Here is a 230,686-nt window from a genome sequence, read left to right as displayed (position 1 = left end):
TTGCCGATGCCGATGGCACGGAGTTGGGGCTGTCGCTCCACTGCACTTACCTCGATTTCTTGTTCTTGTTCGAGCAGCCGCCGGGTGAGGATCGGGTAAAGATCAGCGGCCTTTTTTTAATGCAGTATTGTCAAATCTCTCTCCGCTTCAATCGCGTTTTTTTGCCCTCATTGTTCGAAATCACTCACCAATCAGCGCATGGCGCGCATTCTGGCGGAACTGTTCGGACATCCGTAGCTCGGCCTTCATCCAGGCCTTGAAGGCCCGTACGTCGGGGCGCTCGGACTTGGCCGGGTCGGTGACGAAGTAGTAGCGATTGGGCGGCTCGATGGCGACGTTGAACAGGCGCACCAGTTGCCCCTTGGCCATGGCGTCGCCGCTGACCAGCGCATCGCCCATTGCGACACCTTGCGCGGCGATGGCCGCCGACTGCACCAGGTGCGCGTCGGAGAAGACGATGCCGTTGCGCACGTTGAGGTTCTTCACCCCGGCGGCCGCGGTCCACAGCAGCCAGTCGGAGTGATCGACCATGTGCAGGAAGGGCAGGCTGGCGAGGTCTTCCGGCGAGTCGAGGCCGCCCACCGAGTTGATCAGCGACGGACTGCACACCGGGAAGGTGTCGAGGGTGGCGATCAGGTCCACGTGCAGGTCGGTCCAGTCGCCCACACCGTAGGCGATGAACAGGTCGACGTCGCGGTCGCTGACGTCGTCGGGTACCCGCGGCGAGACCAGGTTCAGCTCCACCTGCGGATGGGCGCGCTGGAACTTGCCGATCTGGTGGCACAGCCAGTAGGTGGCGAAGCCCGGCGTGCAGCTCACGCACAGGCGGCCGGAGACTTCCTCTGCATTGGCGAAGCGCCGCGCCTCGTTGAGGATCGCCAGGGCGCGCTGGGTTTCGCGGGCGAAGCACTCGCCGTGGTAGGTCAGCACGATGCCGCGGCCAACCCGTTCGGTGAGCGGGATGCCCAGGCAGTCTTCCAGGCTGTGCAACTGGTGGCTGACGGCGCTGCGGGTCAGGCTCAGCTCGCTGGCTGCGCCGGACAGACTGCCCAGACGGGCGACGGCGTCCAGCACGCGCAGGGCGGTCATCGAGGGGAAACGCATGGCTCACTCCAACGGCGAAGTGGACCCTTTATCCCTGAGCGGGGCGGTGGTGTCGAGTGCTAGCGGGTACGACGGGATACAAGGCGCGGCGGCGCTTCTGCCGCAGCGCGTACAACCGTTCGCGGTTGTACGCCCTACGTTGCTGCATCGAGTCGTCCGTGCAACGCGTAGGAGCGGACCTTGTCCGCGATCGATTTCCGGCCGCGCCGGAGTGGCCGGTTGCCCATCGCGGACAAGGTCCGCTCCTACAGGTCGAGTTCGGAGCCTGCCTATCAGCGCAGCTTTTCCATCATCTGGTAGTACCACATGCCCGCCGCCAGCATCGGGTTGCCGAACACGTCGCCCATCGGCACGCGGATGTGCTTGCACTGGGCGAAGGTGTCGAACTTCTCCAGGTCGCCGGTCATCGCCGTGGCCATGATCTCGCCCATGATGTGGGTGGTCGCCACGCCGTGGCCGGAGTAGCCCTGGCAGTACCAGACGTTCTCCGACAGCTTGCCCAGCTGTGGGATGCGGTTCATCACGATACCCATGGCGCAGCTCCACTGGAACTCGATGTCCACGCCCTTGAGCGCCGGGAAGGTGCGCTCGATGCACGGGCGCAGTTCGCCGGCGATGTCGCGCGAGTCGCGGCCCGAGTAGTTGGCGCCGCCGCCGAACAGCAGGCGGCCGTCGCCGGTCATGCGGTAGTAATCGAGCACGAAGCGGCAGTCGTAGACGGCCAGGTCCTGCGGGTTGATGCGCTTGGCCAGCTCCCCCAGCGGCTTGGTGGTGACGATGCCGCCCATGGCCGGGAAGATCATGCCCTTGAGCTGCTTGCGCTCCAGCTTGTGGTAGACGTCGCCGGCCAGCATCACCTGCGCGGCATTGATCCGTCCGCTGGATGTGACCACCGCCGGGCGCGGGCCGTGGATGATGTCCAGCACCTCGGAGTGCTCGAAGATCAGCGTGCCCAGGCTGGCGGCGGCCTTGGCTTCGCCGATGCACAGGTTGAGCGGGTGCAGGTGCATGTTGCGGGTGTTCTTGATCGCGCCGCAGTACAGGTCACTTTCCAGGTGCGCGCGCACGCCGGCGCCGTCCAGCAGGCTGATCTCGTCGCCCATGCCGCGGCGCTTGGCGTCATCGAAGGTGGCCTTCAGTTCGTCCATGTGCGACTGCTTCATCGCCGCGTGCAGGTGGCCGAACTTCAGGTCGCACTGGATGCCGTATTTCTCCACGCGGCTCTTGATGATCTCGTGGCCGCGCCAGCGCAGGTGCCAGATGAAGTCGTCGACGTCGTCGCCGAGCCACTGGCGCATCTGCTTCTCCATCGCGGAGTCGCCGGAGAGGCTGCCGGTGACCTGCCCGCCGTTGCGCCCGCTGGCGCCCCAGCCGACCTTGTTGGTCTCGACGATGGCGACCTTGTAGCCGCGCTCGGCCAATTCCACGGCGGTGGCGACGCCGGTGAAGCCGCCGCCGATGATGGCGATGTCGACGTTCACCTCGCCTTGCAGCGTGGGGTAGTTGGTCTCTTCGTTGAGGCTCGCGGAGTAATAGGACTTCGCGCGCTCGGGGGCGGGAGTGGCGGGGTTCAGTGCAGCGTTCATTTCGGTGTTCCTGTTGTTGTTCGGTTTCCCTCTCCCCAGCCCTCTCCCTGAAGGGAGAGGGAGCTGATCGGAGCGGGCTGCAAGTTCGGTTTCAATCCGAGATTTCAGTGAGCGGCGAGCTCGTCTCGGCACAATCGGCCCCCTCTACCGCTTGCGGGAGAGGGCTGGGGTGAGGGGCTCTTCGGCACTTCGCGCACACCCTCACGCCTGCGTCAGATACCAGCGCCAGTCCTGCTCCCCGACCTCGCCCATGAACTGGCGGTACTCAGCCTGCTTGACCTTCAGGTAGACGCCAAGGAATTCGTGCCCCAGCGCGTCACGCGCCCAGCTGGAGCGCTCCAGCGCGCGCAGCGAAGTGAGCCAGTCGGTGGGCAGCAACTCCTTGGCCTGGGCGTAACCGTTCCCTTCCACCGGTGCGCCCGGATCGATCTCCTCGCGGATGCCGCGATGGATGCCGGCGAGGATCGCAGCAGCAGCCAGGTACGGGTTGGCATCGGCGCCGCAGATGCGGTGCTCGACGTGCCGGGTATTCGCCGGGCCGCCCGGCACGCGCAGGCTCACGGTGCGGTTATCGCAGCCCCAGGTCGGCGCCAGCGGCGCGTAGCTGTTGGCCTGGAAACGGCGGTAGGAGTTGGCGTTGGGGCAGAACAGCAGCAGCGAGTCGAGCAGGCTTTTCAGCATGCCGCCCACGGACTGGCGCAGCAGTGGAGTGCCGGCAGGGTCTTCGCTGGCGAAGAGGTTGTTGCCCTCGGCGTCGGCCAGGGACACGTGCATGTGCATGCCGGTGCCGGCCAGATCGTCGAACGGCTTGGCCATGAAGCAGGCCTGCATGCCGTGCTTGTGCGCCACGCCCTTCACCAGACGCTTGTAGCGCACAGCCTGGTCCATGGCGACCAGCGCATCGCCGTGCTCCAGGGTGATCTCCACCTGGCCCGGCGCGTATTCGGAAATCGCCGTGCGCGCCGGAATGCCCTGGGCCTTGCAGGCGGCATAGAGGTCGGCGAGGAACGGCTCGATCTGCTCCAGTTCGCGCAAGCCATACACCTGGGTGGCGCGCGGGCGGCCACCGTCGGCGTCCAGCGCCGGTTGTGGGCGGCCATTGGCATCGCGCTTGGCGTCCAGCAGGTAGAACTCCAGCTCGCAGGCCATCACCGGATGGAAGCCATCGGCCTTCAGACCGTCGATCACGCGGATCAGCACGTGGCGCGGGTCGGCGATGTCGGCCGGCTTGCCTTCCTCGGGGTGCATGCTGACCTGCACCGCCGCCGTGGGAATCTGCCGCCAGGGCAGGCGTACCAGGCTGCCGGCCAGCGGATAGGCGCGGCAATCGATATCGCCCACATCCCAGACCAGCCCGGAATCCTCCACATCCTCGCCGTGCACGGTGAGGCCGAGAATGGTGCTGGGCAGCGGCCGGCCGGACTGGTACACGGCGAGCAGTTCCTCGCGGTGCAGCAGCTTGCCGCGCGGCACGCCGTTGGCGTCGAGGATGAACAGCTCGACCATCTCGATATCGGGGTTCTGGGCCAGGAAATACTGGGCTTCTTGCACGGAGGCGAAATTCATGGGGCTCTCGTTAGCATCCACGCGGATGCGCTGACGACCTGCAGGCCAGGGCCGCGCCGACGGGCGCAGGATTGAAGGCAGGCAAGCGATACAACGGGCTACGTCTTGTTCGAGAACGGCGTTTTGCCAGTCCTGAGCGTAGTTCCGTCGAGGGAATTCGGGCGATGACGCCCGATCAGCGAGAGGTGCCGTCCGGTGGACGGGCGTGGCGGCAGTGCCAGAGCGCCCAGAAGGCCAGTTCAAGAGGCAGGGTCAGCGGTTGCAGTTCGAGCCAGCGGGCATGTTTGCGCGGCAGGCGGACAGCGCTGCCGGCCTTGCGGGCGGCGACGGGTTCCAGCGATGCGGGCGAAACGAGCAGATGCATGTCGAAGGTTATGGCTGACGATTCCCGGAGACTCGCACGGCGGATGGGTTTGTTAAATGTGATTTTCACGACGTTTGGTTTCGTTTTATCGAAACTGAATGCCGGGGAAGGACCGCTGCGAAGGCCGTTCCAGAGCCTATCCCGTGGCCATCACGCATCCCGTCGAAGCGCCCGGACCACCCGCCGCGCCTGCCCTAGACTGGTGCAGTCAGCACCCGTTGCGAGTTCGCCCATGTGCCGTATCGCCTTTGCCCCGTCGATCCAGCGCCATGTTCCCATCGAGGAGCGCGAGCTGACGGCGGACACCTTGTCCGGCGCATTGGAAATGGTGTTTGCCGAGGCGCCGAAGCTGCGCGGCTACCTGCTGGATGACCAGGGCGGATTGCGCCGGCACCTGACGATCTTCATCGATGGGCTGCGCCTGCGGGACCGCGCCCGCCTCAGCGATGCGCTGACAGCGGACAGCGAGGTCTATGTGGTGCAGGCCTTGAGCGGTGGGTGAGAACCGGCGGCAATTCAGGAGAGCACAATGGATGATCGACTGCTGGTGGCGACCCGCAAGGGGTTGTTCACCTTCCAGCGTGGCGCGGACGGTTGGCAGGAAAGCCGCCGCGACTTCATCGGCGAACCGCTCAGCACGGTGCTCGCCGACCCGCGCGATGACACTCTTTACGCCGCCCTCAACCTCGGCCACTTCGGCTGCAAGCTCTGGCGCCAACGCGCCGGTGAGGATTGGCTGGAGGTCGCCGTGCCGACCTATCCGCCGCAACCCGACCCGTTGCCCGAACCCGCGGAAGGTGAAGCGCCGCCCGCGCCCTGGACCCTGCAGCAGATCTGGTGCCTGGAAACCGGCGGCGCTGCCGAACCCGGCGTGCTCTGGGCTGGCACCATTCCTGGCGGCCTGTTCCGCAGCAACGACGGCGGCGACAGCTGGGAGCTGAACCGTCCGCTCTGGGATGTGCCCGAGCGCTCGCGCTGGATGGGCGGCGGCTATGACTGGCCGGGCATCCACTCGGTCAGCGTCGACCCGCGCGACAGCCAGCACCTGACCGTCGCCGTGTCCTGCGGCGGCGTGTGGCAGAGCGACGATGGCGGTGCCAACTGGCGCGTCACCACCGCCGGCATGTACGCCGACTACATGCCGCCGGAGCTGCGCGAAGAGGGCGCCATCCAGGACCCGCACCGCCTGGTGCATTGCCCGGCACAGCCGGATCGCCTCTGGGTGCAGCACCACAATGGCATCTTCACCTCGACCGATGGCGGCTCGCGCTGGAACGACGTACAGGTCGAGCCCTCGAGCTTCGGTTTTGCCGTTGCCGTCCACCCGACCCGGCCGGACACGGCGTGGTTCGTTCCGGCGGTGAAGGACGTCTGCCGCATTCCGGTGGACGCCCGCTTCGTCGTCACCCGTACCCGCGATGGTGGCGCCACCTTCGACGTGCTCGATAGCGGCCTGCCCCAGGGCGCCGCCTTCGACCTGGTGTATCGCCACGGCCTGGCCATCGACGACGACGGCGCCTGTCTGGCGATGGGCTCCACCACCGGTGGCCTGTGGCTGTCGGAGAACGGCGGGGACCACTGGCAATGCCTGTCCGCCAACCTGCCGCCGATCTACTGCGTGCGCTTTGGCTGAGCCTTGCGCCTGGCCTGTTCGCGCACCTCGCGCGGCTTCATGCGGTGGTCGAAGTAGTTGATCGCGGTACCGAACACGACGATGGCGATCAGGATGGTCAGGCCGATATGCGTGGCTTCCATGGGGTTCTCCTTGGGCGGTGCGCTCAGAGCGCCTGGCCGCGACGCTTGAGTTCCAGGCGGCGGATGAATTCCTCCAGCACCCGGCGGTAAAGGTCGTCCTTGAGGCAGGCATCCTCGATGCCGGCGTCGAGGTTGGGGTTGTCGTTCACTTCGATCACCACCACTTCGCCGTCCAGCTCCTTCAGGTCGACGCCGTAAAGGCCGTCGCCGATCAGGTTGGCGGTCTTCAGTGCCAGCTCCACGACGGCGGGCGGCGCGCTTTCCACCGGCAGCGTGCGGCACTCGCCGATCACCTCGCCGTCGGCCTTGTGCTGGACGATCTGCCAGTGCCCGCGGGACATGAAGTACTGGCAGGCGAACACCGGCTGGCGGTTGAGGATGCCGATGCGCCAGTCGAACTCGGTGTAGAGGTACTCCTGGGCGAGCAGCAGCACCGAGTGCTCGAACAGCTCGGCGCTGACGCTGTGCAGTTGCTGGGCGTCCTCGACCTTGTAGACGCCCCGGGAGAAGCAGCCGTCGGGGATCTTCAGCACCAGCGGGAAGCCCAGCCGCGCGCCGACGCGCTCCAGCTCCTGCGGGTTGTCCTTGTAGAGGATTTCCGTGGCCGGCATGCCCAGGCCGTGGCTGCGCAGCAGGTCGGTGAGATAGACCTTGTTGGTGCAGCGCAGGATCGACGCCGGGTCGTCCATCACGATCAGCCCCTCGCTCTCGGCTTTCTTGGCGAAGCGATAGGTGTGGTCGTCAACGCTGGTGGTCTCGCGGATCAGCAGCGCGTCGTATTCGGCCAGCCGCGCGTAGTCCTTCTTCTCGATCAGCTCGACGTCGATGCCCAGCTGCCGGCCGACGCGGACGAAGCTATCCAGAGCGCCGGCATTGGAAGGCGGCAGGCTTTCCGCCGGGTTGTGCAGGATGGCCAGGTCGTAGCGCGCCAGGCGCCGCGAATTGGGCTGGCGCCAGACGCGCCGGCTGAAGCGGTCGAGGGCGTCGGCGAACTGGTCTTCCTGGTTATCGCGCAGCTTGTGCAGCGCGCCGGGGCGGATTCCCGCGATATGCCAGGCGTCGGTGCGGCGGAAGTCCACCAGCAGGATGGGGCAGGGGAAGGCCTCGAACAGTTGGCGGGCGATGGGCTGTAGTGGTTCCAGGTCGGTATGGCCGAAGTACAGGCGCAGGGTGAAGCCATCGGTACTGGCGCAGGGATGCTGGGCGAGGGCTTTTTCCAGGGATCTTTCCAGGCCGTCCAGGGCCAGGCCGTAGAGGGATTTCTTCGCCAGCTCGCTGATGGTGCGTACCGACGGAATGACCTTGTGGCCCCGCGCTTCGGCCAATAGTGAACAGTAATAACCGTGGCCGAGATATTTATAGTTGCGGCACAGGTTGATGACCTGGAAGCGCTTTCCCGATTCGAACTGATGCGAATCTTCCAGATACTCGCGGGCGCTCAGCATATCTTCGCTGGGAATATAGGACGCCCAGTCTTCCTTGCGCTCGACGATGATCAGAACCTGGCCTGACCGGGCTGAAGGAGGCTCAGCAGACGTGTCGGTGACGACGTGCAGAGAACTTGCGCTGAACTTTTCATGGAAGTTAGTGTGTAACGAAGACATTGTTCACGGACCTGTCTGAAAGTTGCCGTGTGTCTATTAAGCAGTAACTTCAGGAAATGTCCCGGTTCATTACGATAGTTTTACGGAGAACCCATGTCGCTGTTATATCGCCTTGCCACGTCGGCCGATTTGGCGAACTTGCTGGTGCTGGAAGAAGAGTGTTTCGAGCAGGACCGCATCAGTGGCCGCAGCTTTCGCAGACTGATCGGGACACCCAGCACCATCCTGCTGGTCGCCGACCGTGATGGCGAGTTGCTGGGCTACGCGTTGCTCCTGCTGAGACGGGGCTCGGACATCGCCCGCCTATACTCCCTGGCGATTTCCCGGCAAGCGCGAGGGCAGGGCCTTGGCGGTGCGCTGCTGGAACGGTGCGAAGAGCAGGCCCGGGCGCGCGGTTGCCGGCGCCTGCGCCTGGAAGTGCGCACCGACAACACCAGCGCCATTGGCCTTTACGAGCGCAGCGGCTATGTCCGCTTCGCCCGCAGCGCCGGCTTCTACGAAGACGGCAGCGACGCCTGGCGCTACGAGAAACCGCTCGGCGCTCCGGCCCCGACAGCAAGGAACCCGGCATGACCGCCCGCATCCAGCACTTCTTCGACACCGCGACGTCCACCTACAGCTACGTGGTTACCGACCCCGCCACGAGCCGTTGCGCCATTGTCGACCCGGTGCTGGACTATGACGCCGCTGCGGGCCGGGTCAGCCATGACAGCGCCCGGCGCATCGCGGCCTACGTGCGCGAACAGGGCCTGACGGTGGAGTGGCTGCTGGAAACGCACCTGCATGCGGACCACCTGTCCGCATCGGCGTGGCTCAAGGGTGAATTGGGCGGACGCCTGGCCATCGGCTCCAGCATTGCCCAGGTGCAGCGCACCTTTGCCGGGCTGTTCAATCTGGGCGAAGACTTCCCCTGTGACGGCAGCCAGTTCGACCACCTGTTCGCGGACGGCGAGACCTTCACCATCGGCAATCTGCGCGCCGAGGCCCTGCACACTCCCGGCCACACGCCGGCCTGCATGACCTATCGCATCGGCGATGCGGCCTTCGTCGGCGACACGCTGTTCATGCCCGACTACGGCACCGCCCGCTGCGATTTTCCCGGCGGCGATGCGCGGCAGTTGTACCGTTCGATCCAGCGGCTGTTCGCGCTGCCCGATTCGACCCGGCTGTTCCTCTGCCACGACTATCTGACGGAGGGACGCGAGGAGCACCAGTACCAGACCACGGTCGAGCGCGAGCGCAGGGAAAACGTGCATGTCCACGACGGCATCAGCGAGGATGCTTTCGTCGCGATGCGCGTGGCCCGCGATGCGACGCTGAACGCTCCGGCGCTGATCTGGCCGTCGATCCAGGTGAACATGCGTGGCGGGGAGTTGCCGGAGGCCGAGGCCAATGGCGTGCGGTACCTGCGGATTCCGTTGGATCGGATGTAGTCCATGGTGATGGTGATCCTGTAGCAGCGCACCATGGGCGTGCGGGCATGGCTCGCTCTTGCCTGATCGGTCCGTGCTCCGGTCGGCCCTCACCCTAACCCTCTCCCGGGGGGAGAGGGGACCGTTCGGTGCAGGATGAATCTTCGGTGTCAGTCGGCGCGGTCGGCTTCCTCTCCCTCAGGAGCGGGGCGCGTAGCCAGGGCTGGGATGAGGGTAAAGCATCGGCGCGGGCTTCCCGAGAAAGACAGTTGCTCCTAACTGATCGGTCCGTGCCCCGGTCGGCCTTCACCCTAACCCTGGCTGCGCGCCCCGCTCAGAGGGAGAGGGGACCGATCGGTGCAGGATGAAGCCGTTCCATCAGCCGGCACGGACCGCTCCCTCTCCCTTCGGAGCGGGGCGCGCAGCCAGGGTTGGGGAGAGGGGAAATCCTGTAGACGGTTTCCCCGACGAAGGCAGTTGCTCCTGCAGGTAGGCTTCGGCATCAAAGCAGCAAACTGCGAATATCCCCCAGCACCTCCCCGAGCCGCCGAGTGAACCGCGCCGCCGCCGCGCCATTGATCACCCGGTGGTCATAGGACAGCGACAGCGGCAGCATCAGCCGCGGTTGGAAGGCCTTGCCGTCCCACACCGGCTGCATGGTCGCCTTGCTCACGCCGAGTATCGCCACTTCCGGCGCATTGACGATGGGCGTGAAGCCGGTGCCGCCGATATGCCCCAGGCTGGAGATGGTGAAACAGGCGCCTTGCATCGCGTCGGCGGAGAGCTTCTTGGTCCGCGCCTTCTCCGCCAGTTCAGCCGCTTCCAGGGCCAACTGCAGCAGACCCTTCTTGTCCACGTCACGGATCACCGGCACCAGCAGTCCATCCGGCGTATCCACCGCGAAGCCAATGTGCACGTAATGCTTGCGGATCAGCGCCTTGCCGCTGGGCGCCAGCGAGCTGTTGAAGTCCGGCAGCTCGCGCAGCAGGTGGGCGCAGGCCTTGAGCAGGATCGGCAGGATGGTCAGCTTGGTCCCGGCTCTTTCCGCTGCTGCCTTCTGCGCTATGCGGAAGGCTTCCGCCTCGGTGATGTCGGCGGACTCGAACTGGGTCACATGGGGCACGTTCAGCCAGCTGCGGTGCAGGTTGCTGGCGCCGACCTGCATCAGGCGGGTCATGGCCACTTCTTCCACTTCACCGAATTTGCTGAAGTCGATTTCCGGGATCGGCGGAATGCCTGCGCCGCCGGTTGCTCCCGCAGAGGCGCCAGACTTGCTCCGTTGCAGTTGCTCCTTGACGAACAACTGCACGTCTTCCTTGAGGATGCGGCCCTTGGGACCAGTACCGGTGACTTGTGCCAGGTCGACACCGAACTCGCGGGCGACCATGCGCACCGCCGGCCCGGCATGAACCTTGGTGCCGTCGCGACTAGGTGCACCGACAGGCGCCACTTCTGGCGCCTTGGGCTGCACAGGTGATGTGGCGACAGGGGCGGCGGGGTTCTCCGGGCTGGGAGCCGAAGCCTGGGCGGGAGCGCTACCTGCAACTTCCAGCTCCAGGATTTCGTCGCCTTCCTTGAGCGTGTCGCCGATCTTCACCTTGATGGCTTTCACCAGCCCGGCCTTGGGCGCGGGGATTTCCATGCTGGCCTTGTCCGACTCCAGCGTCAGCAGGCTCTGGTCGGCCTCGATGCTGTCACCCACCTTGACCATCAGCTCGATGACGTTGCCCTGGCCATTGCCGATATCCGGTACGCGGATGGTCTCCACGCCGCCGCTGGCCGCAGGTGCGGCCTGCTGTTCCTTCGCCGGAGTGGGGGCTGGAGCTGGTGCGGAGGCGGACGCTGCAGCGGCCGGAGTGCTGGCGGGTGCGGCGCCGCCCTCGATTTCCAGTTCGAGAATGTCGTCGCCTTCCTTGAGGGTGTCGCCGATTTTCACCTTGATGGCTTTCACCACCCCGGCCTTGGGCGCGGGAATCTCCATGCTGGCCTTGTCGGATTCCAGCGTCAGCAGGCTCTGGTCGGCCTCGATGCGGTCGCCGACCTTGACCATCAGCTCGATGATCTCGCCCTGGCCGTTGCCGATGTCAGGAACCTTGATGGTTTCCACGCCACCGCCTCCCGCAGGTGCGGATTGCGGCGCAGGCGCGGCGGCGGGCTTGGGTTGTTCGGCTGCCGGTTTGGCGGGCTCTTCGGCCTTGGCCTCGGTAGCGCCTTCGGCTTCCAGTTCGAGGATGTCGTCGCCTTCCTTGAGCGTGTCGCCGATCTTCACCTTGATGGCCTTCACCACGCCGGCCTTGGGCGCGGGGATTTCCATGCTGGCCTTGTCGGATTCCAGGGTCAGCAGGCTCTGGTCGGCCTCGATACGATCACCGACCTTGACCAGCAGTTCGATGACTTCGCCTTCGCCGTTGCCGATGTCGGGTACGCGGATGGTCTCGCTCACGGTGCCTCTCCTCAGCAGTCCAGCGGGTTGGGTTTTTCCGGATCGAGGCCGAATTTCGCGATGGCCTCGGCCACCACTTTCGGCTCGATGTCGCCGCGATCAGCCAAGGCTTCCAGCGCGGCGAGCACCACCCAGTGACGGTCCACCTCGAAGAAGTGGCGCAGCTTGGCGCGAGTATCGCTGCGGCCGAAGCCGTCGGTGCCCAGGACCTTGTATTCCTTGGTCGGCACCCATTGGCGAATCTGCTCGGCGTAGACCTTCATGTAGTCGGTCGATGCGATCACCGGCCCCTTGCGGCCGGCGAGGCATTCTTCCACGTAGCTTTGCCTGGGCTTCTGGCCCGGATGCAGGCGGTTCCAGCGCTCCACGGCCAGTCCATCGCGGCGCAGTTCGTTGAAGCTCGGAACGGACCAGACATCGGCGCCAATGCCGAAGTCCTCGCGCAGTATCTTCGCCGCCGCTTCCACCTCTCGCAGAATGGTGCCCGAGCCCAGCAACTGCACATGGTGTGCGGCAGCACGGTGGTCCTCGATGAGCAGGTACATGCCCTTGATGATCCCGGCCTCGGCACCTTTGGGCAGGGCCGGGTGCGGGTAGTTTTCGTTCATCACGGTGATGTAATAGAAGACGTTCTGCTGCTCTTCCATCATCTGCCGCACGCCTTCCTGGACGATCACCGCCAGCTCGTAGGAATAGGTCGGGTCGTAGGTGCGGCAGTTGGGGATGACCGAGGCCAGCACGTGGCTGTGGCCGTCCTCGTGCTGCAGTCCTTCGCCGTTGAGCGTGGTGCGCCCGGCGGTGCCGCCCAGCAGGAAGCCGCGCGTCAGGCTGTCGCCGGCCGCCCAGGCCAGGTCGCCGATGCGCTGGAAGCCGAACATCGAATAGAAGATGTAGAACGGCAGCATCGGCTGGCGATAGTTGCTGTACGCGGTGCCTGCGGCGATGAACGACGACATGGCGCCGGCCTCGGTGATGCCTTCCTCGAGGATCTGGCCCTTCTTGTCCTCGCGGTAGAACATCAGTTGTTCCTTGTCGACCGGCTCGTAGAGCTGGCCTACCGAGGAGTAGATGCCGAGCTGGCGGAACATGCCTTCCATGCCGAAGGTGCGGGCTTCGTCCGGGATGATCGGCACGATGCGCTGGCCCAGCTCCTTGTCCTTCACCAACTGCGAGATGATCCGCACGAAGGCCATGGTGGTGGAGATTTCGCGGTCGCCCGAACTATCCAGCAGTGCCTTGAGCGTCTCCAGTGGCGGCGCCGGGATGCGTTGGCTGTTGCCGTGGCGGTGGGGCATGAAGCCGCCCAGTGAGGCGCGGCGTTCCTTCAGGTATCGCGCCTCGGCGCTGCCTTCGTCGGGACGGTAGAAGGGCAACTTGGCGAGGTCGTCGTCCTTGATCGGGATGTCGAAGCGGTCGCGGAAGGCGCGCAGGCTGTCCACGTCGATCTCGTGGATGTTGTGGGCGATGTTCTTCGCCTCGCCGGTACCGGTGCCGTAGCCCTTGATGGTCTTGGCCAGCACCACGCTGGGCTGGCCCTTGTGGTTCACCGCCGCGTGGTAGGCGGCGTAGACCTTGTACGGGTCGTGGCCGCCGCGGTTGAGTTTCCAGACTTCCTCGTCGGAGAGCTCCTTGACCATCTCCAGCAGCTCGGGGCGCGCGCCGAAGAAGTGCTCGCGGACGAAGGCGCCGTCCTTGGCCTTGTAGTTCTGGTAGTCGCCGTCCACCGCTTCGTCCATCCGTGCCTGCAGCAGGCCGGCGTGGTCCTTGGCGAACAGTGGGTCCCAGAAACGGCCCCAGATCACCTTGATCACGTTCCAGTTGGCGCCGCGGAATACGCCTTCCAGTTCCTGGATGATCTTGCCGTTGCCGCGCACCGGGCCATCCAGGCGTTGCAGGTTGCAGTTGACCACGAAGATCAGGTTGTCGAGCTTCTCGCGCCCGGCCAGGGAGATCGCGCCGAGGGATTCCGGCTCATCCGTTTCGCCATCGCCGAGGAAGCACCAGACCTTCTGCTTGCCGGCGGGAATGAAGCCGCGGCTTTCCAGGTACTTCATGAAGCGCGCCTGGTAGATCGCCTGGATCGGACCCAGGCCCATGGACACCGTGGGGAACTGCCAGAAATGCGGCATCAGCCGGGGGTGCGGGTAGGAGGATATGCCCTTGCCATCCACCTCCTGGCGGAAGTTCTCCAGCTGCTCGTCTGTCAGCAGGCCCTCGATGTAGGCGCGGGCGTAAATGCCAGGAGAGGCGTGGCCCTGGAAGTAGATCAGGTCGCCGGCGTGTTCCTCGGTGGGGCCGTTGAAGAAGTAGTTGAAGCCGATGTCGTAGAGGGTCGCCGAGGAAGCGAAGGTGGAGATGTGCCCGCCCAGCGACGGGTCCTTGTGGTTGGCGCGCATCACCATGGCCAGTGCGTTCCAGCGCACCAGCGAGCGGATGCGCCGCTCCATGAACAGGTCGCCCGGCATTCGGGCCTCATGGCCCACCGGGATGGTGTTGCGGTAGGGCGTGGTGATGGCGTAGGGCAGTTGCGTGCCGGTTCGGCTGGCCAGCTCGCCAAGGCGAGTCATCAGGTAGTGGGCGCGGTCTTCGCCTTCTTTCTCCAGTACGGATTCCAGCGCGTCCAGCCATTCCTGGGTTTCGACGGGGTCGATGTCGTGCATGGTCAGGGGTCCTGGTTACGGGGTCGGCTCTACGCAATGCCGGCTCCGGGCCAGGTGTACCGCCAAGTTTGGCGAAAGTGGCGGCGGCCCTCGTGAGGCCACCGCGCTGCCGCCGGCACGCGCGTGTGGCTATAGAGCTTAGTCAGCTCTGGCGCAGGCGTCGGCCGGATGGTCGGGTCAGGACGTCGCAGCGTGCGAATCAGGAACCCGAGCGCACCGCATCACGGCGCAGGTCGTCGCCCCGACTCCATTGCGCTGCCACTAGGCGATCGCGCCCGGTCTGCTTGGCCTGGTAGAGCAGGCGGTCGACCGCGGCGACGAAGTCCAGCGGGCGGTCGCTGACTGCGGGCACGGCGGTGCCGACGCCCAGGCTGATGGTCAGGAGAGACGAAACAGCGGACTTCTCATGGGCGATGTGCTGTTCGCGCAGCAGGCTGCGGCAACGCTCGCCGATCTGCCGCGCGGCCTCGGCGTCGGTCTCCGGCAGGACCAGGACGAACTCCTCGCCGCCGAAACGGGCGATGAAGTCGCGCGGGCGGTGCAGGGCGCCGGCCAGCACCTTGCCGACGTTGCGCAGGCAGTCGTCGCCGTTGATGTGGCCGTAGTGGTCGTTGAACTGCTTGAAGTAGTCGATATCCAGCAACACCAGCGACAGGGGCTGGCCGCTGCGCTGGGCGCTGCCCCATTCGGTGTCCAGCACGGTATCGAACATGCGCCGGTTGGCTACGCCGGTGAGGCCGTCCTTGTACGAATATTCCTCCAACTGGCGTTGCAGCATGATCAGCTTTTCTTCGGCGCGCTTGCGCTCGCTGATGTCGAACATGAAGCCCACCAGGGAATCCACCTCGCCGTCGTCACCGCGCACCACGTGCACCACGTCGCGAATCCACACGTAGTCGCCGGAGGAGGTGAGGGCGCGGTAATCGGCCTCGTGGTCGGTGCCCTCGCGGGACTGCGAAACGCAGAACTCGACCACCCGCTCGCGATCTTCCGGGTGCATGCGCTCTGCCCAGTCGTTGGCGCTGATCCAGCTGTCCTGGCTCCAGCCCAGCAGCGCTTCGATCTGCGGGCCGATGTAGGCGAAGGTCATGGTTTTCCAGTCGATCTTCCACGGGATGGCGCGGGTGGATTCGAGCAGGGTTTGGTAGACCGGATTCTCGGTGGCGGCGTCGTACGGCATGGATGACCCCTGGTGGCAATATGCCTTGCTTCTACCACAGTCCGGTGATGCCTGGAGCAGCGCAATACGCCAGGCAGACTCTCCCGCTGCGCCAGGGCGACGGACGGTCGTCTTGCCGTGCGACGGATTCTTCAGCAATTCATAACGGGTTCTTCACGAAACTGGGGTTAGGGTTTGCTCGCCCGCCATCTGACAACCTTGTAGTGCGATGGAGGCCCAGGGACGGGCCGGGCTTCCTGCCTCGCGGCAGCCCATGAACAGACACCGATCTCGCAGTACGGCGGAGTCCCATGCCTATCCACACAGTTCTCGCTGCACTCTCTCGCCGCTGGCTCTACTTGGTGGCGCTACTGCCCGTCATCGGCCTGCTCAGTGGTTTCCTGCCGCTGAATACCGCACAGGCGCCGGCGCTGGTGGGCGACGCAGAGCGTCAGGCGGAGCTGCGCGAGCACTGGCGAAAGGGTGACCTGATCGTGCTGGTGCGCCACGCCGAGCGTTGTGACCGCTCGAGTTCGCCGTGCCTGGCGGAGTCCGAGGGCATCACGGTGCGCGGCGGGCAAAGCGCTCGGCAACTGGGGCAGGATTTCGCGGCAATGGGGTTGGCCAACGCCGACGTCCTCAGCAGCAACCAGTTGCGCGCCGCGCAGACCGCCACCTCGATGTTCGACAAGGCGCCGGTGCAGCAGCCATGGCTATACAACTGCCAGGGGTCGATGCTGCGCGAGGCGCTCGAGCACAAGGTGGCGCATCGCAACCTGATCCTGGTGACCCATAGCGAATGCATCGAGGACCTGGAGCATTCGATCAGTGTGCCGGACCCGGAGACCCCGGACTACGGCTCATCGCTGTTCCTGCTCAGCGACGGGCAGCAGGCTCCGACGCTGCTGGGCTACCTGCGCGCGGACCAGTGGCCGCAGTCGGTCAGCGAGCGCTGATCTGGCTGGGCGTCGCGCCCAGACGGTAGCGTTGCAGTTCCTGCGGGGTGAGCACGCGCATGCGCTGCGGATCGATGCTCTGCATGGTGTCGGCCAGTTCCAGCGGGATGTCCATGTCGCGGAAGTAGGTGCGGGCGTTGTAGCTGCCCGCCGCCTGTGAAGAATCACCAGCCGGGTAGTAGGGACGGTGCAGGCCGACGTAGCCGCGCACCGTCTTGTGCTTGCCCGCGGCCAGCAGGTAGACGCAGGAACCCTGGCAGACGCTGTTGGTTGGCACCAGGGTTTCGAAGCCTGATTCGCGCAACAGGCGGCCCATCTTGATCGACTCCGCCGCGCTGCCGCCAATGCTGTCGAGCAACACGACCTTGCGGGCGAACTTGCCAGGATGGGCCATCAGGCCCTTGAGCAGGCGTTCGTAGTCGCCAGGCGCGATGTCTTCGGAGATCCGCACCGCCAGCACTTCGCCGACTTTGGAATGCTGCACCGGCTTCACCTCGACCTGGGCGAGGGCGAGGCTGGAACCCATCGCCGTGGTGAGAAGTGCGGTGGCGCAGAGCAGGGCGGCGCGAAGCATGGGAGTGCGAATCCTGTGGGAGCGTTTTTGTAGGAAGGCGCTGAAGATACCTTGAAGCGCCTTCCCGCGCATCCCTCACGGGCTTCTCACATTCCGTTGGCGTAGTCCGGATCGAGCGCGTCGATCAGTCCGCGCACCCCGCGCAGGGCCTCGGCGTAGCGGCAGAGCATGCGCAGCGCCCAGTCCGCCCGCTCGCGCAGGCGCCGGTCGTCCTCGTCATGCGGCGGGCCGTCATTGAACATGCACTCCACCCGCCGGATGAGCAACTGTTCCGGCAGGTAGGCGATGCGGCTGTTCTTGTAGCTGGAGGCGCGCAGCTCGGCCAGCGGATAGGCGCCGCCCAGGCCAGCGGAAACGCCCACCGGCAACGCCGGCTTGTGGCCCAGCTCGCGCAGCCCGGCATAGAGGAAGAAGTTCTTCAGCGCCGGGCAGGCCATGCCGTGCCATTCCGGGGCGATCACCACCAGCGCATCCGCCTCGCGCAGCAGTTCGCGCTGCTCCGGCCAGACGTTCTCGGTGTCCGGTGCCGGCCACAGCGGCAACGGTGTAGTGCCCAGGTCGATGACCTGCGCCCAGCCGCACAGGGCGAGGCTTTCCAGGCGCCCGGCGAGGTAACGGGCGACCTTCGCCGACTGGCTGTCCAACTGGCTGGAACCGGCAACCAGCACGATGTTAGGGCTCATCGGGCCACCTCCGCCGCCACGTCCTTGGCATCGGCTGGTGCACGGGTACGCACCACCGGCCAGAAGACTTCCTCCTGCCAGCTCACCGGCGCCAGGTCCTCGATGCCGTAGGTCTGCGGGCGGCGCCGGGTGATCTTTGCCGTCCCGAACAGCACGTCCCAGAAGAACAGCAGGTTGCCGAAGTTGCCCTTGTAGTTGGTCACGCCGTCGTCCGCGTTGAGGCCGTGGTGTGCAGAGTGGGTGGCGGGTGTGGAGATGGTCCGCTCCAGCAGCCACATCAGTGGGCGCAGGGCGCGGATGCGATAGAGCTTGTCGTCCCAGGCGAGGTTGCTGTGGGCGCCGAAGATCACGCACATCTTGAGGATCAGGTAGACGTAGTAGACGTTCGCCAACCCCATGTGGATCAGCGCCCCGGAGAACCAGATGCCCGGCATCAGCAGGTAGTAGAAGCTGTTGTTGCGATAGACGATGCGGATACTCATGTACGGCGCGGAATGGTGCGCACGGTGCAGGGCATAGAGGAACGGCACCTGATGCGCCAGGCGGTGCCACCAGTACTGGGTCATGTCGTCGAACAGCAGGAACAGCGCGAAGCCGGCCAGCCACGGGATGCCCGCCAGTGAACCGGCGGCGGCGGGGAAGGCGAAGTCGAGCAGGGCGCCGCTGGCCCACATGACCAGCGGGAAAGTCACCGCCAAGAGCAGGCTGGAGCCGATGATCTCGATCAGCACGTCACGGCGCTGGCCGCGGGGTTGGCGGAAGGTGGCGCAGGCCAGTTCGAGAAGGATGAAGGCGAGGAAGATTCCCGCCACGATCACGGTCGGATTATCGAGGAGCATTGTTGTTGTAGTCATGACACTCTCGGTTCGGGTCCAATGGGACAAGGCGTGCCCATCAGAACCCAGGACCGAACGGCGACCCATGCGCGAAAAGGACAGAAACACCCGAGAACTGGCCAACCCTGTGGCGCAGCGATACCACCGCGGGCCGCTCGGCCAAGTGCTGGAGCGTTACCTGAGCAGCCACCGCGCGCGTCGTCACAGCGACTACAGCCTGGTCGAACTCGAACAGCTGTGGCTGGAAGCGGCGAGCCTGGAGCCCGCCATCGGCCTGCAGCTGTTCGGCCAGTTCACCCCGCAGGACTGGCATGTGATCGCCCACCTCGCGCAGTTCTGCGCCGATGTGCGGCAGGCCGTGCTCTGTTGGGTGCGCTACGCCCCGCTGGCGGCGGATACCGATACCTTCCGATTGCTGGAGGAGGGCGACACCGTCGCCGTCGAGCTGATCATCGACGCCCCCGAGCCGTTGAGCCGCTTCCTGCTGGAGCACTACTGCGTGATGGCAGTCACCCAGTTGCGCCGTGGCACCGGCTGCCCGGTGCTGCCGGTGCGCGCCTGCTTCACCCATGCCCGGCCCGATTACCACGCGCAGTACGCCCAATGGTTCGGCGAGCGAATCGAATTCGCCAGCGCCTGCAACCGGCTGTACTTCGATGCGCAGACGCTCGCCTTGCCGCTGCTGGGGCGCCACGCCGGCTTGGTGGAGCTGCTCACGCTGGAGCTCGATCGTCGGCTCGCGCGCCTGCGCCAGCTCAGCGGCTGGGCGGCCAGGGCGGCCGGCATTGCGCGGCGCATGCTCGAACGCGGCGAGGTTCCCGCGTTGGAAAGCGTTGCGGACCAGTTGCACCAGAGTCCGCGCACCTTGCGCAGGCGGCTGGCGGAGCAGGACATGGGGTTTCGCGAATTGCTCGATCAGGTGCGCAAGGAGCTGGAGCAACACCTGGAGCTACAGGGAGAAAGCCGCACGCGCATTGCCGAGCGCCTGGGCTACGGTGACCTCGCCGCCTACCTGAACGCGCGCAAGCGCTGGGTCGGCGAGTCCGGCGCGGGGCTCAGCTCGCCTGGCGCACGCAGTTCTTGAGGACCCGGCGTGCCGATTTGTTGATGTTGCGCTTGCTCGCTTCTTCCGGGGTGAACCAGCGGCAGTCGGCGATCTCGTTCAGTGGCGTGGGCTGCAGCGACGGATCGACAGGCGTTTCGAACACATAGTGCAGCGTCTGGTACAGCTCCAGCGGCGCGATGTAGTTCATCTGTTCCAGCGCCAGGCCGGTCTCCTCGATCAGCTCGCGCAGGGCCGCCTGGCCCGGGCGTTCGTCGGCCTCGATGCGGCCGCCGGGGAGGTTCCATTTCGACTTGGCCTTGCGGACGAAGAGGATCTTGTCGTCGAGCCGACAGATCACCGTTGCGCGCTCTTTAACGTTCCTGGCCATGGCGCTGACCCCCCACCACGTTTCGTACAATTTTCAGCATAGACATTTAACGAATATTTCCATTCGGTAGAACTGGTTACAGCAACAATGTCGACAGATGGTAAGGATTTGTCGCTGGAGTTATCTGTCAGTGAAGTCTGAAAGTCCTGCCGTCATCTTCTCGTCTCCAAATCCCTTCATCGTGGACCGGCGCCAGGTGCCGAAGTGCTATCTGTTTGCATCGGCGTAGCGGATTCCATGGCCTACGCTTGAGTCTTGCCGTCGGACCCGTGGGGCCGAGGCAATCCGAGCGAGCACGCAGTACCGCTGACTCATCTCCGGCCCGGCGCCCTGCGCCGGGCGTCCATCGTCACGAGGAATCGCCATGAGCAAGCCCTATGTCCGTCTCGACAAATCCCAGGCCGCCGTACTGCTGGTCGATCACCAGGCCGGTCTGCTCTCGCTGGTACGCGACATCGAACCGGACAAGTTCAAGAACAACGTCCTTGCCCTGGCCGATCTGGCCAAATACTTCAAATTGCCCACCATCCTCACCACCAGCTTCGAAAACGGCCCCAACGGCCCGCTGGTGCCGGAGCTGAAGGACCTGTTCCCGGACGCGCCCTACATCGCCCGGCCGGGCAACATCAATGCCTGGGACAACGAGGACTTCGTCAAGGCGGTGAAGGCCACCGGCAAGAAGCAACTGATCCTGGCGGGCGTGGTGACCGAGGTGTGCGTGGCGTTTCCGGCGCTCTCGGCGCTGGAGGAGGGTTTCGACGTGTTCGTCGTGGCCGATGCGTCCGGCACTTTCAACGAAGTCACCCGCGATGCCGCCTGGCGCCGCATGGAGGCCGCCGGCGCACAGATGATGACCTGGTTCGGCGTGGCCTGTGAGTTGCACCGCGACTGGCGCAACGATATCGAGGGGCTGGCCGCGCTGTTCTCCAACCACATTCCGGACTACCGGAACCTGATCACCAGCTACAGCACGCTGACTGCCAAGAAGTAAGGCGGCGCTCGCCGGGCGCCGCGGGGAGGTTGCCTGCGGTGTCCGGCGGACCTAGGTCTTTGCGGCGGCTGGCGGGGCTGGGGCTGGGGCTGGTGCAGCAGCCGGCGCTGCAGCCGGCGCGACGCTGGGCACCTGCAGCCGGCATCTGCGGGCGGCTCTGGCCGCAGCGGCGCTACGCTCGTTGAACGGCTTGGCGATGTCTTCGGCGATGTCGATATCCGGTCCGATGACCTCGGCCAGCTTGGTCAGGCTGCGCAGTGCGGCAACACCGCTGATTCCCATCGAGTCGGCGCTGTCGAGCATGGCGATCACCGCCCCACCGGTTCCACTGGCACCGGCAATCCAGGCGGCGTTGGCGGAGGCGTTTGCTGCTGTCAGGGCCGGGGCGACGATCGACGCCGACGTGACGCCGAGCACTTTCAGCCACCAGGCTGATCTGGCCTTCTCCTTGGCCTTCTCCGTCTGCACGCCGAACAGGGTGTCGCAGGGTTCGAGCACCTTGCGTATCGCCTCGTTCTGTACTTCGAGTTGCTCGAGCGTGAGGTCCTTCGGGTCGGTGTCCATCGGGCCGACGAGGTTTTGCATACTGCTGGAGCAGCCAGTCGTCACCAGGCACGCGATGACCATCGATGTCCATTTCATGTTGCCTCCTGGGCCAGGCGCAGCAGATCCCATCCGCTGGGGTGTGGGGCTCCTGCGCATAGTGAGGTGGCGGACCCCTCATGTCATCATCCATATCGATGATGACCCGAGGATGGGAGGTGTTCACGCTCGTTCGTTATGCGTCCCGCCACGATCGAGGGCGACAGGCTTCGTAACCGATGGGGCGCGTCTCACGTGAAGTTGAGGGTCGGCGCCTAGAGCGTGTCGTCGATGACTATGTGTGGAAGGCCCTGGCTGCAGCGCTCAATCCGTGCCTCTACCTTGCACGTTTCGGCTACCGGTGAAGACCATGGGGTTACGTGTCAGCGCCGCGATCATCGTCAGGGTGTTTTGCTCGCCGATGGCGGAGCGGGACTCCCGCGGCGTTGAGTCACCACTATGAGCAGGTTGTTCTCGTGGTAGACCTCAGAGCCTGGTGGAATCCATGACGGGGCGACTGCGTTGGACTTTCCAGAAAGGTCCAACACGATCCCGACCGGGCCTTCTTCTGCTCGATCTGCAATCCACGTTGCGACGTTCTCGGACGTGACTTTTCGACTGCTGGCATCCGAATAGGTGAGGCCGTATTGAAGCTCGCCCTGCACATCCAGCAGAGTCACATCGCTGCGACCGAGCCGCCACGCCAGAGCCGACGCTGTTCCTAGTTCATTACTGAGCAAACTCTTCGAGGTCTTCAGCACGTCCAAGTGCTGGGCGATGAATTGATCGGGCATCTTGTTATCGACGACTGACTGCGGCATCGCTGCCGGGAGCAGCGCGATCAGCATCCAGATCCCGAGAGCCGGTGCAAACCAATGGCGTGTGGGGCGCATCCATTGAGCGAATCCGCACGCGGCCCACCCGATGCACACCAGCAACGCAAGGACCACCTGCACGGGTTGGTTTGTGTAGATCGGGTGAACGATTTGAGCGACGACCAGACCCAGCAGGGCGAGGCTCCCGACGACCAGGTTGAGCAAGCCATTGCCACTTACCGCAGACACATCCCTTTGCCGCAGTTTGTCGACCAGTGTGTTGGCCATCAGGAGAGCGAGCGGAACGAAGCAAGGCAAAATGTAAGTCGGCAGCTTGCCTTTGCTGAGGCTGAAGAACAGGAATGGCATGGCGAGCCACAGGCTCAGAAAGGCTATGCGGCATTCCTTCCGGTCACGCCAGGCGCGTTTCAGGCTTGGGACGACCAGCATTGCCCAAGGGAGGGCGCCGGCGAATAGCATGGGTACAAAGAACCAGAAGGGCGCCGCGTGTTGTGCCTTGGTTCCCGCGAAGCGCCGGATGTGTTCATTCCAGAAAAAGAACTGCCAGAAATCCGCTTCCTGACGGTGAACCGCACGCCAAGCCCAGCATGCCCCACCCAGCCCATTGTTCGCGCCGCCCTTTGCCTTCCATGGCATACCAGCCTGCGACCAGGCTGAGTGTTATCCAGAGTGTCAGTTGCGGGTCGATGTTCGAGTAGCCGGCTTGGCCCGCAGCCAGGCCGAAGCTCATGTAGAGCAGGCCGGCCGTCCAGGTCTTCCAGCTGTCATTCCAGAGGCGACGCCCAAGCAGAAATATCAGGCCCACAGTGGCCGCCGTGCTCGCGGCAGAGGCGATACGTGCTCCAAACAGATTGTCGCCGAATATCGCCTGGCCGAAGGCGATCAACCAATAGCCGCCGATGGGCTTCTCGAAGTACCGCAATCCCATGAAATGCGGAACTACCCAATTACCGCTCTGGAGCATTTCCTGGGCCGCCTGGGCGTAGCGCGTTTCGTCTGGAATCCAGAGCCCGTGAAGGCCAAGAGGGACGAGGAAAAATAGAACAAAGGCGATCAGCAGGGCAGGGTATGCCGCAGCAGGTATTGCGCGATGTATGGCTGGGGTATGTGGACTCGCATGGCGCGTCGATAGGAGCGTGATGTCGGTCATCGGCCCTGATCCTCGAGGGTTTCTTACGCAGGGGTTGGCGTGAGAGGCGAGGGTACGAGGTGAGACTTAGCTGAGACTGAGCGAGAGGGCGGGTCAGGCCGTAACGGCACCTTGAACGAAGAGGCTACGCCGCCATCGCCCAGGCTGAAGCGGGGCAAGGTCCCGGCAGGCGAGGGCGGCGTAGACCGGAGCGGCAATTCGTGCGGCCGCTCCGTGCTTCAATCAAAGGTCGTACTGCAGAGCCACGGTGAACGTACGAGGTGCTCCTACGTCTACGAAGTCGCCGCTGCGGTCGTTGGTGATGTAGTCCTTGTCGAAAAGGTTCTTCACATAGCCCGAGATTGTCAGCTCCTGGGTGAGCTGGTACTCGGCGTTCAGGTTGACCAGCGTGTAGTAGTCGCTCTTGCGCTGATGAACCACATGACCTTCGTCGTCAAGTTGGTACTCGGATGGAGCGCCGTCCTGGTAGACGATGTCGCTGCCCACGCTCAACCCATTGGCGAATCGATAAACGCCTCCCGCAGAAAATTTGTACTTGGGCGAGTACAGGAACGATTTGCCGCCCAAGTCCGTATCCCCAACCATGAAGTCGTGATACTTGCCGTCGGTGTAGGCCATGCCGGCATTCAGGCTGAGGCTGCTGCCGAAATCCTTTTCCAGGAAACTTTCCAGGCCGCGGATGGTGCTTTCGCCTGCGTTGTAGACCTGGAAGAAGTTGCCCGTGCTGTCGAGCATGCTGACCTGTTGGTCCTTCCACTTGGTGTAGTAAACGTTGGCCCGCAGGCGCAAGGTTCGCTCCTGCCACGCGCCGCGATAGGAGAGTTCGTAGTTGGTGGTGTACTCCGGATCGTAAGCGGCATGGCCTCCGCCGGCTCGAACGTTCACGCCACCACCGCGATAGCCTTTCTGAACCATCACTCCAACGTACTGGTTGGCTGCCAGTTCATGATCAAGGCCAAGCTTGGGTAGAAAAGCGCTGAAGCGCTTCGACGCATCGCCGGGGCTGGAGAAGTCGTCCTGGTCGACGTGGGTGTCGTTGTGCTCACTGTCGAGGCGGGCACCGGTAATCAGCGTCCAGCCGGGCTGGAAGGTCCAGTTGAACTCGCCAAACACTGCCTGGTTATCGATGCGGGTGTCGCCTTTCACCGTGCCGAACGGCGCTCCATCGGACGTCAGCAGGTCATGGTAATCGTTGCGAGTATGCCCGTAGTAAAGGCCAATGAAGCCTTTCAAATCGGTGACGTCATAACCGAGCCGGACTTCCTGGCTGAACATCGTGGTGTCCTGGCTTCGGATCGCCTCCATGTTGTCGCTTGAGGTCTGGTCAAAGTCCAATAGGGCGTTGTAGTCGGAGCGGGTGAGAGCGGTCAGTGAGGTAAGTGTCCAGGCGTCATCCAGGCGATAGTCGATCTTTGCCGTGCCGGTGTCCTGCTTCATCTTGTCGTATGCGCTGGAGTTTTCATCGATCTTGTAGAAGCGCACGTGACCGTTCTGGCGGGTCGAGGCGTTCACGCCCTGGCGGTTTTCGCTATGGGTGAAGCCCAGCAATACATCTGTTTCATCGTTGGGCAGGAACAGCAGCTTGCCGCGCACGTTGCTGTTACGTTGGCGGTTGGCATCATCGTTGGTGGCGATGTTGTCGATATAGCCGTCGCTCTCTTGATAGTCCACGGCAAGACGGCCGGCTAGAACGCCGTCCACCAGTGGTCCGCCCGCTGCTGCGGCGCCGCCCTGGGTGCCGTAGTTCCCGACGTTGGCGCGTGCAGAGGCCGACGGTGTGAACGTTGGATTTCGGGTCTGCACGACTACCGCACCCGCCAGGGAGTTGCGACCTTGAGTGGTCGATTGAGGCCCCATCAGGACCTCGACTTGCTCCACGTCCCACAGTGGCAGCGGGCTCAGCGTCAAGGCGCGATTTGGCAGCTGCGCGCCGTCTACGAAGACCGACACCGCACCGTTCAGGGTTGCTGGACCTTGGTCGTCGAACCCCGATACCGGAACACCGCGAATACCCCAGTTCTTGTTGCCTGGCTGGGTGTAGACGCCGGGGGTGCGAGCAAAGACATCGTTCAGCGTGTTGTCGCCGTGCTCCTTGAAGTCCGCGTCAGTGTTCACCACCACGCTGGTCTGGGTTTGCTCCAGAGTGCGATTTATTTTTTCACCCGAGATAACGAGGGGGGCAAGTTCGAGCGGATCGTTCCCCCTGCTGGCGTCATTGGTCCGGCCCAGCAGGGTAACGCTGCGCTGATCGGTGAAACGGAACGACAACCCGGAGCCTGCGAGTATCTGAGACAACGCCTGGTCTCGTGTCAGCATGCCGCTGATGGGGCTCGAACGAAGTCCCTTCGTGAGCTCTGCCGGATAGAGAACCTGCACCCCGGAGGTGATTCCGTAGGCAGCAAGCGCATCGTCCAGCGACATGGCAGGAATGGAGAAGTGCAACGATTGTGGCTGTGCCTTGCCGGCAGGAATCGACTCGGCAGCGAAGGCCGGTAGCGAGGCAATTGCCGAGCAGCTCAGCAGGGCGGTAAGTGCCCAGGTGCTGCGAGTGACGATCAGGTACCTCGAAGGCATGCGAGGCTTGGATGCTTGTAACGTCCCCATGTTTTCCCCAATTGGTAGCAACAGATAAGTGCAGATGAAAAGCGTTCTTATCTGAAGACGCTGCCCGATTAGGTAACCCGCAATCGTCGGAGAACTTTTTTATCGCAGGACGATAATGCCCGCTGGAAGCCGGATGGCGGATAGCTGAAGACTGTTCTCGATGTGTTGCAGCACCTCGTCTGGACGCTGCAGGTGAAAGACACCGCTGACCGGGGCTTTCGCTTTCTTCGAGTCCGCGATGATGACGCGGCCTTGGCGATAGCGGTTCAACTCGTCCACAAGGTCCTGTAGCGGCCGGGCCTTGAACACCAGCAGATTCTGCTGCCAGGCCAGCACCTGCTCACTTTCTACCAGCGCCACCGGCGAGGTCCCACGCGCTCCGTACGCCAGTTGTTCGCCAGCCCTGACACGCGCACGCTCGGTCGCGCCCTGGCGATCTCGAACCTCGACGGCTCCCTGCGTGCAGGTCACCTGGATGCCATCGTTCTGGTAGCGAACTTCAAAGATGGTGCCCAAGGCGGTGACGGTGCCACCCTTCGCGCTGACCACAAAGGGGCGATCCGGATCATGCTGCACATGGAAGATCGCCGCGCCGTCGCCCAGGGAAATGCGCCGCTCGCTATCGCTGAAGTCGATGCTCATGCGGGTTTTTGCATCGAGTTCGACGATGCTGCCATCTGCCAGTCGAACCTGCCGGTGCTCGCCCACACCCGTGTAGTAATCGGCCAATAGGTCGTAGCCGCTGGGAAATACGCCGATCTGCATAGTGCCCAGCACCGCAGCTACCAGGCACGCCGCTGCAATGCTGCTGGCAGCGAGGCGCACTCCAGGGCGGCGGCGCTTGCTCGATGCAGGCAATTGCCCGGCGAGCTTCCAGAGCCGAACGGCCTCGCGATAAGCCGCGGCATTCTCTGGAGTGAGCGCGCACCAATGCTTGAGCGCACGCGCATCCTCTACCGTCGCCCGCCCGGAAGTGATGCGCACGACCCAGGCGTTGGCCTGGCTGGCGCGGCTTTCCGATTGATTCGAAGGGGAGGAGGGCTGGGTCATAGGGGGGCTTGTACTAGAGGAGACGGGAACTGTACATGGGGGCACTAAATAATCGTCTGTTCGCCGGTCAACTGCTTCAGTCGGGTCGTGCAGTGGTCGAGGGCGCGATGGATTTCCAATTCGACCGTGCGCAGGCTGACGCCGAAGCGGCTTGCCAACTGCTTGTGAGGCAGGCCCTCGACGCGGGCAGCGAGGAACAGTTCCCGGCGACGCGCAGGTATTTCCTCGAGGATCTCAGTCAGGCACTCCAGCGCCTGAAAGTCAGCGGCGCGCTGTTCCACGCCAGGAGCCTCATCGGGAACATCGAGCAGCATGTCAATTTCAGTCGAGTCGAGTAGACGCCGTGCATTGCTACGGGCGTCGTCAATTGCCAGGTTGGCCGCCATGCGGCGCAGGTAGGCTTGCGGATTGACGATCAGGTCGTCGGCGTTGCTGCGGTGGAGTTTGAGCCAGGCGTCCTGCAGAAGGTCCTCGGCGATGGCGGGGCATCCCGTGCGCCCTGTCAGGTAACGCATCAGCGTTTTTCGTTCGGCGATGAAGCACGCCAGTAGCGATGCCGTTCTTTGCTTCATCACCGACGTCTACCGAGGATACGATCTGGATGGCTAGTTGCAATAAAATTGCAGATGTAAGTGATTCTCAAAATACTCTAGCAAGGAGCCTTTGTGCAATGGCGTCGTGATGGCGAAATGACGAAGTCTCACCATGACGTCCACTCGAACGGCTGATCTTGCAGATGGCGCGCTGCCGGTGGGCCCCCGGACTCAGCCGAGGGTAACGGTCGCTTCGTGAAGGGGAGTGCCGCCGAGTTACTCGATGAGCTAACGAATGTTTCGCTCGGAAGTTCAGCCGTCGATCACGGCTTCCTGTGCCGTGGGAATCCAGATTGAGATGCACAGTCCAGTTTTCGAGTCGCTGTCTGAGTAGTCCAGCTCGATGCTCGCCCCGATTCGATTGGCGATTGTCTTCACGATCGACAAGCCCAGCCCAGAGCCAATCTCATCGTTTCCCGGAACTCGGTAGAAAGCATCGAATATGCGTTCGCGCTCCGATTCAGGTATTCCTGGCCCTGTGTCGCTGATCTGCAGCACAACAGCGTTTTCGTGCTGCACAACCAGCAGATCGATTTTTCCACGTGGCGGCGTGTATCGCACGGCGTTGTCGACGAGGTTCTTGATCATCGTCTGCAGCTCGAGTTCGTTGGTCACTATCACGCAGTCATCGCCGTCCACGCCCAGATCGATCTGCTTCTTGTCGGCGACCGGCAAGAGATCCTCCAGTACCGTGCGATAGACCTTGTGCAGCGAGATTGGGGTGCGCGCTGTGGCGTTCGATGACTGAGCGCTCGCGAGAGCCAGCAACTGATCGATCAGGTTTCGACCGCGGTCGATGCCTTGTCTCAACTTGCCCAGCCGTTCCCGAGCCTGCTCGGACATTTCCGTCGCGCAAAGGCGCTCCGCCTGGAGGGAAAGGGCAGTCAGCGGGGAGCGCAGTTCGTGGGCCGCATCGGCGACGAATCGGCGCTGGGACTCCATGGACTTCCCGACACGGCCGAGAAGGCGGTTGATTGCGAGGGCGAACGAGCGGATCTCCGTCGGCAAGTGACGCGCGTCGATAGGCGCCATGTCCTGATCGTCTCGTCGGTCTATCTCGGCCGACAGCATTGCGATGGGGCGGAACAATTTGCGAATCAGGTCAGCCACCACCAGGAGCAGAACAGGGATCAGAATCACGAAAGGGATCAGTCCTCGCCAGGCGCTCTCACGTGCATCGCGATCGCGGCTCTCTGTTTCCTGGGCAATAGCGATGCGCTGTCCAACCGAGGTAGTCCTCACCAGTACGCGGAACTCCTCGCCAGCGACACTGACGGTGGAGAAGCCATCCGGCAGGGTGCTCGGAATTGGTAGCGGTAGGCTGTTGTCGTTTGCCTCGGGAGCGATGGCACTGTCTGCCAGGTACTGCACGACCACCCGGGTTTCTTCGTTGTCGCCGGCTACGGCTGGGGCGTGGTTGGGATAGTGCAGTGTCATCTGTTGACGTTCGATGAGCGCTGCGACTTGCTTCAGCGTGTTGTCCTGCATCTCCAGCGCTTCATCGTATGCGGATACGAAGGCGAAGATGCTCGCGAGCGAGGCAACGATCAGGATGGTCACCGAGAGCGCGAGGGATAGGCGGAACTGCACTGACTCCTTCAGCCGCCTTTGGAGACCATCCATCCCATCCCCCTTACGTTCTTGATGATGTTGGCCCCAAGCTTCTTGCGTAACGAATGGATCAGGAATTCGACCGCATTGCTTTCGACTTCATGGCCCCAGCCGTAGATACGATCCTCCAGATCGCTGCGAGACAGGATCGCGCCTGGCCTGATCAAGAGTGCCTGGAGCAGGCTGAACTCGCGGTTCGACAGCTGGACTTCTTGGGCTTCTGCACTGCTCGCCAATTTTGAAACCGGATCCAGCAAAACGACGCCATTGCTGAGGACAGGCGAAGCGGTGCCACTTGTGCGACGCATGACAGCACGCATGCGTGCCAGCAGTTCGGCCATTTCGAATGGTTTGAGAAGATAGTCATCAGCCCCACCGTCCAAGCCCCTCACGCGGTCTTCAAGACTGTCTCTCGCGGTGATGATGACCAAGGGGACGGGATTGTCCTGTGCGCGGATACTCTCAAGAACGCTCAGTCCATCCCGACCGGGTAGACCAAGATCGAGAAGGATCTGGTCATAGGGCTGCGTGCTCAGGGCAGAGAGTGCAGTCAGGCCGTTGTTCACCCAGTCGACAGCGTAGCCGGCATCCTTCAGCGCGCCCTCGATGGCTTCGCCGATCATGCGGTCGTCCTCGATTAACAGTATTCGCATGCCCAGCCTCTGGAACCTGACTGCACTTTGCACGGCGACCTATCTGGCTGCCGTGCAGGGGGAAGATCGTTTGACGATAGCCGTGGGACGGATATGCCTGTCGAGCTTTACGATTGGCGTTGTCCCTGAAGAATGTCAAACGCCTTCATCAGATCATCCATTGCGGCCTTGCAGGTTGCCTGCTGAGGGCTACCGTCGCGAAGCGCGTCAAGGGCGCGGTCGATCGCCTTGTCGAGGTAGTGCCAATCGCCGGCTGCACGAGGTTTGATTCCGGCTTCTGCATTGTCCCAGGCGAGCTCCAAATCTTTGATACGGGCTTTGCCTTTTTCCAGTTCGTTCTTGTCGACCAGGGCGCTGACATCGGCAGCGATGCTGCGGAACTCGGAAAGGTCGCCGAGCTGGGTCGGCATGCGCGGGCCCGCATTGGTTTGCTGGCTCGCGCCAGTTTTAGGTTCATCTTGCTTTGAGCAGCCGGCTGCGAGTCCGAGCAGAGCAATGGCAGCGGCAAGCGCGACTTTACAGACGATTTTCTTGAAAGGGGGCATGGAAGGCTCCTTGAGGATGTAAGGGTTACTGGGACGCACTTTTGCCGTTGTTGACGCCGAGTTGAGCGACCGTCACCAGCATCAGGATCACGCAGAGGAAGATTGCACTGGTCCAGGTGGCGCCCATGCCAAGGCCGCCATAAGTCTTGGCCTGCGTAAGCAGATCACCGAGTGATGCGCCAAAGGGACGGGTCAGGATGTAGGCGATCCAGAAACTCAGGACAACATCGGCGCCAAGCTTCCAAGCCAGGAAGGTCGCGGCGATGAGGGCACCAAACAGGAAGACGCCAACGGTGAAGCCCATGCTGAGTGCTTCGGTCGCCAGGTCGCCAGCGGCTGTGCCCAGAGCGAAGGTGCAGAGAACGGTTGTCCAATAGAACAGCTCACGTCGCGGGGTAACGATTTCCTTGATGGAAAGGTTGCGCTCAGTGGCGTACCAGAACCCGAAGTTGACGGCCAGGAGACCAGAGAACACGGCCGTGCTGGCGTATAGGCTGACGCCCAGTACATCGGTGAGAATGTCGGTTAGCTGGGTGCCGAGAATGCTCACCACGACGACTGTTAGCCAGTAGATCCACGGTGTGTAGGCACGCGTGCGCAGTTGCCAGACCAGGGCGATGGCAAGTAAGGCCGCCATGGCCGCCGTCGTGATCCCCAGGCCGAGGCCTGCATCTACAGCGAGAAAATCGGCAAATGTCTCACCCACTGTGGTGGACATGATCTTGATGGCCCAGAAGGACAGCGTCACCTCCGGAACTTTGTTGAGCCAATAGGTTTTCGTGCTTGAGTTCATATCGAGGCGTCTCTCCGGCCGCGCTTCAGTTGGCGTGGAGGAGAGCCTACGGAGCAAAACTTAGCTGAGACTGAGGCCGGCACCGGATTCTGCACATTCTGCTGACGAGCCACACGGTCTCGGCTGAGTCAGCACGTCGCTTTTCAAGAATGTAATCCCTTGTTTCTTGTATAGGCCTCAGTTGTATGAGGCCAAGAAGGGTTTGATTGCGGTGATTCGAGAGTCTCGATGTCTATTGCTCCGCAAGCTCGGCTTTTCCGGCGGCCAGAGTTTCTAAAGAGAGTCGTGCGGCTTCCCTGTACTTCAATGATATCGACTGGATAGGGGCCGGATATCAGTAGGCCGGCCCGTCCGTTGTGAAGAGGTGTGCAACGCCGCTGGCGAAGATGTGGACTCGCATACCTATATCGGGACATTCCATCGCCGGTACTCTCACCGGAATCGTCAGGATTCCCGAGCCGGTCGCTGCCTCAGGCGGTTGCGCCTCGAGCTGGACCATGGCCGTGCACTTGTCGCCCCCGAAGTCACTGCCAACCACCACGCCGTAGCAGCCGTCAGAGCTAGTCGGGAACATGCCGCGAAGGCTCAGGTGGAGTTGCTCGGGGCGAAGGAGTATCTGGGCGTCCCCATTCAGGGCGCTCTCAGCGGTCATTACCTTACCCACGGGGCACCGTGCCCAGCCGTCTTGAACCTTGGCTGGGAGCACCAGGGCGTCCCCGAGGAACGCAGCTGTCTGCTCGTCGACCGGACGCAGGTAGAGTTCCTTGGGTGCCCCGGACTGGATGAGGCGTCCTTGGCGAATGACGGCAAGCTGGTCGCCAAAGGAAAGGGCTTCCTCCTGGTCGTGCGTCACCAGAATGGCAGTCACGCCGGCGTCGTTCAGTACCTTCGATACTGCCTTGCGCATGGACACACGCAGGCCACTGTCCAAGGCCGAGAACGGTTCATCGAGCAGCATCAATTTAGGGCTCTGCGCCAACGCCCTGGCCAGGGCGACTCGCTGCTGCTGGCCGCCAGACAGTTCATGTGGCCAGCGCCCAGCCATGGAGGCATTCAAGGAAACCATGTCCAGCAGCTCGAGAATGCGCCGCGAGCGGTTCTCCATGCCTTTGGGCAGACCAAACCCGATGTTCTCGGCAACCGACAGGTGGGGAAAGAGTGCGCCGTCCTGCGGAACGTAGCCGATGACACGACGGTGCGCGGGGACGAAGGTCTCGATGTCAGCCAGCGTGGTATCGCCGAGTGTGATCGATCCGAGGTCAGGCACCTCGAAGCCTGCTATCAGGCGCAGGAGAGTGGTCTTTCCTGACCCGGATGGACCTACGATCGCCGCTCGGCTGCCTGCCGGTACAGACAAACTAAAGTTCTCGATAGCTGCATAGGTTCCGAAGAACCGAGAGACGGACTTCAGTTCGAGAGTGCTCATCGGCCTGCTACTCGCTTGGATTGGTGGTAAAGAATCCCGGTCAGGGGGAGGGAAAGGAGGATCATCAACAGGGCGTACGGTGCCGCCGCGGCGTAATCGATCTCACTGGTTTTTGACCAGAACGCGGTGGCGAGAGTCGAGGTTCCGCTGGGGGACAGAAGCAAGGTCGCCGTCAGCTCATTCACGATGGCGAGGAAAACCAGCGAGACACCTGCTGCTGCACCTGGCGCGGCAAAGCGGATGGTGACGCCCCACAATGCTTGCATTGGTGTGCGCCCCAGGCTGCGAGCGATGTTTTCCAACTCTACCGGGGCTTGAGCCAGACCCGCGCGCAGGCTCACCAGAGCACGTGGCAGGAACATCAGCGCATAGGCCAGTAGTACCGTGAAAACGGTTTGATAGAGCGGTTGGGCGAATCGAATGGTCACGCTCACCAGGGCCAAGGCAATCACGATGCCGGGGAGCGCACTGGCAATGTAGTTACTGCCCTCAAGCATGCGCTGGAACCTGCTTGGCGCTCGCACCGAAATCCAGGCAATTGGCACCGCCGCAATGGTGGTGAGCAGTGCGCCAGCCGCACCCAGCATCACCGTCTGACCAAGGCAGACCAGCAGTTCGCTTGAGCTCCATACGGCAATGCCGCCCGCGTTGAGCCATTTCCCCAGCGTCACGAGCGGGACCCCCAATGAGGCGCTGGTGAATGCCGCACATAGAATCAGAACGAGCGCTGAACTGCTCCTGGACAGGTGGTACTGCTGCGGTGAACGCGGGCTGCCGGCGCCTATGCGAGCGTAGCGTGCCGATCCTCGTGTGGCTGACTCCAGGGTGAGCATCATCAGGCATCCCAGGGCCAGCACGCCTGCCAGCATGTTGGCGGAAGGGCCGCTGAAGGAGGACTGGAACTGGTCGAAGATGGCGGTCGTAAAGGTGTCGAAACGGATCAGCGCAAAAAGACCGTATTCGGCCAGCAGGTGCAGACCGACCAGCAGCGATCCTCCCCATATCGCGACACGTAGCTGCGGCAGTACGACACGCAGGAACACCCTGAGAGGTTTGTCGCCCAGTGACTCGGCGACATCCTCCAGAACCGGATCAAGCCGTCTCAATGCTGCAGCGGCAGGAAGGTAGATGAACGGCGAATAGGCAATGACGGAAACCAGCACTGCCGGAAACAGCCCGTGAATCGATGGCGCCAGACTGATCCACGCATAGCTGTGTACGAAGGCAGGGATAGCCAGAGGAGCCACGACCAGCAGGGAAAGCAGACGCTTTCCTGGAAGAAGGGTGCGCTCGGTCAGCCAGGCCATCGCGACGCCATGGAGCACGCAAAGGGGGACGGTCAACGCAACCAGGATCACTGTGTTGTAAAGCAGCTCTGCGACTCGTGGGCGAAACACCAGCTTGGAGATGAGCGGCATTCCCCCTTGAAAGCCCGCGGCAACAACGAAAAAGAGCGGCAGAAGTGCGAAGGTTGAAACGACCAGAGCCGCTCCGAATATCCACGGCTGGCTGGATCGGTTCCGCCAGTGACGCATCAGTGCGGCGGGTCGCTGTGACGCCTGTTCACTGGTGCCACCCAGGCGTGCATCGGGTTCGAACTGTTGAGCGGTCACTTAGAGCAGGCCCGCCTGGATCATCAGATCTACGACCTTTTGGCTATCCAGCTTCGATACGTCGATGACTGGCGCATCCAACTGGTCCAGTGGAACGAGCTTCGGGTTCGATTGCTCACCTTCACCCACCGCATATTCGAACGAGGTGCCCTCCCTGAGGATGGCCTGTCCTTTCTTGCCGGTAATCCACTTCAAGAATTCCTGGGCTTCCTTCGGATGCTTGCTGGAGGCCAGTACGCCACCACCGGAGAGGCTGATAAAGGCGCCGGGATCCTTGTTCTTGAAGTAGTGCAGTGCTGTGTTGTTGCTGTTCTCCCCGGTCTTGGATTGATCACCGAAGAAGTAGTAGTGGTAGATCACGCCGGAATCGATCTGGCCAGCGTTGACGGCTTTCAGAACTGCGTTGTTGCCTCGGTAATTCCTGGCGCCTGCCTTCAGCGAGTCGAGCCAGTCGAGCGTCACTTCTTCTCCCTTCAGTTCGAGGAGCGCGCCGACAATGGCTTGAAAGTCGGCTCCCGCCGGAGAGGCGGACCAGCGGCCGATCCATTGGGGTTCGGCAAGCTCGAGCAACGACTTCGGCAGTTCCGACTCTTTCACCATGTTCTTGTTGTAAACGAAGACCGTAGACCGGGCGGCGATGCCGACCCAGCGGCCTTCCGCTGTCCTGAAAGGAGCTGCGACTTGTGCAATGGTGGTCGGGTCAACCGGGGCGAAGAGTCCGGCATGATCAACGAGCATCATGGCGGGGGAGTTCTCGGTCAGGAAAACGTCAGCCGGGGACGCTGTGCCCTCCTGGACGATCTGGTTTCCCAGCTCGATGTCGTCACCTTTGCGCAAGGTGACCTTGATGCCGGTATCGCGAGTGAAGCCTTCACTCCAGGCTTTGGTCAACGATTCGTGCTGGGCGTCATAGACGACGATTCCCTCGTCGTCCGATGCCGCGAGAGTCGTCCTGATTCCCAGTAACGCCGCGGTTCCAACTGCTATCAAGATGACTAACGAGGTACCGCGCACTTTCATCAATCGCCGCTCCAACGGATTCTTTGCATACGATGTGCGAGGCCTCTTGTTGCCCAGGACATCGCTCGAGATTGGGGGCGATATTCGCTTTACGGCTGTTAAGAAATTGTCATTCTCATTTGAAAGTCGTGTTATGAAACTTGGCTGCGGAGGGGGCGGCAAAAGTCAGGAACCAATCACACGAAGCCAGTGGCTGGCACGCGCCAGAGGGTCGACCGTAGTGACTATCGGTTTAGCGTGCTGTATTTGAAGGGGACAACCCTGGGGCTCGGCCCAGGTGCGCATTGGCGGAGCAGGTATGGAAAAAATTATCGAGCTTGTTGAACACGGCAGCTTCTCGTTGCTACTGGCGATGCTCGTCGCCATCGTGAGCCATGTTGTCTGGCGGGTTTTCGCACCGGAGCTTGAGGCCGCTTGGTTTTACGTTCTGTTGGCGATACTGCTGGCAGCCTTCGCCTGCTTGCCCAACGGCCTGCATTGGCTGCTCGACATTCGTCACGTCGATCTGGCCGCCGTTCATGAGGGCAAGTCGCATTTCCCCTACTCGTTGCTCTTCATCGCAGATTTGGTCGGCACTTCGATGGGAGCGCTGGTTGGGGTAGTTCTTGCGGTGAGGGTGCGCAGGCGGAGGGGCTAACCAGAGAGCTGCTACTTCCGAAGAACGTAAATCCGAATGCCATCCACGCCGGGGGTGAAGCTGTAGTGCCTGATCTGGTTGAAGCCTAGGCGCAGGAACTCTTGCTCCAGAGCGCGCGCATTGGCCGACGCCGGATCAATGGCGTGGGGTTCGGCACCGCAAGTGCACGTCTGTGGAGCTTCGTCTCCGGGACGTTGATGGCTAACGCGGGCGAAGAGAATCGCCGTGTCTCTGGTCACATGACGGATTTGAGTCAGTAATCTGATATTCGCGTCATTGCACCCTGACTGAGGGACTTCAGTTAGCAGGATGCAGTCAACCGAAGCCTCTCTCAGCTCGGTGTAATCCAAGGGGCCGGGCATGGCCCTGATGCGCTGGGTCATGGGGCGCGACAGGGCCCGATGGGCATCAAGCAGCGAGTCGGCAGCAGGTGATGTCGCAATGACAATCCTGTTGGTGTGCTCCATAAGCACTGGCCAATAGAACCCCGGAGTCTGCGATACCTCGAGCATGAGAATCGGCTCTTCGGCGACGCGCAGAGCCAGGCGAACGAGCCTCTTTCTCCGCCACGAGTGGATATTCGCGCGCAGGTCGGAGGTCAGCTTGCTGACAACGCCATCGTTATCGCGATTTCCAGTGGCGGCGACCAGGCGTTGGGGTTCGTTCATGGATGGAGGCTCGATAGTTTCCGCCATTATCGAGTTGTCCGATCAAGGCCTCGTCAAGGACATGTGAAAAAGACGTGGTGCAACGAATTGCGTCGTTTTCGTGCCCGGCATCGTCGCTCTTAGGGTAAGACGCTGAATTTTCGCGGTTTATGCCCGCTCAATCTTTTGATTGGGGGCCGGTTGTCGGCTGGCGGAAACGAGGGGCGATCCTTCCGGCGGGCTGCGCGTAGACTGCCTAGGCACTGCCAGATACGCAGGAGGTGATCATGAAACGCCATGTCCCCCTCAGTGAGCACCCTGTCGCCGAGCGCGGGTCGTACAGGACCGCGTCCGGCGATACGCCGGAGCCGCCCCCGGCCGGCGGCTCGCGGCATGTGGACCCTGAGCTGGGCTTCGATCCGGATTCGCCGGACCTGGCCGATCCGCAGGTCGACCCTCCGCATCCGCCGCATGCCCCGGAAGACGGGCCGGACCCGCGCAATCAGCGGCGTGTGCCGGACGATCGCTATCCGCCGTACTCGCCATCCTGAACCAGTCGCTCAGAAACCGTCGGTGGCCTTGCACAGGCTGGTGTCCTGCAGGCTGCCGCTGAGGTTGCGGCCATCGCCCAGGCGCTGCAGCCGGGCGAAGCACTGGCCGCTTTCGATCAGCGTCAACTCGTAATCCTCGCCCGCCTCGGGAGTGAAGGTCATGGACTGCTGGCAGCTGTAGGCGTAGCCACCGCTGACCATGCCCTGGCTCTGGAAGTTGAAGGCGAAGGGCTGGTTCGCCGGGATCGCCACCTCGCTGCTGACGAAATCGCCCTGTTGCAGTTGCTCGGCCTGGCGGCTGGGAGGCATGCCCAGGTTCTGGCCATTGCGGTTGGCGAACCCCGATTGCGCCACGGCGATCACGCCGGCGCCCGGGTGGCGCCAGTCGATGCAGGCGCTGCCGGGTACGCCGCGGGCCATGCCGTTGGTGATCACCCGCAGGCGCGCCGTCTCGCCACCTTGCGGGGCGGAGTAGGGCGTGGAGTACGACTTGACGTTGGCGAGGTTGCCGCAGCCGGACAGCAGGGTGGCCGCGGCCAGCGACAGCGCGCTGGCAAGGCAGGCGAAGCGGATGGTGAGCATCGTGATTCCTGGTTTCAGTGCTGCCCGGCGGCCTTGGGCGGTGCGCAGCAGTGGCGGGTATCGATGACTTTTCCGCGACAGGCCGGCAACACCGGCGGGTTCTTGCACAGCAGGCTGTTGGCCGGCCGGGTGAACTGGAAGCCTCGGTCAAGCATGCAGAGCTGTGCCGCCGCGATATCGTTGAGCAGCATCTCGTCGATGGGTTCGATGACCGTGGTGTAGCCGCAGGCTTTCATCGCCTGTTGCACGCCCTGGGCATCGGTGCCGGACTGTCGCCACTGTTCATAGGCGGGCGGACGTTGCGCGGAACCGCCCTTCGCCGTCGTGCCGATGCCTTTGCATGCCGGCAGTCGCGGGTTACTGTCGCAGACGGTGTAGCGATCCTGGTAGGTGAAGCCCTGGCCGAGCATGCACTGCTCGCCACGGGCATAGTCGTTGGTGGTGATGGTCGTGCTGTCGACGTAGGCGGAGTCGGGGAAGCCGCAGCCCAGCAGGGCATTGCGCACACCCTGCTGGTCCACGCCGGACTTGGCCCATAGCTCGTACAACGGCGGCGGCGGTTGCAATGGCCGCGCCTGGCTGCAGGCAGCCAGGAGCAGCAGGGGCAGGAGGGCGGCCAGGCCGCCCATGCGCGTCAGCATGTCAGCGGGCTCATGGCGTCTGCGGGTAGGTTTTCACCGGCACCAGCTCCGGCTTCTTGTTGGGCATGTCCTGCCAGAACTTCTGGCACGCGGCGTCGCCGTTGCCATAGCAGTTGTGCACGGTGTACTTGCCGCCCGCCACGTTCTTGATCTCCTTGAGCGCGTTGCTGTCGTCGGGAATGGTGCCGCCGGTGCCGGGGTTCCAGCCGATCCAGCCGCCCACCGGGTCGGTCTTGTGGTTCTGCAACTGCACCACCATTTCGTTCTTCTTCTCGTCGCTCATCGCGTCGCGATTCTGCAGCATGGCCAGCAGGTCGTCGGCCTTGGCCGCATTGTAGGCCGGGCCGTAGAAGTTGAGGGTGGTGTTGCTCAGGCTGCCACTCGGATCGGGCAGGCGGGCAATGGATTCCATGGCATTGCCGGTGGTCATCGAACCACGGCTGTGGCCGTCGATGTGTAGGCCGGTCTCGCCATAGCGCAGCAGGGCATCGCGGGTTTCCACGGTGGCGTTGGCCAGGCCCCAGAAATCGTTCTCCAGGTACTTCTGGTAGCCGGCGATCAGCAACTCGGACACGCTGTTGCTGGCGTCCGGGAACCAGATGAAGTACTGCGGACCGTCCGAGGTGCTGTGCTGCGCCGCGTATTTCGCCGCGCCGTTCTCGTCGTTGAAGATGCCGTTGTTGGCGATGTGCACGCGGCCGTCGGTGCCCGCCTGCAGGTTGGCCTTCTCGGTGTCGTTGAGTTCACGGCGCAGCGGCACGCCGTCCTTGTCGCGCAGCACGTTGCCCTGGTCGTCGGTGAGGATGACGAACATCCGCGCCTTCTCCAGGAACATCTTGCGGTAGGCCTCGTCGGTGAACTGCACGGCCTGGCGGTAGGTTTCGACCTTGATCGCCTGTTCCGCCTCAGCGGTGCGGCGCATTTCGTCGACGTCCTGGCGTTCGGCGGCGGTGTGCGCGTTGTCGGTATCGCGGTTCAGGCCGGCGATGGTGTCCGCCGCGGTCTTGCCGGTGAGCTGCTGTTGCAGCGCATCGTCGGTGATGACCACGGTACCGGCGCTGATCGCGCTGCGGGTGTCGCCGGACGACGAGCCGGAGTCCTTGCCCGAGTTCAGCGCGTTGCCGACGATGGCCTTGCCGACGCCGTACTTGCCCTGGGTGACCATGTCGCTGCTGAGGTTGATACCGCTGCTGGTGGCCTTGGCATCGGCGGCGTTGTGAAGGTCGGACTGGGTCAGGGTGGCGGTGCTGAGCTGGTTGCGGCCCGCCGCGATGGCGGCGTCGCTGCTGGCGATCAGGCCGCCCTTGAGGTCGGTGTTGCCGCCCACGCGAATGTCGAATCCACCATCGCCGGCCTTGATCCCCGACTGCTCGGTGACGCTGGCGTAGTTGGAATTCTGCTTCGCGGTGTTGCTGCTCACGCTGCCGCTGGAGGCGCCGTAGCAGAAGGGCGGGATGCACAGGCTGACGCCCACGCCCTTGCTCGACTGCTTGGCGGCGTAGGTGCTGGTGTCCTGCAGGCTCTCGATGCTCAGGTTGCCGCCGACATCGGCGGTGACCTGCGGCCCGCTGACCACGGCTCCGTGCAGCTGGGTGTCACCGCCCGATTGCAGGTTCACCTGGCGGCCGCCATCGACGTGGGTGTTGCTCCACACCAGGTCGTTGCCATCGGCATTGCCGCGGCTCTGCGAGGCGCCGGCGTTGATGGTGAAGCCGTTCTGCGTGCCACCCACCGCGAAGCCGATGCCGATGCTCGCGCTGCTGCCCTTGCTGGTGCTGTGCTGCTCGACGGTGTTCTTCGCCGCCAGCAGGGCGATGTCGCCGTCGGCCTTCAGGTTGGCGTCGCGGCCCGCAGAAATCTGGCTGCCCTGCACGGTGATGTCGCTGTCCTTGCCGGCGCCGCTGGCGGTGATGTTCACGTCACGCCCGGCGCTCACGCTGGAACCGGCGGCGGTGCTGCCGCGCTGCTCGCTTCGGCTCTCGTTCTTGCTGGCGCCGATGGAGATGCTGATGTTGATGCCGCCGGCCTGGGCCGGATTCGCCATGACGGCGGAGGCGGCGCCGGCGCCTTCCATGGCGACGTTGGCCGCGGCCAGCGCCTTCATGCGGTTGTCGTCGGTGCGCTCGGCGGATTTCTTCATCTGCTGCGCGGTCTGCACGGCACTGATGATCGGGTTGGTCAGGGTGACCGACAGGCCGCTCTGCTTGAACTTGCTCTCCTGGGTGCTGACGTGGGCGTTCTGCGCCTCGACGATGTCGACGCTGCGCCCTTCGATGTTGACGTCGCCCACCGGCGCGCTGACCTTGCTGCCGACCTGGCGGTAGGCCTCGCCGGCCTTGATGTTGACGTTGCCGTTGATCGAGCCGACGGTGCTGGCGGCGGCACTGTCGCCGTCGTCGGTGTTCTTCGCCGACTGCTGCTGGGTGCCGATGGTGAAGCCGATGCCGCCGCCGCTGAACAGGCCGCTCTTCTTCACGTCCCGGCTGTGTTCCTCGGTGAGGTTGTCGGTGGCCGAGGCGATGGTCACGTTGCGGCCCGCCACCAGGGTGGTGTCGCCGTTGGAAACCACGTTGCTGCCCTCGACCTTGATGTCGTTGCCGGCCTTGAGGTAGGTGGTCTCGCCGCTGAAGGTCGAGCCCTGGGACAGCGTCTCGTTGACCGTATCGCGGGTAGTGATGGTCTTGGACGAGAACCAGCCGCTCTTGCTCTTGACCTTGTGCGCCTCGTCGGCCATGGCGTTGTTCTGGCTGGCGGTGAGGTTGATGTCGTGGTCGGCCGAAGCCTGTACCGCGCCCTGCTCGCTGGTGACGCTGGCGCCACGGGCGTTGAGGTCGTGGCCGGCGATCAGGCGCACGTCGCCCTGGCCCTGCACGCTGCTGCCCACTTCCCCGGCGCTGGACTCCTTGCGCCAGTTGCTGGAGTTCCAGGTCATGCTCTGCTGTTCCTGGACGGCGACGGTGCCCAGGTTGATGTCGTTGCCGGCGCCGAGGGTGGTCTTGCCGCCTTCGCCGCTGTTGACGATCTGCGCTGCGTTGACGTTGAGGTCACGGGCGGCGGTGGCGATCAGCTCGCCGGCCGGATCGGAGACGATCAGCCCGGCAACCCGCGAGACGCGCGTGGCGCTGCCCTGGGTGCTCTGGGTGTCCTGGGTGGTGGACGTCAGGTTGATATCGCGGCCGGCCACCGCGGTGAGGCTGTGGCTCGCGTCGATCAGGCCGCCGAGGTTGTTCAGGTCGCCGCGCGCCTTGACGGCGACATCGCCACCGGATAGCCGGCCGCCCAGGTTCTGGATGTTTTCCGAGGTGATGGACAGCACGCTGCGCCCGGCGAGGGTGCCGCTGTTGACCAGGTCGTTCTGGATGTTGAGATCGACGTTCTGCCCGGCCATCAGCGCGCCGGAGCCGTCGATGTCGCCCTGCCGCACGCGCACGTAGACCTGCGGCACCAGTGCGCGGGTCACGCTGCCGTCGGGCAGGGTGACGTCCTTGGCCACCAGCCAGACGATGTCGCTGGTCAGCTGCGCCATCTGCTCGGGGGTGAGGGCGATGCCAGGCACCAGGTTCCAGGCTTCGGCGTACGTCAGGCCGTTGTCGAGCAGGGCGCGGTACTGGGTCTCATCGTTGCCGTAGCCGTCGAGGAAGCGCCTGCCGGTGAGCTGGGCGATCTGTTCGCGGATCAGCTTCTGCTCGTAGAAACCGTCGCCCAGGCGCGTCAGGGTCAGGCCGGGGTCCAGCTTCAGGCGGTCGAGCATGTAGTCCGAGGACAGCCAGGTGCGGTAGTTGGTGAAGCGCGGATCGCTCTCGACCAGATAGCCGCTGGTGGCCTGCGGGTTGACGTGGAACAGGCTGTTGTCCGGCACGCGGGTATCGATGCCGCCGGTGCGGATGGTCTCGGCGACGCCGGCGTTGTTCTTGGTCTGCACCGCGCCAACTTCGAGCACCGGGCTGATCACCCGGCCGTTGCCGACGTTGACCTGGGCGGCACCGGCACCGGAGGCCGGCTGGTCGACGCGGCCCAGGTTGAGGTCACCGATCTGCGTGCCGCTGCCGGCGTGCGCGGTGTTCTGCTGGTAGTCGCTGGGCTTGAGGAAGATGTCGACGATGCTCGCCGCCGGATTGTAGGCCGCGCCATCGGCGCCCTGTTTGTCCCGGCCCTTCTTCTGGATGCGGTAGAAGTGGGTGACGATGCCGCTTTCGGTGGTCACGCGCTCGCCCGGCGCCTCGGTGTTTTCCAGCCGTCCGAGGGTACCGCTGATGGTGCCGCCGGCGATGATCCGGCTCTTGTCGTTGAGTGCGTCGGCGACGTCCAGGCGCAGGTTGCCGCCGGCGAGGATCTGCGCCGGATCGGAGCTGAGGATCTGCGTTTCGCGGGTCACCCGCGTGTAGCTGTAGAGGTTCCAGTCGTCGCGGATGCCTTCCGGGGTGACCAGGTGATCGACCTCGGAGTTGTAGATGGAAATCTGCTCCGGCTTGTAGCGCATGGTCGAGCCGGTGAGCTGGTATTCCAGGATGCTCTCGCGACCGACCTCCACTTCCTGGGTGCTGAAGTGTTCGTTGGTGTTGCGCAGCACGGCGCTGGCCAGGCCCATGTCGCCCAGCGCCTCGATGGTGGCGCTGGCGTTGCGGATTTCATTGGCGCTGCCGCTGGCATGGCCGTTGGCATCCAGGCCGCCGCCGATGTACAGGTCGCCGGCGCTGAAGAGCAGGGCATGCTCGCGGTTGAGCAGCGAACCCACACCGATGTCCAGGCGGTTGCGTGCGGCGATCACCGCGGCCTTGCCGTCCTCCACGTCGTTGCGCAGGCTGCCGGCGGCGACGGACAGTTGGTCGCCGTAGATGCGCCCGGTGCCCAGGTTGTTCAGGGCGCCGGCGTTGACGCGGTTGGTCTGGCCATCGAGCAGGCCGCGGTTGGTCAGGGTGCCAGCGGCATTGACGGTCAGGTTGGTGGCGCTCAGTTCGCCGCTGGCGGCGTTGTTCACGTCGCCGGCGGAAACGCGCAGGGCCTGCCCGGCGACCAGTCGCGCCTGGTTGTCGAGGTTGCCGGCGGTCTGCAGGTCGATGCTGCCGTTGGCCTGCAGTTCGCCGCTGTGCACATAGCTGTCGCGCAGCGTCAGGCTGATGTCGCCCAGGCTCAGGGTCTTGCCGTCGCCACCCAGGCTGGCGCTGTCGATGGTCAGCTTCTGCCCGGCGATCAGCTTGCCATCGTGGTTGAGGATGGCGAGGGACTTGCTCGCCGCCGCGTCGAGGATATTCAGATCCTTGCTGGAGCTGATCAGCCCGTTGCTGTTGTCGAGTTGGCCGCTGCTGTTGAGTGTGAGGGTTTCGTCGGCGCGCACGGCGCCGCTCTGGTTGCCGATCTGCGCGGCGTTGAGCGTGACGGAGCGGCCTTCGAGGCCCTGATTGCTGCCCAGGGTGCCGTGGTTGTCCACGGTGCCGGCCGTGACCACCAGCTTGCCGCCGGCGCGCAGCAGGCTGCCGGCGTTGTCCAGGCGCCCGCTGGCGAGGTCGAGCACGGCGTCGCCCAGGGTCTGCACCTGGCCGCCACGGTTGTCCACGCCGCTGGCCTTGATGCGTACGTTGCCTTCGCTGGTCAGCAGGCCGCCATTGGTGTTGTCGATCTGCGCGCTGCTCAGGTCGAGGTCGCCCTTGCCGCCGATGAAGCCGGCGCCGTTGTTCAACTGACCGCTGGCGAGGATCACGCCGCCTTTGCCGAGCAGACCGCCGCTGGCGCCCGACTCGGTGTTGGTCAGTGCCTGGCCATGGGTGTCGATGCGCAGCAGGCCATCGGCCTGGACCAGGCCGGCGTGGTTGTTCAGCTCGCCCGTCTGCAACTCGACGCCGTCGGCACCGATCAGCACGCCGTTCTGGTTGTCGAGCAGGGCGCGGTTGCTGTCCAGCTTCAGGTTGCCGGCGCTGATCAGGCCGTTGGCGTTGAGCACGCCCTGGCCGGAGAGCGTGATCTGGTGCTGGCCTTCGATGCGGCCGTTGCGGTTGTCCAGGGTGCCACGGGTGGCGTCGACATTGACGTTGCCATCCACCGAGCCGAGGGTGCCGCCCTGGTTGCTCACGGCCCCCGCGCTGGCAACCAGGGCGCCTTTGGCGGCCAGGGTGCCGGCATCGTTGTTCAGTGTGTCGGCCTTGACGTTCAGGCTGCCGCTGGCGGTGGCCTTGCCCCGGGCATTGATCAGTTCGCCGACTTCCAGGCTCGAATTGCCGGTCGCCGCGAGGGTGCCGGCGCTGTTGTCCAGGCGGCCGCCGACCTTGGTGTGCAGGTCGCCGCCCGCTGCCTGCACGGTGCCGCCCTGGTTCAGCAGGCGCCCGGCGTCGAGTTGCACGCCGCCGTTGCCGGCGAGGGTGCCGCCGCTGTTGTCCAGCAGGCCGCTGGTGCTGACGCGCAGGGTGCCGGCACCGGTCTGGAGGATTTCCCCCTGGCGGTTGGAGAGGCTCGCCGCGTCGATGCCGATCTGCCGGGCGACGATGCTGGCGCCGTCGAGCAGCGCATCGTTCAGGGTGGCCTGCAGTTGGCCGTTGCTGGCCAGCGAACCATTGCGGCCATCGACCGAGTTTGCGTTGACCTTCAGCGCGCCGCTGCCGGCGTGCTCGATCTTGCCCGCGCGGTTGTTCAGGTTCAGCGCGCCCAGGGTCAGGTTGTTGGCGTTGCTGGCGATGCGGCCTTCGCTGTTGTCCAGCGTGCCGGGGAGGGCGAGGGTCATGTCGCCGCTGCCGGTCTGGATGATCTCGCCCTTGCGGTTGGACAGGTCATGGGCCTGCAACTGCACGCTGGCGCCCGCCAGCTTGGCCGAGTCGGTGGTGAGCTTCTGCGCGATGTTCGCCGCGAGGAGATTACCGGCATCGACTGTCGCGCCCGTCAGGTCGGCAGCGGCGGTGGCGCCCAGGCGGATGTTCTGCGCGCTGGCCTGGCCCTGCTTCAGGTCCAGGTTGGCGGCGATGATCTCCAGGTCGCCACCGGCGATTGTCGCGCCCTGGCTCTTCACCTGGTTGCCGGCCTTGATGTCGAGCCGGCCGCTGTTGCCGACCGTGCCATCGGCCTGCACACCGGCAGCCAGCGTCGCCTTGCTGTCGTTGACGATACCGTTGGCGTTCAGGCTGACGTTCTGCTGCGCCGCCGCGATACCGCTGTTGTGGATGTCGCCGCGGCTGCTCAGGGCGGTGTCGCCCCTGGCATAGAGCGAGCCGCTGTTATCGATGCCCTGGTTGCTGTCCAGGCGCACGTTGGCGGTGGCGTTGATCTGCCCGCTGTTGCCGATGCGGCCGTCGGCGCTGATCACCACGTCGCCAGCGCTGGCGCCGATCTGCCCGGCGTTGCGCACGCCGACGCCAGATTCGGTGCCCACCAGCATGATCTTGCCGGCGTACATGCCGCCGAGTTGGGCCACGTCGATGGCCACCGAGGGCTTCTCGCCGTTGCCTTCGATGGGCCGTGCGCTGCTGTTGTCGGCGTTGACCTGGTTGGCCCCGGCGGTGACGCGCAGGTCCTTGGCCCAGACGCCGGCGTTGACCTCCACCGAGCGGGCGATCACATCGGTGAAGTCGGTCTGGCTGGCGTCCAGGCCCTTGCCGGTGATGGCGATGCGGCCGCCGCGCACTTCATAGCCTTGCAGCTGGCCGTCGACGATCTGCGCGGTACCGGTGGTCAGCGTGGCGCGGTTGGCGTTGATGAAGCCGCAGCCGTCGCAGGCGATGCCCGCCGGGTTGGCGATCACCACCTGGGCGCGGTCGCCGGCTACTTCCACGTAGCCGCGCAGCTGGCTGGGGTTGCTGCCGTTGACCTCGTTGAGGATCACCCGTGCGGTGCCGTTGGCCAGGTTCTGGTTGCCGTCGATCCAGCCGCCGAGCTGGGTCTGCACGCTGGTGCGCGAGTTGTTGAGTATCGCGCCCTGCTGGTTCACGTCGAACTGGCTGTAGGTGTTGCGCGAAACGCCAGCGGCACTGGGCGTCTGGATGTTCACCTGGGGCACGCCGTTGGCGGAGTTGATCACGCCCGGCTGCTGGCCGGGCGGGGCGCCATGGTCGGCGACGATGTCGGCGTGGGCCAGCGGCGCGGCCAGGCTGATCAATCCCAGTGTCGCCATCAAGGCGAAGCGCAACGGGCGCAGGCTGACCAGCAAGGCGCCAGAGGAGGCGCTCTGCGGGCCGTCGGTGGTGCCGGGTGCCTTGCCGGCGCTGGTGACGTTCTCGGCGACGACCATCAGTTGGCCGCGAGCCTTGTTGAAGACGATGCGATAGAGGTGCTTGTTCATACAAATCCCTTTGTCTGTTCAGGGCGCGGGCTGCGCAGCGCGCTCAGAGCTGGATGGCCAGCGGGTTATCGGAGAACCATGCGCGCGCCTGCGCGGGCATGACGGCGATACCCTGGAACTTCTTGATCCTCAGGCCGCGTTGTTCGCCACGGTGGTACAAGGCCCGGCCGCAGCGGTTGGCGAAGAAATGCCGCTGGAGCACACGGGAAACCGGGACCGAATGGCCGAACGGTGCCACCCAGTCGTTGAACCAGATGCGCTCGCCACTGTTCCAGTCGTCGACCGGCATGCAGATGGCGGGTTGGCTCAGGTAGCGTGCCTCGGCCTCCAGGCTCAGGTTGCTGAAGGCGACGTAGAACACCGGCCGGCCGTCCTGCCGGCCGAGGATGAACTGGCGATGGCTGATCGCCGGCAGCAGCAGGGCGTTGAGCGCGTGCAGCGGGATGTCGCGGTGGGACGCCGAGTGCAGCCACAGCCAGACCGCCGAGCCCAGCGCCTCGGCTTCGCTCCAGGGCTCGTCGGAGAAGCCCGGCGCGGTGATGTCGAATCCGTCGATGTGCATGGGCGCCTCCTCAGAAGGACCAGGTCAGGTTGAAGCCGCCGGTGGTGCTGGCGGTATCGAAGCCGCTGGGCTTGCTGATCGGTTGGCCGACGAAGACGTCGTAGGACACGCCGCGATAACCGCCGCGCAGGCCGAGGACGTAGCCGGCCAGGTGCGTGCCGATCAGGTATTTGCTCGACTGTCCGCCGACTTCGCCGTAGTCCACGCCGACGTAGGCTTCCTGGCCGGTCTGGCCAAGCGCGAGGCCGAGGTCGTTGCGGGTCAGCCAGCCACGGTCGGCGGAGAGGATCTGTTCGCCGTCGAAGCCGCGCACGCTGTAGCGTCCGCCGATGGTGAAGCGGTCCTGGGGCACCAGCGGGGTGCGGTTCCATTGCGCGCGCAGGGTGTTGCTGTAGCGCAGGCGCTGATTGCCCAGGGCGAAGGGCACGCTGAGCTGGGATTCGGCGGTAATGATCTTCGAGCGCGAGGTGCCTTCGTCGAACGGCTCCTCCGGCGCCGCCATCGCATCGCGTGCGCCCGTGCCGCGTCGATAGCCGGTGCTGAGATAAAGGGTGGAGGCGCCGAGGTATTCGGTGTGGCTCAGGCCGAACGACCAGCCGGCCATGCGCCGACGCTGGATTTCGATCTCGGTGTCGTCGATCCAGTTCTTCGAGCGCCGCGTCCAGCCGCCGAGGGTGGCAACGGTCTTGCGCGTGGCGTCGCGGTAGAGCAGGCGCGACAGGCTGACCTCGTCGTTCTTGCTCTCGCCGCTGTAGCTGTAGTCCTGGTTCGCCCCGGAGATGGTCTGGTGGTAGTCGTACTCGCTGGAGGTCACCGCCAGCAGCCAGTAACCGAAGGGCACCGAGTAGTGCAGGGTGTGGCCCTTCGAGCCGCGATCACCGGAGTCGCCGCCGCCCAGGTCGTGGTTGTAGCTGAAGTAGAACAGGTCGCTGAGGGTGAGGAAGTTGTCGAACGAGACCGAGGTGGTGCCCAGGTACTTGCCGGTCTCGTCGGTGCCCGAGTCGTCCACCGAGAGGCTGAAGCGGATCGGGAATTTCTGCTTCCAGGCGATCACCAGGTCGCTCTCGCCCGGTTGTGCGCCGGCACCTTCGGCGGCGGTGATCTGGATGTCCGCGTCAGCGCTGGGCACGCGCTTGAAGTTCTCCAGCGCCTGCTCGATGTCGCGCAGGTTGAGCAGGTCGCCAGGCTTGGCGGGCACGGTGTTCCAGGCGTTGGCGCGATGCGAGGTGCCTTCGGCGAAACGGATCGAGCGGATGCGTCCCGGCACCAGGGTCAGTTCCAGGGTGCCGCTCTTCAGGTCCTGCGGCTGCGCCAGCACGCGGGAGGTGACGTAGCCACGCTCGATGATCGCGTTCTGGATGCGCTTCATCGTCAGGTTGATGCCATTGGCGCCCAGGCACTGGCCGGTGGCCGGGTCGTCCTTCGGATTGGCGGCGCGCAGCGCCCACTGGAACTGCCCGGCTGTGTCGCCGGTCAGGGTGATCTGGCGAATCGGGAAGCAGGGCGCCTCGTCCTTGGGCAGGCGATTGTTTTCCAGGCCGCTGGGCGGCAGTTGCAGGCGCACGTCCGGGGAGGGCTCCAACTGCTCGCGCAGGGCGCGGTCGCGCTCCTGTTGCTGCAGCAGTTGCTGGGCCGGCAACGGCGGGTCGGCCGCCAGCGCGGCGACACTGCCGCAGGCGCCCAGCGACAGCACGGCCAGGCGCAAGGCATGGCCCAGGCGATGTTGGGGGAGAGTGCTGGAAGTGCCGGGGCGCGGCCGGCAACGCAGGGTTTGAGCAGGGCGTGGAGCAATGCCGGCGTCCACCGGAAGCTCTCTACGGCAAGAGAGAAGAGCCATTTCGCATCCTTGTGAAATATCTTGCAAACAACTCGTCAAATTATGAAGACTTGTCCTGAATTCGACTGTGAATCCGTTCCGGAGCTGTAAAGACAGCGATACACCGCTTGTCGGATGTGTAACGCGCGTATGACAGTTCCGACGGTTCGAGATGAAGGACGGAAAATTTGTTCCGAATTTTTACCGAGTGCTGACGAACGGTCTCAAATGCCATCGCAGTGCTATCACTTGTCGATGAGGCGGGGGCTTTTGTAGGAGCGGACCTTGTCCGCGAAATTTCGGGGGGCTTGGCGGGATTCGCGGATAAGATCCGCTCCTACGGGCGTAGTCCTGATTCATGCAGTACGGGGATGCCAATGAAAAAGGCCCGCATCGAGCGGGCCTTTTTCATTCACGCTGGAGGTCAGCTGCTTTGCGGCATTTCCCCCCGCGCCAGGCGCGCATTGATATCGGCAATCACCGCCGGCAATTCGGCGATGGTGTCGATCAGATAGTGCGGCCGTGAACCTTCGAACATCTGCCCGATGCGACGGCGCTCCTGGTCCAGTTTTTCCGCCGGCAGCGCCTTGTACTGCGCATAGGTCAGGCCCAGGGCGTTGCCCGAACAGGTCAGCGCCACGGTCCACATGCCGGCGCTGCGCCCTTCGAGGATGCCCGGCCAGGTGTCGTCGACCTTCACGCAGGCCGCCACATCGTTGATGCCCAGGGCAATCACGTTGGCCAGCGCCTGCGCCGGATGCGGGCGACCGTTGGGCACTTCGTCGGTCGCAACGACGTGGTCGGCGACATAGCCGTTGGTCTTCGCCAGGGCAACCACTTTTTCCATCACCACCGCCGGATAGCCGGAGCAGGAGCCGATCTTCAGGCCGCCCTTGCGCAACGTGGATATGGCCTCCAGGGCGCCGGGAATCAGCGCCGAGTGCTCGGCGATCTTCTCAATCTGCAACGGCATGAAGCGCTCGTAGATGGCGGTGACGTCATCGTCAGTGGGCAGATGGCCGAAGGCCGCGCGGTAGCGCTCGCCGATGGCGGGGATGTCGCACAGGGTGCGGATGTGGTCCCACTTGCCCATGCCCATGGGGCCGCGGGCTTCTTCCAGGCTGACCTGCACGCCGAACTCGGCGAAGGCTTCGACGAAGATCTGAGTCGGCGCGAAGGAGCCGAAGTCGACCACGGTGCCGGCCCAGTCGAGGATGGCGGCTTGCAGTTGCTGGGGTTGCTGGTAATGCATGGCGATGCTCCTTGAGGGGTTCTGATTTGAGGGAAAAGCTGGGTGAGCGAGCTCCGCCCGGCGTCATGGCAGGCTCGCGGTATCACGGGGTGTTCGGGTTGAAAGTCAGGCCGTGGAGTCGAACAGCTCGGCGATGATCGGCCGCTTGCGGCGGATGCCCAGGCAGCACAGGTAGTAATCGATGTGGAACGGGTCCTCGGCGAAGGCGATGGAGCGCGTGCCGGGCCGGTCGGCGTATTCCACCGCCGAGACGAAGCCCACGCCGATGCCGTGCACCACCGCATGGACGATGGCCTCGCGGCTGTTCAGCTGCATCGCGCAGTCCAGTTCCACGCCATGTTGCCGGCAGCCTTCCTCCACCTGTTGGCGGGTGCGCGAGGCCGGCTCGCGCAACACCACGCGCTGGCTGGCGATCTCCTGCACGCTGACCGATTCCTGTTGCGCCCAGGGATGATCGTCGCGCACCACCGCGAGGATCGGGCAGGTGCGGTAGAGCTGCGTGCTCAGGCGCTGGTCGAACTCCGAGAGGGCGAGGATCGCCACGTCGATGTCGAAGTTGTACAGCCGCTCCAGGGTGCCGGCCTCGCTGGTGAAGGAGGTCTCCAGCTCGATGTGCGGGTAACGCTGCATCAGTGCGTAGGTCAGGCTCATGGCGATCGGCGGCGACACCGCGCCGAGGCGCAGCATGCCCTGCTTGCGCTGCTGGAAGCTCTGCAGCAGTTGCAAGGCTTCGTCCTCCTGGCCGAACAGGCCCTGGGTGATCGCGTAGAGCTGCTCGCCGGCCGGGCTCAGCTCGATGAAGCGGCCGCGCCGATGGAACAGCTCCACCGAAAAGCGCCTCTCCAGGCCGCTGACCTGCTCGCTGATGGTCGGCTGGCCGACGCTGAGCAGCGCCGCGGCCTGGGTGAAGCTGCCGGTGCGGGCCACGGCGTGAAAGGAGCGCAACCACTTGTGGTACTGGTACATGAGGTCTCTCTGTGAGGAAGGCCTGGCACATGGCCGTGCCCTCAGCGCCGGACGAACAGGGCGACCACCGCGCTGCACACGCAGGCCGTGGTGACCACGATGAAGATCAGTGAAGTATTGCCCGTCGTGTCCAGCATGCGACCGATCAGGGGTTCGGCCAGACCCGCGAAGAGATAGGAAGAGAAGTTCATGATCCCGGTGGCGGTACCGGCGCGGCGGGCGCCGACCAGGTCCGGGCAGAGCGCCCAGAAGCTCGACGCCGGGCCGTAGACGAAGAAGCCGCAGAGGAACAGCGCGAGCAGGCCGACGCCGCTGTGCGCCGGCAGGCTCCACATCCACAGGCTGGTGAGCGCGCCGAGCACCATGTAGAGCATGATCGCGCGGTAGCGCTTGCTGCCGAACAGGCGGTCGGACACCCAGCCGTTGCTCAGCGCGCCGACGGCCATGCCGACCGGCAGGGCGATGGTGATCCACTTCGGGTCGATGAAGCTCTGGCCCTTCTGCCAGTCGGCGCCGAGGAAGTGCACCGGCACCCAGACGATCAGCCCGTAGCGCGCGGCGTTCTGGAAGCCCAGGGACAGCGCGGCGACCAGCAGGCGCGGGTTCTTCAGCACCGCCAGGTAGCGCTGGGTCGAGCTTTCCTCTTCACCGTGGGCCACTTCGCTGGAGCGGTCCTCGGCATTCGCCACGCCGGTGTCGGCCAGCGGCTCGAAGCCCATGTCCTGCGGGCGTTCCCGCGCCACCAGGTAGAACACGATGCCGCCGGCGAGCATCAGCAGGACCGGCAGGCGGAAGATCCAGCGCCACTCCAGGTGCAACACGTCGATCACCACCACCGAGGTGACGTACGACAGCACCGAGGCGCAGCCGGCGGCGAACACGTAGAAGCCGTAGACCTTGCCGCGCTCGGCGGCGCTCCACCAATTCGACAGCAGGCGGCTGCCCGGCGCCCAGCCCAGCGCCTGGAAGTAGCCGTTGATGCCCCACGGCAGGATCAGGCTGCCGAAGCCGCCGGCGAAACTGGTGACCCAGTTGGCGCCGCAGGACAGCACCGCGCCCAGGCTCATGATGCGCCGGCCGCCGAACTTGTCGGCGAGGTTGCCGTTGATGGCCTGGCCGATGGCGTACATCCAGAGCATGGCGCTGGAGGCCCAGCCGAGGGTTTCCTTGCTCAGGCCGAACTCGGCCTGGATACCGGGGATGGCAAATCCGAACGTCTGGCGGCCGGTATAGAAGAACAGGTAGCAGAACATCGCGGCGAGCAGCATGCGCCACTGCGCCACGCGGAAGGGCGACACGGATGACTCAAGGCCAGGCAGGGTTTGTGCACGGTTCATGGCGGTTTTCCTTCTTGTTCGCTCGCGCCGGCGCAAGGCTCGGCGTGTCGGCACTCTTCTTCGGTGCAATAGGTTTTCGGTGCAACAGGAAAAGGCGGCAGCCAGGGCCGCCCGGTAAAGGACGACCTCAGGCGGCTTGCGAGCCGATGAAGTTGCGGCCGCGGGCGCCCTGCATGGCGAAGTCGATCATCGCTTCGGCCTCGGCGGAGGTCACGCCGTAATCGCCGAACTCGGTCTTGACCCCGAGGCGATGGAGGAATTCACGCAGGCGCTGCTGGGCGCCCTTCAGGTCGCTGCCGAAGACGCGTTGCAGCACGCGGTCGCGGTCGGTGTCGCGGCCCCAGGCCAGGCCCAGCACCAGCGGCAGGGTGAACGAGCAGGCGATGCCATGGGGCAGGCCGTGGCGCAGGGTCATCTCGTAGGAGATGGAGTGGGCCAGCGCGGTCTTGGTGTTGGAGAAGGCCATGCCGGCCTTCAGCGCGGCCAGCGCCATGCGCGAGCGCAGTTCACGGTTGCCGAGGTCCTGTTGCAGGCGCGGCAGGCAGTCGAGGATGTCCTCGATGGCAGAGATGGCGAAGGTGTCGGAGATCGGGTTGGCGTTGTGGTTCCAGATCGATTCCAGAGCGTGGGACAACGCATCCAACCCGGTGGACACGGTGACCCCGGCGGGCACGCTGAGCATCAGGTCCGGGTCGATCAGCGCCACCTGCGGCCAGGTGCAATCCAGGTGCAGGGAGTACTTCTTCTGTTGCTGCGCGTCCCAGATGGTTGCCCAGGGCGTCACTTCGCTGCCGGTACCGGCGGTGGTCGGTGCGGCGACCAGTGTCTTGGGCCGTGCCGGGACGAAGGGCTTGCCGGCGGCCAGCAGGTCGAGCAGTTCGTCGAAACGCCCGGACTCGGTGCCGACGACCAGTGCCTTGGCGGTGTCGATGGCGCTGCCGCCGCCGAGGGCGAATACCGTGGTGCAGTCGTTCGCTTCACGCCAGAAACGCTCGTGCACGTTGCGCAACCAGGCCACGTCGGGATTGGGCTGCACGTCGTCGATGACGTAGGTGAGGCGTTCGCCCAGCAGGTGGCGGACGCGCTCGATCAGCCCCAGTTGCGCGGCTTCGGGGAAGGTCACCAGGGCGACCTTGCCGTCGCACAGCTCGGCGATGCGGTCCAGGCTGCCGCCGCCGAAAACGGTGGCGACCGGATTGTGGAATCGGGCAGGCATGGGCAGTTCCTTGTTGTTGTTTGAACGTGCGGCCATGCTCGGGGCCTCGTCGTTTTCGTTCCAATCGATTGATCGCAGGTGGGCATCGGCCTGACCGATAACGGCGGGTGCGGACATTTGGCAAAACTCCAGGCATGAGCCTGCCCGGCGCGCGCCCGGAAGGCGCACGCGGCAGGATTGAAGAGGGAGGGTGGATCAGTGCCGGCCGGTGCCCTGGATGGCGTGGCGCAGGCGGTTGGAGAGCAGGTCGGCGAGCACCACCATGACGGTGATGACGAGGATGCAGGTGGCGGTCTCCTGGTACTTGAACAGCTTCAGGCTGCTCACCAGCTCGAAGCCCAGGCCGCCGGCGCCGACCATACCGAGCACGGTGGCTGAGCGCAGGTTGACCTCGAAGCGGTAGAGCACCACGGCGATCCAGGCGGTGATCACCTGCGGCAGCACGCCGAAGGCAATCACCTGCAACGGCCGCGCGCCGGTGGCTTGCAAGGCCTCGATGGGGCCCTGGTCGATCTCCTCGATGCTTTCGGCGAAGAACTTGCCGAGCATGCCCACGCCGTGCAGCGCCAGGGCCAGCACGCCGGGGAAGGGGCCGAGGCCGACTGCCGAGACGAACACCAGGGCGAGGATCAGTTCGTTGATGCTGCGGATGACGTTGAGCAATTGCCGCGTGCCCAGGTACAGCCAGCGGTTGCCGTGCAGGTTGCGCGCGGCGAGGAACCCCAGCGGCACCGCCAGGACGATGCCCAGCAGCGTGCCCCAGAGGGCGATCTGCAAGGTTTCCAGCGCCGGGCGCCAGAGGCTGGGGAGGATGCTCAGGTCCGGCGGCAGCGAGCGGCTGAGGAAGTCACCGATCTGCGGCAGGCCGCTGGCCAGTTCGCTCCAGCTCAGTTGCGCGCCCTCGGCGCTCCAGTGCAGCAGGTAGATCACCGCCAGCACGGCAGCGCCGGTGGTCAGCCAACCGCGCTTGCTCTGTGGCGTCTCGACCATCCACTGATGGCTTCGCAGGTTCATGCGCCGGCTCCTGTGCTGCTGGTGTACACCGCACGAGCCGCCGTCTGGTAGGCGGTCGCCTCGCTGCTCGGGCGTTGCTGGTAGATCCGCTGCAGGGCCGAATCATCCAGTTCCCCGGCGTTGCCGTCGAAGACCACCCGGCCGTTGGCCAGGCCGACGATGCGGTCGCCGAACTCGCGCGCCAGGTCCACCTGGTGCAGGTTGCACACCACGGTGATGCCCAGGGTGCGGGTGGCTTCGCGCAGGTAGTGCATGACCAGTTGCGCGGTCTTCGGGTCGAGGCTCGCCACCGGTTCGTCGGCGAGGATCACCTGCGGCCGCTGGGCCAGCGCGCGGGCAATGCCGACGCGCTGCATCTGCCCGCCGGACAGCGAATCGGTGCGCGCATCGGCCTTGTGTTCCAGCTCCACCCGGCGCAGGCATTCGCGGGCCAGGGCGATGTCTTCGCGGCTGAACAGTTGCAGCACCGAGGCGAGGGTGCCGACGCAGCCCAGGCGTCCGGTGAGCACGTTCTTCAGCACCGACAGGCGCGGCACCACGTTGTGGTGCTGGAAGATCATCGCCACCCGGCGACGCAGTTCGCGCTGGTCGCGGGGCAGCAGCGCATCGACCCCGGCGACCTGCAGCGTGCCGCTGTCGGCCTGCGCCAGGCGGTTCATGCAGCGCAGCAGGGTGGACTTGCCGGCGCCGGACTGACCGAGGATCACCACGAACTCGCCGGCCTCGATGCGCAGGTCGATCCCGCGCAGCACCGGGTTGTCGCCGTAGCCCTTGGTCAGTTGGGCAACGCGGATCATTTGAGGCTCCGCAGGTCGAGGTCGAGCACCTTGGCGGTGTCGCGCACGACGTTGTAGGCGGCGTCGTTGGTGGGCTGGAAGCCATTGAGCATGCCCTGGTCGCCCCACGGTACGTCCTTGATCGAGGCGAACGCGGCGACCAGCTTCTTCTGCAGTTCCGGGTCGAGGTTCTTGCGCCAGACCATCGGTGACTCGGGGATGTCGTCGGATTTCCAGACGACCTGGAAGTCATCCTGCTGCACTTGGCCGGCGCTGATCGCGCCGGCGAGGATGCGGTCGGCCACGGCGGCGGCATCCACCTTGCGGTTCTCCACGGCGAGGATGCTGGCGTCGTGGGAGCCGGAGAAGATCACCCGCGAGAACAGCGCCTTCGGGTCATGCCCGGATTGCTCCAGGCCGGCCTTGGGGAACAGGTGGCCGGAGGCCGAGCTGGGGTCGACGAAGGCGAAGGTGTGGCCCTTGAGGTCGTCCAGGCTGCGGATGCCGCTGTCCTTACGGGCGATGATCAGGCTGTGATAGGCGCTGCTGCCGGTCTTCTTGGTCACCGCCACGGCGAAGGCGTCGGCGCCGGCCACCTTGTTCGCGAGCACGTAGGAGAACGGCCCGAGGTAGGCGACGTCCAGCTTGCCGGCGCGCAGGGCTTCGATCACGCCGTTGTAGTCGGTGGCCACGAAGGGCTTCACCGGCATGCCCAGGCGTTCCTGCAACTGGTCGAGCACCAGCTGGCTGCTCTTGATCATGGCCTGGGAATCCTCGGAGGGGATCAGGCCGACGGTGAGTGCATCCTGCGCCTGGGCTGTCGAGAGCAGGGCGGAGGCGAAGGCGAGCGGCAGCACGGCGAAGCGGAACAGTCTGGTCAGCGAAGTCATGGCGTTACCCGGAGGTTGTGTTCGGTAGCGCCAAAGCTAGGGCTGTCATGTGACAGTCACGCCATCAAATCAATATGGGTTTGCACGGAAAACCATTGATAGGAGCTATGGATGTCCACCGCCCGCTTGCGAACCTTTCTCGCCGTCGCCCGCCACGCCAGCTTCAGCGCCGGCGCACGGGCCATCGGTCTCAGCCAGCCGACGGCGACCACGCAGATCCAGGGCCTGGAGCGGGAGTTCAACGTCGAGCTGTTCCACCGCCGTGGCCGGCGCATCGAGCTGACCGCCGTGGGCCGCGCGTTGCTGCCCATTGCCCAGCAGATGTCGATGCTCGAATCCGAGGCGACCAACCTGCTGCGCGATTCCGGCCAGCTCAATCGCGGCCAGCTGAAGGTCGGCGCGGTGGGGCCGTTCCATGTGATCGAGATGGTCGACCGCTATCGTCGCGACTATCCGCAGATCGACGTATCGATCCGTATCGGCAACTCGGCATCGGTCCTCGCGGACCTGGAGAACTACGTGACCGATGTCGGCGTGCTGGCCGGGCTGCATGACGATCCGGCCTTCGTCGCCGAGCTGTATGCGCGGCACCCGGTGATCCTCTTCGCCCACGCCGAACACCCCTTTGCCCGCCACGACGAGGTGCCGGTGCAGGCGCTCCAGGGCCAGCCGCTGCTGCGCCGAGAGCAGGGCTCGACCACCCGCGTCGCCCTGGAGCGGGTGCTGGAAGCGGCGGATGTCACACCGCGCATCGCCATGGAGATTGGCAGCCGCGAGGCGCTGCGCGAGGCAGTGATCCGGGGCATTGGCATCGGCGTGGTGTCCGAGGCGGAGTACATCGCCGATCCGCGCCTGAAGGCCATCCGCATCGCCGGCGACCCGGTGTACACCGAGACCTACCTGTACTACCTGGCCGAGCGCCGCAGCAGCCAGGTGATCGCTTCCTTCCTGCGCACACTCGCGCGATAGCACAGCCGCCGGGGCGGGCGTAAGGCTTGTCTTGCGGGCCGGGGGCCGGGTTATCCTGCGGGCCCCGTCGCCGTCACGAGACTGTCATGTCGTCCGCTGCCGAGCAGGCGCCGCTGCGCCGCGCCGATCGAGATTCGCGCCACTCCGCCCAGGTGCTCGGCCTGTGCCTGCCCGCTGACGTGCTGCTCTACCTGCTGCTGCCGATGTACGCGGCGGACTTCGGCGTGACGCTGGTGGAAGCGGGCATCCTGCTGGCGGCCAACCGCCTGGTGCGCATCGTCGGTTACGGCTGGGTGGTGCGTTTCTACGCTCGCCATGGTGACCGTGCGGCTTGCAGCCTCGCGGCGCTCGCCACGGCGTTCTGCGCGCTGGCCTCGGCGACGCTCTCCGGGTTTGCCGTACTGCTGGTGTTTCGCCTGGTCTGGGGCCTGTGTTTCGCCACCTTCAACCTCAGTACCCAGACCCTCGCCACGGCCGAGGCGCAAGGCGCCGCACGGCGCGCCGGGCGTTCGCGAGCGACCTTGTCCATCGGGCCGATGCTGGCCCTGCCGCTGGGGGCGGTGATGGCCCAGGCCTTCGGGCCGCGCAGCGTGTTCTTCGTGCTCTGCGTGGCAGCCCTGTGCGGCCTCTGGCGTGCCCGCGCGCTGCCGGCCAAGGGGCACGAGATTCCCGTCAGCAGTGGTCGCCGCCTGCGCCTGCCGGACAGCATCGCCACCTGGTCCTTCATCGAAGGCGTGACCCTGGACGGCCTGTTCATCTTCGGCCTGTCGCTCTACGCGCAGACCCACCTGGGCGGCACCGGCGTGCTAGTGGCGGGCATCCTGATGGCGGTGCGTTATCTCAGCGAGATGCTCTTCAGCCCCTTCGGCGGGCGGCTGGCGGATCGCTTCGGCGCGCTGCGCATGCTGGTGATCCTGTCGCTGGCCACCTCGCTGGCGCTGCTGATGTTCGGCAGCTACTGGCTGTTCGTCGGCGCCTTCTTCGTGCTGGTGCTGCGCGCGCTGCAACTGCCGCTGGTGGTGACGCTGGTGGCCAGCCGCAATCCGCAGGCGCGCATCCAGGCGCTGGCCGGCAATGCGGTCTGGCGCGATATCGGCGCCGGGCTCGGGCCGATCCTGGCCGGCGTGCTGCTGCCGCAGGTTCCGGCGATCTGGGCCTACGCGGGGGCGGCGCTGATACTGGCGCTCAGTGCGCTGGGGTGTGCCTGGCGGCGTTGAGCGGAAGCGCTCTCGATTCAGGTTGATTGGCTTTGCAAGGACGCAAGAAAGTGAAGGTATTGTTCATAGGTTTGTCAGGAATTCTGGCGCTGGCTCAGATGTCGTCAACCTTTGCGGAGAACCTCAACGGCAAGCGTCTCTACTCGCAGCGATGCGCCGTTTGCCACGGAGCGGATATCAAGGCGACGGGGCCGCTGGCCAACAAGAGCAATCCCCCTACGCCCGATCTCACAACGCCCGCGTTCAGGAAGCGCCTGAGTGAATATCCGGGTGTCATCGTGTCTTCGGTGGTGCTTCGTCCCAATGGAAACCTGATCCCCCAGACATTGCGCGAGAACGGCGTGAAGATTCCGCCGCACGCCTGGACCATCGATGATCTGCGCGATCTGAACCAGTACATGACGGCCGTGATTGCCAGGAGTCGGTGATGTCGGTTTGGGGCGCGCAGCAATCCGGCAGCCAGTTCGAGGCTGAATGCGCGGATTGTTCAAGCGCAGCCGAAGGTGCTACGGGAACACTGGCGACTCCCACTGCACTGGAGCTGCCCCATGCGCTACCTCTACGCCCCCGCGTTCTTCTTCGGCTTCATCGGCCTGGCCCTGTATCTGGTCGGTGAGGGCGTATCGCTGCTCTGCCTGCCGGCGCTGTTGCCGCTGACGATCCTGCTGGCCTTTCTTGCCGAGCGGTTCTGGCCGTATCGAGCGGGCTGGAACGAGAGTCACGGCGATGGCGCCCGCGACCTGGCCCACGCGCTGGCCAACGAGACGCTGAATGCCTTGGGTATCGCCGCCATTCCATTGATGGCTTTGTGGATGCCGCATTTCGCCCTGTGGCCGGTGGACTGGCCACTGGCGTTGCAACTGCTGGCGGCGCTGTTGATCGCCGACCTGGGTGTCACCCTCGTGCACTACGCCAGCCACCGTTCCGCGCTGCTCTGGCGCCTGCACGCGGTGCACCACAGCGTGACGCGCATGTACGGCTTCAACGGCCTGATGAAGCACCCGCTGCACCAGACGCTTGAAGCGCTGGGCGGAACGCTGCCACTGCTGTTGCTCGGTGTTCCCGTGGAGGTTGCGGCGTTGCTGGCCTTCGCCATCGCCATTCAGTTGCTGTTGCAGCACAGCAATGTCGACATGCGTATCGGTGTGCTGCGCCATGTGTTTGCCTGGGCGCCGCTGCACCGTCTGCATCACCTGAAGTACGGTACGGCGGGCGATGTGAACTTCGCGCTGTTCTTCAGTTTCTGGGATCGTCTGCTGGGCACCGCGCTGTACCTGCCGGACTATGAACTGGCGGAGGATGACCTGGGAATCGGTGACCGGCCGGACTACCCCGTGGCCTATCTTGATCAACTGCGCGAGCCGTTCCGCCAGCACGACACGGCGCATCCACCCGCCGTCTTGCCGCCTGAGCTGCGCCGCGCGCTAGTCGAGTAAGCGCAGCTTCAGTTGGCGCAGCGTCAGGTCGGCGCGGATGCCGAACTGGTTGCGCACGCTGCGGGAAAAGTGCGCGGAATCGGCGAAGCCGGCGGCGATGGCCGCCTCGGTCAGACTGCTGCCGGCCATGGCGTGGCGCAGCGCCTGGCGCAGTCGCTGCCAGAGCACCAGCCGACGCACCGACAGCCCCAGCGTGCCGCTGAACAGCCGCTCCAGCTGGCTCAACGACAGCGCGGCTTCGTCGGCCAGTTCCTGGGCTGGGAGGGCGCCGTCGTCCAGGGCGCGGATGCGTTGCAGGGCTTTGTCCAGGCGCGGATCGAGTGCACGGCGAGGCAGGGCTTGCAGTTGCGCGGCGAGCGCTGGCAGGTCCGGCCCGGTTGCTTGGCAGACGCGCTCCAGGTCGGCCAACTCGAAAGCCAGCGGTTCGGCGAAGAGGGTGATGACGGGCTGCTCGCTGGCCTGAATGGCATGGCGCCGGTTCGACGGAATCACCAGCAGCGGCCCTCGTTGCGGTTGCTCGTCCACCAGCGCCTGCACGTCGTCTGCGCGAGCCATCAGCAACTGATGCGCGTAGTGCGCGTGCGGGCGTGCATGGCCGGTGGTGCCGGCAACCAGGCAGAAGTCCGCGCCCAGCCACAGCTCGCCTTGCCAGGGCTGTTCACGCGGGGTCATGGCTGGCGTGCCAGCCATTCTTCGCGGGTCAGCTCCCAGGTTTCCCGTGGCAGCACGCCACTGACGAAATGGCCTTCGCTGCTGTCGATGCAGCGCATGCCTTCGCGCTCGGAAATGCGCCGCGAGCCCTGGTTGACGATGGCCTTTGGCACCTGCATGAGCGGCCGCTCCAGGGTCAGGAACCAGTAGCGATTGATCGCTTCGCAGGCCTCGGTCATGTAACCCCGGCCTTGCCACCTCGGCGCGAGCCAGAACCCCCGGTGATTGCCGGGTTGGTCGAAGAGGGAAATGCTGCCGATGGCGCCGCCGGGCTCGCTGGCCAGGCGGATCATCCAGTGCCACTCCTCGCCGCGCGCCATCGCCGGCAGCGCCAGGTCGCGCACGTAGGTCAACGCACCGTCATCGGGGTAGGGCCAGGGCACGCGGCTATCCAGATAACGCACCACTTCCCAGTGCGGGAACAGGCGCTGGATGGCGTCGGCATCCGCCAGTTGCAGGGGCGTGAGCAGCAAGCGCTCGGTACGCAGGGTGGGCAGGCGATCCATGTCGAGGTCCTGTGTTCGGACGAGCAGTCTGCGGCTTTTCGCTCGCCCTTGGCCAGCCGGATGACGTGCCCGGTCCGAACGGTCGGGCGGCACGGCAGGAATTTCCTACACTCCCATTCCGGCCGGCGCCTTCGCCTCGGCCCGCTCAAGAGAGGTTGTCATGGCCCGCATTGTCAGAATCCACGAATACGGTGACGCCAGCGTCCTGAAGCTGGAGGCGGTGGACGTACCCGCCCCGGCGGCGGACGAGGTGCAGATCGCGGTCAAGGCCTTCGGCCTGAACCGCGCCGAGGTAATGTTCCGTAGCCACGCCTACCTGCAGGAAGCCGAGTTCCCCAGCCGCCTGGGCTACGAGGCTGCCGGCGTGGTGAGCGCGGTGGGCAGCACCGTGAAGAATGTCGAGGTGGGCGATGCGGTGAGCCTGATCCCGCCGCTGGATATCGCCCGCTGGGGCACCTACGGCGAAGTGGCCAACGTGCCGGCGTACCTGGCGGTGAAGCACCCGCAGAACCTCAGCTTCGAGCAGGCGGCCGCCACCTGGATGCAGTACGTCACCGCCTGGGGCGCGCTGGTGGAGCAGGCGAAGCTCTCGAAGGGCGAGTTCGTGCTGGTCACCGCCGCTTCCAGCAGCGTCGGACTTGCCGCCTTCCAGATCGCCCGCATGGTCGGTGCCACCTCCATCGCCGTGACCCGCATCCAGGCGAAGAAGCAGGCGTTGCTGGATGCAGGCGCCAATCACGTGATCGTCAGCGACGATGAGGACATCGTCGAGAACGTGATGGCGCTGACTGGCGGGCAGGGCGCCCGCGTGGTGTTCGACCCCATCGGCGGCCCCGGTTTCGAGGTGCTCACCCAGGCCATGGCGCGTGGCGGCATCCTCCTCGAATACGGCGCGCTGAGCCCGGAGCCGACGCCGTTCCCGCTGTTCACCGTGCTGGGCAGGAGCCTGACGCTCAAGGGCTACCTCTACGCCGAAATCGTCGCCGATCCGGCGGCGCTGGAGCGCGCCAAGGCGTTCATCGTCAAGGGGCTGGAGTCCGGCGCGCTGAGCCCGATCATCGCGCGGACCTTCCCGCTGGAGCAGATTCAGGAGGCACACCGCTTCCTCGAAGCCAACCAGCAGGTGGGCAAGATCGTCGTGACGGTGTGATCCGGTGTGCCCCGTTTGCCGCTACGGGCGGGTTCCAGCCCGCGCCTCACTGCTGCGGCCACAGGTCGATCGAAAAATACTGCTTGGAAATCTGCGTGTACTTGCCCGAGGCGTACAACTGCGCGAGCGCCTGGTCGATGCGCGCCTTGAGCGCGGTGTCGTCCTTGCGCAGCCCCGCGCCGACGCCCAGGCCGTACTTGAGCGGGTCCATCCGTACGCTGCCGGTGCCTTTTTCCTCGAACGTCGCCCCGTCCGCCGACTTGAGGAAATCCACGTCGCCGAGCTTGTCGAGGAACATCACATCGATGCGTCCGGCGATCAGGTCGGCGTTGCAGTCATCCTGGGTGGTGTAGAGGCGCACGTCCGACGTGTTGCCGTAGGCGGCGCGGATGAATTCGGCGTTGGTGGTGGAACCCTGTACGCCGATGGACTTGCCGGCAAGCCCGTCGGGTGTCAGCACCGGCTGGGAGTCCTTGGCGGCGACGAAGATGCCGGTGGTTTCGTAGTACGGCCGCGAGAAGGCCACGACCTTCTGCCGTTCCGGACTGATGCCCAGCGAGTTGAAGATGACGTCGAACTTCTTCGCCAGCAGCGCGGGGATGATGCCGTCCCAGGCCACTTCCTTGATCTCGCACTGCGCCTTCATCTGCTCGCAGAGGGCGCGGATGAGGTCGGGCTCGAAGCCGGTGAATTCGCCGGACGGTGTCTTGACCAGGAACGGCGGGTACGGCTCCGCGGCGACGCCGAAGCTCAGCGTTTCCGCCGCTGCGCTGGCGGGCGCCGTGAAGGAACACAAGGTCATGCCCATGGCGGCGAGCAAGGCCAGCTGGCGGAAGGTTCGGTTCATGGCGGTTCCCTCTTTCAGGACGATGGCGACTAGGTGAGAGGTCTTGTTGTTGTGCGTGACTCAACGTGGCCTTTCTGCGACGTGAACGGGTAGTGGCAACCAGCCCTGGATCGCCTGCCAGTCCGATTCCAGGGCGGCGAAGCGCGAGAGCGAAAAGCTGGAGAGGTCGGCAAAGCTGCAGCGCCCGTCGACCACCAGGTCGCGAATGGCGTGGCCGCTGGCCGGCGAGAGTCCGAAGCCGACACCGGACATCGTGGCCACGGTGACATTCTCCAGTGTCGCGGGACGGTCGATGACCGGGCGGCCATCCGGGGTGTTTTCGATGAAGCCGGCCCAACTGCGGATCATCCGCACATGGGCGACCTTGGGGAACAGTTCGGCGAGGCGCCGGGCGATGCTGCACTGCAGCGGCGTCGACTGCGGTCGATTGCCGGGTAGGTCGGCCAGGTCGACCCATTCGTGCGGGCCGCCGCCGTAGGCCAGGTTGCCGCGCAGGGTCTGCCGCCCGTACAGGCCATTGCCATCCACGCCGCCCACCGCCATCAGCGGCAGCGGCTCGGTGACGATCATTTCGGCCCGCGCGGTGACCAGCGGAAGAGTCACGCCGAGCTGCTCCGCCAGTTCGCCGGTGTGCGGGCCGGCGGCGATCACCAGTTGCTCGCAGGCGATCAGGCCGTGTGGCGTGCGTACGCCGACGACCCGCTCGCCCTGGCGTTCGAAGCCGATGACGGGGGTGTGTTCGAGAATCCGCCCGCCGAGATTCTGCAGTGCCCAGGCGTAGGCCTGCAGGGTGCGATGCGGGTTGGCGTGGCCGCCCAGGTGGTAGTAGTAGCCGGCCAGCACGTTGTCTCCGGCGAACGGCACCAGCTCGCGGACCTGCTGCGGGTCGAGCCGGTCTGCGCGCATGCCGTAGTGGGCGATCTCGTCCACCACCTTGCGGTCGAGGGACAACTGGTGTTCGTCGAGGTCGATGCTGATCCGGTGCGGGCGGAATTCGGTGGGGTAGCCCAGCAGCTCGTCCAGCATGGGCCACAGGCGCTGTTCTTCGAGGAACAGCGGGCTGTGATGGTGAGAGCAGCCGCCGCCGTTGCGACCGGAGGCGCCCCAGCCGATCAGGCCCGCTTCCAGCACCAGGACGTCGACCCCCTCGCGCGCCAGCCACCAGGCGGCGCTGAGTCCCGTCACGCCGCCACCGACGATGACGACGGAGGCTCCCCGGGATGATTGTGCGGCGTTGTCCATGGTCTCAGTCCTTGTGTGGCAGCGGTTGCCGGGAAGTGTCCTGCGGGCGCCGGGCGAGGGTCTGCTGCCCGCTGCACAGCCAGAACGGCGTCCACTGTGACGGCATGTCGAACCAGGCATCCCAGTGGCGGCGCATCGCTGGCGTTTCCTCGACCTGGCCGATCTGCCGCAGTGATAGCGGACGGACCGGCGGGCGGAAGGAGGCGAGGGCGATGTCGGCGACACTCTCGTTCACGCCCAGGCCGATCAGCGCGGCCACCTGCTCGCGGCACCGGCGGCCCTGGCATGGACCCATGCAGGCCCGCGTGAGCCGCTTGGTCACGTCCGGATTGGGGGCGTGGGAGGTCATCGCGCCGGACAGCACCGCGTCCGCTGGCGACCATCCGAGGTAGCGCGGCGGCTGGGTGCCGAGGATGTCGCCGGCGGTCACTTCCTCGCACTGGCAGACATAAGGGGCGTTCTGCGCGTGGAGTGTCGTGGCGCGCACCCAGGCGGCGCGCTGGGCGGCGATGTCCGGTGCGGGCCGGTCGGGCAGCGGCGGCGCCGTGATCGCGCCGGTCTCGACGCCCAGCGCAGCCAGGGCGCTGTGCGCGGCGAGGCGTCCTTCCTGCCGGGCGATCTCCGTGTCGAGACTTTTCGCCGCCCAGATACCGGCGCAGTCGCCCGCCACCAGGATGCAGGGTAGCGAGGTGCGTTGTGCCACATCGCAGTCGGCTACGTGGCCGCCGCGTTCGGCCTTGAACGAGACCTGGCAGCCCGCTGCGTCGAGCAGTTCGATGGCCGGGATGGCGGCGACGCCGAGCAGCACGGTGTCGCAGTCGAGGGTCTTCGCGCTGCCGTCGATGGGCAGTCCGTCGCGATCGATCGCGACAGCGGTGACGTGGGTGACGCCGAAGGCATCGCCCGCCGCTTCACGGAGCACATGCGCGGTCAGCAGCTCGACGCCGTGCTCGACCAGTCGCTCCAGTACGGCCGCATCACCGCAGACCTGGTCGGCCTGCTCGACGATGGCGGCGATGGACACGCCCAGGTCGATCAGCGCCAGCGCCGTGGCAAGGGCCTGCGTATCGCTGCCGACCAGCACGGCGCGGGTGCAGTCCAGCGCCGCGTAATCCGTCGCCAGCCGGTGGGCGGCGCTGGCGCCCATCACGCCAGGGCGGTGCCAGCCGTCGAAGGCCAGGCCCATGTCGCGTCTGCCGCTGGCGACGATCACCTGGCGGAAGCGCAGCAGGTAGGCGTTCTCCTCGTCGGCGAGGCCGGCCACCGCGGCGTCGATCCACGCGCGGGTCGGCTGCTGCGGAAACAGCCCCCAGACCGCCGTGCCGAGCCTGACATCGACGCTAGCTTCCAGGGCATCGGCGATCTGCGGGCGAGCATCGAGCAGGCTCTGCAGGACGCTGTTGCGGTTGGCGACCGCGGCGCCCATGCGCCCGCCGAAATGCAGCGGGACTTCCTCGCCCATCGTTTCCAGTGGCACCGGGTTCTCGTCCACCAGCGTGACGCGCAGGCCGTGCCCGGCGGCGGCCAGCGCGGCGGCGAGCCCCGCCGGTCCGGCGCCGACGATGAGGATATCGGTCTCGTCGCGAATCGGCGGCGCCTTGCCGGCCACCGAGGCGGGGTCGTAGTAGGGGCCTTGCTTGGGATGCTCTGTCACCGTATTCCCTCCTGGCGTTGCGGGCGCGAGAGATGAGCTGCTGATCCTGCGCGGAGCAGCGACTAGAACAGCGAGGAGGGCGGCTTGACGTCGCCCTCGGCGAAGCGCGACAGGCGCAGTTGGCGCATGTCCAGGCCCGGATTGCCGGTGTCGATCCAGTCCGCCAGGGTCTTGCCGACGATGGGGCCCATGGCGAACCCGTGGCCGCAGAAACCGGTGGCGACGGCGAGGCCGCGGGGCGAGGTCTGCGCATCGATCACCGGAATGCCGTCCGGTAGCACGTCGATGCCGCCGGCCCACTGGTCGGCGATCTGCGTAGCGGCCTGGTTGGGAAAGGCGGACTTCAGGCCGTGCAGCGCCGCGCGCAGGCTTTTGCCGTTGGGCATGATCCGTGGCGCGCGCTCGTGAATGCCCGGCCCCAGCCGCGCCGGCTCCGACCAGGGCAAGCGCTGGCGCAGGTCGTTCAGGCAGGCGCCGTTGAGGTTGAAGCGGAACGACTTGCGGTGAGCCCAGAGCGACGGCGCATACCAGTGCAGCGCGCGCAGGTGGCCGAGGGTCATGTCGACGTCGACGTGGGCGTCGTCGGCGATGTTGAAGCTGCCATCGAGCCGCTGGCGGAAGCCGACGCCGTTGGCGATGGTGGAAATGCCGCTGAGCGCCGGTCCCGGCGTGGTCCGCGCCACGGTGCCGCGGACCAGTTGCTGCGGCAGCTCGATACCGAGCAGTTTCAGCAGGCGGAAGGTGGTGACGCCGGCGGCGCACACCACCGTTTTCGCCTTCACGTAGCCGTGTTCGGTCTCGACGCCCACCACCTGGCCGGCGGCGACGTCGATGCCACGGGCACCGCACTGTTCGACGATGCGCACGCCGAGTTCGCGGGCGCGACGGGCGAAGGCACGGGCCACCAGCGTCGGTTCGGCCTGGCCGTCGCTGGCGGTGAACAGGCCGCCCAACTGCGGCATGGCGTAGCCCGGCAGCCGGGCTTCGACTTCGCGCGGCGAGAGCATCACGGTATCTACCGAGAAGTCCCGCGCCACCGGCAGCCACGACGCGTAGCCGTCGCGCTCGGCCTCGTTGCCGGCGACGAACAGGCAGCCGTCGTTGCGCCAGCCCAGGTCGCTCTGCAGCTCCTGCTCCAGCGCGCGCCAGATACCGATGCTGGCCTGCATCAGCGGCACTTCGGCCTCATCCCGCGATTGCTGGCGGACGAAGCCCCAGGCCCGCGAGGACTGCTGGCCGGCGAGGATGCTTTTTTCCAGCAGCAGCACGCGGGCGCCGGTCTTGCCGAGGTAGTACGCAGAGGCGCAACCCATCAGGCCGCCGCCGATGATCACCACGTCGACCTCCTGTGGCAGGCGCGTCGCGAGGTTGCCGAATGCCGCTGCTGGACTGTTCATGAGAGGCCCCGTTAGATTGAGCCGACGTCTGGAAGCGCGTCGTTGTCCAGGCCAAGCATGAGCCGCGGTCAGTCGAAAGATAAGTGACGTATCGGCATTTATCCCATGTGAGGAATGCATAGAACGATGAGCCGTCAGCTGCCATCCATCGAGCTGTTGCAGGCGTTTCTGACCGTCGCCAAAACCGGCAATTTCGGCAAGGCGGGCGAGCAGTTGCACCTGAGCCAGAGCGCCGTGAGCCGCCAGGTTGCGCAGTTGGAAAAGTGCCTGGAGAACCGCCTGTTCGAGCGCCACACCAGAAAGATCGTGCTGACCGCCGAAGGCGCCTCGCTGATTCCGGTTGCCGAACAGGTCATCGGCCTGCTCTCGGATGCCTCGCACATGCTCGCCACCGTCGGCCGCAGCGTCAGCCTGCGCGCGCATCCGACGATGGCGACCCGCTGGCTGATTCCGCGACTCACTGCGTTCTACGACGCGCACCCGGACGTCACGGTCAGCGTCGATACCGCCTACGAGCGCTTCCCCGACTTCGCCTTCGAAGCGGTCGACGCGATGATCACCTACGGCACCGCCACCTGGCCCGGATTCGAGGCGTTGGTGCTGTGGGAGGAGGAACTGATCGCGGTGGCCGCGCCAAGCCTGGTGGCGGGCACCACGGCGGAAGATGCGCTGCGCTGCGCGCGGCTGGTGGACGGCAGCCTGGATCGCCTGGACTGGCGCCGCTGGGAGGAGCTGTACCCCGGTTCGCTCGGCGGCGGCAATGGCCACCTGACCTTTGACACCCTGGAGTCGGCCATCGTCGCCGCCAAGTGCGGCCAGGGCGTCGCGCTGGTGGATGCGGTGATCACCCGAGCCGAGCTGGACAACCAGGAACTGCTGCGCCTGCATCCGGGCAGCATCGTCACCGGCGCGCGCTACACGCTGGTCTACCCCAGGCGGGTGAAACGTTCCAGCGGCTTCGCGGCGTTTCTCGCGTGGCTGGAAGAGGCTGCCGGCGGGGTGGGGCGGGCATAGCGCAGGCGATTCGCGTGTTCCCGCCAGGGCGCGCCAGCCCGTTCGCGGGGCTGGCGCGTCTTCGTGCTGTGGAGGCTGGTTACTTCGGCCGCCGGGCTGGGGAGCGCGCCTGGCTATCCGCCAGGCGCCAGCGGGTTACTCAGGCCTTCTTCGTGGACGGCAGCAGGATGGTCAGGCAACCCAGCAGCGGCAGGTACGAGCAGAGCGTGTAGACGTACTCGATGCCGTGGATGTCGGCCAGGTGGCCGAGCAGCGCGGCGCCGATGCCGCCGAAGCCGAACATCAGGCCGAAGAACACGCCGGCGATCATGCCGACGTTACCCGGCACCAGTTCCTGGGCGTAGACCACGATGGCGGAGAAGGCCGAGGCGAGGATGAAGCCGATCACCACGCTGAGTACGCTGGTCCAGAACAGGTCGACGTAGGGCAGCGCCAGGGTGAAGGGCGTGACGCCGAGGATGGAGAACCAGATCACCGCCTTGCGGCCGATCTTGTCGCCCACCGGGCCGCCGAAGAAGGTGCCGGCCGCCACCGCACCGAGGAACAGGAACAGGTGCAGCTGTGAGCTGGCCACCGAGAGGTCGAACTTCTCGATCAGGTAGAAGGTGTAGTAGCTGGTGAAGCTGGCCATGTAGAAATACTTGGAGAACACCAGCAGCGCCAGCACCACCAGCGAGGCGGTCACCCGGCCCTTGGACAGGCCGTGGGTGGCCACGCCGCCCGCCTTGAGCTTGAACAGGCTGAGGTGGTTGCGGTACCAGCGGCTCAGGCCCCAGAGCACGCCGATGAGAAACACCGCGAACACGCCGAAGAAGGCCACGTTGCCCTGGCCGTACGGAATGATGATGGCCGCCGCCAGCAGCGGGCCGAAAGCGCTGCCGGCATTGCCGCCGACCTGGAAGGTGGACTGCGCCAGGCCAAAGCGCCCGCCGGAGGCCAGGCGGGCGATGCGCGAGGTCTCCGGGTGGAAGGTCGAGGAGCCGATGCCCACCAGCGCCGAGGCGAGGAGGATCGCCGGGAAGCTACCGACGAAGGCCAGCATGAGGATGCCGATCAGCGTGCAGACGCTGCCCAGCGGCGCCAGCCACGGTTTGGGATGGCGGTCGGTGTGGTAGCCGACCCAGGGCTGCAACAGCGAGGCGGTCAGCTGGAAGGTCAGGGTGATCAGGCCGACCTGGGTGAAGCTCAGGCCGTAGTTGGCCTTGAGCACCGGGTAGATCGACGGCAGCACGGCCTGGATCAGGTCGTTGATCAGGTGGGCGAGGGCGCAGGCGCAGATCACCCGCATGACCAGCGGGCTGGCCTGGCTGGACACGGACGGCGTGGCCAGGGACGAAACGGTGGCAGTGGACATGGGACTCCGGGACAACAGGCAAGGCGTGGCGCACGGGGCGCGCCGGGATCTTGGATGGATGGCTGGTTCGCTGGGCCTATCCTAGGGAGCCGGCGGGCTTCTGTCTCACGCGATCCGGACGACGAATATCGCGAAACGGCCAAATCGGTCCGTGGCGCATTGGATCGGCTATGCTCGCAGCCCGTCCCGAACTCCATTCCGCCAGGTCTGCTGCATGTCGTCCCCCGTCGCTTTGCGTGTGCCTTTCGAAGGGCACGAACTCCACGCCGATACCCTGGGTGGCGACTCGCCGCTGCACCTGTTCGGCATCCACGGCGGCGGTGCCAGCAACCGTTCGGTGTGGGATGGCCTGCGCCAGTCGCTGTGGCGACGGGGCGTGGGGTCGACGGCGCTGGATTGCGTCGGCCACGGCCAGACCGGCGGAGCCTTCCCCGAGTCCTCGCTGCAACGGCGCAGCCACCAGGCGCGCGCGGTGATGAAGCGCGCCGGGGTGCGTCCCACCGCGCTGGCCGGCATCAGCATGGGCGCCTACAACGCGCTGCGGCTGAGCGAGGAGCTGGATGTGCAGGCGCTGATCCTCATCGTTCCCGGCATCTACACCCCCGAAGCGCACGAGGTGCCGTTCGGGCCGGACTTCTCGGCGATCATCCGCCGACCGCGCAGCTGGGTGGACAGCGACGCCTGGGACATCCTCGCGCGCTTCCATGGCCGCCTGCTGGTGATCGCCGGCGAGCAGGACAGCGTGATTCCCCTGGAAATCCCCGAGCGCCTGCATGCCGCCGCCACCCGCGCCAGCCGACGCGAGCTGCTGGTGGTGCCGGGCGCCGGCCACAGCGGATTGCTGCCGGTGCTGCTGGACAACCCGCAGTGGCATGCTTCGCTGCTGGAGTGCGTTGGTCTGGAGGACTGAACGGCGCAGTCCTGGCTGCTAGGGTGACAGGGTCAACCCTGTCTCCAGAGGAGGTGCAGCATGGACACGGTCACTGGCGGTTGCCTGTGCGGCAATATGCGAATCCAGGCTTCGGGGCGCCCGAACCGGGTCGGTATCTGCCATTGCCTGGATTGCCGCAAGCACCACGGCGCGCTGTTCCATTCGTCGGCGATCTTCCCCGAGGATGCCGTGCGCATCGAGGGCGAGGTCAGTGAGTACGCCGGGCGCTGCTTCTGCCCGCGCTGTGGTTCATCGGTGGTCGGTAGAAGTCCCGGCGAAATCGAGGTGAGCCTGGGCGCCCTGGATGCGCCGGACCAGTTCCAGCCCACCTACGAGCTATGGATCTGCCGGCGCGAAGCCTGGTTGCCGGCGTTCCCGCTGACACGGCGTTACGAGCGTGATCGCGAGGCTTCCGGGCCCACCGAGGAATAGCGAACGGCGCCGATCACGGACAGAAAACGCACCTCACGGACAGATCGCGCCAGCATTTCCCGACTTCGCGCAATTGTCATATTCGCTGCCGAAAACCCTGCCGATAGTAGCCCCGCCAACAAAGCTCAAAGAGGCTACATCGTGTTCCATCGTGCTCTGCTTTCCGCATCTACCCTCGGCCTGTCCCTGCTCAGTTTGTCCGTCGCCTGCGCCAACGCGGCCGAGACCTACACCCTGGACACTCCGCACCTGGCCGGCATCGACAACTTCCGCGACATCGCCGGGACCACCACTGCGTACACCACTGCCAATGATGGGGTGATGCGCTCTGGCGTGTTCTATCGCTCCAACGCACTGACCCCCAAGGGCACCGACCTGGCGGTACTGAACAGCCTGGGCATCAGCAACGTCTACGACCTGCGCACGCCCGTCGAGGCGGCTGCCACGCCGGACACCCTGCCGGCCGGGGCGGTGTATCAGAACATCGACATCATCGGCAGCACCACCTCGGGCGCCAACATCACCAACATCTCCTTCACCAGTGCGGCCCAGGCCGTGGCGATGATGGAGGAAACCAACCGCGCCTTCGTCAGCGACGCCGGCATGCGTGGCCAGTTCACCGTGCTCTTCAACGAGCTGGCCGCCGCCGATGGCGCCGCGCTGTTCCACTGCACCGCCGGCAAGGACCGCACCGGCTGGACCGCCGCCGTGCTGCTGAGCATCGCCGGGGCGGACAGCCAGACCATCATGGACAACTACCTGGCGACCAACGACTACACCGCCGCCCGGATCAAGGCGACGCTGGCGATGATGCCGCCCAGCATGGCGGCCATCTACGAGCCGCTGATCGGCGTGCAGGCCAGCTACTTGCAGGCAGGCCTGGACGAAGTCACCGCCCAGTACGGCAGCATGGACAACTACCTCAAGGAAGGCCTCGGCCTGTCCCAGGAAACCATCTACGTGCTGCGCGGCAAGATGGTCTATTACAACAGCCTGCCGGGCACCCTCGGCCTCTCGGGCAACGCCGCCGCCGGTGCGCAGCTGCTGACCCAGTTGCAGAACAGCAGCCTTTCCGGCGCCTACACCGCGTACAACTACTACCTGCAATCGGCGATCGATGCCGGCACCCTCGGCGGCGTCGAGTCCACCGTCGGCGGCCAGGTGCACGCCGACGCGGCCAGCTACCTGCTGCGCCAGGATGCGCTGATCGACCGCGCCGCCGCGCCCTACGCCAGCGGCATCGACCTGAAGGCCGGGCAGACCCGCCTGTGGACCACGGCGCTGGCCGGCTACCAGGGCAATTCCGCTACCTCCAATGCCGAAAGCAGCAACGAACACACCCAGGGCCTGATGGTCGGCGTCACCCAGCGCTTCTCCGAGCAGCTCAGCGGCAACGCCGGCTTCGGCTACAGCAAAGGCAGCGTCGGTGGTGCCGGCGGCGATGTCGACACCGACCTGACCTTCATCCGTGGTGGTGCGCGCTTCGCCCTCGACGGCCTGGAGCAGGGCCTGTTCGTCGACGCCGACCTCAGTTATGGCTGGGTCGACTACGACAGCAAGCGCGACATCGGCGGCGGCCTGGGCAAAGCCAAGGGCGACACCAGCGGCAACCTCAGCGGCGCCAGCGTCGCGCTGGGTTACCGCACGGCAGTGTCCACCGTGACCCTGGAGCCGAGCATCGGCCTGCGCTACAGCCACCTGGACCTGGACGGCTTCCAGGAGAAGGGCAGCGAGCTGGCGCTGGATGTCGACGATATCAGCGAGAATCGCCGCAGCGCCTACGCCAACCTCAAGGCCTCGTTCGCCCCGGTGGCCCTGGGCAGTGGCTGGCAGATGGTGCCGGGTCTGGAGGTCGGCTACGACCATGCGCTGGGTGACTACAAGGTCGACAGCGAAGGCCACCTGCTGGGCTTCGACGTTTCCCAGCGTGCTGCCTTCGACAACCGCGACCAGTTCAGCGGCGCGTTCAGCCTCACCGCCAGCCAGGGCGAGTTCAGCGTCGGTGCCGAAGTCGGCGCGCTGGGCGGCAGCGGTAGCCACGGCGCCAGTGGCAGCCTGAAGGCCAGCTACCAGTTCTGATCGGCGTTGCCATGAGCAGGCGGCCCGTCGCGGAATACGCGGCGGGCCGTTTTTCTGTCAGGGGGGAGCGTGCAGTGGCGGATCATTCGCTATGGGTAATCCGGCCTACGCAACCTGGTAGCACGATCGAGTCATGGGCGCGTGGAAACAGCGGGATGCGCGGGAGCAACTGTTTTCTGCTGGGAAATCCATACCCGTGCATCTCCCTCACCCCAGCCCTCTCCCTGAGGGAGAGGGGGCAGTTCGAGCCGACTGACGCAACGATTTCATCCTGCACCGAACGGTCCCCCTCTCCCTGAGGGAGAGGGGGTAGTCCGAGCCGACTGACGCAACGATTTCATCCTGCACCGAACGGTCCTCTCTCCCCCTGAGGGAGCGGGGGGCAGTCCGAGCCGACTGACGGAACGATTTCACCCTACACCGAACGGCCCCCCTCTCCCTGAGGAAGAGGGGGCAGTCCGAGCCGACTGATGCAACGATTTCACCCTGCACCGAACGGCCCCCCTCTCCCTGAGGAAGAGGGGGCAGTCCGAGCCGACTGACGCAACGATTTCACCCTGCACCGAACGGTCCCCCTCTCCCTGAGGGAGAGGGGGTAGTCCGAGCCGACCGACGCAACGATTTCATCCTGCACCGACCGGTCCCTCTCTCCCTGAGGGAGAGGGGGTAGTCCGAGCCGACTGACGCAATGATTTCACCCTGCGCCGAACGGTCCCCTCTCCCCCTGGGAGAGGGTTAGGGTGAGGGCCGACCCAGGCGCAGAGGCATCTCGCAGGAGCGGATTTCGTCCGCGATGGGCTATGTGCCGTGGGGTTCGCGAGCAAGGACTGGGCGTCCCCCGCGGTCCTGCAGGGAAGCACCGTCGCGTTTTTGCAGGAGCGAGCTTGCTCGCGAACCGAGCTGACTGGAGCCCTGCCGGCGAGCATCACGAACAGAGCCGGTTGCTTCCCTAGGCAGGCGTCGACAGGTTCCTGCGCAAATCCGCCGGGCTCATGCCGTAGGCGCTCTGGAAGTATTGGCAGAAGCGTCCGACGTTGCTGAAACCCAGGGCCAGGGAAATCTCGCTGACCGATTGCGAGCCATCCTGCTGCAGCGCGTCGTAAGCGCGCTGCAGGCGCACTTCGCGCTGGTAGGCGACGATGGAGCTGCCGACGAAGCGGCGAAAGCCTTCCTGCAGGGCGCGCAGGCTGACGTTGGTCAGCTCGGCCAGGTCGTTGCCGCTGACCATCGCGTCCGGATGCTCCTGGATGTAGTCCATGGCCAGCTTCACATGGCGCGGCGCGATCTGCGGGGCAGGGCGCCTGAGCGCGTCGCTGTAGTTGTGCGGCCAGATTTCCAGCACCGAATCCACCAGCATTTCCTGCAGGCGCGCCGGCATCAGCGCGCTGGAATTGATCAGCAGGTCGAACTCGTTGCCGGTGGCCATGGCGACGATCGCCTTGATGCCCTGGAAGGCCTCGTTGCTCAGGTCCACCCGTGGCTGGAAGCGCACCTTGTGGGTGATCGGCCGGCCCAGCAAGGTCGCCAGGCGGCGGGCGAACAGTGAGCGGCGCACCGACAGGCCGTGGTGCGCGTGACCGTCGATGAAACCCACCGAGCGCACCGTTGCCTTCTCCATCGCCAGGCCGATGCCGGGCATGCCGACGCTGTCGCCGGACTGGTTGAAGACGATGCGCCCGGCGCTGGGGAAGATGAAGGTGATCTCGTCGTCGAGGTCCGGCATCTCGGTCAGCAGGTCGCCGCGAAAGCTCAGGCGGCGGAAGCTGACACCCTCGTGGCGGCCGTAGACGCCGCCGATGGCGATGGGGCGTTCGGGGCGTGGCATGCCCGAATAGAGGTTGCCGAACATGCGCGTGTAGAGAGCGCCGAAATCGTCGGCGGTCATGTTTTCCGAACGGATCAGGAACTGCTTGCGGGAGGTGCTCGTGTCTACCGTCATGGTCCGTCTTCTGGCAGCGCCGGTGGAACCGCTCCGGCCCAGGGGCCGGCGTGCGGAATGTGGGCGAGCAAGTTAGCGGCCGTGAGTTACAAATCCGTGATGTCGGCCGGGCGGCGTACAACGCCGAGCGCTGTACGCCCTACGTGTTCTCGACCCGCAGACAGCTCCGTACGGCGTATGACCGTTCGCGCCCGGATCGCACCGGGCGAAACCCTGTTCACGGCACCGCCCGCAAACAGCTCCCCAGGTCGCACGGCGCCGGCAGCGAGCGCTGTGCCGCCAGGCGCATCTGCTGCGAGCGCTCGTGGATTTCCAGCATCAGGTGGGCGGTGAACAGGCAGCTGCAGATGGTCAGCGCCACGAACAGCGGAATGAGTCGGGACATGCTGGCGACCTCGTCGACCAACTTGGGTTGTCCCACGTTAGTCGCCGGGGCCGTCCGGCAAATCGTCCGAGCGGACTAGCCCAGCGTGGCGACGCTGCGCAGGATCAGGCGTACCAGCATGGTCTGCCGGGTCACGCCGGTCTTGGAGAAGGTCGAGCGCAGGTGGGCGCGCGCGGTGTTGCGGCTGATGCCCAGTTCCTCCGAGGCCTCGTCCAGGGTCAGGCCGTTGGCCAGCAGCATCGCCAGCTGCGCTTCGGCCGGGGTCAGGTCGAACAGCGCCTTGACGATTTCCTGCGGCGCGCGGGATTCCTGTTCCGGATCGCTGACGAAGATCACCACGGAAGGACAGTGCTTGCCCTCGTTCCATTCGCTCAGTGGCACCGAGCGCACGATGATGCCCAGGTCCGCACGACCGGACGGGCGCTGCACGCGCATCGCCTCCACCACCGAGGGTTGCGCACCTTTCTGCGACTGCAGCGCCTGCTTCACCAGGCGGCGGAACTCCTGGCAGTCACGCGGGGTGCCGACCTGCAGGCTGTCGGCGCTGATCTTCAGGCCGTCTTTCTCGCGCAGCAGATTCTCGGCCACCTGGTTGGTCTGCAGGATCTTGCCGGTCTCATCGAGGATGATGGTGCCGACGGCGAACTGGTCCATCGCGCCGGCGTAGAGATTGCGTTCGGTCTCGATGCGGTTGATCTGCGTGTGCAGCACCACCGAGCGCTCCAGGTGCGGGATGAAATGCGCCAGCAGCGCCTTGTCGTTTTCGGTGAAGCCGGGGGACTCCACGCCCCGGCTGACCCGGATGCGGCACAACGCGCCATCGCTGGTGCGGATGTCCGCGCCGAGGATGTGGAACACGCCGACCGGCTCGAGGAAGTTGCGGTAGAACTCCGAGGCCAGCCATTCCTCCTTGGACACGAACTCCTCGAGGATCACCACCTGGCCGCTGGGCAGGTCGACGAAGGGGTCGAGGTTGAAATAGTACTGGTTGTACGAGGCCACGACCTCGGCCGAGCTGCCGTTGGTGTTGACCATCAGCCCTTCGCTCTGGTCGCTGGGCGGACGCAGGATGAAGGTGACGTACTTGGCCTCGAGGAACTGATTGAGCTGGTTGAGGAAGGATTGCCACGGCGTGGGCTCCATGGGGCCCTGGTAAAGATTGCCGAGCATCCCGCTGAACTGGTCGAGATCGAGCGACTGTGCCATCGGTAGAACCATTCTTATTGTTGTTGTAGGAAAGCGCCGAGGAGATTAATCGGCGCTTTCCGCAAAAGGCAATCCGTCCCGCAAGGCAGGGGACAGGTGGCTCAGGCCGGTTCCGCCTGGCGTGCCCGTACGACGAACTCCTTGCGTTCGGATAGGCTCTCCGGCAGCTCGGCGATATTGGTGTAGAACTGCTCGTACCACTTGCGCAGCTGGTACACCGGGCCGTCGCCGTCGCACAGCAGCGGGTTGTCGACACGGGTCTTGCTGTGCCAGATGGCCACGTCCTCGTAGAAGGCAGCGCGTGCCTGCTCGACGTAGGCCAGGGCCATGGCGCGGTTGTCCTCGGCGGACAGGCCCGGCAGCTTCTTCACCAGCACGCCGTAGCGCAGGGTGAAGCTGTGCTGGTCGATGGGCACGTGGCAGTTGAGCAGGATCGACTCGATCGGCTGGCCACCCATGGCGCCGGTCATCCAGGTGATCTGGTAGGCCGGGCCGAAATAGGTGGCGACGGTGTGCAGCTCGCTGTCGCCGGACAGCCGCGCGCTGCGGCCGCGCATCACCTGGGTGGCCATGTGCCCTTCGAAGTGGTTGCTGAACTCGTCGATGGGCGCGCCGTGGACGCTCTTGAAGTGCGCCATGTCGGAGACGTTGTCCACCAGCTCGCGGCAATTGGTGTCGATCTTCAGCTCGGCCACTTCCCACTCGGCCCAGTCCGCGTCGTAGCAGGCGTCGATGCGCGGAATGGCCTGCTCGGCGATGGGCGGATTGCCCTCGGGATCGTTCCAGACGAACAACAGGTGGTTCTGCTCCTGCACCGGCCAGGACTTGATCTTCGCCCGTGGCGGGATGCGCTTGGCGTAGGGAATGTCGTCGCACACGCCGTCGGCACCCCAGCGCCATTCATGGAAGGGGCAGCGCAGGCTGTTGCCTTCCACGCAGCCTTCGCTCAGATCGGCGCCCATGTGCGGGCAATAGCCGTCGAGCACATGCAACTGGCCATCCTCGCCCTGGAAGGCCACCAGGCGGGTGCCGAAGACATCCAGGCGGTGGGCCTTGCCGTCGCGGTACTGGCTGGCCAGCCCCAGGCAGTGCCAGCCGCGCGCGTAACGGTCCTCGACTGGGCGCGCTTCGATACGGTGCAGCGTACTCATCTTGTTGTTCTCCCATCAGGTTGCCGCAGGCAGAAGGGCGGCACGAGCCTGGAAGCGATTCTGCAAGCCGGAGCGCTGGCGGCATCGTCTGAACGGACGAGGCTGCCGCCCTAGTCCGGGTGGACGATGCCGGCGCCGCTGCGGCCGGCGATAACGGCGCCATCGACCGACAACAACGACAAACGGTGGAGCAATGAGCGAGCAGCAAGGCCGCGTGGCGGTCATTACCGGTGCCGCCAGCGGGATTGGCCGTGGCCTGGCGGAGCACGCGGGGCAATTGGCCATGCGCCTGGTCCTGGCCGACCGCGACCGCGCGGGCCTGGACGAACTGGCCAGCGAGCTGGCAGCCCGCGGATGCGAGGTGCTGGAGCAGGTAACCGACGTGAGCCGCGAGCAGGACCTGATCGCCCTGCGCGACGCCGCGCTGGCGCGTTTCGGCGGCATCGACCTGCTGTTCAACAATGCCGGCGTCATGCAGACCGGCGCCAGCTGGGAACTCAGCGAAGCGCAGTGGCGGCGCATGCTGGACATCAACCTGCTGGGCGTGACCAACGGCCTGCGCGTCTTCGTGCCGACGCTGCTGGCGCAGGACCGGCCGGCCCACATCGTCAACACCGCGTCGCTGGCCGGGTTGCTCGCCAGCCCATTCCTGGCCGCCTACACCGTGACCAAACAGGCCGTGGTGGCGCTCTCCGAAGTGCTCCATCACGAGCTGGCGGCGTTGGGCGCGCCCATCGGCGTCTCGGTGCTCTGCCCGGGGCCGGTGGCCAGCCGCATCATGGCCTCCGACCAGGCCGGCGGTGGTGCCGCTGCGGCGCTCGGCGCGCAGCTTGCGCAGAGCATCCGCCAGGGCATGCCGGCCGCCGAACTGGCTGCCCAGGTCTTCGCCGCCATCGACGACAAGCGCTTCTGGATCCTGCCGCACCCGGACTTCAAGCCGGCGTTGCAGGCGCGCACGCAAAGCATCCTCGACGAGACCAATCCGGTCTTCCTGCTGGCCGACCTATAAGGAATGAACATGGCCCTCGATCCCCACATGCAAGCCCTGCTGGACCAGTTCGCCGGCGCGTTCGACCTGGATTTCCAGCAGCTCGACGCCACTTCCTACCGCCGCTTCGCCGACCAGGGCGTGGCTACCGGCGAGCCGCTGAACGTGGCCGAAGTGCGCGAGCTGCGGGTCGCCGACGACCTGCCGGCGCGGCTGTATCGGCCGAGCGCCGAGGCCGGCCTGCCGCTGCTGGTGTTCTTCCATGGTGGTGGTTTTGTCGCCGGCACTCTCGACACCCACGATGACCTGTGCCGGCGCCTGGCGCTGGGCAGCGGCGCGGTGGTGGTGTCGGTGGGTTACCGGTTGGCGCCGGAAGCCGTGTTCCCGACCGCTGCGCACGACTGCGGCCAGGCCGTGGCGGAACTGGTGGTACGTGCCGCCGAACTGGACGTGGATGCGTCGCGCCTGGCCCTGGCCGGCGACAGCGCCGGCGGCAACCTGGCCATCGCCAGCGCCCGCCTGCTGCGTCAGCGCGGTGGCCCGTTGCCGCGCGCACTGTGCCTGTTCTACCCGGTGACCGACCAGACCTGCGGCAGCGCGTCCTACCGCGAGTTCGCCAAGGGCTACTTCCTCGAGGCGGCGATGATGCACTGGTTCTGGCACCAGTACCTGGGGCAGTGGCCGGCGCCCCTGGACGTGCTGGCTTCGCCCCTGCACGCGGCCGATCTCGGCACCCTGCCGGCGACCCTGCTGATGAGCGCCGAATGCGACCCGCTGCGCGACGAGGGCGAAGCCTTCGCCGAGCGCGCCCGCGCGGCCGGCGCGGAAGTCGAGCTGGTGCGCGCCGAGGGCATGCTGCATGGCTTCGCCAGCTTTGCGCCCTTCGTGCCGCGCGCCCAGGCCTATCTCGACGACGCATCCGCCTGGCTGCGCTGCGCGCTGGGGGCGTCGGCATGACGTTGGACAGCCCCCTGCAACTGATCGAGGCGCTGCGCCAGGGCCGGCCCGTCGTGCTGATCGATGGCGAGGAAGAGGGCGGCGACGGCATGCTGGTGCAGGCTGCCGAATTCATCGACGACGCGGCGCTGAACTTCTTCGCGGTCGAGGCGCGCGGGCTGGTCTGCCTGGCGCTCACCGAGGAGCGCTGCGTGGCGCTCGGCCTGCGCCGGATGACCGATAGCCCGCGCGGCGACAGCCTGGGTTTCATGGTGTCCATCGAGGCCGCCGAGGGCATCAGCACCGGCATCTCCGCTGCCGACCGGGCGCGCACCGTGCAGGTGGCGGTGGACCCGGCCAGCGGGCCGGGCGATCTGGTCAGCCCTGGGCACATCTTCCCTCTGCGTGCCTTGCCCGGCGGCGTGATGAGCCGGGGCGGCCATGCCGAGGCTGCCTGCGACCTGGCACGGCTGGCCGGGCTGCAACCGGCGGCGCTGCTGGCCGGCATTCTCGACGAGGAGGGGGAGAACGCCCGCGGTGACACCTTGCGCGCCTTCGCCCTGCGCCACGGCCTGCCCATCGGCGGGATCGCCGAGCTGATCCACCACCGCATCCTTCACGAAGGCACCATCGCGCGCAGCGCCGAATACCGCATCGCTACCCGCCACGGATCGTTCCAGGTCTGCGCCTACCACGATGCCTTCAAGGACGTCGTTCACCTGGCGCTGGTGCGCGGCGAGATCGATCCGGCCCAGCCGGTGCTGGTGCGTGTGCAGGCGGTGGAAACCGTGCGCGACCTGCTGGCCGGAGAACCGCCACGCGGCGCGCAGCAGTGGAATCTGGAGCGCTCGCTGGCACGCATCGCGGCGGAAGGTTGCGGCGTGCTGGTGCTGCTGGCCCAGCAGGAAAGCGCTGGCGCGATCCTCGACCAGCTGTCGCGCGGGACCGGCCCGCAGGCGCCGACGTTTCCCCAGCGTACCCTCGGCGTCGGCGCGCAGATCCTGCGCGACCAGGGCGTGCGCAAGATGCGCCTGATGAGTTTCCCGGTGCCGTACAAGGCGGTGTCCGGTTTCGAACTGGAAGTCAGCGAATTCGTCCCCTTCATCGCGCCCCAGGAGGCCTGAGATGACCCCGCAAGACGCCCTCGACAAAGTCCTGGCGCCCACCCGCCTGGCCGGCCTTGCGCTGCGCAACCGGGTGATCAAGACCGCCACCTTCGAGGGCATGTGCCCGGGTGGGATTCCCGGCGCCGAGCTGGCCGCGCACCATGCGCGCATGGCCCGTGGCGGCGTTGGCCTGACCACCGTGGCTTATTGCGGCGTGTCGCCGGATGGCCTGACCTTCGCCGACCAGATGTGGATGCGCGAGGGCATTTTCGAGCCGTTGCGCGCGCTGGCCGATGCGGTGCACCGCGAGGGCGGCGCGATTTCCGCGCAACTGGCCCACTGCGGCTTCTTCAGTCGCACACGGCCGCGCAACATTCCACGCCCGCGCGGCCCGAGCGCCTGCCTCAACCAGTACGGGCTGTTCTCCGGCGTTCCCTTCGCCGGGGCCATGGGCGCGGCGGACATCCGCAAGACGCTCGCCGAGTACCGCGCCGCCGCCGCGCTGGTGAAGCGCGCGGGCTTCGACGCCGTGGAGATCCACATGGGCCACGGCTACCTGCTCAGCCAGTTCATCTCGCCGGCCACCAACCGCCGCACCGATGCTTACGGCGGCAGCCTGGACAACCGACTGCGCCTGCCGCTGGAAGTGCTGGCGGCGGTGCGCGAGGCGGTGGGCGACGAGTTCCCGATCCTCGCCAAGCTCAACCTCAGCGACGGGTTCGCCGGCGGCATGGAGATCGGCGAATCCTGCCGCGCCGCGCAGCGTCTGGCCGAGCACGGCCTGAATGCCCTGGTGATGAGCGGCGGCTTCACCAGCCGTTCGCCGATGTACCTGTTCCGCGGCGAAAGCCCGCTTGCGCAGATGATTCCGCTGGAACCCAATCCGTTGCAGCGCACGGCGATGAAATGGTTCGGCGGTCGCCTGTTCGCCAGCCTGCCCTACGCCGAGATGTACTTCCTCGAGCAGGCCCGGCAGGTGCGCCAGGCCACCGACATGCCGCTGGTGTACCTGGGCGGCGTCAGTCAGCAGGACAGCCTGCAGCGCGCCATGGCCGAGGGTTTCGATTTCGTTGCCCTGGGGCGTGCGCTGCTGCGCGATCCGGACCTGGTCACGCATGTCCGCACCCAGGGCGAGGCCTACGAGAACGACTGCAACCACCGCAACCAGTGCGTGGCCAGCATGGCCTTGCCCGGCGGCATCCGCTGCGTGCTCAACCAGCCGGACAGCTTCGTCAGGTCGGCCTCGCAGGGCGGATGACCGTCGAGGTTATCCGCCGCGTGTCCGTGATGACTGAGCGTGTCTGTCCCCGAACCTGGCGGCGGACCGCAAACGGCTGTCCGCCCTAGGCGAGCGCCGCCCGGCGCCCCGACCAGAGCATCATCAGCGCCACCAGCAGCACCGGCCAGACCAGCAGGTTCACCGCGCTCCAGCCGACGCTGGTGATCAGTGCGCCGGAGCTGAACGACATCAGCGCCGCCAGGCTGCCATTGCCCAGCTCCATCAGGCCTTGCGCGTGTCCGCGTTCCGGCGGCGTATGGCCGAAGGCGAGCAGCGTGGTGCCGGCCACCAGCATCAGGTTCCAGCCCATGCCCAGCAGCAGCGAACTGATGAGGAACTGGGTTACCGACTGGCCGCTCAGCGCCACCGCCGCACTCACCGCTAGCAGCGCCATGCCGACCCAGGCCACGCGGCGACCGCCGAGTCGGTCCACCAGCGGGCCGGCGACGAAGGCGGGGAGGAACATGCCCAGCACGTGCCACTGGATCACGCTCACCGAGCGCTCCAGCGGCAGCCCGCAGAAGCTCATGGCCAGGGGCGTCGCGTTCATGATCAGGATCATCAGCCCGTGCCCGGCCGCCGTGCAGGCCATGGCGGCACGGATCGCCGGGCGCGACAGCAGCTCGCGCATCACCCTCCAGCCGCCGGTGGACGGTGCGGGCGCGGCACCTTCCGGCAGCCGGCTGAGCACTGCGATGGCGATCAGCGCCAGACCGGCAATCGCCAGGTACGACCCCACGAATGGCGCCGGCAGCGCATTGCGCGACCACAATGCCAGGCTCGGTGCGAGCAACGCCGCCAGCACACCGCCGCCGATCACGTAGGCGGTGGCGCGACCCTTGTGGGCTTCATCCACCGCTTCCAGGGCGGCGAAGCGGTAATACATCGCCGACGCCTGGTAGGCGCCAATGGGCAGCGCGCCGAGGCAGAACAGCAGGAAGTCCGCCAGCCACACGCCCAGCGCACAGAGCAGCCCGCCGAACACACCGCAGGCGGCGCCCAGCAGCAGGCCGCGCCGGCGCCCGTGGCGCTGCATGAACAGCGACAGCGGCTGCACCGCCAGCAGGTTGCCCAGCACCAGGACCGCCAGGGGCAGCGTGGCCAGGCTGTTGATCGGCGTGAGCTGCGCGCCCACCAGCGAGGTGAGGGTGATGCCGATCAGCGAGCAGGACCAGTACAGCGCCTGGCTGGTGAACAGCAGGCGGATCGCCGGAGTGCGCAGCAGCATGCTACGCCCTCAGCCTTGGCAGCCAGCGGGCTTGAGCACGCGCTGGGTCGAGGCGGGGTTGGCCGCCAGTTTCTCCAGCGGGCGGCGCGGGCGCGGCACCAGTTCGCCGCCGCAGTTCGGGCAGCGGCCGTGCAACACCTGTTCGGCGCAGTCGGGGCAGAACGTGCATTCGAAACTGCAGATGCGCGCATCGGGGCTGTCGCCGGGCAGGTCGCGGTTGCAGCATTCGCAGTTGGGGCGGAGTTCGAGCATGGCAAAGTCCTTTGCTATGGATTGAGGTCAGTGCAACTGGCCGAAGCGCTCGGCGTATTCCTGCGGGCTGATCGCCAGGTGCTTGTGGAAGGTCCGCCGCAGGTTCTCCGGATGGCCGAAGCCGCATAGCCGCGACACCGTGCTGATCGACGCCTGGGCGTCCTGCAGCAGCGCGCGGGCGGCTTCCAGGCGCACCCGTTCGACGTAGCGCCCTGGCCCCATGCCCAGTTCGTTGATGAACACCCGCGACAGCGTGCGCAGGCTCATGCACGCCTGCTCGGCGAGGGCTTCCAGCGACAGGTCGTTGCCCAGGTTTGGCGGAATCCACTCCAGCAGCGCGGCGAGACGCGGTGTGCGGCTCGGTTCCGGAGTCAGCCAGTGGCTGAACTGCGCCTGTCCGCCGGGGCGCTTGAGGAACATCACCAACCGCCGCGCAACGGCCAGCGCCAAGGCGCGGCCGAGATCGGCTTCCACCAGCGCCAGGGCGAGGTCGATGCCGGCGGTGACGCCCGCCGAGGTGAACACGTGGTCGTCGCCGTCGCGGCGCTGCGGGTCGTAGGTATGCAGGCGGTCGCCCTGGACCAGCACTTCGGGATAGCCGGCACAGAGCTCGTCGACATCCGCCCAGTGCGTGGTGGCCGGGCGGCCATTCAGCACGCCAGCGGCGGCGAGAATCAGCGCGCCCGAGCACACCGAGCCGAGTCGGCGCACCTGCGGTTCGGCGGCGTCCAGCCATTCGAGTAGATCGGTGTTTTCACATTGCGCCGGAACGCCCAGGCCGCCGGGCACCAGCAGGGTATCCAGCGTGGCGGGGTCGACCTCGCGCCATGCCAGGTCGGCGCAGATGCGCAGGCCCGCCGAAGTCGCCACCGGCCCGGCCTGTTCACCCAGCACCAGCAGCTCGTAGACCGGCGCCAGGCCCTGGCGCTGGCGTTCGACATTGGCGGAGGCGAACACCTGCAGCGGCCCGGTGATGTCCAGGCTCATGACCTCGGGGTAGATCAGGCAGGCGATGCGGCGCGGCGATTCCATGATGGGCCTCGTTCATTGGATGCAACGAGTGTGGCGGTGACCGACGCTGGCGGCAACGTCAGTCACCCCACGGATCTTGCCAATCTACTGGCGAGATCCGTTGGCTGTGCCCAACCGGTAGGCGCTGGCATACAGCACCGGCAGCACGATCAGCGTCAGCAGCGTGGCGAAGCCCAGGCCGAACATGATCACCACCGACATGCTCTGGAAGAAGGCGTCGAGCAGCAGCGGCGCCAGGCCGAGGATGGTGGTCAGTGCGGTCAGGCAGATTGGCCGCAGGCGCGCGCAGGCGGCGTTCACCAGCGCCTCGCGCGGTGGCTGGCCGCTGGCGGCGAGGTTGTCGACCTCTTCCAGCAGCACGATGCCGTTGCGCACCAGCATGCCGGACAGGCTCAAGAGCCCGAGCAGTGCCATGAAGCCGAAGGGGATGCCGGTGAGCAGGAAGCCGACGGTCACGCCGATCATCGCCAGCGGCACGGTCAGCCAGATCAGCAGCGCCTTGCGCAGCGAGGAGAACATCAGCACGGTGATGATGAACATTGCCAGGAAGGCCATCGGCAGGTTGCCGAGCACGCCGTCGCGAGCGTCGCCGGAGCTTTCCACGTCGCCGCCCCAGGCCAGTTCGTAGCCCGGCGGCAGTTGCAGCGCCTCGATCTGCGGGCGCACGCGGGCGAGCAGTTGCGAGGAGGTTTCGCCGCTCTGCGGGGCGACGTCGGCCATCACCGTCAGGGTCCGCTTGCGATCCTGGCGCAGGATCAGCGGGTCTTCCCAGACGCTGTCGAAGCCGCCGACCACCTGCTCGATGGGCAGGTAGCGCTGGCTCACCGGGCTCCACAACATCAGGTCGTTGATCTGCCCGGCATCGAGTTCCCGTTCGCGCACGATGATGGGCAATTGCTGCGTGCCGTCGCGGTAGAGGCCGACGGACAGGCCGCTGAAACTCATGCGCAGCAGGCTGTCCAGATCGCCCTTGTCGATCCCCAGTTCGCGGGCGCGGGCTTCGTTGAACTGCGGGCGGACCAGCAGCGCACGGGCCTGCCAGTCATGGCCGACGCCGGTGGCGACCGGATCGGCGGCGAGGATATCGCTTACCTGCGCGCCCAGACGGCGCAGTACCTGCGGGTCGGAACCGGTCAGGCGCACTTCGATGGCGCTGCCGCTGGAGGGCCCGAACATCAGGCGCTTGAGGCCGGTCTGCACTTGCGGATAGTGCTCGTCGAGATAGTGCTGCAGGTCGGCGATCAACCCCGGAATCTGCGCGCGGTTCTCGGTGCGCACCAGCACTTGCGCGTAGTTCGCGTGCTGGCGTTCGGCGCCGTAGGTGAGGATGAAACGCGGCGCGCCCTGGCCGATGCTGGTGACCGTGCGCTCAACGCCCGGCAGGGCGGTGATGTGCCGGTCGATCTCGGCGGCCAGGTCGCGGGTGTGCTCGATGGCCGTGCCCTGGGGCAGCCACAGGTCGACGAAGAACATCGGCGTGTTGGCCGGCGGGAAGAAGTTCTGCCGCACCTGGGAGAAGCCCAGCAGCGAGGCGGCCAGGGCCAGCGCGAGCATGCCCAGGGTCAGCGCACGCTGACGCAGGCAGGCCTCCAGCAGGCCGCGATAAGCGCGGTATAGCCAGCCCTGGTGCGGCTCGGCGCTCTCTGTTTGCACCGGCATGTTGGCGAAGGCCCAGCGTGCGAACAGCGGCGTCAGCGTCATGGCTGTCACCCAGCTCAGCAGCAGCGACACCAGCAGCACGTCGAACAGCGAGCGGCAGTATTCGCCGGTGGAGTCCGAGGACAGGCCGATGGGCGCGAAGGCCAGCACCGCGATCACCGTGGCGCCCAGCAGGGGCAGCGCGGTGAGGCGGACGATATGGCGGATCGCGGCGTCGATGCCCTGGCCGCGCAGGCGCCCGACCAGCACGCCTTCGACCACGACGATGGCGTTGTCCACCAGCATGCACAGGGAAATGATCAGTGCGCCGAGGCTGATGCGCTGCAACTCGATGCCCAGCAGGTACATCAGCAACAGGCTGCCCAGCACGTTGAGCGCGAGCACCCCGGCGATCACCACGCCGCTGCGCAGGCCCATGAACACCAGCAGCGTACCGACGACGATGGCCAGCGCCAGGACGAAGCTGAGCAGAAAGCCGTTCACCGCGCCGTGCACTTCCACGGCCTGGTCGTAGAACGGGGTCAGCTGCATGCCGGCGGGGCGTTCGCTTTCCAGTTGATCGAGGCGATCGTGCACGGCATCGCCGACCTTCACCACGTTCACCTGCGGAGCGAACGCGATGCCCAGCGCCAGGGCCGCTTCGCCATCGGCGCGCCAGAGGTGGCTGGGGGTATCGGTGAAGCCGCGCTTCACCGTGGCGATGTCGCCCAGGCGGACCAACTGGGCGCTGCCCGGCGCGCTGATCAGCAGTTGTTCCAGTTCACCCACGGCAGCGAATTCGCCGGTGGGATGCAGGCGGATGCTTTCGCTGCCCACGCGCAGGCTGCCAGCGTCCGAGACGACGTTCTGACGGTTCAGCAGGCTGACCAGACGCGTCAGCGGCACGCCCATGGCGGTCATCTTTTCCCGCGAGACATCCACCTGCACCTGCTCGGCCTGCAGGCCGGAGACCACCACCTTGCTCACGCCCGGCACGAGCACCAGCTCGCGGCGCAGGTAGTCGGCGTAGTCGCGCAGTTCCTGGTAGCTGTAGCCCTTGCCGGACAGCGACAGGAGGATGCCATAGACGTCGCCGAAATCGTCGTTCACCAGCGGCGGCGAAACGCCCGGCGGCAGGTGCGGGGCGAGGTCGTTGACCTTGCGCCGCAGCTCGTCCCAGATCTGCGGCAGGTCGCCTGCGCGGTACTGCGGCTTCACGTTGACGGTGATCTGCGACAGCCCGGCGCTGGAGATCGAGGTCAGCTTGTCGATGTAGGCCAGTTGCTGGATGGCGTTTTCCAGCGGATAGGTGACTTCCTCTTCCACCTGCTGCGGCGAGGCGCCGGCATAGCGGGTGGCGACCACGGCGGTCTTCACGGTGAAGGCCGGGTCCTCCAGGCGACCGATTTCGAGGATCGCGTAGAGGCCGCCGAGGGCCAGCAGGAGGATGACGATCCAGCTGCTGACCCGATTTTGTAGAAAGCCGCGGATCAAGTAGCCGCTGATATCCATCACAGCCCCCGCTCGCGTTGCCACGGACGCACTGGTTGGCCTTCACGCAGTTCGGCGGTGCCGGCGGCAACGATGCGCTCGCCCGGCTCCAGCCCCGACAGAATCTGGATGCCCTCGGCACCGGGCTGGCCAAGTTGCACCGTACGGCGTTCAACGCGCAGCGCATCGTCGTCGCCTTTCACCACCCACACCTGGCTGTGCCCCGGCGCGCCGTCGTCGGCGCTGAATACCGCTTCCACCGGCACCCGCAGCACGGCCTGGGCGTCGCGGCCGAGCTGGGCGAAGTCCACCTCGACGGTGGCGCTCATGCCGGGCAGCAGAGTCACGTCCTTCGGCCGCTCCAGCGTGAGGGTGACGGTGTAGCTCAGGGTCGCCGGATCCGGGCGGGTGCTGTGCTCCTTGTACTGCGCGGGGAAGTCGCGGCCGGGCACGCGGGCCAGGCGCACGACGGGCTGGTAGTCGCTGCGCAGGCTGGCGCCATCGACCCGTTCCAGCAGGCTTTCCGGCAGCTGGAACTGTACGTCGTAGGTGTCGGCGGATTGCAGGATCGCTACCGGCTGCTTGAGTTGCAGCATCTGGTGGTTTTGCACCGGCAACTGGGCGATGACGCCGGCGAAGGGCGCTACCAGCCGCGCGTAGCCCAGCTCCTGGCGGGCCAGTTTCAGTGCGGCTTCGGCGGAATCCAGCTGGGCCTTGCGCTGGTCCAGTTCGGCGCGGGCCGCCAGTTGCCGCTCGTTGAGGGTAGCGACGCGCTGGTACTGGGCGCGGGCGAGGTTGTAGGTGGCCTCGCGGTCGCGCAGACGCAGGCGCAGGTCGGCGTCGTCCAGCTCGGCGATTAGTTGGCCGCGCTCCACGCGCTGGCCCTGTTTCACCGAGAGGGTCTTGAGATGGCCGGCGAGGCGGAAGGACAGGTCGACCTCATCGGAAGCCACCAGTTGGCCGGGGAACTGACGCACGCCTTCGGCGGTGGCGGCGGGAACGCTGTAGAGCTTCACCGGGCGCACGCTATCGACCGGTGCCGGGGGCGTCGGGCCACAGCCGGCCAGCAGGCCGGCGAGCAGAAGGCAGGCGGGCGTTTTCACGCGGGATTCCTCTTGATCTGAGCGGGTGCGGCAAGGCTGCACGCCCTTCGGAGGAATCCGCCTGACATGAATCAAGGGCCGCCGGGCGGCCTTGGGAAAGCTCAGCGTCGGTACAGGATTCGTTCAGAAAAGACCGACGGCGTTGCGCGTCACACCTTCAGCACACCCCGGAACCCGCGGGCGGCGTAATAGGACTGCACGCCGTTGTGGTAGGTGAATATCCGCTCGTAGCGGCGGTCGCCAAACAACGCGCCGTCCAGCTTGCGCATGGAGCCAGGCGTGCGCAGCCAGCTGGAGGTCTTCTGGTCGAATCTGCCCAGCTCCTGCAGGTGACGGTACTGCGCCTCGTCCAGCAGCTCGATACCGATCTGCGCGGCCAGTTCCGTGGCGCAACCGGCGGGCTTGTCCTTCTTGCGCGCGTCCAGCGCCTCGCGGTCGTAGCAGAGGCTGCGGCGGCCGGCCGGCGTCTCGGCGGAGCAATCGAAGAACAGGAAGGCGCCGCTGGCGCTCTCGCGGCCGACGACGTCGGGCTCGCCGCCGGTTTCCTCCATCTGTTCCAGCGCCTTGAGCTTGGTTGGAGCGGCCTCCAGGCGCGCCTGGACGTCCGCCCAGTCGATGCCGTTGTGGCGCTCGGGATGCTGGTCGAAGCGGGCCTGCAGTGTTGCCAGCAGGGTGTCGCGCTGTTTCGCATTCATCGTGCTTACTCTCGGCAGGAAGTGAAGGTCAGAGAGTAAAGCAGGATTTGCGTGGCTCGCCGCTCAGCCGGCGTCGGCCCAGCGCTCGCGCACGGCAAGGATGTCCGGCATCTGGCCGAGGAACAGCTCCACCAGCTCCGGGTCGAACTGGCTGCCTTTTTCCCGGCGCAGCAGGTCGACGGCCTCGTCGATGCTCCAGGCCGGTTTGTAGGGGCGCACGCTGGTCAACGCGTCGAACACGTCGGCGATGGCGACGATGCGCCCCTCGATAGGAATCTCCTCGCCGCGCAGTCCCTTGGGGTAACCGGTGCCGTCCCAGCGCTCGTGGTGGGTGAGGGCGATGCTGCGGGCCAGGCGCAGCAGGTTGGAGTCGTGCTCGCCGATGATCCGCGCGCCGATCTCCGGGTGCTGGCGCATCACCGCCCACTCGTGCTCATCGAGGCGGCCGGGCTTCTGCAGGATGGCATCGGGAATGCCGATCTTGCCCACGTCGTGCATGGGCGCCGCGTTGAGCAGGTCGTCGGCGGCTTTCTCCGAGTAGCCGGCGGCGCGCGCCAGGATGTGCGCGTAATGGCTCATGCGGATGACGTGCAGGCCGGTCTCGTTGTCCTTGTACTCCGAGGCCTTGCCCAGGCGCTGGACGATCTGCAGCCGCGTCTCGCGCAGTTCTTCCACGCGGACCAGCGACAGGTGCGTGCGCACCCGCGCCTTGACGATGGGCGGGCTGACCGGCTTGGTGATGTAGTCCACCGCGCCGACCTCGAAGCCCCGCGCCTCGTCCGGCACATCGGCCAGGGCGGTGACGAAGATCACCGGGATGGCGCCGGTGGCCTGCTCGGCCTTGAGCCGCTGGCAGACTTCGAAGCCGGTCATGCCGGGCATCATCACGTCCAGCAGGATCAGGTCCGGGCGCTCGCGGTTGGCCAGTTCCAGCGCCTTGTCGCCGTCCTTGGCGAACAGCAGGCGGTAGTCGTCCTGCAGGATGTGGCGCAGCACCTGGAGGTTGGTGGCTTCGTCGTCCACCAGCAGCAGGCAGGGCCGATGGTCTTGGGCGGTCAGGGTCATGCGTGCTCCAGGCGGTTACCCAGGGTCCGGACCCATTCGAGGGCCTGGTCGAAGTCGAAATCGTCGATGGCGAAGCGCAGGGCCTCGAAAGTCTCGCGGTGTTCGCCTCGGGCCGTGCCCAGGCGTAGGCGCTCCAGCGCCTGGTCGTCGAGGCCGCCGCGGGAGAGGGCCAGCTGCAGGGCGTCGAGTGCGTCGCGCAGATCCTGCGAGGCGGCTTGCCCGACAGCCTCGCCGACGCCGTTGGGAGCGGCTTCGGGGACCAGCGGCACCGATGCGCGGACGGTGGCGAACTCCGTGCAGGCTCGCTCCAGCGCGGTCTGCAATTGCTCGACGGTGCCGTGATCGGCCGTGCTTTCCAGTGCGCCCAGTGCGCCCGCCAGGCGCGGCAATGCGAGATTGGCCGCGGCGCCACGCAGGCGATGGGCGAGGGCGGTGATGCCGGCGCGATCGCCGTCGTTGACCGCCTGTTCCAGGGTGGCGAGGCAGGATTGCTGCTCGTCGAGGAAGCGCAGGATAGCCCGCGCCATGGGCAGCGGGCCGCCCCACAGGTGCGCGCCGGCGGTCCAGTCCAGGGTTGCCAGCGGCACCGGCGCGCAATCCGGCGTACTGCGCGCGGCGGGGGTAGCCCCGAGCACGCGCGCCATCTCATCCAGCAGGGCATTGAGCTCCAGCGGTTTGCTGGCGAAGCCGTTCATGCCGGCGTCCAGGGCATTCTGCCGGTCGCGGTCGAGCACGCTGGCGGTGAGGGCGATGATCGGCACGGCCTCGACGCCACGTTGCTGCTCGATGGTGCGGATGCGTCGGGTGGCTTCCAGGCCGTCCATGCCGGGCATCTGCACATCCATCAGGATCAGGTCGAAGTCATGCGCGCTGTAAGCGTCAACGGCGGCCTGGCCATCGCCGACGCTGTGCGGGCGGTGGCCCAGACGACGCAGGTTCAGCTCCAGCAGCTCGACGTTCTGCGGCACGTCGTCCGCCACCAGGATGCGTAGCGGCGGCAGGCTTGGCGCGTGGCTGCGGGGCGTCGGCTGTACGCTGCGGCCGGCCGGCAACGGCAGGTCGACAGTGAACACGCTGCCCCGACCTACCTCGCTTTCCACTGTGATGCGGCCGCCCATCAGCTCCACCAGCTGGCGCGAAATGGTGGTGCCCAGCCCGGTCCCGCCGAAGCGCCGGCTCATGGAGGCGTCGGCCTGGGCGAAGGGATCGAAGATGCGTTCCAGGCGGTCGGCGGCGATGCCGATGCCGGTGTCGCGGATGGCCAGGCGCAGGGCGCCCGGCTCGCCGCTGATGACCAGCCGCACTTCGCCGCGCTCGGTGAACTTCACCGCGTTGCCCAGCAGGTTGGTCAGCACCTGCTGCAGGCGCAGCGGGTCGCCGCGGAAATACTCGCCGGCGCGCTGGCCGTAGTCGATCTGCAGGCTCAGGCCCTTGCGCTCGGCGGATAGCCGCAGCGCCGCGCAGACCTGCTCGCACAGCTCCGGCAGGGAGAAGTCGAGGGCTTCCAGTTCGATGGCGCCGCGATCCAGCTTGGCGGTGTCGAGGATGTCGTTGAGCAGCCCCAGCAGCGAGCGCGAGGCGTTCTGTACGGTGGTCAGGTAACGGCGCTGGTTCTCTTCCAGCGGCGAATCCAGCAGCAGCTCGGTGAAGCCCATGATGGCGTTCATCGGCGTGCGGATTTCGTGGCTCATGTTGGCGAGGAAGCTGCTGCGCGCGGCGGCGGCCTGCTCGGCGCGGTCGCGGGCGCTGCGCAGTTCCTGCTCCATGACCCGGCGCGGGGTGAGGTCGGTGGCCAGCTTGACCACCTTCATCGGTTTGCCGTCGAAATCGAGGATCGGGTTGTAGGTGGCCTGAATCCAGACTTCGCGGCCGTCTTTCGCCAGGCGACGGTATTCGCCGGCGCTGAACTCGCCCCGCCGCAGCGCCTGCCAGAACACCTGGTACTCGGCACTACCGGTGATATCCGGTGGGCAGAACAGGCTGTGGTTCTGGCCCAGCACCTCGGCTTCGCTGTAGCCGAACAGCTCGAGGACGTTCTCGTTGGCGGCCAGCACGCGGCCGTCGAGGTCGAACTCGATCAGCGCCATGGCCCGGCCGATGGCGGTGACCTTGCCTTCGTACTCGTTGCTCAGCAGCTTGGTTTCAGTCTGGTCGAGCAGCACGCCGTCGATCCACTGTGGGTTGCCGGCCTCGTCGTAGCAGGCGCTGCCACCTTCCCAGATCCAGCGTTCGGTGCCGCTGCGGTCGAACAGCCGGTATTCGACGACGTAGCTGCGGCGCTCGGCAATGGCGCGGCGGACTTCCTCGTTCACCGCTTCCTGGTCATCGGGATGGTAGAGCTGGCCGAAGGTGATGCGCTGGTCGATGAAATCCTGCGCCGACCAGCCGGTGACGGCCTCCACCGCGTCGCTGACGAACAGGACGCTCCAGGCGTCGTCCGGGAGCACCCGGAAGGCGATGCCGGGCATGTTGCGGATCAGCGAACGGTACTGCTCCTCGCGGGTGCGCAGGGCCTGCTCCATCACGCGGCGTTCGCTGATGTCGGCGACGAACACGACGAACCAGGGCTTGCCGTTGTGATCGGTGACGCCGAGGCTGACGCGCACCGGAAACTCCCGGCCGTCGCGAGTCAGGCCTTCCAGCTCCAGTTCGGAGTTGTTGAACTGGCGCTCGCCGCTGCGTTTGTAGTTCTCCAGCGCCATGCGGAACTGATGGCCGTAAGCCTCGTTCATCAGCACCTGCATGGGCTGGCCGACCAGTTCGTGCGGTTGCCAGCCGAACAGGCGCAGCACGGCGTGGTTGACCGAGCGGATCACGCCGCTGTGGTCGATGGTGAGGATGGCCTCGACGGCGGCGTCGAGCAGCGAATCCAGGTGCTTGCGCCGGCGCTGCAGTTCCTGGAACAGCTGGCGGTAGCGCAGCAGGCCGTTCACCGCGGCGACGCAGATGCTCAGGCTGGTGGTCGCCATGGACACGGCCATGGCCAGGTAGAAGCTGCCTTGTACGCCCTGCGGAACGCCGAACTCCTCCCGGCCGACGAAGCGCGCCGCGGCCATGCCGGTGTAGTGCATGCCGGCGATCGCCAGGCCCATCACCATGCCGCTGAGCAGGATCGCCAGGTTCGGCCTCACATGGCGGCGCAGGCCGAAGCGCACCCACAGGGCAATCACCGCCAGCACCACCGCGACGATGATGGAGAGGGCGAACATCCACGGGTCGTAGCGCAGCAGCGGGGCCATCTGCATGGCCGCCATGCCGCTGTAGTGCATGGCGCCGATGCCAGCGCCGACCAGCACGCCGCCGCCGATGAATTGCAGAGTGCTGACGTTGCGCTGGGCCAGCAGGTTGAGCGCGATCCACGAGGCGAACAGGCTCGGCAGGCCGGAGAGCAGGGTGATCAGTGGGTCGTAGCGCACCGTCGCGCAGAGCTGGAAGGACAGCATGCCGATGAAGTGCATTGCCCACACGCCGCCGCCCAGTGCCACCGCGCCGGTGCCGATGGCCAGTTGGCGATAGAACGGGCTGCGCGCCAGGCGAGCCACCCCCGACAACTGCAGGGCCATGGTCGAGGTGAAGATGGCGATGAGGATGGAGAGCAGCAGCAGTGCGTTGTTGTGCTCGCCGAAAACCAGCAGGGAAGGGGTGTCGCCGCTGTAGAAATATCGTTGCAGATCGAGCATTGAACGAAGACCGTACTGCGTGCCGAAGGCCCGGTTGAAGGAGCGACTGGAAGTCAGTGCGAAGCAGAGCACAGGATGGCTGCAAATTGCCATCATTGTCGGTCGCCGCGCCCGCACAACCCCGCGTCAGAGCGCTGGAATCTGACAAGCGGGCAGGCACGCTTCGGAATCGAAGCTGAAACGATGCGGCTGACCGATAAGGCTCTATCGGCAAGCGAAACGGAGAATTGAGGCGTTGCCGACGGCTGGCGCTGAAACGACAAAGCCCGGCTTTGGGCCGGGCTTTGGTTCAGCGAGCGTCTGCGGATCAGGCGGGCATGTGCCATTCCTGCAGGCGGTAGCCTTCACGGTTCAGCTCGTCGCGAGCCTGGTTGAGCAGGCCTTCGAGCTTCTCCGGGTCGGAGTACGCGGAGCTGGGAATACGGGTAAGGCCCAGCAGCCGGGTACCGGTGCGATCGAGGACGGACAGGTCGAGGCTGCCGTCGCCCCCTTGGTCAACCCAGGTCACACAATTGAAGGGTTGGAAGGCTCGTCCAGTGATCAGCAGAGCCTCGTTGAAACGAAGAGTCGCATGCATGGTTGTGATCTCTCTGCGTGGTAATCCATTGCGAAGGTGGCGAAAGCGGTTCATCCACTTTCGTGTTCGTTCACGCAATTGATGGATTCAGAGTCGAAGAAAGTCACAACCCATGTCGCGGTTGTACACAAAATAGTCGCAAATAAAACTGTTTCAGTCGCTACAGGCCCCGTCATCCGTGGCCTGTAGCGATTTCTGGGGTGCGCCATCGCGCCGCACGTGCCATTTGTCCTGGGCGACGAGCGGTCAGGCCTGCATGGCCCAGCCGTCCACGTTCATCGCCGCCTGGCGCAGCGCCTCGGAGCGTGTCGGGTGCGGGTGGCAGGTGCGCGCGATGTCCTCGGCGGCGCCGCGGAACTCCATGGCCACGCAGTATTCCGCGATCATGTCGCCGACGTTCGGGCCGATCATGTGCACGCCGAGGATCTCGTCGCTGCGCTCGTCGGCCAGCACCTTCACGAAGCCCTCGGTCTCGTGGTTGATCTTCGCCCGGCTGTTGGCGGTGAAGGGGAACTTGCCGACCTTGTAGGCGCGGCCCTCGGCCTTGAGCTGCTCCTCGGTCTTGCCCACGGTGGCGACTTCCGGATGGGTGTAGATCACGCTGGGGATCACGTCGTAGTTCACTTCCCCGGCCTTGCCGGCGATCAGCTCGACGCAGGCGATGGCCTCGTCCTCAGCCTTGTGCGCGAGCATCGGGCCGGAGGTCACGTCACCGATTACCCAGATGCCCGGCACGCTGCTGCGGTGCTCGTGGTTCTCCAGCATGCCGCGCTTGTCGGTGGCCAGGCCCACGCTTTCCAGCCCGAGGCCCTGGGTAAAGGGACGGCGGCCGATGGCAAGCAGTACGTAATCGGCCTGGATCGACTCCGCTGCGCCGCCAGCGGCCGGTTCGACGCTCAGGGTCACCTGCTTGCCGCTGACCTTGGCCTGGGTGACTTTCGAGCCGAGCTTGAAGCTCATGCCCTGCTTGGTCAGCGCACGCTGGAAGGTCTTGGCGGTTTCTAGGTCCATGCCGGGGCAGATGCGGTCGAGGTATTCGATCACTGTGACTTCGGCGCCCAGGCGGCGCCATACCGAGCCCAGCTCCAGGCCGATGACGCCGGCGCCGATCACCACCAGGTGCTTGGGCACCTCGGGGATGGACAGCGCGCCAGTGGAGTCGAGGATGCGCTTGTTGTCGACTTCCACACCCGGCAGAGGCGAGGGCTCCGAACCGGTGGCGATGATGATGTCCTTCGCGGTGAGCGAGCTCTTGCTGCCGTCGGCGGCGGTCACTTCCACCTTGCCCGGCCCGTCGATGCGGCCCCAGCCCTTCACCCAATCCACCTTGTTCTTGCGGAACAGGAACTCCACGCCCTTGGTCAGCGCGGTCACGCTCTCGGTCTTCTGCTTCATCATCTGCGCCAGGTCGAGCTTGGGCTTGACCTGGATGCCGAGGTTGGCGAATTCGCCGCCGGCCGCCGCTTCATACAGTTCCGACGCGTGCAGCAACGCCTTGGACGGCATGCAGCCGACATTCAGGCAGGTGCCACCGAGGGTCTCGCGACCCTCCACGCAGGCGACCTTCAGGCCCAGCTGGCCGGCGCGGATGGCCGCGTTGTAGCCGCCGGGGCCGCCGCCGATGACGATCACATCGTATGCGCTCATGCAGTGCTCTCCGAGTTGGAAAAAGGGGTGAATCGAGGTTAGCCCGCGCTCGCCGGATCACCAGCGCAGGGCTTTGGATAAGCGTTACTCGATTTATATTACGAACATAATATATGATTTTGCGCAAGTCACCTGGACATGACAGACGCGTCGGGGAGGGCGAAAATGCAGGGCTTTGGCGCCTCAGGTTCGTGCGCCTACGGAGAATTCATGAAGATCGACTGCGATTTCGACAGCGGCAACATCCAGGTCATCGACCACAGCGACCCGCGCCACGTGCGCCTGGCGCTGCGCCCGGACACCAAAAGCCCGCACTTCCAATGGTTCCACTTCAAGGCCGAAGGCCTGCAGCCCGGCCAGCAATACCAGTTCAGCCTGACCAATACCCCCGGCTCCAGCTATACCGGCGGCTGGCCGGGCTACAACGCCGTGGCGTCCTATGACCAGCGCGACTGGTTCCGCGTACCCAGCACTTTTGACTCCAACGGCCTGCACTTCAGCCTCGATGCCGAGCAGCCCCAGGCCTGGTTTGCCTACTTCGAGCCCTACAGCCGCGAGCGCCACGCCGAGCTGGTGAAGCGCGCCCAGGCCAATGGTGCCGAGCTGCTCGCCACCGGCCACAGCCTCGAAGGCCGCGAACTGCCCCTGTTGCGCATCGGCAAGGGCGCGGCGGGCGCGGGCAAGATCTGGTTGATCGCCCAGCAACACCCCGGCGAGCACATGGCCGAATGGTTCATGGAAGGTCTGATCGAGCGCCTGCAGTCCGGCGACGCCGACATCCAGCGCCTGCTGGAGCGCGCCGACTTCTACCTGGTTCCCAACATGAATCCGGACGGCGCCTTCCACGGCCACCTGCGCACCAACGCCGCCGGCAAGGACCTCAACCGCGCCTGGGCCGCGCCCAGCACCGAGGAAAGCCCGGAAGTCCTGTTCGTTCAGGAGCAGATGGCCAAATACGGCGTGGACTTGTTCCTCGACGTGCACGGTGACGAGGAAATCCCCTTCGTGTTCGCCGCCGGCTGCGAAGGCAACCCGGAGTTCACGCCGCGCCTGGACCGTCTGGAGAGCCTGTTCCGCGAGCGCCTGGAAGCCAACGGCGAGTTCCAGAGTGTGCACGGTTACCCGAAGGACGCCCCGGGCCAGGCCAACCTGACCCTGGCTTGCAACCATGTCGGCCGCACTTATGACTGTCTGTCCCTGACCCTGGAAATGCCGTTCAAGGACCACAACCTGTCGCCCAACGCGCGCACCGGGTGGAGCGGGGCGCGCTCGAAGGCGTTGGCAGGCGCGGTGTTGGTCACGGTCGCCAGCCTGCTCGACGACCTGCGCTGAACACAACGCTTGTGTAGGAGCGGGCTTTGTCCGCGATTCTGGCCAGTCCTCTTGGCGGCTGGATCGCGGACAAGGTCCGCTCCTACAAGAGCCGTCTAGAGGTTGTGGGAGTGGGGCTTCCTGCCTGAGTCAATCGTGCCTGACCGTTCGGTCAATCCGTCCCGCCCGGATGTTGAATCTTCCTGTTCGCGTGCTAATCCAAAGCATGAGGCATACGAATTCAGGAGGCAGGTATGACTCGACATCGGAAGCTGTTGACTCCGCAGGAAATCGAAGACCTGCAGGAACGCACGGATGCCCTGGAAGAACTGGACTTCAGAGAGCGCCGTGAAGTGCGCAAGAACCGCTCGGGCGAACACAGGCCACGTAGCTATTTCGCGATGGCCTGAGCAACGGAGCCGCAAGGCTCACCCCGCTGGCGCATGCGATGGCATGCAAGGCAGGGCAAGGTCGATTCGGCGCTACGCGGGAGCGACCTTGCCCACCCCAAATCCTTCAGACCGTTCATTTCGTCGGACAGTATCCGGCGCTCCAGGGAGCGTCAGACCAGGCTGGCATCCCGTTCCGCGCTGAAAACTCCATTCCAGAGCGGCCCGCTTCTGTAACTTCCTGCTTACCCAGTAGCCGTCGTCTTACAAAAAACCACCTGAAAACTTGAACTGCCTCACATAAACTCGGCTCTCTCGTTAGCGCATTTCGCTCTATCCCGCAGCAGTCAGAAGTCGCCCATGGAAAACCACAACACCCCCCTGGGGCCGGTCCCGGCTCATCTGGTCCGCGAAGCCGTGGCCAAGAAAACCGGCCTGGGTTGGGTAGTCGAGTTCAATATCGCCACCTGGCTCAACCTGAGCGTCGGTGGCGATACCGCCATCGTCCTGAAGGTCAACTACCTCGATGGCGACAAGCCACGGGAAGTACAGGTCGACAAGGCCACCATCTTCGCTGCTCACCGCATCCTGCTGTGCGGCATCGCGCGCCTGGGCGTGAACCAGAAACTGGAATCCATGAGCATCTCGCTGGAAACCCGCACGCCGCTCCAGTCGCTGCTGGTCGAGGAACTCTTCGTCCAGGCCGTCGAGCGCCAGACCGTGAAGAACGGCACCCGCAAGGTCCGCTGACTACCCGCCGCGAGGGGCGTCCGCCAGCACGGGCGGCGCTGCAATCTTCCGGCATTCCCAACGCGCATGATGCGCCTTCGGGCTTGCGGTCCGCCGGCCGGAGCGGGGAACATCGCCCGGCCCCACTCGTCGCGCCAGGAAGTCCCCATGCCTCTCGATATCGACCAGCTCAAGCTCTATACCGCCCACCGCGGAATCGCCATTCCCATGCTCGACTTCCTGCAGTTCCGCCATGCGCCGGCAGCGGATGGCGTGGGCCCCGGTTGCCTCGTCCTGCGGGTCGAACCGCAGCATCTCAACGGTTGGGCCAATGCCCACGGCGGGCTGATCATGACCCTGCTCGACGTCGCCATGGCGCTCAGCGCCAGTGATGCGGACGAAGCCGGCCGCGGCGTGGTGACGGTGGAGATGAAAACCAACTTCCTGCGCCCTGGCGGTGAAGTGGGCGAGGTGCTGGAGGCCCACGGCAGCGTGCGCCACCATACGCGCTCCATCGCCTTCTGCGAGGCCGAGCTGCGCAACGGCGCCGGCGTGGTCGTCGCGTCGTCCTCCGGCACCTTCAAGTACGTCAACAAGCCGCGTCCGCTCGCCGACGCCTGATCCATCCTCCCGCGCGGTGCCGCGTGGCCCGCGCGCCTGTCACCGCGATGCCTGCTGCCGTTGCGCCTTATGCCCGTCGCCGGAATGGCCGTACCTGCGGACCGTTCAGCGGAGGGGTAGTGGTCGTTAAGACCTTCTTAATCTTGTGGATGTCAGATCGAGAAAGGCTCTAGTACGGGCCTCGAACGAAAATTCTTCAGCTGGCTGTAATGAATCCGTCATAAAGCGTAACTACATTTTTCTGTCATGAAAGTGTCACCCGCCACGGTGACGGAGCCAGTGACGGCACAAGGCAACCATGATGCTGCTCGATGACAAGAACTTCCCTCGACGCGTTCAGTGCGATCTGCTGGATGACCGCGACGAAGAGCTCGAACTCGAATTGTTCGACCTGTACCAGGGGCTGCGCGAAGGCAGCCTGCAAACCCACGAGGAGCGCCTGGCTCGCCAGCGCTACTTCCATACCCTGTTCAGCCTCCAGGCCGAGTTGGTCAAGCTGCAGAACTGGGTGGTGAAGACCGGCCACAAGGTCGTCATCCTCTTCGAAGGCCGCGACGCCGCCGGCAAGGGCGGGGTGATCAAGCGCATCACCCAGCGCCTCAACCCGCGCGTCTGTCGTGTTGCCGCGCTACCCGCGCCGAACGACCGCGAGCGCACCCAGTGGTACTTCCAGCGCTACGTCTCGCACCTGCCGGCGGCGGGGGAAATCGTCCTGTTCGACCGCAGCTGGTACAACCGCGCCGGCGTTGAGCGGGTGATGGGTTTCTGCACCGACGCCCAGTACGAGGAATTCTTCCGCAGCGTGCCCGAATTCGAGCGCATGCTCGTGCGCTCGGGTATCCAGGTCATCAAATACTGGTTCTCCATCTCCGACGAGGAGCAGCACTACCGTTTCCTCAGCCGCATCAACGACCCGCTCAAGCAATGGAAGCTCAGCTCCATGGACCTGGAGTCGCGCCGCCGCTGGGAGTCCTACACCAAAGCCAAGGAAATCATGCTCGAGCGCACCCACATCGCCGAAGCACCGTGGTGGATCGTGCAGGCCGACGACAAGAAGAAGGCCCGGCTCAATTGCATCCACCACCTGCTCGGGCAGATTCCCTACCAGGATGTGCAGCAGCCCGCCGTCAGCCTGCCCGAGCGGCAGCGCCATGAAGGCTATCGCCGCCATCCGATTTCCTCGGAGCTGCAGGTGCCGAACGTTTACTGAGATCCGTTCCCGCTCCAGAGCGAGAGGGCGGGGTGAGGAGATAGCCCCGCGCCGGGGAATGCCAGGTTCGCGAGCAAGCTCGCTCCGACAAGAGCGCGCTCCCGCTAGCGACAATGTCGACGTGCCACTATTCTTCCGCCCGCAGGGAAGCCATCAGGCTCCGGACCATTCCAGCGGGTGATCGAATGAATCGAATCGCATGGGCGAGCCTGCTCGCCGCAGCAGTCAGCGCGCCGTGCCTCGCCGGCCAGTTCGCCACCACCGACAAGGGTTGCCAGGTGCAGGACTGGAACGCCCAGCGCTCCAACCCCAGCTACATCTGGTCCGGCCAGTGCGTGGGCGGCTTTGCCGATGGCAAGGGTGTCCTCCTGTCGCTGGTGGACGGACAGGTGTTCTCCACGACCGAAGGCACCATGCACAAGGGCAGCTTCAGCGGCCCGGCGGTCATCCAGTGGGCCAAGGGCGACCGCTACGAAGGCGAGCTGAAGAACGGCACGCTCACCGGCCAGGGCAAATACCGCTACCCCGATGGCTCCACCGCCAGCGGCGTGTTCAGCAACAGCGCCCTGGTGCAGCCTGACTCGCCCGCCGAGGCGACGGGCAACAATGCCGCCGGCCAGCGCCGGGGTGAATCGGCGCTCTCCGCCGACATCGCCGCCGTCGACCTCAGCGGCGGCTGCGATGCCGCCCAGCGCAAAGGGCAGGCCTACATGGAGCGCGTCGGCCAGGAAGCCAAATCCCTCGACCTCGGCATCTGCGAATCCGCCCGGCAGATGCACAAGATCGGCGAAATCACCGTGCGCGTCGCCGAGCAATGCCAGAGCACCCCCAACTGGGAGCAACTGCGCGCCGAGGGCGAACGCATCATCCGCGAGAGTCAGGAAACCATGGACGGCTCCTGCGGCTGACTCCCACATATCGACCCTGTCTTTCTCGGAAATCAATTTGCCGACTCTCTCCCCAAGGAGAGGGAGCTGCCCATGTTCGCTGCGAGGATTCCCCTTCAACCGCAGAACGAACCTTCGGCCTTGGCAGACACAAGCGGACGTTATCCGCGAAAGGCATGCAAAGCGCGCCACGCATCGATACCCGCAGGAGAGCGTCCCAGCCCCGCACCAGTGCTACCCTTTGCACCACGAAAAAGCCGCCCCAAAGGGCGGCTTCTTGTCGTGACTGTCGGCACTCAGTGCCAGAACAGCGCGAGCAGGATGATGATCGGGATCGGAACGCCGAGGAAATACAGAAGAATCGAGCGCATGGTGTGCCTCCGGTCAGTGGGCAGGACGGGACAGAGTGGAGTGCTGGGTGCGCGGGCTGGTCATCAGCACCACCGCATCGCGACGACGGCCCCCGTGGATGGCCAGGAAGCTGGCGAAGAACGCCCCACAGAGCAGGGCGATGAACATCCACAGCGCCGAAGCCGCGGCCACCTTGCGGGCCGTATCGGCCGCTTGCTGGGCTTTCAGCTTGGCCTGCTGCGCGGCGGCGAATACCTGGTCGATGCGCTGCTCGGCTTCCGCCTGGCCAATCTCGGTACGCTGGGCCACGACCTGGGCGAGGTAGGTACGGTCGTCCGCACCCAACTGGCCGTCGGCCAGGCCGCGCAGGAAGATGCGCGTGGCGATGGCGTGGGCGGCGTCGTCACTGACGGCCACCGGACGGTTGTCGCGGAACAGCATGTCGATGAAGTACGCCGAGTTCGCGTCCGTGCCGCGCTCGCTGCTCGCACCTGCGGCCGCCACGGTAGTCGCCGCCGCGGCACCGGCCTGCAAACCGCCACCGACGATGCTGCTCACCGAGCCGACGACCAGAGTGGCCGTTACCAGCGTGGCAATGGCCCAGGCCAGGAAGCCATGGGCGGTATCGCGGAAATACACCTCGTCGTCATGCAGCGTCGCCCAGCGCACGCGCAGGCGCCCGGCGATATAGCCACCCAGGCCCGACGCGAGAATCTGCGTCAGCATCAGCCAGATGATGGTGGAAATGCTCATCTGCTTTAACGTCGCGCCATCACCCGGCCAGGGAGACACCGCGGAAAAGCCCAGGCCGAAGCCCAGGAGAATCAGGATCAGGGACAGCGCCGCCGCTCCGGCGGCCCCGGCGAACACCGCCGCCCAGGACACTCCGGAGTGATCGGACGTATCCACGGCAGTGGTGGCGTAGGCATCGGTCGCTGTAATCATTATTGGCTGCTCCGTGAAAGAGAGGTGGAAGCCTCAATGACATCTGCTGCAGCAGCCGTGCCAGTTGTTACAAAATAATAAAATGTGGTTTTTCAAAGGCTTGAAAAATTTCGTGGGAATATCGTCATGCACATTGCAGGATCGGCCCCGTAGCGACCGGCAGATTGCAACCTCACCGACCGTCACACAGTCGTGCTCAGGGGAGTCCGCCGACGTGCCGTATAGTTTCCAGCACTTACTTCACGAGTCCGACCGGGCAGGGCGACCATGACGTTTGAACCTTCGACCCTGCTCTGGGGCGCACCGCTGTTGATGCTGGTCGGCGCGTACCTGCTGGCCCGCTGCATCGGCAAATTGCGCCGGGTAATCTTCCCCGACGTTCGCCAGCGCTGGGCCGACGCCACCCGGCCGGAAACGGTCGCGTTGCCCAGGGCGGGACGCTACGTCATCAACATCGTCTTCCCGCCTTTCACTGTCGTCGCCGGCACCGCCCACTTCGCCGCCGAATTCGCCATCACCGCCCGCGCCTCCGGCCACGCCGTGCCGTACCAGCGCTACAGCCGCTTCAACCTCTTCACCGTGCGCCGCAGCGACATGGGCGGCAACGCCAGCAATCCCCTGGGCGAATTCGCCTGCAACGAACCCGGCGAATACCAGATCACCTGCCTGACCCCGGAACACATTCGTCCCGGCTTCCAGCTGGAAGTCTCGCCCTATGTCTCGCCCGCGGCCTTTGTGCCGCTGATCCTGGGCACCATTCTCTCGGCCGCGATGACCATTGGTGGACTGGTCTTTACCGTCCTGAAACTGACCGGCCGGCTCTGAATTCTCCTCATATCGGAGTAACGCCGTGGCTGCCCCGTAGGATGGCGTGAAGCGAAGCGATACCCATCGATCACGGGCGACAACAGCGGACGGCCCCACCCACTTCACCGTAGGGCGTACAACCGTTTGCGGTTGTACGCCGCTGCGCCGCACTCTCCATTGCCAGGTTCGGCGCGACCTTGGGCCCCAACGGCGTATAACGTCGAACGTTATACGCCCTACGTCCGCAACCGCTTCGCCCAACCGCGCCAGCCGCTACGCCCGGCAACCGGCGAATGACGACCCAGCACGCGCGGCAGATCGCCAAAGCGCATCCAGAGATCGTCCTGCCAATCCAGCACCCGCAGGCATTGCCGTTCGAACTGCAACTGCACATGGCGCGGGCCCTTGGCGTTGAACTGGCTGCGCACCTGTGGCACCACCGTGCCGCTGATCCAGCGCCGCAGCGAGCCGTAGTCCGGCACGTTGAAAAGGATCATCGCCTGGTACGCGCCGGATTCGCTCAGCAGCACATAATCGAGTTTGAGCCCGTCTTCAGTTAGCAGTCGCTCCTGGGCGATCTGGTCGTCGGCCATGCGCATCGCCATGCGTTCCTCGTACTGGTAACCCGTCACGCGGCAGAAATCGGAGAGATGAATCAGACCTGATCGTCGATCAGCAGTGCGCGCAGGGTGCGGCGATTGCGGAGGAAGGGGAGTGGGGTGGGTAAGGGTAGAACGTCCATGGAGAGAGCCCTTTACTGGTCAGTAGGACCGCCCCCTCCGCCGCTAAACAGAATGGAGGCGGAACCGCATCGGGTTAGCAGACCGGGACCAGAGGACCGGCAGACCCGAAGGTCTCCCAATGCGGCTCACCGTAAAGGCAAATTTCGGGCGAATTCCATCGCCGGGAATCGCTAGGCGTTTCCGCACTCTGATCGTTCAGGCTGCTAAACCCGGCCCGTCGATTTCGCGGAGCGGGAGCAGAGTAAACTTAAGTATTAATAATGGCAAAGATGCAATTGCACTACAGTAGTTAAGTGTTTTGGCATAGAGTTACTGCGAATGCAGAAGATATCCCTGAAAGAGCGCCGCCTAAGATTCCTAAGAATTTAATATAATCTCTCACCTCATCTGTGGATGGCCATGTAAATGAAGTGGAGGGGTGGGCAATGGAGTTTCTAAGATCCATTAGTGCTGAGAGCTTTTTCTTTGAAAGGGATTCTGCGTTAGATGCGTCGGTGGTGGCGAAGTATGTTTGTATGTTTGATTGCTGGCTAATCCTTTTCCAGATTTCCTTTGCTCCGATTCTCTCGTAGAGCTCGGAAAGAGTGTCTGGCCTCATGTTTGAGTCAGTAATAGATAGGCATTGATAATTGATTTTGTCGGCGCATGCTTTTGCTGAAAGATTTGCGGCTAGATTTTCTGTAAATCCTGCTACCGCTCCTTCTCCGTGCTGATATTTTCGAGGAGAGTGTATTACTAGAGCGGTAAAGGTTATTAAGCTTTCCTGCATTTTCTTCGGGAGGGATTTGAAGCTTGAGGCATTTTGTGCAAGCTTTTGGCAAAGATCCTCAAATGAAGTTCTTGTATACTCCTCAAATCGCCCTGCTATATAGAGTGCCATGGTGCCGCAAGCGATGGGTAGTCCAGCATTAGATGCTCTTGCGCTATGTTGAAATGCGTCCGACTCTAATAGGAAACTTCTAAGATGTGAGCTATCAGTCGATCGGCCGGATTTTTTTTCTGCTGCCGTGCGATAGCGGTCCGCCAAAGATGGGGTGGCCGAAAGTTTTTTGATCTGGTCAATTAGGTCGAGTTGATGCGAAATCACGGATAGATCACTCTGGAATTCAGATAGAATGACGTCCATTTTGCTTAGGCCGATAGGATTTTTTGTGCGAGGATTATTCGCGATTTAATTGACTCGACGGTGTTTCCTCGGCCAACTAGTATGTCATATTCTTCTTTTTTGTTTAGGGCGGTTAATAGCTTGTTTTTTACATTTATGGGTGTGTCGAAAGTTATATTTGAATTAGTGTGAAGTATGGTGCTGGCTGCAACCATTAAAGCATCATACAACGGCCGGCTAGGGCGTTTTGTGCCAGGAAGGGTAATGAAATCCTTCCCTAGTAAATGAACGAGCGAGTCAATGCTGGAGTTGAATGTGTTTTCGAACTCTGCGGATTCCTTCATTGATATTCTATTGTGCTTTCGCATTGTTCGATCAAGTATATGTCGGAGTGATCCTCTCATCTGGCCCGCGAATGTTTCTCTTATTGCAAAGAATCGGAGTACTAATTCGCAATCCATCATGGTTTGGTATATGAGGTTTTTTAAAAGCTCGGTGCTGGGCTCTTTGTCTTCGTTTTCTGTCTTTTTAGGTATGCCCCATACGTCTGAAAAATTATCTTGGCGAGATAATTTTTTGATCATGTCGTTAAAGGGACCAGGAAATGCTGCGTTTCTGAGTTCTTGGGGGTTTAGTTTTACACCTCCGGTGTTTAGTCGGCGGAATAAAACCATCCGGATGTCGAAATCACCATTTCCCTTTGCAGTTTCTGCAAGGAGGACGACTGCGCCAATTGTTCTTCTAAGTAGGCCGCGTCTGATAGCTTCGGGTAGGTCTCTGAATCGTTTTGAGTTTATTTCCGGCCAGTATTCTAGGCCTGTTAGTGAAAAGCCGTTGTCTAGAAAATCTATTATTGTTTCAAGCCGTTGGCGGCCATCCATTACCTCGTACTGATTATATTCGGCTTCGAACAAGAATAATGGTGGAATAGGTACGTTGAGTAAAATTGACTCAATGAGTAGTGATTTTTTCTTTCTATCCCAGCGGGCGCGTCTTTGATACTCTGGATCCATATTTATATAGCTGGACTCGCGCAGAGAGGATTGCAGGTGATGCAGAGTGAAGTCCATGGTGGAACGAACCACTCTGAGTTGTGTCTCTGCGTATTTTTTCTCTAAATCATCCGGATTAGATGATGTTGGCGTATCGCTAGATTCGTCCTCGGCTTCATACCATTCTTCGATCTGATCGGCATCAATTGATATTGGCATTTTAAATATCCAATGTTATTTTAGTTTTAAAAATTTGGTGGTGTTTTAATTAAAGTAAATTTGACGGCTATTGATTAATTATCCCGTTGCGCTGATGCCGATAAACACTCACCGCCTCATAAACCGCCTTCCTCAACCGGTTGATCCCGCCAATTGGTTGGTGCTCCGGCAGGGCATGCCACGGGTTGTAGGAGATGTTGTCGCAGGCGAGGTTCTGCTCGCGGCTGTCGAAGTCCTGGGGCGGGATGCTGACGGTGGCGACGGTCTGGAAGGGGGCGTCGGATTCGCTCCATTCGACGCTGGTGTCTTCGATGGGCATATATTTGCTCGGGTCCTGTTTCTGCACTTGCAGGGCGAAGCAGGCGGGGACGCGGTCGACCGAGAGTTGCTGGTACATGGCGGTGCGCAGGAAGTTGGGGAGCTTTTCGTTGAGCTTGGGTAGTTGATAAGCCGGGCAGCCTTCGGCCTGCGGGATGACGCGGAACTTGATGTTGTTTGCCTCGCCCAGTTTGTACGGCGCGATGCCGTTGTAGCCGGTTTCGAAGGGGCTGTCGGGCGCGGGGGCTAGGGTCTGCAGGGCGATGACCAGGTGGCGGATTTCCCAGGTGCTGGGCTTCCAGCTGGGGAAGAAGGCGGCGACCTTCTGGCCGCTGGCCTGGGCGGCGAAGTTCTGCCGGTATTCGGCGACGTCGCGAACGAAGAACACCGAGTGGTTGAACATGACGAAGTCCTGCTCGGTGTCGTGGCCTTTGCCGGGCATCAGTTTGGCGCCGGGGACGTCGAGCAGTTTGATGGCCATGCCGCGGGCGTCGCGGGCGCTGTCGAACTGCGGGTAGGCGTTGCCGTTGGAGAATCGGACCATGGCGTCCCACTTGTGGCCCGGCTCGGCGAACACGCCCTGGCGCAGGCCCGGGGCGATGTCGCTCGCGACCGTGACTTCGGCCTTCACGCAGCCGTGGGCCTTGGCGTGGGCGTCACGCAGTACGCGGGTGTTGTCGCGGTGCTGTTCGACGATGCGCACCGCATCTTCGATGATGGCCTGGGTGAGCTGGGCTTCGCCCGGCGGGATTTCTTCCTGGGCGGAGACGGGGCCGGAGAATTTCCAGGCGTAGTAGAGGCTGCCGATGCCCCAGCCGAGCAGGCCGATGGCGGCGATGGCGAGTAGCAGACGGCCAAGCCATTTGCCGAGGAAGAGCCAGATTCGGGTGAGCAGGGATCGCATGGCACGGGGTCCTTTCGTGTTTTCTTTTTATGGAGGGGATTCCGTTCCCTGGCCCGTGCGGGCTTGTTGTGGAGCGTTTCCCTCTCCCTAGCCCTCTCCCTGAAGGGAGAGGGGATGGGTGGTGCTTGGGAGCGGGCGGTGGGCCCTCACCCCAGCCCTCTCCCAGAGGGAGAGGGGGCGGATCGGTGTTACACGATGCTGCGGAGCTTGGGGTTGGCTGTAGGAGCGAGCTTGCTCGCGAACAGGCCCCCAGCAGCGCCGGCGTTGGGCGGGTTCGCGAGTAAGGACTAGGCGTCTCCTCGGTCCTACGAAGAGCAGTCCGAGGCTCGGCTTATTCGCACTTCGGTCCGGGCGTCCACGGTGGAGTGGGGACGTTCGGGTCGAGCTTGTTTTCGTACTCGGCGTTGCCCAGCACCTTCAGGTATTCCACCAGCGCCCAGCGTTCTTCCGGCGACAGGGCGCGGCCGATGACGCCGTCCTGGCGGCAGCCGTCGCGGAATTCGTGGCCGCGGTTGCTGTTGCCGGTGACGCTGGTCTTGTAGAGGAAGCCGCCGGGGAAGCGCTCGGTGCGGTAGCCGGCGAACTTGGGGTCGTACTCGAAGCTGCCGACCCAGAACTGCGCGTCGCGCTCGGCCACCGGCGAGAGCATCTGGAACAGGTTGGGCACCGAGCCGTTGTGCAGGAAGGGCGGGGTGGCCCAGATGCCGTCCAGCGGGCGGGCTTTGTAGGCGCGCAGTTCGCGCACGCCGATGGGCAGGCCGTAGCCGTTCATTTCCTGTTGCTGTTCCGGGCCGATGTGCGCGTCGCGGTAGGCGCGCTGCTCGACGAAGGCGGTGACGTAGGCCAGGCCTTTGGCGGCGGAGATCTTCGACAGGTCCATCGGGACGTCGCTCTGCGGGTAGAGGTGGACGTTCATGCCCTGCAGCTCGTCGGTCTTGAGCTTCAGCGCGCGGATGTCGAAGGTGTGATCGGCGATGTTGTCGGCGGTGGTCGGATCGGTGCCGATTTCGCTGGTGGGGACCATCTTCATGCGCCACTCGGGCACGCGCGCCGGGGCGATGTAGTCCTTGGCGCCGGGTTCCTTCACGTGCGGGCCGTGGCAGTACACGCAGTTGGCCTGGAACAGGGCGCGGCCCTGGGAGGCTTTCTTCAGGTCGATCTCGCCGAAGACTTCCTTGGGCCAGGCCGGCGGTTTGAGCTGCTTGAGAGTTTCTTCCAGGGTGTAGAGGTCGCGCAGGCGCACGCTGGAGGCGTAGCGCTCATCGCCCATCACCGGCTTGCCGTCGCTCTCGAACATGCGCAGGGTGGCGCCGACGCCGAGGGCTTCGCCGATGTTGCGCGCCATGGGCTGCATGGCCGAGCCGTTCCACTGCACCCAGTCGAATTTCCAGATGTCCCACACCTGCGGGTAGTTCACCGGGGCGTTGGCGACGCGGTAGTTGGAGGCGTCGATGCCATCGCCGAACACGCTGTTGGCGATGCGCCCGAAGGCGTCGGCGCGGCCGGGGCCTTCGAGGGTCGGGTAGAGGCCGCGGTGGGTGTCGTTCCAGGCGGTGGAGAGCAGGGTGCCGAGAACGTTGCGCACATCGCGCTTGAGCGCGGCCTTGCCCTTGGGATAGCGGTCGCCGAGCACGCCCTGGGCGAAGCGATCGAACTTCCACGGGACGTAGTAGGTGGACGCGAGGCTGGCGCCCAGCGCTTGGCCGAAGGCGCCGCCGCGCAGAGTGGGCACGGTGGAGGCGATGGAGTGCATGGCCGCGCCGCCGTCGATGCGCACGGCGGTGCCTTTGTAGCGCAGCTCGCCGGTGTGGCAGGCGGAGCAGGTGATGTCGAGGTACCAGGCGCCGGTCTCGCCGTCCTGGTGGCGGGCGAAGCCCACGGGCAGGTTGCCGGGGTTCTTTGTGGTAGTGAGCGCAGTAGCGGCCAGGGTGTCGTCGGGGGCGCGGCCGATCTGCTCGGGCTCGATGAGGAAGCCGAAGCGCGCGAGGTTTTCCGGGCTGGCGAACTTGTCCTTGGAGAAGGGTTGCTCGAGGTGGGTGAACCAGTCGTAGCGCAGGCCTTTCACCTGGGTGCCCTGGGGCGTGTAGTAGTAGGTTTCGCGGTCCTGTTTCGACCACTGCTCCTCGAGGTGGATCATCTTCTGCGGCGGGGTGTACTCCGGAAGATTGGGATGCGCGGTGTACCAGGCGATGACAGCTCCGACGAGCAGGAGCAACAGCAAGATCGCGAGTAGGACGCGGCCGATAATGCGCATCGAAACTTCCTTGTTATGTGTGCGAAATAGATTCGGACGTTTATGCCAACTGCGCAGCGGATTGGCAAGGTGATGCCGCACTGAATTCAGGGTTTTTATGGCGGGTCACGGGGCAGGGCTGTCACAGGTGGCTGTGCTGGGGGGGGCGATCCATGAGGCTCGGGGCCGGGAATGTCAGGCGCGGCGGGCAGTATGGTGAGCGGCGTGATTTACCGGTGGAGTGGGCGGCTGGCGTGGCGACGAGCCCCTACGATCTGACGAATCTGGTGTAGGACGCAGCGGTAGGCATCGATTGTGGTCAAGGAACGGGATGCAACTGGAGCAGCAGGCTCAGGCAGATGACCACGCCAATGAGAATGCCCACCAGGCCAGCGATGATCAGCGGCCAGCGCAGGCTGCGGCTGTCGTTTTCATCGTCGGGAATCCGCGCGTGGATGCGGGGCCAGAGGTCGTCCGGTGGAGGTAATTCCGGCCAGGGTTCGTCGCTGGACGGCGGGGAGGACTGGCCGGCGAGCTGGTTGAGCAGGGTGATCATCCAGTCCAGGGCGGCGATACGCGTGGGGTGGTAGCGGTCGGCGTCGGTCCAGACGTGGAGGAAGGTGTCGACCAGCAGGGCGTCGGCGTCCGGCTGATTGGTCTTCAGCTTCAGTGCCAGCGGGTACAGGCGCGGGGCGGTGCAGCGATAGAGCGTGGCGAAGGCGCGCGCATCGCCGTCGCCGCTTTCGGCGAGCAGGTGGCTGAGGAAGTCTTCTTCGCCCGGTTCGATGACGGCCTCCGGCGGTGTCGCGGCGAGCGGGGTGGCTGGAGATCAAGAATAGATGCGTGAAGCACCTCCGGCTCACGCCACTTTCGTAGTAACCGCGTGGCTCATGTAGGACCGGATCTTATCCGCGATCCGGCCGGCAGGCCGGTGCTTTTGGCTGCACGGCGGAGAGTCCCGGCTGCGCCGGGAATTCGCGGAGAAGCTCCGCTCCTACGGGATCAAAAACCTCACCTGCCGCCACGGCTCATGTAGGAGCGGATCTCATCCGCGATCTGGCCGGCAGGCCGGTGCTTTTGGCTGCACGTCGGAGAGTCCCGGCTGTGCCGGGAATTCGCGGAGAAGCTCCGCTCCTACGGGATCAAAAACCTTACCTGCCGCCCACGGCTCTTGTAGGAGCGGATCTCATCCGCGATCCGGCCGGCAGGCCGGTGCTTTGGGCTGCACGGCGGAGAGTCCCGGCTGCGCCGGGATTTCGCGGAGAAGCTCCGCTCCTACGGGATCAAAAACCTCACCTGCCGCCACGGCTCTTGTAGGAGCGGATCTTATCCGCGATCCGGCCGACAGGCCGGTGCTTTTGGCTGCACGGCGGAGAGTCCCGGCTGCGCCGGGATTTCGCGGAGAAGCTCCGCTCCTACGGGATCAAAAGCCCCACCTGCCGCCACGGCTCTTGTAGGAGCGGATCTCATCCGCGATCCGGCCGGTAGGCCGGTGCTTTTGGCTGTACGGCGGAGAGTCCCGGCTGCGCCAGGATTTCGCGGAGAAGCTCCGCTCCTACGGGATCAAAAGCCTCACCTGCCGCCACGGCTCTTGTAGGAGCGGATCTTATCCGCGATCCGGCCGCCAGGCCGGTGCTTTGGGTTGCACCGCGGAGAGTCCCGGCTGCGCCAGGATTTCGCGGAGAAGCTCCGCTCCTACACGGTGGGGGGAGAGCCTGGTGTCAGGCCACTTCCTCGAACGGCAAGCCGACATAGTTCTCGGCAATGGTCGTGCGGCCGGCCTTGGAGCCGAGGAAGTAGTCCAGTTCGGTCTCCAGCATGCGCCGGGTGAAGGCGTCGTTGTCAGGGAATCGATGCAGCATCGAGGTCATCCACCAGGAGAAGCGCTCGGCCTTCCAGATGCGCCGCAGGGCGATGGGCGAGTACTGCTCCAGCAGATCGCGGCGACCTTCGCCGTAGACCTTCACAAGGAGGCGGTACAGTGTGTTCACGTCGCTGGCCGCCAGGTTCAGGCCCTTGGCGCCGGTGGGCGGGACGATGTGACCGGCGTCGCCAACCAGGAACAGCCGTCCGTACTGCAGCGGCTCGACCACGAAGCTGCGCAGCGGGGCGATGCTCTTTTCCAGCGACGGGCCGGTGACCAACTGGCGCGCAACTTCCTCGGGAATACGGCGTTTCAGCTCCTCCCAGAAACGCCCGTCAGACCAGTCCTCCACCTTTTCCTCCAGCCCCACCTGCAGGTAGTAGCGGCTGCGGGTGGCACTGCGCTGGCTGCACAGGCTGAAGCCGCGCTCGCTGCTGGCGTAGATCAGTTCGTGGTTGACCGGTGGAGTATCGCTGAGCAGGCCAAGCCAGCCGAACGGGTAGACACGCTCGAAGATGCTCAGGCGCTCGGCGGGAATGCTGCGCCGGGCCACGCCGTGGAAGCCGTCGCAGCCGGCGATGTAGTCGCAGTCCAGGCGCACACGCTCGCCCTGGTGAGTGAAGGTGACGTAGGGCTTTTCGCGGGTGACGTCGTGCAGCTCCACGTCAGCCGCTTCGTACACGCTCATCGCGCCGCAGGCGGCACGGGCCTGCATCAGGTCGCGGGTGACTTCGGTCTGGCCGTAAACCATCACCTGCTTGCCGCCGGTGAGGGCCTTGAGGTCGATGCGCTCGCGGCGGCCGTTGAGCACCATCTCGAAACCGTCGTGGAGCAACCCTTCGGCGTCCATCCGCGCGCCGGCGCCGGCTTCGCGCAGCAGTTCGGCGGTGCCTTGTTCCAGCACGCCGGCGCGGATGCGGTCGAGCACGTAATCGGGGGGCTGGCGTTCGAGAATCACGGTGTCGATGCCAGCCTTGTGCAGCAGCTGGCCAAGCAGGAGGCCGGCAGGGCCGGCGCCGATAATGGCGATTTGGGTCTTCATGGGGTGGCTCCTTGGAGAGCGCTGTTGTTTTTGTCTCCTGCATTTTTTGTGGATGGGATCGGCCTTTGAAGGTAATTTCCAACAGTCTTCTTGGACTTTTCATGGATGCGGGCGGTGATCGAACAACGTGCTGACAATCCGGTCCCGGTGTTCCGCCTGTATGGCGAAACGGCCGCGTGGCCGACGCCGGACCTGATCCACTGCGAGTCCATCGCCTCGCGTAGCCGCCTGCACGATTGGGAAATCCGTCCGCATCGCCATGGCGATCTGGTGCAGCTGTTGTATGTGCAGTCCGGTGAGGCGGAGCTGGAGGTGGAGGGGCGAGTGACGCCGATCCGCGAGGCGTCGCTGCAAGTTACGCCGGCGCTCGCGGTGCACGGCTTCCGCTTCGCCGAGGATGTGCAGGGCTGGGTGCTGAGCATGGGGCTGCCGTTGGCCGAGCAATTGGGGCATCTGCTGCAAAGCCCGGTGTTGGAGCAGCCGGCGTGCTTTGCCGTGGGCGAGGGCAAGCGCCATCTGGATACGCTGTTCGAGTCCATCGACCGCGAGTACGCCGGGCAGGCACCGGGTCGTGACCTGATGCTGCAATCGCTGCTCAACATGCTGCTGGTCTGGCTCAACCGCCGGGCGCTGGAGCAGTCCCGCGCCCAGGCGAGCCAGCAGGATCGAGGCGTCGAGCATGTGCATGCCTTCTCCCGTCTGCTGGAGCAGGACTTCCGTTTACATCGCCCCATCGAGCATTACGCGGCGGCGCTGGGCATCAGCGCCGCGCACCTCAATGCACTGTGCCGGCGCCTGGCCGGGCAGTCGGCGCTGCAGATGATCCACCAGCGCCTGCTGCTGGAGGCCAAGCGCAACCTGGTGTACACAGCCATGACCATCCAGCAGGTGTCGGACAGCCTGGGCTTCTCCGAACCGGCCTACTTCTCCCGATTCTTCAAGCGCTACGCCGGGGTTTCGCCCCGCGCGTTCCGCGAGCCGCGTTGAGCCGCCATGAATATCGATTCGCGTATCAAGTTCCGCCACCTCGTGTGCTTCCTCGAAGTGGCCCGGCAGGGCAGCCTGGCCCGCGCGGCGGACGCCCTGGCGGTGAGCCAGCCGGCCATCTCGAAGACGCTCAAGGAGCTGGAGGATCTGCTCGAAGCCAGCCTGTTCGAACGCGGCAAGAGTGGCGCCAGTCTGACCGAGGCGGGCGTGGCCTTCCTGCGTTACGCCGGTCCCTGCGTGCAGGCATTGCGCGATGGTGTGAACAGCCTGCGCGGCGGCGAATACGCCTCCAGCACCGTGCGCCTGGGCGTGCTCTCCACCGTCGAAAGCCTGCTGATGCCGGAGACGGTGCGGCGCCTGCACGAACGTCACCCGGCGCTGGTGGTCAGCGTGATGACAGGGCCGAGCGCGCACCTGCTCTCGCAACTGCGTGTCGGTGAGCTGGACCTGGTGGTTGGCCGCATGACCGAAAGCCCGCAGATCCAGGACCTCACTTTCGAACACCTGTACAGCGAATCCATGACGCTGGTGGCCCGCGCTGGCCATCCGCTGCTGGGTCGCCCATTGCCGCCCTCGGCGCTGGACGACTGGCCGCTGGTGCTGCCGTTGGCCGGCACCACCATCCGTAAATCCGCCGACAGCCTGCTGGTGCAGAGCGGCCTCGGCCAGCCGCGTCGTCGGCTGGAAACCCTGTCCACGGTGCTCAGCCGCCGTTATGTATTGACCAGCGACGCGCTGTGGATCGCCCCGCTGGATTCGGTGCGCCTGGACCTGCGCTCCGGCGAGATGGTCGAACTGCCGCTGGACGTGCAGGAACCGGGCGGTTCGGTAGGTGTTTGCAGCAACTCGACGTTGCCGCTTTCGCTGGGTGCGCACTGGTGCCTGGAGGTATTGCGCGAGGTGGGTGAGGCGTACCGCGACGGCACTTATCCATAACCGTTTGGTTATGGATTGCAGGCATCTTTTCAGTTTTCCATGTCGGATGGGCGGGCGACACTCCGTCGCACTGCCTGATGCACCAGGCTCCTATAAATCCAACAACAGGAGACCGACATGTCCGACGCGGAGAACAGCCGCTTCGTCATTCGTGACCGAAACTGGCACCCCAAGGCCCTCACGCCCGACTACAAAACCTCCATCGCCCGCTCCCCGCGCCAGGCGCTGGTGAGCATTCCGCAATCGGTCTCCGAAACTAGCGGCCCGGACTTCTCGTACCTGAAGATGGGCGAGCACGACAACGACCTGCTGCTCAACTTCAACAACGGCGGCTTGCCCATCGGCGAGCGCATCATCGTTTCCGGCCGGGTCATGGATCAGTACGGCAAGCCCGTGCCGCACACCCTGGTGGAGATGTGGCAGGCCAACGCCGGCGGCCGCTATCGCCACAAGAATGACCGCTACCTCGCGCCGCTGGACCCGAACTTTGGCGGCGTCGGCCGCGCGCTGACCGACAGCGAAGGGCGTTACGTCTTCCGCACCATCAAGCCCGGCCCGTACCCCTGGCGCAACGGCCCGAATGATTGGCGCCCGGCGCACATCCACTTCTCCATCAGCGGCCCGTCGATCTCCACGCGGCTGATCACCCAGCTGTACTTCGAGGGCGACCCGCTGATCCCGATGTGCCCCATCGTCAAATCCATCGCCAACCCGGACGCGGTGGAGTCGCTGATCGCGAAGCTCGACATGAGCAACGCCAACCCCATGGACTGCCTGGCCTACCGCTTCGACATCGTGCTGCGCGGCCAGCGCAAGACCCATTTCGAGAACAAGTGAGGAGGACCGACCATGCCTATCGAACTGCTGCCGGAAACCCCCTCCCAGACCGCCGGCCCCTACGTGCACATCGGCCTGGCGCTGGCCGCCGCCGGTAATCTGGCCCGTGACCAGGAAATCTGGAGCGAGATGGCCAAGCCCGGTGCGCCCGGCGAACACATCCTGCTGATCGGCCACGTGTACGACGGCAACGGCCACCTGATCCGCGATTCCTTTCTGGAGCTGTGGCAGGCGAATCACGAAGGTATGTATGACACTGCCTTCAATCTGGAAAAGCCCTTCAACGGCTTCGGGCGGACGGCAACGACCTTCGACGCCGGAGAGTGGAGGGTGCAGACCATCAAGCCTGGCGTGGTGAAAAACGCCGCCGGCGTGCCGATGGCGCCGCACATCAACGTTTCGCTGTTTGCCCGTGGCATCAACCTCCATTTGCAGACGCGCCTGTACTTCGACGACGAGGCGCAAGCGAACGCGGTGGACCCGGTCCTGAACCTGATCGAGCAGCCCGAACGTCGGCAAACCCTCATTGCAAAGCGTTGCGAGGTGGACGGGAGGCTCGCTTACCGGTTTGATATCCGCGTCCAGGGAAATGCGGAAACGGTGTTCTTTGACTTTTGACAATGAGACATCCATCGAACCGGTTGCTGACCGCGTTCGGCGGCACTTCGCGGCCGCGCTCGATGAGCGCGGCTATCGGGCGGACGAGGCCCAGGTGACGGCGGTGGACCACCTCGCCACCTGGCTCGATGACTTCCTCGCTGGCCGCCATGGCTTCCTGCGCAAACCGGTGGCTGGCGTCTACCTGTGGGGTGGCGTGGGGCGGGGCAAGAGCTTCGTCATGGACCAGTTCTTCGCCGCCGCGCCGACCCAGGCCAAACGCCGCGTGCACTTCCATGCCTTCCTGCAGGAGTTGCAGGTGCGCATGCTGGCGATCACCGGGCAGTCCGATCCGCTGGTGCGCGTCGCTCGCGCCATCGCCGAGGAAACCCGGCTGCTGTGCTTCGACGAATTCCATGTGCATGACATCGGTGACGCCATGCTCCTGGGGCGGATGCTGAAGGTGCTGGTGGACGAAGGCGTAGGCCTGGTCTGTACGTCCAACTATGAGCCGGAAAACCTTTGTCCGAACCCGCTGTACCGCGAGCGCTTCCGTCCAGCCATCGAGTTGATCGAAAAGCGCTTCGACGTGATTTCGGTGGATGCCGGGCAGGATTACCGTGAGCACAGCACGTCGCTGGAAGAGTGGGGTAGTTTCCTCTGGCCCGCCCGCGCCGACGACCTGGAGCTGATCGGCTCGCGCCTGGGGCTGGCCGCAGACGCGAAGTTTGACGAGGTATTGAGCGTCAATCACCACCCGCTGAAGGTGCATGCCCACGACGATCACTGCGCGTGGATGGACTTCAGCGAGATGTTCGAGCGCCCACGCTCGGCCAGCGACTACCTGTGGCTGATCGAGCACTACCCGCGCATGGCGGTCAGCGGCCTTGGCCCGTTGGCGGACTATCCACCGGATGTGAGCATGCGCTTCCTCAACTTCATCGACATCGCTTACGACCGCCAGCTGAAGCTGCAACTGTTCGCCACGGTGTCGCTGGAGGATCTGGCCGCCGGCGGCGCCGCGCTGGACTTCTCGCGCACGCTGAGCCGGTTGCGGCAGTTGAGGCTGGAGCCGTTGTAGGGGGCCTTGCCTGTGGTCTCGGCGTGGTGGGTTTTTTCGCGGACAAGGTCCGCTCCTACAGGGGAACGTGGCTCTCGTAGGAGCGGACCTTGTCCGCGAATATCGCCCCCCGCGCTTTCCGACAAGAAAGAAGCTCCGTTCGATAATCGGTCAGTTGTGTTGCGATAATCGCCCGTGCGTGTCGATAATCGCCCGGCATTCGCCTGCCAGGACAACAACAATGACCGACGCCCCCCGTGCCAGCCTGCCACCTCTCGCGCCGCCGATCATCGCTTCGCCCGCCAAGCGCATCGAGGCCTTCACCGGCGACCCGAATTTCATGACCTCGCTGGCTCGCGGCCTGGCGGTGATCCATGCGTTCCAGGAGCGCAAACGGCACCTGACCATCGCGCAGATCAGCCACCGCACCGAGATCCCGCGCGCCGCCGTGCGCCGCTGCCTGCACACGCTGATGAAGCTGGGCTATGTCACCTCCGATGGCCGCACCTATTCACTGCTGCCCAAGGTGCTGACCCTCGGCCACGCCTACTTGTCCTCGACGCCGCTGGCGGTCACCGCGCAGCCGATCCTCGACCGTTTGAGCGAGCAACTGCACGAGGCCTGTTCGATGGCGACGCTGGAGGGCGACGAGATTCTCTATATTGCCCGCTCGGCCACGCCGCAGCGCCTGATCTCGGTGGACCTGAGCGTCGGCAGCCGCCTGCCGGCCTACTGCACCTCCATGGGCCGCATCCTGCTCGCCGGGCTGAATGACGAAGCCCTGGAGGACTACCTGGCCCACGCCGACCTGCAGGTGAAGACCAGCCGTACCGTACACACCCCGGAGATGCTCCGCGCGAGCATCGCCGAGATCCGCCAGCAGGGATGGGTGATCATCGACCAGGAACTGGAAGTCGGCCTGCGCTCCATCGCCGTGCCGCTGAAGGATTCCGCTGGCCAGGTACTTGCCGCGCTGAACGTCGGCACCCACGCCGGGCGTGTGTCACGCCAGGAGCTGGAAACGCGCTTCCTGCCGGTGCTGCTGGAGGCCAGCCGCGAGCTGGGCACGCGGCTGTTCCATTGATTGCCTTGCGCGGCCCGTCTTGCGGTAATCCCGTTCGTTAACCGCCCACAGGCGCGATTATCGAATTGAACGGCTGCACGTCTCTTCGTACTGTTGCTCAACCCGTCCAGCCGGACGGGCAATAACAACAATGAGCGTCAGCCATGGCCCCTGTGTGCCTGCCTTACCCGCCGGTTCGTGCGTCCAGCAGCTCGCGCCTCATTCCTGTCCAGCTTGCGGGAGTGCAGGGCGATCCAGCCGGCCTTCCCGCGACGACGCCTTCGCAGGAAGTCTTCGCATGACCAGTTCCGCCCACGTGCCCGCTGCCGGCACCCTCGACGTCCAGTCCTTCATCAACGCCCAGCCGCTGTCGCTGTACCAGTGCCGTATCGTGCTGCTGTGCTTCCTCATCGTCTTCCTCGACGGCCTGGATACCGCCGCCATGGGCTTCATCGCTCCGGCGCTGACCCAGGAGTGGGGCATCGACCGCGCCAGTCTCGGTCCGGTGATGAGCGCGGCGCTGATCGGCATGGTGTTTGGCGCGCTGGGCTCCGGCCCGTTGGCCGACCGGTTCGGGCGCAAGGGTGTGCTGGTGGTGGCGGTGTTCCTGTTCGGGCTGTTCAGCCTGCTCTCGGCCTACAGCACCAACCTCGAACAACTGATGGCGCTGCGCCTGCTGACGGGCATCGGCCTCGGTGCGGCGATGCCCAACGCGACCACGCTGCTCTCGGAGTACACCCCCGAGCGCCTCAAGTCGCTGCTGGTCACCAGCATGTTCTGTGGTTTCAATCTCGGCATGGCCTCGGGCGGTTTCGTCTCCGCCAAGCTGATCCCGGCCTACGGCTGGCACAGCCTGCTGTTGCTCGGCGGCGTGCTGCCGCTGGTGCTGGCGGTGGTGCTGCTGGTGTGGCTGCCGGAGTCGGCGCGCTTCCTGGTGGTGCGCAATCGCGGGGCGGACAAGATCAAGCGCGTGCTGGCGCCGATTGCGCCGGCCGAGGTGGTCACCGCCCGCGAGTTCAGCGTGCCGGAACAGAAGACGGTGCAGAGCCGCAACGTGTTCAAGGTGATCTTCTCCGGCACCTATAGCGCGGGAACCCTGCTGCTGTGGCTGACCTATTTCATGGGCCTGGTGATCGTCTACCTGCTCACCAGCTGGCTTCCGACGCTGATGCGCGACGCCGGCGCGAGCATGGAGCAGGCCGCCTTCATCGGCGCGTTGTTCCAACTCGGCGGGGTGCTCAGTTCGGTGGCGGTGGGCTGGGCCATGGACCGTTTCAATCCGCACAAGGTCATCGGCATCTTCTACTGCCTGGCCGGCGTGTTCGCCTACTGCGTGGGGCAGAGCCTGGGCACCGTCACGCTGCTGGCGACCCTCGTACTGGCCGCTGGCATGTGCGTGAACGGCGCGCAGTCGGCGATGCCTTCTCTCGCCGCGCGCTTCTATCCGACCCAGGGCCGCGCGACCGGAGTGTCCTGGATGCTCGGCATCGGCCGCTTCGGCGCCATCCTCGGTGCCTGGATCGGCGCAACGCTGCTGGGCCTGGGCTGGAACTTCGAGCAGGTACTGACCGCACTGGTCGTGCCGGCCGCCATCGCCACCGCCGCCGTGGTGATCAAGGGCCTGGTCAGCCACGCCGACGCGACCTGATCCTCAGGGCTGGCTCGCGCCGATCAGTTGCAGGCAGCGCTGCAGCGGCGCGCTGACGTCGCCGCGACGCTGGCTGAGGATGATCGGTGAAACCGCCTCGGCGTCGGTCAGCGTGGCATAGCCGATGTCGGCGCGGTGCTGTTGCTGCACCGATGCCGGCACCAGCGCCACGCCCAGGCCGGCGGCGACAAGGCCGATGGCGGTCTGCAATTCATTGGTCCACTGCGCAACACGCACGCTCAGACCGTGGTTGGCGAACAGCGCCAACACGTGATCGGCATAGCTGGGGCGTGGGTTGGCGGGGTAGAGCACGAAGTCCTCGCCGGCCAACTGCTCCAGGCTCACTGGCCGACCCAGCAGACGGTGCCCGGCGGGCAGCACGGCAACCATCGGCTCCTCACGCAGGACGATCTGGCTGATCGCCGGATCGTCGATGCGGATGCGTCCGAAACCGATGTCGATACGCCCGCTTTTCAGCGCCTCGACCTGCTGCACCGTGGTCATTTCCTGCAAGCCCAGCTCCAGGCCGGCGTCGCCGCGCAGCTCGCGGATCAACTCGGGTAGACCGTCGTACAGGGTCGAGGGCGCGAAGCCGATACCGAACCACTGGCGCTCGCCTCGGCCGATGCGCCGCGTGCTCTCGCAGATGCTTTCCAGCTGAGCCAGCAGGGTGCCGGTCTGCTCGTGGAAATAGCGTCCGGCGTCGGTCAGGCGCAGCGGCCGGCCGCGCTCTAGCAGCGGCACGCCAAGCAACTCCTCAAGCTGCTGGATCTGCCGGCTCAGCGGCGGCTGGGCGATGTGCAGGCGCTCGGCGGCGCGGGTGAAGTTGAGGGTGCCGGCCACTTCGCGGAAGTAGCGCAGGTGTCGCAGCTCCATGATACCTCCAGGGTATGCAACAAGACGGCATCGATATTGGACTGCCTGCTGACCCCGGCGCAATCCTTCGTCAATCGCGAAAAGACCTTCCGGGTATCGCTAATTGACTGCCCGGCCACCCCAGAAATCCCAGACCGGAACGCCGTCCATGAGTAGCCCCGTCATCGAACGCATCGAGTCGATCATCGTCGACCTGCCGACCATCCGCCCGCACAAGCTGGCCATGCACACCATGCAGCGGCAGACGCTGGTGATCATCCGCCTGCGCTGCTCCGACGGCGTCGAAGGCATCGGCGAAGCCACCACCATCGGTGGTCTGGCCTACGGCAACGAGAGCCCGGAAAGCATCAAGGCCAACATCGATGCGCACTTCGCGCCGCTGCTGCATGGGCAGGACGCGAGCAACATCAACGCTTGCATGCAGCGCCTGGACAAGTCGATCAAGGGCAACACCTTCGCCCGTTCGGGTATCGAGAGCGCACTGCTGGACGCCCAGGGCAAGCGCCTTGGCCTACCGGTCAGCGAGCTGCTCGGCGGCCGCGTGCGCGACAGCCTGGAAGTGGCCTGGACCCTGGCCTCCGGCGACACCGCCCGCGACATCGCCGAAGCCGAACAGATGCTGGAGATCCGCCGCCATCGCATCTTCAAGCTGAAGATCGGCGCCAACCCGCTGGAGCAGGACCTCAAGCATGTAGTGGCAATCAAGAAGGCTCTGGGCGAGCGCGCCAGCGTGCGCGTGGACGTCAACCAGGGCTGGGACGAATCCCAGGCCATCCGTGGCTGCCAGGTGCTCGGCGAGAACGGCATCGACCTGATCGAACAGCCCATCTCGCGCATCAACCGCAGCGGCCAGGTACGCCTGAACCAGCGCAGCCCGGCGCCGATTATGGCCGACGAATCCATCGAGAGCGTGGCCGACGCCTTCAGCCTCGCCGCCGACGGCGCGGCGAGCATCTTCGCCCTGAAGATCGCCAAGAACGGCGGCCCGCGTGCCGTGTTGCGCACCGCGCAGATCGCCGAAGCGGCCGGCATCGCGCTGTACGGCGGGACCATGCTCGAAGGCGCGGTCGGCACCCTGGCCTCGGCCCACGCCTTCATCACCCTGGAAAAACTGACCTGGGCCACCGAGCTGTTCGGCCCGCTGCTGCTCACCGAGGAAATCGTCACCGAAGCGCCGGTGTACCGCGACTTCCAACTGCAGGTGCCGCGCACACCCGGCCTGGGCCTGACCTTGGACGAAGAGCGCCTGGCGCGCTTCCGTCGTGCCTGACTTTTTCGATTGAGATAGAGGAGAAAACCCGATGCTGTTCCACGTGAAGATGACCGTGAAATTGCCTGTCGACATGGACCCGGCCAAGGCAGCCCAGCTCAAGGCCGACGAAAAGGAACTGGCCCAGCGCCTGCAGCGCGAGGGCAAGTGGCGTCACCTCTGGCGCATCGCCGGGCACTACGCCAACTACAGCGTGTTCGACCTCGCCAGCGTCGAGGAACTGCACGACACCCTGATGCAGTTGCCGCTGTTCCCCTACATGGACATCGAGGTCGACGGGCTCTGCCGCCATCCGTCCTCGATCCATTCCGACGACCGCTGATTTTCGCTCCGTACGACTCAACAAGAACAAGACTTGAGGATCGCACCATGACCGTGAAGATTTCCCAGACTGCCGATATCCAGACCTTCTTCCAGGAGGCCAGCGGCGCCCAGAACGATGCTGGCAACCCGCGGGTGAAGAACCTCGTCCTGCGCATCCTGCAGGACACCGCGAAGCTCATCGAAGACATGAACGTCACCCCCGACGAGTTCTGGAAAGCCGTGGACTACCTCAACCGCCTGGGCGCTCGCCAGGAAGCCGGCCTGGTGGTCGCCGGCCTGGGCATCGAGCACTACCTCGACCTGCTACTGGACGCCCAGGATGCCGCCGTCGGCATCGAAGGCGGCACCCCGCGCACCATTGAAGGCCCGCTGTACGTGGCCGGCGCGCCGCTGTCCGAAGGCGAGGCGCGGATGGATGACGGCCAGGATGCGGGCACCGTGATGTTCCTCTCCGGCCGCGTGTTCGACCTCGACGGCAAGCCGCTGGCCGGCGCCGTGGTAGACCTCTGGCACGCCAACACCAACGGCACCTACTCGTACTTCGACAGCACCCAGTCCGAATTCAACCTGCGCCGGCGCATCGTCACCGACGCCGAGGGTCGCTACAAGGCGCGCAGCATCGTACCCAGCGGCTACGGCTGCCCGCCGGACGGCCCGACCCAGGAGCTGCTCAATCAACTCGGCCGCCACGGCCAGCGTCCGGCGCACATCCACTTCTTCATCTCCGCGCCGGGGCATCGCCACCTGACCACGCAGATCAACCTGGCCGGCGACCAGTACCTGTGGGACGACTTCGCCTACGCCACCCGCGACGGGCTGATCGGCGAAGTGCGTTTTGTTGAAGATGCAGCCGCCGCCAAGGCGCGAGGTGTGGAAGGGCGCTTCGCCGAGATCGAGTTCGATTTCCAGCTGCAGCAGGCTGTGAGTGCTGGCGCCGAAGACCGCAGCAACCGCCCCCGCGCCTTGCAGCAAGCCTGACCTTGATCCCCAACCTCCGAGCTCTCCGGCTGGCCGTAGGAGCGGATCTTATCCGCGAAGGGCCTTGCGCCAATTCCACGTGGGCACTAGAGAGCGGGCCATGCCCGCTGTTCGCGGAGAAGCTCCGCTCCTACAACTGCGTTTCGTGCTCGGCGTGACCGGGGCAGGCGCCGGTCCTCCTGCCATGACAGGAAACGGTGTCCGTTAGCCCTCTAAGAGAAGTGTTCGATATTCGCACCAATAGTCGATTATCGCATTGTTCGCCAATCCCCCCGGCGGTACCTTTTTCCCACCCGCACCACCCCTTACAACGAGACCGACCATGGCTGAACTCCTGACTCTCCGCGAAGCGGTCGAGCGCTTCGTCAACGACGGCGATACCGTCGCGCTCGAAGGCTTCACCCATCTGATCCCGACCGCCGCTTCCCACGAGCTGATCCGCCAGGGCAAGAAAGACCTGCACCTGGTGCGTATGACGCCCGACCTGGTCTATGACCTGCTGATCGGCGCCGGCTGCGTGCGCAAGCTGACCTTCTCCTGGGGCGGCAACCCCGGTGTCGGTTCGCTGCACCGCCTGCGTGACGCGGTGGAGAAGGGCTGGCCGCGCGAGCTGGAGATCGACGAGCACAGCCATGCCGACCTGGCCAATTCCTACGTCGCCGGCGCCTCGGGCCTGCCGTTCGCGGTGCTGCGCGCCTACGCCGGTTCCGACTTGCCCAAGGTCAACCCGAACATCAAGTTCATCAACTGCCCGTTCACCGGCGAGCAACTGGCCGCCGTGCCTTCGGTGCGCCCGGACGTCACCGTGATCCACGCGCAGAAGGCCGACCGCAAGGGCAACGTGCTGCTGTGGGGCATCCTCGGCGTGCAGAAAGAGGCCGCCCTGGCTGCCAAGCGCTGCATCGTCACCGTGGAAGAAATCGTCGACGACCTGAACGCGCCGATGAACTCCTGCGTGCTACCGACCTGGGCGCTGTCCGCCGTCTGCCTGGTGCCCGGCGGCTCGCACCCGTCCTACGCCCACGGCTACTCCGAGCGCGACAACCGCTTCTACCAGGCCTGGGACCCGATCGCCCGCGACCGCGACACCTTCAACGCCTGGATCGACACCTATATCCGTGGCACGAAAGATTTCAGCGAGTTCCGTAGCAAGCTCGCGGAGGCCAAGTAATGAGCGCCTACAGCACCAATGAAATGATGACCGTGGCCGCCGCCCGCCGCCTGAAGAACGGCGCCGTCTGCTTCGTCGGTATCGGCCTGCCGTCCAAGGCTGCCAACCTCGCGCGCCTGACCGCGTCCCCTGACGTGGTCCTGATCTACGAATCCGGCCCCATCGGCGCCAAGCCCAGCGTGCTGCCGCTGTCCATCGGTGACGGCGAGCTGGCCGAGACCGCCGACACCGTGGTGCCCACCGGCGAGATCTTCCGCTACTGGCTGCAGGGCGGGCGTATTGACGTCGGTTTCCTCGGCGCCGCCCAGGTCGACCGCTTCGGCAACATCAACACCACCGTCATCGGCGACTACAACAAGCCGAAGGTGCGCCTGCCCGGTGCTGGCGGCGCGCCGGAGATCGCCGGTTCGGCCAAGGAAGTGCTGATCATCCTCAAGCAATCCCACCGCACCTTCGTCGACAAGCTGGCCTTCGTCACCTCGGTCGGCTTCGGCGAGGGCGGCGACCACCGTCAGCAACTCGGCCTCCCAGGCAAGGGCCCGGTGGCGATCATCACCGACCTGTGCATCATGGAACCGGAAGCCGGCAGCAACGAATTCATCGTCACCTCGCTGCACCCGGGTGTGACCCGCGAGCAGGTGGTCGAGAACACCGGCTGGGCGATCCGCTTCGCCGAGCAGGTGAGCGAAACCGTCGCCCCGAACGAGATCGAACTGACCGCCCTGCGTGCCCTGGAGGCTCGCACTGCCGCCGCCCACGGCCAGCTGGGAGGTGAGGAATGAGCCGCGAGGTCTTCATCTGCGACGCCGTGCGCACGCCCATCGGCCGCTTCGGCGGCTCGCTGGCCGGTGTGCGCGCCGACGACCTTGCTGCCGTGCCGGTGAAGGCGCTGGTAGAGCGCAACCCGCAGGTCGACTGGGCTGCGCTGGACGAGGTCTACCTCGGCTGCGCCAACCAGGCCGGCGAGGACAACCGCAACGTGGCGCGCATGGCGCTGCTGCTGGCCGGCTTGCCGGAGAGCGTGCCGGGCGTCACCCTCAACCGTCTCTGCGCCTCGGGTCTGGACGCGGTAGGCACCGCCTTCCGCGCCATCGCCAGTGGTGAGGCCGAGTTGGTCATCGCCGGCGGCGTGGAGTCCATGTCCCGCGCGCCCTATGTGATGGGCAAGGCTGACAGCGCTTTCGGTCGCGGGCAGAAGATCGAGGACACCACCATCGGCTGGCGCTTCATCAACCCGTTGATGAAGGCACAGTACGGCGTGGACGCGATGCCGCAGACCGCCGATAACGTGGCCGACGATTACAACGTCAACCGCGCTGACCAGGATGCCTTCTCCCTGCGCAGCCAGCAGCGTGCCGGCATCGCCCAGGCCAACGGCTACTTCGCCGAGGAAATCGTCCCGGTGGTGATCAAGGGTCGCAAGGGCGAGACCGTGGTCGACACCGACGAGCACCCGCGCCCGGACACCACCCTGGAAGCGCTGGCCAAGCTCAAGCCGGTCAACGGCGAAGGCAAGACCGTCACCGCCGGCAATGCCTCGGGCGTCAACGACGGCGCCGTGGCGCTGATCCTGGCCAGTGCCGAAGCGGTGAAGAAACACGGCCTGACGCCGCGTGCGAAAGTGCTCGGCATGGCCAGCGCCGGCGTCGCCCCGCGCTTGATGGGCGTCGGCCCGGTACCAGCGGTGCGCAAGCTGCTGGAGCGCCTGAACCTGTCGATGGGTCAGTTCGATGTCATCGAGCTGAATGAAGCCTTTGCCGCACAGGGGCTGGCGGTCACCCGCGAACTCGGTATCGCCGATGATGATGCGCGGGTGAACCCCAATGGCGGCGCCATTGCCCTCGGCCATCCGCTGGGTGCCAGTGGTGCGCGGCTGGTGCTGACTGCTGTGCATCAGTTGCAGAAGGCTGGTGGCAGGCTGGGCCTGTGCACCATGTGTGTGGGTGTGGGGCAGGGTGTGGCGTTGGTGGTTGAGCGCGTTTGATCAAGAGCCCCTCACCCTAACCCTCTCCCGGAGGGAGAGGGGACCGTTCGGCGTGGCGACAAGTGCGTGCACCTCCTGAAGCCTCAGGATGCATGCCGGAATATCTTCTCGCTGCAGACGGCTCCCTCTCCCTCTGGGAGAGGGCTGGGGTGAGGGCAGCCCAACACGCCATACTGTCCCGCATACGCACTCTGATCTCCGGAGCCAACCCGTGAGCACCAACCACCTGTTCGACGCCTACTTCACCCAGCCCGCCATGCGCACGATCTTCAGCGACCACGGCCGGGTGCAGGGAATGCTCGACTTCGAGGCCGCCTTGGCTCGTGCCGAGGCCCGCGTAGGCGTGATCCCGGTAAGCGCAGTGGCACCCATCGCCGCCGCCTGCCGCGCCGAACTCTACGATTTCCAGGCACTGGCCCAGGCCATCTGCAGCGCCGGCAATTCCGCGATCCCGCTGGTGAGGGCGCTGGGCAAGCGCATCGCCGCCGAGGACGACGAAGCCGAGCGCTACGTGCATCTTGGAGCCACCAGCCAGGACGCCATGGACTCTGGCCTGGTCCTGCAACTGCGTGCCGCCATCGAGTTGCTGGAGAGTGATCTCGCCCAACTGGCCGACGCGCTCGCCGTTCAAGCACAAGCCCATGCCAGCACGCCCATGGTCGGTCGCACCTGGCTGCAACACGCCACGCCGGTCACCCTCGGCATGAAGATCGCTGGCTGGCTGGGTGCGATCACCCGCCATCGCCAGCGCTTGAACGAACTCAAGCCGCGTCTGCTGTGCCTGCAGTTCGGCGGCGCCTCCGGCAGCCTAGCCGCCTTGGGCGAGAAGGGCTTCGCCGTGGCCGAAGCACTCGCTGAAGAACTGGACCTGCATCTGCCCGAGCAACCCTGGCACACCCAGCGCGACCGGCTGGTGGAGTTCGCCAGCCTGCTCGGCCTGGTCGCCGGCAGCGTCGGCAAGCTCGGCCGCGACCTCAGCCTGCTGATGCAGACCGAGGCCGGCGAAGTCTTCGAACCGTCCGCGCCGGGCAAGGGTGGTTCGTCCACCATGCCGCACAAGCGCAACCCGGTGGGCGCTGCCGTGCTGATCGGCGCGGCCACCCGTGCGCCGGGATTGGTCTCGACGCTGTTCTCCGCCATGCCGCAGGAGCACGAGCGCAGCCTCGGTCTGTGGCATGCCGAATGGGAGAGCCTGCCGGAGCTGTGCTGTTTGGTTTCCGGTTCGCTGCAACAGGCGCTGTCCCTTGTGCCGGGCCTGGAAGTCGACGCCGAGCGCATGCTCGCCAACCTCGACCTGACCCGCGGCCTGGTGCTCGCCGAAGCCGTGAGCATCGCGCTGGCACAGCGTATCGGCCGCGATGCCGCCCATCACCTGGTGGAGCAGTGCTGCAAGCAGGCGGTGAAGGAGGGCGCGCACCTGCGCACCGTGCTCGGCGCCAATGCCGAGGTCGCCGCGCAATTGAATGCCGATGAACTGGATCGCCTGCTCGATCCCGCCCATTACCTGGGTCAGGCACGCCGCTGGGTTGAGCGCGCACTGGCCGAACACCAAGAACTGTCTTTACGTTAGGAGCCTTTGCATGCCTGCCGTACGTCTCGCCGATGGCGATCTGAATTACCTCCTTGAAGGGCCTGCCGACGCTCCGGTGCTGGTGCTGTCCAACTCCCTGGGCACCGACCTGCACATGTGGGACGCGCAGGTCGCGGCCTTCACCGAACACTTCCGCGTGCTGCGCTATGACACCCGTGGCCACGGCGCCTCGCTGGTCACGCCCGGCCCCTACAGCATCGAGCAGAACGGCCGCGACGTGTTGGCGCTGCTCGACGCACTGGACATCCCGCGCGCGCACTTCTGCGGCCTGTCCATGGGCGGCCTGATTGGCCAATGGCTGGGTGTCCATGCACCGGAACGCCTCTCGCGCCTGGTGCTGTGCAACACCGCCGCCAAGATCGGCACCCCGGAAATCTGGAATCCGCGCATCGAGACCGTACTCAGCGGCGGTGCCGAGGCCATGCGCAACCTGCGCGATGCGTCGATCTCGCGCTGGTTCACCGCCGACTTTGCCGAGGCTGAGCCGGGCAAGGTCGAGCCTATCGTCGGCATGCTGGCGCAGACCTCGCCGGAAGGTTACGCGGCCAACTGCGCCGCCGTGCGCGATGCCGATTTCCGTGGCGAGATCGGTGCGATCACGGCGCCGACGCTGGTGGTTTGCGGTGCCGCCGACCCGGTGACTACCACCGAGGATGGCCGCTTCCTGCAGGCGCGCATTCCGGGTGCCGAGCTGGTGGAGTTCCGCGCTGCGCACCTGTCGAATGTGCAGGCTGGCGATGCTTTCAGCCAGCGTGTGCTGGCCTTCCTGCGCGCCTAAAAGATCAAATGCCCCTCTCCCTAACCCCCTCCCGTAAGCGGGAGAGGGGACTGTTCGGTGCAGGATGAAACGATGGCGTCAGTCGGCATGGTCGGCTTCCTCGCCCTTCTGAACGGGGTGCGTAGCCTGGGCTGGGGAGAGCGAAACGACGCGCAGAAGCAGAGATATGCTCCTACAGGTGAACACCGGAGTTAGAGATGGACGAGAAAGAACGTTACGAAGCCGGCATGCAGGTCCGCCGCGCGGTGCTGGGCGATGCCCATGTCGACCGCAGCCTGGAGAAGCGCAACGCCTTCAACGAGGAATTCCAGGAGATGATCACCCGCCACGCCTGGGGTGACATCTGGACCCGCCCGGGCCTGCCGCGCCACACCCGCAGCCTGATCACCATCGCCATGCTGATCGGCATGAACCGCGAGGGTGAACTCAAGCTGCACCTGCGTGCCGCGCGTAACAACGGCGTGAGCCGAGAAGAGATCAAGGAAGTGCTGCTGCAGAGCGCGATCTACTGCGGCATCCCCGCCGCCAACGCCACCTTCCACCTCGCCGAAGAGGTGTGGGACGAGCTGGGTACCGAGTCGCTGGGCGACGCCTGATCAGTGCCACTTGGACCACGCATCCGGGTGGTGTCTGATTTTGCCGGTCGGATTCGCGAGCAGGCTCGCTCCTACAGGTTTGTTCCGCCGCGCTCTCGTAGGATCGAGGGGGACGCCTAGTCCTTGCTCGCGAACCGAGGCCTGTACGGTGGTGGGGCTGGAAAGCGATCGCGGACAGGGTCCGCTCCTACAGGATCAAACGCCCCTCACCCTAGCCCTCTCCCAGAGGGAGAGGGGACTGTTCGGAGCAGGGAGAGGTCGCGCTATCAGCCGGCACGTATGGCTCCCTCTCCCCTTGGGAGAGGGCTGGGGTGAGGGAAATGCGTAGGCACGGCGCTCCCCAAAAACTTAGCTCTCCAGCTCCTTCCGATCCCTGAACAACTCCAGCGCCTGCGGATTGGCCAGCGCGTCGGTGTTCTTCACTGGTTGCCCGTGCACGACGTTGCGCACCGCCAGTTCGACGATCTTGCCGCTGATGGTGCGGGGAATATCGGTCACCGTGAGAATCTTCGCCGGCACGTGGCGCGGGGTGGTGTTGCTGCGGATGGTCTGGCGGATGCGTTCCTGTAGCGCTTCATCGAGCTCCACGCCGTCGCGCAGGCGCACGAACAGCACCACGCGCACGTCGCCCTGCCAGTCCTGGCCGATGGCGATGGACTCCAGCACCTGCTCGATCTTTTCCACCTGGCGGTAGATTTCCGCGGTGCCAATGCGTACGCCGCCGGGGTTGAGCACGGCGTCGGAGCGGCCGTGGATCACCAGGCCGCCGTGTTCGGTTTCCTCGGCATAATCGCCGTGGGCCCAGACGCCGGGGAAGGTGGCGAAGTAGGCGTCGAGGAATTTCTCGTTGTTATCGTCGTTCCAGAAGCCTACCGGGATCGACGGGAAGTGCCGCACGCAGACCAGCTCGCCTTTCTCACCGTGCACCGGTTTGCCAGCCTCGCCCCAGACTTCCACCGCCATGCCCAGGCCCTTGCATTGCAGCTCGCCGCGCCACACCGGCGCGGTCGGGTTGCCCAGGGCGAAGCAGGACACGATGTCGGTGCCGCCGGAGATCGAGGACAGGCAGAGGTCGGCCTTCACGTCGCGGTAGACGTAGTCGAAGCTCTCATGGGCCAGCGGCGAGCCGGTGGAGAGGAGGGTCTTCAGGCGCTCCAGCGAGTGCGTCTGGCGCGGCCGCACGTTGGCCTTCTCCAGTGCCGCGATGTACTTGGCGCTGGTGCCGAAGACACTGATGTGCTCCGCATCGATCAGGTCCATCAGCCGCTCCGGGCCGGGATGGAAGGGCGAGCCGTCGTAGAGCACCAGGGTGGCGCCGACGGCCAGGCCGGAAACCAGCCAGTTCCACATCATCCAGCCGCAGGTGGTGTAGTAGAACAGCGTGTCGTCCCGGCCCAGGTCAACGTGCAGGCCGTGTTCCTTCAAGTGCTGCAGCAGCACGCCGCCGGTGCCATGCACGATGCACTTGGGCACGCCGGTGGTACCGGAGGAGTAGAGGATGTACAGCGGGTGGTCGAACGGCACCGGGGTGAACACCGGTTCGCCGACGCTGTGGAAGAAGTCCTCCCAGAGGCTTACACGGGCGGCAGTCTGGAAGTCGCTACGGCGAGTGTGGCCGTTGGCGTAGGGGACGATCACCAACTGCTCCAGGCTTGGCAACTGGGCGAGGATTTCGTTGAGCTTGGCGGTGAGGTCCAGCACCTTGCCGGCGTAGCGGTAGCCGGCGCAGGCGATCAGCACCTTGGGTTCGATCTGGCCGAAACGGTCGATCACGCCCTGGGTGCCGAAGTCCGGCGAGCAGCTCGACCAGGTGGCGCCCAGGCTGGTGGTGGCGAGCATGCCGACCACGGTCTGCCAGGTGTTGGGCATGAAGGCCGCGACACGGTCGCCGACGCCCACCCCGGCTTCGCGCAGGGCGCGCTGCAGGCCGGCGACCTGGGCGGCCAGTTCGGCGTGGCTGATCACCTCGCGGCGCTCGTCCTCGCTGATGGCGATCAGTGCCGGCTTGTGGTCGCGGCGGCGCAGCAGGTGTTCGGCGAAGTTCAGGGTGGCGCCGGGGAACCAGCGCGCATCGGGCATTTCCGGGCCTTCCTCGAGCACCGCCGTGGGCGCCTCGTGGAATTGCACGCCGAAGGTATCGACGATGGCCAGCCAGAAGGCCTCGCGCTCGGCGATGCTCCAGGCGTGCAGGGCGGCGTAGTCGGGCAGGTCAAGCCCGTGCTGCTGCGCCACCTTGCGGCGGAAGGCGTCCATGCGGGTGGCGGCGATGCGTTCGGGGGAGGGGGTCCATAGCGGTGTCATCGTGGGCGTCCGTCCGGTTTTTCTTTCGAACCAGTTTGGCACGGGACGCCGAGATGTAGGAGGCGCGAAAGGTTTTTGTAGGAGCGAGGGGGACGCCTGGTCCTTGCTCGCGAACCGCACCCGCAGCGGGGTTTGTTCGCGAGCAAGCTCGCTCCTACAGGTCCAGGCAGGTGCCTTAGCGCTTGGACAACTGCGCCTTGGCCACTCGCGAGCCATTCGGCTTGTCGAGCACGGAGCAGATGCGCGCGCCGGCGTCGATCAGTTTGTCCAGGTCGATGCCGGTGTGGATGCCCAGGCCGTTGAGCAGGTAGAGCACGTCTTCGGTAGCAACGTTGCCGGTGGCGCCCTTGGCGTAGGGGCAGCCGCCGAGGCCCGCGACCGAGCTGTCGAACACCGCGATGCCTTCCAGCAGGCTGGCGTAGATGTTCGCCGTGGCCTGGCCGTAGGTGTCGTGGAAGTGACCGGCCAGTTGCGCGCGCGGCACGCGCTGGGACACGACCTCGAACATGTGGCGGGTGGCGCCGGCGGTGCCGACGCCGATGGTGTCGCCCAGGGACACTTCATAGCAGCCCATGGCGTGCAGTTCTTCGGCAACGGCGGCGACCTGCACCACGTCCACCTCGCCCTGGTAGGGACAGCCGAGCACGCAGGAGACGTAGCCGCGCACGCGCACGCCGTGCTGGCGAGCCGCTTCCATCACCGGGATGAAGCGCTCCAGGCTCTCCTTGATCGAGCAGTTGATGTTCTTCTGCGAGAAGGCTTCGGAGGCAGCGGCGAACACTGCGACTTCCTTCACCTGGGATTCCAGCGCGGCCTCGAAGCCCTTCAAGTTCGGCGCCAGGGCGGCGTAGGTGACGCCGGCCTTCTGCTGGATGCCGGCGAAGACTTCCGCCGAGCCGGCCATCTGCGGCACCCATTTGGGCGAGACGAAGCTGCCGACCTCGATGTAGCCCAGGCCGGCGGCGGTGAGGTCATCGACCAGGCGGACCTTGTCGGCCACGGCGATGGGTTGCTTCTCGTTCTGCAGGCCGTCGCGCGGGCCGACTTCGACGAGGCGGACGGATTGGGGCAGGGTCATTTGCGGTCCTCGTGGTGTTCTGGGGAAAAGGGTGCGTCATGCTACGCACCCTCTCCCTAACCCTCTGACTGGGCGTCCCCCCGTGAAGAGAGGGGACTGTTCGATGCAGGATGAAACCTTGGCGTCAGCCGGTGCGGACTACTCCCTCTCCCCTTGGGAGAGGGCGGGGGTGAGGGTGGCACTCCGCAGCGGGGCGTCCCCTCACCCTAATCCTCTCCCAAGGGGAGAGGGGACTGTCCGCTGCAATCGCTTGCCCTCGGCGTTAGTCGAGTAGGGCGCATAAAGCGGAACGCTTTATCCGCCGTTGCCTCGCGGCGGATAACGCTGGCGCGTTATGCGCCCTACAAAAGCCGGCGTCAGGCCGGCGCTTCTTCCAGTTCCACCAGCGCCGTACCTTCCGACACCAGCTCGCCTTCGCTGCAATACAGTGATTTCACCACGCCGGCGTGCGGCGCGCGAATGCTGTGTTCCATCTTCATGGCTTCGAGCACCACCAGCGCGGCGCCGGCTTCGACGCTCTGGCCGGGTTCCACCAGGATGCGCACGATGCTGCCGTTCATGGGAGCGCCCAGGCCGCCCTGGTGCGAATGCGCGGCTTCGGCCTCGGCGATGGCGTCGAAACGCTGCACGTTGACCAGCTCGCCGTTCCACTCCAGATAGAGGCTGTCGCCACGGCGGATTACCTGATGGCGGCGGCGCAGTTCACCGTCTTTCACGTCGAGCCACTGGCCGTCGAGCTGGGCAATCCGCTGCCCATCGGCATGGCGCAGGCGTACCACCTGGGATTCACCCTTGGCCAGCAGGTGCAGGTCGGTTTCCCCCGGCAGGCCGCTGCGCCAGCCGCTCTGGGCGGACCAGGGCGAATGGGCGTCATCGCCGCGCACACGGGCGGCTTCGCTTTGTACCCAGGCTTCGCCAGCCAGTTGCCAGAAGCGCTCGGGCAGGGCGGTCGGAGTGGGCAGCAGGGTGTCCTGGTATCGGGCGATGAAGCCGGTATCCAGCTCGCCATCGGCGAATGCGGGGTGGGCCAGCACGCGGCGCAGGAAGGCGAGGTTGGTCTTGAAGCCGCCGACCGCGGTTTCCGCCAGCATCGACAGCAGGCGCTGGCGCGCTTCCTCGCGGTTTTCGCCCCAGGCGATCAGCTTGGCCAGCATCGGGTCGTAGAACGGCGAGATGTCATCGCCCTCGCGAATGCCACTGTCGGTGCGGCGGCCGGGGCCGGCGGCGGGTTCGCGGTACAGCGCGAGGTGGCCGCTGGCGGGTAGGAAGCCGCCTTCCGGGTCTTCGGCATACAGGCGCACTTCGATGGCGTGGCCGTTCAGCGGCACCTGTTCCTGGGTGATCGGCAGCGGTTCGCCACGGGCGACGCGGATCTGCCAGGCGACCAGGTCGAGGCCGGTGATGGCTTCGGTGACCGGGTGTTCCACCTGCAGGCGGGTATTCATTTCCATGAAGAAGAACTGGCCGCTGCCTTCGTCGTAGAGGAACTCCACGGTGCCGGCGCCGACGTAGCCGATGGCCTGGGCTGCGCGTACAGCGGACTCGCCCATGGCGGCGCGCAATTCGGCGGAGAGGCCCGGTGCCGGCGCTTCCTCGACGACTTTCTGGTGGCGACGCTGGATCGAGCAGTCGCGCTCGTTGAGGTACAGGCAGTGGCCGTGCTGGTCGGCGAACACCTGGATTTCCACGTGGCGCGGCTTGGTCAGGTACTTCTCCACCAGCATGCGCGAGTCGCCGAAACCGGACTGCGCTTCACGCTGGGCGGATTCCAGCGCCTCGGCCAGTTCGGCCTCGCGCTCGACGACCTTCATGCCCTTGCCACCACCGCCGGCGGCGGCTTTCAGCAGCACCGGATAGCCGATGCGCTGGGCTTCGCGCTGGAAGGTGGCGTAGTCCTGCGCCTCGCCGTGGTAGCCGGGCACCAGCGGCACGCCGGCGGTTTCCATCAGTGCCTTGGCGGCGGACTTGCTGCCCATGGCGTCGATGGCGCTGGCCGGCGGGCCGAGGAAGATCAGCCCGGCCTCTTCGCAGGCGCGGGCAAAGCCGGCGTTCTCCGAGAGGAAGCCGTAGCCGGGGTGGATGGCCTGGGCGCCGGCAGCCTTCGCGGCGGCCAGCACGGCGTCGGCACGCAGGTAGCTTTCAGCCGGTTTGGCGCCGCCCAGGTCGATGGCGATGTCCGCCTCCTCGACGTGGCGGGCGTTGCGGTCGGTGGCGCTGTGCACGGCCACGGTGGTCAGGCCCAGGGCCTTGGCGGTACGCATCACGCGGCAGGCGATTTCGCCGCGGTTGGCCACCAGCAGGGTATCGATCTTCTTCATCAGACTTGCTCCTGCCAGGCCGGTTTGCGTTTTTCCAGGAAGGCATGCAGGCCTTCCTGCCCCTCGGGGCTGATGCGGATGCGGGCGATGGCGGCTTCGGTGTAGCGGCGGCGTTCGGGGGTGAGTTCGCCGGCGCCGATTTCCTGGAACAGCGCCTTGCAGGCGACCAGCGCCGCCGGGCTGTTGTTCATCAGGTTGGCGATCCAGGCCTCGGCTTCATCGTCCAGTTCGGCGGCCGGGTAGTGCTCGTCGACCAGGCCGAGCTCGCGGGCACGGATGCCGCTGAAACGCTCGGCGGTCATGGCGTAGCGGGTCGCGGCGCGCTGGCCGATGGCCTTGGTGACGAAGGGGCCGATGGTGGCCGGGATCAGGCCGATGCGCACTTCGGACAGGCAGAACTGCGCGTCCTCGGCTGCCAGCGCCATGTCGCAGCAGGCGGCCAGTCCGACACCGCCACCGAAGGCCGCGCCCTGCACGATGGCAAGCGTCGGTTTCTTCAGCTGGTGCAGGTTGTAGAGCAACTCGGCGAGCTGCTGGGCGTCATTCAGGTTGCCCTGGTAGTCCAGCTTCACGGATTCCTGCATCCACGCCAGGTCCGCGCCGCCGCAGAAGTGGCGGCCACGGCCGCGCAGCACGACGAGGCGCACACGGTCATCGTTGGCCACGTCGTCCAGCGCCTGGATCAGCTCGGCGATGGTCTGGGCGTTGAAGGCGTTGTTCTTCTCCGGGCGGTTCAGCCACAGGCTGGCGACGCCGCGCGGGTCGATATCGAGCTCAATGTTCTGGAATTCTGTCATGTGACCATTCTCAAGTTGGGCAGGTGGGTCGTCCCTCACCCCCGGCCCCTCTCCCAGAGGGAGAGGGGAGAAGAGCATTACATGCGGAAGACGCCGAAGCGGGTCGCTTCGACCGGCGCGTTGAGCGAGGCGGAGAGGGCGAGGCCGAGCACGTCGCGGGTCTGCGCCGGGTCGATCACGCCGTCGTCCCACAGGCGGGCGCTGGAGTAGTAGGGGTGACCCTGGCGCTCGTACTGTTCGAGAATCGGTGCCTTGATCTTCGCCTCGTCTTCGGCGGACAGCGCGTTGCCCGCGCGTTCGGCCTGCTCGCGCTTGACCTGGGCCAGCACGCCGGCGGCCTGTTCGCCGCCCATTACGCCGATCCGCGCGTTGGGCCACATCCACAGGAAGCGCGGGTCGTAGGCGCGGCCGCACATACCGTAGTTACCGGCGCCGAAGCTGCCGCCGATGATCACGGTGAACTTCGGCACCTGGGCGCAGGCCACGGCGGTGACCAGTTTGGCGCCGTGCTTGGCGATGCCGCCAGCCTCGTACTTCTGGCCGACCATGAAGCCGGTGATGTTCTGCAGGAACACCAGCGGGATGCCGCGCTGGCAGGCCAGTTCGATGAAGTGCGCGCCTTTCTGCGCGGCTTCGGCGAAGAGGATGCCGTTGTTGGCGAGGATCGCTACCGGGTAGCCGTGCAGGTGGGCGAAGCCGCACACCAGGGTGGTGCCGAACAGCGCCTTGAATTCGTCGAATTCGCTGCCGTCGACCAGGCGGGCGATGATCTCGCGCACGTCGAAGGGCTGCTTGCTGTCCACCGGGATCACGCCGTACAGCTCGTCGGCGGCGTACAGCGGCGCGCGTGGGGCGCGGGTGTTGAGCTTGCCCTGCTTGGTCCAGTTGAGGTTGGCGATGCAGCGGCGGGCGATGGCCAGCGCGTGCTCGTCGTCCTCGGCGTAGTGGTCGGCGACGCCGGAGGTCTTGCAGTGCACATCGGCGCCGCCCAGGTCCTCGGCGCTCACCACTTCACCGGTGGCGGCCTTCACCAGCGGCGGGCCGGCGAGGAAGATGGTGGCTTGGTTGCGCACCATGATGGTCTCGTCGCTCATCGCCGGCACGTAGGCGCCGCCGGCGGTGCAGGAGCCCATCACCACGGCAATCTGCGGGATGCCCTGGGCGCTCATGTTGGCCTGGTTGAAGAAGATCCGGCCGAAGTGTTCGCGGTCGGGGAAAACTTCGTCCTGGCGCGGCAGGTTGGCGCCGCCCGAATCCACCAGGTAGATGCACGGCAGGCGGTTCTGCTGGGCGATGGTCTGGGCGCGCAGGTGTTTCTTCACGGTCAGCGGGTAGTAGCTGCCGCCTTTCACCGTGGCGTCGTTGCCGACGATCATGCATTCCACGCCTTCCACGCGGCCGATGCCGGCGACCACGCCGGCGGCGGCGACGTCTTCGCCGTACACCTCATGGGCGGCGAGGGCGGAGACTTCGAGGAAGGGCGAGCCGGCGTCGAGCAGGCGGTTGATGCGCTCGCGCACCAGCAGCTTGCCACGTGCGGTGTGCTTGGCCTGGGCGGCCGCGCCGCCGCCTTCGTGGACGCGGCCGAGGACGGCGCGCAGGTCCTGGACGTTCTCCAGCATGGTCGCGGCGTTGGCGGCGTATTCCGGGGAACGGGTGTTGAGTTGGGTGCCGAGGATGGTCATAGGGGCTCCACGAGCGGGAAAGCTGCATTTGTAGGAGCGGAGCTTCTCCGCGATGTTGTTGTCCCGGCGTTGCCGGGATTTCGCGGACAAGGTCCGCTCCTACGGTCGGGCAGGAGCGGGTGGGCTCAGCGGGTCTCGTTGAACAGCTCGCGGCCGATCAGCATGCGGCGGATTTCGCTGGTGCCGGCGCCGATCTCGTAGAGCTTGGCGTCGCGCAGCAGGCGGCCGGTGGGGAACTCGTTGATGTAGCCGTTGCCACCGAGAATCTGGATGGCGTCCAGGGCCATCTGGGTGGCGCGCTCGGCGGTGTATAGGATCACCCCGGCGGCGTCCTTGCGGGTGGTCTCGCCACGGTCGCAGGCCTGGGCCACGGCATAGAGGTAGGCACGGCTGGCGTTGAGCTGGGTGTACATGTCGGCGACCTTGCCCTGGATCAGCTGGAACTCGCCGATGCTCTGGCCGAACTGCTTGCGGTCGTGGATGTAGGGGACGATCACGTCCATGCAGGCCTGCATGATGCCGATCGGGCCGCCGGCGAGGACCACGCGCTCGTAGTCCAGGCCGCTCATCAGCACCTTCACGCCACCGTTGACGGCGCCCAGCACGTTCTCTTCCGGCACTTCCACGTCATCGAAGAACAGCTCGCAGGTGTTGGAGCCGCGCATGCCCAGCTTGTCGAACTTGCTGCCACGGCTGAAGCCTTTCCAGTCGCGCTCGACGATGAACGCGGTGATACCGTGGGCACCTTTCTCCGGCTCGGTCTTGGCGTAGATCACGTAGGTGTTGGCGTCCGGGCCGTTGGTGATCCAGGTCTTGCTGCCATTGAGGACGAAGCGATCGCCGCGCTTCTCGGCGCGCAGTTTCATCGACACCACGTCGGAGCCGGCGTTGGGCTCGCTCATGGCCAGGGCGCCGATGTGCTCGCCGCTGATCAGCTTGGGCAGGTACTTGGCCTTCTGCTCGGCGTTGCCGTTGCGCTTGATCTGGTTGACGCACAGGTTGGAGTGCGCGCCGTAGGACAGGCCGACCGACGCCGAGCCACGGCTGATTTCCTCGATGGCGATGACGTGGGCCAGGTAACCCATGTTGGCGCCGCCGTATTCCTCCGCGACGGTGATGCCGAGCAGGCCCATGTCGCCGAACTTCTTCCACATGTCCGCGGGGAACAGGTTGTCGGAATCGATCTGCGCGGCGCGCGGGGCGAGTTCGCTGGCGACGAAGCCCTGCACCTGCTCGCGCAGCATGTCGATGGTTTCGCCGAGGCCGAAGTTGAGGGAGGGGTAGCTCATGGAATCACCTGTACTTGTATTTATATTCGGATGAGGGAGCGGGCAGGGCGGCGAGATCAGCTCGTGGCGCGCTGCTTGCGGGGTTTGTCGGTCTCGGCCATGGCCGCCAGGCAGCGCTCCTCGGCCGTGTCCAGTTCCAGTTTCATCTGCTCGATGTCGAGCAACTGCTGTTCCAGCTGCGCGCGGCGCGCGGTGATCTTGTCGAGGAAGGTCTGCAACTGCTTGGTGTTGCCGCTGCTGGGGTCGTAGAGGTCGATCAGCTCCTTGCACTCGGCCAGCGAGAAGCCGATGCGCTTGCCGCGCAGGATCAGCTTCAAGGCCACCAGGTCCTTCGCGCTGTAGATGCGCTCCTGGCCACGGCGCTCGGGGCTGAGCATTTCCTGCTCCTCGTAGAAGCGGATGGCGCGGGTGGTGACGTCCAGTTCGCGGGCCAGCTCGGAGATGGTGTAGGTAGTGGGCATGGAATGCTCTTGCTCGGTTGTTTACCTTTACGTTAACGTAAACCTACCTTGGGTCACTGTCAATACGACGCGAAGGCGGCACGGGAAGGTTTACTGGCGCGGGAATTGCCTTGCTTGCGGGGGCTAACCTTCCTGCCGGGGGCTTCCCCTTTACGGACGCCGCCTGCGGGTGTACACAGCCCTGACCAGCCTGCGAGTTCCGTGCCCTGAAAGAGGGCCCGGAACCTACCGGAGCGATGCATGACTACAAGAACAATAAGCAGCGATCTGCTGCGCGAAGCCCACCTTGCCCGTGAACACCTGCAACAGGAGGGCGAAGTGCCCAGCGGCGTGCTCCGCGAGGAGATCGACGCCTCCTGGCGGCGCAGTCTCGACCACGGCCTGGACTGCTCCAACGGCACCGAGCATGGCCTCGACACGCGGGTCAAACCTGACGTGCTGCTGGCCGGCAACCGCCTGCTGCTCGACGCCGCCACCCCCGAACTCGACTACCTGCAGCAGCGCCAGGGCCACGACGGCGTGATCATCCTGGCCAATGCCGATGCCACCATTCTTTCCGTCGAAGGCGCGCGCGAACGCATGCAGAGCAAGGGCCTGGCCGACATTGTCCAGGGCGCCTGCTGGAGCGAAGCCTCCCGTGGCACCAATGCACTGGGCACCGCGCTGGTGGAAAAGCGCGCCACGCAGATCGACTGTGGCGAACACTTCCTCGACCGCCTGAGCCGCTTCTCCTGCACCTCGGTACCCATCGAAGGGCCGCAGGGCACCCTGCTCGGCGTGCTCGATATGACCCGCGAAGGCCCGCTGTCCGGCCCGCGGGAAAGCCTCTCGCTGCTCAGCCTGGCGGTGTTCCAGATCGAGGCGCGGCTGTTTGCCGTCAGCCATCCGGGGCAGGTGGTGATCGCCTTCCATTACCGTCGCCAGTACCTCGATTCCGCCTGGCAGGGCCTGCTGGCGCTGGGGCTGGACGGTAAGGTGCTGGCCGTCAGCGGCCAGGCCTGCCAGTTGCTCGGCGCCAATCGCGAGGCCCTCGTTGGCCGGCGCAGTGAAGATTTCCTCGGCCTGCGCGGCGAGCAGCTTATCGCGCGGCTTTACCAGGGCGGCGTGGGCAGCCTGCAGACGCCCAAGGGCGAGCTGTTCTACAAGACCCTGCAGGCGCCGCTGCGCAGCCACGCGGTGCCGGTCAGTACGCGTGCACCGCGCCCGGCGGCTGGTCCCGAACTCGAAGCCCTTGCCGGCAATCACCCGCGCTATGCCCGTGCCCTGCGCATGGCGCGTCAGGGGTTGGTGAACGAACTGCCGGTTCTGTTGCTGGGCGAAACCGGCAGCGGCAAGGAAGTAGTCGCCCGCGCCCTGCACCAGGCCAGCGCGCGCAGCGACAAACCCTTCGTCGCGGTGAACTGCGCGGCGATTCCCGAAGGCCTGATCGAATCCGAACTCTTCGGCTACCGCGACGGCGCCTTCACCGGATCGCGGCGTGGCGGCATGGTCGGCCGGCTGCAACAGGCCCACGGCGGCACGCTGTTCCTCGACGAAATCGGCGATATGCCGCTGGCGCTGCAAGCGCGCCTGCTGCGCGTGCTACAGGAGCGCAAAGTAGCGCCGCTGGGTGCAGGTGAAGAGCAGGACATCGACGTCGCGCTGATCTGCGCCACTCACCGCGACCTCAAGCGCCTGGTCGAAGAGAAACACTTCCGCGAGGACCTCTACTACCGCGTCAACGGCATCAGCGTGAAGCTGCCGGCGCTGCGCGAGCGTGATGACCTCGCCGAACTCGCCAGCGGTCTACTGGCACGCCTGGGCGCACCCAAGGTGAAGCTCTCCGCCGAACTGCTCGGCCTGCTGCGCGAATACCACTGGCCGGGCAACATCCGCCAGCTGGAAATGGTCCTGCGCACTGCGCTGGCCATGCGCGAAGAGGGCGAGGAGGAGCTGAGCCTCGACCACTTGCCCGACAGCACCCTGGACGAACTCAGCGTCGGCGAACGCCCGCAGAGCGGCAGCATTCGCGAGAACGAACTGGAGCTGATCCGCCAGGCGCTGGAACGTCACCAGGGCAACGTCTCCGCCGCCGCCGACGCGCTGGGCATCAGCCGCGCCACGCTGTACCGCAAGCTCAAGCAACTCAAGGTGGGCTGATGTTCTTCACCCGCCTGATCGATAGCGAAGACCCACAGCAACTCAAGTCTTCGCTGCGCTGGCTCTACGGATTCGTGAAGCCGCACAAGCTGGCCATTGCAGGACTGCTCGGGTTGTCGTTCTGCGCTTCACTGCTGGTGCTGGCGCAGCCCTGGCTGACCAAGACGTTGATCGACGACGGCCTGCTGGCGAAGAACTTCCCGGTGCTGGTGACGGTGGCCGTGGCGATGATCGTCGTCGGTCTGGTGGGTACGGCGCTGTCAGGGCTCAACCGCTTCCTGCACACGCGCCTGTCCGGGCGCATTCTGTTCTCCCTGCGCGATGCTCTGTATCGCCATCTGCAGACCCTGTCACCGAGCTTCTTCGGCCGCCGTCGCATCGGCGACCTGATGTCCCGGCTGGACGGCGACGTCGCGGAAATCCAGCGCTTCGCCGTGGACTCGCTGTTCTCCGCGGTCTCCAGCGTGATCGGGCTGATCGGTGCGCTGGCTCTTCTGCTCACGCTGTCCTGGCAACTGTCGCTGCTGGTGGCGTTGCTGATTCCCCTGGATGTGCTCTGGCTGCGCTGGATGCGGCGCAAGGTCGAGCGCGAGGCGCGTGGGCTGCGCGAGCGTTCGGCGGACCTTTCGTCGTTCTTCGTCGAGACCTTGCCGGCGATGAAGTTCATCCAGTCCGCCGGCCAGCAGAATCGCGAAGCCGGACGCCTGGAAGGCCTGGGGCAGGGCTATCTGGGTCAGCTGCTGCGGCTGCAACTCACCGAGTTCTTCACCCAGGCCGTGCCGGGCACGCTGATGTCGCTGTCCCGCGCCTGCGCCTTCCTGGTTGGCGGGTACTGGGTAGTGCAGGGCACGTGGCAGCTGGGTTCGCTGATCGCCTTTTCCACTTACCTGGGCATGGCCATCGGGCCGGTGCAGAGCCTGCTCGGCCTGTACGTTGCGTTGCAGCGCATGACCGTCAGCCTTGGCCGGGTGATGGAACTGCGCGGCGAGGAAGCCAGCATTGTTTCACCGGTCACTCCACGTGCCATGCCTGCGGTTGGCGAGCTGCGCCTGGAGAACCTGAGCTACGCCTGGCCAGGCCGTGCGCAAGCCGTTTTGCAGGACGTGCAGGCGGTGATTCCTGCCGGCCTCAAGGTCGCGCTGAGCGGCCCTTCCGGCGTTGGCAAGAGCACCCTGATCGACCTGTTGCAGCGCTTCTACGACCCTGACCAGGGGCGCATCCTGCTCGACGGCGTCGACTTGCGTGAGCTGGACCTGCAAGCCCTGCGCCGGCGCGTGGCGGTGGTCAGCCAGGACATCGTGCTGTTCCGCGGCAGCCTAGCCGACAACCTGGCCTACAGCGCACCCGAGTCGAGCCGCGAGGCCATCGAGAAGGCCGCTCGCGCCGCGCAGCTGGACAGCTTGATCGCCAGCCTGCCCGAAGGCCTCGACAGCCCACTGGGCGAGCGCGGCCAGCAGCTGTCCGGTGGACAGAAGCAACGCATCGCCATCGCCCGCGCACTGCTGCAGGATCCGCTGATCTTGGTGCTGGACGAGGCCACGTCGCAGGTGGACGAGAGCACCGAGCGCGAGGTGATCGCGGCCATCGACCAGTTGTTTGCCGGGCGTACGCGATTGCTGATCAGCCACCGTACTTCGACGTTGGCTGCCGCCGACCTTTACCTGGAATTGCAGGACGGACAGATGCGCGTGCGCGCAGCGCAGCCGGTGCAGCGACATGAGGCCTGAGCTGCGGGTTGGGGTGGTCGATAGTGGCCACGCTGTCGAACACACCCGCTCGGTCATAGGTGGGCAGTGTTTCCGTCTCTCCGATGATGGATTGGACCTGCTGCCACTGTCGGTTGATCTACTTGGCCACGGAAGCGCTGTCTGCGAAGCCATTCTTTCCCATGCGCCGGATGTCCATCTGCTCGTTGCACAGGTTTTCGATGAACGCGGCGTGACCAGCCCCTTGCAGATCGCCGCCGCACTGCACTGGCTCGGCGAGCAGGATGTGCGGGTGGTCAACCTGAGCCTGGGCGTGCGCCAGGATCGTCCCATTCTGCGCGATGCCGTGGCGGAGCTGATCGAGGCAGGCGTGCTGATTTGCGCGTCCAGCCCGGCGCGGGGCGAGCCGGTGTTTCCGGCTAGCTATCCCGGCGTGGTCCGCGTGACGGGTGATGCGCGGTGCGGTGAGGGCGAGTGGTCCTGGCTGGACAGCCCGCAGGCGGACTTTGGCGCGGCGGTGAAGGTGGCCGGGCGCTCTGGCGCTAGCCTGGGGTGTGCGGCTTTCTGTGGGCGGCTGGCTGCATTGCTGGCGGAGCGGCCGGAGCTTTCCAATGTGCAGCTCATTGAGGTGATGCGTGAGCGGGCGGCGTTTCAGGGGATCGAGCGGAAGGTGAGCTTGTGAGTCATGGTGGGGTTCTTTGCCCTCACCCCAACCCTCTCCCAGAGGGAGAGGGGGCTGTCCTCTGCAAGCGTTCAGTATGGAGGTTTTCCTGCAGCCCTCGGCGTGCGCGGAGATTCCCATGCACACCGATCAGTCCCCTCTCCCTCTGGGAGAGGGCTAGGGTGAGGGCAGCCGGAGCATGAGCGAACTCCCAACCCTGATCCTCGGCGCCGGCCCGGCTGGAGCCGCCGTCGCGCTAGGTCTTCGCCGCCTCGGCCACCCTGTGACCGTGATCAGCGAATGGCGCCGCTTCGCGGCCGTCGAAGGTGTCTCCCAGCGCGTACTCGACGGCCTGCGCAATGCCGGCTTGCGACATGCGCTGGACTGCGCCGCGCCACCGTCGCAACGTCGCGTGCACTGGAATGGCGTGGAAAGCGCGCAGAACATCGAATGCGTCCTCGATCGCCCGCGCTTCGACGCCGGGCTGCGCGAGGACCTGAAGGTGGCTGGCGTCCAGTTGATCGAAGCCCGGGCGCTGGCCGTGGCGGAAGACGTTACCGGCTGGCGCGTGAAGCTGGAAGGCGGCCGGGAGGTGCGAGGAGCGTTTCTCGTCGAAGCCCGTGGCCGCCAGGCGCCACTGAGTCAAAAGGGAGAGAAGGCCCGGCGCGGCCCGGAAACCCTCAGCCTGCTCAATCGCTGGCAAGGCGAGCCCGGCCCGCTGGCGACGGCGGTGGAAAGCCTGCCCGACGGCTGGGCGTGGATGGCGCGGCTGGAGGATGGGCGCCGCTACTGGCAGCTCACCCTGGACGTCGCCAGCAGCCAGTTGCCGCCGCGCGAGCAGTTGCTGGACTACTGCCGCGAACGCCGCGCCGCGTCGAGTCTGGTACGTGGATTCTTCGGCGATGGTGAAGAGCGCGACCTGGACCTGCACGCCCGCAGCAGCACGGCGATCCTCTGCCTGGAAGCCTGTGGCAACAACTGGATTCGCGTGGGCGACGCGGCGATGGCGGTGGACCCGCTGTCGGGCAATGGCATCTTCCAATCGCTGTCTTCGGCGCTGCAGGCGCCGCTGGTCATCAACACGCTGCTGCGTGCGCCGGAACGGGCCGGGCTGGCCAAGCGCTTTCACCAACAGCGGGTGGAGCAGCTGTTCCTGCGCTTTGCACGGGTTGGCCGCGACTTCTATGCCAGTGAAACACAGTGGACCGATCAGCCGTTCTGGCAGGCTCGTCGCACCTGGCCGGACGAGCAGCCCAGCCACATGCCGGCAGACTTTGCCAGTCTGCGTATCGAGCGTGCTCCGGTGCTGAAGGGCGAGTTCGTCGACGAAGCGGAAGTGGTGGTCAGCGCCGATCAGCCGCTGGGCATCTGGCATCTGGACGGCCTCGAGCTGGCGCCCTGGCTAAGGCGCCTGCGTGCGGAGCCGGAAGCGCAAGTGCTCGCGGACCTGCCACCGGAAAGGCGTCGAGCTTTCCAGGGCTGGCTGCTCGCCCAGGGCTATCGACCGGTGTAGGAGCAACTGTCTTTTCTCTGCAGGTTCGTGCTTGTGTTTTTCCCTCACCCCAGCCCTCTCCCCGGGGGAGAGGGGGCTGTCTGTACCGGCTGACGCCAAGGTTTCATCTTGCACCGAACGGTCCCCTCTCCCCAGGGAGAGGGTGAGGGGCGACCCGAGCGCAGAAACCCAGGGTGGGAGCCGGTCACGGTTTTGCAGATCGTGCCAAGTCATAATGCTCGGCTCTTCGATGGAGAATCCCATGGCCTTCCTGCGATCCGCTTTTGCCCTGTCGCTGATCCTGCTGACGCTGTTCGATACTTCGCTCGCAGCTTCCACGCCGGCGGCTGACACCGCTGGTGCGGAGCGCTTCCTGCGCCAGCTGTACGCCAGTTATTCGCCGGACGGGCCGGGTGTGCCGAACAAGTCGCTGAAGGAAGAGGACGTCTACGACGCCTCGCTGATCGCCCTGATGAAGGCTGACCAGGATGCCGCTGATGGCGAGCTGGGCTATCTCGGTGGCGACCCGCTGTGCGATTGCCAGGACTGGGGCGATATCAAGGTGAAGTCGCTGGAGTTTGCCCCGGTGGACGACGAACGAATCAAGGCCCGGGTGGTACTCAAGGATGCACTGACGGGGGAGGACCGCGATCTTGGCCTGCTGTTGCATCGCACGTCAGGCGGCTGGCTGGTCGAGGACTGCTTCAACGAGCAGGGCAGCCTGGCCGAGAATCTGCGGCATAGCACCCGTGAGCTCCTGCAGCTGAAGAAGGGCACGGCCAAGCCCTGATGCAGAAGCGCCTCAAGTTCTTGTAGGGCGCATAACGCGCAAGCGTTATCCGCCGAAGGATGAGCCGGCGGATAACCTGTTCCAGGTTATGCGCCCTACGGCTTGAGGTCGGACTTCGGTCCGGTTCTGTTCGCGAGCAAGAAGTCCGCCCCTGCAAAGGCCCTTCTGCCTTGAACGAAACGCACGGCACATCGCCCATGAAAAAGGCCCCGCTACCGCTTGGCGATAGAGGGGCCTTCTGCTTTCAGAGCGGCTTACTTGCGGTCGATCCAAACGGTCTGCGGGTTGGTGAACTCGCGCAGGCCGAAGTGCGACAGCTCGCGACCGAAGCCGCTCTTCTTGACGCCGCCGATCGGTACGCGGGGGTCGGAAGCGGAGAAGCCGTTGATGAACACGCCACCGCTGACCAGGCGACGGGCCATGTGCTGGGCCTTGGCCTTGTCGGCGGTCCAGATCGCGCCGGAGAGGCCGAACTCGCTGTCGTTGGCCAGTTCCAGGGCGTGCTCGGCGTCGCGGGCGACGATCAGCGAGGCGACGGGGCCGAAGATTTCCTTCTTGAACGCGGTGTTGCCCGGCTTCACGTTGGCCAGCACGGTCGGCGCGTAGTAGTTGCCTTCGCCGTCGAGCTTGTGGCCGCCCAGCAGCAGGGTGGCGCCGTCGGCGATGGCTTGCTGTACCTGGCCATCCAGTTCGTCGCGCAGGTCGAAGCGGGCCATGGGGCCGACGAAGGTGTCGTCCGCCAGCGGGTCGCCGATCTTCAGCGCCTTGACCGCGGCCAGCAGCTTCTCGGTGAAGGCCGGGGCGATGGATTCTTCGAGGATCATGCGCTTGGCGGCGATGCACACCTGGCCGCAGTTGCCGAAGCGGCTGGCGACAGCGGCCTTCACGGCGGCGTCGAGGTCGGCGTCGGCGAGCACGATGAAGGCGTCGGAACCGCCCAGCTCCAGCACGCACTTCTTCAGCGCGGCACCGGCCTGGGAAGCGATGGCGGCACCCGCGCCGACGCTGCCGGTCACGGCGATGGAGGCGATGCGGTCATCGGCGATGGCCTTGGAAACCAGCGGCGGCTCGACGTTCAGCACCTCGAACACGCCTTCCGGCAGGCCGGCCTGCAGCCAGGCGTCGCGCAGCTGATAGGCGCAGCCCATGACGTTCGGCGCGTGCTTGAGCACGTAGGTGTTGCCGCCCAGGATGATGCTCACCGCGCCGCGCATGACCTGCCAGGTGGGGAAGTTCCACGGCATCACGGCCAGCACCGGGCCCAGCGGCAGGTAGGAAATGTACGCGCCTTCGATGCTGGTCTTCTCGTGTTCGAGCATGGCCGGGCCGTTGTCGGCGTACCACTCGCAGAGGTTGGCGCACTTGTTGATCTCGCCACGGGCCTGGGTGACCGGCATGCCCATTTCCTGGGCTTCCATGCGGGCCATCGGCTCGACGTTGGCGCGCAGCACTTCGGCCATCTTGCGCAGCACGGCGACACGTTCGGCGATGCTGGTGTCGCGCCATTGGCGGAACGCGGCATCGGTGCGGGCCAGCGAGGTTTCCAGCTGGGCGGCGTCTTCGAAGGTGTAGCGGGCCAGTTCCTGGCCGGTGGCGGGGCTGCGGGAGATGGCAGCGGGGATGGCGGCGATCTGGTTCATGGTGAGTCCTGCTTGTTCTGTGTAAGGGCGCAAGGCCGGTCGTTCGTCCGGGCGCGGTGGCTCCGGGATGGCGCAGAAATTAAGATGCCCAATCATTCATGTAAAATGAATAATCAAGAAAGACTCCTTCTCTCGGAGAGAATGATGGATCTCACCCAGCTGGAAATCGTCCGCGCCGTCGCTACTGAAGGCAGCATCACCGCCGCCGCGGCCCGTCTACATCGCGTGCCTTCGAACCTGACTACACGGATCAAGCAGCTGGAAGCGGAGCTGGGCACCGAGTTGTTCATTCGCGAAAAGCTGCGCCTCCGTTTGTCGCCGACCGGGCGCAGCTTCCTCGATTACGCCGAGCGCATCCTCGATCTGGTCGAGGAGGCCAGGCAGGTGGCGGTGGGCGCCGAGCCCCATGGCGGCTTCTCCCTGGGCTCGATGGAGAGTACGGCGGCAGTGCGCATCCCGGAGATGCTGGCGCGCTATCACCAGCAATGCCCGAAGGTACAGCTGGATCTGTCTACCGGCCCCTCGGGCGAGATGATCGACGGGGTGCTTTCCGGGCGCTTCATCGCCGCCTTCGCCGACGGCCCGGCCAACCACCCGCAACTGGACGGCAAGCCGGTGTACCGCGAGGAGCTGGTGCTGATGAGCGCCAGGCACCATGCGCCGGTGCACGATGCGCGGGATGTGGCGGGGGAGACGGTGTTCGCCTTCCGCGACACCTGCTCCTACCGCAAGCGCCTGGAGGGCTGGTTCGCCGAGCACCGTGTGGTGCCGGGCAAGATCGTTGAGATGGAGTCCTATCACGGCATGCTCGCCTGCATCGCCGCCGGCGGTGGCGTGGCGATCATCCCGCGAGCGATGTTCGACAGCCTGGCCGGGGGGCGCAACGTGGCGATCCATCGCCTGGCGCCGCACCATGCGCGCGCGACCACCTGGCTGTTCTGGCGGCGCGGCACCGACACACCCGCATTGCGGGCATTCATCGAACTGCTGGAGGCGCCGCGCGACGAGGCCGAAGTGGCCTGATTCCGGGGGCTCCAGCGAGGGTGTTTCAGCGGTGCTACGTATCACCGCCGAGACACCTGCGAAATACCCGCAAAGGCCTCTTGCAGAGCCTTTGCGTTGCGCTAACGTGAGCTTCACTGTCAGCCGTGCGAAAGCGCGGATTGCGCCCGTGGCTCTGCTTGCTGGCGCATGCCGTGGCGCTTCGCGACAGGGGATTCGACCAACCCCCTCGTTGCCTGGAGTGCCTATGGATACCCGGACCAAGAGTCGACGCGCCAACCACATGCAGATATGGACGATGGGCGCCGGCCTGATCTTCCTATCCCTCCTGCTGGCCTGGCTGCTGGTTTCGCTGTGGCCGCAGCATTATCCGGCGTTCCCCCCCGCGGGCCACGAAGGCGACCCGGAGGTCCAGTGCCTGCTCGGCTGGTGCCCGGGGCCGGACGCGCGCCTGCTGGTCATGGTGATGGTGGCCGGCGGCCTGGGCAGCTTCGTGCATATCGCCAAGTCCTTCGGCGATTTCGTTGGCAACGATCGCTTCATGGCCAGCTGGATCTGGTGGTACATCCTCAAGCCCTTCATCGGCATGATCCTCGCGGTGATGCTCTACCTGATCATCCGTGGCGGGTTTCTCACCGTCGGCAGCGGGACCGCGCAGGCCGATGGCGCGGTGAACGTCAATCTCTATGGCCTGATCGGCATGGCCTGCCTTGCCGGCATGTTCGCCAAGCAGGCCACGGACAAGCTGGGTGAACTGTTCGACACCCTGTTCCGCACCACGGGCGGGGACAAGCGCCGGGACGCCCTGGGCAACCCGGTTCCGTCCCTCACCGATGCGCAGCCGGGCGCGGTGGACGTGCAGTCGTTGTACGTCAGCCTGCAGGGCACCGGCTTCGTGCGTGGCGCGGTGGTGCAGGTCAACGGCGTGAGTCGCGAAACCACGGTGAGCGATAGCACCCGTCTGGCCGTGCAGTTGCTGGAGGAGGACCTGGAGCCCGGGCGTCCGCTGAGCCTGGTGGTGGTCAATCCGCCCCCTGGCGGCGGCGAGTCGGCGCCGCTGATGTTGCCGCTGCTGGAGGCGCCCACGGTGACGGACGGCCCGATGACCGGGCTCTCGGCGCGGACCGCGGTGGAATCCCCGGTGGATGTCGACGGCTGCGACTGCCCTATCGAACACGAGACCGCGGACGAGGATCTGCCCGCCGCCAGCGGAGGAGTGCAGGCATGACCTACGCATTGATCTGGTTGCCGGACGTGCTCGAAGCCGCCGGCCTGAAAGTGGCCCGCGTGGATGGCTGGAGCAGCCGTGGCGTGGGCGAGATGGGCCATGTGCAGGGCGTGATCTGCCATCACACTGCCGGTCCGCAGGGCGGCAACATGCCCAGCCTGAAGACCCTGGTCCAGGGCCGTAGCGACCTGCCCGGCCCGCTGTCCCAGCTTGGCCTGGGGCGCGACGGCACCTACTACGTGATCGCCGCCGGGCGCTGCAACCACGCCGGCAAGGGCACCTGGGATGGCGTCAGTTCGGGCAACAGCAGCTTCATCGGCATCGAGGCGGAAAACACCGGGTTGGGCGAGGCCTGGAGCGACGTGCAGATGGACAGCTACCAGCGCGGCGTAGCGGCGATCCTCGCGCACCTGGGGCAGGGCGAAGAGGCCTGTGCCGGGCACAAGGAATACGCATTGCCCAAGGGCCGCAAGAACGACCCGGATTTCGACATGGCGGCTTTTCGCGCCAGGGTCCGGGAGATCCTCGATGGCACGGCGATCCTGCGGCCGATGATTCCGGCGCTGGAGCCGGATGCGCCGCCCGGATCGGCGCCGCGGCCGACCCTGCGTCGTGGTGCCATCGGCGATCTGGTGCGGGTGGTGCAGCGCGCCTGCGGGGTGGAGGAGGATGGTCATTTCGGTGCGCAGACCGAGGCCGCGCTGCGGGAATTCCAGCGGCGCCACGACCTGGTGGCGGATGGCATCGTCGGTCCGAAGACCTGGAAACTCATCGACCAGAACCCATGAAAAAAGGCCCCGAAAGGGGCCTTTTTCGTTGTTGCCGGCGACTTATGCGCTGCTGTTTTCCGCCTCGCGCAGGGAGCGCTTGGGCGTCGGTGCGTGGTGGTCGTCGTGATCGTCGCTGATCACAGGCACCTCGTTGCCTTCGGCGTCGTACAGCTTGCCGTTCTGGAAGTAGTCACCCTCGTTCAGCGCGGCGATGTCGCGGTAGAGCAAGGTGCGTTCCTCGGCGGCGACGAATACCGATTGCTGGTCCGAGTTGCCGGTCTTGATGTGGTTGAACAGCAGGTTCAGGGCGATGGCCATGATCGCCGCCGAGCTGATGCCGGAGTGGAAGATGGTGGCGAACCAGCTGGGGAAGTGCTCGTAGAAGCTGGGCGCGGCGATCGGGATCATGCCGAAGCCGATGGACGTGGCGACGATGATCAGGTTCATGTTGTTGCGGTAGTCCACCTTCGACAGGGTGCGGATGCCGCTGGCCGCGACGGTGCCGAACAGCACGATGCCGGCGCCACCGAGGACGGAGGTCGGCACCGCGGCGATCACCCGGCCCATCACCGGCAACAGGCCGAGGGTGACCAGGATCAGGCCGCCGGTGGCTACCACGTAGCGGCTCTTCACGCCGGTCACGGCCACCAGCCCGACGTTCTGGGCGAAGGCGCTCTGGGTGAAGGAGCCGAAGACCGGCGCGATGACGCTGGACGCCATGTCGGCGCGCAGGCCGTTGCCCAGGCGCTTGGAGTCGACCTTGGTGCCGATGATGTCACCCACGGCGAGGATGTCCGCCGAGGTTTCCACCAGGGTCACCATGATCACGATCAGCATCGAGATGATGGCGGCGATATGGAAGGTCGGCAGGCCGAAGTGGAACAGCGAGGGGAGCGCCACCATCGGGCCTTCGGTGACCTGGGAGAAGTCGGTCATGCCCAGCGCGGCGGCGATGACGGTGCCGATCACCATGGCCAGCAGGATCGACAGGCGCGAGATGGTGGAACTGCCCAGCTTGCTCAGGAGCAGGACGATCACCAGGGTCATCGCGGCCAGGCCAATGTTGGCCATGCTGCCGAAGTCCGGTGCCCTGGAGTTGCCGCCCATGGCCCAGCGCGCCGCCACCGGCATCAGCGTCAGGCCGATGGTGGTGATGACGATGCCGGTAACCAGCGGCGGGAAGAACTTGGTGATGCGCGAGAAGATCGGCGTGATCAGGAAGCCGATGAACGAGGCTGCCATCACCGCGCCGAGTACGGCCGGCAGGCCGCCGCCTTCATAGCCGCCGCCGAGGATGGCAATCATGGTGGCCACGCCGGCGAAGGACACGCCTTGCACCAGCGGCAGCTGACAGCCGAAGAAGGGTATGCCGAGGGTTTGCAGGAGGGTGGCGAGGCCACCGGCGAACAGCGATGCGGCGATCAGCATGCCGATCTCGCTGGGGGAGAGCCCGGCCGCCTGGCCGAGGATCAGGGGGACGGCGACGATACCGCCGTACATGGTCAGAACGTGTTGCAGGCCGTACGCCAGGTTGGCGCCGATTCCGAGGTTCTCGTCTTCCGGGCGTGCTCCGGCGGACGCTACAGCTGAACGATCATTCATGGCTGAGGACTCGCTTGTTTTTGTTGTGCGAGCACTGTAGACAAAGTGCGTGGGAAATATCCACTGTTTTGTATACATGTTTATGTCCGATGGTCCGGAATCTGACCGGTCGGTTATGTGTTTTTTGCTCGGGAATGGCTCTGCAATAGGTGTTCTGCATGAAATCCTGACTCGGCATCGATTGCACGAAATGTGTGCATGACTGAATCCAAAAGCACCAGTTGGCTGCATGCAAAGCTTCGAAAGCTTCTTTGCCGGCACCTGTACGTAGGCCATCGCAAATTGCGGGCCAGCGGTGATCGAGAGTGCTCAGTCCTTGGTCGCGCTCCCAACCGCCGGGCGGCCCTGCTATAACCGTCCGCCACGGTTCCGGCAGGATGGACAACAGATGGCCTTACCACCGCTGCACAGCTTCAGGGTGTTCGAGAGCGTGGCCCGCCTGGGTAGCCTGGCGGCTGCGGCAGTGGAACTGCATGTCACCACCGGTGCGGTCAGTCAGCAGGTCAAGGCCTTGCAGGCCAGCCTTGGCGTGGAGCTGTTCGAGAAGCGCGGCCGGCAACGGGTGCTGACTGCCAGCGGGCGCGAATTGCAGAAGCGTGTGGCCAGTGCCATGGGCGAGATCACCGAGGCCGTCCAGGCGCTGCAGTCCGGCATTCGGCAGGAGGAGCGGGTAGCGATCAGCCTGTCGATTCCCCCGGCCGAAGGCGTGGAGTGGCTGACCCGGCCGTTGTTGCGCTTCATGGAGGAATCGAGCTCGGTGCGGGTGAGCGTGATTACCGCTCCCGGAATGCCCCAGGTGGACTGGCGCCGCGCCGACATCGCGGTGATCTACGGCACGCCACCCTGGCCGGGATTCTGGTGGAGCCTGCTGCATGGCATCCGCATGACGCCGGTGTGCAGCCCGCAATACCTGCGCGGGCCTCGGGCCATCCACGAGGTGGCGGACCTGGCGCGGCATCGCCTGCTGCATGAGGACGACGGCAGCCAGTGGCAACAATGGCTTAGCGAAGCGGGCTTCGGCCGGGGCGGCGCCGAGGATATCCATTTCGAGGATTTCGGCATGGTGCTGCAGGCGGCGCGTGATGGCTTCGGCGTGGCGCTGAGCGATGAGACCGTTTCCGCCCGTGACCTCGACGAAGGGCGCCTGGTGCGGCCGCTACCGATCTCGGTGCCGGCGGTACACAACTACTATTGCATATGCCCTGAGGCCACGCGCGAACGCCCGGAAATCCGGGCGTTCATCGAGTGGTTGCTGTCCATAGGCGAGTAGCTGTCCGGGAGGGACCACGCTCCCCAGGCGGATCATCGGCGCTTGTGCATGCCCCTCACCCTGGCCCTCAGGCAGAAGGGGCAGCCGGTGCCGGCTGACGCGAAGATTTCAACCTGCGCCGAACGATTCCCTCTCCCTCTGGGAGAGGGACTCTTTCGCGGAAGCGCTCAGTACCCATAACCACGTCCGTCGGTGAACTGGATATCGGTGAGGATGCTGATGTCCTTCTCCACCTTGTACAGCTCCGAACTCCTGATCAGCTCAGGATCACTGAAGGCCTCGCCCTTCGCGCGGCCGGCCTCGATCTGGACCATCTTGTCGCGGATCGCCACCACATCGGCGTAGGTCATGGCCGGTACCTTGCTCGGGTCCTCGTCGGCGTGGGCGCCGTACAGCGTTGTCTGCGGGTTGATTACCTTGAGCGTGGCGGAGAGCGAGGCGACGTAGTCCTTCAGGTTCCCCGCGAGCAGCCAGGATGGGTAGAGATGATCGCCGGACAGCAGGATGTTGTGCGCCTCGTCATACAGCGCCACTTCGTCCGGTGTATGGCCGGGCATGCTCAGCAGGCGCACCTTGAGGCCGCCCAGGTCGATCACTTCGTTGGGCTTGACCAGTCGCGCCACCTTGAAGGGCGGCAGCGTCATGTGGTCGATGTTGCCCAGGTACACCGGCTCCGGCACGTGGTAGAGGCCATCGGAACCCTTGAATTTGCGAGTGAAGGGCGAATCCAGCAGGAAGATGCTCTGGAAGTTGTGCAGCCCGCCCAGGTGGTCGAAATGCAGGTGCGAGGGCAGCACCGAGAGCGGCTTGTCGGTGATGGTTCGCGCCACCTGGGTGATGTCTTCCTTCTGGTTGGCGCCGGAGTCGAACATCAGCGCCTGCTCCTTGCCCACCAGCAGGTACGAGTAGTTCTTCTGGTAGTAGTTCGGCTCGCCGATGGCGTAGAGGAAGTCCGTCAGCTTGTGTACGACGAAGGCGGCGCTATCCGCCTTGGGCGCTTCATCCGCCTGCGCTGCGAACGGCGCAGCCAAGAGCGTGGTGGTCGTCAGGGCCAGGATCTTCATGAGCGTGCGCATGGGGCGCGAACCTCTTTTTCGTTGTTGTCGGTGGGTGTTGGCAGCGCGCTGGCTGCCTGCCCATCTCACCGTTCGCGAGGGCGCGCTTCAATGCACGATTTCTAAAGGCTCCCGGTTGAGTTCGGCTAAAGCGTTCCCCGGCGGACCCACATCGCCGGAGACGCGTGTCCTTGGATGGCGGCGGCGAGGTGCTCCGTGGGGAAACACCCCGTCGCTTTTCCCCTGCTTCAGAGTGAGGCCTGGCTCATCCGCGCCGACAACTGCTCGGCGCTTTCCTTGCGCTCGGAGTAGCGATCCACCAGGAATTCCTGGCGGTCGCGCAGCAGCAGGGTGAACTTCACCAACTCCTCCATCACGTCGACGACGCGGTCGTAATAGGGCGAGGGTCTCATCCGCCCGGCGTCGTCGAACTCCAGGTAGGCCTTGGGCACCGAGGACTGGTTGGGGATGGTGAACATGCGCATCCAGCGACCCAGAACGCGCAATTGGTTGACCACGTTGAACGATTGCGAGCCGCCGCAGACCTGCATCACGGCCAGTGTCTTGCCCTGGGTGGGACGGATCGCGCCGAGCTCCAGGGGAATCCAGTCGATCTGCGCCTTGAATACCGCCGACAGGGCGCCGTGGCGTTCAGGCGAACACCAGACTTGGCCTTCTGACCAGAGCACCAGCTCGCGCAATTCCTGCACTTTTGCATGCTCCACGGGGGCGTCGTCGGGCAACGGCAGGCCGGATGGATCGAACACGCGGGTCTCGGCGCCGAAGTGTTGCAGCAGGCGCGCAGCTTCTTCCACCAGCAGGCGGCTGAAGGAGCGATCGCGGGTCGAGCCATGCAGCAGCAGGATGCGCGGCCGGTGGCTGCTGGTTCGCGCCGCCGGCGGGGAAACGTCGAACAGGGAAAGGTCGAGGTTGGGCAGTTGTTCTGGCATGTGTCCTCCTCAGAGAGTGCCGATGCGGTCCAGTTCGCGCTTGAGTTCAGCGCGCTCGAGTGTGGTGAAGGGCAGGGCGAAGAAGGCCCGGCAGCGTTGTTCGATGCGCGCGAGGGTGGCGCGGAAGGCGGCGTTCACCGCCGCCTCGTCACCTGTCGCTTCCGATGGATCTTCCAGGCCCCAGTGGGATTTCAGCGCGGGGCCGAAGTACACCGGGCACGCCTCGCCGGCGGCCTTGTCGCAGACGGTGATGACGATGTCCGGCGGGTTGTCCGCGAAGGCGTCGTTGCCTTTGCTGCTGAGGCCCGCGATGGAGATGCCGGCCTGCTGCAGGGTCGTCAGGCTGCGAGGCAACACCTGGCCCTTGGGAAAGCTGCCGGCGCTCACCGCCTCGAATCCTTGTGGAGCCAGGTGGTTGAACATCGCTTCGGAGAGGATGCTGCGGCAGCTGTTGGCCGTGCACATGAACAGGACTCGCATGAAAGGGCTCCTCCGCTTCGTGGCGGACGTCAGAGGCTCAGGCGCAGGGCCAGGGCCGACAGGGTGATCAGCAGGACGGGCAGGGTCAGCAGGATGCCGACCCTGAAGTAGTAACCCCAGGTGATGCGCATGCCCTTGCGCTCCAGGACGTGGAGCCAGAGCAGCGTCGCGAGGCTGCCGATAGGCGTGATCTTTGGGCCGAGATCGCAGCCGATGACGTTGGCGTAGATCATCGCCTCGCGCACCAGCCCTTCGGCGCCGCTGGCCTGGATCGACAAGGCTCCGATCAGCACGCTGGGCATGTTGTTCATGACCGAGGACAGCAGGGCGGAGAGCAGCCCGGTGCCGATGGCGGCGCTCCACAAGCCACGCTCCGCCAGCCAGTCGAGCAGGTGGGTGAGGACGTCCGTGAGGCCGGCATTCTTCAGGCCGTAGACCACCAGGTACATGCCCAGCGAGAAGACCACCACCTGCCACGGCGCCTCGCGCAGTACGCGTCGGGTGGAGATACGCTGCCCACGGGCGGCGACGGCAAACAGGATGGCCGCACAGGTCGCCGCCACCGCGCTGATGGGGATGCCCAGAGGTTCCAGGGCGAACAGGCCGATCAGCAGAAGCAGCAGCGTCCACCAGCCGACGATGAAGGTGGCGCGGTCGTGGATTGCAGCCTTCGGCTCCTTCAGTGCGTCGAGTGCGTAGTGGCGCGGCAGGTCACGGCGAAAGAACAGGAACAGCACGAGCAGGGTGGCCGCGACGCTGGCGAGGTTCACCGGCAGCATCACCGAGGCGTACTCGGCGAAACCCAGGCCGAAGTAGTCTGCCGAGACGATGTTCACCAGGTTGGAGACCACCAGCGGCAGGCTCGCCGTGTCGGCGATGAAGCCGGCGGCCATGACGAAGGCCAGGGTCGCGGCAGGGGAGAAGCGCAGCGCGAGCAGCATCGACATGACGATGGGCGTGAGGATCAGTGCCGCGCCGTCGTTGGCGAACAACGCCGAGACGGCGGCACCCAGCAGGATGCAGAAGGCGAACAGGCGGTAGCCGCTGCCGCGCGCCCAGCGGGCGACATGCAGGGCGGCCCATTCGAAGAAGCCGGCCTCATCCAGCAGCAGGCTGATGATGATGACGGCGATGAAGGTGGCGGTGGCGTTCCACACGATGGCCCAGACGGTCGGGATGTCGTGCAGGGAAACCGCGCCCGCGGCCAGCGCGATGATCGCGCCGAAGGCTGCGCTCCAGCCGACGCCGAGGCCTTTGGGCTGCCAGATGACGAGGATGAGGGTGAAAACGAATACCGCGACGGCGACCAGCATGGGGAACTCGCTCAAGGTGACTTAGCAGCAGGCGTCGTCGCGTACCGGACGGCCATCCATGTTGTGCAGGCGGACGGTGTTGTCCTGTAGCCAGTCGGCATTGGCCTGCAGCGTCACCTGGAGCATTCCATGCACCCAGTCGGGCAGGTCCGGGTTGAGGCGGTAGTACACCCATTGGCCCTGGCGGCGATCCAGCAGCAGTCCGCTGCCGCGCAACTGGGCCAGATGCCGGCTGATCTTCGGCTGGCTGTCGTCCAGGGCGCACATCAGTTCGCAGACGCACAGTTCGCCCAGGCTGGCGATCAGCAGGGTGGCGCGGGCGCGGGTCTCGTCGGACAGGCTCTTGAAGACTTCGGGCGGGGTGATCATCGCGATGACTCTTCATATATGGATAATCAAATATACGGATATCCATATGTAAAGAGCAAGCCTTGTCGGACGATAGCGCGGGATCAGACGGTGTTTCCATCGTCCATCGTCCATCGTCCATCGTCAGCACCGGGTGGCCCAGCACGCGAAGCTCTCGTCGCGCGGCGCATGGCGCAGACAGGGGTCTGCCGCTGCACGCCCAGAGGGAGCCGACGATGCGGTGGTGGCCGTTTTCCAGTTCAGCGGGGTACGACTTCGATTTCGAGGTCAAGGTGATCGCGCGCCAGCCGCAGGGCAGGGCGCCGGGACGGGAGGGTTGGTTTTTCTTTACCATGCCGTCCTGTTTCGCTCTGCCAGGACTGCTCCGATGACTGCCCCGACCTTCCGCACCGCCACTCCCGCCGACACCGACCGCTGCTTCGAGATCGAAACCATCGCCTATGAAGGCGACGAAGCGGCGACCCGCGAGAAGATCGCCACGCGCATCGCGCAATACCCGGAAGGCTTCCTGATCATGGAGCTGGACGGCCAGGTGATCGGTTTCATCAATGGTGGCTGCGCCTTCGAGGTGGTGATGTCCGACGAGGCGTTCAAGGAGCTGGTCGGCCACGATGCGGCTGCGCCGAACGTGGTGATCATGTCGGTGGTGATCGATCCTGCGCAGCAAGGCAAGGGCTTCGCCTCGCTGCTCATGCGCACCTTCGTCGAGCGAATGGTGGACATGCACAAGCGCACCATCCACCTGATGTGCAAGGACCGCCATGTCCCGCTCTACGAGCGCATGGGGTATCGCTACGTGAAGCCGTCCGAGTCCGACCATGGCGGCATGGCCTGGCACGAGATGGTGATGGAGCTTCCCGCCAAGGCCTGAGCCCGGCGCGGAGGCCGGGCGGGCTGCGCGCCGATCAGCGCTCCGGGCGGTCGTTCACGCGGTCGCGCGTGGCGCGTTCGGCGAGTGCGTCGAAGGTTTCCGGCATCAGCGCGGCTTCGCCTTTTTCGTCGAGCAACTGGCGGAATACCAGGTGATCGGGGAAGCCTCGGCTGATCAGCGTGAGCAGTTCGTTGCCGCGCTCGGTCAGTTCGAAGTTGTTGCCGGTGCCGCCGTGGTCGCGTGGGCGCTCCTGGATGTAGCCGTTGGCGAACAGGTCGCCCTCCAGGTCGCCGGCGACCTTCTTCAGGTGATCGACGCTTTCGTCCAGCGGCTCGCCTTGCAGCCGGTGCTGCTCGGCCACTTCCTCACCGCATTCGCGGGCCTTGTAGGGTTCGTCGGCGCACTCCTGGGCGCGCAGCAGCAAGCGTTCGATCAAATCCCAGTCGTAGCTCATGGCATGTCCTCCGCAGTCGGAACAGAAGCCGGGATAGCAGGGCCTTCCTGTGTTGCGACCCGCGGGCCGCGGCAGGGTTCGAACTTCCTGCGCAGCGGCGACCAGCCATCAATACCAGGCAGAGTCACTATCGATCGAATCGAGTAGTGCGGGGCCATCCCGAGAATGACTATCTGTCCCGAGACCTTCCTGAACACTCCAATAACAGCAAGGGACAGATCCGATGAACACTTCACGCCCCGCACCGTCCCGCCTTGCCGTCCGTGTCGCCGTCGGCCCCCTGGTACTGGCGGTGGCCAGCCTGACCGGCTGCGCCCACACGACCCAATCGCAGCTCACCTGGGACAGCTACGGTGGTACCACCGCCCAGGGTGGCAGCGCTTATCTCCACTGCGTCGACGGCAGGATCAACCGCGACACACCCACCTTCCTCAGCGACCGTGGTACCACCCAGCAGCTCCTCACCGGCAGCGCCGATCCGCAGCATGCCAGCGGCATCGTCGAGGTCACCCCCATTGCCGGTGGCAATCGCTTCAGCGCTTACCAGCGCAACGCCTGGCAAGACAAGGGCGAGCTGCTCGACGCCGCCTACCTGTGTTCCCACAGCTGATCCATCGCTGACCCCTTCGCCCGTCGTTTCAGGCCGCCACGAGCGCCGCCTGGAGGGTTCGTTCGCCCATCATTCGAGGGACTTGAGCCATGCAACAACACATCCTGATCCTCGGCGCCGGTTTCGGCGGCGTCTGGAGCGCCCTGAGCGCAGCCCGCCTGCTGGACCTGCATGACCGCCGCGACGTCGGCATCACCGTGCTGGCGCCCCAGGCGGAGCTGCGTATCCGCCCGCGCTTCTACGAGCCCGACGTGGGCAAGATGTTCGCGCCGCTCGATGCGCTGTTCGACACGGTCGGCATTCGCTTCGTCCAGGGCGTGGCGACGCACATCGACGAGCCGGCGCATAGGGTCGGCTACCAGGATGCCGATGGCCGCCCCGGCGAGCTGGCCTACGATCGCCTGGTGCTGGCGACAGGCAGCCAACTGGCGCGGCCACCCGTGCCGGGGCTGGGCACCTATGCTTTCGACGTCGACCAGATCGAATCCGCCGTACGCCTGGAACGCCACCTCGATGGCCTGAAGGACTGGCCCGCCAGCCCCGGCCGCAACACGGTGGTGATCGCCGGGGGCGGTTTCACCGGCATCGAGACCGCCACCGAAATGCCGGCGCGCCTGCGCGCCGTGCTGGGCGCGGACCAGGACGTGCGAGTGATAGTGGTCGACCGTGGTCCTCAGGTGGCTGCCGCCATGGGCGACGGAATCCGTCCTTCCATCGTCGAGGCGTCCGAGCACCTGGGCATCGAATGGATACTCGGCGCCACTGTCTCGGCGGTGGATGCCAACGGCGTGACTCTCGATGATGGCCGGCGAATCGAGGCCAAGACGGTGATCTGGACCGTCGGCTTCCGCGCCAGCCCGCTGACCGAGCAGTTGGCCGGCGTGCGCGACCACCAGGGGCGATTGCACGTCGACGCCAACCTCAAGGTGAAGGGGCAGGGCGACATCTTCGCCGCGGGCGACGTTGCCTACGCCGCCACGGACGAACTGGGCAACTTCGCGGTCATGTCCTGCCAGCACGCCATCTCCCTGGGCCGCCACGCGGGCAACAACGTCGCCGCCGACCTGCTGGGCGTGGCGCCCACGCCATACAGCCAGCCCAAGTACGTCACCTGCCTGGACCTGGGCGCCTGGGGCGCGGTGTACACCGAAGGCTGGGATCGCCAGCTCAAGCTGGTGAAGCAGCCGGCGAAGGAGCTGAAGACGCAGATCAACACCCAGTGGATCTACCCGCCGGCCGCCGATCGGCGCGTTGCCCTGGCCGCCGCCGATCCTGCCATTCCGGTGGCCTGAACCGATGCCTGGCGGATTCCACCCAGCAAGGAGGACGGGTCATGTCCACTGTCTTCGAGAACGTCCAGCGGCTGCGGCGGATATCCAGCCGTCTGCTGGTGGGCGGCAGCCTGACGCTGATGGCGGGGGGGCTGCTGGCTTACGGCGGTGATGCCTACCTGTCGATGCGCGAGCTGCTGGCGGCGCATCTGATGACCATCCTCGGACCGGCCGCGATCAAGCTCGGCTATGTCCTGCGCCTGCAGGCGGGCAAAAGCCAGCGACCGAGCCTGCCACCAGCGTTGCCATAGTCCCTCGTTACCGGCGCGTCTCCCCGGCGCCGCGTTCTGCCCGCCATGCCCTGCCTGGCGGGCGTTTTTTTTAATTTACGCGTGTTGTGTATTCTGATCGGACATGCCAGTGTGTGCGCCCTGGCGGCCGCATTCGCCTCCGTTGCCTCAATTCGCGCATCCGGTCTGTCCGCCGGGCGCTGAACGGCGCCGCCAGCCGACGGTACACTCACTCCCGTCGCGTAACAGAAGTACAAGAGAATCGAGATGAACACGCACTTTCTGACTTGCGCCGTCTCCGTCCGCTGCGACGCAGACCACTCCCTTTCCACCCACCTTCAGCCGGCGGTGACAGCATGATCGAGGTAACCGAAGTTTCCATTGCGCAGCTGCGTGAAGCCCTCGAGTCGGGCCGCACCACTGCGGTCGAACTGGTCAAGGCCTACCTCGCGCGTATCGACGCCTACGACGGTCCCCTCAACGCCGTGGTCGTGCGCAACACCGAAGCCCTGAAGGAAGCCGAAGCCTCCGACGCCCGCCGCGCCCGTGGCGAGACCCTCGGCCCGCTGGACGGCATCCCCTATACCGCCAAGGACAGCTACCTGGTGAAAGGCCTGACCGCCGCCTCCGGCAGTCCGGCCTTCAAGGACCTGATCGCCTACCGCGACGCCTTCACCGTCGAGCGCCTGCGCGCCGGCGGCGCCATCTGCCTGGGCAAGACCAACATGCCGCCCATGGCCAACGGTGGCATGCAGCGCGGCGTCTACGGTCGCGCGGAAAGCCCGTACAACCCGAAATTCCTCACCGCGCCGTTCGCCTCCGGCTCCTCCAACGGTGCCGGCACCGCGACCGCCGCGAGCTTCTCGGCCTTCGGCCTGGCGGAAGAAACCTGGTCCAGCGGTCGTGGCCCGGCCTCGAACAACGGCTTGTGCGCCTACACCCCGTCCCGTGGCGTGATCTCGGTACGCGGCAACTGGCCGCTGACCCCGACCATGGACGTCGTGGTGCCCTACGCGCGCACCATGGCCGACCTGCTGGAAGTGCTCGACGTGGTCGTGGCCGAAGACACTGACAAGCGTGGCGACCTGTGGCGCCTGCAGCCGTGGGTGCCGATCCCCGCCGTTTCCGACGTGCGCCCGGCGTCCTACCTGGACCTCGCCGCCGGCCCGGAAGCCCTCAAGGGCAAGCGCCTGGGCGTGCCGCGCATGTTCATCAACAAGGACGAACTGGCCGGTACCAGCGAGAAGCCTGGCATCGGTGGCCCGACCGGCCAGCGCATCAACACCCGCGCTTCGGTCATCGATCTCTGGGAACAGGCCCGCAAGGCCCTGGAAGCCGCTGGCGCCGAAGTCATCGAAGTGGACTTCCCGCTGGTCTCCAACTGCGAGGGCGACCGTCCCGGCGCGCCGACCGTGTACAACCGTGGCTTCGTCTCCGAGCAGTTCCTGCATGACGAACTGTGGGAACTGTCGGGCTGGGGCTTCGACGACTTCCTCCGCGCCAACGGCGATCCCAAGCTGAACAAGCTGGCCGACGTCGACGGGCCGAAGATCTTCCCCCACGATCCGGGCACCCTGCCGAACCGCGAGGACGACCTCGTTGCCGGCATGGACGAATACGTCAACATGGCCAAGCGCGGCCTGAAGACCTGGGACCAGATCGAAAGCCTGCCGGATGGCCTGCGCGGCCTGGAGAAGACCCGCAAGCTCGACCTGGAAGACTGGATGGACGGGCTGAAGCTCGACGCTGTGCTGTTCCCCACCGTGGCCGACGTAGGTCCGGCGGACGCCGACGTGAACCCGGAATCGGCCGACATCGCCTGGAGCAACGGTATCTGGGTCGCCAACGGCAACCTGGCGATCCGTCACCTGGGCGTGCCGACCGTCACCGTGCCGATGGGCGTGATGGCCGATATCGGCATGCCGGTGGGCCTGACCTTCGCCGGTCGTGCCTATGACGATTCGGCGCTGCTGACCTTCGCCGCGGCCTTCGAGGCCACCGGCAGCAAGCGCCTGGTGCCGCCGCTGACGCCGCCGCTGGGCTGATCGGTTCGTCGCTTTCCGCGAAAAGAAAAGCCGCGATTCCCATGGGGTCGCGGCTTTTTTTTCGATGGTCGTCGCGCAAGAGCATCGCGGAGAAGCTCCGCTCCTACGAAGAGCCATGTGCGTGCCATGGGACACCGCGCAATGATCGGCCGTAGGAGCGGACCTTGTCCGCGAATCCCCCAGGACACGGCGAACGTCCCGGCCAACCCGGGGCACCGCTCACCTGACCGCCTTCACACAGCCGTGACGCGCCTCCTTGGACGGCGAGTAGCCGTAGAACGATGTGTAGCACTTGCTGAAATGGCTGGGCGAGACGAAGCCACAGGCCAGCGCCACCTCGTACATCGGCAGGTTGGAGTGCTGCAACAGGCGGCGGCTTTCGGTGATGCGCAGTTCCAGGTAATAGCGCACCGGCGTGGTCCCCAGTTGCTCCTGGAACAACCGCTCGATCTGCCGCTTCGAGCGCCCCACGTAGCGCGATAGCTGGTCCTGGCTCAGCGGTTCCTCGATGTTCGCGCTCATCAGGTTGATCGTTTCGCGCAGCGGTTCGCTGAGCTTTTCGTGCAGCGCCGGGCGAGTGCGGCGGAAGCGCGACTCCTCGAAGGCGAGGATGTCGACGATGGCGTCCACCAGTTCGCGGCCATGGCGCGCGTTGATCCACTCCAGCACCAGGTTGAAGGCACCGGTGGGGCTGGCGGCGGTGAGCCGGTCGCGGTCGGCCTGGTAGCTCTCGCTGGTCACGTCGCTATGGCGGGCGATCTCCGCCAGCGCCGCGCGGTTCTCGGGATGGATGGCGCAGCGGTAGCCGTCCAGCAGCCCGGCCTGGCCGAGGAACCAGGCGCCATTCCATAGCCCGGCGAGGGCGATGCCCCTGTCGGCGGCGTTCTGCAGGAGACGGGTCATATCCGGGGTGGCGCGCAGCGGCGTACGCAGGCCGCCACAGACGACCAGCAGGTCGAGTTCGGCGAGCGATGCCGAGCCGAGCGCCGCGTCGGGGCAGATCACCAGTCCCAGGTCACTGGTGATCGATGTGCCATCGAGGCTGAAGGTCTGGGTGGCGTAGGTCTGCGCGCGGATCAGGTTGGCGGTGACCAGTGTGTCCAGCGCCTGGGTGAAGGCCGGCAGGGAAAAGTGTTCGAGCAGCAGAAAGCCCACGCGCGCCAGGCGCGCGGGCTCCTTGGGCGGATCGGCAAGGTAACGCAGGTTGCGTCCCTGCATGGCACCACTGAACTGGCGGCGTTCGACCAATCGGCACCTCGTCTTCGAGTCGTGGCGGGCCGACTCAGCCGCTGAGGGCGCGTCGGCTGCATCGCGTATCACGCGTGGCTCACGCTAAGGCAGAAGGGACGTGGCCGGTTGCTTGAGATCGCCCCTGGCATGGCCAAAAGCGACATCCTGGTACCGTGCGATGCGGACTTGCCACGGGGTTACGGGGCGAATGAGCACGCTCCGCCGGGCTGGAGGGCGGTCGCTCAAGGCTCAGCGCGGAGTGCACCTGGCGTTGGTTGTCGACGTGGGTGCAGGCCTGCTGAAAACCATGGTCGGGCATTCGCGTCTAGGCTGAAGGCTTTGACTTGCCTCAGGTGTTCCCGCCATGTCCCTCGTGCTCTTCGGTCATCCGTTTTCCTCCTACACGCAGAAGGTGCTGATTGCCCTCTACGAGAACGCCACGCCCTTCGAGTTCCGCGGCCTTGGCCCGGATGAGCCGGACAACGGCGCGCACTGGCTGCGCCTGTGGCCGCTGGCGAAGTTCCCGGTGCTGCTCGACGGTGAGCACAGCGTCGCCGAGACCAGCATCGTCATCGAGTACCTGCACCTGAAACATCCCGGCCCGGTGCGCCTGCTGCCGGACGATCCGCTGGCCGCACTGGACGTGCGCTTCCTTGACCGTTTCTTCGACTGGCACGTGATGACCCCGGTGCAACATGCCGTGCTTGGCGCCATGAGTGGCGATGCGACCAAGCGCGCGGAGGGCCTGGCTCACGCCGTGAGCAAACTCGAACTGGCCTACGCCTGGCTGGAAGAAGAACTCGCCGGGCGTACCTGGGCGGCTGGGAACAGCTTCAGTCTCGCCGACTGTGCCGCCGCGCCTTCACTGTTCTACGCCGACTGGACCCATCCCATCGGCGACCAGTACCCGACCCTGCGCGCCTTTCGTTCACGCCTGCTCGCGCGCCCATCCTTCGCCCGCGCGGTGGAGGAGGCGCGGCCGCACCGGCCATTGTTCCCGCTGGGGGCGCCGGATCGGGATTGAGCGAAAAAAATCCCCCGGTCACTGCCGTGACCGAGGGATGCAAGACCCACGCAGGGGATGCGCGGGCGAGGTAGTCGAATGGGCTCCCGGTAGAAGCAACTGTCTTCTTCTGGGAAATCCATACCAGTTCATCCCTCTCACCCCAGCCCTCTCCCTCGGGGAGAGGGGCAATCCGAGCCGACTGGTTTCATCCTGCACCAAACGGTCCCCTCTCCCAGTGGGAGAGGGCCGGCCCAAGCGCAGAAGCATCTCGTAGGAGCGGACCTTGTCCGCGATAGGTTCGCATCACAGCGAAACCATCGCGGACAAGGTCCGCTCCTACCCAGCCTGCTGAGCCGTGTGTTGCTTACAGGCGAATCAGCACCGATTTCAGTTCGGTGTAGTGCTCGATGGCAGCGGCGCCCATCTCACGGCCAAGGCCGGACATCTTGTAGCCGCCGAAGGGCAGCGCCGGGTCCAGCGCGCTGTGGCAGTTGACCCACACCGAGCCGGATTTGATGCGCGGCACCATGCGGTGCACTGCCGCCAGGTCGTTGGACCAGACGCTGGCGCCCAGGCCGTAGGGGCTGTCGTTGGCCAGGCGCAGGGCGTCCTCGATGTCGTCGAAGGGCATGGCGACCAGCACCGGGCCGAAGATCTCTTCCTGCACCAGCGGGTTCTTCTGGTCGACGTCGACGATCACCGTCGGCTTGACGAAGTAGCCGGGGCCGAATTGCTCGCCGCCGCAGGCGATGGTGGCGCCTTCGTCGCGGCCCAGTTCGATGTAGTCGAACACGCGCTTCTGCTGCTTGGCGGAGATCAGCGGGCCCATGTCGATGCTCGGGTCGAGGCCGTTGCCCAGCTTCATGCCATTGGCGATGCCGGCGATGTCGGCGACCACGTTGTCGAAGTGCTTGCGCTGCACATAGAGGCGCGAACCGGCGCAGCAGACCTGACCCTGGTTGAAGAAGATCGCCTGGGCGGCACCGGCGGCGGCAGTGGCGAGGTCGGCGTCGGCCATGACGATGGTCGGCGACTTGCCGCCCAGTTCCAGGGTCACGCGGGTCATGTTGTCCATGGCCGCCTTGCCGATCTGCTTGCCCACCGGCGTGGAGCCGGTGAAGGTCAGCTTGTCCACCAGCGGGTGGTGGGAGAGGGCGGCGCCCGCGGTGATGCCGGTGCCGGTAACGACGTTGAACACGCCGGCCGGATAGCCCGCTTCGAGGACGAGTTCGGCGAGTTTCAGCGCGGACAGCGGTGTCTCGTCGGCGGGCTTGAGCACCACTGAACAGCCGGTGGCCAGCGCCGGGCCGAGCTTCCAGCAGGCCAGCAGCAGCGGGAAGTTCCAGGCGACGATGGCGCCGACCACACCGACGGCTTCGCGGCGGATGTAGCCGTGGAAGTCGCCATCGGGCATCAGCGGCATCGACACGTCGACGGTGGTGCCTTCGATCTTGGTGGCGTAGCCGGCCATGTAGCGCAGGAAGTCGATGGCCAGTTGCACGTCCATCACGCGGGCGACGGCGGCGCTCTTGCCGTTGTTCAGGCATTCGAGTTCGGCCAGCAGGTCGGCGTCGCGCTCCATCAGGTCGGCGAGCTTCCACAGCAGGTTCTGCCGCTCGCGCGGGCGGGTGCGGGTCCAGGCGGAATCGTCGAAGGCCTGGCGCGCGGCGCGCACGGCGCGGTCCACGTCATCGGGAGTGCCGGCTGGCACCTGGCAGAGCACTTCGCCGGTGGCCGGGTTGCGCAGGTCCATCAGGGCGCCGTCGCTGGCGGAGGTCCAGTCGGCGCCGATCAGCATCTTCGGGGCGCGCTGCAGGAAGGCGCGGGATTCGGGCTTGATGGGCAGGGAAGCGAGCATTGCGGTGGCCTCTTGTTGTCTGTTCTTGGAACGTTGAGGCGGAGCATCGCAACGGCTGTGCCAAGGCTGGGTTTTGTTTTTAACTTATTGAAATATAAATATTTAATTGATTTACGAGCGACGCAAAAGAGAAGCCACTGTCGCACATTGCGACAGCGGCTGAGACGGCGGATGTGCGTTTGCGGAACGGGCTTCGGAACTGGGAGGTCCCTCTCCCTAACCCTGGCTGCGCGCCCCGCTCCGAAGGGAGAGGGGACTGTTCCGCAGGCTCTGAAAGTTCACCTCTCGGCGGCGACTGAATCATGGAAGAGCGCCAGTGGTTCGCATTGCACGGAAAACCCCCTCTCCCTTCAGGGAGAGGGCTGGGGAGAGGGGCTCTCCGGCGTAGCACGACACATCAGTGGGTGATATCCCGATCCTTGGTCTCCGGCAGGAACAGAATGCCCAGCACCGCCGTCATCACCGCGATGACGATGGGGTACCAGAGCCCGTAGTAGATGTCCCCGGTGGCCGCCACCATGGCGAAGGCGACGGTGGGCAGGAAGCCGCCGAACCAGCCGTTGCCGATGTGGTAGGGCAGCGACATGGAGGTGTAGCGGATGCGCGTCGGGAACAGTTCCACCAGCCACGCGGCGATGGGGCCGTAGACCATGGTCACGTAGATCACCAGGATGGTCAGCAGCACCAGCATCATCAGGTGGTTGATCTTCGCAGGGTCGGCCTTCTCGGGGTAACCGGCTTCCTTCAGCGAGGCGGCCAGTTGCGCGGTGAAGACCTCGGACTGCACTTTGAAGTCCGCCGCGGGCATGCCGGCGCCTTCGAAGCTGGCGATGACCTTGTCGCCGATGTGCACTTGGGCCACGGCGCCGGTCTCAGCCTTGATGTTTTCGTAGGGAATCGCCCGCTTCGCCAGCAGGCTCTTGGCCATGTCGCAGGAGCTGACGAATTTGGCCTTGCCCACCGGGTCGAACTGGAAGGCGCAGGCATTCGGGTCGGCGACCACCGTCACCGGGTTCTTCTCCTGGGCGGCGAACACGTCCGGGTTACCGAACTGGGTCAGCCCATGGAAGATCGGGAAGTAGGTCAGCGCCGCGAGGATGCAGCCGGTCATGATGATCTTCTTGCGGCCGATGCGATCGGACAGGCTGCCGAAGAACACGAAGAACGGCGTGCCCAGTAGCAGGGAACCGGCGATCAGCAGGTTGGCGGTCTGCGGGTCGATCTTCAGCGTCTGCAGCAGGAAGAACAGCGCGTAGAACTGCCCGGTGTACCAGACCACGGCCTGGCCGGCGGTGCCGCCGAGCAGCGACATGATCACCACCTTGAGGTTTTCCCAGCGGCCGAAGGATTCGGTCAGCGGCGCCTTCGACGCCTTGCCTTCTTCCTTCATCTTCAGGAACACCGGCGACTCGGCCAGTTGCAGGCGGATGTACACCGAGATGATCAGCAGCAGGATCGACAGCAGGAACGGAATCCGCCAGCCCCAGGCCTCGAACGCCTCGGTTCCGAGCACGGTGCGGCAGGCCATGATCACCAGCAGCGAGAGGAACAGGCCCAGCGTCGCGGTGGTCTGGATCCACGAAGTGAAGAAGCCACGTTTGCCCTTGGGCGCGTGTTCCGCCACGTAGGTCGCCGCGCCGCCGTACTCGCCGCCCAGCGCCAGGCCCTGCAGCAGGCGCAGGGTGATGAGGATGATCGGCGCAGCGACGCCGATGGTGGAGTAGGCCGGTAGCAGGCCGACCACGGCGGTGGACACGCCCATGATGACGATGGTGATGAGGAAGGTGTGCTTGCGCCCGATCATGTCGCCCAGGCGGCCGAACACGATGGCGCCGAAGGGGCGCACCGCGAAGCCGGCGGCGAAGGCGAGCAGGGCGAAGATGAAGGCGGTGGTTTCGTTGACCCCGGCGAAGAAGTGCTTGGCGATGATCGCCGCCAGGGAGCCGTAGAGGTAGAAGTCGTACCACTCGAAAACGGTGCCCAGGGAGGAGGCAAAGATGACCTTGCGCTCCTCCTTCGTCACTCCGGTGGAAGGCGCGTTGCCCGCGGACGGGCTGTATGTCTGTGCCATGTTTGTCTCCGTCTTGTTCTTGTGATGGGCCGGAGTCCCTCAATACCGTTACCGCACTCGAGCCCAGGGCTGATGTCAGGTCGTACGGATTGCGCGAAGCTTGAATACAGGCAGCCCTGCGGCACGTCGCAAGGTCATCAAAAAGCATAATCGGCCTCGTGCGGATATCCACTTGCCATGACCGTCAAAGCCCCGGCTGGCGCGGATTGGCGCCTGTTCTGGACAGGCGGTAGGAAGCGAGGTGTCTGGTTGGCGCCTTTTCCCGGTTCGCTTCCTCACGGTGGCGCGGCGCAATTAGACCATCGTCTATAAGGGGTGAGGCTGTCTCAGACTGCTACAGCTGTCGCGATCTGCCACGTGTCGATGCCTGTCACCCGGCTGCAGCCTCCTGTTTTGCAAGGATTTTTCCCGCTGGCACGCATCGTGAAGGACGCTGGGTTTCGCCGCCCAACGCGTCGGCGTTGCACAAGGAGACCTGGCTTGAAAAGGATGCACCTGTCGTTGCCGTTGTTGGCTGGCTTGTCGGCTGCGCTGGCGAGCGTGGCGTTGCTATGGCTGATGCCGCTTCTGGGGAATGCGCTGCTCGGGCTGGTGGCGATACTGATCACCGCTGCCGCGCTGCGGGCGGAATGGCGCGCCCTGGCCTGGCCGACGGCGCTCGGCGTCCTGTGCGGCGCATGCCTGGCGCTGGCGTTGCACCTGTTGGCCGACCACTTCCAATTGCGCTATGCCTGGCTCTACAGCAGCGCGGCGCTGCCCGGCTACCTGAAGATGTCCAATCTCTGGGGCGGCGACGAGGGCACGGTGCTGCTGCTGGCGACCTTCTGCCTGGCCATCGCGCTGCCCAATCGCTCGCTGTCCGGCTGGGCGGGACGCGGCATGGCGCTGATCGCGGCCTGGTACGTCGCCACGGCCGCCTGGCTCGGGCCCTTCTCGGCGACACCAGCGGACTGGCTCGCCGCGCAGCCCAGCCAGGGCATGAACGCTCACCTGCAGACCTTCTGGATGTCGCTGCACGCGCCGCTGATCCTCTGCGCCTATGCCTGGGTGCTGGCGCCGGTCGGTGCTGCGCTGGATGCGTTGAGCCGCAGTGGCGCCGAGTACGCCTGGGTGATGCCGCGCTACAGCCGGCGCGCCTGGCTGATCCTCAGCGCCGGCATCGGCGTCGGCATGGTCTGGGCGATGGAGGATTTCACCTACGGCCAGCTCTGGCACTGGGACCCGGTGCAGACCTCGGCCTTCATCATCTGGGCGCTGCTGGGCGGCGTCCTGCACGGCGCGCGACGTTGGCGTGCGGATGGCGCCTACGCGCGCCTGCTGCCGGTGCTCAGCCTGCTGGCGGCGGCGATGGCCTGCGGGGCGATGGCGGTTACCCGCAGCACGGTACTGGCCAGTTCGCACCGTTACATCGGCACCACGTCCTGGCTCGCTCACCTGACGCTGGCGGCGATCCTGCTGATCCTCGCGCTGGGCTGCCTGCTGGCTGGGCGGCACTTCAAGCGTCGCGTCGAACGCCGCCGTGGCGACTGGACGCTGGACGTCGCCATCTACCTGTTCGCCGGCACCGGGCTGCTCGCGCTGGGCGCGCTGCTCCAGGCGCACCTCTACGAATGGCTGGGCATCGAGCGGCCCGCCGAACTGAAGCCTTTCTTCGAGACGCTGACCGCCTGGGCCACCACGGCGGAAATGGACAGCCTGCGCCGCGCCTTCGATCAGTGGGACGTCAACGGCTACAGCCTGGCGCACTGGATGCTGCCGCTGCTGGCGCTGTTCGGGCTGATCGGCGGCTACAGCTTCCTGCGCCGTTGCGGCCGCCCGCGCCTGGGCCTGCTCGCCACCCTGGCGATGGGTGGGGTCATGCTCGGCGTTGCCTTCAAGGGAGGGTGGCTGAGCGCGGGCTACAACGGCGACGGCATGCTCTCGCAGAATATCGTGACGGTACTGCCCTGGCTGGACGCGGCATTGCTGGGCGGCCTGTTCCTCATGGCGTCGTGTGTGCTGTGGGGCGCGCTGAGCCTCTGGCGCAGCCGGCGCCTGGGCAACCTGCGCTACAGCGGTGGACTGGCCCTGGTGCACGGCGGCGCGGTGATCGCGCTGGTGGGCGGGCTGGCCGCCACGGCGCTCAATAGCTACCAGCAGATCACCATCCCGCCAGGCACCTCGTTCGAGCAATGGCATTCGGTGATCGGCGGCATGCAGCTGCGTGTGTTGCCCGACGCCAGCCGGCCGGATTTCTCGGGCTACCACGCTGTGGCGCGGGTGGAGCTGCAGGAGGGCGGGCGGACGCTGGCCGGTCACGCGCTGTTCCAGGACAGCCGCGGCAATCCGCCGGCCTACCAGGGGCCGGTACGCCAGCTGTGCGAGATTCTTGATTACCACTACGCGCGTTTCGCCTCGGACCGTGGCTATGTGCTGCACCCGTTCATCATCCGTGGCTGGGGCAGTGACCTGCAGGTCTGGGTGCCCGCGTCGCCACGGCTGTTGAAGCAGTCCGGCGACGAGATCGAAAGCGTGGTGGTGGTACGCCGTTTCCCGTTCCTCTCGCTGGTCTGGGTTGGCCTGCTGGCGATGCTGTTCGGCGCCTTGCTGCTGCCGGCGGGCGGCGCTTTGCGCAGGCGCGACCATACTGCACCGGAGGCTGTCTCACCGGCCCTGTCTCAGAGTTAGACAGCAATCGCGAAATGTGACGGCACCAGCCCCGGCCCATTCGCCGGAAGTGCCCGCAAGTCGCGCCGCAAGCCTGATGTGGCGTGACTTGCACAGTAGTGGCACACAACCTGCAAAACCGCTTTGAAGAGCTTGCTCTTGGAATCTGCTTACGATCTTGCGAGCTAGGGCAGAACAAGGCGAAATCGGTTGAGGGAGCGAAGTTTACTCGCCGTAAATGAGCATCCCGAGATCGATTTCAACGCAGTAATACCGACGCGCAGCAGATCGTAAGCAGGTTCTTAGCCCATCGGTGGGCGCCAATAACCAACAAGAATACCGAGGAGGCCTGACCTTGAAGATGACACGACTTCGGCACTATCTGGGTGCCGGAACCCTGGCCGCACTGGCCCTTGCGCTGCACCAGACGGCCCAGGCCGCACCCGAAGGCCAGGCGATCATCAACGCCAAGTGCCAGGCGTGCCACACGCCCGAAGGCAACAATTCCCTCAGCCGTATCAGCCACCAGCGCAAGACCCCTGAGGGCTGGCTGATGAGCATCGCCCGGATGCAGGTGATGTACGGCCTGAAGATCACCGACGAGGAGCGTCGCTCGGTGGTCAAGTTCCTCGCCGACAAGCAGGGCCTTGCGCCCAGCGAGACCGATGGGGTGCGCTACGCCCTCGAGCGCCGGCTGAACACCGTCGAAGACTTCGATACCAACTTCGAGCAGATGTGTGCCCGCTGCCACTCGGCCGCGCGCATCGCCCTGCAGCGCCGCCCCGCAGCGGAGTGGGAGAAGCTGGTGAACTTCCACCTCGGCCGCTGGCCGTCGCTGGAATACCAGGCACTGGCCCGTGACCGTGACTGGTTCGACCTGGCGAAGAAGGAGATGGTCCCGGAACTGGCCAAGCGCTATCCGCTGGACAACCAGGCCTGGTCCGACTGGCAGAAGAACCGGCCGAAGGCCGAGGCGCTGGCCGGTGAGTGGAGCTTCGCCGGGCACATGCCGGGCAAGGGCGACATCGCTGGCAGCATGAAGGTGAGCAAGGACGGCGACGACGCGTTCAAGGTCAGCGTGAAAGGCCAGTACGCCGACGGCACGCCGTTCAACGGTGACGGCAGCGCGGTCCTGTACAACGGCTACGAATGGCGCGGCGCGGTGAAGGTCGGTGACGTGACCATGCGCCAGGTGTTCGCGGCTATGAACGGCCAGATGCAGGGCCGTATGTTCGACAAGGCCCACGACGAGCGTGGCCTGGACTTCGTCGCCGCGCAGAACGGCACCAGCCGCGTGCTGGGCGTGCAGCCGGCCTACCTGAAAGCCGGCGCCGAGACCGAAGTCAGCGTCATCGGCAGCGGACTGAAAGGCAAGCCGTCGTTCGGCCCGGGCGTCGAGGTGCTGTCGGTGGTTTCCGAGACGCCCGAACGCGTGACCGTGAAGGTCAAGGCCGCCGACTCCGCTGCCGTCGGCGAGCGCGATGTCGCCGTGGGCAGCGCCAAGGGCGGCAGCCTCGCGGTGTACAAGGACATCGCCGAAGTGAAGGTGGTGCCGGAGTTCTCCATCTCCCGCATCGGCGGCAATGGCGGTTCGACGCCCAAGGTCCAGGGCAGCTTTGACGCCGAGGCCTGGGGCAAGGGTGCCGACGGCAAATCGTTCCGCATCGGCGTGTTCCCCGCGCAGTGGTCGGTGGAACCGTTCGACGACCGCGCCAAGGAAGACCAGGACGTGAAGTTCGCCGGGGTGATGGACGCCGACAGCGGCATCTTCACGCCGGGCGACGCCGGCCCGAACCCGGCGCGCAAGATGATGACCAACAACGCCGGCAACCTGAAGGTGATTGCCGCGGTGGACGACGCCGGCCAGTCGCACAAGGGCGAAGGGCACATGATCGTCACCGTGCAGCGTTGGAACAACCCGCCGATCCCGTAAACCTCGGGCTCGGATGAACTGAACGCGTGAGTCCCGCCTTCGGGCGGGCACATTCCAAGAGTTCCGGGAGGTCGCCATGGGCGCCATCTTGAATCTGGTCGAACGCAACCTGCACGAAGTGCAGGTCGACGCCGACCGCCTGTTGTTCCATATCCCCAGTTCCTCGCTGTTCGCCAGCGACGCGCTGACCGGCGGGATCATCGACGCGCTGCGCGGGCATGCCTGCTCGCCGGACGAACTGACCCAACGCCTGGCCGGGCGTTTCGGCGCCGAGGAAATCGACGAGACCCTGCGCGAGCTGATCGCGCTGGAACTGGTCAGCGACGGCTCGCCGCTGCCCCCTGAAATCGGCATCAAGAAGGTTGACCGCACCGCGCTCAACACCGTGGTGCTGAACGTCAACACCGGCTGCAACCTGAGCTGCACGTACTGCTACAAGGAAGACCTGGACAAGCCCTCCGCCGGCAAGAAGATGGGCGCAGAAACCGCCGAGGCTTCGGTGGAAATGCTGATCCAGGAATCCCCCGACGAGCAGCGCTACACCGTGGTGTTCTTCGGCGGCGAACCGCTGTCCAACCGCCCGCTGATCGAGCACATGGTTGCGTACTGCGAGCGCCGTTTCGGCGAGCTGGGCAAGACGGTGGACTTCGTCATGACCACCAACGCCACGCTGCTCACCGAGGAAATCGTCGACTGGCTCAACGCCCATCGCTTCGGGCTGTCCATCAGCATCGACGGGCCGAAGACGGTGCACGACCGCAACCGCATCACCGTGGGCGGGCAGGGCACCTATGACGTAGTGCGGCGCAAGGCCGACATGCTGCTGTCGCGCTACACCGCGCGGCCGGTCGGCGCGCGGGTGACGCTGACCACCGGCGTCACCGATGTCGAGACCATCTGGAACCACCTGTTCAACGAGATGGGTTTCGCCGAAGTCGGGTTCGCTCCGGTCACTTCGGGCGACATCAGCAGCTACAACCTCACCGGGGACGAGCTGAAGGCGGTCTTCGCCGGCATGAAGGCCCTCGGCCGGCGCTACCTGGACGAGGCGCTGGAAGGGCGTAACATCGGCTTCTCCAACCTGCACCAGCTGATCACCGATATCCACGAAGGGCAGAAGAAGGCCCTGCCGTGCGGTGCCGGGCTGAAGATGCTGGCGGTGGACCACAAGGGCGAGCTGAACCTGTGCCACCGCTTCACCGGTTCCTCGCTGCCGACCTTCGGCAACGTGCATGAAGGGGTGAAGCAGGCCGAGCTGAACGAGTTCCTCTCCCAGCGCCTGGACCGCACCGACACCGGTTGCGCCACCTGCCACATCCGCAACCTCTGTTCCGGCGGCTGCTACCACGAGAGCTACGCGCGCTATGGCGACCCGGCGCACCCCACCTACCACTACTGCGAACTGATGAGGGACTGGGTCGATTTCGGCATCGAGGTCTACAGCCGGATCATGGCTTCCAACCCCAGCTTCATCGACCGCCACATCACTCCGCGGAAGGCGCACTGACATGAAACATCTGAAAGCGATCAACACCAAAGCACAGAAGCTCGAACAGGCCGCCGCCGAGGATCGCATCGAAGACGTGGTGGCGATGAACTCCGTGGCCGGCTGCGCGGCCACCACCGACCCGGGCTGGGAAGTCGACGTGTTCGGCGGAGTGTCCTCGCTCTGCCAGCCGATGGAAGCGGACCTCTACGGCTGCTCCGACCCGTGCTGGTGGCCAGCCCAGGTGCCGGACATGATGAGCACCTACCCCGACTGGAACAAGGATGCGCAGGCTTCGGCCGAGAACTGGCGCAACCTCGGCACCGTATTCCCGGACGACAAATGACCGGACTGACGAATATCGGCCCAAAGAGCATGGACCAGAAGAACAAGAGGAAAACCTGCATGTCCAGAAAAGCATTCGCCGCCGCGCTCGGCGGCCTCTCGCTGGCCTGCGCGCTGCAAGCCGTTGCCGCCGATGCCGGCGCCGACACCGGCAAAGCGCTGGAAAGTGGCCACGAGTACCTGATCAGCACCAACTACCCGAACAATCTGCACGTCATCGACATGCAGACCGACAAGCTCTACAAGACCTGCGCGATCCCCGGCGCCTATGGTCCGGGCATGACCCAGCTGTCGCCGGATCGCAAGGTCGCCTACATCCTCAGCAACCATTACGCGGACATCTACGGCATCCAGCTCGATGACTGCAAACCGGTGTTCCACGCCACCATCGCGCAGAAGGCGGGCGAGAACGCGCGGGCGATGTTCTCCATGACCGTCAGCCACGACGGCAAGGAGATCTACGCCATCGCCAACCCGACGCTGATCCTTGCCGAGCACTACGAAGTGCAGCAGCCGCGCTTGCAGGTCTACTCGGTGGCCGACGGCATGGGCGCCAAGCCGGTGCGCACCTTCCCGGCGCCGCGCCAGCTGACCATCATGCAGAGCGGCGACGACGGCACCCTCTACGTGGCGGGCCCGGACATCTACAAGGTGGACGTGAAGACCGGCAAGTTCGACGTGATCATCCCCAGCCGCAACTGGAAGCGCCCCAACTACGCGCCGCCAGATGTGCTCTACGTGTGGAACCAGCAGACCTACCCGCGTGACTTCTCGCTGCTCTACACCACGGCGAAGTTCAAGGACGCCAAGCAGGACATGGCCACGGCCGATTTCCTCTACGGCTTCTTCAACATCGACCTGGCCACCGGCAAGACCGAGACCGTCGATTTCGGCCCGGTCACCGAGGTGTACTTCAGCGGCATCCGCTCGGCGAAGGACCGCAACGTTGTCTACGGCGTGCTGAACCGCCTGGCCAAGTACGACATCAAGGAGCAGAAGCTGGTCAAGGCGGCGAACCTGGACCACTCCTACTACTGCCTGTCGACCAACAAGGCCGGCAACAAGCTGTACCTGACCGGCACCCTGAATGACGTGGCGATCTATGACGCCGACAGCCTGGAGCGCATCGGCGATCTGAAGCTGCCCGGCGGCGACATGGCAATCACCACCAGCCAGGCGTTCGTGGCCAACTGATTCACCTTCGCTGTACCGGACTGCCCGGAGCACTTGCGTGCTCCGGGCATTTCTTTTCGGGCCGACCTCAGACTTCCGGCTCGGGGCTCAGATAACGCTGCGCACCGCAGCGCAGGCAACGTTGGCAAACCATCGGCACATGGCCGACCTCGGTCAGATTCCCTTCATCCCAAGCACAGCCCAGGAAAAAGCAGCGCAATCGCATGTGTCCTCCTCCGGCATCGCCGGCGTTGAGACAGGCAGAAAGGTGCAGGTGGCGCTCCCGGTTTGTTCTTGTGTGGAGACGCCCGACAGCCTCTCGCGAGCGCTCTAGAATGGGCAATCTAAACCGCCAAATGGCTTCCAGGGCCCGTGCGGTACGGTCTGCCGCCACTCCGGTTACCACTCGTCACCCTCAGGAAATGGACCTTGACAGATAATATTATGAGCATAATATTCAGCTTCAGATGACGGCCATAATCTGAATCGGGTCGGACATTCCAGACGGCCAACCGGCCCTCCCAACCTTGCATGCGGGGCAACCGCCTCACTGGAGACAGAACCATGAATGCCAAATCCGAACTGGGCCGCGCACTGATCACCGGTGCTTCCTCCGGCATCGGCGCCACCTACGCGCAACGCCTGGCTGCCCAGGGCTACGACCTGCTGCTGGTGGCCCGCGACCAGCAACGCCTGGAAGCCCTGGCCGCTCGACTGGGCGAGGAGCACGGCGTTTCCGTGGATGTGCTCAAGGCCGACCTGACCCGTCGCGAGGATCGTGCCCGCGTCGAAGCGCGCCTGTCTGAAGACAGCAGCATCAGCCTGCTGCTGAACAACGCCGGCGTGGCGATCAATGGGACGCTGCTGGAGACCGACCTGGATCGTCTGGAAAGCATGATCGAACTGAACGTCACCGCCACCGCGCGCCTGGCTGGCGCTGCCGCCAAGGCCTTTGCCGGACGTGGGCGCGGCACCATCATCAACGTGGCCTCGGTGCTGGCATTGGCGCCGGAACTGTTCAACGGCAGCTACAGCGCCACCAAGGCCTTCGTGCTCAACCTGACCCAATCCATGCAGCAGGAACTGGCGCCGCAGGGCCTGCGCATCCAGGCCGTGCTGCCGGGCGCCACCCGCACCGAAATCTGGGACCGCGCCGGCACCGACATCTCCGCACTGCCGGCGGAAATGCTGATGGACGTGAACCACATGGTCGACGCCGCGCTGGCCGGCCTGGCCCAGGGCGAAGTGGTGACCCTGCCGGCTTTGCCGGATGCGGGCGAGTTCGAAGCCTTCACCGCCGCGCGCCTGAAGATGGCGCCGAACCTCTCGCGCAGCGCGCCGGCGCAGCGTTATGGCGTGGCGGTGGAATAACCGAGTAACTGAGTGGCGAAAGCTTGCCCCGGCCTTGTGCCGGGGCTTTTTTATGCGCGGATTTTGCTGGAGTACGCCGTGCGTGTAATGGCGCGCATGGGCTGAGCATCTGCGCTCGGACTGGCCCTCACCCTAACCCTCTCCCAAGGGGAGAGGGGACCGTTCGGTGAAGGATGAAATCATAGCGTCAGCCGGTACAGACAGCCCCCTCTCCCTTTGGGAGAGGGGCTCTCCGGTTCAGGAGGAAACCAGGGCGTCAGCCGACACATACGGCTCCCTCTCCCCCTGGGAGAGGGCTGGGGTGAGGGGAAAATGCAGGCACAAACTTTCCGAAAAAGCCTGTTACTCCTGCGGGTGTCCGCAGCCCTCACTCCGCCGCGACAATCTCCCGCTTTAAGTGCCGCCGGGTGCTCTCCAGGATGCGGTCGGCCAACTCCGTATCCGCCACACTGCGCGACAGCACCAGCGCGCCAATCAGCGTGGCGAGAAGGGCGACGCTTTCGTCCTCGGCATGCTCGCTGGGCAGCGCCTGCTCGATCGCTTCGATGCGCGCCTGGACGATGGCGTCCGTCGTGGCGCTGGCGTGACCACGGGCGCCCAGCTCCGCTGAGATGGTTGGCAACGGGCAGCCCTCGGTTCAGGAGGAAACCAGGGCGTCAGCCGGCACAGATAGCTCCCTCTCCCTTTGGGAGAGGGCTGGGGTGAGGGGAAAACGCAGGCACAAACTTTCCGAAAAAGCCTGTTGCTCTTGCAGGTATCCGCAGCAATCACTCCGCCGCGCCAATCTCCCGCTTTATGTGCCGCCGGGTGCTCTCCAGGATGCGGTCGGCCAACTCCGTATCCGCCACACTGCGCGACAGCACCAGCGCGCCAATCAGCGTGGCGAGCAGGGCGACGCTTTCGTCCTCGGCATGCTCGCTGGGCAGCGCCTGCTCGATCGCTTCGATACGCGCCTGGACGATGGCGTCCGTGGTGGCGCTGGCGTGACCACGCGCGCCCAGCTCCGCGGAGATGGTCGGCAATGGGCAGCCCTTGCCCGGCGCATTGCGGTGGCCGGTGGAGAGGTACTGGTCGATGAAGCCGGGCAGCGGGTCGTCCTTGGCGAACTGCTGGTCGACCACTGGGCGCAGTTGGTCGGCGGCCTGCTGCAGGGCGATCTCCACCAGCTCGTCCTTGGACTTGAAGTGCGCGTAGAAGCCGCCGTGGGTCAGGCCCAGCGCCTTCATCAGCGTCTGCAGGCCGGTGGCGTCGACGCCTTCGCTGCGGAAGCGCTGCGCCGCCTCGTTGATGATGCGTTCGCGGGTCTGGGCCTTGTGGTCTTCGGAGTAACGCATGACCGGATGTCTCCTGCGGTGCATGGAATGCTGGGTGACATTCTAACGCAGGGTGGGCGAGGGGAGGTGATTCAGGGCAGGCACGGAATGCCCTGAAAGACGATCGCGGACGGAGTCCGCTCCTACGGGGCTCAGCCTCGGGTAGGAGCGGACTCCGTCCGCGATGTCTTCACCCAGCGCCAGAGCGCTCCTTGTACGCCCTATGATCAGCGCACGGCTTCCAGCAAAGTCGCCACGCCTTGCCCGCCACCAATGCACTGGGTGGCAATGGCATAGCGCCCGCCGGTTTCCTTCAGCAGCGCCGCCGCCTTGCCGGTGATGCGCGCGCCGGTGGCGCCCAGCGGGTGGCCGATGGCCAGGGCGCCGCCGTGCAGGTTCACCCGGTCGATATCCAGCTCAAGCCCGCGCAGGCAGGCCAGGGCCTGGCTGGAGAAGGCTTCGTTGATTTCCACCAGGTCGATGTCGGCCATGCGCAGCCCCGCGCGATCGAGCAGCTTGCGGGTCGCGTAGAGCGGGCCCATGCCCATGACTTCCGGCGGGCAGCCCACCACGGCGACGGCTTTTACCCGCGCCAGGATGTCCAGCCCGTGGGCGCGGGCGAAGTCCTCGCTGCACACCAGCACAGCCGCCGCGCCATCGGTGAGCGGCGAGGCGGTCCCGGCGGTGACGCTGCCGCCGAATGCCGGTTTCAGCTGCGCCAGCGCTTCCAGATTGGTGCCGGGGCGGATGCAGCCATCCTCGTTGACTACGCCGTTGGGCGTGTCGATGGACACGATTTCTGCCGCCAGCAGGCCCTGCTCACGGGCGCGGGCAGCCTTGGCGTGGGAATCCACGGCCATGGCTTCCTGGTCGACGCGGGAAATGCCGAAGCGCTCGGCGACGATTTCCGCTGTCTGCCCCATGGGCATGTAGGCCTGCGGGAACTCGGCCAGCAGTCGCGGGTTGGGCGACAGGTTGAAACCGCCCATGGGCACTCGGGTCATGGACTCCACGCCGGCGCAGATGAAGGCGTCGCCGGCGCCGAGTTGGATCTGCCCGGCAGCGAAGTGGATGGAGGTCATGGACGAGCCGCAGAAACGGTTCACCGTGGCGCCGGCCACGGTTTCCGGCAGCCCGGCGAGGAAGCCGGTAATACGCGCCAGGTTCATGCCCTGTTCGGCCTCGGGATAGGCGCAGCCCATGATCAGGTCTTCGATCAGGCTGGCATCCAGGCCGCTGCGGGCGACCAGCCCCTTGACCGTCTGCGCGGCGAGGTCATCCGGGCGCACGTCAATCAGTGCGCCCTTCTTGGCGAAGTGGAAGGGGGAGCGGGCATAACCCGCGATAACGACGGAAGTCATGGTCAGTCTCCTGAACAGCTGTCAGCGCCCGAGGATCAGGCAGGTGGTGGAGCCGGTGGCGTAGAGCTTGCCGTCCACATCGTAGAGACGGCCTTCGGCCAGTGCGGTGGAGCGGCCGACATGCACGATCGTGCCCTCGGCGCGGATCGGCCCGGTGTCGCGGGTCAGTGCGCGGATGTAGCTGATGCGCAGGTCGGTGGTGGTGTAGCCCAGGCCCGGTTCGAGCATGGTGTGCACGGCGCAGCCCATGGCCGAGTCCAGCAGCGTGGCCGCATAGCCACCGTGCACGGTACCCAGCGGGTTGTAGTGACGCATGTCCGGCGTGCCCTGGAAGATGAAGCGACCCTGGCCCCACTCCAGCGGCACGAAGCCGATCAGCGCATTGATCGGCGGGGCGGGCAGTTCGCCGGCGCCGATGCCATCGAAGAATTCCTGGGGCGTCTTGCCGCGCAGCTCCTGCAGGGCGATCACGCCGGGTTCGGCCAGACGGCGGCGCATCTCGGTGGCCGCCGCCTCCCAGGCGGCGATCTTCTGTTCACGAGTCAGGGTCAGTTCGGTCATCGCAGGCTCCAACGCTCGAATAAATATTACGGTCGTCATACTAGCATTGAATGATGACCGGCATATAAGTGACGGAAGCGCCATCCAGCAGGGCTGAAACGACAGGGGGAAGGAGACAGGAGAGGGCGGCTGGCGGAGCGGACTCCGCCAGCGCGGGGGAGGAGCTTACTCGGCGGTGGCCGTGATGTTGGCTGCGCGCGCCTGGCTGCGCTGGGCCTTGTATTGCAGGGCGACAGCCGGCACCGGCGAAGCGACACCCGTCTCCACCCAGCGACGGATGCGACTGGCATCGGCCACGTGGGTACGCTTGCCGAAGGCATCGAGCAGTGCCAGGGCGACCGGGCGGCCGTTCATCATGGTGACCATCACCAGGCAGTGGCCGGCGTCGTTGGTGAAGCCGGTCTTGGTCAGGCGGATGTCCCACTTGCCGTTGCGCACCAGCGGGTTGGTGTTGAAGAAGCTCAGCGAGTAGCTGGGCTTGCTGAAGCGTGCGTCGCTGGTCGCCGTGGTGCTCATCGCGCGGATCTGCGGGTAGGTGTAGGCAGCCTTGGCCAGGCGGATCAGGTCGTTGGCGTCGGAGACGTTGTGGATCGACAGGCCGGTGGGCTCGACGTAATGGGTGCTGGTCATGCCGAGGGATTTCGCCTTGGCGTTCATCGCCGCGACGAAGGCCCTGGAGCCGCCCGGATAGTTATGCGCGAGGCTGGCGGCGGCGCGGTTTTCCGAGGACATCAGCGCCAGCAGCAGCATGTTCTGGCGGCTGATCATGCTGCCCAGGTGAACGCGGGAGAACACGCCCTTCATCTCGGCGGTCTCGGAGATGTCCACGGGGATCAGCTCGTTCATCGGCAGCTTGGCGTCCAGGGTGACCATGGCGGTCATCAGCTTGGTCACCGAGGCGATGGGCACCACCAGGTTGGGGTTGCTGGAGTAGAGAGTCTTGCCATTCTCCAGGTCGACCACCAGGGCGCTTCCGGAGGCGAGCACCAGCTCTTTGGGGGAAGCCGCCTTGGCGGGGGAGGCGGCGAAGGAGTTCGATGAACAGACAACAGCGGCACAGGCAAACAGCAGGCTCAGTATCGAACGACGAGTAGTCATGGATGTGATTCGCAAGCATGAGGTGGGAATGTGTCTACATCCATGTAGGCATTTTCGGCGAATTCTAATGCAAGGTCTGGCATAGCGCACGCGGCGCGAGGCGTCTCAGATTGCGACAGTTTGAGACCTGGTGACGCCCGCTGCGCAGACACCGCGACCCGCGCTGGCAGTCGCGGCGCGGCAGCTTGCCCGAGCTGTTGCGAAATGCAACTGGCCAGGTGCACCGGCGAAGCACTCGAAATCTTCTGAAGGCCGCGCCGGCTATGGGATTCAGGCCCTATGGCACGCTTTGTGACTGACTATTCTGAAATGTACGGAGGCACCCGGCGTATCGCATGGTCGATGGTCGGGGTTGCGTTTACCTTTACGTTAACGTAAACATGCTCCGTCGCCCGCGACCGGTCAGTCAGGCCGGCGGGGTAGGTTGGCTCTCGGTGCTTTGGCACCGCTGCCAGAGCCGATCGTTCAGCGTTGATCCCAGAACAAGCACAACAAGGGAAAGCCATGAACCACCTGAGTTACACCCGCGGCCCCCAGGACAAACCCCTGCTGGCCATGACCGTCGGCGCGGCCTTCGACGCCACGGTAGAGCGTTTCGCTGCACGCGAGGCTCTGGTCGTTCGCCACCAGAACCTGCGCTACACCTGGGCCGAACTGGCCGAGGTGGTCAATGGCATCGCCCGCGCTTTCCTTGCCCTCGGCCTGCGTCCCGGCGACCGTATGGGCATCTGGGCGCCCAACTGCGCGCAGTGGTGCGTCACCCAGTTCGCCAGCGCCAAGGTCGGCGCCGTGCTGGTCAACATCAACCCGGCCTACCGGGGCAACGAGCTGGAATACGCGCTCAAGCAGTCCGGCTGCCGCTGGCTGGTGTGCGCGGATGCGTTCAAGACCTCCGATTATCACGGCATGCTCGCCGACCTGTTGCCCGAGCTGGGGCAGGGGCGTCCGGGCGAGCTGTCCAGCGACCGCCTGCCGGAGCTGCGCGGGGTGATCAGCCTGTCCGATACGGCGCCGTCCGGCTTCCTGCGCTGGAGCCAGCTGGAGCCGCTGGGCCGTGGCACGTCCGCCGCCGAGCTGGCCGAGCGCCAGGCACTGCTGCAGTTCGACGAGCCGATCAACATCCAGTACACCTCCGGCACCACCGGCTTCCCCAAGGGCGCCACGCTCAGCCACTACAACATCCTCAACAACGGCCTGATGGTCGGCGATAGCCTGGGCCTCACCGAGCACGACCGCCTGGTGATCCCGGTGCCGCTGTATCACTGCTTCGGCATGGTGATGGGCAACCTCGGCTGCCTGACTCACGGTTCGACCATGATCTACCCCGCGCCCAGCTTCGAGCCCGAGGCGACCCTGGCTGCCGTGGCGGAGGAGAAGGCCACCGCGCTGTACGGCGTGCCGACCATGTTCATCGCTGAACTCGATCACCCGACCCGCCGCGAATTCGATCTCTCCAGCCTGCGCACCGGCATCATGGCCGGCGCCACCTGCCCGATCGAAGTGATGCGCCGGGTCATCGACGAGATGCACATGGCCGAAGTGCAGATCGCCTACGGCATGACCGAGACCAGCCCGGTGTCGCTGCAGACCGGCCCGGAAGACGACCTGGAAACCCGCGTCACCACCGTCGGCCGCACCCAGCCGCACCTGGAAAGCAAGATCATCGACGCCGACGGCCGCATCGTCCCGCGCGGCACCATCGGCGAGTTGTGCACCCGTGGCTACAGCGTGATGCTCGGCTACTGGAACAACCCGCAGGCGACCTCCGAGGCGATCAGCCCGGCGCGCTGGATGCTCACGGGTGACCTCGCCGAGATGGACGATGCCGGCAACGTGCGCATCGTCGGGCGCAGCAAGGACATGATCATTCGCGGCGGCGAGAACATCTATCCGCGCGAGATCGAGGAATTCCTCTACACCCACCACGCCGTGGCCGACGCCCAGGTGATCGGCATTCCCGACGAGAAGTACGGCGAAGAGCTGGTGGCCTGGGTCAAGTTCCACCCCGGCCACAGCGTCGAGGAAGACGAGCTGCGCGCCTTCTGCAAGAACGCCATCGCCCACTTCAAGGTGCCGCGCCACTTCCGCTTCTGCGAAGATTTCCCGATGACGGTGACCGGCAAGATCCAGAAGTTCCGCATGCGCGAAATCAGTATCGAAGAGGTGCGCGCCAAGCGTGGCTGATCGTTCGACACCTTCCTGCGCCCAGGCGCGCGTTCCTGACATCGGGGCGCCATGGGCGTAGAGAAGGGCACCATCTCCATCCGCCTGGTCAGCGAAGCGCTGGCCGAGTTTCGTCGCGCCGGTCGCGACGACGGGCCGCTGTTGGCCGCCGCCGGCATCGCACCGGAACTGTTCGGCAAGCCTTATGCGCGGGTTTCCAGCCAGGCCTACGCGCGGCTCTGGCTGCGCCTGGCGAAGGAGATGGACGACGAATTCTTCGGCATGAATGCCCGGCGCATGAAGTCCGGCAGCTTCAACTTCATGGCCGCCGCGGCGATCCGCGAGCCGACCCTGGAAGCGGCGATGAATGCCGCGCTGCGCTTCATGGGTCTGGTGTTCGATGACTTCACGCCGCGCCTGGTGCGCCAGGACGGCGTTGCCTCGGTCACCCTCGAAGAGCCCGCAAGCTCCGCGTCTCGCGCCTTCTGCTACTTCACCCTGTGGCTGATGCTGCACGGGCTGGCCTGTTGGCTGGTGGGGCGGCGCATCCCCATCCTCGCCATCGAACTGCGCTGCCCGCAGCCGGATTTCATCGAGGACTACCGGGTGATGTTCAGCGACAACCTGCGTTTCTCCCGCCGCCAATCGCGCCTGCTGTTCAACGCCGAAGCGCTGGAGCTGCCGGTGCGCCGTGATGAGCGCGAACTGCGGCGCTTCCTCAATGGCGCGCCGGCCAACATCCTGGTGCGCTACCGCGACCCGCAGAGCCTCGCCGCACGCACCAAGGCCTATCTGCGCAGCCTGAAGTTCGAACGCTGGCCGGACCTCGACGCATTGGCCAGCCACTTCTACATGGCGCCCTCGACCCTGCGCCGCAAGCTGGCGGCCGAAGGGCAGTCCTACCAGGCGCTCAAGGACCAGTTGCGTCGCGACCTCGCCATTGCACGGCTGGACAGCGGCGATGGCAACTTCGCCGATCTCGCCGAAGAACTGGGTTTTGCCGACACCAGCGCCTTCTACAAGGCCTTCCGCAAATGGACCGGATCGACGCCGGGGCAATACCGCGCACTGATCCGCCAGGAGCCCTGAAATTTAAGGGCTTGGCTCAAGTAGCCGCCTTAAAGGCCGATAGAACAACACAGAACCGCTCTCTCCCAAGGACGCCACTCCATGCCCCTGTCCCGCCTCTCGATCCAGTGGAAGATCACGCTGCTGACCGGCCTCTGCCTGCTCTGCATCGTCTGCCTGCTGGTCGGCCTCTCGCTGTTCCGGATGAACCACGACGCCGAGCTGATCAAGGCGGCCAACGCCGACATGCTCAAGGACGCCGCCAAGTCGCGGATGCAGGCGCGCAGCGAGCAGCAGGCGGAGATCATCCAGCGCTTCTTCACCGACGTGTACCACTTCGGCAACCAGTTCTCCCGCCAGGTCAGTCAGCTGCGCGAGCAGTCGACCAGACACGGCGCGGATGCCACCGGCGTGCGCAAGGACCTCAACCTGCTGGTGCGCGATGGCCTGAAGAGCAATCCGAATCTGCTCAGCCTCTACGTGGTCTTCGAGCCCGATGCGCTGGACGGCCAGGATGCCGCGTTCCATGACCAGCCCGATGCCGGCAGCAACGAGAAGGGCCGCTTTGGCGCCTACTGGGCGCAGAAGGCCTCGGGCGAGATGACCGGCCTGGCGGTGACCGAGGACATGATCGCCGACACCACGGCCATGCTCGACGGCAGCCCCTTCAACACCTGGCAGCTGTGCCCGCTGCAGACCCGCAAGGCCTGTGTGCTCAACCCGTATTTCGACAGCGCCTCGGGCACCAAGGTGCTGATGACCACCGTGACTTTCCCGCTCATGGACCAGGGTAAGGTCATTGCCGTCATCGGTATCGACATCAGCCTGAGCCGCCTGCAACAGCTGGCCGCCGATGGTGACCGCCAGCTCTACGACGGCGCCGGCAGTGTCAGCATTGTCAGTCCGGCGGGCCTGCTTGCCGGCTATAGCAGCGACGAAGCGCTGCTCGGCCAGCCGCTGGAGAAGGCCATTCCCGGCCAGGCCGCCGAGCTGCTGTCGCTGCAGGCCAGCGGCCGCCCGCAGGTGCTGGAGAAGGATGGCCAACTGCGCGTGGTCGAGCCGCTGCTGCCGATCCCGGACGCCACCAAACCATGGGCCGTGGTGCTGGACGTGCCGCAGGACGTCCTGCTGGCCCCCGCATTGGAACTGCAGAAGCAACTGGATGAACGCAACTCCAGCGGCGCGCTGTGGCAGACCATCTTCGGCCTGATTGCCGCCGTGGTCGGCTTGCTGCTGGTGTGGCTCACCGCCCGCGGCGTGACCCGGCCGATCCTCAACGTCGCCGCCATGCTGCGCAACATTGCCAGCGGCGAAGGCGACCTGACCAAGCGCCTGGACTACGCCGGCAAGGACGAACTGGGCGAGCTGGCCGGCTGGTTCAACCGCTTCCTCGACAAGCTGCAGCCGATCATCCGCGACGTGAAATCCTCGGTGCAGGACGCCCGCGCCACCGCCGACCAATCCTCGGAAATCGCCAGCCAGACCAGTGCCGGCATGCAGCAGCAGTTCCGCGAAGTCGACCAGGTTGCCACCGCTTCGCAGGAGATGAGCGCCACCGCCCACGACGTCGCCAACAGCGCCGCCATGGCCGCCGATGCCGCCCGTGGTGCGGACGGCGCGACCCGCGATGGTCTCAACGTGATCGACAACACGACCCGCCTGATCGACGAACTGGCCAGCGACATGAGCAGCGCCATGAGCCAGGTGGAAGGTCTCGCCGCCAGCAGCGAGCAGATCGGCTCGGTGCTGGAGGTCATTCGCGGCATCGCCGAGCAGACCAACCTGCTGGCGCTCAACGCCGCCATCGAAGCGGCCCGCGCCGGTGAAGCCGGGCGCGGCTTCGCGGTGGTCGCCGACGAAGTACGCAACCTCGCCAAGCGCACCCAGGACTCGGTGGAGGAAATCCGCCAGGTTATCGAGGGCCTGCAGAACGGCACCCGCGATGTGGTCGGTGCGATGAGCAACAGCCATCGCCAGGCGCAGGACAGCGTGTCCCAGGTCGAACAGGCCGTGGCCGCGCTCAAGCGCATCGGCGACGCCGTCGGGGTGATCACCGACATGAACCTGCAGATCGCCAGCGCCGCCGAGGAACAGAGCGCGGTGGCCGAGGAGATCAATCGCAACGTGGCGGGCATCCGCGATGTGACCGAGTCGCTGTCGAGTCAGGCGCAGGAATCGGCGCAGGTGAGCCAGTCGCTGAACAAGCTGGCCAATCATCAGCAGGGGTTGATGGATCAGTTCCGCGTTTAACAGGATGCGTCTGTAGGAGCGGATCTTATCCGCGACATCCCGGACAACCGGGGAGTTACACCGGCCTGCCGGCCGGATCGCGGATAAGATCCGCTCCTACAAAAAATCGCATCGGCGCAGGTTTGACGGTAGGCGTTGTGTCGAAACGGGCCCTGCAGGAGCGAGGGAGACGTCCGGTCCTTGCTCGCGCGCCGCACGGAATGGCCGGATCGCGGATAAGATCCGCTCCTACGCAAACCCAAGCCTCACACAGCGCCATGGCTGTCCAATCCGCTCATCCAGATTGGCGGCTTTCGACATTGCCCGCGTCCGCACACGGCGGGAACATCAGGGGACTCCAACAAGAACAACCCGGGAGTCCCAAGTGATGCGTTCCCATTCCGCCGCCGCTGCCGAATTCGATTACCGCGCCACCGCCGATGCCACGCTGGCCGGCAACCTCGACGCCCTCAACGCCTGTGTCGAATGCTGCGACCGCCATGCTATCCCCGGCCGCATCGCGCTGTTCTGGGAGGGCAAGGACGGCGACAGCGCCTCCTACACCTTCACCCAGCTGAAGGAACTTTCCGGCCGCTTCGCCAGCTTCCTGCACGGTCTCGGCGTGCGCCCCGGCGATGTAGTGTCCGGCATGCTGCCGCGTACGCCGGAACTGTTGATCACCGTGCTCGGCACCTGGCGCCTGGGCGCGGTCTACCAGCCGCTGTTCACCGCCTTCGGGCCGAAAGCCATCGAGCATCGCGTGAAGCTGGCCGGCAGCAAGGTGGTGGTCACTGACGGCGCCAACCGTGGCAAGCTCGACGAAGTACCCGACGCGCCCACGCAGGTCACTGTCGGCGGGCCGAAGGGGCAGGGCATCCGCCACGGCGACTACAGCTTCTGGGCCGAACTGGAACGCCACTCGCCGGACTTCGAACCGGTGCTGCGCAGCGGCAAAGACACCTTCCTGCTGATGTTTACCTCCGGCACCACCGGCTTGGCCAAGCCACTCGCCGTGCCACTGAAAGCCATCGTCGCCTTCGTTGGCTACATGCGCGATGCGGTGGGCCTGCGCGAGGAAGATTCGTTCTGGAACCTGGCCGATCCAGGCTGGGCCTACGGCCTGTATTACGGGGTTACCGGGCCGCTCGCCATGGGGCACCCGATCACCTTCTACGAAGGCGCGTTCACGGTGGAGAGCACCTGCCGCATCGTGCGCAAGTACGCCATCACCAACCTGGCCGGCTCTCCCACCGCGTACCGTCTGCTGATTGCCGCCGGTGATGCCGCGTCCAAACCACTCAAAGGCTGCTTGCGCGCCGTGAGCAGCGCTGGCGAGCCACTGACGCCGGAAGTCATCCGCTGGTTCGCCAGCGAGCTGGGCGTGACCATCCACGACCACTACGGCCAGACCGAGCTGGGCATGGTGCTGGCCAACCACCACGAGCTGGAGCACCCGGTACACATGGGCGCTGCCGGCTACTCCATCCCCGGCCACCGTGTGGTGGTGCTGGACGAGCAGGGCAACGAACTGCCCGCCGGCCAGCCAGGCACGCTCGCCATGGATCGCACGCGCTCGCCGATGATGTGGTTCGCCGGCTACCAGGGCATGCAGACCAAATCCTTCGTCGGCGACTACTACCTCAGCGGCGACACCGTTGAGCTGAACGCCGATGGCAGCATCAGCTTCGTCGGCCGCGCCGATGACCTGATCACCACCTCCGGCTACCGCGTCGGTCCGTTCGACGTGGAGAGCGCGCTGATCGAACACCCGGCAGTGATCGAGGCGGCGGTCATCGGCAAGCCAGACCCGGAGCGAACCGAGCTGGTGAAAGCCTTCGTGGTGCTCTGCTCGTCCTACCGGCCGGGCGCGGAGCTGGCCGAGGAACTACAACAGTACGTGCGCAAGCGACTGTCGGCGCACAGCTACCCGCGGGAAGTGGAGTTCGTCGACGAACTGCCCAAGACCCCCAGCGGCAAGATCCAGCGCTTCCTCCTGCGCAACCAGGAGATTGCCAAGCAACGCGAAGCGGCCGAAAAAGCGGCAGCTCACTAAGTACAGCGGAGAGACTTCATGCAGATCCAGAACAAGGTATTCCTGATCACCGGCGGCGGCTCCGGCCTCGGCGCCGCCACGGCGAAACTGCTGGTGTCCGCAGGCGCCAAGGTAGTGCTGGCCGACATCAACGCCGAAGCCGGCGCGGCCCAGGCTGCCGAACTGGGCGAAGCCAATGCGCGCTTCATCCGCACCGACGTGTGCAGCGAGGCGGACGGCAAGGCCGCCGTGCAACTCGCCCTGGACGCCTTCGGCGCGCTGCATGGGCTGGCCAACTGCGCGGGCGTGGCCCCGGCGGAAAAGGTCCTCGGCCGCAATGGCGTGCATGGTCTGGACAGCTTTGCCCGCACCATCAACATCAACCTGATCGGCACCTTCAACATGCTGCGCCTGGCCGCTGACGCCATGGCGCAGAACCAGCCTGACGCCGGCGGCGAGCGCGGCATCATCATCAACACTGCCTCGGTGGCTGCCTTCGACGGGCAGATCGGCCAGGCCGCGTACTCTGCGTCCAAGAGCGCCGTGGTCGGCATGACTCTACCGATCGCCCGTGAACTGGCGCGCTCGGGCATCCGCGTGATGACCATCGCCCCCGGCATCTTCGAGACGCCGATGATGGCCGCCATGCCCCAGGAAGTGCGCGACTCCCTCGGCGCCAGTGTCCCGTTCCCGCCGCGCCTCGGTCGTCCCGACGAGTACGCCGCGCTGGCCCGCCACATCATCGAGAACACAATGCTCAACGGCGAAGTGATCCGCCTCGACGGCGCCATCCGCATGGCCGCGAAGTAAGCAGGAGAATTGCCATGAACGATCCCATCGTCATCGTCAGTGCCACCCGTACTCCCATGGGCGGCTTCCTCGGCGAATTCAAGGATGTCACCGCCGCCACCCTTGGCGCCGCCGCCATCCGCGCCGCAGTCGAACGCGCCCGTCTGGGCGCCGAAGACGTGGACGAAGCGGTGCTCGGCTGCGTGCTCTCCGCCGGGCAGGGCCAGGCACCGGCGCGCCAGGCAGTGCTGGGCGCGGGCCTCGCGCGTGGCACGCCGTGCTCCACGGTGAACAAGATGTGCGGCTCGGGCATGAAGGCCGCGATGATGGCCCATGACGCCATCCTCGCCGGCAGCGCCCGCGTAGCATTGGCCGGCGGCATGGAGAGCATGTCCAACGCCCCGTACCTGCTGGAGCGCGCCCGCAGTGGCTACCGCATGGGCCACGGCAAGGTGCTTGACCACATGTTCCTCGACGGCCTCGAAGATGCCTACGACAAGGGCCGCCTGATGGGCACCTTCGCCGAGGACTGCGCCGAGAAATACGGCTTCACCCGCCAGCAGCAGGACGACTACGCCATCACCTCGCTGACCCGCGCGCAGAAGGCCATGAGCGAAGGCCGCTTCGCCGAGGAAATCGTTGCGCTGACCGTCAAGGCCGGTAAGGAAACACGCGAAATCAGCCAGGACGAACAGCCGCCCAAGGCGCGTCCGGACAAGATTCCCACCCTGAAACCGGCGTTCCGCGACGGCGGTACCGTGACGGCGGCCAACGCCAGCTCCATCTCCGACGGCGCCGCCGCGCTGGTGCTGATGCGCCTGTCCGAAGCCGAGAAACGTGGCCTGACGCCGCTGGCCGCGATCCGTGGCCACTCGTCCTTCGCCGATGCACCGAACCTGTTCCCGACTGCCCCGGTCGGCGCGCTGAACCGCCTGATGCAGCGCACCGGCTGGACCATCGGCGATGTCGACCTGTTCGAGGTCAACGAGGCCTTTGCCGTGGTCGCCATGGCCGCCATGCGTGATCTGGACATCCCCCACGAAAAGCTCAACGTCCACGGCGGCGCCTGCGCCCTCGGCCACCCGATTGGCGCATCCGGCGCGCGGGTGATTGTGACCCTGCTGTCGGCGCTCAAGCAGTACGACCTCAAGCGCGGCGTGGCCTCGGTATGCATCGGCGGCGGCGAAGCCACGGCTATCGCGGTCGAGTGCCTGGCCTAAGGAGCCAACCATGATTCCCAGTGAAGAAGACATCCAGATCCGCGACGTTGCCCGCCAGTTCGCCCAGGAGCGGCTGAAGCCCTTCGCCGCCGACTGGGACCGTGAGCACCGTTTCCCCGCGGAAGCGATCAAGGAAATGGCCGACCTCGGCTTCCTCGGCATGCTGGTGGCGGAGGAGTGGGGCGGTGCGCAGACCGGCCACCTGGCCTACGCCATGGCGCTGGAAGAGATCGCCGCCGGCGACGGCGCCTGCTCGACCATCATGAGCGTGCACAACTCGGTGGGCTGCATGCCCATCGCCAAGTTCGGCAACGACGAGCAGAAGCGCCAGTTCCTCGTGCCCCTGGCCCGTGGCGAAATGATCGGCGCCTTTGCCCTGACCGAGCCGCAGGCCGGTTCCGACGCCAGCTTCCTCAAGACTCGCGCGCGCCGTGATGGCGATCATTACGTGCTGAACGGCAGCAAGCAGTTCATTACCTCCGGCAGCCATGCCGGCGTGGTGATCGTCTTCGCAGTGACCGATGCGGCGGCGGGCAAGAAGGGCATCAGCGCCTTCATCGTGCCGACTGACACGCCCGGTTACCGCGTGGTACGCGTTGAGGACAAGCTCGGCCAGCACGCTTCTGATACCTGCCAGATCGCCTTCGATGATGTGCGCATCCCCGCCAGCTACCGGCTGGGCGAGGAGGGGCAGGGCTATGCCATCGCCTTGGCGAACCTGGAAGGCGGGCGCATCGGCATCGCTTCGCAAGCCGTCGGCATGGCCCGCGCCGCGTTCGAATACGCCCGTGACTACGCCCACGAGCGCGAGACCTTCGGCAAGCCGATCATCCAGCACCAGGCCGTGGCTTTCCGCTTGAGCGACATGGCCACCGAGATCGCCGTGGCGCGACAGATGGTCCACCACGCGGCCAGCCTGCGCGAAGCCGGCCTGCCGTGCCTGACCGAGGCCTCCATGGCCAAGCTGTTCGCCTCGGAAATGGCCGAGCGCGTGTGCTCCGCAGCGATCCAGACCCTCGGCGGTTACGGTTATCTGCAGGACTACCCGGTGGAGCGCATCTACCGCGACGTGCGCGTGTGCCAGATTTACGAAGGCACCAGCGACGTGCAGCGGCTGGTGATCGCGCGGAGTCTGTAAAGGGTTCCCCGGCCTGTTCGTTGGACAGGCACTTCGGCAGGGCTTATTGCTTTTGTAGGAGCGGATCTTATCCGCGACCCGGCCGGCAGGCCGGCATTCACCTCAACGGATGCCCCGGCTTCGCCGGGATTTCGCGGATAAGATCCGCTCCTACAAAAAGCGTGGTGTCAGGCGCGCTCCGCCGCTTCCCGCGCTTCGCGCGCCGTCACCTGCTGGCACAATTCGATGATCTGCTCGCGCATCCAGCGGTTGGCTGGGTCCTGGTCGGTGCTTTCGTGCCAGTACAGGTGGGTTTCCAGCTTGGGCACGTCATTCACCGGCAGGTCGACGAAATGCAGGCCGTGGTGGCGGGCGAAGCGCTCGGGCACGGTGACCACCATGTCAGTCTGCTGCACCACGGTCGACGCCATCAGGTAGTGCTGCGAACGCAGGGCGATCTTGCGCTGCAGGCCCATCTTGCCCAGCGACAGGTCGACATAGCCCAGGCCGCTGCGGCGGCTGGAAATCTGGATGTGCGCCACCGACAGGTATTCCTCCAGCGTCACCTTGTCCTTGGCTAGCGGGTGGCCCTGGCGCATGGCACAGACGTAGCGGTCCTCCATCAGCTTGACGTGGCGCACTTGCGGGTCGGTGTTGAGCGGCGCGTCGACGGCGAAGTCCAGGCGGCCGGCGGCCAGTTCCTTGGTGGTTTCGCGGCGCTTGGAGAGGAAGCTCTCGATGTGCACGTTCGGCGCCTGGCGGCGCAGGCGCTGGAACAGCGGCGGCAACACGATGGCCTCGGTGAGGTCGGTCATGCTGATGCGGTAGGTCTTGTTCGCCTGGGTCGGGGTGAAGGTGCGGCTCTCCTGCACCGAAACCCGCAGCAGCTGCAGCGCGTTGCGCACCGGCCCGATGATGTTCTGCGCCATGGGCGTGGGCACCATGCCCTGCGCGGTACGCACGAACAGCGGGTCGTTAAAGGTTTCACGCAGGCGGGCGAGGGCGTTGGAAACGGCGGGCTGGGTAATGCCGACTATCTGTCCGGCGCGGGTCAGGTTGGCTTCGGTGTAGATCGCATCGAAGACGATGAACAGGTTCAGATCGACCTTGCTGAGGTTCATTCCAGGGCTCCGCTTGTAGTTGTTCTGCGGCCGATCATACCCGAACGAGCGCTCAGGTCCATACGGGTTATGAATGTTCATTGATTCGGATAATAGGCTGGGTAAATGCCCTTGGCTGTTCTAGCATCATCACCACACATACAACCGCCGCCAGAAGGTTAGCCCCCATGGATTTCGCTTATTCCGCCAAGGTTCAGGACCTGCGTGAGCGCCTCACCGCGTTCATGGAAGCCAACGTCTATCCCGCCGAGAAGGTGTTCGAGGAGCAAGTGGCCCAGGGTGACCGCTGGCAGCCGACGCAAATCATGGAAGACCTCAAGGCCAAGGCGAAAGCCGAAGGCCTGTGGAACCTGTTCCTGCCCGAGTCCGAACTGGGCGCCGGCCTGACCAACATGGAATACGCACCGCTGGCCGAGATCATGGGCCGCTCGCTGATCGGCTCCGAGCCCTTCAACTGCGCCGCACCGGACACCGGCAACATGGAAGTGCTGGTTCGCTACGGCTCCGAAGAGCACAAGCGCACCTGGCTGGAGCCGCTGCTGCGTGGCGAAATCCGCTCCGCCTTCGCCATGACCGAGCCGGGCGTGGCGTCTTCCGATGCGACCAACATGGAAGCCAACGCGGTCCGTGACGGTGACGAGTGGGTCATCAACGGCCGCAAGTGGTGGACCTCCGGCGCCTGCGACCCGCGCTGCAAGATCATGATCTTCATGGGCCTGACCAACCCGGATGCGCCGCGCCACCAGCAGCACTCGATGATCCTGGTACCCACCGACGCCCCCGGCGTGAAAATCCTCCGTCCGCTGCCGGTATTCGGCTACGACGATGCACCGCACGGCCACGCCGAAGTGCTGTTCGAGAATGTCCGCGTGCCCTACGAGAACGTGCTGCTCGGCGAAGGCCGCGGCTTCGAGATCGCCCAGGGGCGCCTCGGCCCAGGCCGCATCCACCACTGCATGCGCTCCATCGGCATGGCCGAGCGCGCGCTGGAACTGATGTGCAAGCGCTCCGTCAGCCGCACCGCCTTCGGCAAGCCGCTGGCACGCCTGGGTGGCAACATCGATCACATCGCCAACTCGCGAATCGAGATCAACCAGGCTCGCCTGCTGACCCTCAATGCCGCGTACATGATGGACAAGGCCGGCAACAAGTTTGCCCAGAGCGAGATTGCCCAGATCAAGGTCGTCGCGCCCAACGTCGCCCTGCAGGTGATCGACCGCGCCATCCAGATGCACGGCGGCGCCGGCGTCTCCAACGACTTCCCCCTGGCCTACTGGTACGCCATGCAGCGCACCCTGCGCCTGGCCGACGGCCCGGACGAGGTGCACCGTGCGGCCATCGGCAAATACGAGATCGGCAAATACGTGCCTAAGGATGCGCTGCGCAGCTCGCGCTGAGGCTCCCGGCGGCGCTATACAAAGCGTCATGCTCGTCAATTAGAGAAAGCGCCATTTCTTCGACCTGGAGAAATGGCGCTTTGCTTTGTATCCAGCGCGATAAATCGCTCAAGCAAGACTCGAGAATCTGCTTGTGATGGATACAGTACGTGGCGAGTGTGAGCACTGGTTGAGGTGTCTTGATTAACCAGTCCGGGTCGCGCTCGCGGTGGGCAATTAGCTCATGAAGCAGGAGCTGCGATTGAGCTGACTCACTCCGGGAATCAGGCTGGATCGCTATCCTGCGCCTAGCATAACTACCAGTCGTCCTCGGCGCGCCAAGAGTGACAGAACTCCTTGTTCGAGCCGTTTTTATATTCATAAGAATACCTACCGTATCGGAGTTTTGCTCAGGTGCGCAGCGCCGTTTTTTGGGCTGGAATGGCTGTATTTTTGTTTGACGCTTTGCGCTCCAGCGTCCTAAGGCGATTTCTGCTTTTGGTTGAGTGAATTTTCCTAGGAAAATGTCCTTTAAGTAGTTATTTCTCCATTTTTTATAGACTTCTCCCTCAGAATTTATGAGCAGCCAGTCAGATCGGAGAGAAGAGATGGGGGGTGAGAAAATACTTGGGCAGTAATCGGGAAATGTCTTGTGTGGAGCATCGTGTGCGCTAACTAGAGTGGCGGCCGCAACGAATTCGGATTCAGAATTCAAACGGTGCAGTTCCTACAAGGATAAGTAATCTTCGATATGAACAAGGTGTGTAACGTTATCTGGAATGCCTCTAGAGGTTGCTGGGAGGTTGCTTCTGAATTGGTAGGCTGGTACGGCAAGACTTCCAGCAGTCAAGGCAGTCTATTTTCTATTGCTGGCTTCGTAGCAGCAACTCTGGCTTCGGTCGATGCTCAAGCAGAGAATAGTTCGATGTCCACCGCAATGGGTTCGATTGCGATTGCAAGTTCGAGCAGCACTAGCTATCAGATTTCAACCGCATTTGGGGGGGGTGATCTCCAGGCGGGCAGTATTGCCGCAGTGAGTGGGTCTGGATCTGGAGGTCCTCAATTCCAGAGGGGCAGTATCGCCCTAGTGAGTAGCTCTGGATTGAATATTTCTAACGATATGCCGATCCGGACTTATAATAAGAGCGAGCCTGGTATCTTTGCGCTGAGTTATTTTTATCGAGAGCACATTGCGTTGGGTGCTTCTACTGAGCGGGATGTGGTTATCGGCAACAGTGGCTCTATCTCGACCGAGGGTAATGCTGCGCCCGCCATTCTGGCGGCAACGTATACCTCGCATAGGATTTCCATCCTTAATTCCGGAAACTTGCTCACTCAGGGGAGTGGCTCTAGCGGAATCGAACTGCAGGCTAATTATGATTCTAGTGGCGGAAATGTAGGGCTATCCCCTGGCTTGTCCGTTCACAATGACGGACTGATCCGAACTACAGGTGGTGGTGGGGCTGCAGGGATTCGCGCCAGCAACGTTGCTGGTGGCGCTGTCAATATTTCGGGGTCCGGTGATATCCATATAGATAATCCGGAAAACTCCAATGGTCACGGTATATTGGCTATGTCCAATTCCGGTGATGTCCGAGTCGAGTATTCCGGCGACATAACCACTCATGGTGAGCAATCTGCTGGTATTCTTGCTATAGCTGGGAGTTCGCTACTCTTAACTGATGATGGAGATGTTCGCGTAACTAGCGATGAGGGCGGTAGCGGAATCATCGCTGCGGCGATAGACGGAACTTCGGTGGGGGCGCAGGGTGCTGGGGTAGTTGTAACAGGTGATTTATCTAGCAGTAGGGCCATTGAAAAAATTAATATCACCAACAATGGGGATATCTTGATGCATGGAGCTTCCAGCGCAGGCATCGAAACCCATGCCACCAAAGGTGCGACCAATATAGAAAACAGCGGAATTATTCGTGTTGAGTCGGATGGCTCCAGTGGGATACAAGCCGTATCTACAATGGGCGGTGAGATCGGCATACAAAATCATGGAACGATTCAGACTCTCGATGCTTCTTCTCCGGGTATAAATACAGTCACGATAAATGGCCACCAACGTATCACTAACGATGGCGTGCTGGAGGCTCGAGGCGAAGCCGCCGATGGCGTGAGCGCTATTGACATCGGTAGCGGCCAGATCGTGGTGGAGAACGTCGGCGGCATCTCAAGCACTGGTGAGGACGCAAGCGCCATTGTGGCATTGAGCGCCGCTGGCAAGGTCAGCGTGACCAATTCCGGGCAAGTACAAGGCGGAAGCAGGTTCGGAGCCGGTGTTGTCGCAGCAGGTATTGAGCCGACTGTCAGCAATAGCGGCGATTTGTCCGCTCTCAGCGATCAGGCCGTTCTCTTCTACATGGACGATACAGCGGCTGGTAATGCGTCCCTTCGGAACGCGGGGAAGCTGGCCGGCATGGTCCAGGGCTTCGGTTCGACCGTCACCATGGAGAACACCGGCCTCTGGGAACTCCGCAATTTTGCCGATACCGATGGTGATCAGGTCCGTGACACGCTGGGGGTTGCAATCAGCGATCTCGGCAATCATGGGGAAAACCGCATCGACAATAGCGGCACCATTGCCCTGCTCGGCGATGGAGGTTTGGCCGCAGCGCTGACCCCGGAAGGTGAATACCGTACCGGCTACGCTGCCAATTCAATGTCCTTGGCTGGGCCGGTGCAGGCACAGCTGCTTGGCGTACATGTTTTCAGCAACAGCGGCACTCTCGACCTCAGCGGTGACCGTCAGCAAGTGGGAGATGTACTGGTTATTTCCGGTAGCCAGGCGGCAGGAGTTTCCGGTGGCGGGGTATTCATCAGCAACGGCGGGCAGATCAAGCTCGATACCGTACTCAATGAAGGTGGCGCCAATAGCCGGAGCGACATGCTGGTGGTTGATGGCACCAGCGCCGGTTCCTCTCCGACAAGCCTGGTCGTGAATAATGTCGGAGGGGAAGGTGCGCAGACCGTCGGCAATGGTATTGAACTGGTTCGAGTGCTGGACGCCGGTCAGTCCGCAAACGGCGTATTCCAGCTGTCGGGACGCCTGGCCGCCGGCGCCTATGAATATGATCTCTACCATGGCAGCGCGACGACAGCTGCGGACGGTAACTGGTACCTGCGCTCGGTCAGTACATTGCCCCCCACCCCGCAGCCGGCCCGCAGCAAATCGCCGCGTCCGGAAACCGGGGCCTATGCGGCGAACCTGGCGGTGGCTGGCACGATGTTTGTGCATACCCTGCATGATCGCCTTGGCGAGCCGCGTAATGCCGAGGCCGAGAAAGACCGGGAAGTCGTGCCTGCCGGTTGGATTCGCGTGGTGGGTGGCCAGGAGAAGGGGCGCGCTGCAGGCGGCGACATCGACACCCGGACCAACAGCCAACTTCTGCACTTTGGCAGCGATATCGCGCAATGGGGAGGGAGCGGCAGCGACCAGCGCTACCTCGTCGGGGTAATGGGCTCCATCGGCCATGCAGACATTACGGCCGCCAACAATGACATCAAATATACCCAGAACGGCACGCGGCGCAGCGCCAGCGGGACGGTCGACGGCTACGCGCTGGGAATGTATGGCACCTGGTACCTCAATGGTGATGCGAAAGACGGCCCCTATGTGGACTCATGGTTGCAGCACGGCTGGTACGACAGCACTGTCAAGGGCAAAGGCCTGGCTGGCGAGCATTACGACAGCAACGGCTGGATAGGGTCGATCGAGGGCGGCTGGGCTTTCATGCTGGGTGGTTTCGGCGATCGCCAGATCATGTTGGAGCCGCAGGCGCAGGTTATCTACAGCGATATTCAGCAGGACAGCCACAGGGAACAGAGCGGTACCCGAGTGAATGATGCCGATGCATCTGGTATCACCACTCGGGCGGGTGCGCGCCTGTTGAGTCGCGATACGCACAATGGCAACGCGGTTCAACCATTCATTGAGGCCAACTGGTGGAACACTGATGTGCGCAACAGCCTGGACTTCGATGCTGCTCGCATCGGTGCCCAGACTCCGAGCAGTACCTATGAACTCAAGGTCGGGATCCAGGGCGAGCTCACCAGTGGTCTGCATGTATGGGGGCAGCTGGGGCAGCAGTGGGGTGAAGACAGCTATCGGGCCCATGAGGGAACGGTGGGACTCAGGTACGATTTCTGAGGATATCGGATCGCATTGAAAATCGGCCGAGCAGTGCTCGGCCGATTACTGCTTCATTGATCCCGTTCCGGGAGATTCGAAGCCTCTTGCGCCAGCCACCACTGCCGCCGCGTATGCAACTGGGCGGCGAAGGCACGCGCGGCGGCTTCATGGGGGAAACGCAGCGCGCGGCGACCGAGGCGGACCTGCCAATAGGCCCGGCCGCGAAACTCAACGGCTTCGATCCTCACCTCCAGCGCTTGCATGGATCCTCTCCTGGCTGACGATTTCCAGCGGTTCCTCGCTGGTCCGGCGGGTCTTGAGCAAGGATAGCAGTATGCCACCCGCCAAAAGGCCGAAGGTTACGCCAAGGGATAGGGCCGCGGGAACCTTGCCGATGAATCCGTGCAGGAAAATTTTCGTGCCGATGAACACCAGGACCAGCGCCAGGGCGTACTTCAGGTACACGAAGCGATGGATCATCGCCGCCAGCGAGAAGTACAGGGCGCGCAGGCCGAGGATGGCGAAGATGTTCGAGGTGTAGACGATGAACGGGTCCTGGGTGATGGCGAAGATCGCCGGCACGCTGTCCACGGCGAATACCAGGTCGGCCAGCTCGATCAGGATCAACGCCAGGAACAGCGGGGTGGCGTAGCGCACCAGCTTGCCCGAGGCGTCCGGCATCTTCACGAAGAAGTGGTGCTCGTGAATGGTGTCGGTCATGCGGATGCGCTTGCGCAGGAACTTCAGCACCGGGTTGTTCGCCAGGTCCGGCTCGCTGTCATGTTTGGAGAACAGCATCTTCACGCCGCTGAACAGCAGGAAGGCGCCGAACACGTACATGATCCACTCGAATTCCTTAACCAGCGCGGCGCCCAGGCCGATCATCAGCGCGCGCATGACGATGGCGCCGAGGATGCCCCAGAACAGGACCTGGTGCTGGTAACGGCGGGGGATGCCGAAGAAGCCGAAGATCATCGCCATGACGAATACGTTGTCCATGGACAGCGACTGTTCGACGAGGAAACCGGTGTAGTACTCCACCGCGCTGGTGGAGCCGAATTCGTACCAGACCCAGCCACCGAAGGCCAGGCCGCAGGCGAAGTAGCCGGCGGAGAGCATCAGGCTTTCGCGCACACCGATTTCGTGGTGGTCGCGTTGCAGGACGCCCAGGTCGAGTACGAGCAGAAGAATCACGATGGCCAGGAAGGCCAGCCAGAACCAGGTGGCGGTTCCGAGGAATGGTTCGGTCAAAAAGGCGTGCAGAGCTGTCATGTGGCCCCTCCCTTAGTGTCATTGTCGAAAAGTGACTCCGACATGGCGGTTGGCAACCGTCAGAGGGGCCCGGCGTCACTGGCGGGAAAATAGCAGAGCGGCCGTTGCAGGCAAGCACGGGAACGTAACAAGTTCCTTCGCAGACGCTCGCAGGGGAAAGTCTAGACGTTACTGGTTTGATCGCTCCGCCGCTAAGGGTGATGAATTGGGAATTTTCCCACCCAAGACTCAGGGCGCGAGGGCCGGCGCTTTCATGGGGGCTCCCTAGAATTGCAGCCGCTCGCCGAAGGGCCTCGCCCGCCCGCCGAAAGCGACGCTCTCTCCTCCAGTGATAAGGCCCCGAATGAATCTCAAGACTCTCGTTGTCTCCCTTGCCATCGGCACTTCCCTGGCCGGCTGCGATCAGGGGGCGAGCCGGACGCCCGGTCCGACGAACTGGGTCAGCGTGCCGACGCTGCCGATCATGCAGGACGCGATCATCACGATGGCGCCCACTTTCAACGGACAGCGCGACGTGTTGCTCAGCGGCCAGATCTGCGCCCTGGCGACTGGCCAGGCGACCCAGGACCAGGTGAACGATCAGTTGCGCAAACTCAACATCGAACCCACTCGCCTGCCGTTGAACAGTCCGGATTCGGTGTCGCTGCTGGTCAATGGTGATCGTGCAGGGCAGATCATGTCGTGTGCCGCCTTCCAGGCGACGGAAGTGCTGCGTCCGGTCGATCCGCAGGAGTTCATGAAGGCCGCGGTGGCTGTTACCGACGCGCAGAAGCCTGAGGATAAGCCCGCGCACGTCGCCGTGAGCGAGCAGAAGCCGGAATTCGATGGCGCGCTGCTGGCTCGCGTGTTGCCCTTGCGCATCGCCCAGGCACGCGCCAACGCGGACGTGTTCGCGCTGATTGCCGAGCAACTGCAGCGCACGCCGGGGCTCAGCGTCCAGGAATATCGGGACAAGACCCGTGAACTATTCGCGCGCCTGGCGCCGGCCTACCTCGAGCGCGTCCGCCTGCAGATGCCGCCGTCCAATGCCAGCTATCAGGTGGTCCAACTGGACAAGCGCCACCTGGTATTCGGCAACAATGTCGGGACGCGCTACGACTTCTCAGCCGACAACGGTCTGGTTCTGACCCAGAACGGGCAGATCTGGTACGGCAAGGGACATTTGTTGGGCTCGATCTACCGGCTGCGCGCCGCGTATTTCCCGGCGGATGTCGCCAAGCTGCTGTCGGCTAGGCGCAACTGAGTCGCCAAGAGCGAGCGGGGCACTGCGAGTGCCCCTTTCGACTCAATAGACCCAAACCTCGACACGGCGATTTTTAACGCGGCCGTCATCATCGCTGTTGGCAGCCACCGGCAGTGCGTCACCCATGCCGCTGATGTCGCGGAACATCACGCCTTCCTTGGCCAGTTCGCGGCGTACGGCCATCGCTCGCAGCTTGGAGAGCAATTCGGCGCGGGCGGGGTCCTGCTTCGGATCGCCAAAGCCGACCAGCACTGCCTGCTTGTCCATCTTGCTGTTCTGTTGCAGGTAGGCGAGCAGTCGCTCGATATCACGTTGCGCCTTGTTATCCAGCGTTGCGCTGCCTTCGCGGAAGCGGAAGTTCACCGACAGACGCTCGGCATTGCGCGCAAGCGCCTGATAGGCCTCCGGCATGCTTGCCCTGGGCGCCATTTTCACTGCCTGCACGCGCTGACCGACAAAGCCGCTGGCGCTGACCAGGGCCTGGCCCTGATCGCCCTGGGCGAACTGCAGCAGGGCTCGCGCCCAGCGATTGCTCTCGTCGGGCTTCATGTAAAGGAACAGGCGGCGGGAGAGGGGATAGTCCTCGGTGGCGATCAGCGTGGCCGAAGGGTGCATGGCCTGCGATTCGCCGTCGGCAATGGCGAGCGCCTTGGTCTTCTGTATCGAGGAGAGACCGACGAAGCCGATACCTTGCGGATCGGCGCTGATCTGCGTGGATAGCTGATCGCTCGATTCGAAGCGAGACACGCCTCCGGCCAGTGCCTTGCCGTGGCTGGCCAGCACCAGTTCCTTGAAGGTATCGAACGTGCCGGAGTTTTCGTCGCGCGCATACAGGTGGATGACGCCTCCGCGACCGCCAATCTCTTCCCAGGTCTTGACCTCTCCGGAGAAGATCTTCGCCAGGGTGTCCGTGGTCAGTTCATCGAGGGGATTGCTTGGATTGACGATGATGGCCAGCCCATCGATGCCGATGACTTGCTCGGCCTTGGCGCTGCGCAGGTTCCCGGAAGCGGAAAGGGACGTTGCCTCCACATCCTTGATCGGACGCGACGAGGCGGCCAGTTGGGCGGTGTTGTCCTTGAGTGCTGCGAAGCCGGTGCTCGAACCGTGGGCCGCCAGGTCGATGATGGCTTCTCGTCCGTCGCTGCTGCGGCCATGGATGCGCTGTTCGTTCTCGGCCTTGCCGGGTTCGCTCGATACGTTCGCGAATCCTTCGCTGACGAGCAGTCCCTTGACCAACTCCGGAAGCAGGTGGGCGCCGATGGTGTTGGAGCCCTGGATTCTCAATACCGGTTCACTGCCCTGCGATCCTGGTAGGGCCGCGAAAGCCTGCCAAGGCAAGGCGTAGCAGACGAAGCCGATGACCAGCCATGCGATGGTGACGGGCCAGGTTTCGTTTTCCCGGGCTGGCGAGTGGTGCGGCATGGAGCGTCTTCCCTGTAATGCGTGGTTTGCGCGGCAGCGTACGGGGCGTTCATGTCAACGATGTGACCTTCTTGTGACGGAATCCGGCGTGGCGGCTAAGTAAAAAAGAGCGGCGAACGGGGCTATTCCTCGCGCGTAGTCAGAGAGTTCCTATCTGCTGAGAAGTGGACGTGATGATTAGATATCTCTCTCAAAGGAAAAGGAGACCGAGATATGTTCGAGAGCGCATCGGAGTTATTGAAGGCACTCTTCATCGTCGCCGCCTTCGCTTTGTCAGTCATTTGCATCGCTCTGCCAAACATGGCCGAAATATACCTGTCGAGCGCAGTTTTCCTGATAGTTCCCTGCGCGCTTTTGGTGTTGTTTCTCGAGGTTCGAAGGCTGAGCGGTCATCACCATTGACACGATACCCGTAGCCCCAAAAAAAGCCCGACATCGTGTCGGGCTTTTTTGTTTGTGTGGGAGCGCAGTTTTCTGCGCTGTGTCGATTCTCTGAATCTGGGTGTTGGAGTTTTCTGGAAAGTCCTGCCCCATGCGTGCTCGCTTATTTTGAGTTTCTGTCGGAGCTTTCGAAAGCTTTGTGTCAGTCAATAATGCAGCGAGTGAAGTTGCGCAAAAGTGATCGGAAAACTCCTACTGGGCTATCAGGTGGCGGTTGATATTCTATCCAGGGATCCCTAAATAACATGATCGTCGTAGAAATTTAGCGATGATTTTCATGATCTTGCCATCAGTACATGAAGTGATTTCTAGGTTGTTCTCTCGCCTGGATGAAGCCCGGAGGGATTGTTCCGTGCAGTCCTCTAGGGATGCTTCCCTCTCACTTTTCAGTAACGTGCGACAGTTTTTTTTCGATGTTCAGGAACGCTTTTCTTTAGTGGCAAAAACCTGCCTGCGTATTGATTCATTGCACCCCCTGCATTGTCTGCTCGATGCGCATCTGTGCTGCAGTCATATATCGATCTCAGCTATGAGAAATTCCTGCATTGCCAGTCCGAATCAGCCATGCGCACTTCTTTGCTCAGGACGGCCACCCGTACTGCGATCGAGATTAGAGCCCCAGTTATTCCCTCGCGAACCATCTCTCTGCGAACCAGCGGCATTTGGCTGTCCGCCGAACCAGTCGCGGTATCGGTAGTTCCTGGTATCCGCCCCAGGACTTACCCGCACATTCATTTCTTCGCTCATTTATCGGGCGGATTTCGACGCATTCAGCGTAATTCGGGGTGCCATGCCCCTTCTGGAGTAAAAATGAACAAGGTGTATCGACTGGTATGGAATGCCGCCCTGAATGCCTGGGTGGTTGCGTGCGAGTTCGCAACGGCGAACGGAAAGGGTAAACGTGGAACTCGCCGCAAGTCGGCAAAGAGCGCCAACCTGGCCGCTACGACGCTGGCCGTCGCCATGGTCATTACAGCGCCCGCTTGGGGCAGCACGGAATCCCATTACTACAGCGTCAATGACGGCAATACGCCGGCAAGCAACTACCTCAACGATGGTGCGAGCGGACCCAACTCCATTGCCGCGGGCGTGGCCGCATTGGCGGCAGCGGATAACGCGCTGGCCTTTGGCTTCAGTGCTTCGGCGGCAGCCGCCGACAGCATGGCCATCGGTACGGGAGCCTATACCTCGGCCATTCGCAGCATGGCCCTGGGCGACGGTGCGTCGGCTGCTGGCGTTGGCGCCATCGCGCAAGGCAGCTCGGCGAGCGCGTCTCCCAACGACTCCATCGCCATTGGTACGCAGGCCAAGACCTTATTCAATGATCCGAGCATCGCCATTGGCCGGGAGTCCACTGCGCAGTCGGTGCTGGGCACCGGCGCCATTGCGGTAGGCAACCGTGCCAGCGCATTGACCAGCGGCAGCATCGCAATCGGCAACGACTCTCTGGCCGATGAAGTCTCTCCGCCCAGCGCCTTCACCGGTAACATTGCGATCGGCGTGCGCGCGCACACGACGAACTCCCTGGCCAACCCCAGCGATGCGTCGAGTGCCATCGGCACGGACGCTTTTGCCGACAAGGGGGGCTCCGCATTCGGCGAGGAAGCACGTGCTGAAGGCAAGCTGGCCACCGCCTTGGGGCATACGGCCCTGGCATCGGGTGATACCACCGTAGCCATCGGCAACAAGGCCAAGGCCACGCAGCTGGACTCGGTCGCGATCGGCAACGGCGCTATTGCGCAGAACAATCGCGCCGTAGCGTTGGGCGTTGGTTCCACTACCAGCGCTGCGGTCGCGACGTCCAGCGTGACCATCCGAGGCACCACCTATACCTTTGCCGGCACCACTCCGACCAGCACGGTCAGTATCGGCAACGTCGGCAACGAGCGGACACTCACCAACGTCGCGGCGGGCCGCATCAGCCAGACCAGCACCGATGCCATCAACGGTTCGCAACTGTATGCGACCAACCAGGCCATCGATACGCTGGGCAACAAGGGCATCACCTTCACCGGTAACACAGGCAGCACCAGCAAGAAGCTGGGCGATACGCTCAACGTGAAAGGTGGCGGCACCACTGCGGGCACCTACAGCGATGCCAACCTGCAGACCCAGGTCGATGCCGCGGGAACACTCAACCTGCAGATGGCGGACAACCTCCAGGTCGAGTCTGTCACCGCAGGCGGCAAGACCAAGCTGGATGGCAATGGCGTTACCATCACCAACGGTCCCAGCATGACCGTCAACGGCATCGACGCGGGCGGTGGCAATATCACCAATGTGGCTGCAGGGGTTGCCGGTACCGATGCGGTCAACGTCGATCAGCTGAACGACACCATCAACGGTGCCGCCAAGACGCACTACTACAGCGTCAACGACAACGGCGTGCAGGGTGCCAACTACGACAACGATGGCGCCACCGGTGTGAATGCACTGGCAGCCGGTGTCGGCGCTTCTGCCGTGGGCACGGGCTCGGTGGCGATGGGCGAGGGTGCCTCGGCAGCCGATACGAATTCCGTGGCCCTGGGCAGCCATTCCGCCACCGCGGCAGCCGTCGGCACCGCCAGCGCCACCATTGCCGGTACCACCTATGACTTCGCCGGCACCGCGCCGGTGGGCACGGTCAGCGTCGGCAGCGCGGGCAACGAGCGGACCATCACCAACGTCGCGGCTGGCCGTGTCAGCCAGACCAGCACCGATGCCATCAACGGCTCGCAGCTGTTCGCCACCAATTCGGCGATCAACACGCTGGATGCCAATGCGGTGAAGTACGACCTCAACCCCAACGGCACCGTCAACTACAACAGCGTTACCCTGGGTGGCGACACCTATGACAGCACCACCAAGACCGGTGGTACGCACATCAAGAATCTCGCCGCTGGCGTAGATGGTGGCGATGCCGTCAACGTCGATCAGTTGAACGACACCATCAACGGTGCCGCCAAGACGCACTACTACAGCGTCAACGACAACGGTGTGAAGGGTGCCAACTACGACAACGATGGTGCCACCGGTGTGAATGCACTGGCAGCCGGTGTCGGCGCTTCCGCCGTGGGCACGGGCTCGGTGGCGATGGGCGAGGGTGCCTCGGCAGCCGATACGAACTCCGTGGCTCTGGGCAGCCACTCCGCCACCGCGGCAGCCGTCGGCACCGCCAGCGCCACCATTGCCGGGACCACCTATGACTTCGCCGGCACCGCGCCGGTGGGCACGGTCAGCGTCGGCAGCGCGGGCAACGAGCGGACCATCACCAATGTCGCGGCTGGCCGTGTCAGCCAGACCAGCACCGACGCCATCAACGGCTCGCAGCTGTTCGCCACCAATTCGGCGATCAATACGCTGGATGCCAACGCGGTGAAGTACGACCTCAACCCCAACGGCACCGTCAACTACAACAGCATCACCCTGGGTGGCGACACCTATGACAGCACCACCAAGACCGGTGGTACGCACATCAAGAACCTCGCCGCTGGCGTAGATGGTGGCGACGCGGTCAACGTCGATCAACTGAACCAGACGCTGGACGGTGCGAAGTCGCACTACTACAGCGTCAACGACAACGGCGTGCAGGGTGCCAACTACGACAACGATGGCGCCACCGGTGTGAATGCACTGGCCGCCGGTGTCGGCGCTTCCGCCGTGGGCACTGGCTCGGTGGCGATGGGCGAGGGTGCCTCGGCGGCCGATACGAACTCCGTGGCCCTGGGCAGCCACTCCGCCACCGCGGCAGCCGTTGGCACCGCCAACGCTACCGTGGCCGGTACCACCTACGACTTCGCCGGCACCGCGCCGGTGGGGACGGTCAGCGTCGGCAGTGCGGGCAACGAGCGGACCCTCACCAACGTCGCGGCTGGCCGTGTCAGCCAGACCAGCACCGATGCCATCAACGGCTCGCAGCTGTTCGCTACCAATTCGGCGATCAACACGCTGGATGCCAATGCGGTGAAGTACGATCTCAACCCCAACGGCACCGTCAACTACAACAGCGTTACCCTGGGTGGCGACACCTATGACAACTCCAGCAAGACGGGCGGTACGCGTATCACCAATGTCGCCCGGGGCGTAAACGACAGCGACGCAGTGAACATGTCGCAGCTGAGCGAGACCAACGCCCAGGTTGCGACCAACACGACCGACATCGGCAATCTCGATGGTCGTGTCACCAACATCTACGAGAATGGCACCAAGTACTTCCACGCCAACTCCACCGGCGCGGACTCCGTCGCGTCGGGTGTCGACTCCGTGGCGATCGGCATGGGCGCCGTGTCCAGCCATGACGGCAGCGTCGCCCTGGGTGCCGGTTCGCATGCCGATGGCAGCACCTTGCAGCACCAGGCCTATCTCGCCGGCGGCACCGCCATCGGCGAGGTCAACATTGGCGATCGCCGCATGACCGGCCTGGCGGCGGGTGCCGACGATACCGATGCAGTCAACGTTGCGCAGTTGAAACTGGCTACCAACGAAGCGAACGCCGGCGCGGTCAAGTACGACCTCAATCCGGATGGCAGCATCAACTACAACAGCGTTTCGCTCGGTGGCAACACCTACAACAGCACCACCAAGACGGGCGGCACGCGCATCACCAACGTCGCCCGCGGCGTGGACGACAGCGACGCGGTGAACATGTCTCAGCTCAACGAGACCAACGGCGACGTCGCGAACATCAACGCCACCGTCAACAACATCGCCGGCAACACCAGCAGCGCCTACACCGACGCGCATGGCACCGGCATCCGCTACGCGCGCACCAATGAAAACGGTCTGGCGAAGAGTGACTCCTTCGCCGATGCAACGGGCAGCACGGCGGTGGGCTACGAGGCCACCGCCCTGGGCGAAAGCAGCCTGGCGCTGGGCCGCGGAACCCATGCGAACTACACCGGTGATGTCGCGCTGGGGGCTGGCTCCAGCACCCAGGCCGCCGTTGGCACGGGCGGCACCACTATTCGCGGGATCAACTACGGCTTTGCCGGCACGACACCGACCAGCACCGTCAGTGTCGGTAGCGTCGGCAACGAACGCACCATCACCAACGTCGCGGCCGGCCGTATCAGTCAGACCAGCACCGATGCCATCAACGGCTCGCAGCTGTATGCCACCAACCAGTCCATCGAAAACCTGACCGACAACATGGGGGCGCTGGACAGGGGCGCCGTCAAGTATCGAATCGACAACGGCAACGTCGACTACTCCACGGTGGCAATGGAGGGGCCGACCTACAACAGCACCACCAAGAAGGGCGGCACGCGTATCTCCAACGTCGCCATGGGCACCGAAGGCAGCGATGCGGTCAACGTCGACCAGTTGAACATCGCCATGGCCAACGCTGGAACGCATTACTACAGCACCAACGACAACGGCACGACGGGCGGCAACTACGCCAATGACGGCGCCAAGGGCATCAATTCCCTGGCGGCGGGCGTGAATGCTTCGGCGGAGGCCGAGGGCAGCGTCGCACTGGGCGGCGACTCGGTCGCCAACCGCCAGGCCGGCGTCGAAGGCTACGTTCCGGGAACCGCCAGCGACGATCAGGCGCAGAAGATCAAGGCGACAACCAGCACCACAGGCGCTGTCAGCGTGGGCGACGCGGCGAATGGTGTTTACCGCCAGGTCACCGGCGTGGCCGCCGGCACCGAGGACAGCGACGCGGTCAACGTGTCGCAGCTCAAGGGGGTGATCGGCGCGACCAACGCGAACGTCACCAACATCGCCGACGGTACCGATGGCATGTTCCAGGTGAACAACACCAGCAACCTGCCTCAGCCCAAACCGACGGGCAAGGACGCAGTGGCCGGTGGCGCCGGAGCGAGCGCGGAGGGCGACAAGTCGGTGGCCATCGGCACTCGCTCGAAGGCGTCCGCCAGGAATGCCGTTGCGCTGGGCACCGATTCGGTCGCCGATCGCGACAACAGCGTGTCGGTCGGCAGCGCCGGCTCCGAACGCCAGATCACCAACCTGGCCGCCGGTAGCGCGGACACCGATGCCGTCAACGTGGCCCAGCTGAACAAGGCGACCAGTGATCTCGGCAACAGCATCAACAACGTCTACTCCGACCTGAAGCACGACCTGCACAAGCAGGACGACATCCTCAGCGCGGGTATCGCCGGCGCCATGGCAGCCGCGACCCTGCCGCAACCCTATGTACCGGGCGCCAGCATGGCATCGGCAGGGGTGGGCAACTATCGCGGGCAGAACGCCTTGGCCATCGGTGTCTCGCGCATTTCCGACAACGGCAAGTGGGTGACCAAGCTCTCGGGCAGTACGGATACCCAAGGCCAGTTCGGCATGTCGGTCGGTGTCGGCTATCAGTGGTAATCCATCGCTAATCGAAGGGCCCGGCACGCGCCGGGCCATCCGAACAATTTCCGAGGTTCAACAGATGTTCGAATTCAAACTCAGCGGCGTGAAGCTTGCTCTGGCCGCCTCTGCGCTGGCTGCGCTTGCCGCCTGTACCAGCACGATCAGCGATGTCGACGGCCAGGGGCACACCCAGGAGCCGAAGTTCCCGGCCATGAACGATGCGAGCGTGCCGGAAGGCATCTACGTCAACCTGGAAAACCTGGGCAAGATCCGCCCGGGCATGACCAAGCGTCAGGTCCAGGACCTGATCGGTCACCCGCAATTCGCCGAGGGCATGTTCGGCGTGCGTGAGTGGGACTACATCTTCAAGTTCCGCCAGGGCGAAGGGCAGCCTGACAAGGTCTGCCAGTTCAAGGTGCTGTACGACAAGGACCTGATCGCGCAGTCGTTCTTCTACCTTCCGGAAAACTGCATGAAGCAGGCCGAACCACGGCAGGCGGAAGCGCCCCGCGACGTGCCGGCCAAGACCCGCACGCTCAACCTGGCGGCGGATGCGTCGTTCGCCTTCGGCAGCGCCACGCTGCGGCCTGAAGGCAAGGCCAAGCTCGACGAGCTTGCCGAAGGACTGCGCGATTCGCAGGTGCAGTCGGTGCGAATCGTGGGCTACACGGACCGTATCGGCAGCGAACAGAGCAATATCCGCCTGTCGCTGGCGCGGGCCGGTGCGGTGCGCGACTACCTGGTCGCGCGGGGTGTCGATCGGGATGTCATCGATGCGCTGGGCCGCGGCCCGACCGAGCCGCTGGTGACCTGCCCGGGGTCGGCATCACCCGAGGTGATCGCGTGCCTGGCGCCCAATCGCCGCACGACCGTGTCGGTCACGGCCAACTGATCGAACGCTGAGCGTTCGATGAAAAAGCCCGGCAATCGCCGGGCTTTTTCATTGCGCTGGATTACTTCAACTGCAGCCAGATCGGCGCGTGGTCCGAGGGCTTTTCCATGCTGCGGATATCGTAGTCCACGCCGGTGTCGGCGATGCGGCCGCGAAGCGCTTCCGACGCAAGGATGACGTCGATGCGCAGGCCGCGCTTGGGCGTGTCCTCGAAGCCGCGGCTGCGGTAGTCGAACCAGCTGAAGCGGTCGTCCACCGACGGGTTCTGCAGGCGGAAGCTGTCCACCAGACCCCAGCCTTTCAGGCGCGCCAGCCATTCGCGCTCTTCCGGCAGGAAGCTGCACTTGCCGGTCTTCAGCCAGCGCTTGCGGTTCTCTTCGCCAATACCGATGTCGCAGTCTTCCGGCGAGATGTTGATGTCGCCCATCACAATCAGCTGCTGGTCGGGCTGGAAGCGGGTTTCCAGCAGGTCCTGGAGATCGGCGTAGAAGCGCTGCTTGGCCGGAAACTTCACCGGGTGGTCGCGGCTCTCACCCTGCGGGAAGTAGCCGTTCATCACGGTGATCAACTGACCCTGGGCGTCCTTGAAGGTGCCCCAGATGAAGCGGCGCTGGGATTCCTCACCGTCGTTGGGGAAGCCGCGCTGCAGCTCCAGCGGCTCCTGGCGGGAGAGCAGGGCGACGCCGTAGTGGCCTTTCTGCCCGTGGTAGTGCACGTGGTAGCCGAGGGCTTCGATTTCCTCGCGGGGGAACTGCTCGTCGGCGACCTTGGTTTCCTGCAGGCCGATCACGTCCGGCTGGTGGCGCTCGATGATCGCCTGGAGCTGGTGGGGACGTGCGCGCAAACCGTTGATATTGAAAGAGACGATTTTCATCCTGGGCGCCCTGGCAAAAGCACGATGCTAGCCCATGGTTGCCGATCCTGGCGACCCCGGCGAGGCGCTGCTAGGGTTTTGTGGCTGGGCCCATAACCATAAGAAGAACCCACAAGAGGCGTCCACATGCCTGATTCCCTCGCAGAAGTCCGTCTGCTGAACGGCGGCTACAGCCGCGAAGTCCGCTCGCTGCTGTATCACGCCTATCGACACGAACCCACGTTCGCCTACCTGTTCGAGTCCGATCGACCTGGCTTCGACCAGCGCGTGCGCGCCACTATTCGCGAGCTGGTGAACCAGCACTTCCTCGAAGAGCTGCCGGCCATAGGCCTGCTGCTGGAGGATCGCCTGGTCGGCGTGGCGCTGATCGTTCCGCCGCAACGCCGGCTGGACGTCACCGAGAGCTGGTTCTGGCGCATGCGCATGCTCCTGACCACGGGACTGGGGTGCACCCGGCGCTACCTGGACTATCACGCCGCCGTGCTCGGCTGCCTGCCGCCGGGGCCTTATCACATGCTGCCACTGATCGGCGTGCATCCGGAGTTTCAGGGCAAGCACCTGGGCGAACAGTTGCTCGACGCCCTGCATGCCTGGTGTGCCGAGGACGGTGGCTCCCAGGGGCTGGTGCTGGATACCGGCAACGCGCGTTACCTGGAGTTCTATCGCCGGCATGGCTATCAGGAACTCGGCGAAGTGGCGTTGGGGCCGATCCGCGAGCACGTGTTGTTCCATCCGAATCCAAAGTCGGAAAGCAGGGTAGTTGGCTGATGATTGTTTCGGACTGAATCTTTCGGACCGTTCTTAGGCTCTACAAGAAGGCATTGCGGGGAAATCCCGTGCTAGCATTTCGCGCCATGAGAGTTGTCCAAGGATTGCTTGGGCTGCTGCTGGTAATGGCCTTCTGCTTTCAGACGGTCCTGGCGGCTGAAGCCCATCTCGATGTTCGCATCACCCCCGCCAACGCTGCGCTCAAGGCCAATATCGAGGCCTATGTGGGCAGCCTTGGCGAGCGTGACCTGGCGGCCCTGCAACGATTTCGGCGCAATGCCGAGGAGCAGGCGCAGAAGGCCGCCCAGGCGCTGGGCTATTACCAGGCGCGGATTCGCAGCCGGGTGCGCGACGACAAGGTACCGACCCTGCGCATCGTGGTGACGCCGGGCGAACCCATCCATCTGCGCCAGGTGACCGTGCGGGTCGATGGCCCGGCGGCCAAGCTCAAGAGTTTCCGCGTTCCCGGCGGCGATGCCCTGAAGCCAGGCGCGCAGCTCAATCATGGCGCCTATGAGGACGCCAAGCGCCTGATCCAGAACCAGGCCTCGCGTTTCGGTTTTTTCCGCGGGCAGTTCACCCAGCAGCAATTGCGTGTCGATCCGCAGGCCGGCGTCGCCGACATCGAACTGGTGTACGCCAGCGGTCCGCGCTATCGCCTGGGCAAGGTCGACTTCGCTGGCGACTTCCCCTTCGACGAGGACCTGCTGCAACGCATGGTGCCGTTCAAGGAGGGCGCCGAGTACGATTCCGAACAGATCGCCGATCTCAACCAGGCCCTGCAATCCAGCGGCTATTTCGATGGTGTGCGGGTCGATGCGGCGCCCACCCAGAGTGATGGTGAGGTGGTGCCGGTGCATGTCCACCTGGAGGCGCGCAAGCCGCGCACCATGGGACTCGGCCTGGGCTTCTCGACCGATGTGGGGCCGCGCGCCAAGGCGACCTGGACGCGCCATTGGGTCAACCCCCAGGGCCACAGCCTGGGCTTCGAGGCGGAAGTCTCCGCGCCCCGGCAGAACGTCGGCGCCTGGTACGAAATCCCGCTGGACCCGCCGCTGACCGACAAGTTGCGCTTCACCAGCGGCTACCAGTACGAAGACCTGGTGGACACCGAGAGCAAGCTGCTCACCCTGGGCGGCGAGTGGCACCACAAGCTGGACAGTGGCTGGCAGCGCGTCGTCTCGCTGAACTGGCAGCGCGAGGAATACAAGCTCGGCGACGACGCCGGCACCAGCAGTTTCCTCATGCCGGGGATCGGCTATTCGATCCTGAAAGCCGACAACAAGATCGACCCTAACGAAGGTTATCGCTTGCAGTTCGAAGTCAAGGGCGCGAAGGAAGGCCTGATGGCCGACGCCGATGTGGCCCACATCAACGCCATGGCCAAGGGCCTGACCAGTTTCTGGGGCGGCCAGCGTGTTCTCGGACGCATTCAGGTCGGCGGCATCGCCACCAACGACTACGGTGCAATCCCACCGTCGCTGCGCTTCTTCGCGGGCGGCGATCAGAGTGTGCGCGGCTACGACTATCAGACGCTGTCGCCGAAGAACTCCGAGGGCGACCGCATCGGCGGCCGCTACATGATCGCCGGCAGCGTCGAATACCAGTACCCGATTGCCGAGCGCTGGCGCCTGGCGGCCTTCGTTGACCAGGGCAATGCCTTCAACTCCCTGGACTTCCCGTCGATCAAAACCGGCGTGGGCATCGGCATCCGCTGGATCTCGCCAGTCGGACCGCTGCGCCTGGATCTCGCCGATGGCCTGGACGAGGACGGCGGCATTCGCATCCACTTCTCCATGGGGCCGGAACTATGAGCCGGGCGGGCTGGATGCGCGTACTGCGCTGGGGCGTGGGTGGCCTGCTCGGGCTGATTCTGCTGTTGGTCATCGCCGTGGCCGCATTGCTCGGTACGCCGGCCGGCAGTCGCGTGGCGTTGAGCTGGGTGCCGGGCCTTGCCGTCGACGATTTCGACGGCCGGCTCGCGGACGGCTTTACCGCCAGGCGCCTGGAGTGGACTGATGGCGCCACGCGCCTGGTGTTGGAGCAGCCGCAGATCGACTGGTCGCCGGCCTGCCTGCTGCGCATGACCCTGTGCCTGCACAAGGTCGTCGCCAATCAAGTGCTGCTGACCCTGCCGCCCAGCGATCCCAGCGCGGCATCGTCCGGGCCCATCGAATTGCCCGACCTGGACCTGCCGCTGTCCCTGGAACTGGGTGATATCCGCATCGGCCGGTTCCTGCTCGACGATCAGGAGCAGTTGCGCGATGCCGAGCTGGTGGCGCACTGGGACCGCGAAGGTCTGCATATCGAATCCGCCAAGCTTGCCCGCGATGGCCTGAGCCTGTCGCTCAAGGGCCTGCTCAAGCCCACCCGGGGCTGGCCGCTGGAGGCCGAGGGTACGCTGGGCCTGCCGGCGCCGGGTGACCAGCCCTGGTCGTTGCAGCTGCAGGCCAAGGGTGAGCTGATGGGTCACCTCAAGCTGCAGGCGCAGAGCAGCGGCTACCTGAACGGCTATCTCGAAGGCGACCTGCAGCCGCTGGCGGAGAACCTGCCCGCCACCGCGCTGGTCACCGCCGATGGCTTCAAGGCCGATGCCTCGCTGCCCGATACGCTCACCCTGAACCAGCTGCGCCTGAACGCCAGTGGCAACCTCAAGGACGGCTACCAACTGGCCGGCGCGGCCGTGCTGCCGGCGGAGGAAAGCCCGGTGGTGCTGACCCTGCGTGGCCGCGTCGATGCCGAAGGCGCGGATATCACGGCGCTGGACCTGAGTGCGACGAACGACCAACGCGTGGCAGTGACCGGTCGCCTCGACTGGAAAGACGCATTCGCCGTCAACGCCCAACTCGACTGGCTGGACTTCCCCTGGCGCCACCTGTACCCGGCAATCGACGAGCCGCCGGTCAGCGTGCACACGCTCAAGGCCGAAGTGAGCTACAGCGAGGGTGCCTATCTCGGCAACTTCGACGCCGCGCTAAATGGCCCGGCCGGTGCCTTCACCGTGGCCAGCCCGGTGTCCGGCAACCTGTCGGAAGTCTTCCTGCCCTCGCTGAAGCTGGTGGCGGGGCAGGGCAAGGCGGAAGGCCATCTGAAGGTCGGTTTCGCCGATGCCGTGAGCTGGGACACCGCGCTGGACCTGTCCGATCTCGATCCCGCCTATTGGCTGGAGGAAATGCCCGGCCGGCTCGGCGGGCCGTTGCGCAGCAAGGGTTCGTTCAAGGGCGACGTGCTGACGCTGGATGCCAACCTCGATCTACAGGGCCGTCTGCGTGGCCAGCCGGCCATCTTCAAGGCGCAGGCGACTGCGGCGGGGCAGGCGTGGAAAGTGGATGGCCTGTCGTTGCAGTTGGGCGACAACCGCATCAGTGGGCAGGCGGGGCTGGACCAGCGTCTCTCCGGCCGCCTGGATATCGCCCTCGGCCGGCTTGGTCAGCTTTGGCCGCAGCTGTTCGGCCGGGTCACTGGCCAGCTCGACCTGGCCGGTACGCTGCAGGCTCCGCAGGGCCAGTTGAAGCTGAGTGGCCAGCGCGTGGCCTACGCGGACCAGGGTTTGCGCTCGCTGGACCTGAGCGCCTCTCTGGATGCCGCCCAACGCGGGCGCCTGAGCCTGACTGCGCAGGGACTGCACAGCGGCGACAGCGATTTCGGTGTGTTGAAGCTGGACGGCAGCGGTGATCGCCAACGCCAGCAACTGACGCTCAACCTGCAAGGTAAACCGGTGGTCCTCGACCTCGGCCTGGACGGCAACTGGAACGGCAAGGATTGGCGCGGCCGCCTGGCCAGCGGCGAAGTCCAGAGCGGCGGCCAGGACTGGCGGCTGCAGCAACCCGCCCGCCTGGAGCGATTGGTCGATGGCCGGGTCAACCTGGGTGCCCATTGCTGGGCATCCGGCCCGGCCAGCCTGTGCATGGAAGACCAGCGCCTGATGCCGGACCCGCGCCTGCGCATACACCTGCGCGAGTTTCCGCTGGACAGCCTGGCGCGCTGGTTGCCGGACGATTTCGCCTGGAAGGGTAAGCTCGATGGCGACGTCCAGCTCGACCTGCCGGCCAGCGGCCCGAATGGCTCGATCCTGATCAACGCCGGCAACGGCACGTTGCGGATCAAGGAGCAGGAGGAGTGGGTCGATTTCCCGTACCAGCGCCTGCAGCTCGAAAGCCGCCTGACACCGCGCCGCATCGACACCAGTCTGCAGTTCCAGGGGGAAAAACTGGGTAGCCTGGACGCCCAGGTGCAGCTCGATCCCCGGCCGAAATCCAAGCCGGTGAACGGCAGCTTCCGACTCGATGGCCTGGATATCTCCGTCGCCCGGCCGTTTGCACCCATGGTGGAAACCCTGAAGGGCCATCTCAATGGCAGCGGGCAGATTTCCGGTGGCCTGCTGGCGCCGCACGTGGAGGGCGAGCTACGCCTGAATGACGGCGAGATTTCCGGCGGCGACCTGCCGACCCGCTTCGAGCACTTGCAGGTCACGGCGCGCATCGCCGGTGAGCAGGTCGACCTGAGTGGCGACTGGCGAGCGGGGGAGCATGGCAATGGCAGCCTGTCCGGGCGTATCGCCTGGGACAGCGGCCTGGACGTCGACGTCAAGCTGCGTGGGACGCGCCTGCCGGTGACGGTGGAGCCCTACGCCAACCTCGAAGTGGAGCCTGAGCTGGCGGTGAAGATGGCCGGTGAACGCCTGGCGGTGTCCGGCAGCGTCCAGGTTCCGCGCGGTGCCATTACCATTCGGCAGTTGCCGCCATCCACCGTGAAGGTGTCCGACGACACCGTCATCGTCGGCGAGAAGCAGGAGCAGAAGTCCGCCACGGCGCTGAACATGGATATCGACGTGATCGTCGGCAAGGACAAGCTGACCTTCGAGGGCTTCGGCTTGAGCGCCGAGCTGGCCGGCCAGGTGCACATAGGCGACAACATGGACACCCGCGGCGAGCTGCGTCTGAACAACGGCCGCTACCGCGCCTACGGGCAGAAGCTGACTATCCGCCGCGCGCGCCTGACCTTTGCCGGCCCCATCGAACAGCCGTATCTGGATGTCGAGGCGATCCGCAAGGTCGACGACGTGGTCGCCGGCCTGCGCCTCACCGGCAATGCCGAGCAACCGCGCAGCGAGGTGTTCTCCGAGCCCGCCATGAGCCAGCAGCAGGCGCTGTCGTACCTGGTGCTGGGCCGGCCGATGTCCACCGGCGAGGACAGCAACATGCTCGGCGAGGCAGCCCTGGCACTCGGCCTGGCCGGCAGTGCGCCGCTCACCGGCGAGGTGGCGCAGAGGCTCGGCATCCAGGACTTCCAGCTGGATACCGAAGGCACCGGCAACAGCACCAGCGTGGTCGCCAGCGGCCAGTTGTCCGACAAGCTCAGCCTGCGCTACGGCGTCGGTGTGTTCGAGCCGGCCAACACCATCGCGCTGCGCTACCTGTTGAGCAAGAAGGTCTACCTGGAGGCCGCCAGCGGCCTGGCGAGTTCGCTGGACATCTTCTACAAGCGCGACTTCTGAGTGGGGGAATGGGGCGGCTGTAGGTGATTTTTGAAGGAGGTTCGGAAAAGTCTGTAACGGCTTGCGGACTCGGGTGTCGGAGAGCGCCTGACGGCAGAATGCGCCGCAGTTTTGCTGGCCCGTCCAGCATCCGGCGCTTTCGAATCGACAGGCAATTTTCCGTGTCCACGACCGTCCAGAACACTTCGGCTTTCCCGCGTACCTCGCTCTGCTTTCCTCGTTCATCGGCCGAAAACCTCGCGGCCATCGCCTGGCTGTTCGGCCTCCAGACGCCACGGGTGGAAACCGCTCGAATACTCGAGCTGGGCTGCGCCAGCGCCGGTAACCTGATTCCCTTCGCCACGCGCAATCGCCGGGCCACGCTGGTCGGTGTGGATGCTTCCACGGCGGCGGTCGAGGCGGGGCGCCAGTGCATCGAGAGCCTGGGCCTGGGCAACGTCACGCTGCATTGCGCCAGGCTCGATGAGCTGACCGCGGAGCTGGGCCAGTTCGACTACATCATCTGCCACGATCTCTACAGCCACGTCACGGCGCAGGACCGCCAGGTCATCGCCCGGCTTTGCCGCGATCACCTCGCCGCCGACGGCGTCGCCTACGTCAGCTATAACGTCTACCCCGGCTGGAAAGGCCGGGAAATGGTGCGCGATGCGTTGCTCATGGAAGCGCAGCACGCCGCGGACAGTGGCGAGAAGCTGGCCCGCGCGCGGCGTCTGTTCGCCTTTCTCAAGCGCTGCGCGCCGCACGATGGCAGCTCGATGCGCAGCGCTGTGGACGAGTGCGAGTCGATCTGTGCGGACGATGCGGCGCTGTCCGAGTTCCTCCAGCCGAACAACGTACCGTGCTACTTCAGCGATTTCGTCGCCCGCGCCGAGGCGGAAGGGCTCGCCTACCTGGCCGATGCCAATCCGGTCGGGATGTTCGTCAGCAACGTCGCCGCCGATGCACGCGAGGCGCTGGTCGACGCTTGCGGCCACAGCCAGGTGGCGTTGGAGCAGCGCATGGACTTCCTCGGCAACCGCAGCTACCGGCAGAGCCTGCTGGTACACGCCGACCGGGCCGGCGAGATCGTGTACCGGCTTCAGCCCGAGCGCCTGGCACGGCTGCATGTCGCCGCGCGATTCGAAAGCCCCGAGGCGGTGCGCCTGGACGATGACCAGCAGTTCTTCACCCTGCACGATGGCCGTCGTATCGGCCTGCGCGGCGCTGTCGCCAAGGTTGCCGCGTACCGGCTGAACGAAGTCTGGCCGCGCACGCAGAACCTTCCGGCGCTGCTGGGGTATGTCGAGCAGCAATTGGGAGCGTTGCCCGAGCAGGCCGAGGCGCAACTGATCGCGCTGTTCGAGCGCCTGGTGGTGGGTGGTTTCGGCCGTTACCGCCTCAGTGCGGTGGTGGGCGGACCGGGCGCCGCCGGCATGCCACGGGTGGAGCCGGAAGTCATCGCGTTCGCCGAGGCCACGCAGACCGTGACCTTCAATCCCTGGCACGAATCGATCGTGCTCGATCCCTTCTCGTCGCTGTTGCTGCCGCTGCTCGATGGCTGCCACACGCAGGACGAGCTGCTCGAGGTCATCGCCGCCGCCATCGCCGATGAACGCCTGGGGTTCATGCGGGATGGCCAGCCGATCACCGACCGGGAAGAACTCGACCGGACCGGCGTCCTTCACCTGCATCGGGTCCTGGATTCGCTGATGGCCTGACCGGGCCTCTTCATGGCGCCTTAAGAAAGGCCGAGCAGACTGCTCCCGCCGCCGGCCGATGTGGCGCACAAGGGGAGTCATCATGCGCCTGGATATCATCAGGACCCACCTGCTCGAATTCATCAACAAGGGCTTTCCCGCCCGGCAATTGCGCCGGCTGGCATCGCGCGACCTGCTGCGCGGTTCGGCCGCTGGACGGCAGGCGCCCGCTCAGCTGACCTCGGCGCTGCTGGAGTGGTCGGCGCTGGAAAGTTCGGCGGTGCTGGAGCGCCTGGAAAGCCGACGCGAAGGTCTGAGCGAGGCGGAGGCGGAGGAGCGTCGCCTGCGCGGCGGCCTGAACGAGGTCGACCAGGACCGCCCCATCGGTGCCTGGCAGCACCTCTGGTTCTGCTACTGCAACCCCTTCAACCTGCTGCTCACGGTACTGGCGGCCATCTCCGGCTTCACCGGCGATGCCGAGGCGGCCGTGGTCATCGGCAGCATGGTGGGGATTTCCACGCTGCTGCGCTTCATCCAGGAGAAGCGCTCGAACCGCGCGGCCGAGCAGCTCAAGGCGATGGTCAGCAACACCGCCACGGTGTTCCGCAGCGCCGAGGATGATGGTCCCGCGCGCCGCGTGGAGGTGCCGATCCGCCAACTGGTCCCGGGCGACGTGCTGTGGCTGTCGGCCGGCGACATGGTCCCGGCGGACGTGCGCCTGCTCAGCGCCAAGGACCTGTTCCTCGGCCAGGCGGCGCTGACCGGCGAGTCGTTGCCGGTGGAGAAATTCGCTCAGCTGCGCGACGCCCGCCAGGGCAACCCGCTCGAGCGCGACAGCCTGTGTTTCATGGGTACCACGGTGGTCAGCGGTTCCGCCCAGGCGGTGGTGATCGGCACCGGGGCGCGCACTTATTTCGGCTCCCTGGCCGAGCGGGTCATCGCCAGCGATCCGGCGCCGACCGCCTTCCAGGCTGGGGTGAACCGCGTCAGTTGGCTGCTGATCCGCTTCATGCTGGTGATGGCGCCGGTGGTGCTGCTGATCAATGGTTTCACCAAGGGCGACTGGCTGGAAGCGGCCTTGTTCGCGCTGTCCATCGCGGTCGGCCTGACCCCGGAAATGCTCCCGATGATCGTCACCTCGACCCTGGCCAAGGGCGCGGTGGTGCTCAGCCGGCGCAAGGTGATCGTCAAGCGCCTGGACGCCATCCAGAACTTTGGCGCGATGGACATCCTCTGCACCGACAAGACCGGCACCCTGACCCAGGACCGCATCGTCCTCGAGCGTCATACCGACGCCTTCGGCCACGTGCAGGACCGCGTGCTGCAACTGGCCTTCCTCAATAGCCACTACCAGACCGGCCTGAAGAACCTGCTGGACGTCGCCGTGCTCGAACACGTCGAACTGCGCCACGCACTGAAGGTGGACAGCCGCTTCCGCAAGCTCGACGAGATTCCCTTCGACTTCGCCCGCCGGCGCATGTCCGTGGTGGTCAGCGAGCGTGACGGCCAGCACCTGCTGATCTGCAAGGGCGCGCTGGAAGAAGTGCTGGCGGTCTGCGCCACGGTGGAAACCGCCGAGGGTGTCGAGCCGCTGACCGGCGCGCGCCTGGAGCGTATCCGCGCGGTGGCGGACGAGCTCAACCTGGAAGGATTGCGCGTGGTCGCGGTGGCGACCCGCGAGCTGCCGCCCAATCGCGACGTCTACGGCGTGGCCGATGAAGAGGCCTTGTGCCTGGCCGGCTATATCGCCTTCCTCGATCCGCCGAAGGAGACCACGGCGCCGGCGTTGCGCGCGCTGGCGCGCAATGGCGTGGCGGTGAAGGTGCTGACCGGGGACAACGAGCGCGTCAGCCTGAAGGTCTGCCGTGACGTCGGCCTCGCCGTGGAGGGCGTGCTGCTCGGGCCGCAACTGGACGATCTCGACGACGCTGTACTGGGCGAACGGGCCGAGCGCACCACGCTGTTCGCCAAGCTCACCCCCAGCCACAAGGAACGCCTGGTGCGCGTGCTGCGCGAGCGTGGGCATGTGGTCGGCTTCCTCGGCGACGGTATCAACGACGCCCCGGCGCTGCGCTCGGCGGACATCGGCATCTCGGTGGATTCGGCGGTGGACATCGCCAAGGAAGCTGCCGACCTGATCCTGCTGGAGAAGAGCCTGATGGTGCTGGAGGAGGGCGTGATCGAAGGGCGCCGGACCTTCGCCAACATGCTCAAGTACATCCGCATGACCGCCAGCTCCAACTTCGGCAATGTGTTCAGCGTGCTGGTGGCCAGCGCGTTCATTCCGTTCCTGCCGATGCTGCCGCTGCAACTGCTGGTGCAGAACCTGCTCTACGACCTGTCGCAGATCGCCATTCCCTTCGATAACGTCGACGAAGAGCTGCTGCGCAAGCCGCAGCAATGGAACCCGGACGGCCTGGGGCGCTTCATGGTGTTCTTCGGGCCGATCAGCTCGATCTTCGACATCGCCACTTTCCTCGTGCTGTGGCATGTGTTCGGCGCCAATTCACCGGAACACCAGACGCTGTTCCAGTCCGGCTGGTTCGTCGAGGGGTTGATCTCGCAACTGCTGGTGGTGCACATGATCCGCACCCGGCGCATTCCCTTCCTGCAGAGCCGCGCTGCCTGGCCGCTGCTGGGCATGACCCTGGTGATCGTCGCCGTGGCGGTCTTCCTGCCCATGGGCCCGCTGGCGCATTCGTTCCGCATGCAGGCGCTGCCGCTGGACTACTGGCCCTGGCTGGCCGCGATCCTGCTGGGCTACATGGCGCTGACCCAGGCGGTGAAGGGCTGGTTCGCGCGGCGCTACGGCTGGCAGTGACGTACATGGAGCGAACGTCCGAATAGCGGCGGTACTGGTCACCGAGGGGCGCTGTTCAATACACTCGGGCGATCCGTCTTCTCCTGTCGTGAGCCGTGATCTTGCCGCCAGCCGTTCGCCTGTCGTTCTTCATTGCCGCACGTCTGCGTCCTCTGGCCGTGCTGGGCCTGGCCTTGCTGTCGGTGCCGCTGGGCGCCTGCGAGAAGACGCTGCGCTGGGATGACGATCCGCCGTTCAGCATGCAACTGCCCGATGGCAGCGTTGGCGGCCTCTACGTCGAGCTGAATCGCGAAGTCCTGGAGCACCTGGGTTGCAGCGTGAGGATGGTCAAGCTGCCGTGGGCACGCGCGCTCAAGGAGTTGGAGCTTGGCCGGCTGGACGTGCTGCCCGGCGCGTTCCGCAAGCCCGAGCGCGAGGCATACGCCTATTTCTCCGGCACGGTGCTGCCGCCATCACGCAACATTCTCTTCGTCCGCCGGGACTTGCCGGCCCGCGACAGCCTGCACGAGCTTGCCGACCTGCCGCGCAACGATTTCCGTCTGGGCGCACAGATCGACGTGTCCTACGGCGAGCCCTTCCGCCAACTGATGTCTGACCCGGACTACGCCGCGCGGGTGTTCTTCAATGCCAGTCGCAGCAACCTCTGGCACATGGTCGACAAGGGCCGCATCGACGGCATCATCGCCGACGAGCACAGCGGTCAGTACGAGTTGCAGCAACTGGGGCTGGCATCGAGCATCGAGCCGACGAAGGTGGTGGTCTCGGCTGAGTCGGCGGAGGTCGCCTTCAGCAAGCGCACCCAGGACGAGGACTTCGTGCAGCGCTACGCCCAGACGCTGAAGGCGCTGGTGGACGAGGGCGAGGATCGGCGCATCCTGCAGCGCTACGTCAGCAACTGAGGCGGCAACCGAGCGGGTCGCTCAGGGCGTGCGCCACAGGTTGGTGCGCCGCACCTTGGCCTCGTGCTCCTCGAACTGGTACTGACCTACTTCCTCGGGCGTCTGCGCGTCGCTCTGACGCCAACGCGCGAGGCCGATGCTCAACTGGGCGCGGCCGATATCCAGGGTATGGCCGCAGTTCGGGCACTCTGCCGGGGTGACCCAGACGGCCGCGCGCAGGCTGCCATCGGGCTGCTGTTCGGCGTGTTTGAGCGTGGCGCTCTTGCCCAGGGCCAACTGCACCAGGGCCGCACGGGAGCGCTGGCCGAAGTGGTTTTCCAGTTCCGGAGCATCGATGCCGCGCAGGTGGATGGTGGTGTCGGTGCCGTCCGCGCGCTGGCAGGTCAGCTGGTCGCCGCTGTACACGGCCGTCACCTGGCATTCCTCGTCCGCGAGGGCGGCGAGGGGAAGGAAAAAGAATACGAACAGTGCGGCGGGAACAAATCGCATGGAGCCTCCGATAGACGCCGTCAGCATAACCGCTGCGCGCGTCCACCGGAGCCCCTGGCAATCGGCCGTTACTGGATCAGGCTCATGACCTGTTCGCTGTAGCGACCGCCGGCGGCCGCGCCGGCGGGGAAGATCGCGTCCAGTTGCAGCAGCTCCACTGATGTCAGCGCAAGATCGACGGCAGCGACATTCTGCTCCAGGTACTTGCGCTGCTTGGTTCCGGGGATCGGCACCAGGTGATCGCCCTGGGCCAATACCCAGGCCAGCGCCAGTTGTGATGGCGTGACCCCGCGAGCCGCCGCGAGTTCGGCCACCTTGTCTACCAGCCGCAGGTTCTTCGCGAAGTTCTCGCCGGTGAAGCGCGGGCTGGAGCGCCGATAGTCGTCTGCGGCGAAATCGTCGGGGCTCTTCAGCGCGCCGGTGAGGAAGCCGCGCCCCAGTGGGCTGTAGGGCACGAAGCCGATGCCCAGGCGCGCGCAGGTTGCCAGCACGGCGTTGTCCTCCGGGTCGCGGGTCCACAGCGAGTATTCGCTCTGCAGCGCGGTGATCGGGTGGATCTTGTGCGCCCGTTCGAGGGTTTCCGCCGAGGCTTCGCTGAGCCCCAGGTAGCGCACCTTGCCGGCCTTCACCAACTCGGCCATGGCGCCGACGGTTTCCTCGATGGGCACCTTCGGGTCGACGCGATGCTGGTAGTAGAGGTCGATGTGATCGGTGCCCAGGCGCTTCAGGCTGCCTTCCACGGACTGCCGCACGTACTCCGGGCTGCCGTTGGCGCCGCGCACCTGCGGCTGGTCCGGGGTGCGCACGATGCCGAACTTGGTGGCGAGGAAGACCTGCTCGCGCTTGCCCTTCAGGGCGCGGCCGAGCAGTTCCTCGTTGGTGTGCGGGCCATACATGTCGGCGGTATCGAACAGGGTGACGCCCAGTTCGAGCGCGTGGTGCAGGGTGGCGATGGATTCCTGCTCGTCGCTGCCGGTGGTGTAGAAGTCGGACATGCCCATGCAGCCGAGGCCGATGGCGGAGACGACGGGGCCTTGCGGGCCCAGGCGGCGGGTCTTCATGCGGGTTTCTCCGGGTCGTGAGATGGACCTGTTCATTCTTGTTGTTTGGTATCCATGGATAAACCGGCTGTTTACGGTTTAACTATTCGCTATGGGCAAATAATCGGAGCGTGCCATGGACCGTCTGCAGGCCATGCAGGTGTACACCCGCATCGTCGAACTCAAGGCTTTCGGCAAGGCGGCGGACAGCCTGCAACTGCCGCGGGCCAGCGTGACCCAGTTGATCCAGCAACTGGAAACCCACCTCGGGGTGCAACTGCTGCGCCGCACCACCCGGCAGGTCAGCGTCACCGCCGACGGCCAGGCGTATTACGAGCGCTGCGTGCGTCTGCTGGAGGACCTGGAAGAGGCGGAGAACTGCTTCTCCGATTCGCCGGACAATCCGCGCGGCAAGCTGCGCGTCGACCTGCCCAGCTCGCTGGGGCGGCTGGTGGTGATTCCGGCGCTGCCGGACTTCTGTCGGCGCTACCCGCAGATCGAACTGGAGCTCAGCCTGAACGATCGCCAGGTCGACCTGGTGCGCGAAGGCGTCGACTGCGTGCTGCGTGCCGGTGAGCTGCCGGACTCCAGCCTGGTGGGACGGCGCATCACTGAGTTGCACCAGCTCACCTGCGTGAGTCGTGCCTATGTGGAGGAGCACGGCCTGCCCGAGCATCCGCAACGACTCGACGGTCACCTGGCGGTGAACTACCAGTCGGCTTCCAGCGGGCGCATCTTCGACCTCGAATTCGTCTTCGACGGCGAGCTGCGCACGCTGCGGCTGCCCAGCCGGATCACGGTGAACAACGCCGACGCCTACATCGCCGCCTGCCGCGCCGGTTTCGGGATGATCCAGGCACCGCGCTACCACCTGGAGGAAGGCCTGGCCAGCGGTGAGCTGGTGGAAGTGCTGCGTGACTGGCGGCCACCGGCCTTGCCCGTGAGCGTGCTCTACCCGGCGCGGCGACAGATTTCCCGGCGTCTGCGGGTGTTTTCCGACTGGCTGGCAGCGTTGTTCGCCGAAAGGACATAAGGACGTTGATGGCGAAATATCTGACTTTTTAGGTAAAAAACATCCTGTATCAAATCAGAAAATTTTTGTGATTCAGTTCTCATTGTCATGGGTGGTCCGGAAATTCTACTGTCCGAAACCTCGGAGCCTCGCAGTGGCTCCACTGGGGCTTCGGGGGGATTTCACATGCCGTATCGTCGCTTGCGTGGTGTAGGGGTTGTCTGTCTCATGTGGTGGGGACTCTGCGCGGTTGTCAGGGCTGAAGCGGCGATACCGGAGGGCGACTACTACGTCGTCTCCCAGGCGTCCTACAAGTTGCTGACTGCCTATTCGACCAGCGAGGGCGCGGTGGAGGTGGCGCAGTTTGGCTGGAGCGCGCGGCGCGATCCGGCCCAGACCTGGGTGCTGCGCCGTGACGGCAAGGGCTACAGCCTGTTCTCCCGGAAATATGGGCGCTATCTCGCCGTCCCCGGAGCCAGCCGCGAGCCTGGCACCTTCGTCTCGGTGCTTCCCGAGCAGGAAGGAGGTCGGCAGCGCTGGACGTTACAGCCCTACGCCGACAGCTATCGAATCGTCGCAGCCGAGAGCGGCCTGGGGCTGAACGTCAGCGAGGGTTTCCTCGCGGACGGAATGGACCTGACGCTGGAAGAGCCGCGGAACAACGCACCGAGCGAGCGCTTCCTGCTGATCCGCAGCGATGCGGGTGGGCACGGGAGCCATGCCCCCGATCTGGGCGCGCTGGAGAAGTCGCGCTATGACAACGTAGCGCGCCGCTACCATCTGGTCGCGCAGGTTGCCGGTAGCCTCGATGCCGATCGCACTCGGCGTTTCAAGAGCATGGAATATCACCCATCCGGGATTTACCTGGCGCAAGGAGAGACCCTCGATTTCGACGTTGACGGCCTATCCAGCGGACGGGATGCCCTGGTCCTCATGATCGGTCCGGCCAACGGATTCATGGACCCGGTGGAGGCCAACGATCCCGCGGAGCGGATGGCGAATCCCGGGTTCAACAGCTTCGTCGCGCCGCGCGCCGGCATGCTCTATTTCCGCTATGTCGACAGCGGAATCGGCGGGCAGCCGCTGCCGCCGGTGGACATCCGCATCGTCAGCGGGGGCAGCGCCGTACCGTTCTACATCCGCGGGCAGACCTCGGCCGAGCAGTGGCGCGCGATGCTGAAGGACAGCAAGGCGCCCTACGTCGAGATGGTCGGGCCACGGGCGGTCATCACGGTGCGACGGGAGATGTACGACCAGTCGAAACGCACCGACCCTGCCATGCTGCTGGCCTACCTCGAACGGGTGATCGGGCTGCATGACGACCTCTCCGGACTGGACGGCGCCACGCCGTTGGACCGACCCTCGCCGCTGCGCCTGCAGTACTTCCAGGATGACGTATCGTCGGCGAAGTCCCTCGAGGGGGTGTTCATGTATGCCGGCGACAACTTCATCGGCATGCCCGGCGCCAGTGCGCTGGTGCTGCTCAACGAGCCGTGGGCAACCGATCCCTGGGCGCTATGGCATGAAACGGGGCATACCTACCAGCAGAGTGATTGGTTCTGGGAGCCGGTGGTCGAGGTGACGGTGAACCTCTATTCCCTGCACGCCCAGCAGCGTTTCGGCTTGCCGTCGCGGTTGGCCGAGGTGGAACCGGAAACCGAGCGCACTCCTTATGAAAACGCGGTCGACTATCTCACCCAGGAGCGCCGTGACTTCAATGACGATGCCTCGTTCCCGGGCAATACCGCCGTCTGGACGCGGTTGGTCATGTTCGAGCAACTACGCGACGGATTGGGTGACGACTTCTATCGCCGGCTGCACAAGTATTACCGGCGACATCCGCTGGTCTTCAGCCAGCTCAATGACAACAGCACGCAGGTCCAGGAGTTCATCTACCGCAGCAGCCTGGTCGCGCGGGCGGACCTTTCCGGCTTCTTCAAGGCGTGGGGCCTGTCGATCAGCCCTGATACCGAGCGGCGGACGCGCAAACTGCGATTGCCGCAACCCACGGGGTTGATGCCTGCCCGCTGAGCAAGTGCGAGCCCGGTGCGTGAAGACTTCCGCTGCCTGCGGAACCCGCTTGCCCCCCGATTTGGCGCGGGTTCGAAGCGGGCGAGTTTGGTGCGGCCACGCGGAAGTCGCTCGTCGGAAATTTCACTCATCACCCGACCGGGATTTTCCGCCAATCTATGCTGAAGCCCGCCGTAGAGCGGTTTGCAGTCGCTGGAGTTGCGGCGTTTCTTTTCACCCATCACATGAAGGAAACGACCCAAATGAGCTTCGTCAAAGCGAAAGATGGCACCGAGATTTTCTACAAGGACTGGGGCAGCGGGCAGCCGGTGGTGTTCTCCCATGGCTGGCCGCTCACTGCCGACGCGTGGGATGCGCAGATGCTGTTCCTGGTGCAGAAGGGCTACCGTGTCATCGCCCATGACCGGCGCGGGCATGGGCGCTCCGGCCAGCCGGCCAATGGCAATGACATGGACACCTATGCCGACGACCTGGCGGCGGTGATCGAGGCGCTGGACCTGAAAGGGGCGACGCTGGTGGGCCATTCCACCGGCGGCGGCGAGGTCGCGCACTATATCGGCCGGCATGGCACCAAGCGGCTGTCCGGCGCGGTGCTGATCGGCGCCGTACCTCCGCTCATGCTGAAGACGGCGGCCAATCCCGGCGGCCTGCCCATCGATGTGTTCGATGGCATCCGCAAGGGCGTGAAGGAAGATCGCTCACAGTTCTTCAAGGACCTGGCGGTGCCGTTCTATGGCTACAACCGGCCGAACGCGAAGGCGTCGCAGGGTGTGATCGACAACTTCTGGCTGCAGGGCATGTTGGGCGGACACCTGGGCCAGTACCTGTGCATCCACGAGTTTTCCGAGGTGGACTACACCGAGGACCTGAAGAAGATCGACGTGCCGGCGCTGATTCTCCACGGCGACGACGACC

188 protein-coding genes (2 of these 188 cut by a window edge) are annotated in these 230,686 nt (G+C 65.2%); 87 read left to right on the top strand and 101 right to left on the bottom strand.

Annotated elements, in window-relative coordinates; all coding sequences use genetic code 11:
* The 5 genes from JVX91_RS22765 to JVX91_RS22745 form a co-directional block, all read right to left on the bottom strand.
* On the bottom strand, positions 1-41 hold the start of the coding sequence (locus JVX91_RS22765) for an ABC transporter ATP-binding protein (RefSeq protein ID WP_169939515.1). It extends 1,045 nt beyond the left edge of the window; only the first 41 of its 1,086 coding nucleotides appear in the window; its start codon is at positions 39-41; its stop codon lies beyond the left edge, outside the window.
* A 139-nt stretch (positions 42-180) separates the two neighbouring features.
* The gene (locus JVX91_RS22760) at positions 181-1,104 is read right to left on the bottom strand and encodes a LysR substrate-binding domain-containing protein (protein WP_205336375.1); all 924 of its coding nucleotides are present in this window, start codon (positions 1,102-1,104) and stop codon (positions 181-183) included.
* Between the two features lie 272 nt (positions 1,105-1,376).
* A complete protein-coding gene (locus JVX91_RS22755; protein WP_205336374.1) occupies positions 1,377-2,690 on the bottom strand; it encodes an FAD-binding oxidoreductase in 1,314 nt (437 codons plus the stop codon).
* A gap of 201 nt (positions 2,691-2,891) precedes the next feature.
* Complete coding sequence (locus JVX91_RS22750; protein WP_205336373.1) at positions 2,892-4,256, bottom strand: glutamine synthetase family protein; 1,365 nt, start codon at positions 4,254-4,256, stop codon at positions 2,892-2,894.
* A 175-nt stretch (positions 4,257-4,431) separates the two neighbouring features.
* Positions 4,432-4,620 carry a hypothetical protein gene (locus tag JVX91_RS22745; RefSeq protein ID WP_205336372.1) on the bottom strand — a complete coding sequence of 63 codons (189 nt, stop codon included), beginning with the start codon at positions 4,618-4,620 and terminating at the stop codon, positions 4,432-4,434.
* Positions 4,621-4,852: 232 nt separating this feature from the next.
* Between JVX91_RS22745 and JVX91_RS22740 the strand changes: the two genes are divergently transcribed.
* Together JVX91_RS22740 and JVX91_RS22735 are read left to right on the top strand one after the other, a co-directional pair.
* Entirely contained in the window at positions 4,853-5,122 is a 270-nt protein-coding gene (locus JVX91_RS22740) for a MoaD/ThiS family protein (protein WP_205336371.1), read from the top strand.
* A 27-nt stretch (positions 5,123-5,149) separates the two neighbouring features.
* Positions 5,150-6,253, top strand: a complete 1,104-nt coding sequence (locus JVX91_RS22735; RefSeq protein WP_205336370.1) for an exo-alpha-sialidase — start codon at positions 5,150-5,152, stop codon at positions 6,251-6,253.
* Here the strand turns inward: JVX91_RS22735 and JVX91_RS22730 are convergent.
* Positions 6,232-6,375, bottom strand: a complete 144-nt coding sequence (locus tag JVX91_RS22730; protein WP_156160346.1) for a hypothetical protein — start codon at positions 6,373-6,375, stop codon at positions 6,232-6,234. The genes JVX91_RS22735 and JVX91_RS22730 overlap by 22 nt on opposite strands.
* A gap of 23 nt (positions 6,376-6,398) precedes the next feature.
* Positions 6,399-7,979 (bottom strand): RimK family protein, encoded by a 1,581-nt coding sequence (locus tag JVX91_RS22725; RefSeq protein WP_205336369.1) that lies wholly within the window; start codon positions 7,977-7,979, stop codon positions 6,399-6,401.
* A gap of 93 nt (positions 7,980-8,072) precedes the next feature.
* Here JVX91_RS22725 and JVX91_RS22720 point away from each other — a divergent pair, with 93 nt between their 5' ends.
* Both JVX91_RS22720 and JVX91_RS22715 read left to right on the top strand, forming a co-directional pair.
* Positions 8,073-8,552 carry an N-acetyltransferase gene (locus JVX91_RS22720; protein WP_205336368.1) on the top strand — a complete coding sequence of 160 codons (480 nt, stop codon included), beginning with the start codon at positions 8,073-8,075 and terminating at the stop codon, positions 8,550-8,552.
* Positions 8,549-9,412, top strand: coding sequence for an MBL fold metallo-hydrolase (locus JVX91_RS22715; RefSeq protein WP_205336367.1), 864 nt, complete (start codon positions 8,549-8,551; stop codon positions 9,410-9,412). Before JVX91_RS22720 ends, JVX91_RS22715 begins: the two co-directional genes overlap by 4 nt.
* A gap of 481 nt (positions 9,413-9,893) precedes the next feature.
* Here JVX91_RS22715 and aceF read toward each other — a convergent pair whose 3' ends face one another.
* From aceF to JVX91_RS22700, 3 genes are all read right to left on the bottom strand, one after another.
* Positions 9,894-11,834: a dihydrolipoyllysine-residue acetyltransferase gene (gene aceF, locus JVX91_RS22710; protein WP_205336366.1), complete on the bottom strand. Its 1,941-nt coding sequence runs from the start codon at positions 11,832-11,834 to the stop codon at positions 9,894-9,896.
* Positions 11,835-11,845: 11 nt separating this feature from the next.
* The gene (gene aceE, locus JVX91_RS22705) at positions 11,846-14,494 is read right to left on the bottom strand and encodes a pyruvate dehydrogenase (acetyl-transferring), homodimeric type (RefSeq protein WP_205336365.1); all 2,649 of its coding nucleotides are present in this window, start codon (positions 14,492-14,494) and stop codon (positions 11,846-11,848) included.
* Positions 14,495-14,693: 199 nt separating this feature from the next.
* On the bottom strand, positions 14,694-15,674 hold the full coding sequence (locus JVX91_RS22700; protein ID WP_205336364.1) for a diguanylate cyclase: 981 nt from the start codon (positions 15,672-15,674) through the stop codon (positions 14,694-14,696).
* A gap of 290 nt (positions 15,675-15,964) precedes the next feature.
* Between JVX91_RS22700 and JVX91_RS22695 the strand changes: the two genes are divergently transcribed.
* Positions 15,965-16,609, top strand: a complete 645-nt coding sequence (locus tag JVX91_RS22695) for a histidine phosphatase family protein (RefSeq protein WP_205336363.1) — start codon at positions 15,965-15,967, stop codon at positions 16,607-16,609.
* On the opposite strand, the gene JVX91_RS22690 is transcribed toward JVX91_RS22695, so the two are convergent.
* The 3 genes from JVX91_RS22690 to JVX91_RS22680 form a co-directional block, all read right to left on the bottom strand.
* Positions 16,596-17,183: a hypothetical protein gene (locus JVX91_RS22690; RefSeq protein ID WP_205336362.1), complete on the bottom strand. Its 588-nt coding sequence runs from the start codon at positions 17,181-17,183 to the stop codon at positions 16,596-16,598. The genes JVX91_RS22695 and JVX91_RS22690 overlap by 14 nt on opposite strands.
* A gap of 86 nt (positions 17,184-17,269) precedes the next feature.
* Positions 17,270-17,866 carry an NAD(P)H-dependent oxidoreductase gene (locus JVX91_RS22685; RefSeq protein WP_205336361.1) on the bottom strand — a complete coding sequence of 199 codons (597 nt, stop codon included), beginning with the start codon at positions 17,864-17,866 and terminating at the stop codon, positions 17,270-17,272.
* Positions 17,863-18,720, bottom strand: a complete 858-nt coding sequence (locus JVX91_RS22680) for a sterol desaturase family protein (protein ID WP_240201652.1) — start codon at positions 18,718-18,720, stop codon at positions 17,863-17,865. Before JVX91_RS22680 ends, JVX91_RS22685 begins: the two co-directional genes overlap by 4 nt.
* Positions 18,721-18,787: 67 nt before the next feature.
* Between JVX91_RS22680 and JVX91_RS22675 the strand changes: the two genes are divergently transcribed.
* Positions 18,788-19,786 (top strand): AraC family transcriptional regulator ligand-binding domain-containing protein, encoded by a 999-nt coding sequence (locus JVX91_RS22675; RefSeq protein ID WP_205336360.1) that lies wholly within the window; start codon positions 18,788-18,790, stop codon positions 19,784-19,786.
* On the opposite strand, the gene JVX91_RS22670 is transcribed toward JVX91_RS22675, so the two are convergent.
* The gene (locus tag JVX91_RS22670) at positions 19,758-20,135 is read right to left on the bottom strand and encodes an NUDIX domain-containing protein (RefSeq protein ID WP_205336359.1); all 378 of its coding nucleotides are present in this window, start codon (positions 20,133-20,135) and stop codon (positions 19,758-19,760) included. The two genes, JVX91_RS22675 and JVX91_RS22670, sit on opposite strands and share 29 nt — an antisense overlap.
* 364 nt (positions 20,136-20,499) lie before the next feature.
* Here JVX91_RS22670 and ycaC point away from each other — a divergent pair, with 364 nt between their 5' ends.
* Positions 20,500-21,126, top strand: coding sequence for an isochorismate family cysteine hydrolase YcaC (ycaC, locus tag JVX91_RS22665; protein WP_205336358.1), 627 nt, complete (start codon positions 20,500-20,502; stop codon positions 21,124-21,126).
* A gap of 51 nt (positions 21,127-21,177) precedes the next feature.
* On the opposite strand, the gene JVX91_RS22660 is transcribed toward ycaC, so the two are convergent.
* The 13 genes from JVX91_RS22660 to JVX91_RS22605 form a co-directional block, all read right to left on the bottom strand.
* Positions 21,178-21,768: a hypothetical protein gene (locus JVX91_RS22660; RefSeq protein WP_205336357.1), complete on the bottom strand. Its 591-nt coding sequence runs from the start codon at positions 21,766-21,768 to the stop codon at positions 21,178-21,180.
* A gap of 341 nt (positions 21,769-22,109) precedes the next feature.
* A complete protein-coding gene (locus tag JVX91_RS22655; RefSeq protein ID WP_240201651.1) occupies positions 22,110-23,180 on the bottom strand; it encodes a hypothetical protein in 1,071 nt (356 codons plus the stop codon).
* The gene (locus JVX91_RS29045; RefSeq protein ID WP_240201650.1) at positions 23,068-23,694 is read right to left on the bottom strand and encodes a phospholipid carrier-dependent glycosyltransferase; all 627 of its coding nucleotides are present in this window, start codon (positions 23,692-23,694) and stop codon (positions 23,068-23,070) included. Before JVX91_RS29045 ends, JVX91_RS22655 begins: the two co-directional genes overlap by 113 nt.
* 222 nt (positions 23,695-23,916) lie before the next feature.
* Entirely contained in the window at positions 23,917-26,298 is a 2,382-nt protein-coding gene (locus JVX91_RS22650; protein WP_205336356.1) for a TonB-dependent receptor, read from the bottom strand.
* A 99-nt stretch (positions 26,299-26,397) separates the two neighbouring features.
* Positions 26,398-27,348, bottom strand: a complete 951-nt coding sequence (locus tag JVX91_RS22645; protein ID WP_205336355.1) for a FecR family protein — start codon at positions 27,346-27,348, stop codon at positions 26,398-26,400.
* Positions 27,349-27,392: 44 nt separating this feature from the next.
* Positions 27,393-27,920, bottom strand: coding sequence for an RNA polymerase sigma factor (locus JVX91_RS22640; RefSeq protein WP_205336354.1), 528 nt, complete (start codon positions 27,918-27,920; stop codon positions 27,393-27,395).
* Positions 27,921-28,193: 273 nt separating this feature from the next.
* Positions 28,194-29,564: an ATP-binding protein gene (locus JVX91_RS22635; RefSeq protein ID WP_205336353.1), complete on the bottom strand. Its 1,371-nt coding sequence runs from the start codon at positions 29,562-29,564 to the stop codon at positions 28,194-28,196.
* Positions 29,540-30,205 carry a response regulator transcription factor gene (locus tag JVX91_RS22630; protein ID WP_205336352.1) on the bottom strand — a complete coding sequence of 222 codons (666 nt, stop codon included), beginning with the start codon at positions 30,203-30,205 and terminating at the stop codon, positions 29,540-29,542. The genes JVX91_RS22635 and JVX91_RS22630 overlap by 25 nt, the downstream gene beginning before the upstream one ends.
* 107 nt (positions 30,206-30,312) lie before the next feature.
* On the bottom strand, positions 30,313-30,750 hold the full coding sequence (locus JVX91_RS22625) for a hypothetical protein (protein WP_205336351.1): 438 nt from the start codon (positions 30,748-30,750) through the stop codon (positions 30,313-30,315).
* Positions 30,751-30,775: 25 nt separating this feature from the next.
* Positions 30,776-31,543, bottom strand: coding sequence for a hypothetical protein (locus JVX91_RS22620; RefSeq protein ID WP_205336350.1), 768 nt, complete (start codon positions 31,541-31,543; stop codon positions 30,776-30,778).
* Between the two features lie 334 nt (positions 31,544-31,877).
* Positions 31,878-32,969 carry an ABC transporter ATP-binding protein gene (locus JVX91_RS22615; protein WP_205336349.1) on the bottom strand — a complete coding sequence of 364 codons (1,092 nt, stop codon included), beginning with the start codon at positions 32,967-32,969 and terminating at the stop codon, positions 31,878-31,880.
* Positions 32,966-34,504: an iron ABC transporter permease gene (locus JVX91_RS22610; protein ID WP_205340084.1), complete on the bottom strand. Its 1,539-nt coding sequence runs from the start codon at positions 34,502-34,504 to the stop codon at positions 32,966-32,968. The genes JVX91_RS22615 and JVX91_RS22610 overlap by 4 nt, the downstream gene beginning before the upstream one ends.
* Before the next feature lie 78 nt (positions 34,505-34,582).
* Positions 34,583-35,602, bottom strand: a complete 1,020-nt coding sequence (locus JVX91_RS22605; RefSeq protein ID WP_205336348.1) for an iron ABC transporter substrate-binding protein — start codon at positions 35,600-35,602, stop codon at positions 34,583-34,585.
* A gap of 298 nt (positions 35,603-35,900) precedes the next feature.
* On the opposite strand from JVX91_RS22605, the gene JVX91_RS22600 reads away from it, so the two are divergent.
* Positions 35,901-36,239, top strand: coding sequence for a hypothetical protein (locus JVX91_RS22600; protein WP_205336347.1), 339 nt, complete (start codon positions 35,901-35,903; stop codon positions 36,237-36,239).
* Positions 36,240-36,250: 11 nt separating this feature from the next.
* Here the strand turns inward: JVX91_RS22600 and JVX91_RS22595 are convergent, their stop codons facing one another.
* Positions 36,251-36,907 carry a hypothetical protein gene (locus JVX91_RS22595; protein WP_205336346.1) on the bottom strand — a complete coding sequence of 219 codons (657 nt, stop codon included), beginning with the start codon at positions 36,905-36,907 and terminating at the stop codon, positions 36,251-36,253.
* Positions 36,908-37,173: 266 nt separating this feature from the next.
* On the opposite strand from JVX91_RS22595, the gene JVX91_RS22590 reads away from it, so the two are divergent.
* Positions 37,174-37,437, top strand: a complete 264-nt coding sequence (locus tag JVX91_RS22590; RefSeq protein WP_205340134.1) for a DUF6021 family protein — start codon at positions 37,174-37,176, stop codon at positions 37,435-37,437.
* Between the two features lie 9 nt (positions 37,438-37,446).
* On the opposite strand, the gene JVX91_RS22585 is transcribed toward JVX91_RS22590, so the two are convergent.
* From JVX91_RS22585 to phnD, 12 genes are all read right to left on the bottom strand, one after another.
* The gene (locus JVX91_RS22585) at positions 37,447-38,019 is read right to left on the bottom strand and encodes a hypothetical protein (protein ID WP_205336345.1); all 573 of its coding nucleotides are present in this window, start codon (positions 38,017-38,019) and stop codon (positions 37,447-37,449) included.
* Positions 38,020-38,033: 14 nt separating this feature from the next.
* A complete protein-coding gene (locus tag JVX91_RS22580) occupies positions 38,034-38,660 on the bottom strand; it encodes a hypothetical protein (RefSeq protein WP_205336344.1) in 627 nt (208 codons plus the stop codon).
* Positions 38,661-38,670: 10 nt separating this feature from the next.
* Positions 38,671-46,920, bottom strand: coding sequence for a hemagglutinin repeat-containing protein (locus JVX91_RS22575; protein WP_205336343.1), 8,250 nt, complete (start codon positions 46,918-46,920; stop codon positions 38,671-38,673).
* A 43-nt stretch (positions 46,921-46,963) separates the two neighbouring features.
* Positions 46,964-47,482, bottom strand: a complete 519-nt coding sequence (locus JVX91_RS22570; RefSeq protein ID WP_205336342.1) for a toxin-activating lysine-acyltransferase — start codon at positions 47,480-47,482, stop codon at positions 46,964-46,966.
* Between the two features lie 10 nt (positions 47,483-47,492).
* Entirely contained in the window at positions 47,493-49,187 is a 1,695-nt protein-coding gene (locus JVX91_RS22565) for a ShlB/FhaC/HecB family hemolysin secretion/activation protein (RefSeq protein ID WP_240201649.1), read from the bottom strand.
* 535 nt (positions 49,188-49,722) lie between these two features.
* Positions 49,723-50,550, bottom strand: a complete 828-nt coding sequence (gene phnX, locus JVX91_RS22560) for a phosphonoacetaldehyde hydrolase (RefSeq protein ID WP_205336340.1) — start codon at positions 50,548-50,550, stop codon at positions 49,723-49,725.
* Positions 50,551-50,655: 105 nt separating this feature from the next.
* Positions 50,656-51,516, bottom strand: coding sequence for a LysR substrate-binding domain-containing protein (locus JVX91_RS22555; protein ID WP_205336339.1), 861 nt, complete (start codon positions 51,514-51,516; stop codon positions 50,656-50,658).
* Between the two features lie 41 nt (positions 51,517-51,557).
* The gene (locus tag JVX91_RS22550) at positions 51,558-52,853 is read right to left on the bottom strand and encodes an MFS transporter (protein ID WP_205336338.1); all 1,296 of its coding nucleotides are present in this window, start codon (positions 52,851-52,853) and stop codon (positions 51,558-51,560) included.
* A gap of 127 nt (positions 52,854-52,980) precedes the next feature.
* Positions 52,981-54,069, bottom strand: a complete 1,089-nt coding sequence (psrA, locus tag JVX91_RS22545) for an iron-containing alcohol dehydrogenase PsrA (protein ID WP_205336337.1) — start codon at positions 54,067-54,069, stop codon at positions 52,981-52,983.
* Positions 54,070-54,264: 195 nt separating this feature from the next.
* Positions 54,265-55,083, bottom strand: a complete 819-nt coding sequence (gene phnE / locus JVX91_RS22540) for a phosphonate ABC transporter, permease protein PhnE (RefSeq protein WP_205336336.1) — start codon at positions 55,081-55,083, stop codon at positions 54,265-54,267.
* The gene (gene phnC, locus JVX91_RS22535) at positions 55,080-55,880 is read right to left on the bottom strand and encodes a phosphonate ABC transporter ATP-binding protein (protein WP_205336335.1); all 801 of its coding nucleotides are present in this window, start codon (positions 55,878-55,880) and stop codon (positions 55,080-55,082) included. Before phnC ends, phnE begins: the two co-directional genes overlap by 4 nt.
* Positions 55,877-56,749 (bottom strand): phosphonate ABC transporter substrate-binding protein, encoded by an 873-nt coding sequence (phnD, locus tag JVX91_RS22530; RefSeq protein WP_054909880.1) that lies wholly within the window; start codon positions 56,747-56,749, stop codon positions 55,877-55,879. Before phnD ends, phnC begins: the two co-directional genes overlap by 4 nt.
* Positions 56,750-56,860: 111 nt before the next feature.
* Here phnD and JVX91_RS22525 point away from each other — a divergent pair, with 111 nt between their 5' ends.
* The 4 genes from JVX91_RS22525 (at position 56,861) to JVX91_RS22510 (ending at position 60,371) form a co-directional block, all read left to right on the top strand.
* A complete protein-coding gene (locus JVX91_RS22525; protein ID WP_205336334.1) occupies positions 56,861-57,718 on the top strand; it encodes a LysR substrate-binding domain-containing protein in 858 nt (285 codons plus the stop codon).
* Positions 57,719-57,804: 86 nt separating this feature from the next.
* Positions 57,805-58,935, top strand: coding sequence for an MFS transporter (locus tag JVX91_RS22520; protein WP_205336333.1), 1,131 nt, complete (start codon positions 57,805-57,807; stop codon positions 58,933-58,935).
* 50 nt (positions 58,936-58,985) lie between these two features.
* Complete coding sequence (locus JVX91_RS22515; protein WP_240201648.1) at positions 58,986-59,363, top strand: c-type cytochrome; 378 nt, start codon at positions 58,986-58,988, stop codon at positions 59,361-59,363.
* A gap of 120 nt (positions 59,364-59,483) precedes the next feature.
* Positions 59,484-60,371: a sterol desaturase family protein gene (locus JVX91_RS22510; protein ID WP_205336332.1), complete on the top strand. Its 888-nt coding sequence runs from the start codon at positions 59,484-59,486 to the stop codon at positions 60,369-60,371.
* Here JVX91_RS22510 and JVX91_RS22505 read toward each other — a convergent pair.
* Both JVX91_RS22505 and JVX91_RS22500 read right to left on the bottom strand, forming a co-directional pair.
* A complete protein-coding gene (locus JVX91_RS22505) occupies positions 60,360-61,043 on the bottom strand; it encodes an AraC family transcriptional regulator (protein WP_205336331.1) in 684 nt (227 codons plus the stop codon). The genes JVX91_RS22510 and JVX91_RS22505 overlap by 12 nt on opposite strands.
* Complete coding sequence (locus JVX91_RS22500) at positions 61,040-61,588, bottom strand: GNAT family N-acetyltransferase (protein WP_205336330.1); 549 nt, start codon at positions 61,586-61,588, stop codon at positions 61,040-61,042. The genes JVX91_RS22505 and JVX91_RS22500 overlap by 4 nt, the downstream gene beginning before the upstream one ends.
* Before the next feature lie 160 nt (positions 61,589-61,748).
* On the opposite strand from JVX91_RS22500, the gene JVX91_RS22495 reads away from it, so the two are divergent.
* A complete protein-coding gene (locus JVX91_RS22495) occupies positions 61,749-62,738 on the top strand; it encodes a zinc-dependent alcohol dehydrogenase family protein (protein ID WP_205336329.1) in 990 nt (329 codons plus the stop codon).
* Between the two features lie 46 nt (positions 62,739-62,784).
* Here JVX91_RS22495 and JVX91_RS22490 read toward each other — a convergent pair whose 3' ends face one another.
* The 4 genes from JVX91_RS22490 to JVX91_RS22475 form a co-directional block, all read right to left on the bottom strand.
* Positions 62,785-63,585 (bottom strand): transporter substrate-binding domain-containing protein, encoded by an 801-nt coding sequence (locus tag JVX91_RS22490; RefSeq protein WP_240201647.1) that lies wholly within the window; start codon positions 63,583-63,585, stop codon positions 62,785-62,787.
* A gap of 60 nt (positions 63,586-63,645) precedes the next feature.
* Positions 63,646-64,947 (bottom strand): FAD-binding oxidoreductase, encoded by a 1,302-nt coding sequence (locus JVX91_RS22485; protein WP_345890258.1) that lies wholly within the window; start codon positions 64,945-64,947, stop codon positions 63,646-63,648.
* Entirely contained in the window at positions 64,832-66,481 is a 1,650-nt protein-coding gene (locus JVX91_RS22480) for an NAD(P)/FAD-dependent oxidoreductase (RefSeq protein ID WP_205336327.1), read from the bottom strand. The genes JVX91_RS22485 and JVX91_RS22480 overlap by 116 nt, the downstream gene beginning before the upstream one ends.
* Before the next feature lie 62 nt (positions 66,482-66,543).
* The gene (locus JVX91_RS22475) at positions 66,544-67,878 is read right to left on the bottom strand and encodes an FAD-binding oxidoreductase (RefSeq protein WP_205336326.1); all 1,335 of its coding nucleotides are present in this window, start codon (positions 67,876-67,878) and stop codon (positions 66,544-66,546) included.
* Between the two features lie 126 nt (positions 67,879-68,004).
* Here JVX91_RS22475 and JVX91_RS22470 point away from each other — a divergent pair, with 126 nt between their 5' ends.
* Positions 68,005-68,892 carry a LysR substrate-binding domain-containing protein gene (locus tag JVX91_RS22470; RefSeq protein ID WP_205336325.1) on the top strand — a complete coding sequence of 296 codons (888 nt, stop codon included), beginning with the start codon at positions 68,005-68,007 and terminating at the stop codon, positions 68,890-68,892.
* Between the two features lie 139 nt (positions 68,893-69,031).
* Here JVX91_RS22470 and JVX91_RS22465 read toward each other — a convergent pair whose 3' ends face one another.
* Positions 69,032-70,246 (bottom strand): MFS transporter, encoded by a 1,215-nt coding sequence (locus tag JVX91_RS22465; RefSeq protein ID WP_205336324.1) that lies wholly within the window; start codon positions 70,244-70,246, stop codon positions 69,032-69,034.
* A 214-nt stretch (positions 70,247-70,460) separates the two neighbouring features.
* On the opposite strand from JVX91_RS22465, the gene JVX91_RS22460 reads away from it, so the two are divergent.
* From JVX91_RS22460 to JVX91_RS22450, 3 genes are all read left to right on the top strand, one after another.
* On the top strand, positions 70,461-71,156 hold the full coding sequence (locus tag JVX91_RS22460; RefSeq protein WP_205336323.1) for an alpha/beta hydrolase: 696 nt from the start codon (positions 70,461-70,463) through the stop codon (positions 71,154-71,156).
* A 60-nt stretch (positions 71,157-71,216) separates the two neighbouring features.
* Positions 71,217-71,609 (top strand): GFA family protein, encoded by a 393-nt coding sequence (locus tag JVX91_RS22455; protein WP_205336322.1) that lies wholly within the window; start codon positions 71,217-71,219, stop codon positions 71,607-71,609.
* A gap of 141 nt (positions 71,610-71,750) precedes the next feature.
* The gene (locus tag JVX91_RS22450; RefSeq protein ID WP_240201646.1) at positions 71,751-73,688 is read left to right on the top strand and encodes a tyrosine-protein phosphatase; all 1,938 of its coding nucleotides are present in this window, start codon (positions 71,751-71,753) and stop codon (positions 73,686-73,688) included.
* A gap of 949 nt (positions 73,689-74,637) precedes the next feature.
* On the opposite strand, the gene JVX91_RS22445 is transcribed toward JVX91_RS22450, so the two are convergent.
* From JVX91_RS22445 to JVX91_RS22430, 4 genes are all read right to left on the bottom strand, one after another.
* Entirely contained in the window at positions 74,638-75,627 is a 990-nt protein-coding gene (locus JVX91_RS22445) for an AraC family transcriptional regulator (protein WP_205336321.1), read from the bottom strand.
* A 217-nt stretch (positions 75,628-75,844) separates the two neighbouring features.
* On the bottom strand, positions 75,845-76,012 hold the full coding sequence (locus tag JVX91_RS22440; protein ID WP_205336320.1) for a hypothetical protein: 168 nt from the start codon (positions 76,010-76,012) through the stop codon (positions 75,845-75,847).
* Positions 76,013-76,087: 75 nt separating this feature from the next.
* Complete coding sequence (locus JVX91_RS22435; RefSeq protein WP_205336319.1) at positions 76,088-77,218, bottom strand: helix-turn-helix transcriptional regulator; 1,131 nt, start codon at positions 77,216-77,218, stop codon at positions 76,088-76,090.
* A 101-nt stretch (positions 77,219-77,319) separates the two neighbouring features.
* Positions 77,320-78,369: a Rieske 2Fe-2S domain-containing protein gene (locus tag JVX91_RS22430; protein ID WP_205336318.1), complete on the bottom strand. Its 1,050-nt coding sequence runs from the start codon at positions 78,367-78,369 to the stop codon at positions 77,320-77,322.
* A gap of 193 nt (positions 78,370-78,562) precedes the next feature.
* Between JVX91_RS22430 and JVX91_RS22425 the strand changes: the two genes are divergently transcribed.
* From JVX91_RS22425 to JVX91_RS22410, 4 genes are read left to right on the top strand one after another with little or no spacing between them, the layout of a single operon-like run.
* Positions 78,563-79,378 carry an SDR family NAD(P)-dependent oxidoreductase gene (locus tag JVX91_RS22425; protein ID WP_205336317.1) on the top strand — a complete coding sequence of 272 codons (816 nt, stop codon included), beginning with the start codon at positions 78,563-78,565 and terminating at the stop codon, positions 79,376-79,378.
* 9 nt (positions 79,379-79,387) lie between these two features.
* Positions 79,388-80,314, top strand: a complete 927-nt coding sequence (locus JVX91_RS22420) for an alpha/beta hydrolase (RefSeq protein WP_205336316.1) — start codon at positions 79,388-79,390, stop codon at positions 80,312-80,314.
* Complete coding sequence (locus JVX91_RS22415) at positions 80,311-81,417, top strand: 3,4-dihydroxy-2-butanone-4-phosphate synthase (RefSeq protein WP_205336315.1); 1,107 nt, start codon at positions 80,311-80,313, stop codon at positions 81,415-81,417. The genes JVX91_RS22420 and JVX91_RS22415 overlap by 4 nt, the downstream gene beginning before the upstream one ends.
* 1 nt (position 81,418) lies before the next feature.
* Complete coding sequence (locus JVX91_RS22410; protein WP_205336314.1) at positions 81,419-82,657, top strand: NADH:flavin oxidoreductase; 1,239 nt, start codon at positions 81,419-81,421, stop codon at positions 82,655-82,657.
* Between the two features lie 85 nt (positions 82,658-82,742).
* Here the strand turns inward: JVX91_RS22410 and JVX91_RS22405 are convergent, their stop codons facing one another.
* The 10 genes from JVX91_RS22405 to lpdA form a co-directional block, all read right to left on the bottom strand.
* Entirely contained in the window at positions 82,743-83,906 is a 1,164-nt protein-coding gene (locus JVX91_RS22405; protein ID WP_205336313.1) for an MFS transporter, read from the bottom strand.
* Between the two features lie 9 nt (positions 83,907-83,915).
* On the bottom strand, positions 83,916-84,158 hold the full coding sequence (locus JVX91_RS22400) for a DUF1272 domain-containing protein (RefSeq protein ID WP_205336312.1): 243 nt from the start codon (positions 84,156-84,158) through the stop codon (positions 83,916-83,918).
* 27 nt (positions 84,159-84,185) lie between these two features.
* Entirely contained in the window at positions 84,186-85,190 is a 1,005-nt protein-coding gene (locus JVX91_RS22395; protein ID WP_205336311.1) for a GlxA family transcriptional regulator, read from the bottom strand.
* 84 nt (positions 85,191-85,274) lie between these two features.
* Positions 85,275-88,340, bottom strand: a complete 3,066-nt coding sequence (locus tag JVX91_RS22390) for an efflux RND transporter permease subunit (RefSeq protein WP_205336310.1) — start codon at positions 88,338-88,340, stop codon at positions 85,275-85,277.
* The gene (locus JVX91_RS22385) at positions 88,340-89,422 is read right to left on the bottom strand and encodes an efflux RND transporter periplasmic adaptor subunit (RefSeq protein ID WP_205336309.1); all 1,083 of its coding nucleotides are present in this window, start codon (positions 89,420-89,422) and stop codon (positions 88,340-88,342) included. Before JVX91_RS22385 ends, JVX91_RS22390 begins: the two co-directional genes overlap by 1 nt.
* 149 nt (positions 89,423-89,571) lie before the next feature.
* A complete protein-coding gene (locus tag JVX91_RS22380; RefSeq protein WP_205336308.1) occupies positions 89,572-90,117 on the bottom strand; it encodes a DUF4256 domain-containing protein in 546 nt (181 codons plus the stop codon).
* A 63-nt stretch (positions 90,118-90,180) separates the two neighbouring features.
* Positions 90,181-91,182 carry a two-component system response regulator gene (locus tag JVX91_RS22375; protein WP_205336307.1) on the bottom strand — a complete coding sequence of 334 codons (1,002 nt, stop codon included), beginning with the start codon at positions 91,180-91,182 and terminating at the stop codon, positions 90,181-90,183.
* Complete coding sequence (locus JVX91_RS22370; RefSeq protein WP_205336306.1) at positions 91,179-94,862, bottom strand: PAS domain S-box protein; 3,684 nt, start codon at positions 94,860-94,862, stop codon at positions 91,179-91,181. The genes JVX91_RS22375 and JVX91_RS22370 overlap by 4 nt, the downstream gene beginning before the upstream one ends.
* Positions 94,863-95,169: 307 nt before the next feature.
* Positions 95,170-95,439 carry a hypothetical protein gene (locus JVX91_RS22365; protein ID WP_205336305.1) on the bottom strand — a complete coding sequence of 90 codons (270 nt, stop codon included), beginning with the start codon at positions 95,437-95,439 and terminating at the stop codon, positions 95,170-95,172.
* 246 nt (positions 95,440-95,685) lie between these two features.
* Complete coding sequence (gene lpdA, locus JVX91_RS22360; protein WP_205336304.1) at positions 95,686-97,086, bottom strand: dihydrolipoyl dehydrogenase; 1,401 nt, start codon at positions 97,084-97,086, stop codon at positions 95,686-95,688.
* Positions 97,087-97,296: 210 nt separating this feature from the next.
* On the opposite strand from lpdA, the gene JVX91_RS22355 reads away from it, so the two are divergent.
* From JVX91_RS22355 to JVX91_RS22330, 6 genes are all read left to right on the top strand, one after another.
* Entirely contained in the window at positions 97,297-98,418 is a 1,122-nt protein-coding gene (locus tag JVX91_RS22355; protein WP_205336303.1) for a M14-type cytosolic carboxypeptidase, read from the top strand.
* A gap of 233 nt (positions 98,419-98,651) precedes the next feature.
* On the top strand, positions 98,652-98,807 hold the full coding sequence (locus JVX91_RS22350; RefSeq protein ID WP_205336302.1) for a hypothetical protein: 156 nt from the start codon (positions 98,652-98,654) through the stop codon (positions 98,805-98,807).
* A 339-nt stretch (positions 98,808-99,146) separates the two neighbouring features.
* The gene (locus JVX91_RS22345; protein WP_205336301.1) at positions 99,147-99,536 is read left to right on the top strand and encodes a hypothetical protein; all 390 of its coding nucleotides are present in this window, start codon (positions 99,147-99,149) and stop codon (positions 99,534-99,536) included.
* 147 nt (positions 99,537-99,683) lie between these two features.
* Positions 99,684-100,136: a PaaI family thioesterase gene (locus JVX91_RS22340; protein ID WP_205336300.1), complete on the top strand. Its 453-nt coding sequence runs from the start codon at positions 99,684-99,686 to the stop codon at positions 100,134-100,136.
* A 301-nt stretch (positions 100,137-100,437) separates the two neighbouring features.
* A complete protein-coding gene (ppk2, locus tag JVX91_RS22335) occupies positions 100,438-101,346 on the top strand; it encodes a polyphosphate kinase 2 (protein WP_205340080.1) in 909 nt (302 codons plus the stop codon).
* A gap of 185 nt (positions 101,347-101,531) precedes the next feature.
* Entirely contained in the window at positions 101,532-102,254 is a 723-nt protein-coding gene (locus tag JVX91_RS22330) for a hypothetical protein (protein WP_205336299.1), read from the top strand.
* 363 nt (positions 102,255-102,617) lie between these two features.
* Here JVX91_RS22330 and JVX91_RS22325 read toward each other — a convergent pair whose 3' ends face one another.
* Positions 102,618-103,529, bottom strand: a complete 912-nt coding sequence (locus JVX91_RS22325) for a hypothetical protein (protein WP_205336298.1) — start codon at positions 103,527-103,529, stop codon at positions 102,618-102,620.
* A gap of 267 nt (positions 103,530-103,796) precedes the next feature.
* Between JVX91_RS22325 and JVX91_RS22320 the strand changes: the two genes are divergently transcribed.
* Positions 103,797-104,354, top strand: a complete 558-nt coding sequence (locus tag JVX91_RS22320) for a hypothetical protein (RefSeq protein WP_205336297.1) — start codon at positions 103,797-103,799, stop codon at positions 104,352-104,354.
* Positions 104,355-104,572: 218 nt separating this feature from the next.
* On the opposite strand, the gene JVX91_RS22315 is transcribed toward JVX91_RS22320, so the two are convergent.
* The 7 genes from JVX91_RS22315 to pobA form a co-directional block, all read right to left on the bottom strand.
* Complete coding sequence (locus JVX91_RS22315; protein ID WP_205336296.1) at positions 104,573-104,968, bottom strand: hypothetical protein; 396 nt, start codon at positions 104,966-104,968, stop codon at positions 104,573-104,575.
* Positions 104,969-105,368: 400 nt separating this feature from the next.
* On the bottom strand, positions 105,369-106,205 hold the full coding sequence (locus JVX91_RS22310; RefSeq protein ID WP_275892375.1) for a HEPN domain-containing protein: 837 nt from the start codon (positions 106,203-106,205) through the stop codon (positions 105,369-105,371).
* Between the two features lie 5 nt (positions 106,206-106,210).
* Entirely contained in the window at positions 106,211-107,395 is a 1,185-nt protein-coding gene (locus tag JVX91_RS22305) for a DUF262 domain-containing protein (protein WP_205336294.1), read from the bottom strand.
* 67 nt (positions 107,396-107,462) lie between these two features.
* Positions 107,463-108,617 (bottom strand): catalase family protein, encoded by a 1,155-nt coding sequence (locus JVX91_RS22300; protein WP_205336293.1) that lies wholly within the window; start codon positions 108,615-108,617, stop codon positions 107,463-107,465.
* A 331-nt stretch (positions 108,618-108,948) separates the two neighbouring features.
* Positions 108,949-110,871, bottom strand: coding sequence for a di-heme-cytochrome C peroxidase (locus tag JVX91_RS22295; RefSeq protein ID WP_205336292.1), 1,923 nt, complete (start codon positions 110,869-110,871; stop codon positions 108,949-108,951).
* Between the two features lie 298 nt (positions 110,872-111,169).
* Positions 111,170-111,406, bottom strand: coding sequence for a hypothetical protein (locus JVX91_RS29205; protein WP_240201645.1), 237 nt, complete (start codon positions 111,404-111,406; stop codon positions 111,170-111,172).
* 1,165 nt (positions 111,407-112,571) lie between these two features.
* A complete protein-coding gene (gene pobA / locus JVX91_RS22285; protein WP_205336291.1) occupies positions 112,572-113,756 on the bottom strand; it encodes a 4-hydroxybenzoate 3-monooxygenase in 1,185 nt (394 codons plus the stop codon).
* 105 nt (positions 113,757-113,861) lie between these two features.
* Here pobA and JVX91_RS22280 point away from each other — a divergent pair, with 105 nt between their 5' ends.
* The 7 genes from JVX91_RS22280 (at position 113,862) to JVX91_RS22250 (ending at position 120,884) form a co-directional block, all read left to right on the top strand.
* Positions 113,862-114,743: a helix-turn-helix domain-containing protein gene (locus JVX91_RS22280; RefSeq protein ID WP_205336290.1), complete on the top strand. Its 882-nt coding sequence runs from the start codon at positions 113,862-113,864 to the stop codon at positions 114,741-114,743.
* Positions 114,744-114,749: 6 nt separating this feature from the next.
* The gene (pcaQ, locus tag JVX91_RS22275) at positions 114,750-115,679 is read left to right on the top strand and encodes a pca operon transcription factor PcaQ (RefSeq protein ID WP_205336289.1); all 930 of its coding nucleotides are present in this window, start codon (positions 114,750-114,752) and stop codon (positions 115,677-115,679) included.
* A 117-nt stretch (positions 115,680-115,796) separates the two neighbouring features.
* Positions 115,797-116,516 (top strand): protocatechuate 3,4-dioxygenase subunit beta, encoded by a 720-nt coding sequence (gene pcaH, locus JVX91_RS22270; protein ID WP_205336288.1) that lies wholly within the window; start codon positions 115,797-115,799, stop codon positions 116,514-116,516.
* Positions 116,517-116,528: 12 nt separating this feature from the next.
* The gene (gene pcaG, locus JVX91_RS22265) at positions 116,529-117,134 is read left to right on the top strand and encodes a protocatechuate 3,4-dioxygenase subunit alpha (protein WP_205336287.1); all 606 of its coding nucleotides are present in this window, start codon (positions 116,529-116,531) and stop codon (positions 117,132-117,134) included.
* On the top strand, positions 117,124-118,194 hold the full coding sequence (gene zapE, locus JVX91_RS22260; protein ID WP_240201644.1) for a cell division protein ZapE: 1,071 nt from the start codon (positions 117,124-117,126) through the stop codon (positions 118,192-118,194). The genes pcaG and zapE overlap by 11 nt, the downstream gene beginning before the upstream one ends.
* A 220-nt stretch (positions 118,195-118,414) precedes the next feature.
* The gene (locus tag JVX91_RS22255) at positions 118,415-119,257 is read left to right on the top strand and encodes an IclR family transcriptional regulator (RefSeq protein ID WP_054907667.1); all 843 of its coding nucleotides are present in this window, start codon (positions 118,415-118,417) and stop codon (positions 119,255-119,257) included.
* Between the two features lie 277 nt (positions 119,258-119,534).
* A complete protein-coding gene (locus JVX91_RS22250; protein WP_205336285.1) occupies positions 119,535-120,884 on the top strand; it encodes an MFS transporter in 1,350 nt (449 codons plus the stop codon).
* 3 nt (positions 120,885-120,887) lie between these two features.
* Here JVX91_RS22250 and JVX91_RS22245 read toward each other — a convergent pair whose 3' ends face one another.
* On the bottom strand, positions 120,888-121,760 hold the full coding sequence (locus JVX91_RS22245) for a LysR family transcriptional regulator (RefSeq protein ID WP_205336284.1): 873 nt from the start codon (positions 121,758-121,760) through the stop codon (positions 120,888-120,890).
* A gap of 148 nt (positions 121,761-121,908) precedes the next feature.
* On the opposite strand from JVX91_RS22245, the gene JVX91_RS22240 reads away from it, so the two are divergent.
* From JVX91_RS22240 to pcaC, 9 genes are all read left to right on the top strand, one after another.
* Positions 121,909-123,030 (top strand): muconate cycloisomerase family protein, encoded by a 1,122-nt coding sequence (locus JVX91_RS22240; RefSeq protein ID WP_205336283.1) that lies wholly within the window; start codon positions 121,909-121,911, stop codon positions 123,028-123,030.
* Between the two features lie 31 nt (positions 123,031-123,061).
* Positions 123,062-123,352 carry a muconolactone Delta-isomerase gene (catC, locus tag JVX91_RS22235; RefSeq protein ID WP_017519458.1) on the top strand — a complete coding sequence of 97 codons (291 nt, stop codon included), beginning with the start codon at positions 123,062-123,064 and terminating at the stop codon, positions 123,350-123,352.
* Between the two features lie 47 nt (positions 123,353-123,399).
* Complete coding sequence (catA, locus tag JVX91_RS22230) at positions 123,400-124,332, top strand: catechol 1,2-dioxygenase (protein ID WP_205336282.1); 933 nt, start codon at positions 123,400-123,402, stop codon at positions 124,330-124,332.
* Between the two features lie 322 nt (positions 124,333-124,654).
* A complete protein-coding gene (locus JVX91_RS22225; RefSeq protein ID WP_205336281.1) occupies positions 124,655-125,503 on the top strand; it encodes a CoA transferase subunit A in 849 nt (282 codons plus the stop codon).
* Complete coding sequence (locus JVX91_RS22220; RefSeq protein ID WP_054907656.1) at positions 125,503-126,285, top strand: CoA-transferase subunit beta; 783 nt, start codon at positions 125,503-125,505, stop codon at positions 126,283-126,285. Before JVX91_RS22225 ends, JVX91_RS22220 begins: the two co-directional genes overlap by 1 nt.
* A complete protein-coding gene (pcaF, locus tag JVX91_RS22215; RefSeq protein ID WP_205336280.1) occupies positions 126,282-127,487 on the top strand; it encodes a 3-oxoadipyl-CoA thiolase in 1,206 nt (401 codons plus the stop codon). The genes JVX91_RS22220 and pcaF overlap by 4 nt, the downstream gene beginning before the upstream one ends.
* Positions 127,488-127,698: 211 nt before the next feature.
* Positions 127,699-129,057: a 3-carboxy-cis,cis-muconate cycloisomerase gene (locus tag JVX91_RS22210; RefSeq protein WP_205336279.1), complete on the top strand. Its 1,359-nt coding sequence runs from the start codon at positions 127,699-127,701 to the stop codon at positions 129,055-129,057.
* 10 nt (positions 129,058-129,067) lie between these two features.
* Positions 129,068-129,856: a 3-oxoadipate enol-lactonase gene (pcaD, locus tag JVX91_RS22205; RefSeq protein WP_205336278.1), complete on the top strand. Its 789-nt coding sequence runs from the start codon at positions 129,068-129,070 to the stop codon at positions 129,854-129,856.
* A 197-nt stretch (positions 129,857-130,053) separates the two neighbouring features.
* A complete protein-coding gene (gene pcaC / locus JVX91_RS22200; RefSeq protein WP_205336277.1) occupies positions 130,054-130,452 on the top strand; it encodes a 4-carboxymuconolactone decarboxylase in 399 nt (132 codons plus the stop codon).
* Positions 130,453-130,800: 348 nt separating this feature from the next.
* On the opposite strand, the gene JVX91_RS22195 is transcribed toward pcaC, so the two are convergent.
* From JVX91_RS22195 to JVX91_RS22165, 7 genes are all read right to left on the bottom strand, one after another.
* Entirely contained in the window at positions 130,801-132,753 is a 1,953-nt protein-coding gene (locus tag JVX91_RS22195) for an acetoacetate--CoA ligase (protein ID WP_205336276.1), read from the bottom strand.
* A 175-nt stretch (positions 132,754-132,928) separates the two neighbouring features.
* Positions 132,929-133,831, bottom strand: coding sequence for a hydroxymethylglutaryl-CoA lyase (locus tag JVX91_RS22190; protein WP_205336275.1), 903 nt, complete (start codon positions 133,829-133,831; stop codon positions 132,929-132,931).
* Positions 133,832-134,187: 356 nt separating this feature from the next.
* Positions 134,188-136,149 (bottom strand): acetyl/propionyl/methylcrotonyl-CoA carboxylase subunit alpha, encoded by a 1,962-nt coding sequence (locus JVX91_RS22185; protein WP_205336274.1) that lies wholly within the window; start codon positions 136,147-136,149, stop codon positions 134,188-134,190.
* Positions 136,149-136,946: a gamma-carboxygeranoyl-CoA hydratase gene (locus tag JVX91_RS22180; protein ID WP_205336273.1), complete on the bottom strand. Its 798-nt coding sequence runs from the start codon at positions 136,944-136,946 to the stop codon at positions 136,149-136,151. The genes JVX91_RS22185 and JVX91_RS22180 overlap by 1 nt, the downstream gene beginning before the upstream one ends.
* A 77-nt stretch (positions 136,947-137,023) precedes the next feature.
* The gene (locus tag JVX91_RS22175; protein ID WP_054907648.1) at positions 137,024-138,631 is read right to left on the bottom strand and encodes a carboxyl transferase domain-containing protein; all 1,608 of its coding nucleotides are present in this window, start codon (positions 138,629-138,631) and stop codon (positions 137,024-137,026) included.
* Positions 138,632-138,756: 125 nt separating this feature from the next.
* The gene (locus JVX91_RS22170) at positions 138,757-139,920 is read right to left on the bottom strand and encodes an isovaleryl-CoA dehydrogenase (RefSeq protein ID WP_169937816.1); all 1,164 of its coding nucleotides are present in this window, start codon (positions 139,918-139,920) and stop codon (positions 138,757-138,759) included.
* 56 nt (positions 139,921-139,976) lie between these two features.
* Complete coding sequence (locus tag JVX91_RS22165; protein ID WP_205336272.1) at positions 139,977-140,381, bottom strand: MerR family DNA-binding transcriptional regulator; 405 nt, start codon at positions 140,379-140,381, stop codon at positions 139,977-139,979.
* 240 nt (positions 140,382-140,621) lie between these two features.
* Here JVX91_RS22165 and JVX91_RS22160 point away from each other — a divergent pair, with 240 nt between their 5' ends.
* The 5 genes from JVX91_RS22160 (at position 140,622) to JVX91_RS22140 (ending at position 147,169) form a co-directional block, all read left to right on the top strand.
* Positions 140,622-142,520: a sigma-54-dependent Fis family transcriptional regulator gene (locus tag JVX91_RS22160; protein ID WP_205336271.1), complete on the top strand. Its 1,899-nt coding sequence runs from the start codon at positions 140,622-140,624 to the stop codon at positions 142,518-142,520.
* The gene (locus tag JVX91_RS22155; protein WP_205336270.1) at positions 142,520-144,247 is read left to right on the top strand and encodes an ABC transporter ATP-binding protein; all 1,728 of its coding nucleotides are present in this window, start codon (positions 142,520-142,522) and stop codon (positions 144,245-144,247) included. The genes JVX91_RS22160 and JVX91_RS22155 overlap by 1 nt, the downstream gene beginning before the upstream one ends.
* Positions 144,237-144,908, top strand: a complete 672-nt coding sequence (locus JVX91_RS22150) for a S8 family serine peptidase (RefSeq protein ID WP_205336269.1) — start codon at positions 144,237-144,239, stop codon at positions 144,906-144,908. The genes JVX91_RS22155 and JVX91_RS22150 overlap by 11 nt, the downstream gene beginning before the upstream one ends.
* Positions 144,909-145,086: 178 nt before the next feature.
* Positions 145,087-146,400 (top strand): FAD-dependent monooxygenase, encoded by a 1,314-nt coding sequence (locus JVX91_RS22145; protein WP_205336268.1) that lies wholly within the window; start codon positions 145,087-145,089, stop codon positions 146,398-146,400.
* A 241-nt stretch (positions 146,401-146,641) separates the two neighbouring features.
* Positions 146,642-147,169 (top strand): DUF3828 domain-containing protein, encoded by a 528-nt coding sequence (locus JVX91_RS22140; RefSeq protein WP_205336267.1) that lies wholly within the window; start codon positions 146,642-146,644, stop codon positions 147,167-147,169.
* Positions 147,170-147,423: 254 nt separating this feature from the next.
* Here the strand turns inward: JVX91_RS22140 and JVX91_RS22135 are convergent, their stop codons facing one another.
* A complete protein-coding gene (locus tag JVX91_RS22135) occupies positions 147,424-148,809 on the bottom strand; it encodes an NAD-dependent succinate-semialdehyde dehydrogenase (RefSeq protein ID WP_205336266.1) in 1,386 nt (461 codons plus the stop codon).
* 144 nt (positions 148,810-148,953) lie between these two features.
* Here JVX91_RS22135 and JVX91_RS22130 point away from each other — a divergent pair, with 144 nt between their 5' ends.
* The 3 genes from JVX91_RS22130 to JVX91_RS22120 all read left to right on the top strand — a co-directional run bounded on the left by JVX91_RS22130 (position 148,954) and on the right by JVX91_RS22120 (position 151,827).
* The gene (locus JVX91_RS22130) at positions 148,954-149,832 is read left to right on the top strand and encodes a LysR family transcriptional regulator (protein WP_205336265.1); all 879 of its coding nucleotides are present in this window, start codon (positions 148,954-148,956) and stop codon (positions 149,830-149,832) included.
* Positions 149,833-150,058: 226 nt separating this feature from the next.
* Positions 150,059-151,039, top strand: a complete 981-nt coding sequence (locus JVX91_RS22125; RefSeq protein WP_205336264.1) for a hypothetical protein — start codon at positions 150,059-150,061, stop codon at positions 151,037-151,039.
* A complete protein-coding gene (locus JVX91_RS22120) occupies positions 151,036-151,827 on the top strand; it encodes an N-acetylmuramoyl-L-alanine amidase (RefSeq protein WP_205336263.1) in 792 nt (263 codons plus the stop codon). The genes JVX91_RS22125 and JVX91_RS22120 overlap by 4 nt, the downstream gene beginning before the upstream one ends.
* Before the next feature lie 42 nt (positions 151,828-151,869).
* Here JVX91_RS22120 and JVX91_RS22115 read toward each other — a convergent pair whose 3' ends face one another.
* Positions 151,870-153,411 carry a nucleobase:cation symporter-2 family protein gene (locus JVX91_RS22115; protein WP_205336262.1) on the bottom strand — a complete coding sequence of 514 codons (1,542 nt, stop codon included), beginning with the start codon at positions 153,409-153,411 and terminating at the stop codon, positions 151,870-151,872.
* 388 nt (positions 153,412-153,799) lie between these two features.
* Here JVX91_RS22115 and JVX91_RS22110 point away from each other — a divergent pair, with 388 nt between their 5' ends.
* Positions 153,800-154,681, top strand: a complete 882-nt coding sequence (locus JVX91_RS22110; RefSeq protein ID WP_205336261.1) for a LysR substrate-binding domain-containing protein — start codon at positions 153,800-153,802, stop codon at positions 154,679-154,681.
* A 167-nt stretch (positions 154,682-154,848) separates the two neighbouring features.
* Here the strand turns inward: JVX91_RS22110 and JVX91_RS22105 are convergent, their stop codons facing one another.
* The 5 genes from JVX91_RS22105 to JVX91_RS22085 form a co-directional block, all read right to left on the bottom strand.
* The gene (locus tag JVX91_RS22105; RefSeq protein ID WP_205336260.1) at positions 154,849-155,757 is read right to left on the bottom strand and encodes an MBL fold metallo-hydrolase; all 909 of its coding nucleotides are present in this window, start codon (positions 155,755-155,757) and stop codon (positions 154,849-154,851) included.
* A gap of 227 nt (positions 155,758-155,984) precedes the next feature.
* Complete coding sequence (gene arsH / locus JVX91_RS22100) at positions 155,985-156,686, bottom strand: arsenical resistance protein ArsH (protein ID WP_205336259.1); 702 nt, start codon at positions 156,684-156,686, stop codon at positions 155,985-155,987.
* Between the two features lie 9 nt (positions 156,687-156,695).
* Positions 156,696-157,166 carry an arsenate reductase ArsC gene (locus JVX91_RS22095; protein ID WP_205336258.1) on the bottom strand — a complete coding sequence of 157 codons (471 nt, stop codon included), beginning with the start codon at positions 157,164-157,166 and terminating at the stop codon, positions 156,696-156,698.
* 29 nt (positions 157,167-157,195) lie between these two features.
* Entirely contained in the window at positions 157,196-158,479 is a 1,284-nt protein-coding gene (locus JVX91_RS22090) for an arsenic transporter (RefSeq protein ID WP_205336257.1), read from the bottom strand.
* Positions 158,480-158,500: 21 nt separating this feature from the next.
* Complete coding sequence (locus JVX91_RS22085; protein ID WP_205336256.1) at positions 158,501-158,848, bottom strand: metalloregulator ArsR/SmtB family transcription factor; 348 nt, start codon at positions 158,846-158,848, stop codon at positions 158,501-158,503.
* A 367-nt stretch (positions 158,849-159,215) separates the two neighbouring features.
* On the opposite strand from JVX91_RS22085, the gene JVX91_RS22080 reads away from it, so the two are divergent.
* The gene (locus JVX91_RS22080) at positions 159,216-159,719 is read left to right on the top strand and encodes a GNAT family N-acetyltransferase (protein ID WP_205336255.1); all 504 of its coding nucleotides are present in this window, start codon (positions 159,216-159,218) and stop codon (positions 159,717-159,719) included.
* A gap of 34 nt (positions 159,720-159,753) precedes the next feature.
* Here the strand turns inward: JVX91_RS22080 and JVX91_RS22075 are convergent, their stop codons facing one another.
* Complete coding sequence (locus JVX91_RS22075; RefSeq protein ID WP_205336254.1) at positions 159,754-160,173, bottom strand: transcriptional regulator; 420 nt, start codon at positions 160,171-160,173, stop codon at positions 159,754-159,756.
* 223 nt (positions 160,174-160,396) lie between these two features.
* On the opposite strand from JVX91_RS22075, the gene JVX91_RS22070 reads away from it, so the two are divergent.
* The 4 genes from JVX91_RS22070 to JVX91_RS22055 all read left to right on the top strand — a co-directional run bounded on the left by JVX91_RS22070 (position 160,397) and on the right by JVX91_RS22055 (position 164,389).
* Positions 160,397-160,783: a hypothetical protein gene (locus JVX91_RS22070; protein ID WP_240201643.1), complete on the top strand. Its 387-nt coding sequence runs from the start codon at positions 160,397-160,399 to the stop codon at positions 160,781-160,783.
* A gap of 89 nt (positions 160,784-160,872) precedes the next feature.
* The gene (locus JVX91_RS22065; protein WP_205336253.1) at positions 160,873-162,075 is read left to right on the top strand and encodes an NAD(P)/FAD-dependent oxidoreductase; all 1,203 of its coding nucleotides are present in this window, start codon (positions 160,873-160,875) and stop codon (positions 162,073-162,075) included.
* A gap of 41 nt (positions 162,076-162,116) precedes the next feature.
* On the top strand, positions 162,117-162,365 hold the full coding sequence (locus JVX91_RS22060) for a transmembrane sensor/regulator PpyR (RefSeq protein ID WP_205336252.1): 249 nt from the start codon (positions 162,117-162,119) through the stop codon (positions 162,363-162,365).
* 335 nt (positions 162,366-162,700) lie between these two features.
* Positions 162,701-164,389, top strand: a complete 1,689-nt coding sequence (locus JVX91_RS22055; protein WP_205336251.1) for an amidase — start codon at positions 162,701-162,703, stop codon at positions 164,387-164,389.
* A 219-nt stretch (positions 164,390-164,608) separates the two neighbouring features.
* Here the strand turns inward: JVX91_RS22055 and JVX91_RS22050 are convergent, their stop codons facing one another.
* The gene (locus tag JVX91_RS22050) at positions 164,609-165,607 is read right to left on the bottom strand and encodes a GlxA family transcriptional regulator (RefSeq protein ID WP_205340077.1); all 999 of its coding nucleotides are present in this window, start codon (positions 165,605-165,607) and stop codon (positions 164,609-164,611) included.
* Positions 165,608-165,983: 376 nt separating this feature from the next.
* Here JVX91_RS22050 and JVX91_RS22045 point away from each other — a divergent pair, with 376 nt between their 5' ends.
* Positions 165,984-166,643 (top strand): glutathione S-transferase family protein, encoded by a 660-nt coding sequence (locus tag JVX91_RS22045; protein ID WP_205336250.1) that lies wholly within the window; start codon positions 165,984-165,986, stop codon positions 166,641-166,643.
* A gap of 346 nt (positions 166,644-166,989) precedes the next feature.
* Here JVX91_RS22045 and JVX91_RS22040 read toward each other — a convergent pair whose 3' ends face one another.
* Together JVX91_RS22040 and JVX91_RS22035 are read right to left on the bottom strand one after the other, a co-directional pair.
* Entirely contained in the window at positions 166,990-168,483 is a 1,494-nt protein-coding gene (locus tag JVX91_RS22040; RefSeq protein ID WP_205336249.1) for an aldehyde dehydrogenase family protein, read from the bottom strand.
* 397 nt (positions 168,484-168,880) lie between these two features.
* Positions 168,881-170,554 carry an MFS transporter gene (locus tag JVX91_RS22035; RefSeq protein WP_205336248.1) on the bottom strand — a complete coding sequence of 558 codons (1,674 nt, stop codon included), beginning with the start codon at positions 170,552-170,554 and terminating at the stop codon, positions 168,881-168,883.
* A gap of 489 nt (positions 170,555-171,043) precedes the next feature.
* Between JVX91_RS22035 and ccsA the strand changes: the two genes are divergently transcribed.
* From ccsA to peaD, 5 genes are all read left to right on the top strand, one after another.
* Positions 171,044-173,221: a cytochrome c biogenesis protein CcsA gene (gene ccsA, locus JVX91_RS22030; RefSeq protein WP_205340076.1), complete on the top strand. Its 2,178-nt coding sequence runs from the start codon at positions 171,044-171,046 to the stop codon at positions 173,219-173,221.
* Between the two features lie 340 nt (positions 173,222-173,561).
* On the top strand, positions 173,562-175,133 hold the full coding sequence (peaA, locus tag JVX91_RS22025) for a quinohemoprotein amine dehydrogenase subunit alpha (RefSeq protein ID WP_205336247.1): 1,572 nt from the start codon (positions 173,562-173,564) through the stop codon (positions 175,131-175,133).
* Between the two features lie 76 nt (positions 175,134-175,209).
* Complete coding sequence (peaB, locus tag JVX91_RS22020; protein WP_205336246.1) at positions 175,210-176,640, top strand: quinohemoprotein amine dehydrogenase maturation protein; 1,431 nt, start codon at positions 175,210-175,212, stop codon at positions 176,638-176,640.
* A 1-nt stretch (position 176,641) separates the two neighbouring features.
* On the top strand, positions 176,642-176,965 hold the full coding sequence (gene qhpC / locus JVX91_RS22015) for a quinohemoprotein amine dehydrogenase subunit gamma (RefSeq protein WP_015477047.1): 324 nt from the start codon (positions 176,642-176,644) through the stop codon (positions 176,963-176,965).
* Positions 176,966-177,024: 59 nt separating this feature from the next.
* Positions 177,025-178,158 carry a quinohemoprotein amine dehydrogenase subunit beta gene (gene peaD, locus JVX91_RS22010; RefSeq protein WP_205336245.1) on the top strand — a complete coding sequence of 378 codons (1,134 nt, stop codon included), beginning with the start codon at positions 177,025-177,027 and terminating at the stop codon, positions 178,156-178,158.
* 67 nt (positions 178,159-178,225) lie between these two features.
* On the opposite strand, the gene JVX91_RS22005 is transcribed toward peaD, so the two are convergent.
* Positions 178,226-178,363, bottom strand: a complete 138-nt coding sequence (locus JVX91_RS22005; protein WP_205336244.1) for a PSPA7_2676 family Cys-rich small protein — start codon at positions 178,361-178,363, stop codon at positions 178,226-178,228.
* Positions 178,364-178,701: 338 nt separating this feature from the next.
* Between JVX91_RS22005 and JVX91_RS22000 the strand changes: the two genes are divergently transcribed.
* Positions 178,702-179,508 carry an SDR family oxidoreductase gene (locus JVX91_RS22000; RefSeq protein WP_205336243.1) on the top strand — a complete coding sequence of 269 codons (807 nt, stop codon included), beginning with the start codon at positions 178,702-178,704 and terminating at the stop codon, positions 179,506-179,508.
* 367 nt (positions 179,509-179,875) lie between these two features.
* Here the strand turns inward: JVX91_RS22000 and JVX91_RS21995 are convergent, their stop codons facing one another.
* The 5 genes from JVX91_RS21995 to pbpG form a co-directional block, all read right to left on the bottom strand.
* On the bottom strand, positions 179,876-180,130 hold the full coding sequence (locus tag JVX91_RS21995) for a hypothetical protein (RefSeq protein ID WP_205336242.1): 255 nt from the start codon (positions 180,128-180,130) through the stop codon (positions 179,876-179,878).
* A gap of 145 nt (positions 180,131-180,275) precedes the next feature.
* On the bottom strand, positions 180,276-180,842 hold the full coding sequence (locus JVX91_RS21990; RefSeq protein ID WP_205336241.1) for a TetR/AcrR family transcriptional regulator: 567 nt from the start codon (positions 180,840-180,842) through the stop codon (positions 180,276-180,278).
* A gap of 206 nt (positions 180,843-181,048) precedes the next feature.
* The gene (locus JVX91_RS21985) at positions 181,049-182,188 is read right to left on the bottom strand and encodes a thiolase family protein (RefSeq protein ID WP_205340075.1); all 1,140 of its coding nucleotides are present in this window, start codon (positions 182,186-182,188) and stop codon (positions 181,049-181,051) included.
* A 15-nt stretch (positions 182,189-182,203) separates the two neighbouring features.
* Entirely contained in the window at positions 182,204-182,680 is a 477-nt protein-coding gene (locus JVX91_RS21980) for a PaaI family thioesterase (protein WP_205340074.1), read from the bottom strand.
* A 228-nt stretch (positions 182,681-182,908) separates the two neighbouring features.
* Positions 182,909-183,841 carry a D-alanyl-D-alanine endopeptidase gene (pbpG, locus tag JVX91_RS21975; protein ID WP_205336240.1) on the bottom strand — a complete coding sequence of 311 codons (933 nt, stop codon included), beginning with the start codon at positions 183,839-183,841 and terminating at the stop codon, positions 182,909-182,911.
* A 504-nt stretch (positions 183,842-184,345) separates the two neighbouring features.
* Here pbpG and JVX91_RS21970 point away from each other — a divergent pair.
* From JVX91_RS21970 to JVX91_RS21940, 7 genes are all read left to right on the top strand, one after another.
* Positions 184,346-186,025 (top strand): AMP-binding protein, encoded by a 1,680-nt coding sequence (locus JVX91_RS21970; protein ID WP_205336239.1) that lies wholly within the window; start codon positions 184,346-184,348, stop codon positions 186,023-186,025.
* A gap of 51 nt (positions 186,026-186,076) precedes the next feature.
* Positions 186,077-187,093 carry an AraC family transcriptional regulator gene (locus tag JVX91_RS21965; protein ID WP_205336238.1) on the top strand — a complete coding sequence of 339 codons (1,017 nt, stop codon included), beginning with the start codon at positions 186,077-186,079 and terminating at the stop codon, positions 187,091-187,093.
* An 81-nt stretch (positions 187,094-187,174) separates the two neighbouring features.
* The gene (locus JVX91_RS21960; RefSeq protein ID WP_205336237.1) at positions 187,175-189,322 is read left to right on the top strand and encodes a methyl-accepting chemotaxis protein; all 2,148 of its coding nucleotides are present in this window, start codon (positions 187,175-187,177) and stop codon (positions 189,320-189,322) included.
* Between the two features lie 367 nt (positions 189,323-189,689).
* Positions 189,690-191,354, top strand: a complete 1,665-nt coding sequence (locus tag JVX91_RS21955) for an acyl-CoA synthetase (RefSeq protein ID WP_205336236.1) — start codon at positions 189,690-189,692, stop codon at positions 191,352-191,354.
* Between the two features lie 18 nt (positions 191,355-191,372).
* The gene (locus JVX91_RS21950; protein WP_205336235.1) at positions 191,373-192,143 is read left to right on the top strand and encodes a 3-hydroxyacyl-CoA dehydrogenase; all 771 of its coding nucleotides are present in this window, start codon (positions 191,373-191,375) and stop codon (positions 192,141-192,143) included.
* An 8-nt stretch (positions 192,144-192,151) separates the two neighbouring features.
* Complete coding sequence (locus JVX91_RS21945) at positions 192,152-193,342, top strand: acetyl-CoA C-acyltransferase (protein WP_205340073.1); 1,191 nt, start codon at positions 192,152-192,154, stop codon at positions 193,340-193,342.
* Between the two features lie 10 nt (positions 193,343-193,352).
* Positions 193,353-194,480 carry an acyl-CoA dehydrogenase family protein gene (locus tag JVX91_RS21940; protein WP_205336234.1) on the top strand — a complete coding sequence of 376 codons (1,128 nt, stop codon included), beginning with the start codon at positions 193,353-193,355 and terminating at the stop codon, positions 194,478-194,480.
* Positions 194,481-194,647: 167 nt separating this feature from the next.
* On the opposite strand, the gene JVX91_RS21935 is transcribed toward JVX91_RS21940, so the two are convergent.
* A complete protein-coding gene (locus JVX91_RS21935) occupies positions 194,648-195,580 on the bottom strand; it encodes a LysR family transcriptional regulator (protein WP_205336233.1) in 933 nt (310 codons plus the stop codon).
* A 167-nt stretch (positions 195,581-195,747) separates the two neighbouring features.
* Between JVX91_RS21935 and JVX91_RS21930 the strand changes: the two genes are divergently transcribed.
* Positions 195,748-196,977: an acyl-CoA dehydrogenase gene (locus tag JVX91_RS21930; RefSeq protein WP_138525770.1), complete on the top strand. Its 1,230-nt coding sequence runs from the start codon at positions 195,748-195,750 to the stop codon at positions 196,975-196,977.
* A gap of 1,081 nt (positions 196,978-198,058) precedes the next feature.
* Positions 198,059-201,112 carry an autotransporter outer membrane beta-barrel domain-containing protein gene (locus JVX91_RS21920; RefSeq protein WP_205340133.1) on the top strand — a complete coding sequence of 1,018 codons (3,054 nt, stop codon included), beginning with the start codon at positions 198,059-198,061 and terminating at the stop codon, positions 201,110-201,112.
* 53 nt (positions 201,113-201,165) lie between these two features.
* Here the strand turns inward: JVX91_RS21920 and JVX91_RS21915 are convergent, their stop codons facing one another.
* Positions 201,166-201,357, bottom strand: a complete 192-nt coding sequence (locus tag JVX91_RS21915; protein WP_205336232.1) for a hypothetical protein — start codon at positions 201,355-201,357, stop codon at positions 201,166-201,168.
* Complete coding sequence (locus JVX91_RS21910) at positions 201,323-202,366, bottom strand: TerC family protein (RefSeq protein WP_205336231.1); 1,044 nt, start codon at positions 202,364-202,366, stop codon at positions 201,323-201,325. Before JVX91_RS21910 ends, JVX91_RS21915 begins: the two co-directional genes overlap by 35 nt.
* A gap of 343 nt (positions 202,367-202,709) precedes the next feature.
* Between JVX91_RS21910 and JVX91_RS21905 the strand changes: the two genes are divergently transcribed.
* On the top strand, positions 202,710-203,609 hold the full coding sequence (locus JVX91_RS21905) for a hypothetical protein (RefSeq protein WP_205336230.1): 900 nt from the start codon (positions 202,710-202,712) through the stop codon (positions 203,607-203,609).
* Between the two features lie 42 nt (positions 203,610-203,651).
* On the opposite strand, the gene JVX91_RS21900 is transcribed toward JVX91_RS21905, so the two are convergent.
* The gene (locus tag JVX91_RS21900; RefSeq protein WP_205336229.1) at positions 203,652-205,034 is read right to left on the bottom strand and encodes a phosphate ABC transporter substrate-binding/OmpA family protein; all 1,383 of its coding nucleotides are present in this window, start codon (positions 205,032-205,034) and stop codon (positions 203,652-203,654) included.
* A 1,251-nt stretch (positions 205,035-206,285) separates the two neighbouring features.
* On the opposite strand from JVX91_RS21900, the gene JVX91_RS21895 reads away from it, so the two are divergent.
* A complete protein-coding gene (locus JVX91_RS21895; RefSeq protein ID WP_205336228.1) occupies positions 206,286-211,787 on the top strand; it encodes a YadA-like family protein in 5,502 nt (1,833 codons plus the stop codon).
* Positions 211,788-211,851: 64 nt separating this feature from the next.
* Positions 211,852-212,664, top strand: coding sequence for an OmpA family protein (locus JVX91_RS21890; RefSeq protein WP_205336227.1), 813 nt, complete (start codon positions 211,852-211,854; stop codon positions 212,662-212,664).
* Positions 212,665-212,725: 61 nt separating this feature from the next.
* Here the strand turns inward: JVX91_RS21890 and xthA are convergent, their stop codons facing one another.
* On the bottom strand, positions 212,726-213,538 hold the full coding sequence (gene xthA / locus JVX91_RS21885) for an exodeoxyribonuclease III (protein ID WP_205336226.1): 813 nt from the start codon (positions 213,536-213,538) through the stop codon (positions 212,726-212,728).
* Positions 213,539-213,664: 126 nt separating this feature from the next.
* On the opposite strand from xthA, the gene JVX91_RS21880 reads away from it, so the two are divergent.
* The 6 genes from JVX91_RS21880 to JVX91_RS21855 all read left to right on the top strand — a co-directional run bounded on the left by JVX91_RS21880 (position 213,665) and on the right by JVX91_RS21855 (position 225,199).
* Entirely contained in the window at positions 213,665-214,306 is a 642-nt protein-coding gene (locus JVX91_RS21880; protein ID WP_205336225.1) for a GNAT family N-acetyltransferase, read from the top strand.
* A 125-nt stretch (positions 214,307-214,431) separates the two neighbouring features.
* Complete coding sequence (locus JVX91_RS21875; protein WP_205340072.1) at positions 214,432-216,120, top strand: autotransporter assembly complex family protein; 1,689 nt, start codon at positions 214,432-214,434, stop codon at positions 216,118-216,120.
* 14 nt (positions 216,121-216,134) lie between these two features.
* Entirely contained in the window at positions 216,135-219,803 is a 3,669-nt protein-coding gene (locus tag JVX91_RS21870) for a translocation/assembly module TamB domain-containing protein (RefSeq protein ID WP_205336224.1), read from the top strand.
* 161 nt (positions 219,804-219,964) lie between these two features.
* Positions 219,965-221,500, top strand: coding sequence for a class I SAM-dependent methyltransferase (locus tag JVX91_RS21865; protein ID WP_205336223.1), 1,536 nt, complete (start codon positions 219,965-219,967; stop codon positions 221,498-221,500).
* An 82-nt stretch (positions 221,501-221,582) separates the two neighbouring features.
* On the top strand, positions 221,583-224,300 hold the full coding sequence (mgtA, locus tag JVX91_RS21860) for a magnesium-translocating P-type ATPase (RefSeq protein ID WP_205336222.1): 2,718 nt from the start codon (positions 221,583-221,585) through the stop codon (positions 224,298-224,300).
* 95 nt (positions 224,301-224,395) lie between these two features.
* On the top strand, positions 224,396-225,199 hold the full coding sequence (locus JVX91_RS21855; protein WP_205336221.1) for a transporter substrate-binding domain-containing protein: 804 nt from the start codon (positions 224,396-224,398) through the stop codon (positions 225,197-225,199).
* A gap of 21 nt (positions 225,200-225,220) precedes the next feature.
* Here the strand turns inward: JVX91_RS21855 and JVX91_RS21850 are convergent, their stop codons facing one another.
* Together JVX91_RS21850 and JVX91_RS21845 are read right to left on the bottom strand one after the other, a co-directional pair.
* On the bottom strand, positions 225,221-225,688 hold the full coding sequence (locus tag JVX91_RS21850) for a thermonuclease family protein (protein WP_205336220.1): 468 nt from the start codon (positions 225,686-225,688) through the stop codon (positions 225,221-225,223).
* A 68-nt stretch (positions 225,689-225,756) separates the two neighbouring features.
* On the bottom strand, positions 225,757-226,749 hold the full coding sequence (locus JVX91_RS21845) for an aldo/keto reductase (RefSeq protein WP_205336219.1): 993 nt from the start codon (positions 226,747-226,749) through the stop codon (positions 225,757-225,759).
* A 115-nt stretch (positions 226,750-226,864) separates the two neighbouring features.
* Here JVX91_RS21845 and JVX91_RS21840 point away from each other — a divergent pair, with 115 nt between their 5' ends.
* From JVX91_RS21840 to JVX91_RS21830, 3 genes are all read left to right on the top strand, one after another.
* Complete coding sequence (locus JVX91_RS21840; RefSeq protein WP_205336218.1) at positions 226,865-227,761, top strand: LysR family transcriptional regulator; 897 nt, start codon at positions 226,865-226,867, stop codon at positions 227,759-227,761.
* Between the two features lie 165 nt (positions 227,762-227,926).
* Positions 227,927-229,771, top strand: coding sequence for a M60 family metallopeptidase (locus tag JVX91_RS21835; RefSeq protein WP_205336217.1), 1,845 nt, complete (start codon positions 227,927-227,929; stop codon positions 229,769-229,771).
* Between the two features lie 242 nt (positions 229,772-230,013).
* A protein-coding gene (locus JVX91_RS21830) for an alpha/beta hydrolase (protein WP_205336216.1) crosses the window boundary here: on the top strand, positions 230,014-230,686 show its 5' portion. The gene runs 149 nt beyond the window's last position; 673 of the gene's 822 nt are visible here — the first part of the coding sequence; its start codon is at positions 230,014-230,016; the stop codon falls past the right edge of the window.

It is taken from the genome of Pseudomonas sp. PDNC002 (assembly GCF_016919445.1).
In the GTDB taxonomy this organism is placed as follows: Bacteria; Pseudomonadota; Gammaproteobacteria; order Pseudomonadales; family Pseudomonadaceae; genus Pseudomonas.
Note: the sequence above shows the minus strand (reverse complement) of the source record. Positions and strands in the feature narration are given on the sequence as shown.

What these genes read in the sequence shown, in the direction of transcription:
- JVX91_RS22760 (WP_205336375.1), bottom strand. Translation starts at nt 1,104, where the DNA reads ATGCGTTTCCCCTCGATGACCGCCCTGCGCGTGCTGGACGCCGTCGCC.
- JVX91_RS22755 (WP_205336374.1), bottom strand. Translation starts at nt 2,690, where the DNA reads ATGAACGCTGCACTGAACCCCGCCACTCCCGCCCCCGAGCGCGCGAAG.
- JVX91_RS22750 (WP_205336373.1), bottom strand. Translation starts at nt 4,256, where the DNA reads ATGAATTTCGCCTCCGTGCAAGAAGCCCAGTATTTCCTGGCCCAGAAC.
- JVX91_RS22745 (WP_205336372.1), bottom strand. Translation starts at nt 4,620, where the DNA reads ATGCATCTGCTCGTTTCGCCCGCATCGCTGGAACCCGTCGCCGCCCGC.
- JVX91_RS22740 (WP_205336371.1), top strand. Translation starts at nt 4,853, where the DNA reads ATGTGCCGTATCGCCTTTGCCCCGTCGATCCAGCGCCATGTTCCCATC.
- JVX91_RS22735 (WP_205336370.1), top strand. Translation starts at nt 5,150, where the DNA reads ATGGATGATCGACTGCTGGTGGCGACCCGCAAGGGGTTGTTCACCTTC.
- JVX91_RS22730 (WP_156160346.1), bottom strand. Translation starts at nt 6,375, where the DNA reads ATGGAAGCCACGCATATCGGCCTGACCATCCTGATCGCCATCGTCGTG.
- JVX91_RS22725 (WP_205336369.1), bottom strand. Translation starts at nt 7,979, where the DNA reads ATGTCTTCGTTACACACTAACTTCCATGAAAAGTTCAGCGCAAGTTCT.
- JVX91_RS22720 (WP_205336368.1), top strand. Translation starts at nt 8,073, where the DNA reads ATGTCGCTGTTATATCGCCTTGCCACGTCGGCCGATTTGGCGAACTTG.
- JVX91_RS22715 (WP_205336367.1), top strand. Translation starts at nt 8,549, where the DNA reads ATGACCGCCCGCATCCAGCACTTCTTCGACACCGCGACGTCCACCTAC.
- aceE (WP_205336365.1), bottom strand. Translation starts at nt 14,494, where the DNA reads ATGCACGACATCGACCCCGTCGAAACCCAGGAATGGCTGGACGCGCTG.
- JVX91_RS22700 (WP_205336364.1), bottom strand. Translation starts at nt 15,674, where the DNA reads ATGCCGTACGACGCCGCCACCGAGAATCCGGTCTACCAAACCCTGCTC.
- JVX91_RS22695 (WP_205336363.1), top strand. Translation starts at nt 15,965, where the DNA reads ATGCCTATCCACACAGTTCTCGCTGCACTCTCTCGCCGCTGGCTCTAC.
- JVX91_RS22690 (WP_205336362.1), bottom strand. Translation starts at nt 17,183, where the DNA reads ATGCTTCGCGCCGCCCTGCTCTGCGCCACCGCACTTCTCACCACGGCG.
- JVX91_RS22685 (WP_205336361.1), bottom strand. Translation starts at nt 17,866, where the DNA reads ATGAGCCCTAACATCGTGCTGGTTGCCGGTTCCAGCCAGTTGGACAGC.
- JVX91_RS22680 (WP_240201652.1), bottom strand. Translation starts at nt 18,720, where the DNA reads ATGACTACAACAACAATGCTCCTCGATAATCCGACCGTGATCGTGGCG.
- JVX91_RS22675 (WP_205336360.1), top strand. Translation starts at nt 18,788, where the DNA reads ATGCGCGAAAAGGACAGAAACACCCGAGAACTGGCCAACCCTGTGGCG.
- JVX91_RS22670 (WP_205336359.1), bottom strand. Translation starts at nt 20,135, where the DNA reads ATGGCCAGGAACGTTAAAGAGCGCGCAACGGTGATCTGTCGGCTCGAC.
- ycaC (WP_205336358.1), top strand. Translation starts at nt 20,500, where the DNA reads ATGAGCAAGCCCTATGTCCGTCTCGACAAATCCCAGGCCGCCGTACTG.
- JVX91_RS22660 (WP_205336357.1), bottom strand. Translation starts at nt 21,768, where the DNA reads ATGAAATGGACATCGATGGTCATCGCGTGCCTGGTGACGACTGGCTGC.
- JVX91_RS22655 (WP_240201651.1), bottom strand. Translation starts at nt 23,180, where the DNA reads ATGCCATGGAAGGCAAAGGGCGGCGCGAACAATGGGCTGGGTGGGGCA.
- JVX91_RS29045 (WP_240201650.1), bottom strand. Translation starts at nt 23,694, where the DNA reads ATGACCGACATCACGCTCCTATCGACGCGCCATGCGAGTCCACATACC.
- JVX91_RS22650 (WP_205336356.1), bottom strand. Translation starts at nt 26,298, where the DNA reads ATGGGGACGTTACAAGCATCCAAGCCTCGCATGCCTTCGAGGTACCTG.
- JVX91_RS22645 (WP_205336355.1), bottom strand. Translation starts at nt 27,348, where the DNA reads ATGACCCAGCCCTCCTCCCCTTCGAATCAATCGGAAAGCCGCGCCAGC.
- JVX91_RS22640 (WP_205336354.1), bottom strand. Translation starts at nt 27,920, where the DNA reads ATGAAGCAAAGAACGGCATCGCTACTGGCGTGCTTCATCGCCGAACGA.
- JVX91_RS22635 (WP_205336353.1), bottom strand. Translation starts at nt 29,564, where the DNA reads ATGGATGGTCTCCAAAGGCGGCTGAAGGAGTCAGTGCAGTTCCGCCTA.
- JVX91_RS22630 (WP_205336352.1), bottom strand. Translation starts at nt 30,205, where the DNA reads ATGCGAATACTGTTAATCGAGGACGACCGCATGATCGGCGAAGCCATC.
- JVX91_RS22625 (WP_205336351.1), bottom strand. Translation starts at nt 30,750, where the DNA reads ATGCCCCCTTTCAAGAAAATCGTCTGTAAAGTCGCGCTTGCCGCTGCC.
- JVX91_RS22620 (WP_205336350.1), bottom strand. Translation starts at nt 31,543, where the DNA reads ATGAACTCAAGCACGAAAACCTATTGGCTCAACAAAGTTCCGGAGGTG.
- JVX91_RS22615 (WP_205336349.1), bottom strand. Translation starts at nt 32,969, where the DNA reads ATGAGCACTCTCGAACTGAAGTCCGTCTCTCGGTTCTTCGGAACCTAT.
- JVX91_RS22610 (WP_205340084.1), bottom strand. Translation starts at nt 34,504, where the DNA reads ATGCGTCACTGGCGGAACCGATCCAGCCAGCCGTGGATATTCGGAGCG.
- JVX91_RS22605 (WP_205336348.1), bottom strand. Translation starts at nt 35,602, where the DNA reads ATGAAAGTGCGCGGTACCTCGTTAGTCATCTTGATAGCAGTTGGAACC.
- JVX91_RS22600 (WP_205336347.1), top strand. Translation starts at nt 35,901, where the DNA reads ATGGAAAAAATTATCGAGCTTGTTGAACACGGCAGCTTCTCGTTGCTA.
- JVX91_RS22595 (WP_205336346.1), bottom strand. Translation starts at nt 36,907, where the DNA reads ATGAACGAACCCCAACGCCTGGTCGCCGCCACTGGAAATCGCGATAAC.
- JVX91_RS22590 (WP_205340134.1), top strand. Translation starts at nt 37,174, where the DNA reads ATGAAACGCCATGTCCCCCTCAGTGAGCACCCTGTCGCCGAGCGCGGG.
- JVX91_RS22585 (WP_205336345.1), bottom strand. Translation starts at nt 38,019, where the DNA reads ATGCTCACCATCCGCTTCGCCTGCCTTGCCAGCGCGCTGTCGCTGGCC.
- JVX91_RS22580 (WP_205336344.1), bottom strand. Translation starts at nt 38,660, where the DNA reads ATGCTGACGCGCATGGGCGGCCTGGCCGCCCTCCTGCCCCTGCTGCTC.
- JVX91_RS22575 (WP_205336343.1), bottom strand. Translation starts at nt 46,920, where the DNA reads ATGAACAAGCACCTCTATCGCATCGTCTTCAACAAGGCTCGCGGCCAA.
- JVX91_RS22570 (WP_205336342.1), bottom strand. Translation starts at nt 47,482, where the DNA reads ATGCACATCGACGGATTCGACATCACCGCGCCGGGCTTCTCCGACGAG.
- phnX (WP_205336340.1), bottom strand. Translation starts at nt 50,550, where the DNA reads ATGCATTACCAGCAACCCCAGCAACTGCAAGCCGCCATCCTCGACTGG.
- JVX91_RS22555 (WP_205336339.1), bottom strand. Translation starts at nt 51,516, where the DNA reads ATGTACCAGTACCACAAGTGGTTGCGCTCCTTTCACGCCGTGGCCCGC.
- JVX91_RS22550 (WP_205336338.1), bottom strand. Translation starts at nt 52,853, where the DNA reads ATGAACCGTGCACAAACCCTGCCTGGCCTTGAGTCATCCGTGTCGCCC.
- psrA (WP_205336337.1), bottom strand. Translation starts at nt 54,069, where the DNA reads ATGCCTGCCCGATTCCACAATCCGGTCGCCACCGTTTTCGGCGGCGGC.
- phnE (WP_205336336.1), bottom strand. Translation starts at nt 55,083, where the DNA reads ATGAACCTGCGAAGCCATCAGTGGATGGTCGAGACGCCACAGAGCAAG.
- phnC (WP_205336335.1), bottom strand. Translation starts at nt 55,880, where the DNA reads ATGATCCGCGTTGCCCAACTGACCAAGGGCTACGGCGACAACCCGGTG.
- phnD (WP_054909880.1), bottom strand. Translation starts at nt 56,749, where the DNA reads ATGACTTCGCTGACCAGACTGTTCCGCTTCGCCGTGCTGCCGCTCGCC.
- JVX91_RS22525 (WP_205336334.1), top strand. Translation starts at nt 56,861, where the DNA reads ATGTCCACCGCCCGCTTGCGAACCTTTCTCGCCGTCGCCCGCCACGCC.
- JVX91_RS22520 (WP_205336333.1), top strand. Translation starts at nt 57,805, where the DNA reads ATGTCGTCCGCTGCCGAGCAGGCGCCGCTGCGCCGCGCCGATCGAGAT.
- JVX91_RS22510 (WP_205336332.1), top strand. Translation starts at nt 59,484, where the DNA reads ATGCGCTACCTCTACGCCCCCGCGTTCTTCTTCGGCTTCATCGGCCTG.
- JVX91_RS22505 (WP_205336331.1), bottom strand. Translation starts at nt 61,043, where the DNA reads ATGACCCCGCGTGAACAGCCCTGGCAAGGCGAGCTGTGGCTGGGCGCG.
- JVX91_RS22500 (WP_205336330.1), bottom strand. Translation starts at nt 61,588, where the DNA reads ATGGATCGCCTGCCCACCCTGCGTACCGAGCGCTTGCTGCTCACGCCC.
- JVX91_RS22495 (WP_205336329.1), top strand. Translation starts at nt 61,749, where the DNA reads ATGGCCCGCATTGTCAGAATCCACGAATACGGTGACGCCAGCGTCCTG.
- JVX91_RS22490 (WP_240201647.1), bottom strand. Translation starts at nt 63,585, where the DNA reads ATGAACCGAACCTTCCGCCAGCTGGCCTTGCTCGCCGCCATGGGCATG.
- JVX91_RS22485 (WP_345890258.1), bottom strand. Translation starts at nt 64,947, where the DNA reads ATGCCTGGTTCGACATGCCGTCACAGTGGACGCCGTTCTGGCTGTGCA.
- JVX91_RS22475 (WP_205336326.1), bottom strand. Translation starts at nt 67,878, where the DNA reads ATGAACAGTCCAGCAGCGGCATTCGGCAACCTCGCGACGCGCCTGCCA.
- JVX91_RS22470 (WP_205336325.1), top strand. Translation starts at nt 68,005, where the DNA reads ATGAGCCGTCAGCTGCCATCCATCGAGCTGTTGCAGGCGTTTCTGACC.
- JVX91_RS22465 (WP_205336324.1), bottom strand. Translation starts at nt 70,246, where the DNA reads ATGTCCACTGCCACCGTTTCGTCCCTGGCCACGCCGTCCGTGTCCAGC.
- JVX91_RS22460 (WP_205336323.1), top strand. Translation starts at nt 70,461, where the DNA reads ATGTCGTCCCCCGTCGCTTTGCGTGTGCCTTTCGAAGGGCACGAACTC.
- JVX91_RS22455 (WP_205336322.1), top strand. Translation starts at nt 71,217, where the DNA reads ATGGACACGGTCACTGGCGGTTGCCTGTGCGGCAATATGCGAATCCAG.
- JVX91_RS22445 (WP_205336321.1), bottom strand. Translation starts at nt 75,627, where the DNA reads ATGACGGTAGACACGAGCACCTCCCGCAAGCAGTTCCTGATCCGTTCG.
- JVX91_RS22440 (WP_205336320.1), bottom strand. Translation starts at nt 76,012, where the DNA reads ATGTCCCGACTCATTCCGCTGTTCGTGGCGCTGACCATCTGCAGCTGC.
- JVX91_RS22435 (WP_205336319.1), bottom strand. Translation starts at nt 77,218, where the DNA reads ATGGCACAGTCGCTCGATCTCGACCAGTTCAGCGGGATGCTCGGCAAT.
- JVX91_RS22430 (WP_205336318.1), bottom strand. Translation starts at nt 78,369, where the DNA reads ATGAGTACGCTGCACCGTATCGAAGCGCGCCCAGTCGAGGACCGTTAC.
- JVX91_RS22425 (WP_205336317.1), top strand. Translation starts at nt 78,563, where the DNA reads ATGAGCGAGCAGCAAGGCCGCGTGGCGGTCATTACCGGTGCCGCCAGC.
- JVX91_RS22420 (WP_205336316.1), top strand. Translation starts at nt 79,388, where the DNA reads ATGGCCCTCGATCCCCACATGCAAGCCCTGCTGGACCAGTTCGCCGGC.
- JVX91_RS22415 (WP_205336315.1), top strand. Translation starts at nt 80,311, where the DNA reads ATGACGTTGGACAGCCCCCTGCAACTGATCGAGGCGCTGCGCCAGGGC.
- JVX91_RS22410 (WP_205336314.1), top strand. Translation starts at nt 81,419, where the DNA reads ATGACCCCGCAAGACGCCCTCGACAAAGTCCTGGCGCCCACCCGCCTG.
- JVX91_RS22405 (WP_205336313.1), bottom strand. Translation starts at nt 83,906, where the DNA reads ATGCTGCTGCGCACTCCGGCGATCCGCCTGCTGTTCACCAGCCAGGCG.
- JVX91_RS22400 (WP_205336312.1), bottom strand. Translation starts at nt 84,158, where the DNA reads ATGCTCGAACTCCGCCCCAACTGCGAATGCTGCAACCGCGACCTGCCC.
- JVX91_RS22395 (WP_205336311.1), bottom strand. Translation starts at nt 85,190, where the DNA reads ATGGAATCGCCGCGCCGCATCGCCTGCCTGATCTACCCCGAGGTCATG.
- JVX91_RS22390 (WP_205336310.1), bottom strand. Translation starts at nt 88,340, where the DNA reads ATGGATATCAGCGGCTACTTGATCCGCGGCTTTCTACAAAATCGGGTC.
- JVX91_RS22380 (WP_205336308.1), bottom strand. Translation starts at nt 90,117, where the DNA reads ATGAATGCGAAACAGCGCGACACCCTGCTGGCAACACTGCAGGCCCGC.
- JVX91_RS22375 (WP_205336307.1), bottom strand. Translation starts at nt 91,182, where the DNA reads ATGACCCTGACCGCCCAAGACCATCGGCCCTGCCTGCTGCTGGTGGAC.
- JVX91_RS22370 (WP_205336306.1), bottom strand. Translation starts at nt 94,862, where the DNA reads ATGCTCGATCTGCAACGATATTTCTACAGCGGCGACACCCCTTCCCTG.
- JVX91_RS22365 (WP_205336305.1), bottom strand. Translation starts at nt 95,439, where the DNA reads ATGCATGCGACTCTTCGTTTCAACGAGGCTCTGCTGATCACTGGACGA.
- lpdA (WP_205336304.1), bottom strand. Translation starts at nt 97,086, where the DNA reads ATGAGCGCATACGATGTGATCGTCATCGGCGGCGGCCCCGGCGGCTAC.
- JVX91_RS22355 (WP_205336303.1), top strand. Translation starts at nt 97,297, where the DNA reads ATGAAGATCGACTGCGATTTCGACAGCGGCAACATCCAGGTCATCGAC.
- JVX91_RS22350 (WP_205336302.1), top strand. Translation starts at nt 98,652, where the DNA reads ATGACTCGACATCGGAAGCTGTTGACTCCGCAGGAAATCGAAGACCTG.
- JVX91_RS22345 (WP_205336301.1), top strand. Translation starts at nt 99,147, where the DNA reads ATGGAAAACCACAACACCCCCCTGGGGCCGGTCCCGGCTCATCTGGTC.
- JVX91_RS22340 (WP_205336300.1), top strand. Translation starts at nt 99,684, where the DNA reads ATGCCTCTCGATATCGACCAGCTCAAGCTCTATACCGCCCACCGCGGA.
- ppk2 (WP_205340080.1), top strand. Translation starts at nt 100,438, where the DNA reads ATGCTGCTCGATGACAAGAACTTCCCTCGACGCGTTCAGTGCGATCTG.
- JVX91_RS22330 (WP_205336299.1), top strand. Translation starts at nt 101,532, where the DNA reads ATGAATCGAATCGCATGGGCGAGCCTGCTCGCCGCAGCAGTCAGCGCG.
- JVX91_RS22325 (WP_205336298.1), bottom strand. Translation starts at nt 103,529, where the DNA reads ATGATTACAGCGACCGATGCCTACGCCACCACTGCCGTGGATACGTCC.
- JVX91_RS22320 (WP_205336297.1), top strand. Translation starts at nt 103,797, where the DNA reads ATGACGTTTGAACCTTCGACCCTGCTCTGGGGCGCACCGCTGTTGATG.
- JVX91_RS22310 (WP_275892375.1), bottom strand. Translation starts at nt 106,205, where the DNA reads ATGGACGTCATTCTATCTGAATTCCAGAGTGATCTATCCGTGATTTCG.
- JVX91_RS22305 (WP_205336294.1), bottom strand. Translation starts at nt 107,395, where the DNA reads ATGCCAATATCAATTGATGCCGATCAGATCGAAGAATGGTATGAAGCC.
- JVX91_RS22300 (WP_205336293.1), bottom strand. Translation starts at nt 108,617, where the DNA reads ATGCGATCCCTGCTCACCCGAATCTGGCTCTTCCTCGGCAAATGGCTT.
- JVX91_RS22295 (WP_205336292.1), bottom strand. Translation starts at nt 110,871, where the DNA reads ATGCGCATTATCGGCCGCGTCCTACTCGCGATCTTGCTGTTGCTCCTG.
- JVX91_RS29205 (WP_240201645.1), bottom strand. Translation starts at nt 111,406, where the DNA reads ATGATCACCCTGCTCAACCAGCTCGCCGGCCAGTCCTCCCCGCCGTCC.
- pobA (WP_205336291.1), bottom strand. Translation starts at nt 113,756, where the DNA reads ATGAAGACCCAAATCGCCATTATCGGCGCCGGCCCTGCCGGCCTCCTG.
- JVX91_RS22280 (WP_205336290.1), top strand. Translation starts at nt 113,862, where the DNA reads ATGCGGGCGGTGATCGAACAACGTGCTGACAATCCGGTCCCGGTGTTC.
- pcaQ (WP_205336289.1), top strand. Translation starts at nt 114,750, where the DNA reads ATGAATATCGATTCGCGTATCAAGTTCCGCCACCTCGTGTGCTTCCTC.
- pcaH (WP_205336288.1), top strand. Translation starts at nt 115,797, where the DNA reads ATGTCCGACGCGGAGAACAGCCGCTTCGTCATTCGTGACCGAAACTGG.
- pcaG (WP_205336287.1), top strand. Translation starts at nt 116,529, where the DNA reads ATGCCTATCGAACTGCTGCCGGAAACCCCCTCCCAGACCGCCGGCCCC.
- JVX91_RS22255 (WP_054907667.1), top strand. Translation starts at nt 118,415, where the DNA reads ATGACCGACGCCCCCCGTGCCAGCCTGCCACCTCTCGCGCCGCCGATC.
- JVX91_RS22250 (WP_205336285.1), top strand. Translation starts at nt 119,535, where the DNA reads ATGACCAGTTCCGCCCACGTGCCCGCTGCCGGCACCCTCGACGTCCAG.
- JVX91_RS22245 (WP_205336284.1), bottom strand. Translation starts at nt 121,760, where the DNA reads ATGGAGCTGCGACACCTGCGCTACTTCCGCGAAGTGGCCGGCACCCTC.
- JVX91_RS22240 (WP_205336283.1), top strand. Translation starts at nt 121,909, where the DNA reads ATGAGTAGCCCCGTCATCGAACGCATCGAGTCGATCATCGTCGACCTG.
- catC (WP_017519458.1), top strand. Translation starts at nt 123,062, where the DNA reads ATGCTGTTCCACGTGAAGATGACCGTGAAATTGCCTGTCGACATGGAC.
- catA (WP_205336282.1), top strand. Translation starts at nt 123,400, where the DNA reads ATGACCGTGAAGATTTCCCAGACTGCCGATATCCAGACCTTCTTCCAG.
- JVX91_RS22225 (WP_205336281.1), top strand. Translation starts at nt 124,655, where the DNA reads ATGGCTGAACTCCTGACTCTCCGCGAAGCGGTCGAGCGCTTCGTCAAC.
- JVX91_RS22220 (WP_054907656.1), top strand. Translation starts at nt 125,503, where the DNA reads ATGAGCGCCTACAGCACCAATGAAATGATGACCGTGGCCGCCGCCCGC.
- pcaF (WP_205336280.1), top strand. Translation starts at nt 126,282, where the DNA reads ATGAGCCGCGAGGTCTTCATCTGCGACGCCGTGCGCACGCCCATCGGC.
- pcaD (WP_205336278.1), top strand. Translation starts at nt 129,068, where the DNA reads ATGCCTGCCGTACGTCTCGCCGATGGCGATCTGAATTACCTCCTTGAA.
- pcaC (WP_205336277.1), top strand. Translation starts at nt 130,054, where the DNA reads ATGGACGAGAAAGAACGTTACGAAGCCGGCATGCAGGTCCGCCGCGCG.
- JVX91_RS22195 (WP_205336276.1), bottom strand. Translation starts at nt 132,753, where the DNA reads ATGACACCGCTATGGACCCCCTCCCCCGAACGCATCGCCGCCACCCGC.
- JVX91_RS22190 (WP_205336275.1), bottom strand. Translation starts at nt 133,831, where the DNA reads ATGACCCTGCCCCAATCCGTCCGCCTCGTCGAAGTCGGCCCGCGCGAC.
- JVX91_RS22185 (WP_205336274.1), bottom strand. Translation starts at nt 136,149, where the DNA reads ATGAAGAAGATCGATACCCTGCTGGTGGCCAACCGCGGCGAAATCGCC.
- JVX91_RS22180 (WP_205336273.1), bottom strand. Translation starts at nt 136,946, where the DNA reads ATGACAGAATTCCAGAACATTGAGCTCGATATCGACCCGCGCGGCGTC.
- JVX91_RS22175 (WP_054907648.1), bottom strand. Translation starts at nt 138,631, where the DNA reads ATGACCATCCTCGGCACCCAACTCAACACCCGTTCCCCGGAATACGCC.
- JVX91_RS22170 (WP_169937816.1), bottom strand. Translation starts at nt 139,920, where the DNA reads ATGAGCTACCCCTCCCTCAACTTCGGCCTCGGCGAAACCATCGACATG.
- JVX91_RS22165 (WP_205336272.1), bottom strand. Translation starts at nt 140,381, where the DNA reads ATGCCCACTACCTACACCATCTCCGAGCTGGCCCGCGAACTGGACGTC.
- JVX91_RS22160 (WP_205336271.1), top strand. Translation starts at nt 140,622, where the DNA reads ATGACTACAAGAACAATAAGCAGCGATCTGCTGCGCGAAGCCCACCTT.
- JVX91_RS22155 (WP_205336270.1), top strand. Translation starts at nt 142,520, where the DNA reads ATGTTCTTCACCCGCCTGATCGATAGCGAAGACCCACAGCAACTCAAG.
- JVX91_RS22150 (WP_205336269.1), top strand. Translation starts at nt 144,237, where the DNA reads ATGAGGCCTGAGCTGCGGGTTGGGGTGGTCGATAGTGGCCACGCTGTC.
- JVX91_RS22145 (WP_205336268.1), top strand. Translation starts at nt 145,087, where the DNA reads ATGAGCGAACTCCCAACCCTGATCCTCGGCGCCGGCCCGGCTGGAGCC.
- JVX91_RS22140 (WP_205336267.1), top strand. Translation starts at nt 146,642, where the DNA reads ATGGCCTTCCTGCGATCCGCTTTTGCCCTGTCGCTGATCCTGCTGACG.
- JVX91_RS22135 (WP_205336266.1), bottom strand. Translation starts at nt 148,809, where the DNA reads ATGAACCAGATCGCCGCCATCCCCGCTGCCATCTCCCGCAGCCCCGCC.
- JVX91_RS22130 (WP_205336265.1), top strand. Translation starts at nt 148,954, where the DNA reads ATGGATCTCACCCAGCTGGAAATCGTCCGCGCCGTCGCTACTGAAGGC.
- JVX91_RS22125 (WP_205336264.1), top strand. Translation starts at nt 150,059, where the DNA reads ATGGATACCCGGACCAAGAGTCGACGCGCCAACCACATGCAGATATGG.
- JVX91_RS22120 (WP_205336263.1), top strand. Translation starts at nt 151,036, where the DNA reads ATGACCTACGCATTGATCTGGTTGCCGGACGTGCTCGAAGCCGCCGGC.
- JVX91_RS22115 (WP_205336262.1), bottom strand. Translation starts at nt 153,411, where the DNA reads ATGAATGATCGTTCAGCTGTAGCGTCCGCCGGAGCACGCCCGGAAGAC.
- JVX91_RS22110 (WP_205336261.1), top strand. Translation starts at nt 153,800, where the DNA reads ATGGCCTTACCACCGCTGCACAGCTTCAGGGTGTTCGAGAGCGTGGCC.
- JVX91_RS22105 (WP_205336260.1), bottom strand. Translation starts at nt 155,757, where the DNA reads ATGCGCACGCTCATGAAGATCCTGGCCCTGACGACCACCACGCTCTTG.
- arsH (WP_205336259.1), bottom strand. Translation starts at nt 156,686, where the DNA reads ATGCCAGAACAACTGCCCAACCTCGACCTTTCCCTGTTCGACGTTTCC.
- JVX91_RS22095 (WP_205336258.1), bottom strand. Translation starts at nt 157,166, where the DNA reads ATGCGAGTCCTGTTCATGTGCACGGCCAACAGCTGCCGCAGCATCCTC.
- JVX91_RS22090 (WP_205336257.1), bottom strand. Translation starts at nt 158,479, where the DNA reads ATGCTGGTCGCCGTCGCGGTATTCGTTTTCACCCTCATCCTCGTCATC.
- JVX91_RS22085 (WP_205336256.1), bottom strand. Translation starts at nt 158,848, where the DNA reads ATGATCACCCCGCCCGAAGTCTTCAAGAGCCTGTCCGACGAGACCCGC.
- JVX91_RS22080 (WP_205336255.1), top strand. Translation starts at nt 159,216, where the DNA reads ATGACTGCCCCGACCTTCCGCACCGCCACTCCCGCCGACACCGACCGC.
- JVX91_RS22075 (WP_205336254.1), bottom strand. Translation starts at nt 160,173, where the DNA reads ATGAGCTACGACTGGGATTTGATCGAACGCTTGCTGCTGCGCGCCCAG.
- JVX91_RS22070 (WP_240201643.1), top strand. Translation starts at nt 160,397, where the DNA reads ATGAACACTTCACGCCCCGCACCGTCCCGCCTTGCCGTCCGTGTCGCC.
- JVX91_RS22065 (WP_205336253.1), top strand. Translation starts at nt 160,873, where the DNA reads ATGCAACAACACATCCTGATCCTCGGCGCCGGTTTCGGCGGCGTCTGG.
- JVX91_RS22060 (WP_205336252.1), top strand. Translation starts at nt 162,117, where the DNA reads ATGTCCACTGTCTTCGAGAACGTCCAGCGGCTGCGGCGGATATCCAGC.
- JVX91_RS22055 (WP_205336251.1), top strand. Translation starts at nt 162,701, where the DNA reads ATGATCGAGGTAACCGAAGTTTCCATTGCGCAGCTGCGTGAAGCCCTC.
- JVX91_RS22050 (WP_205340077.1), bottom strand. Translation starts at nt 165,607, where the DNA reads ATGCAGGGACGCAACCTGCGTTACCTTGCCGATCCGCCCAAGGAGCCC.
- JVX91_RS22045 (WP_205336250.1), top strand. Translation starts at nt 165,984, where the DNA reads ATGTCCCTCGTGCTCTTCGGTCATCCGTTTTCCTCCTACACGCAGAAG.
- JVX91_RS22040 (WP_205336249.1), bottom strand. Translation starts at nt 168,483, where the DNA reads ATGCTCGCTTCCCTGCCCATCAAGCCCGAATCCCGCGCCTTCCTGCAG.
- JVX91_RS22035 (WP_205336248.1), bottom strand. Translation starts at nt 170,554, where the DNA reads ATGGCACAGACATACAGCCCGTCCGCGGGCAACGCGCCTTCCACCGGA.
- ccsA (WP_205340076.1), top strand. Translation starts at nt 171,044, where the DNA reads ATGCACCTGTCGTTGCCGTTGTTGGCTGGCTTGTCGGCTGCGCTGGCG.
- peaA (WP_205336247.1), top strand. Translation starts at nt 173,562, where the DNA reads ATGACACGACTTCGGCACTATCTGGGTGCCGGAACCCTGGCCGCACTG.
- peaB (WP_205336246.1), top strand. Translation starts at nt 175,210, where the DNA reads ATGGGCGCCATCTTGAATCTGGTCGAACGCAACCTGCACGAAGTGCAG.
- qhpC (WP_015477047.1), top strand. Translation starts at nt 176,642, where the DNA reads ATGAAACATCTGAAAGCGATCAACACCAAAGCACAGAAGCTCGAACAG.
- peaD (WP_205336245.1), top strand. Translation starts at nt 177,025, where the DNA reads ATGTCCAGAAAAGCATTCGCCGCCGCGCTCGGCGGCCTCTCGCTGGCC.
- JVX91_RS22005 (WP_205336244.1), bottom strand. Translation starts at nt 178,363, where the DNA reads ATGCGATTGCGCTGCTTTTTCCTGGGCTGTGCTTGGGATGAAGGGAAT.
- JVX91_RS22000 (WP_205336243.1), top strand. Translation starts at nt 178,702, where the DNA reads ATGAATGCCAAATCCGAACTGGGCCGCGCACTGATCACCGGTGCTTCC.
- JVX91_RS21990 (WP_205336241.1), bottom strand. Translation starts at nt 180,842, where the DNA reads ATGCGTTACTCCGAAGACCACAAGGCCCAGACCCGCGAACGCATCATC.
- JVX91_RS21980 (WP_205340074.1), bottom strand. Translation starts at nt 182,680, where the DNA reads ATGCGCCGCCGTCTGGCCGAACCCGGCGTGATCGCCCTGCAGGAGCTG.
- pbpG (WP_205336240.1), bottom strand. Translation starts at nt 183,841, where the DNA reads ATGACTACTCGTCGTTCGATACTGAGCCTGCTGTTTGCCTGTGCCGCT.
- JVX91_RS21970 (WP_205336239.1), top strand. Translation starts at nt 184,346, where the DNA reads ATGAACCACCTGAGTTACACCCGCGGCCCCCAGGACAAACCCCTGCTG.
- JVX91_RS21965 (WP_205336238.1), top strand. Translation starts at nt 186,077, where the DNA reads ATGGGCGTAGAGAAGGGCACCATCTCCATCCGCCTGGTCAGCGAAGCG.
- JVX91_RS21960 (WP_205336237.1), top strand. Translation starts at nt 187,175, where the DNA reads ATGCCCCTGTCCCGCCTCTCGATCCAGTGGAAGATCACGCTGCTGACC.
- JVX91_RS21955 (WP_205336236.1), top strand. Translation starts at nt 189,690, where the DNA reads ATGCGTTCCCATTCCGCCGCCGCTGCCGAATTCGATTACCGCGCCACC.
- JVX91_RS21950 (WP_205336235.1), top strand. Translation starts at nt 191,373, where the DNA reads ATGCAGATCCAGAACAAGGTATTCCTGATCACCGGCGGCGGCTCCGGC.
- JVX91_RS21940 (WP_205336234.1), top strand. Translation starts at nt 193,353, where the DNA reads ATGATTCCCAGTGAAGAAGACATCCAGATCCGCGACGTTGCCCGCCAG.
- JVX91_RS21935 (WP_205336233.1), bottom strand. Translation starts at nt 195,580, where the DNA reads ATGAACCTCAGCAAGGTCGATCTGAACCTGTTCATCGTCTTCGATGCG.
- JVX91_RS21930 (WP_138525770.1), top strand. Translation starts at nt 195,748, where the DNA reads ATGGATTTCGCTTATTCCGCCAAGGTTCAGGACCTGCGTGAGCGCCTC.
- JVX91_RS21915 (WP_205336232.1), bottom strand. Translation starts at nt 201,357, where the DNA reads ATGCAAGCGCTGGAGGTGAGGATCGAAGCCGTTGAGTTTCGCGGCCGG.
- JVX91_RS21910 (WP_205336231.1), bottom strand. Translation starts at nt 202,366, where the DNA reads ATGACAGCTCTGCACGCCTTTTTGACCGAACCATTCCTCGGAACCGCC.
- JVX91_RS21905 (WP_205336230.1), top strand. Translation starts at nt 202,710, where the DNA reads ATGAATCTCAAGACTCTCGTTGTCTCCCTTGCCATCGGCACTTCCCTG.
- JVX91_RS21900 (WP_205336229.1), bottom strand. Translation starts at nt 205,034, where the DNA reads ATGCCGCACCACTCGCCAGCCCGGGAAAACGAAACCTGGCCCGTCACC.
- JVX91_RS21895 (WP_205336228.1), top strand. Translation starts at nt 206,286, where the DNA reads ATGAACAAGGTGTATCGACTGGTATGGAATGCCGCCCTGAATGCCTGG.
- JVX91_RS21890 (WP_205336227.1), top strand. Translation starts at nt 211,852, where the DNA reads ATGTTCGAATTCAAACTCAGCGGCGTGAAGCTTGCTCTGGCCGCCTCT.
- xthA (WP_205336226.1), bottom strand. Translation starts at nt 213,538, where the DNA reads ATGAAAATCGTCTCTTTCAATATCAACGGTTTGCGCGCACGTCCCCAC.
- JVX91_RS21880 (WP_205336225.1), top strand. Translation starts at nt 213,665, where the DNA reads ATGCCTGATTCCCTCGCAGAAGTCCGTCTGCTGAACGGCGGCTACAGC.
- JVX91_RS21875 (WP_205340072.1), top strand. Translation starts at nt 214,432, where the DNA reads ATGGCCTTCTGCTTTCAGACGGTCCTGGCGGCTGAAGCCCATCTCGAT.
- JVX91_RS21870 (WP_205336224.1), top strand. Translation starts at nt 216,135, where the DNA reads ATGCGCGTACTGCGCTGGGGCGTGGGTGGCCTGCTCGGGCTGATTCTG.
- mgtA (WP_205336222.1), top strand. Translation starts at nt 221,583, where the DNA reads ATGCGCCTGGATATCATCAGGACCCACCTGCTCGAATTCATCAACAAG.
- JVX91_RS21850 (WP_205336220.1), bottom strand. Translation starts at nt 225,688, where the DNA reads ATGCGATTTGTTCCCGCCGCACTGTTCGTATTCTTTTTCCTTCCCCTC.
- JVX91_RS21845 (WP_205336219.1), bottom strand. Translation starts at nt 226,749, where the DNA reads ATGAAGACCCGCCGCCTGGGCCCGCAAGGCCCCGTCGTCTCCGCCATC.
- JVX91_RS21840 (WP_205336218.1), top strand. Translation starts at nt 226,865, where the DNA reads ATGGACCGTCTGCAGGCCATGCAGGTGTACACCCGCATCGTCGAACTC.
- JVX91_RS21835 (WP_205336217.1), top strand. Translation starts at nt 227,927, where the DNA reads ATGCCGTATCGTCGCTTGCGTGGTGTAGGGGTTGTCTGTCTCATGTGG.